At 61.3% G+C, this 229083-nt stretch carries 230 protein-coding genes, 4 tRNA genes and 3 pseudogenes (3 of these 237 cut by a window edge); 67 read left to right on the forward strand and 170 right to left on the reverse strand.

All coding sequences use genetic code 11. The features are described 5' to 3' along the window. Positions 1 to 343, reverse strand: a pseudogene (locus AK829_RS12230) (type IIL restriction-modification enzyme MmeI) (its annotated part extends 710 nt beyond the left edge of the window); the annotation flags it as partial. 270 nt (positions 344 to 613) lie between these two features. Between AK829_RS12230 and AK829_RS07600 the strand changes: the two are divergent. Next, the gene (locus tag AK829_RS07600) at positions 614 to 1030 is read left to right on the forward strand and encodes a hypothetical protein (protein WP_232305700.1); all 417 of its coding nucleotides are present in this window, start codon (positions 614 to 616) and stop codon (positions 1028 to 1030) included. A gap of 131 nt (positions 1031 to 1161) precedes the next feature. On the opposite strand, the gene AK829_RS07605 is transcribed toward AK829_RS07600, so the two are convergent. The 6 genes from AK829_RS07605 to AK829_RS07630 all read right to left on the reverse strand — a co-directional run bounded on the left by AK829_RS07605 (position 1162) and on the right by AK829_RS07630 (position 9035). Beyond that, entirely contained in the window at positions 1162 to 2553 is a 1392-nt protein-coding gene (locus tag AK829_RS07605) for an ATP-binding protein (RefSeq protein WP_052205310.1), read from the reverse strand. 124 nt (positions 2554 to 2677) lie between these two features. After that, positions 2678 to 3898 (reverse strand): alkylhydroperoxidase domain protein, encoded by a 1221-nt coding sequence (locus AK829_RS07610; protein WP_052205311.1) that lies wholly within the window; start codon positions 3896 to 3898, stop codon positions 2678 to 2680. Next, positions 3891 to 5507, reverse strand: coding sequence for a dipeptide ABC transporter ATP-binding protein (locus tag AK829_RS07615; RefSeq protein WP_052205312.1), 1617 nt, complete (start codon positions 5505 to 5507; stop codon positions 3891 to 3893). Before AK829_RS07615 ends, AK829_RS07610 begins: the two co-directional genes overlap by 8 nt. Then, positions 5507 to 6391 carry an ABC transporter permease gene (locus tag AK829_RS07620; protein ID WP_052205313.1) on the reverse strand — a complete coding sequence of 295 codons (885 nt, stop codon included), beginning with the start codon at positions 6389 to 6391 and terminating at the stop codon, positions 5507 to 5509. The genes AK829_RS07615 and AK829_RS07620 overlap by 1 nt, the downstream gene beginning before the upstream one ends. Then, entirely contained in the window at positions 6388 to 7356 is a 969-nt protein-coding gene (locus AK829_RS07625) for an ABC transporter permease (RefSeq protein ID WP_052205314.1), read from the reverse strand. Before AK829_RS07625 ends, AK829_RS07620 begins: the two co-directional genes overlap by 4 nt. Continuing rightward, complete coding sequence (locus AK829_RS07630; RefSeq protein ID WP_232305701.1) at positions 7356 to 9035, reverse strand: TIGR04028 family ABC transporter substrate-binding protein; 1680 nt, start codon at positions 9033 to 9035, stop codon at positions 7356 to 7358. The genes AK829_RS07625 and AK829_RS07630 overlap by 1 nt, the downstream gene beginning before the upstream one ends. 55 nt (positions 9036 to 9090) lie before the next feature. On the opposite strand from AK829_RS07630, the gene AK829_RS07635 reads away from it, so the two are divergent. Next, positions 9091 to 11037 (forward strand): FAD/NAD(P)-binding protein, encoded by a 1947-nt coding sequence (locus tag AK829_RS07635; protein ID WP_052205315.1) that lies wholly within the window; start codon positions 9091 to 9093, stop codon positions 11035 to 11037. Positions 11038 to 11238: 201 nt separating this feature from the next. Here the strand turns inward: AK829_RS07635 and AK829_RS07640 are convergent, their stop codons facing one another. After that, a complete protein-coding gene (locus AK829_RS07640) occupies positions 11239 to 11862 on the reverse strand; it encodes a LuxR C-terminal-related transcriptional regulator (protein ID WP_052205316.1) in 624 nt (207 codons plus the stop codon). After that, complete coding sequence (locus AK829_RS07645; protein WP_232305703.1) at positions 11859 to 12956, reverse strand: ATP-binding protein; 1098 nt, start codon at positions 12954 to 12956, stop codon at positions 11859 to 11861. Before AK829_RS07645 ends, AK829_RS07640 begins: the two co-directional genes overlap by 4 nt. Before the next feature lie 143 nt (positions 12957 to 13099). On the opposite strand from AK829_RS07645, the gene AK829_RS07650 reads away from it, so the two are divergent. After that, entirely contained in the window at positions 13100 to 14170 is a 1071-nt protein-coding gene (locus tag AK829_RS07650; protein WP_052205318.1) for a PspC domain-containing protein, read from the forward strand. A 1-nt stretch (position 14171) separates the two neighbouring features. On the opposite strand, the gene guaA is transcribed toward AK829_RS07650, so the two are convergent. Further along, the gene (gene guaA / locus AK829_RS07655) at positions 14172 to 15773 is read right to left on the reverse strand and encodes a glutamine-hydrolyzing GMP synthase (RefSeq protein ID WP_083439793.1); all 1602 of its coding nucleotides are present in this window, start codon (positions 15771 to 15773) and stop codon (positions 14172 to 14174) included. Between the two features lie 13 nt (positions 15774 to 15786). Between guaA and AK829_RS07660 the strand changes: the two genes are divergently transcribed. Further along, positions 15787 to 16665 carry an EamA family transporter gene (locus tag AK829_RS07660; RefSeq protein WP_052205320.1) on the forward strand — a complete coding sequence of 293 codons (879 nt, stop codon included), beginning with the start codon at positions 15787 to 15789 and terminating at the stop codon, positions 16663 to 16665. 29 nt (positions 16666 to 16694) lie between these two features. Here the strand turns inward: AK829_RS07660 and AK829_RS07665 are convergent, their stop codons facing one another. Both AK829_RS07665 and guaB read right to left on the reverse strand, forming a co-directional pair. Beyond that, on the reverse strand, positions 16695 to 17855 hold the full coding sequence (locus tag AK829_RS07665; protein ID WP_052205321.1) for a GuaB3 family IMP dehydrogenase-related protein: 1161 nt from the start codon (positions 17853 to 17855) through the stop codon (positions 16695 to 16697). Positions 17856 to 17862: 7 nt separating this feature from the next. Next, positions 17863 to 19386: an IMP dehydrogenase gene (gene guaB, locus AK829_RS07670; RefSeq protein WP_052205322.1), complete on the reverse strand. Its 1524-nt coding sequence runs from the start codon at positions 19384 to 19386 to the stop codon at positions 17863 to 17865. Positions 19387 to 19473: 87 nt separating this feature from the next. On the opposite strand from guaB, the gene AK829_RS07675 reads away from it, so the two are divergent. Then, positions 19474 to 19836, forward strand: coding sequence for a DUF5319 domain-containing protein (locus tag AK829_RS07675; protein ID WP_052206452.1), 363 nt, complete (start codon positions 19474 to 19476; stop codon positions 19834 to 19836). 52 nt (positions 19837 to 19888) lie between these two features. Here AK829_RS07675 and AK829_RS07680 read toward each other — a convergent pair whose 3' ends face one another. Next, entirely contained in the window at positions 19889 to 20818 is a 930-nt protein-coding gene (locus AK829_RS07680) for a hypothetical protein (RefSeq protein ID WP_052205323.1), read from the reverse strand. Beyond that, a complete protein-coding gene (locus tag AK829_RS07685; RefSeq protein WP_052205324.1) occupies positions 20815 to 21435 on the reverse strand; it encodes a sigma-70 family RNA polymerase sigma factor in 621 nt (206 codons plus the stop codon). The genes AK829_RS07680 and AK829_RS07685 overlap by 4 nt, the downstream gene beginning before the upstream one ends. 285 nt (positions 21436 to 21720) lie before the next feature. Between AK829_RS07685 and AK829_RS07690 the strand changes: the two genes are divergently transcribed. Beyond that, positions 21721 to 22038, forward strand: a complete 318-nt coding sequence (locus AK829_RS07690) for a WhiB family transcriptional regulator (protein ID WP_052205325.1) — start codon at positions 21721 to 21723, stop codon at positions 22036 to 22038. 108 nt (positions 22039 to 22146) lie between these two features. Here the strand turns inward: AK829_RS07690 and groL are convergent, their stop codons facing one another. The 10 genes from groL to AK829_RS07740 all read right to left on the reverse strand — a co-directional run bounded on the left by groL (position 22147) and on the right by AK829_RS07740 (position 29751). Continuing rightward, complete coding sequence (groL, locus tag AK829_RS07695) at positions 22147 to 23772, reverse strand: chaperonin GroEL (protein ID WP_052205326.1); 1626 nt, start codon at positions 23770 to 23772, stop codon at positions 22147 to 22149. A gap of 15 nt (positions 23773 to 23787) precedes the next feature. Next, positions 23788 to 24087: a co-chaperone GroES gene (gene groES, locus AK829_RS07700; RefSeq protein WP_052205327.1), complete on the reverse strand. Its 300-nt coding sequence runs from the start codon at positions 24085 to 24087 to the stop codon at positions 23788 to 23790. Between the two features lie 161 nt (positions 24088 to 24248). Next, entirely contained in the window at positions 24249 to 24692 is a 444-nt protein-coding gene (locus tag AK829_RS07705) for a hypothetical protein (RefSeq protein WP_052205328.1), read from the reverse strand. Between the two features lie 101 nt (positions 24693 to 24793). Continuing rightward, a complete protein-coding gene (gene tsaD / locus AK829_RS07710; RefSeq protein WP_052205329.1) occupies positions 24794 to 25825 on the reverse strand; it encodes a tRNA (adenosine(37)-N6)-threonylcarbamoyltransferase complex transferase subunit TsaD in 1032 nt (343 codons plus the stop codon). Continuing rightward, positions 25822 to 26307, reverse strand: coding sequence for a ribosomal protein S18-alanine N-acetyltransferase (gene rimI / locus AK829_RS07715; protein ID WP_052205330.1), 486 nt, complete (start codon positions 26305 to 26307; stop codon positions 25822 to 25824). Before rimI ends, tsaD begins: the two co-directional genes overlap by 4 nt. Then, on the reverse strand, positions 26304 to 26939 hold the full coding sequence (gene tsaB / locus AK829_RS07720) for a tRNA (adenosine(37)-N6)-threonylcarbamoyltransferase complex dimerization subunit type 1 TsaB (protein ID WP_052205331.1): 636 nt from the start codon (positions 26937 to 26939) through the stop codon (positions 26304 to 26306). Before tsaB ends, rimI begins: the two co-directional genes overlap by 4 nt. After that, the gene (locus AK829_RS07725) at positions 26939 to 27442 is read right to left on the reverse strand and encodes a hypothetical protein (protein ID WP_052205332.1); all 504 of its coding nucleotides are present in this window, start codon (positions 27440 to 27442) and stop codon (positions 26939 to 26941) included. The genes tsaB and AK829_RS07725 overlap by 1 nt, the downstream gene beginning before the upstream one ends. A 10-nt stretch (positions 27443 to 27452) precedes the next feature. Next, positions 27453 to 27953, reverse strand: coding sequence for a tRNA (adenosine(37)-N6)-threonylcarbamoyltransferase complex ATPase subunit type 1 TsaE (gene tsaE, locus AK829_RS07730; RefSeq protein WP_052205333.1), 501 nt, complete (start codon positions 27951 to 27953; stop codon positions 27453 to 27455). A 33-nt stretch (positions 27954 to 27986) separates the two neighbouring features. Then, a complete protein-coding gene (alr, locus tag AK829_RS07735) occupies positions 27987 to 29084 on the reverse strand; it encodes an alanine racemase (protein WP_052205334.1) in 1098 nt (365 codons plus the stop codon). Positions 29085 to 29091: 7 nt separating this feature from the next. Further along, positions 29092 to 29751, reverse strand: a complete 660-nt coding sequence (locus tag AK829_RS07740; RefSeq protein WP_052205335.1) for a hypothetical protein — start codon at positions 29749 to 29751, stop codon at positions 29092 to 29094. Between the two features lie 61 nt (positions 29752 to 29812). On the opposite strand from AK829_RS07740, the gene AK829_RS07745 reads away from it, so the two are divergent. Together AK829_RS07745 and AK829_RS07750 are read left to right on the forward strand one after the other, a co-directional pair. Further along, entirely contained in the window at positions 29813 to 30667 is an 855-nt protein-coding gene (locus AK829_RS07745) for a poly(ethylene terephthalate) hydrolase family protein (RefSeq protein WP_052205336.1), read from the forward strand. 260 nt (positions 30668 to 30927) lie between these two features. Continuing rightward, complete coding sequence (locus AK829_RS07750) at positions 30928 to 31383, forward strand: hypothetical protein (RefSeq protein ID WP_198147756.1); 456 nt, start codon at positions 30928 to 30930, stop codon at positions 31381 to 31383. Here AK829_RS07750 and AK829_RS07755 read toward each other — a convergent pair. The 4 genes from AK829_RS07755 to glmM form a co-directional block, all read right to left on the reverse strand. Next, positions 31380 to 31655, reverse strand: a complete 276-nt coding sequence (locus AK829_RS07755; RefSeq protein ID WP_083439795.1) for a hypothetical protein — start codon at positions 31653 to 31655, stop codon at positions 31380 to 31382. The genes AK829_RS07750 and AK829_RS07755 overlap by 4 nt on opposite strands. Continuing rightward, a complete protein-coding gene (locus tag AK829_RS12505) occupies positions 31655 to 33166 on the reverse strand; it encodes a superantigen-like protein SSL4 (RefSeq protein ID WP_052205339.1) in 1512 nt (503 codons plus the stop codon). Before AK829_RS12505 ends, AK829_RS07755 begins: the two co-directional genes overlap by 1 nt. Next, positions 33163 to 33477 (reverse strand): hypothetical protein, encoded by a 315-nt coding sequence (locus AK829_RS07765; RefSeq protein ID WP_052205340.1) that lies wholly within the window; start codon positions 33475 to 33477, stop codon positions 33163 to 33165. Before AK829_RS07765 ends, AK829_RS12505 begins: the two co-directional genes overlap by 4 nt. 170 nt (positions 33478 to 33647) lie before the next feature. Next, complete coding sequence (gene glmM / locus AK829_RS07770) at positions 33648 to 34991, reverse strand: phosphoglucosamine mutase (protein ID WP_052206453.1); 1344 nt, start codon at positions 34989 to 34991, stop codon at positions 33648 to 33650. A 140-nt stretch (positions 34992 to 35131) separates the two neighbouring features. On the opposite strand from glmM, the gene AK829_RS07775 reads away from it, so the two are divergent. Continuing rightward, entirely contained in the window at positions 35132 to 36820 is a 1689-nt protein-coding gene (locus AK829_RS07775) for an FAD-dependent oxidoreductase (protein ID WP_052205341.1), read from the forward strand. A gap of 95 nt (positions 36821 to 36915) precedes the next feature. Here the strand turns inward: AK829_RS07775 and rpsI are convergent, their stop codons facing one another. The 6 genes from rpsI to eccCa form a co-directional block, all read right to left on the reverse strand. Beyond that, entirely contained in the window at positions 36916 to 37467 is a 552-nt protein-coding gene (rpsI, locus tag AK829_RS07780) for a 30S ribosomal protein S9 (protein WP_052205342.1), read from the reverse strand. Beyond that, complete coding sequence (gene rplM, locus AK829_RS07785) at positions 37467 to 37910, reverse strand: 50S ribosomal protein L13 (protein WP_052205343.1); 444 nt, start codon at positions 37908 to 37910, stop codon at positions 37467 to 37469. The genes rpsI and rplM overlap by 1 nt, the downstream gene beginning before the upstream one ends. A gap of 361 nt (positions 37911 to 38271) precedes the next feature. After that, complete coding sequence (locus tag AK829_RS07790; protein ID WP_052205344.1) at positions 38272 to 38556, reverse strand: WXG100 family type VII secretion target; 285 nt, start codon at positions 38554 to 38556, stop codon at positions 38272 to 38274. Between the two features lie 36 nt (positions 38557 to 38592). Beyond that, positions 38593 to 38910 (reverse strand): WXG100 family type VII secretion target, encoded by a 318-nt coding sequence (locus tag AK829_RS07795; RefSeq protein ID WP_052205345.1) that lies wholly within the window; start codon positions 38908 to 38910, stop codon positions 38593 to 38595. Positions 38911 to 39090: 180 nt separating this feature from the next. Next, positions 39091 to 40065 carry a type VII secretion-associated protein gene (locus AK829_RS07800; RefSeq protein WP_052205346.1) on the reverse strand — a complete coding sequence of 325 codons (975 nt, stop codon included), beginning with the start codon at positions 40063 to 40065 and terminating at the stop codon, positions 39091 to 39093. Then, positions 40062 to 43766, reverse strand: coding sequence for a type VII secretion protein EccCa (gene eccCa, locus AK829_RS07805; RefSeq protein ID WP_052205347.1), 3705 nt, complete (start codon positions 43764 to 43766; stop codon positions 40062 to 40064). The genes AK829_RS07800 and eccCa overlap by 4 nt, the downstream gene beginning before the upstream one ends. A gap of 226 nt (positions 43767 to 43992) precedes the next feature. On the opposite strand from eccCa, the gene eccD reads away from it, so the two are divergent. Beyond that, the gene (gene eccD / locus AK829_RS07810) at positions 43993 to 45321 is read left to right on the forward strand and encodes a type VII secretion integral membrane protein EccD (RefSeq protein ID WP_052205348.1); all 1329 of its coding nucleotides are present in this window, start codon (positions 43993 to 43995) and stop codon (positions 45319 to 45321) included. A 2-nt stretch (positions 45322 to 45323) separates the two neighbouring features. After that, on the forward strand, positions 45324 to 46493 hold the full coding sequence (locus tag AK829_RS07815; RefSeq protein ID WP_052206454.1) for a S8 family serine peptidase: 1170 nt from the start codon (positions 45324 to 45326) through the stop codon (positions 46491 to 46493). Positions 46494 to 46511: 18 nt separating this feature from the next. Here AK829_RS07815 and eccB read toward each other — a convergent pair whose 3' ends face one another. The 14 genes from eccB to secY form a co-directional block, all read right to left on the reverse strand. After that, positions 46512 to 47750, reverse strand: coding sequence for a type VII secretion protein EccB (gene eccB / locus AK829_RS07820; protein WP_083439797.1), 1239 nt, complete (start codon positions 47748 to 47750; stop codon positions 46512 to 46514). Between the two features lie 95 nt (positions 47751 to 47845). After that, on the reverse strand, positions 47846 to 50020 hold the full coding sequence (locus AK829_RS07825) for a DUF6541 family protein (protein WP_052205349.1): 2175 nt from the start codon (positions 50018 to 50020) through the stop codon (positions 47846 to 47848). 56 nt (positions 50021 to 50076) lie between these two features. Then, positions 50077 to 50934, reverse strand: a complete 858-nt coding sequence (truA, locus tag AK829_RS07830) for a tRNA pseudouridine(38-40) synthase TruA (RefSeq protein WP_232305705.1) — start codon at positions 50932 to 50934, stop codon at positions 50077 to 50079. Further along, complete coding sequence (locus AK829_RS07835; protein WP_052205351.1) at positions 50922 to 51899, reverse strand: nucleoside hydrolase; 978 nt, start codon at positions 51897 to 51899, stop codon at positions 50922 to 50924. Before AK829_RS07835 ends, truA begins: the two co-directional genes overlap by 13 nt. Positions 51900 to 51991: 92 nt before the next feature. Next, a complete protein-coding gene (gene rplQ / locus AK829_RS07840) occupies positions 51992 to 52489 on the reverse strand; it encodes a 50S ribosomal protein L17 (RefSeq protein WP_052205352.1) in 498 nt (165 codons plus the stop codon). Positions 52490 to 52554: 65 nt separating this feature from the next. Then, a complete protein-coding gene (locus tag AK829_RS07845; protein WP_052205353.1) occupies positions 52555 to 53568 on the reverse strand; it encodes a DNA-directed RNA polymerase subunit alpha in 1014 nt (337 codons plus the stop codon). An 84-nt stretch (positions 53569 to 53652) separates the two neighbouring features. Beyond that, complete coding sequence (gene rpsD, locus AK829_RS07850; RefSeq protein ID WP_052205354.1) at positions 53653 to 54258, reverse strand: 30S ribosomal protein S4; 606 nt, start codon at positions 54256 to 54258, stop codon at positions 53653 to 53655. Between the two features lie 26 nt (positions 54259 to 54284). Further along, positions 54285 to 54686: a 30S ribosomal protein S11 gene (gene rpsK, locus AK829_RS07855; protein ID WP_052205355.1), complete on the reverse strand. Its 402-nt coding sequence runs from the start codon at positions 54684 to 54686 to the stop codon at positions 54285 to 54287. 3 nt (positions 54687 to 54689) lie between these two features. Continuing rightward, positions 54690 to 55058 (reverse strand): 30S ribosomal protein S13, encoded by a 369-nt coding sequence (gene rpsM / locus AK829_RS07860; protein WP_052205356.1) that lies wholly within the window; start codon positions 55056 to 55058, stop codon positions 54690 to 54692. 202 nt (positions 55059 to 55260) lie between these two features. Continuing rightward, a complete protein-coding gene (gene infA, locus AK829_RS07865; protein ID WP_052205357.1) occupies positions 55261 to 55479 on the reverse strand; it encodes a translation initiation factor IF-1 in 219 nt (72 codons plus the stop codon). 130 nt (positions 55480 to 55609) lie between these two features. Then, positions 55610 to 56386, reverse strand: a complete 777-nt coding sequence (locus tag AK829_RS07870; protein ID WP_052205358.1) for a L,D-transpeptidase — start codon at positions 56384 to 56386, stop codon at positions 55610 to 55612. A 17-nt stretch (positions 56387 to 56403) separates the two neighbouring features. Further along, on the reverse strand, positions 56404 to 57195 hold the full coding sequence (map, locus tag AK829_RS07875) for a type I methionyl aminopeptidase (RefSeq protein ID WP_052205359.1): 792 nt from the start codon (positions 57193 to 57195) through the stop codon (positions 56404 to 56406). An 85-nt stretch (positions 57196 to 57280) separates the two neighbouring features. Then, positions 57281 to 57826, reverse strand: coding sequence for an adenylate kinase (locus AK829_RS07880; RefSeq protein WP_052205360.1), 546 nt, complete (start codon positions 57824 to 57826; stop codon positions 57281 to 57283). Next, the gene (gene secY, locus AK829_RS07885) at positions 57826 to 59154 is read right to left on the reverse strand and encodes a preprotein translocase subunit SecY (RefSeq protein ID WP_052205361.1); all 1329 of its coding nucleotides are present in this window, start codon (positions 59152 to 59154) and stop codon (positions 57826 to 57828) included. Before secY ends, AK829_RS07880 begins: the two co-directional genes overlap by 1 nt. A 327-nt stretch (positions 59155 to 59481) precedes the next feature. Here secY and AK829_RS07890 point away from each other — a divergent pair, with 327 nt between their 5' ends. From AK829_RS07890 to AK829_RS07905, 4 genes are read left to right on the forward strand one after another with little or no spacing between them, the layout of a single operon-like run. Beyond that, complete coding sequence (locus AK829_RS07890; protein ID WP_083439798.1) at positions 59482 to 61977, forward strand: DMSO/selenate family reductase complex A subunit; 2496 nt, start codon at positions 59482 to 59484, stop codon at positions 61975 to 61977. 33 nt (positions 61978 to 62010) lie between these two features. After that, positions 62011 to 62685: a DMSO/selenate family reductase complex B subunit gene (locus AK829_RS07895; RefSeq protein ID WP_052205363.1), complete on the forward strand. Its 675-nt coding sequence runs from the start codon at positions 62011 to 62013 to the stop codon at positions 62683 to 62685. A gap of 4 nt (positions 62686 to 62689) precedes the next feature. Beyond that, complete coding sequence (locus AK829_RS07900; RefSeq protein WP_052205364.1) at positions 62690 to 63631, forward strand: dimethyl sulfoxide reductase anchor subunit family protein; 942 nt, start codon at positions 62690 to 62692, stop codon at positions 63629 to 63631. Position 63632: 1 nt separating this feature from the next. After that, entirely contained in the window at positions 63633 to 64292 is a 660-nt protein-coding gene (locus AK829_RS07905) for a TorD/DmsD family molecular chaperone (protein ID WP_052205365.1), read from the forward strand. A 142-nt stretch (positions 64293 to 64434) separates the two neighbouring features. Here AK829_RS07905 and rplO read toward each other — a convergent pair whose 3' ends face one another. The 7 genes from rplO to AK829_RS07940 all read right to left on the reverse strand — a co-directional run bounded on the left by rplO (position 64435) and on the right by AK829_RS07940 (position 68152). Beyond that, positions 64435 to 64920, reverse strand: coding sequence for a 50S ribosomal protein L15 (gene rplO / locus AK829_RS07910; protein ID WP_052205366.1), 486 nt, complete (start codon positions 64918 to 64920; stop codon positions 64435 to 64437). Positions 64921 to 64927: 7 nt separating this feature from the next. Beyond that, complete coding sequence (gene rpmD / locus AK829_RS07915) at positions 64928 to 65113, reverse strand: 50S ribosomal protein L30 (RefSeq protein ID WP_019249595.1); 186 nt, start codon at positions 65111 to 65113, stop codon at positions 64928 to 64930. Between the two features lie 5 nt (positions 65114 to 65118). After that, entirely contained in the window at positions 65119 to 65748 is a 630-nt protein-coding gene (gene rpsE, locus AK829_RS07920; RefSeq protein ID WP_052205367.1) for a 30S ribosomal protein S5, read from the reverse strand. A gap of 40 nt (positions 65749 to 65788) precedes the next feature. Continuing rightward, positions 65789 to 66193, reverse strand: a complete 405-nt coding sequence (gene rplR, locus AK829_RS07925) for a 50S ribosomal protein L18 (RefSeq protein WP_052205368.1) — start codon at positions 66191 to 66193, stop codon at positions 65789 to 65791. Positions 66194 to 66195: 2 nt separating this feature from the next. After that, a complete protein-coding gene (gene rplF, locus AK829_RS07930) occupies positions 66196 to 66732 on the reverse strand; it encodes a 50S ribosomal protein L6 (protein ID WP_052205369.1) in 537 nt (178 codons plus the stop codon). An 18-nt stretch (positions 66733 to 66750) separates the two neighbouring features. Beyond that, on the reverse strand, positions 66751 to 67149 hold the full coding sequence (gene rpsH, locus AK829_RS07935; RefSeq protein WP_052205370.1) for a 30S ribosomal protein S8: 399 nt from the start codon (positions 67147 to 67149) through the stop codon (positions 66751 to 66753). Positions 67150 to 67435: 286 nt separating this feature from the next. After that, entirely contained in the window at positions 67436 to 68152 is a 717-nt protein-coding gene (locus AK829_RS07940) for a DUF2786 domain-containing protein (RefSeq protein ID WP_052205371.1), read from the reverse strand. 201 nt (positions 68153 to 68353) lie between these two features. On the opposite strand from AK829_RS07940, the gene AK829_RS07945 reads away from it, so the two are divergent. Together AK829_RS07945 and fdhD are read left to right on the forward strand one after the other, a co-directional pair. Next, on the forward strand, positions 68354 to 68623 hold the full coding sequence (locus AK829_RS07945; protein WP_052205372.1) for a DUF6457 domain-containing protein: 270 nt from the start codon (positions 68354 to 68356) through the stop codon (positions 68621 to 68623). Positions 68624 to 68626: 3 nt separating this feature from the next. After that, the gene (gene fdhD / locus AK829_RS07950; protein WP_052205373.1) at positions 68627 to 69454 is read left to right on the forward strand and encodes a formate dehydrogenase accessory sulfurtransferase FdhD; all 828 of its coding nucleotides are present in this window, start codon (positions 68627 to 68629) and stop codon (positions 69452 to 69454) included. Here fdhD and AK829_RS07955 read toward each other — a convergent pair. From AK829_RS07955 to rplN, 5 genes are all read right to left on the reverse strand, one after another. Next, positions 69433 to 71028: an HNH endonuclease signature motif containing protein gene (locus AK829_RS07955; RefSeq protein WP_052205374.1), complete on the reverse strand. Its 1596-nt coding sequence runs from the start codon at positions 71026 to 71028 to the stop codon at positions 69433 to 69435. The two genes, fdhD and AK829_RS07955, sit on opposite strands and share 22 nt — an antisense overlap. A 268-nt stretch (positions 71029 to 71296) precedes the next feature. Then, positions 71297 to 72826 carry an L-lactate MFS transporter gene (locus AK829_RS07960; protein ID WP_052205375.1) on the reverse strand — a complete coding sequence of 510 codons (1530 nt, stop codon included), beginning with the start codon at positions 72824 to 72826 and terminating at the stop codon, positions 71297 to 71299. 126 nt (positions 72827 to 72952) lie between these two features. Next, positions 72953 to 73531 carry a 50S ribosomal protein L5 gene (gene rplE / locus AK829_RS07965; RefSeq protein WP_052205376.1) on the reverse strand — a complete coding sequence of 193 codons (579 nt, stop codon included), beginning with the start codon at positions 73529 to 73531 and terminating at the stop codon, positions 72953 to 72955. A 1-nt stretch (position 73532) separates the two neighbouring features. Beyond that, on the reverse strand, positions 73533 to 73847 hold the full coding sequence (rplX, locus tag AK829_RS07970; RefSeq protein ID WP_052205377.1) for a 50S ribosomal protein L24: 315 nt from the start codon (positions 73845 to 73847) through the stop codon (positions 73533 to 73535). Positions 73848 to 73850: 3 nt separating this feature from the next. Next, positions 73851 to 74219: a 50S ribosomal protein L14 gene (gene rplN / locus AK829_RS07975; RefSeq protein ID WP_052205378.1), complete on the reverse strand. Its 369-nt coding sequence runs from the start codon at positions 74217 to 74219 to the stop codon at positions 73851 to 73853. A 286-nt stretch (positions 74220 to 74505) separates the two neighbouring features. Between rplN and AK829_RS07980 the strand changes: the two genes are divergently transcribed. The 4 genes from AK829_RS07980 (at position 74506) to AK829_RS07995 (ending at position 79330) form a co-directional block, all read left to right on the forward strand. Continuing rightward, positions 74506 to 75297 (forward strand): formate/nitrite transporter family protein, encoded by a 792-nt coding sequence (locus AK829_RS07980; RefSeq protein WP_052205379.1) that lies wholly within the window; start codon positions 74506 to 74508, stop codon positions 75295 to 75297. A gap of 33 nt (positions 75298 to 75330) precedes the next feature. After that, positions 75331 to 77208 carry a GTPase gene (locus AK829_RS07985; RefSeq protein WP_408606254.1) on the forward strand — a complete coding sequence of 626 codons (1878 nt, stop codon included), beginning with the start codon at positions 75331 to 75333 and terminating at the stop codon, positions 77206 to 77208. Continuing rightward, positions 77208 to 78806: a GTPase gene (locus AK829_RS07990; protein ID WP_232305706.1), complete on the forward strand. Its 1599-nt coding sequence runs from the start codon at positions 77208 to 77210 to the stop codon at positions 78804 to 78806. Before AK829_RS07985 ends, AK829_RS07990 begins: the two co-directional genes overlap by 1 nt. 86 nt (positions 78807 to 78892) lie before the next feature. Then, complete coding sequence (locus AK829_RS07995; protein ID WP_052205381.1) at positions 78893 to 79330, forward strand: excisionase family DNA-binding protein; 438 nt, start codon at positions 78893 to 78895, stop codon at positions 79328 to 79330. On the opposite strand, the gene AK829_RS08000 is transcribed toward AK829_RS07995, so the two are convergent. Continuing rightward, positions 79317 to 80360 carry a DUF3039 domain-containing protein gene (locus tag AK829_RS08000; protein ID WP_180950512.1) on the reverse strand — a complete coding sequence of 348 codons (1044 nt, stop codon included), beginning with the start codon at positions 80358 to 80360 and terminating at the stop codon, positions 79317 to 79319. The genes AK829_RS07995 and AK829_RS08000 overlap by 14 nt on opposite strands. A 50-nt stretch (positions 80361 to 80410) precedes the next feature. Here AK829_RS08000 and thiD point away from each other — a divergent pair. Next, positions 80411 to 81223, forward strand: a pseudogene (thiD, locus tag AK829_RS08005) (bifunctional hydroxymethylpyrimidine kinase/phosphomethylpyrimidine kinase); the annotation flags it as partial. Between the two features lie 36 nt (positions 81224 to 81259). On the opposite strand, the gene AK829_RS08010 reads toward thiD, so the two are convergent. The 19 genes from AK829_RS08010 to trpB form a co-directional block, all read right to left on the reverse strand. Continuing rightward, the gene (locus tag AK829_RS08010) at positions 81260 to 82513 is read right to left on the reverse strand and encodes an ABC transporter permease (RefSeq protein WP_052205384.1); all 1254 of its coding nucleotides are present in this window, start codon (positions 82511 to 82513) and stop codon (positions 81260 to 81262) included. Beyond that, positions 82514 to 84184: an HlyD family efflux transporter periplasmic adaptor subunit gene (locus AK829_RS08015; protein ID WP_157045327.1), complete on the reverse strand. Its 1671-nt coding sequence runs from the start codon at positions 84182 to 84184 to the stop codon at positions 82514 to 82516. A gap of 50 nt (positions 84185 to 84234) precedes the next feature. Next, the gene (gene glmS, locus AK829_RS08020) at positions 84235 to 86103 is read right to left on the reverse strand and encodes a glutamine--fructose-6-phosphate transaminase (isomerizing) (RefSeq protein WP_052205386.1); all 1869 of its coding nucleotides are present in this window, start codon (positions 86101 to 86103) and stop codon (positions 84235 to 84237) included. A 104-nt stretch (positions 86104 to 86207) separates the two neighbouring features. Further along, positions 86208 to 88298, reverse strand: coding sequence for a PhoX family protein (locus tag AK829_RS08025; RefSeq protein ID WP_052205387.1), 2091 nt, complete (start codon positions 88296 to 88298; stop codon positions 86208 to 86210). Between the two features lie 123 nt (positions 88299 to 88421). Continuing rightward, complete coding sequence (locus tag AK829_RS08030; RefSeq protein WP_141738090.1) at positions 88422 to 88655, reverse strand: sulfurtransferase TusA family protein; 234 nt, start codon at positions 88653 to 88655, stop codon at positions 88422 to 88424. A gap of 8 nt (positions 88656 to 88663) precedes the next feature. Then, entirely contained in the window at positions 88664 to 90268 is a 1605-nt protein-coding gene (locus AK829_RS08035) for a sulfurtransferase TusA family protein (protein ID WP_052205389.1), read from the reverse strand. 10 nt (positions 90269 to 90278) lie between these two features. After that, positions 90279 to 90644, reverse strand: a complete 366-nt coding sequence (locus AK829_RS08040) for a DsrE family protein (RefSeq protein ID WP_052206457.1) — start codon at positions 90642 to 90644, stop codon at positions 90279 to 90281. A gap of 113 nt (positions 90645 to 90757) precedes the next feature. Further along, positions 90758 to 91078 carry a 30S ribosomal protein S17 gene (gene rpsQ, locus AK829_RS08045; RefSeq protein WP_052205390.1) on the reverse strand — a complete coding sequence of 107 codons (321 nt, stop codon included), beginning with the start codon at positions 91076 to 91078 and terminating at the stop codon, positions 90758 to 90760. Positions 91079 to 91080: 2 nt separating this feature from the next. Continuing rightward, positions 91081 to 91320, reverse strand: a complete 240-nt coding sequence (rpmC, locus tag AK829_RS08050; RefSeq protein WP_052205391.1) for a 50S ribosomal protein L29 — start codon at positions 91318 to 91320, stop codon at positions 91081 to 91083. Next, positions 91320 to 91736: a 50S ribosomal protein L16 gene (gene rplP / locus AK829_RS08055; protein WP_052205392.1), complete on the reverse strand. Its 417-nt coding sequence runs from the start codon at positions 91734 to 91736 to the stop codon at positions 91320 to 91322. Before rplP ends, rpmC begins: the two co-directional genes overlap by 1 nt. A gap of 2 nt (positions 91737 to 91738) precedes the next feature. Beyond that, positions 91739 to 92491 (reverse strand): 30S ribosomal protein S3, encoded by a 753-nt coding sequence (gene rpsC, locus AK829_RS08060; RefSeq protein WP_052205393.1) that lies wholly within the window; start codon positions 92489 to 92491, stop codon positions 91739 to 91741. Beyond that, positions 92491 to 92850, reverse strand: coding sequence for a 50S ribosomal protein L22 (gene rplV / locus AK829_RS08065; RefSeq protein WP_052205394.1), 360 nt, complete (start codon positions 92848 to 92850; stop codon positions 92491 to 92493). Before rplV ends, rpsC begins: the two co-directional genes overlap by 1 nt. 3 nt (positions 92851 to 92853) lie before the next feature. After that, entirely contained in the window at positions 92854 to 93129 is a 276-nt protein-coding gene (rpsS, locus tag AK829_RS08070; RefSeq protein ID WP_052205395.1) for a 30S ribosomal protein S19, read from the reverse strand. A gap of 16 nt (positions 93130 to 93145) precedes the next feature. Further along, complete coding sequence (gene rplB / locus AK829_RS08075) at positions 93146 to 93982, reverse strand: 50S ribosomal protein L2 (RefSeq protein ID WP_052205396.1); 837 nt, start codon at positions 93980 to 93982, stop codon at positions 93146 to 93148. A 41-nt stretch (positions 93983 to 94023) separates the two neighbouring features. Continuing rightward, positions 94024 to 94329 carry a 50S ribosomal protein L23 gene (rplW, locus tag AK829_RS08080; protein WP_052205397.1) on the reverse strand — a complete coding sequence of 102 codons (306 nt, stop codon included), beginning with the start codon at positions 94327 to 94329 and terminating at the stop codon, positions 94024 to 94026. Next, complete coding sequence (gene rplD / locus AK829_RS08085) at positions 94330 to 95010, reverse strand: 50S ribosomal protein L4 (protein WP_052205398.1); 681 nt, start codon at positions 95008 to 95010, stop codon at positions 94330 to 94332. It lies immediately after the preceding gene. Then, on the reverse strand, positions 95007 to 95663 hold the full coding sequence (gene rplC / locus AK829_RS08090; protein WP_052205399.1) for a 50S ribosomal protein L3: 657 nt from the start codon (positions 95661 to 95663) through the stop codon (positions 95007 to 95009). The genes rplD and rplC overlap by 4 nt, the downstream gene beginning before the upstream one ends. 14 nt (positions 95664 to 95677) lie before the next feature. After that, entirely contained in the window at positions 95678 to 95983 is a 306-nt protein-coding gene (gene rpsJ / locus AK829_RS08095; protein ID WP_003848085.1) for a 30S ribosomal protein S10, read from the reverse strand. A gap of 487 nt (positions 95984 to 96470) precedes the next feature. Continuing rightward, positions 96471 to 97829, reverse strand: coding sequence for a tryptophan synthase subunit beta (gene trpB / locus AK829_RS08100; RefSeq protein WP_052205400.1), 1359 nt, complete (start codon positions 97827 to 97829; stop codon positions 96471 to 96473). 86 nt (positions 97830 to 97915) lie between these two features. Here trpB and AK829_RS08105 point away from each other — a divergent pair, with 86 nt between their 5' ends. From AK829_RS08105 to AK829_RS08130, 6 genes are read left to right on the forward strand one after another with little or no spacing between them, the layout of a single operon-like run. Beyond that, entirely contained in the window at positions 97916 to 98449 is a 534-nt protein-coding gene (locus AK829_RS08105) for an Asp23/Gls24 family envelope stress response protein (RefSeq protein ID WP_052205401.1), read from the forward strand. Positions 98450 to 98451: 2 nt separating this feature from the next. Continuing rightward, on the forward strand, positions 98452 to 98802 hold the full coding sequence (locus AK829_RS08110; protein ID WP_052205402.1) for a hypothetical protein: 351 nt from the start codon (positions 98452 to 98454) through the stop codon (positions 98800 to 98802). Between the two features lie 33 nt (positions 98803 to 98835). Beyond that, positions 98836 to 99036 carry a hypothetical protein gene (locus AK829_RS08115; protein ID WP_052205403.1) on the forward strand — a complete coding sequence of 67 codons (201 nt, stop codon included), beginning with the start codon at positions 98836 to 98838 and terminating at the stop codon, positions 99034 to 99036. Further along, entirely contained in the window at positions 99036 to 99923 is an 888-nt protein-coding gene (locus tag AK829_RS08120; protein ID WP_052205404.1) for an Asp23/Gls24 family envelope stress response protein, read from the forward strand. Before AK829_RS08115 ends, AK829_RS08120 begins: the two co-directional genes overlap by 1 nt. Beyond that, positions 99907 to 100521: an Asp23/Gls24 family envelope stress response protein gene (locus AK829_RS08125; RefSeq protein WP_052205405.1), complete on the forward strand. Its 615-nt coding sequence runs from the start codon at positions 99907 to 99909 to the stop codon at positions 100519 to 100521. Before AK829_RS08120 ends, AK829_RS08125 begins: the two co-directional genes overlap by 17 nt. Beyond that, on the forward strand, positions 100518 to 101078 hold the full coding sequence (locus AK829_RS08130) for an Asp23/Gls24 family envelope stress response protein (protein WP_052205406.1): 561 nt from the start codon (positions 100518 to 100520) through the stop codon (positions 101076 to 101078). The genes AK829_RS08125 and AK829_RS08130 overlap by 4 nt, the downstream gene beginning before the upstream one ends. Positions 101079 to 101091: 13 nt before the next feature. Here the strand turns inward: AK829_RS08130 and AK829_RS08135 are convergent, their stop codons facing one another. The 6 genes from AK829_RS08135 to AK829_RS08165 all read right to left on the reverse strand — a co-directional run bounded on the left by AK829_RS08135 (position 101092) and on the right by AK829_RS08165 (position 108479). Next, positions 101092 to 101784 (reverse strand): hypothetical protein, encoded by a 693-nt coding sequence (locus AK829_RS08135; RefSeq protein WP_070465762.1) that lies wholly within the window; start codon positions 101782 to 101784, stop codon positions 101092 to 101094. A 444-nt stretch (positions 101785 to 102228) separates the two neighbouring features. Continuing rightward, complete coding sequence (tuf, locus tag AK829_RS08140) at positions 102229 to 103419, reverse strand: elongation factor Tu (RefSeq protein WP_052205408.1); 1191 nt, start codon at positions 103417 to 103419, stop codon at positions 102229 to 102231. Positions 103420 to 103770: 351 nt separating this feature from the next. After that, complete coding sequence (gene fusA / locus AK829_RS08145) at positions 103771 to 105891, reverse strand: elongation factor G (RefSeq protein ID WP_052205409.1); 2121 nt, start codon at positions 105889 to 105891, stop codon at positions 103771 to 103773. Positions 105892 to 106118: 227 nt separating this feature from the next. After that, positions 106119 to 106586, reverse strand: coding sequence for a 30S ribosomal protein S7 (gene rpsG, locus AK829_RS08150; protein ID WP_052205410.1), 468 nt, complete (start codon positions 106584 to 106586; stop codon positions 106119 to 106121). Between the two features lie 6 nt (positions 106587 to 106592). Continuing rightward, on the reverse strand, positions 106593 to 106964 hold the full coding sequence (rpsL, locus tag AK829_RS08155; RefSeq protein WP_052205411.1) for a 30S ribosomal protein S12: 372 nt from the start codon (positions 106962 to 106964) through the stop codon (positions 106593 to 106595). Between the two features lie 465 nt (positions 106965 to 107429). Then, the gene (locus tag AK829_RS08165) at positions 107430 to 108479 is read right to left on the reverse strand and encodes a type IV toxin-antitoxin system AbiEi family antitoxin (protein WP_052205413.1); all 1050 of its coding nucleotides are present in this window, start codon (positions 108477 to 108479) and stop codon (positions 107430 to 107432) included. A 166-nt stretch (positions 108480 to 108645) separates the two neighbouring features. Here AK829_RS08165 and AK829_RS08170 point away from each other — a divergent pair, with 166 nt between their 5' ends. Continuing rightward, a complete protein-coding gene (locus tag AK829_RS08170) occupies positions 108646 to 109980 on the forward strand; it encodes a hypothetical protein (protein ID WP_157045328.1) in 1335 nt (444 codons plus the stop codon). Here the strand turns inward: AK829_RS08170 and AK829_RS08175 are convergent. From AK829_RS08175 to AK829_RS08190, 4 genes are read right to left on the reverse strand one after another with little or no spacing between them, the layout of a single operon-like run. Further along, positions 109920 to 110558, reverse strand: coding sequence for a hypothetical protein (locus tag AK829_RS08175; RefSeq protein ID WP_157045329.1), 639 nt, complete (start codon positions 110556 to 110558; stop codon positions 109920 to 109922). The genes AK829_RS08170 and AK829_RS08175 overlap by 61 nt on opposite strands. Next, entirely contained in the window at positions 110555 to 111067 is a 513-nt protein-coding gene (locus AK829_RS08180) for a hypothetical protein (protein ID WP_157045330.1), read from the reverse strand. The genes AK829_RS08175 and AK829_RS08180 overlap by 4 nt, the downstream gene beginning before the upstream one ends. Next, positions 111064 to 111672, reverse strand: a complete 609-nt coding sequence (locus AK829_RS08185; protein ID WP_052205417.1) for a hypothetical protein — start codon at positions 111670 to 111672, stop codon at positions 111064 to 111066. The genes AK829_RS08180 and AK829_RS08185 overlap by 4 nt, the downstream gene beginning before the upstream one ends. A gap of 51 nt (positions 111673 to 111723) precedes the next feature. Further along, entirely contained in the window at positions 111724 to 113370 is a 1647-nt protein-coding gene (locus AK829_RS08190; RefSeq protein ID WP_052205418.1) for a cytochrome c biogenesis protein CcdA, read from the reverse strand. A gap of 201 nt (positions 113371 to 113571) precedes the next feature. On the opposite strand from AK829_RS08190, the gene AK829_RS08195 reads away from it, so the two are divergent. Genes AK829_RS08195 through AK829_RS08205 form a run of 3 tightly spaced genes read left to right on the forward strand, consistent with a single transcriptional unit; the run spans position 113572 to position 115152 of the window. Further along, entirely contained in the window at positions 113572 to 113868 is a 297-nt protein-coding gene (locus AK829_RS08195; protein WP_232305707.1) for a hypothetical protein, read from the forward strand. Between the two features lie 40 nt (positions 113869 to 113908). Next, the gene (locus tag AK829_RS08200) at positions 113909 to 114454 is read left to right on the forward strand and encodes a sigma-70 family RNA polymerase sigma factor (RefSeq protein WP_052206459.1); all 546 of its coding nucleotides are present in this window, start codon (positions 113909 to 113911) and stop codon (positions 114452 to 114454) included. Further along, a complete protein-coding gene (locus tag AK829_RS08205; protein ID WP_052205419.1) occupies positions 114454 to 115152 on the forward strand; it encodes an anti-sigma factor in 699 nt (232 codons plus the stop codon). Before AK829_RS08200 ends, AK829_RS08205 begins: the two co-directional genes overlap by 1 nt. 107 nt (positions 115153 to 115259) lie before the next feature. On the opposite strand, the gene AK829_RS08210 is transcribed toward AK829_RS08205, so the two are convergent. From AK829_RS08210 to AK829_RS08305, 20 genes are all read right to left on the reverse strand, one after another. Next, positions 115260 to 119273: a DNA-directed RNA polymerase subunit beta' gene (locus tag AK829_RS08210; protein ID WP_052206460.1), complete on the reverse strand. Its 4014-nt coding sequence runs from the start codon at positions 119271 to 119273 to the stop codon at positions 115260 to 115262. Between the two features lie 96 nt (positions 119274 to 119369). Beyond that, entirely contained in the window at positions 119370 to 122867 is a 3498-nt protein-coding gene (rpoB, locus tag AK829_RS08215; RefSeq protein ID WP_052206461.1) for a DNA-directed RNA polymerase subunit beta, read from the reverse strand. A 193-nt stretch (positions 122868 to 123060) separates the two neighbouring features. Beyond that, a complete protein-coding gene (locus AK829_RS08220; RefSeq protein WP_052205420.1) occupies positions 123061 to 124023 on the reverse strand; it encodes a DUF3068 domain-containing protein in 963 nt (320 codons plus the stop codon). 357 nt (positions 124024 to 124380) lie between these two features. Further along, on the reverse strand, positions 124381 to 124770 hold the full coding sequence (gene rplL, locus AK829_RS08225; RefSeq protein ID WP_052205421.1) for a 50S ribosomal protein L7/L12: 390 nt from the start codon (positions 124768 to 124770) through the stop codon (positions 124381 to 124383). 70 nt (positions 124771 to 124840) lie between these two features. Then, a complete protein-coding gene (gene rplJ, locus AK829_RS08230; RefSeq protein ID WP_052206462.1) occupies positions 124841 to 125362 on the reverse strand; it encodes a 50S ribosomal protein L10 in 522 nt (173 codons plus the stop codon). 266 nt (positions 125363 to 125628) lie between these two features. Beyond that, complete coding sequence (locus AK829_RS08235) at positions 125629 to 127785, reverse strand: choice-of-anchor M domain-containing protein (RefSeq protein WP_052205422.1); 2157 nt, start codon at positions 127783 to 127785, stop codon at positions 125629 to 125631. Next, entirely contained in the window at positions 127782 to 128606 is an 825-nt protein-coding gene (locus tag AK829_RS08240; RefSeq protein ID WP_052206463.1) for an anchored repeat-type ABC transporter permease subunit, read from the reverse strand. Before AK829_RS08240 ends, AK829_RS08235 begins: the two co-directional genes overlap by 4 nt. 40 nt (positions 128607 to 128646) lie before the next feature. Then, on the reverse strand, positions 128647 to 129405 hold the full coding sequence (locus AK829_RS08245; RefSeq protein WP_052205423.1) for an anchored repeat-type ABC transporter ATP-binding subunit: 759 nt from the start codon (positions 129403 to 129405) through the stop codon (positions 128647 to 128649). Then, entirely contained in the window at positions 129402 to 130262 is an 861-nt protein-coding gene (locus AK829_RS08250) for a choice-of-anchor M domain-containing protein (RefSeq protein ID WP_052205424.1), read from the reverse strand. The genes AK829_RS08245 and AK829_RS08250 overlap by 4 nt, the downstream gene beginning before the upstream one ends. Continuing rightward, a complete protein-coding gene (locus tag AK829_RS08255; RefSeq protein WP_052206464.1) occupies positions 130262 to 131737 on the reverse strand; it encodes an anchored repeat ABC transporter, substrate-binding protein in 1476 nt (491 codons plus the stop codon). Before AK829_RS08255 ends, AK829_RS08250 begins: the two co-directional genes overlap by 1 nt. A 35-nt stretch (positions 131738 to 131772) precedes the next feature. Next, positions 131773 to 133311: a TIGR03773 family transporter-associated surface protein gene (locus AK829_RS08260; RefSeq protein ID WP_157045332.1), complete on the reverse strand. Its 1539-nt coding sequence runs from the start codon at positions 133309 to 133311 to the stop codon at positions 131773 to 131775. A 448-nt stretch (positions 133312 to 133759) separates the two neighbouring features. Next, positions 133760 to 134467, reverse strand: a complete 708-nt coding sequence (gene rplA / locus AK829_RS08265; protein ID WP_052205426.1) for a 50S ribosomal protein L1 — start codon at positions 134465 to 134467, stop codon at positions 133760 to 133762. A gap of 74 nt (positions 134468 to 134541) precedes the next feature. Continuing rightward, positions 134542 to 134970: a 50S ribosomal protein L11 gene (rplK, locus tag AK829_RS08270; protein ID WP_052205427.1), complete on the reverse strand. Its 429-nt coding sequence runs from the start codon at positions 134968 to 134970 to the stop codon at positions 134542 to 134544. Positions 134971 to 135140: 170 nt separating this feature from the next. After that, the gene (gene nusG / locus AK829_RS08275; RefSeq protein ID WP_052205428.1) at positions 135141 to 135920 is read right to left on the reverse strand and encodes a transcription termination/antitermination protein NusG; all 780 of its coding nucleotides are present in this window, start codon (positions 135918 to 135920) and stop codon (positions 135141 to 135143) included. A gap of 151 nt (positions 135921 to 136071) precedes the next feature. Further along, positions 136072 to 136401, reverse strand: coding sequence for a preprotein translocase subunit SecE (gene secE, locus AK829_RS08280; RefSeq protein ID WP_052205429.1), 330 nt, complete (start codon positions 136399 to 136401; stop codon positions 136072 to 136074). Between the two features lie 25 nt (positions 136402 to 136426). Further along, positions 136427 to 136502, reverse strand: a tRNA-Trp gene (locus AK829_RS08285). Between the two features lie 61 nt (positions 136503 to 136563). Then, a tRNA-Met gene (locus AK829_RS08290) sits at positions 136564 to 136635 on the reverse strand. A 36-nt stretch (positions 136636 to 136671) separates the two neighbouring features. Beyond that, positions 136672 to 136744 (reverse strand) — tRNA-Thr (locus AK829_RS08295). Between the two features lie 303 nt (positions 136745 to 137047). Then, positions 137048 to 137133 (reverse strand) — tRNA-Tyr (locus AK829_RS08300). A gap of 90 nt (positions 137134 to 137223) precedes the next feature. Further along, positions 137224 to 138240 carry a polyprenyl synthetase family protein gene (locus tag AK829_RS08305; protein WP_052205430.1) on the reverse strand — a complete coding sequence of 339 codons (1017 nt, stop codon included), beginning with the start codon at positions 138238 to 138240 and terminating at the stop codon, positions 137224 to 137226. A 106-nt stretch (positions 138241 to 138346) separates the two neighbouring features. Between AK829_RS08305 and AK829_RS08310 the strand changes: the two genes are divergently transcribed. Continuing rightward, entirely contained in the window at positions 138347 to 139576 is a 1230-nt protein-coding gene (locus AK829_RS08310) for a geranylgeranyl reductase family protein (RefSeq protein ID WP_052205431.1), read from the forward strand. Between the two features lie 12 nt (positions 139577 to 139588). Here AK829_RS08310 and AK829_RS08315 read toward each other — a convergent pair whose 3' ends face one another. Continuing rightward, positions 139589 to 140278, reverse strand: a complete 690-nt coding sequence (locus AK829_RS08315) for a demethylmenaquinone methyltransferase (RefSeq protein WP_052205432.1) — start codon at positions 140276 to 140278, stop codon at positions 139589 to 139591. Between the two features lie 93 nt (positions 140279 to 140371). Here AK829_RS08315 and AK829_RS08320 point away from each other — a divergent pair, with 93 nt between their 5' ends. From AK829_RS08320 to AK829_RS08335, 4 genes are read left to right on the forward strand one after another with little or no spacing between them, the layout of a single operon-like run. Then, the gene (locus AK829_RS08320) at positions 140372 to 140614 is read left to right on the forward strand and encodes a hypothetical protein (protein ID WP_052205433.1); all 243 of its coding nucleotides are present in this window, start codon (positions 140372 to 140374) and stop codon (positions 140612 to 140614) included. Between the two features lie 34 nt (positions 140615 to 140648). Further along, complete coding sequence (locus AK829_RS08325; protein ID WP_083278967.1) at positions 140649 to 141587, forward strand: metal ABC transporter substrate-binding protein; 939 nt, start codon at positions 140649 to 140651, stop codon at positions 141585 to 141587. Beyond that, positions 141584 to 142309: a metal ABC transporter ATP-binding protein gene (locus AK829_RS08330; RefSeq protein ID WP_052205434.1), complete on the forward strand. Its 726-nt coding sequence runs from the start codon at positions 141584 to 141586 to the stop codon at positions 142307 to 142309. The genes AK829_RS08325 and AK829_RS08330 overlap by 4 nt, the downstream gene beginning before the upstream one ends. Beyond that, positions 142306 to 143184: a metal ABC transporter permease gene (locus AK829_RS08335; RefSeq protein ID WP_052205435.1), complete on the forward strand. Its 879-nt coding sequence runs from the start codon at positions 142306 to 142308 to the stop codon at positions 143182 to 143184. The genes AK829_RS08330 and AK829_RS08335 overlap by 4 nt, the downstream gene beginning before the upstream one ends. On the opposite strand, the gene AK829_RS08340 is transcribed toward AK829_RS08335, so the two are convergent. From AK829_RS08340 to AK829_RS08380, 9 genes are all read right to left on the reverse strand, one after another. After that, the gene (locus AK829_RS08340; RefSeq protein WP_052205436.1) at positions 143142 to 143819 is read right to left on the reverse strand and encodes a metal-dependent transcriptional regulator; all 678 of its coding nucleotides are present in this window, start codon (positions 143817 to 143819) and stop codon (positions 143142 to 143144) included. The genes AK829_RS08335 and AK829_RS08340 overlap by 43 nt on opposite strands. A gap of 25 nt (positions 143820 to 143844) precedes the next feature. Then, complete coding sequence (locus AK829_RS12240) at positions 143845 to 144156, reverse strand: hypothetical protein (RefSeq protein ID WP_157045333.1); 312 nt, start codon at positions 144154 to 144156, stop codon at positions 143845 to 143847. Next, complete coding sequence (feoB, locus tag AK829_RS08350; RefSeq protein WP_083439800.1) at positions 144156 to 146168, reverse strand: ferrous iron transport protein B; 2013 nt, start codon at positions 146166 to 146168, stop codon at positions 144156 to 144158. The genes AK829_RS12240 and feoB overlap by 1 nt, the downstream gene beginning before the upstream one ends. A gap of 26 nt (positions 146169 to 146194) precedes the next feature. Next, on the reverse strand, positions 146195 to 146440 hold the full coding sequence (locus tag AK829_RS08355) for a FeoA family protein (RefSeq protein WP_083278968.1): 246 nt from the start codon (positions 146438 to 146440) through the stop codon (positions 146195 to 146197). An 81-nt stretch (positions 146441 to 146521) separates the two neighbouring features. After that, positions 146522 to 147721, reverse strand: a complete 1200-nt coding sequence (locus tag AK829_RS08360; protein ID WP_052205438.1) for a glycosyltransferase family 4 protein — start codon at positions 147719 to 147721, stop codon at positions 146522 to 146524. Positions 147722 to 147803: 82 nt separating this feature from the next. After that, entirely contained in the window at positions 147804 to 149420 is a 1617-nt protein-coding gene (menD, locus tag AK829_RS08365) for a 2-succinyl-5-enolpyruvyl-6-hydroxy-3-cyclohexene-1-carboxylic-acid synthase (RefSeq protein WP_052205439.1), read from the reverse strand. A gap of 2 nt (positions 149421 to 149422) precedes the next feature. Then, a complete protein-coding gene (locus AK829_RS08370) occupies positions 149423 to 149914 on the reverse strand; it encodes a hypothetical protein (RefSeq protein WP_052205440.1) in 492 nt (163 codons plus the stop codon). A gap of 33 nt (positions 149915 to 149947) precedes the next feature. Beyond that, the gene (locus AK829_RS08375; protein ID WP_052205441.1) at positions 149948 to 151528 is read right to left on the reverse strand and encodes an SLC13 family permease; all 1581 of its coding nucleotides are present in this window, start codon (positions 151526 to 151528) and stop codon (positions 149948 to 149950) included. Between the two features lie 110 nt (positions 151529 to 151638). After that, entirely contained in the window at positions 151639 to 152634 is a 996-nt protein-coding gene (locus tag AK829_RS08380; RefSeq protein ID WP_052206468.1) for an o-succinylbenzoate synthase, read from the reverse strand. Positions 152635 to 152659: 25 nt separating this feature from the next. Here AK829_RS08380 and AK829_RS08385 point away from each other — a divergent pair, with 25 nt between their 5' ends. From AK829_RS08385 to AK829_RS08405, 5 genes are read left to right on the forward strand one after another with little or no spacing between them, the layout of a single operon-like run. Then, positions 152660 to 153031: a YidH family protein gene (locus tag AK829_RS08385; RefSeq protein ID WP_052205442.1), complete on the forward strand. Its 372-nt coding sequence runs from the start codon at positions 152660 to 152662 to the stop codon at positions 153029 to 153031. After that, positions 153032 to 153388, forward strand: coding sequence for a DUF202 domain-containing protein (locus tag AK829_RS08390; RefSeq protein ID WP_052205443.1), 357 nt, complete (start codon positions 153032 to 153034; stop codon positions 153386 to 153388). A gap of 25 nt (positions 153389 to 153413) precedes the next feature. Beyond that, entirely contained in the window at positions 153414 to 154358 is a 945-nt protein-coding gene (locus tag AK829_RS08395) for a 1,4-dihydroxy-2-naphthoyl-CoA synthase (RefSeq protein ID WP_052205444.1), read from the forward strand. A 58-nt stretch (positions 154359 to 154416) separates the two neighbouring features. Next, the gene (locus tag AK829_RS08400; protein ID WP_157045334.1) at positions 154417 to 155427 is read left to right on the forward strand and encodes a hypothetical protein; all 1011 of its coding nucleotides are present in this window, start codon (positions 154417 to 154419) and stop codon (positions 155425 to 155427) included. Between the two features lie 25 nt (positions 155428 to 155452). After that, positions 155453 to 157195: a helix-turn-helix transcriptional regulator gene (locus AK829_RS08405; RefSeq protein WP_052205446.1), complete on the forward strand. Its 1743-nt coding sequence runs from the start codon at positions 155453 to 155455 to the stop codon at positions 157193 to 157195. Here AK829_RS08405 and AK829_RS08410 read toward each other — a convergent pair. Genes AK829_RS08410 through pcaH form a run of 6 tightly spaced genes read right to left on the reverse strand, consistent with a single transcriptional unit; the run spans position 157192 to position 162616 of the window. Further along, positions 157192 to 158469 carry an MFS transporter gene (locus AK829_RS08410; RefSeq protein ID WP_052205447.1) on the reverse strand — a complete coding sequence of 426 codons (1278 nt, stop codon included), beginning with the start codon at positions 158467 to 158469 and terminating at the stop codon, positions 157192 to 157194. The two genes, AK829_RS08405 and AK829_RS08410, sit on opposite strands and share 4 nt — an antisense overlap. A gap of 60 nt (positions 158470 to 158529) precedes the next feature. Next, on the reverse strand, positions 158530 to 159738 hold the full coding sequence (locus AK829_RS08415; RefSeq protein WP_052205448.1) for a 4-hydroxybenzoate 3-monooxygenase: 1209 nt from the start codon (positions 159736 to 159738) through the stop codon (positions 158530 to 158532). After that, a complete protein-coding gene (gene pcaC, locus AK829_RS08420) occupies positions 159738 to 160148 on the reverse strand; it encodes a 4-carboxymuconolactone decarboxylase (RefSeq protein ID WP_052205449.1) in 411 nt (136 codons plus the stop codon). The genes AK829_RS08415 and pcaC overlap by 1 nt, the downstream gene beginning before the upstream one ends. Continuing rightward, on the reverse strand, positions 160138 to 161283 hold the full coding sequence (locus AK829_RS08425) for a lyase family protein (RefSeq protein WP_052205450.1): 1146 nt from the start codon (positions 161281 to 161283) through the stop codon (positions 160138 to 160140). The genes pcaC and AK829_RS08425 overlap by 11 nt, the downstream gene beginning before the upstream one ends. Before the next feature lies 1 nt (position 161284). After that, on the reverse strand, positions 161285 to 161887 hold the full coding sequence (pcaG, locus tag AK829_RS08430; protein WP_052205451.1) for a protocatechuate 3,4-dioxygenase subunit alpha: 603 nt from the start codon (positions 161885 to 161887) through the stop codon (positions 161285 to 161287). A gap of 27 nt (positions 161888 to 161914) precedes the next feature. Then, positions 161915 to 162616, reverse strand: a complete 702-nt coding sequence (pcaH, locus tag AK829_RS08435) for a protocatechuate 3,4-dioxygenase subunit beta (protein WP_052205452.1) — start codon at positions 162614 to 162616, stop codon at positions 161915 to 161917. A 303-nt stretch (positions 162617 to 162919) separates the two neighbouring features. On the opposite strand from pcaH, the gene AK829_RS08440 reads away from it, so the two are divergent. The 5 genes from AK829_RS08440 (at position 162920) to AK829_RS08460 (ending at position 166886) form a co-directional block, all read left to right on the forward strand. Beyond that, a complete protein-coding gene (locus tag AK829_RS08440; protein WP_052205453.1) occupies positions 162920 to 163186 on the forward strand; it encodes an antitoxin in 267 nt (88 codons plus the stop codon). Positions 163187 to 163188: 2 nt separating this feature from the next. Next, on the forward strand, positions 163189 to 163596 hold the full coding sequence (locus AK829_RS12920) for a type II toxin-antitoxin system VapC family toxin (protein WP_052205454.1): 408 nt from the start codon (positions 163189 to 163191) through the stop codon (positions 163594 to 163596). A gap of 20 nt (positions 163597 to 163616) precedes the next feature. Beyond that, positions 163617 to 164765: an o-succinylbenzoate--CoA ligase gene (gene menE / locus AK829_RS08450; protein WP_083439801.1), complete on the forward strand. Its 1149-nt coding sequence runs from the start codon at positions 163617 to 163619 to the stop codon at positions 164763 to 164765. A 97-nt stretch (positions 164766 to 164862) separates the two neighbouring features. Continuing rightward, entirely contained in the window at positions 164863 to 166116 is a 1254-nt protein-coding gene (locus tag AK829_RS08455) for an ATP-binding protein (RefSeq protein WP_052205455.1), read from the forward strand. Positions 166117 to 166235: 119 nt separating this feature from the next. Beyond that, positions 166236 to 166886 carry a copper chaperone PCu(A)C gene (locus AK829_RS08460; RefSeq protein WP_052205456.1) on the forward strand — a complete coding sequence of 217 codons (651 nt, stop codon included), beginning with the start codon at positions 166236 to 166238 and terminating at the stop codon, positions 166884 to 166886. A gap of 118 nt (positions 166887 to 167004) precedes the next feature. On the opposite strand, the gene AK829_RS08465 is transcribed toward AK829_RS08460, so the two are convergent. After that, entirely contained in the window at positions 167005 to 167223 is a 219-nt protein-coding gene (locus AK829_RS08465) for a hypothetical protein (RefSeq protein ID WP_052205457.1), read from the reverse strand. Between the two features lie 386 nt (positions 167224 to 167609). Between AK829_RS08465 and AK829_RS08475 the strand changes: the two genes are divergently transcribed. The 4 genes from AK829_RS08475 to AK829_RS08490 all read left to right on the forward strand — a co-directional run bounded on the left by AK829_RS08475 (position 167610) and on the right by AK829_RS08490 (position 174212). Next, the gene (locus AK829_RS08475) at positions 167610 to 168269 is read left to right on the forward strand and encodes a hypothetical protein (protein WP_052205459.1); all 660 of its coding nucleotides are present in this window, start codon (positions 167610 to 167612) and stop codon (positions 168267 to 168269) included. 88 nt (positions 168270 to 168357) lie between these two features. Continuing rightward, on the forward strand, positions 168358 to 173307 hold the full coding sequence (locus AK829_RS08480) for a DEAD/DEAH box helicase (protein ID WP_052205460.1): 4950 nt from the start codon (positions 168358 to 168360) through the stop codon (positions 173305 to 173307). Between the two features lie 306 nt (positions 173308 to 173613). Then, entirely contained in the window at positions 173614 to 173922 is a 309-nt protein-coding gene (locus AK829_RS08485; protein ID WP_052205461.1) for a type II toxin-antitoxin system RelE/ParE family toxin, read from the forward strand. Continuing rightward, on the forward strand, positions 173919 to 174212 hold the full coding sequence (locus tag AK829_RS08490) for an addiction module antidote protein (protein WP_004009166.1): 294 nt from the start codon (positions 173919 to 173921) through the stop codon (positions 174210 to 174212). Before AK829_RS08485 ends, AK829_RS08490 begins: the two co-directional genes overlap by 4 nt. On the opposite strand, the gene AK829_RS12795 is transcribed toward AK829_RS08490, so the two are convergent. Both AK829_RS12795 and AK829_RS08500 read right to left on the reverse strand, forming a co-directional pair. Next, positions 174209 to 174688, reverse strand: a complete 480-nt coding sequence (locus AK829_RS12795) for an IS3 family transposase (RefSeq protein ID WP_157045335.1) — start codon at positions 174686 to 174688, stop codon at positions 174209 to 174211. The genes AK829_RS08490 and AK829_RS12795 overlap by 4 nt on opposite strands. A 2-nt stretch (positions 174689 to 174690) precedes the next feature. Beyond that, positions 174691 to 175014, reverse strand: coding sequence for a transposase (locus AK829_RS08500; RefSeq protein WP_052205463.1), 324 nt, complete (start codon positions 175012 to 175014; stop codon positions 174691 to 174693). Positions 175015 to 175215: 201 nt separating this feature from the next. Between AK829_RS08500 and AK829_RS08505 the strand changes: the two genes are divergently transcribed. Beyond that, positions 175216 to 175992 carry an ATP-binding protein gene (locus AK829_RS08505; protein WP_052205464.1) on the forward strand — a complete coding sequence of 259 codons (777 nt, stop codon included), beginning with the start codon at positions 175216 to 175218 and terminating at the stop codon, positions 175990 to 175992. Between the two features lie 115 nt (positions 175993 to 176107). Further along, positions 176108 to 176248 carry a hypothetical protein gene (locus AK829_RS12245; RefSeq protein ID WP_232305709.1) on the forward strand — a complete coding sequence of 47 codons (141 nt, stop codon included), beginning with the start codon at positions 176108 to 176110 and terminating at the stop codon, positions 176246 to 176248. Here the strand turns inward: AK829_RS12245 and AK829_RS08510 are convergent, their stop codons facing one another. Continuing rightward, a complete protein-coding gene (locus AK829_RS08510; protein WP_052205465.1) occupies positions 176249 to 177478 on the reverse strand; it encodes an MFS transporter in 1230 nt (409 codons plus the stop codon). Between the two features lie 91 nt (positions 177479 to 177569). Between AK829_RS08510 and AK829_RS12680 the strand changes: the two genes are divergently transcribed. After that, positions 177570 to 178247, forward strand: coding sequence for a TetR/AcrR family transcriptional regulator (locus AK829_RS12680; RefSeq protein WP_070462451.1), 678 nt, complete (start codon positions 177570 to 177572; stop codon positions 178245 to 178247). A 248-nt stretch (positions 178248 to 178495) separates the two neighbouring features. Here AK829_RS12680 and AK829_RS08520 read toward each other — a convergent pair whose 3' ends face one another. From AK829_RS08520 to AK829_RS12800, 4 genes and pseudogenes are all read right to left on the reverse strand, one after another. Next, the gene (locus tag AK829_RS08520) at positions 178496 to 178675 is read right to left on the reverse strand and encodes a hypothetical protein (protein ID WP_052205466.1); all 180 of its coding nucleotides are present in this window, start codon (positions 178673 to 178675) and stop codon (positions 178496 to 178498) included. Positions 178676 to 179115: 440 nt separating this feature from the next. Next, entirely contained in the window at positions 179116 to 179253 is a 138-nt protein-coding gene (locus AK829_RS12515; protein WP_141758925.1) for a type II toxin-antitoxin system VapC family toxin, read from the reverse strand. After that, a complete protein-coding gene (locus AK829_RS08530; protein ID WP_052205468.1) occupies positions 179254 to 180399 on the reverse strand; it encodes an ImmA/IrrE family metallo-endopeptidase in 1146 nt (381 codons plus the stop codon). Positions 180400 to 180784: 385 nt separating this feature from the next. Next, positions 180785 to 181012 (reverse strand): annotated as a pseudogene (locus AK829_RS12800) (glutaredoxin family protein); the annotation flags it as partial. Between the two features lie 387 nt (positions 181013 to 181399). On the opposite strand from AK829_RS12800, the gene AK829_RS08540 reads away from it, so the two are divergent. Then, on the forward strand, positions 181400 to 182614 hold the full coding sequence (locus tag AK829_RS08540) for an ATP-binding protein (protein ID WP_052205469.1): 1215 nt from the start codon (positions 181400 to 181402) through the stop codon (positions 182612 to 182614). Positions 182615 to 182668: 54 nt separating this feature from the next. On the opposite strand, the gene AK829_RS08545 is transcribed toward AK829_RS08540, so the two are convergent. Then, on the reverse strand, positions 182669 to 183082 hold the full coding sequence (locus AK829_RS08545) for an arsenate-mycothiol transferase ArsC (protein ID WP_269745043.1): 414 nt from the start codon (positions 183080 to 183082) through the stop codon (positions 182669 to 182671). Between the two features lie 9 nt (positions 183083 to 183091). Continuing rightward, positions 183092 to 184171 (reverse strand): ACR3 family arsenite efflux transporter, encoded by a 1080-nt coding sequence (arsB, locus tag AK829_RS08550; protein WP_052205470.1) that lies wholly within the window; start codon positions 184169 to 184171, stop codon positions 183092 to 183094. A gap of 82 nt (positions 184172 to 184253) precedes the next feature. On the opposite strand from arsB, the gene AK829_RS08555 reads away from it, so the two are divergent. Further along, on the forward strand, positions 184254 to 184601 hold the full coding sequence (locus tag AK829_RS08555; protein ID WP_052205471.1) for an ArsR/SmtB family transcription factor: 348 nt from the start codon (positions 184254 to 184256) through the stop codon (positions 184599 to 184601). 28 nt (positions 184602 to 184629) lie between these two features. Here the strand turns inward: AK829_RS08555 and AK829_RS08560 are convergent, their stop codons facing one another. From AK829_RS08560 to AK829_RS08570, 3 genes are read right to left on the reverse strand one after another with little or no spacing between them, the layout of a single operon-like run. Then, positions 184630 to 185106 (reverse strand): carboxymuconolactone decarboxylase family protein, encoded by a 477-nt coding sequence (locus AK829_RS08560; protein ID WP_052205472.1) that lies wholly within the window; start codon positions 185104 to 185106, stop codon positions 184630 to 184632. A 51-nt stretch (positions 185107 to 185157) separates the two neighbouring features. Then, positions 185158 to 185850, reverse strand: coding sequence for a potassium channel family protein (locus AK829_RS08565; RefSeq protein WP_052205473.1), 693 nt, complete (start codon positions 185848 to 185850; stop codon positions 185158 to 185160). After that, a complete protein-coding gene (locus tag AK829_RS08570; protein ID WP_052205474.1) occupies positions 185843 to 187210 on the reverse strand; it encodes a TrkH family potassium uptake protein in 1368 nt (455 codons plus the stop codon). Before AK829_RS08570 ends, AK829_RS08565 begins: the two co-directional genes overlap by 8 nt. A 145-nt stretch (positions 187211 to 187355) precedes the next feature. On the opposite strand from AK829_RS08570, the gene AK829_RS08575 reads away from it, so the two are divergent. Continuing rightward, a complete protein-coding gene (locus tag AK829_RS08575; RefSeq protein ID WP_157045336.1) occupies positions 187356 to 188333 on the forward strand; it encodes a 1,4-dihydroxy-2-naphthoate polyprenyltransferase in 978 nt (325 codons plus the stop codon). Positions 188334 to 188351: 18 nt separating this feature from the next. Beyond that, positions 188352 to 189266, forward strand: a complete 915-nt coding sequence (locus tag AK829_RS08580; protein ID WP_052205476.1) for an AEC family transporter — start codon at positions 188352 to 188354, stop codon at positions 189264 to 189266. Positions 189267 to 189272: 6 nt separating this feature from the next. Here AK829_RS08580 and AK829_RS08585 read toward each other — a convergent pair whose 3' ends face one another. Further along, positions 189273 to 189581 (reverse strand): DUF4229 domain-containing protein, encoded by a 309-nt coding sequence (locus AK829_RS08585; protein ID WP_052205477.1) that lies wholly within the window; start codon positions 189579 to 189581, stop codon positions 189273 to 189275. Between the two features lie 41 nt (positions 189582 to 189622). Between AK829_RS08585 and AK829_RS08590 the strand changes: the two genes are divergently transcribed. Then, positions 189623 to 189880 (forward strand): hypothetical protein, encoded by a 258-nt coding sequence (locus AK829_RS08590; RefSeq protein ID WP_052206471.1) that lies wholly within the window; start codon positions 189623 to 189625, stop codon positions 189878 to 189880. A gap of 135 nt (positions 189881 to 190015) precedes the next feature. Here AK829_RS08590 and AK829_RS08595 read toward each other — a convergent pair whose 3' ends face one another. The 8 genes from AK829_RS08595 to hemL form a co-directional block, all read right to left on the reverse strand. Next, a complete protein-coding gene (locus AK829_RS08595) occupies positions 190016 to 190255 on the reverse strand; it encodes a helix-turn-helix domain-containing protein (RefSeq protein WP_232305710.1) in 240 nt (79 codons plus the stop codon). An 85-nt stretch (positions 190256 to 190340) separates the two neighbouring features. Further along, positions 190341 to 191342: a UDP-glucose 4-epimerase GalE gene (galE, locus tag AK829_RS08600; protein ID WP_052205479.1), complete on the reverse strand. Its 1002-nt coding sequence runs from the start codon at positions 191340 to 191342 to the stop codon at positions 190341 to 190343. Between the two features lie 3 nt (positions 191343 to 191345). After that, entirely contained in the window at positions 191346 to 192371 is a 1026-nt protein-coding gene (gene ccsB / locus AK829_RS08605; protein ID WP_052206472.1) for a c-type cytochrome biogenesis protein CcsB, read from the reverse strand. A gap of 71 nt (positions 192372 to 192442) precedes the next feature. Beyond that, positions 192443 to 194086, reverse strand: coding sequence for a cytochrome c biogenesis protein ResB (locus AK829_RS08610; RefSeq protein WP_052205480.1), 1644 nt, complete (start codon positions 194084 to 194086; stop codon positions 192443 to 192445). 10 nt (positions 194087 to 194096) lie between these two features. After that, a complete protein-coding gene (locus tag AK829_RS08615; protein WP_052205481.1) occupies positions 194097 to 194876 on the reverse strand; it encodes a cytochrome c biogenesis CcdA family protein in 780 nt (259 codons plus the stop codon). A 3-nt stretch (positions 194877 to 194879) separates the two neighbouring features. Continuing rightward, on the reverse strand, positions 194880 to 195455 hold the full coding sequence (locus AK829_RS12525) for a TlpA disulfide reductase family protein (protein WP_052205482.1): 576 nt from the start codon (positions 195453 to 195455) through the stop codon (positions 194880 to 194882). 33 nt (positions 195456 to 195488) lie between these two features. Beyond that, positions 195489 to 196091: a histidine phosphatase family protein gene (locus AK829_RS08625; protein WP_052205483.1), complete on the reverse strand. Its 603-nt coding sequence runs from the start codon at positions 196089 to 196091 to the stop codon at positions 195489 to 195491. Next, entirely contained in the window at positions 196088 to 197422 is a 1335-nt protein-coding gene (hemL, locus tag AK829_RS08630; RefSeq protein WP_083439803.1) for a glutamate-1-semialdehyde 2,1-aminomutase, read from the reverse strand. The genes AK829_RS08625 and hemL overlap by 4 nt, the downstream gene beginning before the upstream one ends. Before the next feature lie 20 nt (positions 197423 to 197442). Between hemL and AK829_RS08635 the strand changes: the two genes are divergently transcribed. Then, positions 197443 to 198285, forward strand: coding sequence for an NAD(P)-dependent oxidoreductase (locus AK829_RS08635; protein ID WP_052205484.1), 843 nt, complete (start codon positions 197443 to 197445; stop codon positions 198283 to 198285). A gap of 219 nt (positions 198286 to 198504) precedes the next feature. Here the strand turns inward: AK829_RS08635 and AK829_RS08640 are convergent, their stop codons facing one another. Next, entirely contained in the window at positions 198505 to 199260 is a 756-nt protein-coding gene (locus AK829_RS08640) for a DedA family protein (protein WP_052205485.1), read from the reverse strand. Between the two features lie 209 nt (positions 199261 to 199469). On the opposite strand from AK829_RS08640, the gene AK829_RS12685 reads away from it, so the two are divergent. After that, positions 199470 to 199721 (forward strand): hypothetical protein, encoded by a 252-nt coding sequence (locus AK829_RS12685; protein ID WP_052205486.1) that lies wholly within the window; start codon positions 199470 to 199472, stop codon positions 199719 to 199721. 377 nt (positions 199722 to 200098) lie between these two features. Here the strand turns inward: AK829_RS12685 and AK829_RS08650 are convergent, their stop codons facing one another. The 10 genes from AK829_RS08650 to AK829_RS08695 form a co-directional block, all read right to left on the reverse strand. Then, positions 200099 to 201628, reverse strand: coding sequence for a protoporphyrinogen oxidase (locus tag AK829_RS08650; protein ID WP_083439804.1), 1530 nt, complete (start codon positions 201626 to 201628; stop codon positions 200099 to 200101). A 5-nt stretch (positions 201629 to 201633) separates the two neighbouring features. Then, entirely contained in the window at positions 201634 to 202683 is a 1050-nt protein-coding gene (gene hemE / locus AK829_RS08655; protein ID WP_052205487.1) for a uroporphyrinogen decarboxylase, read from the reverse strand. 48 nt (positions 202684 to 202731) lie between these two features. Beyond that, positions 202732 to 205284: a heavy metal translocating P-type ATPase gene (locus AK829_RS08660; protein ID WP_052205488.1), complete on the reverse strand. Its 2553-nt coding sequence runs from the start codon at positions 205282 to 205284 to the stop codon at positions 202732 to 202734. A gap of 27 nt (positions 205285 to 205311) precedes the next feature. Further along, positions 205312 to 205821, reverse strand: coding sequence for a hypothetical protein (locus AK829_RS08665; protein ID WP_052205489.1), 510 nt, complete (start codon positions 205819 to 205821; stop codon positions 205312 to 205314). A 3-nt stretch (positions 205822 to 205824) separates the two neighbouring features. After that, entirely contained in the window at positions 205825 to 206463 is a 639-nt protein-coding gene (locus AK829_RS08670) for a hypothetical protein (RefSeq protein ID WP_052205490.1), read from the reverse strand. Further along, positions 206456 to 207490 (reverse strand): porphobilinogen synthase, encoded by a 1035-nt coding sequence (gene hemB, locus AK829_RS08675; RefSeq protein WP_052206474.1) that lies wholly within the window; start codon positions 207488 to 207490, stop codon positions 206456 to 206458. Before hemB ends, AK829_RS08670 begins: the two co-directional genes overlap by 8 nt. A 10-nt stretch (positions 207491 to 207500) precedes the next feature. Beyond that, positions 207501 to 209225 (reverse strand): bifunctional uroporphyrinogen-III C-methyltransferase/uroporphyrinogen-III synthase, encoded by a 1725-nt coding sequence (locus tag AK829_RS08680; RefSeq protein WP_083439805.1) that lies wholly within the window; start codon positions 209223 to 209225, stop codon positions 207501 to 207503. Between the two features lie 165 nt (positions 209226 to 209390). Next, the gene (gene hemC, locus AK829_RS08685) at positions 209391 to 210275 is read right to left on the reverse strand and encodes a hydroxymethylbilane synthase (protein WP_052205492.1); all 885 of its coding nucleotides are present in this window, start codon (positions 210273 to 210275) and stop codon (positions 209391 to 209393) included. Position 210276: 1 nt separating this feature from the next. Then, a complete protein-coding gene (locus AK829_RS08690) occupies positions 210277 to 211617 on the reverse strand; it encodes a glutamyl-tRNA reductase (protein WP_083439806.1) in 1341 nt (446 codons plus the stop codon). A 46-nt stretch (positions 211618 to 211663) separates the two neighbouring features. Then, entirely contained in the window at positions 211664 to 211900 is a 237-nt protein-coding gene (locus AK829_RS08695; protein WP_052205494.1) for a glutaredoxin family protein, read from the reverse strand. Positions 211901 to 212044: 144 nt separating this feature from the next. On the opposite strand from AK829_RS08695, the gene AK829_RS08700 reads away from it, so the two are divergent. Continuing rightward, positions 212045 to 213064, forward strand: a complete 1020-nt coding sequence (locus AK829_RS08700; protein ID WP_052205495.1) for an HAD family hydrolase — start codon at positions 212045 to 212047, stop codon at positions 213062 to 213064. 441 nt (positions 213065 to 213505) lie between these two features. Here AK829_RS08700 and AK829_RS12260 read toward each other — a convergent pair whose 3' ends face one another. The 5 genes from AK829_RS12260 to AK829_RS08720 form a co-directional block, all read right to left on the reverse strand. After that, complete coding sequence (locus tag AK829_RS12260) at positions 213506 to 213607, reverse strand: 30S ribosomal protein bS22 (RefSeq protein WP_003855542.1); 102 nt, start codon at positions 213605 to 213607, stop codon at positions 213506 to 213508. A gap of 165 nt (positions 213608 to 213772) precedes the next feature. Next, complete coding sequence (locus tag AK829_RS08705) at positions 213773 to 213964, reverse strand: helix-turn-helix domain-containing protein (protein WP_052205496.1); 192 nt, start codon at positions 213962 to 213964, stop codon at positions 213773 to 213775. Positions 213965 to 214119: 155 nt separating this feature from the next. Beyond that, positions 214120 to 214932, reverse strand: a complete 813-nt coding sequence (gene proC, locus AK829_RS08710; protein ID WP_052205497.1) for a pyrroline-5-carboxylate reductase — start codon at positions 214930 to 214932, stop codon at positions 214120 to 214122. Between the two features lie 33 nt (positions 214933 to 214965). Further along, positions 214966 to 215757: a hypothetical protein gene (locus AK829_RS08715; RefSeq protein WP_052205498.1), complete on the reverse strand. Its 792-nt coding sequence runs from the start codon at positions 215755 to 215757 to the stop codon at positions 214966 to 214968. A gap of 6 nt (positions 215758 to 215763) precedes the next feature. Beyond that, positions 215764 to 216723 carry a Ppx/GppA phosphatase family protein gene (locus AK829_RS08720; protein WP_070495045.1) on the reverse strand — a complete coding sequence of 320 codons (960 nt, stop codon included), beginning with the start codon at positions 216721 to 216723 and terminating at the stop codon, positions 215764 to 215766. A 33-nt stretch (positions 216724 to 216756) separates the two neighbouring features. On the opposite strand from AK829_RS08720, the gene AK829_RS08725 reads away from it, so the two are divergent. After that, a complete protein-coding gene (locus tag AK829_RS08725) occupies positions 216757 to 217641 on the forward strand; it encodes a hypothetical protein (RefSeq protein ID WP_052205500.1) in 885 nt (294 codons plus the stop codon). Here AK829_RS08725 and AK829_RS08730 read toward each other — a convergent pair. From AK829_RS08730 to AK829_RS08740, 3 genes are read right to left on the reverse strand one after another with little or no spacing between them, the layout of a single operon-like run. After that, positions 217623 to 218312, reverse strand: coding sequence for a response regulator transcription factor (locus AK829_RS08730; protein ID WP_052205501.1), 690 nt, complete (start codon positions 218310 to 218312; stop codon positions 217623 to 217625). The genes AK829_RS08725 and AK829_RS08730 overlap by 19 nt on opposite strands. A gap of 8 nt (positions 218313 to 218320) precedes the next feature. Beyond that, the gene (locus AK829_RS08735) at positions 218321 to 219496 is read right to left on the reverse strand and encodes a sensor histidine kinase (protein ID WP_257963821.1); all 1176 of its coding nucleotides are present in this window, start codon (positions 219494 to 219496) and stop codon (positions 218321 to 218323) included. Positions 219497 to 219543: 47 nt separating this feature from the next. Beyond that, positions 219544 to 220290, reverse strand: a complete 747-nt coding sequence (locus tag AK829_RS08740; protein ID WP_052206475.1) for a phosphoglyceromutase — start codon at positions 220288 to 220290, stop codon at positions 219544 to 219546. A gap of 34 nt (positions 220291 to 220324) precedes the next feature. On the opposite strand from AK829_RS08740, the gene AK829_RS08745 reads away from it, so the two are divergent. Further along, positions 220325 to 221467: a chymotrypsin family serine protease gene (locus AK829_RS08745; protein ID WP_052205502.1), complete on the forward strand. Its 1143-nt coding sequence runs from the start codon at positions 220325 to 220327 to the stop codon at positions 221465 to 221467. A 22-nt stretch (positions 221468 to 221489) separates the two neighbouring features. Here the strand turns inward: AK829_RS08745 and mshA are convergent, their stop codons facing one another. Both mshA and AK829_RS08755 read right to left on the reverse strand, forming a co-directional pair. Next, the gene (gene mshA, locus AK829_RS08750) at positions 221490 to 222752 is read right to left on the reverse strand and encodes a D-inositol-3-phosphate glycosyltransferase (RefSeq protein ID WP_052205503.1); all 1263 of its coding nucleotides are present in this window, start codon (positions 222750 to 222752) and stop codon (positions 221490 to 221492) included. A gap of 35 nt (positions 222753 to 222787) precedes the next feature. Continuing rightward, positions 222788 to 223960, reverse strand: coding sequence for a MinD/ParA family ATP-binding protein (locus tag AK829_RS08755; RefSeq protein ID WP_083439807.1), 1173 nt, complete (start codon positions 223958 to 223960; stop codon positions 222788 to 222790). A 624-nt stretch (positions 223961 to 224584) separates the two neighbouring features. Between AK829_RS08755 and AK829_RS08760 the strand changes: the two genes are divergently transcribed. Together AK829_RS08760 and AK829_RS08765 are read left to right on the forward strand one after the other, a co-directional pair. Then, positions 224585 to 226297 carry a long-chain-fatty-acid--CoA ligase gene (locus AK829_RS08760; protein WP_052205504.1) on the forward strand — a complete coding sequence of 571 codons (1713 nt, stop codon included), beginning with the start codon at positions 224585 to 224587 and terminating at the stop codon, positions 226295 to 226297. Positions 226298 to 226322: 25 nt separating this feature from the next. Beyond that, a complete protein-coding gene (locus AK829_RS08765) occupies positions 226323 to 228020 on the forward strand; it encodes a long-chain-fatty-acid--CoA ligase (protein ID WP_052205505.1) in 1698 nt (565 codons plus the stop codon). 15 nt (positions 228021 to 228035) lie between these two features. Here the strand turns inward: AK829_RS08765 and AK829_RS08770 are convergent, their stop codons facing one another. Then, positions 228036 to 229083, reverse strand: partial view of a UDP-N-acetylmuramate dehydrogenase gene (locus AK829_RS08770; protein ID WP_408606255.1) — the 3' portion only. Its footprint extends 14 nt past the window's final position; the window shows 1048 of its 1062 coding nt (coding positions 15-1062); its start codon lies off the right edge, out of view — the gene reads right to left on this strand; the stop codon is at positions 228036 to 228038. Next, a protein-coding gene (locus AK829_RS08775) for a DUF2505 domain-containing protein (RefSeq protein WP_052205507.1) crosses the window boundary here: on the forward strand, positions 229059 to 229083 show its start. 467 nt of this gene lie beyond the right edge of the window; only the first 25 of its 492 coding nucleotides appear in the window; its start codon is at positions 229059 to 229061; its stop codon lies beyond the right edge, outside the window. The two genes, AK829_RS08770 and AK829_RS08775, sit on opposite strands and share 39 nt — an antisense overlap.

Genomic DNA, 229083 nt, shown 5'->3' on the forward strand with positions numbered 1-229083 from the left:
TACGGTTCTCCGTTGTCTTGGTGTCAAACGCCAGCATGTCCTGGTAGTCCGTGACAATGACAAAACGCGGGCTGTACTTCACTACGGTCGGTGACACTCGGAGTGTTTCTAGCTCTTCTAGTAGATCCCCGGTGGTCTCCCGAAAGTAGACTACGTTTTTCTGGCCCACCTCATGCGCGGGGTCGTCGGCGATATTAAGGCTGCCATTGCGTAGCCGGGTGACGTTTCCTTTTGATCGTCCATAGGCGAGCAACAAATCGAAGATGATTTCTCGGTCATATTCAACTTTTACGGCGAGCGGAGCAACCCGCTCTTCAATCGCCTTTAGTCCTAGTCTTGCCATGCGAAACAGTCTAGAGTGCGACGGCACAGCTTAGAGTGGCACGTCACTCCCATTCGAACATGATGATCAATGTGGAAGGCGTTGTTTTAGCTTCAGCAGGATTTTGCCCCCTGCGTATGTCGGAGCCGTGGTCCGTGCCTTACAGGATCAGCGTCCTTGTGCCTCGTACTCCCTCGACGCGCGAATCCCTGTAGTAGATCAACTGATTCGCCACTACGAACAGAAAACTGGAAGTTCTAAACCTGCCGGATAGACGGTAACGTCTTTGGCGTGATTCCCATTAGCGCTGCCGAGGCCCTTAACCGAAAAACGCCGATCCCCACGCCGATCATCGTGCACGTGATTGGCTCACTTGGAGTCGCCGGATCGGTAGCAGTCCTAGTTTCACAACTGGCCATTGGCACTAAAGTGATGCTCGCGCTGGCGTGCGTCATCGCAACAGTCGCAGTCACGCTTGCACACCCCTACCGCAAGCAAATGCGGGCGTATGGGGAACAAAAGAACGTATACACGGGACCCCAAATAAGCATGATGCTTCCGCTTATGGTTTGGTGGCTGCTCCTCATGTTGACGCCACTCGCAGCGTGGCCCCTATGGGGCGTGGCAGTGACGTTTGTCGTATTGTTCGGCGCCGCGTGGGTGCTGTACCCGCACGTGGATGGGTCGCGCCGACTGGCCTACGCCTAAGGCGCGAGCACTCGAAACAATCTACTCGAAACCGTTTCGAGTAGATTGCTATCCGCAGGTCAGACTAGGAAAATTCGTTTCGAGCACGTTTCAAGTACGTTTCAAGTAGCTCGAAATGCACTCAGAATTACTTAACGCAATATCCCCTCGACATACCAAACAGCGCGCGGATCACGCGGACCGTTTCCGCGCCACTGCACCAACCGTGCGTCGCGCATTGCCTGCAGCGCCCGGCGCACGGGCGGAGCGGAAAGCTCCAACACTTCAGCAATCTCACCTGTAGACATCGGCCGTCCATTTGTTTCAAGCACCGTCAGCACTTTCTCGGCGTAGCGAGGCAAGCTTTGCAAGACCTGGGGATCTAAACGCTGAATCGCATTCAGCGTAAGCACGACACTGCCACTTGTTTGGTTATAAACCGGATCAGCAAATCCCACCCTGCGCATGCTGGCAAACATGCGTCGGATCCCCTCCCCCAGCTCCTGACCGATACGAAGCTCCGCAGTCACGCGAGCGATAAGTGGGTTACGCGCAAAGCGCGCAATGGACTCAGGCTTAGTAGGGTCAGCCAAGCCCGGGAACCGCCCAGGACTCGAAATCTCAATACGTCCCGGGTAGATCTCAAAGCGAATATGATCCCCGGCCATGCTGTACGAGCGGTGCACTACTGCGTTGACTAACCCCTCAAGCCAGACGTCATGGGGAATCAGGTTCTCGTCCTCAAACAAGCCCGAGCCCGTCAACCTACGAACACTAGGCAGCATTGCGCCGATCACTTCTTGGGCAGCCTGGATTTGTTTCGGTATTGGTCCATCAAAACGCTGATCATCCATCAGCTGCTGCATCTGGCCAGGCAGTCGCTGATCCTCACCAAAGCGAAGCACCCGAATATGGGCGTTAGGGAAAAACTCTTGCGGGTTTTTACCAAACAGCAAGATGGCGGCCGTACGCGGATTGCCTTCGCGGTCAATCAGATTCCGGGCCTTCAAGGCATTTTCCGCGGAGGATGACCCAATCGCCTCGGCATAATCCCCGACCAGCTCCAGATCCAGGTCACTGACGCTAACCCTCGGCGGGACCGTCGCGTCGTACTGCTGCTCACCCTTGGTGTAGCGAAGCTCAAGAATATCGTCCGCCTTCAGCTGACGAGATTCATCGCCAACCCGCAGATAGCACTCGCCGGATTTTAAGTAATGCACACGCTCACTTGGCAGCACATGGAAGAGATACACCTGCGCACCCTCCCCTGCCCCGCAAACCTCAATCTGCACTCGGACTGTTGGATCGGTATGGTCCAACGCCGTCTGTCGCAGATCGTTGTCCTGCGTGGCGCTTGGACGCCCATCAAACTCACAGTCCGTAATACCAACGGCAATAATGCCGCCTTCAGCATTGGCCATGCCCACAATGGTCTTGGCCAAATCCTTCGGCTTAATACGGAAGGACTTGCGCTCAAACCACTGATCCTCCGGGACCTGCAGAAGCTGGCGGGGATCCTCAGAAAAGTTGCGCTGCACACTCACGGCTCAACATTCTACTCGAAACCGTTTCGAGTGGATTGTTATTCGCAGGTCAGACTAGGAAAATTCGTTTCGAGCACGTTTCGAGTAGCTCGAAACGCACCCAGAATCACGCACCCCCGACCGCCTAGCGGAAGCGCTTCGGCACATCCGGCGCACCGAGGGTGAGCATCAGGCGGTTTGCCCAGTTGAAGAAGGCGGAGGCGTTGATGACGTCGATAATCGACACGTCATCAAGACCAGCCGCGCGCAGTGCTTCAACCTCGGCCTTGCCAAACGCGAACGGGGTGCGGGTCAGCGCCACAGCTGCGTCACGGATCGCGTTCCACAGTGGGGAGCCAAGGTCCGTATCCACGCCTTCGGTAAGCAGGCGATCAATAATCTCGGCGTCCCCGCCCTCTTCCTTGGCACGCGCCTGGTGGACGGAAGCGCAGTACTCGCACCCATTGAGCCGCGACGCCACCGTGGCCGCCAGCTCACGCTCCGCACGCGCAAGGCCACCTTCCGTGTTGTAGAAAATGTCCAGATCCGTCAAGGTGCGCGCCTTCAGCGCCGCCGGGTCACGCGCCAGAAGACGGAAGTACTCCATATCAATACGCTCAGGTTTGATCAGCGCATCAATGTGCTCCTCGGTGAACTCATCCTTCGGCAGAGGTGCAACCCACGGCTTCCACCCCAGCGAGTGGTTGACAAAGCCTGCCGGTGCGACAACCTCGGGCTGCAGGGTTGCTAGCGTTGGCGCCCAGCCCGGATCCGCAACACCCACAGCACGCGCGGGTGCTTCTACCGAAGCCCCCGAAACCCCAGCGGCACCAGAAGCGCCTGCGAGCACCCGCACGCCGTGCGCCACGCGCAGCTGAAACGCCACAAACGAGATCAGCTGGGACAACGATACGATGCCGGTTTCGGTGTAGCCTGCCTCCTGCAGGTGACCGATCGCCGCAGGTGAGGCGTCCTTCGGGTGGAAGGTCAACAGGTGCGCGAAGTCGAACGCGGCGGCAAGCTTTGCATCCAGCCCATCAACACCCTCAGCACCACCAAAGAGAACGAAGTCCCCACCGGAATACGGGCCGGTGGAACGGCCCACCTCCACGGCGGAGGCGACGACGTCTACCAACGCCTCGTCCTCATCACTCAAAAGGTCGGCGTAGAAGTCAAACGCGCGGGCGTCGCCAGAAATACCGGCGATGAAGGCGGCGGTGGCGTAGCGGTGGTTAACGGGGACGTCGATAAGCAAACTGCTCTCAAACAGTGCCTCAAAGCTGCGCTCAGCATTGGCTACAGCCTCGGGACGAGCCGCACGTTCAGGCAGCGTAACCCCAGCTAGAACATCAATAATGTTAGACAACGAACTCTCCTAACTGCCGGGCGCGGAACACGCTGCCCGGAATAGCGTCAATCAACTCACGCGTGACCTCATGCCGCGGGTGCGTAAACACCGTATCGGTCGGGCCGGTCTCCACCTGGCGGCCGCGATGGAACACACTCACCGTATCCGAAATCTGACGCACCACCGCCAGGTCATGCGAGATAAACACATACGTCAAGCCCAGCTCACGCTGCAGCTGCTCCAACAACTCCAAAATCTGCGCCTGCACCGTCACATCAAGCGCAGACACCGCCTCATCCAGCACCACAAGCTCCGGCTGCACGATCAGCGCACGCGCAATCGCCACACGCTGGCGCTGGCCACCCGACAGCTGCGCCGGCATACGCTGGGCGAACACCGACGGGTCAAGTGCGACGCGGTCCAGGTACTCCTCTGCAAGCTTCAGGCTCTTGGATTTGCTCACCCCGTGCAGGTTGCGCACGGGCTCCGCCACAATGTCACGAATCCGCATCTTCGGATCCAGCGACGCATACGGGTTTTGGTACACCATCTGCACGCGCGCACGCATCGCGCGCTTCTCACGCGGTGTCAGCTGCGTCAGGTCCGTACCGTCCAAAGTGACAGTGCCGGCCGTGGGCTGATTAAACATGGCAATTGCACGGCCCGTGGTGGTCTTGCCGGAACCGGAACCGCCAACCAGCGCGTGAGTAGATCCGCGCTTGACCTCAAAGGAAATGTTCTCAATCGCGGTGAAATCGCCGAACTGCTTGCTTAGGCCCTCAACGCTCAAAAGCGTCTCCGCACTTGGCGACGGGCGGTGGTAGGCATCCGCCACCGCGAGCGACGGCGCGTTATCCAACAACCGCCTGGAGTACTCCTGCGTTGGGTTCGCCAACACCTCGCCCGCGGGCCCACGCTCAACGACGCGGCCGCGCTGCATAATCACCACGTCATCCGCGCGATCGCCCGCAACCGCTAGGTCATGGGTAATCAGAACGATGCCCAGGCCAAGCTCCGCACGCATCTCATCCAACAAATCCAGGATGGTTTTCTGCACGGTCACATCGAGTGCAGACGTCGGCTCGTCCGCAATAATCACCTGCGGCTCCAACGCAACCGCCGCAGCAATCAGCACACGCTGCTTCATGCCGCCAGAAAGCTCGTGCGGGTACTGGGCGTAGCGACGCTCCGGGTCATCAATACCCACGCGCTCAAGAAGGGCAAGCGTGCGCTCCTTGCGGCTGGCCGCATCCCCGATCCCATGGATTGCCATCCCGTCCTCGACCGAGGCACCAATGGTTTTCAGCGGGTTCAGCGAGTTGTTCGGGTCCTGCGGCACCAGGCCGATGTGCACGCCGCGCAGCTGACGCCACTGTGCGTTGGTGGCGCCGGTAATGTCCTCACCTTTAAAAAGAACCGTGCCGCTGTGGATGTGCGCACTGGGATCCAATAACCCAATCGACGCCATGGCAGACGTTGTCTTACCGGAGCCGGACTCACCCACAATCGCGGTGATCTTGCCGGCCTCCACAGCAAAGGACACGTCCTGCACCACCGGATCCTTGCCGCCGTAGGACACAGTCAAGCCCTCGACGGACAGCAGTGGATTATTTTCTGGGGTGCTCATTACTTCTCCCCTTCCGATCGGATCGCCTCAGACAGGCGGTTAGCGGACATGACCGTGGCAACAATTGCCAGGCCAGGCAGCAGGATCAGCCACCATGCGGTGGCCATGAAGTCGCGGCCCTCTGCAATCAACAGGCCCCACTCCGGCACGGGCGGCGGTGCGCCGTAGCCTAGGAACCCGAGGATGGATAGCTGCAGGATCGCGCTACCAAACTGCAGCGCAGCCAGCGCCAAGACTGGGGTGAGCGAGTTCGGCAGCACGTGGCGCACCAGCACCTGGGCCTGCGTTGCACCGGAGCCGTAGGCGGCTTCGACGAATTCAGCGTTTACAATCTGGATGACCTGGGAGCGCGCCAAACGCGCAAACGTAGCCACAGACGTCATACCCACGGCAAACGCAGCCTGCAGAGAGCCGAAGCCGGTCACGATGATGATGGACAAAGAAAGCAGGATGCCGGGGATGGCTAAAAGCACATCGACAAAGCGCATCAAGACTGTTTCCACCCAGCCGCGCTGCGTGCCGGCAATCAGGCCGATCAGGGTACCCAGCACCAGACCAACAGCCACGGCAATCAGAGCGCCGAGCAGCGACTGGCGCGCACCAAACACCACGCGGGAGAACAGGTCACGCCCCACCGCGTCGGTGCCAAAGAAGTGCTGCGAGCTCGGCGCCAGCAGCGCCACATCCGTGCCTTTGTACGGGTCATGTGTGGCAAACAGGCCTGGGAACAGTGCCCACAACAACGCGACGGCCAACACCACAATCGCGATGATCGTGCCCGGCGCGCTCCAGCGCTTGGGAGTGCTGCGCTTGAGACCACGCCTAGGGTCTCGCTTGGGGCGTTTGTTGGGGTTTACGTGGGCGTCGATAAGCGAAGTGCTCATTTCGCACCCTCCTTAGCTTTTTCGGTTGGCGTTGAAGCGGTGTCACGCAGCCGGACATCTAGGACCGGATACAGCAGGTCAACGATGAGATTGATAATCACGTAGGCGGCGGCCGCGATCAGCACCACGCCAAGCAGCACCGGCATGTCGCGGGAGGACACAGCGTTGACCGTGAGCTGGCCAAGGCCCGCGCGGCCAAACACCGTCTCCGTGACCACGGCGCCGCCGACAAGCTCGCCGAACAGCAGGCCGGCCATGGTGATCGCGGGCAGCAGGGCGTTGCGCAACACGTCACGCCAGAAAATGCGCGACTCGCTGGCGCCACGCGCGCGAAGTACCTGGACGAAGGGCTTCGCCTGGACCTCATCAATCGAGCGGATCAACACCTGAATCAACGGTGCCGCCATCGGCACAACCAGCGTCAACGTGGGCAAAATCAGGCCCTCAAACGCGGTCGGATTAACCACGTTGACCCAGCCAAGCTGGAAAGAAAACACCTGCAGCAGCACAATCGCAATGAAAAAGCCCGGAAGCGAAACCATAAACGACGGCAACGCGCGGAAACCCCGGCGAATAACGCCGCCACCAGGCAGGGTTGCCACCCACGCCACAGCAAGCGCAACCACAATGGCCAAGCCAACGGAAGACACCGCCAGCACAAACGTGTGCGGGGCGGCCTGAGCAATCAGGCTAGATACCGGGGTGCCGGTTGCCACCGAGTAACCAAGGTTGCCCGTAAACAACCCGCCGAGCGTGGCAAAGTACTGCTCAAGCAGCGGCTTATCCACACCCATCTGCTCACGAATCTCCGCGATCTCCGCGTTAGACAGGCCGAGTGCCGGATCCGCGTAGCGCGCCGCCACACCATCCGACGGCAACGCCGACAGCAGGAAAAACGCCAGCGTGTACGCCAACAGCAACACAATCAGCGCCTGGCCTAAGCGCTTAGCAATGTAGCGGCCCATTAGCTCTTGGCCTCCTTTGCGGTGACTTCTTCGTCCTCGCCGTTTTCGAAGTAGACGCTGTAGAAACTCGGGCGTGCCACCGCTTCGGTGTCAAAGCCCTTCACATGCGGTGCCAGTGCGTAGACCTGCGGCTCTTCAAACAGCGGCAGCACGTAGGCCTGCTCGGTGAGGTAGTCCTGCACCGCATGCGATGCCGCCTCACGCCCCTGGGCATCCGCCGTGGAGGAGATCGTGGACAGCAGCTCCTCCAACGTGGGATCCACAGGCGTGTCGTCGCCGGCGTTGTTCAGCAGCGCGTCCCTGCGCTTGAGCGACAGGTGGGACACAATCACGTCATAATCCGCACGCCCCACCACTGTGTGCATGATCTGCACCCGCTCAATGTCTTTCACCGCTGCGTTTTGCGTTGCGCGATCTCCCGCCACCATGTTCAGCTCAATGCCAAGCTCACGCAGGTCAGACTGCGCCATGGTCACTAGTTCCTTGGAACGCGGCTGCGGTTGCGCGTAGTTAATCCACAGACTCAAGCGTTGCCCGTCCTTCACGCGGATACCGTCCGGTCCCGGGAGCCACCCGGCGCTATCCAACAACTCGCGCGAGAGCTCCGGGTCGAAGGTGTACTCGCCGGCTTTTTCGGTGTAGCCGAGTGCGGTGGACGCCATCGGCCCGGTGGCCAGCGGGTAAGAATCGCTGTAGAGCACGCGCAGGATTTCCTCGCGGTTAATGCCGTGGATCAGTGCCTTGCGCACGCGGATGTCCTGCAGCAGCGGGTGGTTAAAGCGAAACGCCAGCTGGTTGCTCATCCCGTTGGTGCTGGCGGAAACTACCTGGATGCCGTGGTTTTTCAGGTGCGGTTCCACCGGCGCGGAGATCTCGCGCACCATGTCCGCCTGTCCGGAGATCAGCGCGCCGGAGCGCACTGCTTCCTCAGCGGCAAAGGTGTAGTGGATGCCATCTAAACGCGCACGCCCCTGGTGCTCAAGCACTGGTGGCGCCCAGTCGTAATCCTCGCGGGCGCGCAGCACCAGGTCGGTGCCCAGCGTTTCAGACTCCACCACGAACGGGCCGGAGGCAATCACATTGACAGCGTTGCCTGGGCCGAAGTCTTCGCTGCGGAGCTTCAACGAGGCGTCTCCAAGCAAGCCAGCATTGTAGGAGGAAGTTGCCTGCGCGAAGCCCGGGGAGGGCTTGCTGAAGTAGAAGCGCACCGTGTCCTCATCCACAACCTCGCCGCGCTCGTAATTAGAGATCTGCTCGGAGACGTTAAACAGCCGCTCCTTGTCGCCCAGGCCGTAGAGGTCAAAGTTGTCCACGATGTTCTGCGCCGTCATGGGGGTGCCGTCGGAATACGTCACGTCCGTGCGGATATCAAAGGTGAACACCGTTGCGTCCTCATTGATTTCCGGCAGGTCCGTGGCAATCCACGGGTGCAGCTCAAGCGTCTCGGGGTCTTGGTAGAGCAATCTGTCTGTTATCTGGTTAACCACGCCACCGTTGGGGTAAAAGCCGGCCGCCGGCGGGTACAGGTTGTTAAACCAGGCGGATTCTAAGTAGGTCAGCACGTTGTCTGACTTCCCGCTCGTCGGTGGCGCACACCCCGCAAGCAGTGCCGCTACCACTGCAATTGCTATTGAAGGTGTCACCTTCCCTCTCAAGACGTTCATGGTGCCTTTCTTCATGCCGTTCATTATTAGACAAGTTTGTTTCGCAACAATAGACTATGCAGTCTAGAAGATGCCAACTCAACTATCCGGAGGATTTAGATTCGTGGCAGCATCCATCGCAATCATCGGAGCGGGCCCCCGCGGGATCTCCATCACTGAACGCCTCGCCGCATACCTGCGCGAGCGCCCGAGCCAGACCCCGCTCACCCTCCACGTCATTGATGACTCTCAGATTGGCGCCGGCCGCGTCTGGGACACCACCCAAACCCACACGCTGTGCATGAACACACTCGCCGGCGCCGTCACACTCTTCACCGAACCCGGCGCAACCGTCGGCGCCCCCATCCTCGAAGGCCCCACCATGTACGAGTGGATCCAGGCCCTTCGGGGCGAGCATTCGCATCCGCTTATGCGCGCCCACCCGCACCCCCTCCCCACCTCCTTCACCGAAGAGATCCGCGCAACCCGACCAGAGTCCAACCCTTCGCGCGCACTCTACGGCGAGTACCTGCGCTGGGTATGGCAAGTTGCGTTGGCCCAGCTGCCGGAGAACGTGACCGTGGTTGAGCACAACACCCGCGCGGTGAGCATCCACGAATACGGCGTTACTGACGCGATCCAGCTTGCGGATGGCACCGTGATCCACGCCGACGCCACCGTGCTTGCCACCGGCTGGGTACTGCCGGGCATGTCGCCTGCACAGCAGGCGTTTGCGGATTCCGGCGTGACCTACATCGGCGCGAACAACCCGGTTGAGCAGGACGTGGATCGCCTCGCCCCCGGCGAGCAGGTGCTGGTGCGCGGCATGGGCATGGGCTTTTTCGACCTCATGGCACTTGTCACCATTGGCCGCGGTGGGCGTTTTGTGGAGGATGCGTCGACACGCTCAGGCCTGCGCTACGAGCCCAGCGGGCGCGAGCCACACCTTGCCGTGACCTCCGGGCGCGGCTACCCCTACCTGCCGAAATCCGAGTACCACTCGCTGCCGCCGAAAGCCGATCTCACGCGCCTGCGCGCCGCCATCGCTGCTGCCACGGCCAGCGAGGCGCCGGTTTCCTTCGGCCGCGACCTCTGGCCAGCACTCGCGCGCGATGCCTACGCGGCGTATTACACCACGCTTGCGCGGGTGCGTCCGCAAGCATTGAAGCTCCCCTTAGACGAGGTGCTTGCCGCCATCGGCGCCGTTGACCTAGATACGCACGCAAGTGCCGCCAGCATCTTCCCTGTCGCCGAAGCCTTAAGCGCAGCCTGCGCGGACTTCAGCACCGAACCTTTCCACCTTGCCCACTGGGCCGACCCGCTCGCCGGCACCGAGACGCTGTCGCTGGAAGAGCTCAACCACTGCATCGGCAAACGCATGGCAGATGACATCCGCGAGGCCGTCGCCGCCGCCGACTCCCCCATCAAGGCTGGCCTGTGGGTGATCTCCGCAGGCCGCAAACCCAGCGCTATCGCCACCGAAAACGGCCGCGGCCCCCGCGAAGCAGCCCTGTCGCAGTACATGGCGTTCGGCCAAATGGTCGGCTCCGGCCCACCACTATTCCGCACCCGCGAGCTTCTCGCGCTTGCCGACGCCACGCTGGCCACCTTCCTCGGCCCCAACCCCACCACCGAGGTCTCCACTGGCAATTCTGATGCTACAGGCGCCGAGGGCACCTACACCGCCAGGAGCCACTCGCGCACCGTCACCGCAACGGCGCTGGCAGATGCGTTTTTGCCAGGCCCGGATGTGCGTACGTCGGTGGACGCGTTGGTGGCGTCGTTAAGAAAAGGCTCCCGCGTGCGCCCGTTTGCACCCGGCGGGGTGGAAACGGCCGCGCCGGAGACCGACGCATCCACCCGACGCACCGTCCACCCCGACGGCACGCTCGATCCGCGCCTGCACATCGTGGGTATTCCCACCGGCAAGCAGTGGGCAGATACGACCATCTCACCCATGCCGGGCACGAACCCGCTGATGCTGCAGGAAACGGACAAGACGGCGCTGTCGCTTCTGACGCAAGCGGGTCTGCTCTAGGCCTGCGGCTTAGGTTGGCGCTGGGGTCGCACATGGTGTCTCCATATCGTCTAGCAGTGAGCAAGATGTTGCTAGACGATAAAATTTTTCCTCCGCATTTCCGCAGGTCGCATTTTGTTGGATTTGGGGGTTTTTGCAATGTCGTCTAGCAGCGGCCCGAGAGCGCTAGACGATAAACGTTATGTCAAGCAGGGCCCGCCGCTACCCCAGGTCGCGCGCCACCGCCCAACGCGTGAGCTGATGCCGGTTCGAGGTCTGCGTCTTGCGCAGGATGTTGGAGGCGTGCGTCTCCACCGTCTTTACAGAGATGAAGAGGCGCTCGGCGATCTCCTTGTACGTGTAGCCGCGCGCAAGGAGGCGCAACACCTCCAGCTCGCGCCGGGTGAGCGAGTCCACCGCCGGGTCGTCTTCCTCCACAACCGGACCGGAGGCAAAAGCGTCGAGCACGAACCCGGCGAGCCGTGGCGAGAAGTACGCGTCCCCACCACGCACCCGCTCAATTGCCTCCGCAAGCTCCGCGCCTGCAATGTTCTTGGTCACGTACCCGCGCGCACCCGCCCTGATCAGGGCGATGACGTCTTCTGCTGCATCCGAGACGCTCAGCGCCAAATACGCAGGTCCCGGCGCGCGTTTGAGGACGGCTAGGCCCCCGCCGTCGGGCATGTGCACGTCTAAGAGCACCACGTCCGGCTGGGTCTCCTCGATCCCGCGCACCGCCTCCGCAACGGTGCCGGCCTCCCCGACGATTTCCACCGCAGCGGACAACTCGGCCTTCACCCCGGCCCGAAACACCGAGTGGTCATCCACCAAAAACACGCGCGTCATAGGTCCAACGCTAGTTCGATCTCGGAGCCATTGCTTATCGACGCCACCACGCCCACCTCTCCCCCAACCCGCTCAACCCGGCCCACGATGGAGTCTCGTAACCCGTGCCGGTCTGTCGGAATGGCGTCTGGGTCGAAGCCTTTGCCACGGTCGCGGACGAACACTTCGAGTCGGCCGGCGAGGTGTTCGGCGTAGACGTCGATAGTATCCGTACCCGAATGCTTGGCGGCGTTGACCATGGCTTCGCGTGCGGCAAGCACAATCGCCTCGGTGCGCTGGTCAAAGGGGATGTCTTCGCCGACCGTGACCGGTTTGATCACTACCCCGTACGTGTCTTCAACCTCACCCGCAGCCTTCTGCAGTGCGGCGAAAACGGTGGTGTGGTTGGACACGGTGTCATTGAAAAGCCAGGCGCGAAGCTCCCGCTCTTGACCGCGCGCGAGCCTGGCAACCTCCTCCGGATCGTCGGCTTGCTTTTGAATGAGCGCAAGCGTCTGCAGCACCGAATCGTGCAGACGCGAGGCGATCTCCGCGCGCTGGTTCGCCACCGCTTTTGCCTCACGCTCCGCAACCAGTGAGTTAGCCAGTTTGACCATCAGCGGCACCACCAAAACTCCGACGCCTAGCACCGTGACCAGCACGGAGACGACCACACCGGCTACTCCACTGCTCTCCCCTATGAGCGCAATTGCCAGCACCCCGCCCATGATCAACAGCGCACCCAGGGTCAGTGCGGCAATGTTGCGCCACGAATCCGTACCGCGGTCATATGCCTGCAGCGCGATCACCGCACCGACAATGAGCACGCCAAGGATGAACAGCACCGCCCCTCCGGCACCGGAGGAGACCTGTAACGACGTCAACGCTCCTGCAAACCCGGCGAGCACCAGGAAGATATCAAGCGCACTGGGACGCTGCCGCGGGGCAGTGTTCTCGGCGAGCGGGGTGAACATCCACAACCCGGCGTATAACAACACGCCGAAGCCACCGGCGAAGCTCGCCGCCACAAAAAACAGGCGTACCCACTTCGCCTCCACCCCGAGATACGCGGCCAGGCCAGCGGCCACGCCGGCGATCACGCGACGGGATCTCACTCGGGTGAGCCGGGGATACAACGCAGACATGTCCCCCATCGTTGCACGCCCAATGCCCTGAGCACATCGGGGTAAACCCTGAAAAGAAAAATCAGGGTCATACCCGATACCGCGCCAGGCGTTGGCTCACAAAAATAGAAGCCATGGAAACCAACACACTGAAACGCATGTGGGAGACCCGCCCACCCCGCATCCCTCAAGACCAAGGCGGCAAAGCCGTCATCGCTGGTGTCTGCGAAGGCATCGGTGCCCGCTTCCAAATCGACCCAACGCTGATCCGCGTCCTGTTTGTCGTTTTGTCTTTCGCCTTCGGCGGCGGTCTGTTCCTCTACCTATTGTGCTGGATCAACATGCCCCGCTTCGGGCTGACCCGCACCCCGGCAAACGCGATTTCCACTCCGAAAGATCAGCTGACCAAGATTGAGAAGAAAGAGCGCGATACCGGCTGGCTGCTGCTCGTTGGCCTTGTCATCTTCTTCCCCTCCGTTGCCGTAGCTAGCGACATGCGAGGAGTCTTGGTTACCTTCGTGCTCTTCGCGCTCGGCTGGTACCTCGCATATCAACGACAGCCGCAAGCGCCGGCGGGGTTGTTGGTGGTGGGGAGCGTGGAGTCGCAGACAAGCGAAGGCCCTGCCGTGGACACCTCCCATCTGACGGTGCCGGAGGGCTACGAACACCCCGGCCAGAAGCCGCCGGCGTGGGACCCGCTCGGCGCGGCACCTGGGCTGTGGCACCTGCCCGACCCCGTTGAGCCGGCGCCGGAGCAGCCGAAGAAGAAGACGCGTCTGTGGCTCTGGCTGCCCCTGGCTGTCATTCTCTTCTGCATCCTTTTCCTGACTGGCATCGCCGGACCGCGCTTCAGCGATGACGTAGCGGGCCGCTTCAGCAGTGCAAGCGTAACCGTCTACGACGCAGATGCGCTGCCTGAATTCAAGCACCACGTTGGCGACGTCAAGATCGACCTCTCTGAACTAGAACCGCTCGATGAGCCGAAAACGATCAATATTGCTAACGACATCGGCGTAATCGAGGTTATTTTGCCGAACAACGTCCCAGTAGACGTGCACTGCAAGACCACTATCGGCGACACTGTTTGCCCCGAAGAACGACAAAACGCGGACAAGGACGGCGAGCTGCTCACGATTAACGTGCAGCAGCGCGTCGGGTCCGTGTCCGCGTACTACGCCCGCGAGGACGCGGGCGAGGAAAACTGAATTACTCCCACTCGATGGTCCCCGGCGGCTTGGACGTCACGTCCAACACCACGCGGTTGACATCAGCCACCTCGTTGGTGATGCGGGTGGAGATCACCTCAAGCGTCTCATACGGGATGCGCACCCAGTCCGCGGTCATCGCGTCCTCAGAGGTAACAGGGCGCAGCACGATCGGGTGGCCGTAGGTGCGGCCGTCGCCCTGCACACCTACCGAGCGCACATCAGCCAGCAGGACCACCGGGCACTGCCAGATCTGGTCATCCAGGCCAGCCTTGGTCAGCTCCTCGCGAGCAATCGCATCAGCAGCGCGCAGGGTTTCCAGGCGTTCCTCGGTGACCTCGCCAATAATGCGGATACCCAGGCCCGGGCCCGGGAACGGCTGGCGGTTCACAATCACCTCGGGCAGGCCGAGCTCGCGGCCAACGGCGCGGACCTCGTCTTTAAACAGCAGGCGAAGCGGCTCAACCAGCTCAAACTCCACGTCATCCGGCAGGCCACCGACGTTGTGGTGGCTCTTAATGTTCGCGGTGCCGGTGCCACCGCCGGACTCCACAACATCCGGGTACAGGGTGCCCTGCACCAGGTAATCGACGTTTTTATCGTTTCCGGATTCTGCAAGAATCCCGGCAACCGCACGTTCGAAGGAGCGGATGAACTCCGCACCAATTGCCTTGCGCTTCGCTTCCGGCTCGGTCACACCGGCCAGCTTGTCCAGGAATGCCTTGCGCTCATCCACCGTCACCAGCTTCGCGCCGGTTGCGGCAACAAAGTCGGTCTCCACCTGCTCGCGCTCGCCTTGGCGCAGCAGACCATGGTCCACAAACACACAGGTCAAACGCTCACCGATCGCGCGCTGCACCAGCGCGGCAGCCACCGCGGAATCCACGCCACCGGACAGACCGCAGATGGCGTAGCCGTCCCCAACCTGGGTGCGAACCTGCTCAATGAGCTGCTCCGCAATGTTGGACGCCGTCCAGTTCTGCTCCAAGCCGGCGATCTCGGTGAGGAAGCGCGTCAGCACCTCCTGGCCGTGCGGGGAGTGCATGACCTCCGGGTGGTACTGCACACCAGCAAACTTGCGCTCTACGTTCTCAAACGCAGCAACCGGCGCGCCCGGGGTAGACGCGGTGACCTCGAAGCCTTCCGGTGCGCGCGTCACAGAATCGCCGTGCGACATCCACACTGGGTGCTCATCCAGACCAGCGTGCAGCACGCCGCCCTTGACAGCCATCGCCGTGCGGCCGTATTCGCGGGAGCCGGTCTTGGCAACCTCGCCACCCAGCGCCTGCGTCATCACCTGGAAGCCGTAGCAAATACCAAAGATAGGCAGACCCAGCTCAAAGATCTCCGGATCCAGCTGCGGGGCGCCCTCGGCGTACACCGAAGACGGGCCGCCGGAGAGCACCAGGGCCACCGGATCCTTCGCTTTAAGCTCTTCTGCCGTGATGGTGGAGGGAACCACCTCCGAGTACACGTTCGCCTCACGCACGCGCCGCGCGATGAGCTGCGCGTATTGCGCGCCAAAGTCCACTACAAGTACAGGTCTCACGGTTTCAAATACTAACTGATGACACCCCTGATCCCCCAGACGTGTTCTGGCCATGCATAATCCATGCATGAAAACTGTCCGCCCTTCTACCCCGCCGCAGGGTATGGCCATTGCTTGCATTCTTGGTTCATGCTTGTCGCTGCAGTTCGGAGCAGCTCTTGCTACGCAGTTGTTTCCGGCAGCGGGTACGTGGGCGACGGCGTCGTTACGCCTGCTCATTGCTGCAGTTATCCTCTTCGCTCTCTCGCGTCCGCGTTTCTGGGAGTGGAGCGCCGCCCAGTGGCGCGGCGTGTGCCTGCTGGGGCTAACCATGGGTGGGATGAACGGCTCGTTCTACGCCGGCATTTCCACCATCCCCCTAGGCACCGCGGTGACCATCGAGTTTTTGGGCCCCTTGCTGCTTGCGGCGGTGCTTTCGCGCTCGCTTCGCGACGCCACCTCCGTCGCCCTCGCCATGATCGGCATGGCCCTTCTGGCCGTGGACTCTTTGACGGGCGACCCGCTGGATCCCCAAGGCGTTGTCTACATCCTCATCGCCGGCGTGTTTTGGGCGGGCTACATCATGGCAAATAAACACGCCGGTGCGTTGGTTCCCGGTCAGGGTGGCCTTGCGGTGTCGCTTGCCGTGGGCGGGTTAATCCTGATGCCGTTGGGGTGGCGCGGCTCCGTTGTCATTCTCACGGACTTTTCGCTGCTCTGGTTAGCCATCGGTACGGCGATCTTGGCGTCTTTGATCCCCTATTCGCTGGAGCTGATCGCCATGCGCCAGCTCCAGCCGAACGTGTTCGCCATTTTCATCGCCCTGGAGCCTGCGTTTGCTGCCGCCATCGGCTGGCTTGTGCTTGCGCAAAGCCCAAGCCTGCTCAAGGGCGCCGCAATCGTGCTGGTGATCTTGGCGTCCGTCAACCAGACCTTGGGTGGGCGGCGCACCCGGCGCCGCAGGTAGCGGCCCCGCACAGGGCCACTACCTGGCCACTAAATGGTCGGGCGAACCGCCAGCTGCGCCTTCTGGAAGGCCTTGACCGTGGTAAAGCCACACTTGGCCATGATTCGGCGCAGGCCACCAATGAGGTTCAAGGTGCCCCAGGCGTCATTGGAAGGCCCGTGCAGGACCACCTCAAGCGGGTAGTGATTTTCTGAAAAATCCACCTGAATGCCACCGCGCGGGTTGCGCGGGTGCGCTGCCTGTGGCTCCCAGTAAGAGCCTTGGGCTGCGGCCTCCTCAGCGCACGCCAGCGGGCGACCAACCATCATGGCGTCAGCGCCACACGCCAGCGCCACAGCAATCTGGCCCGCCGTGTTTACATCGCCGTTAGCCACGATGTGTACGTAACGACCCTCGGTCTCATCCAGGTAGTCGCGCCGTGCCGCCGCGACATCTGCAATCGCGGTGGCCAACGGAACGCCGATGCCCTCCAGGCCAGCGCTACCGCTGCCCACAATCACACCGGCCACGCCAGCGCGCATCAGGTGCATCGCCGTGGAGTAGTCATAAACGCCGCCTGCGATCACCGGCACCTCAAGCGAGCCCACGAACTCCTTCAAGTTCAGCGGCTCCCCGCCCTGCTGCACGTGCTCCGCAGACACCAGCGAACCCTGGATGAACAGGAGCTCTGCGCCTGCCGCAATCACCACAGGCGCCAGCTCACGGGCGTTCTGCGGGCTCACGCGCACCGCAACGGTCACCCCAGAGTCACGCACCTGGCGGATACGCTCCGTCAGCAGATCAGTATCCAACGCCTGCGCGTGCAGACGCTGCAACGTCTCCACAGCCTGCGTCTTCGACGCCTCGTACTCCAGGTAGTCCTTCCGGGAGTTCATCGTCTCCGGGTACTGCGTCTTACCGGTGACCTCCGCAATCGCGTCTGGGATGGAGGCGCTGCGCCCCCACAGACCCTCAGCGTCAATCACACCCAGGCCGCCCTGCTTGCCCATCTCAATGACAAACTCCGGGCTTGCCAACGCATCCGTCGGGTACGAAATGATCGGGGCGTCAAAGGTGTACGCATCCACATGCCACGTGGTGTCAACGTCCTTGGACGAGCGGGTGCGGCGGGTGGGGACCAACGTGACGTCGTCAAGCGAAAAAGCCCTCCGAGCGTCCCTGCCAATACCAATTTCTACAATCTCGCGCATGATGCTCCTAGCCGCGGTAGTTCGGGGCCTCGACGGTCTGCGTGATGTCGTGCGGGTGCGACTCACGCAAGCCAGCCGTAGTGATCTGTACAAACTGCTTCGTCTGCAGCTCTTCAATCGTTGCGGCACCGGTGTAGCCCATCGCCGCGCGCAGGCCGCCAACGATCTGGTGGGTGATGGCATCCAGCTCGCCGCGGTACGGCACGCGGCCCTCGATGCCCTCCGGCACCAGCTTGTCCTCGCTAGCAACGTCAGCCTGGAAGTAGCGGTCCTTGGAGAAGGAACGCTTCTCACCCGTCAGGCCACGGCCCTGCATCGCACCCATGGAACCCATGCCGCGGTAACGCTTGTACTGCTTGCCACCAACCACGACGATCTCGCCCGGGGCCTCCGCGGTACCAGCAAGCATGGAGCCCAGCATGACTGACGACGCACCAGCCGCCAACGCCTTCGCCACATCACCGGAGTGCTGCATGCCACCATCAGCAATGATCGGGATGCCCGCCTTCTTCGCCGGCACCGAAGCCTCCAGAATCGCCGTGATCTGCGGCGCACCAACACCAGCAACCACGCGCGTGGTGCAGATGGAGCCTGGGCCGATACCAACCTTGATCGCGTCCGCGCCAGCATCCACCATCGCCTGCGCCGCAGAACGGGTAGCCAGGTTGCCGCCAATCACATCAACGCGGTCGCCGAAGTCCTTCTTCACGCGGGAGACCATCTCCAGCACGCGGTTGTTGTGTGCATGCGCGGAATCCACCACAAGCGCGTTCACGCCGGCCTCAACCAACAGGCCCGCGCGATCGTAGGAATCCTCACCGGTGCCCACACCGGCGGCGACCAGCAAGCGACCCTCAGCGTCCTTCGACGCCAACGGGTACTGCTCACTCTTCACAAAATCCTTCACCGTGATCAGGCCAGCAAGCGTGCCATCAGCAGCCACAATCGGCAGCTTCTCCACCTTGTTGGCGGACAGCAGGTTCAGCGCCTCTTCCTTGCTCACGCCCTCGCGTGCAACCACCAGCGGCATCGGGGTCATGACCTCAGCGACCTTGCGGCTAAAGTCCCGCTCAAAACGCATGTCACGGTTCGTGATGATGCCAGCCAGCTTGCCCGCATCATCCACCACCGGCAGACCAGAGATACGGAAACGTGCACACAGCGCGTCCACATCAGCCAGCGTCATCTCCGGGGTGGCCGTCACCGGGTTGGTGACCATGCCAGACTCGGAGCGCTTGACAATGTCAACCTGCTCGGCCTGCTCCTGCGCACTCAAGTTGCGGTGCAGCACACCAATACCACCCTGGCGCGCCATGGCGATCGCCATTCGCGACTCAGTCACCGTGTCCATCGCCGCCGACGCAATCGGAATACGCAACGAAATGTTGCGGGTGAGTTGCGTCGAGGTAGACACCTCAGAAGGGACGATGTGCGACTCCGCGGGGAGCAGCAGCACATCATCAAACGTCAAGCCTCGAAGGAGGACTTTTTCCGGATCATCGCCACCAGTTAGTACACGCTCATTTGCCATGTCGCCATGATATTAGAAGTAAGGGTCAGGGGCATAGTCGGCTTCTTTTCTTTAGCGGCTAGTCTGGTCTTCGTGAACTACGACGACATGATGCCACTCGACCCGTTCGCGGATGACCCGAACGACCCGGCATCGTTCATCGAAGATGACGAGCCGTTCGAGCCACTTAGTGACCAAGAGCGCGCCGAAGTCCTCCAAGACCTAGGACACGTGCGCGAATGTAAACTCCGCCTGCGCCCACGCGGCATCCAAGGCATTTTCTTCCAGTGCGAAGACTGCGAGCAGATGCACTACTACGACTGGGAAATCATGGAGCAGAACATGCTCTCAACCCTGCGCGGCGAGCTGCCCCCGGTCCACGAGCCAAGCGCAAGCCCCAACGTCGAGGCATACGTGCCTTGGGATTACGCCATGGGCTTCCTCGACGGGCTCGACGCACGCGGGCGCTAACTGGGGCTACTGCCCCGGTTCTTGAGCTCGGGCTTATTCGGGCTTATTCGGGCTACTGCCCCGGGGTTGCCGGCACCACTGGCGGCACCGTCACGCTACCTGGGTGGCCAGGTTGCCCCTCCGGCTGCGGGTTCTGCGCCGCACCCTGCCCCGGCTGCTGCTGGCCAGGCTGTCCCGGCTGGCCTTCGGGCTGCGGGCTTTGCGGATCTTGCGACTGACCAGGCTCACCCGGCTGGCCCGACTGGCCAGGCTGGGTCGACGTCGGCGTCGACGGGCTTGGGCTAACCGTCTGCGAGGAAGACACAGGCTGCTTCACCGTCTCTGTCTGCGTCACGGTCACAGCCACGGTCACCGTTTCAGTGACGGTGTGCGGAGGCTCCGCCGGCTTCTCCTCCCGCTTCACGTGCTCCTCCGCAGGCTGCGTGTTCGCGCCGTTCGCCGCCATCGCCTCTGCCAGTTCCCGCGCCTGGATCAACAGCTGCTCAAGGTAGTCCGCATCACCGCCCTGGCTTGCCACCTGGATTTCCTCCAGGGTGGAGGCAAGCTCGATGGCTGCGGTGTTGTTGGGGCTCATGCTTGTCGACGTCTCCAGCAACGCCGAGTCCTGCTCCAGATCCAAAAACGCCACGCCCCCACCGACGACCATCGCCGATGCTGCGGCAGCGCCAATGAGGCCAGCGGCCCACGGGTTCATCTGCTTGCGAGGAGCGCTCCCGCCGGAGGTACGCCTCTTAGTGGTGGCCTCGGTGCGGCCCCCGTTGATCGCCGTGAGCTTCGGCGCGGACACGTGCTCAACGCTGGGCGCGTCCGGCATCGGCTGTTCAACCTCCGCCCGCAGTTCCAAAAACAACCCAGCAAGCGGGTCTTCCCCATCGGAGGGGTCAACGCCGCGGCCAAGCGCGTCGAGGAACGCGTCAGTGTCATTGACGTGTTCAACCTGCGTCGCATCATTATCAAACTGACCCTTATCGCGGCCTGTCATTGATCCCGGTCCTGTTCTTCCAAAGCCTCGCGCAGCTTTGCCAGTGCCCGGTGTTGGGCAACTCGCACGGCCCCGGGGGTAGACCCCACGGCCTCAGCTGTCTCTTCTGCGGACAGGCCCACGAACACCCGCAAGATAATGATGTCTCGAGCCTTGTCACCTAGTTCATCGAGCAAAACCCTAATTTGGTTACTACCGTCTGCTTCCAGCGCAAACATTTCGGGGGTAGCGCCGGTATCAACAGCATCCGGCACCTCTTCCGTGGGTGTGAGTTTGTCTCTAAAAAGGCTGCGGTGTGCGTCCGCAACCTTGTTAAACGCAATGCCGTACACGAATGCCATGAACGGCTTGCCCATGTCTTGGTACTTGTCTATGGACGTTGCCACGGCCAAGCAGATTTCCTGCGCCACATCCTCAGCCGTTGGCATCCGGCCACCACTGATGCGTGCGCGGGCATACCGCAGCACCTGGGGGTGAACGATTCGGATGACGTTTTGCAGTGCCCGTTTGTTCCCAGCGGCGGCAAGCGGAACAAGGCGCGTGAGTTCATCCTCTGCATCAGGCTGGGACACAGCGCTCCTTTCTTCCTCGCTCACCCGTGGTCTCGGGCAATACATCTTCGGCCACAGTACCGATGTCTCTATTTTCACACCAGCAACCGCGCCGAGGAAAAACTGGCCAGCCCAGTAGCCCCATAAGAGCCTAAAACGCCTGGGAAATAAGAATTCTCCCCGAATTCACCCACCCTTAACCTTTAACAAAACCACTGCTCATAAGCATTTTTTACGGGGGCACACCGATGGCGCAAGATGCCCGTTACCGCGGCTTCACCAACCGTTTACCAAAGCAGACCACACTGCTACATCGGCTGTACGAAAGCAGATTGAAGGAGCTCTAAGACTATGTCCCTGCCAAGCGCACTGCCCGGACCAAACGCAGACTTCTGGGATTGGCAGCTACGCAGCGCCTGCCGAGGCGAAGCATCTGAGATCTTCTACCACCCCGACGGGGAGCGTGGCCGCGCCCGCGCACAGCGTGAAAACCGCGCCAAGGCCATCTGCTTCCAGTGCCCGGTGCTCTCGCAGTGCCGCGAGCACGCACTGCGCGTGGCAGAGCCTTACGGCATCTGGGGCGGCATGAGCGAGTCGGAGCGCCAGGCAATTCTGCGCAAGTCTCGCGGCGGCGCCCGTGTTCCTGCTGCGGCTGCATCCGCGAAGTAGCCCCAAACATCGGATAAGGCGCCAGCACCCCGGGAAAGGCGAAAGCCCCGCTCTCACAGGCGCAGGAGCGGGGCTTAAGCGTTTAGCTTGGGCATTCAGCCGTAGAAACTAGTGCATGTGGCCGTGGTGGCCGCCAGCAGCAGCTGGTGCGGTCTCTTCCTCCGGCTTGGTTACAACGGATGCTTCGGTGGTCAGGATCATGCGAGCAACCGATGCAGCGTTGACCACTGCGGAGTGGGTGACCTTCACCGGGTCGATGATGCCCTGCTCAATCAGGTCGCCGTACTCCAAGGTTGCGGCGTTGAAGCCGGAGCCGTTCGGCATCTCAGCGGTCTTGGACACGACAACGGCACCATCAAGGCCAGCGTTTTCAGCAATCCAGAATGCCGGCTTGGTCAGGGCACGAGACACGGCCAGGACGCCGGTCTTCTGCTCGCCCTCAAATTCCTCAGCGAACTGCTCGAGTTCCTTCGAAATCTGGACCAAAGCGGAGCCACCGCCGGCGATGATGCCCTCCTGGACCGCGGCGCGCGCGGCGTTGATGGCATCCTCGACGCGCAGCTTGCGCTCGTTCATCTCCGTCTCGGTAGCTGCACCGACGCGGATCACGGCAACGCCGCCGGAAAGCTTGGCAAGGCGCTCCTCGATCTTTTCCTTGTCCCAGGAAGAGTCGGTGGTTTCCACGTCACGACGCAGCTGGTTACGACGCTCCTCGACAGCCTCTGCGGTACCCGCACCGTCAACAATGATGGTCTCATCCTTGTTCACGGTCACGCGGCGGGCAGAGCCCATGTGCTCCACGGTGGCGTCCTTCAGGTTCACGCCAACCTCCGGATCAATAACCGTGGCGGCGGTGACCACTGCCAGGTCATCCATGAACGCCTTGCGGCGCTCACCGAAGTACGGCGACTTCACTGCAACAACCTTCAGCGTCTTGCGCAGGGTGTTAACCACCAGGGTCTGCAGCGGCTCGCCCTCAATGTCTTCAGCGATGATCAACAGCGGAACGTTAGCCTCCGCCACCTGCTCCAGCACCGGCAGGAAGTCCGGCAGGGAGGAGATCTTGTTGCGGACGAGCAGCACACGTGCATCTTCAAGCACGGCCTGGCCAGCGTCCGGATCAGTCATGAAGTACGGGGACAAAAAGCCCTTGTCAAAGGAGATGCCCTCGGTCAGGTCCACGTAGGAATCGATGGAGGTGGACTCCTCAACGGTAACCACACCGTCCTTGCCCACCTTGTCCATGGCGCCAGAGACCATCTCGCCGACCTCCGGGTCGCGGGAGGACACGGTGGCCACGTTGGCGATCTCCGTGGTGGAGGACACCTCGGTTGCGCGGTTGAGCAGCTCCTGGACAACCTTCTCGGCTGCGGCACGGATGCCCTTGTTCAGCTCGATCGGGTTCGCACCAGCTGCCACGTTGCGCAGACCTTCTGCCACCAACGCCTGCGCAAGCAGGGTTGCCGTGGTGGTGCCGTCACCAGCAATGTCGTTGGTCTTTACAGCCACGGACTTCACCAGCTGGGCGCCGAGGTTCTCAAACGGATCCTCAAGATCAATGTCGCGCGCGATGGTCACGCCGTCATTGGTCACGGTCGGGCCGCCCCAGCTCTTGGACAGCACCACGTTGCGGCCGCGGGGGCCGAGAGTGACCTTGACCGCGTCTGCGAGCGTGTCCACGCCGCGCTGGATGCCCTCGCGGGCCTCCTGGTCAAATGCGATCAGTTTTGCCATATCGGGCGCAGCCCCTTACTTCTCAATAACAGCGAGCAGGTCACGTGCGGAAAGGAGCAGGTACTCCTCGCCGCCGTACTTCAGCTCGGTGCCGCCGTACTTGGCAAACACGACGGTGTCGCCTTCCTTGACATCCAGAGCCACACGGTTGCCGTTATCGTCCAGACGGCCCGGGCCGACTGCAACCACGACAGCCTCCTGCGGCTTCTCAGCAGCGGAGTCCGGGATAACCAGGCCGGATGCGGTGGTGGTCTCAGCCTCGGCGATCTGCACCAGAACCTTGTCGTCGAGAGGGCGGATGTTGACGTTTGCCATGATAGGTACTTGACCTTTCGTCTCTAAAGCGTTTGGAAAATGTTGCGGTTATTCCCATGTCGCGCAGCCGTCGTCGCGGGTGAACAACTGTGCTCGAGACAACCCGTTTAGCACTCTACCGTCGCGAGTGCTAAGTGACAACAACGCCGCCCAAACCCGTTCTACTCCTGCGGTGCACCCATGTTGAGCACCGCGTTTTCCCACAGCTGAAACTCCTCCGGGTTGTCGTCCCGGTAGTGGCGTGCGGCGCGGATGGTCTGTTTGATTTCCTCCACGATGTCGTCGTTAATGCTGGTGCCCTTGCGGCCGGTGAAGATCACCGGGCCGGAAATCGCGGTCATCGGGTCCTGCAAGAAGCTGGGGTTGCCGGTGGCTGCATGGTTCTTCGCCAGGGAGGCAACCGGGTTCGGCTTCGCGCGGTCCTCGCGTGCGGACGGCGAGTAGATCGCCTCAAACTCCTCTTCCTGCTCCATAAACGCCACACGCACCGTGTCAAGCACCACGGGGCCAAGGAAATGGTTGGCGTCTGCGAGGTCGAACACAATGCGTCGATACGTCAGATCCGGGTTAACAAGCAGGCCAAAACGCTGGTCGTCTCCATGCATGGCGGGGTCCTTTCGCAGTCAGGCAAAGCATGAATCCACAACAGGCTAACTGCACAAAGGCAATCCCGCTCGCTAACTCTGCCGGGCGCCAGATGAGGCCGCTACACCAGCGGGACTTCCACCTCAAGCGACGTATCGGTCGCCGCGTCCAGACCGGAGGGCTGCGCCCCCTCATGAATCAGCTGGGCGGCAAGCGCCGCAATCATCACGCCGTTATCCGTGCACAGGCCAAACCGCGGCACACGAAGCTCAATGCCGCGCTCGGCACAACGCTGCTGCGCCAGCTCACGCAGCCGCGAGTTCGCCGCCACACCGCCGCCGAGAAGCAGCGTGCGCGCGCCAGTATCCTCGCAGGCCAGCACCGCTTTCATGGTCAGCACGTCACACACCGCCTCCTGGAAGGATGCGCACACGTCCGGCACGGAGTACTCCTCGGTCGATTCCACGTAGCGCGCCACCGCGGTCTTGAGCCCAGAGAACGAAAAGTTGTAGCGGTGCTCGCCGCGCATGTCCTCAGCCTTGGTCAGGGCTCGCGGCAGCGCAATGTTCGGTTCCCCAAGGGCACTTTGCTTATCGACGACCGGCCCACCCGGATACCCCAACCCCAAAAGACGCGCGACCTTGTCGTAGGCTTCACCGGCTGCGTCATCAAGCGTGGAGCCCAGCTCGCGCATGGGTTTGCCAACGGCATCCACCTCAAGCAGTTGCGTGTGACCGCCGGAGACCAGCAGCGCGATGGAGTGCGGCAGCTCGCCCTCCCCTTCCAGGTTGGCCACCGCCACGTGGCCGCCCAGGTGGTTGACGCCGTAGAACGGCACGCCCCAGGCCGCGGCGTACGCTTTCGCTGCAGACGCGCCCACCAACAGCGCCCCGGCTAGGCCCGGGCCAACCGTGGCCGCCACCGCATCGGGTTTTTCAATGCCGGCTTCTGCCAGCGCGGCATCCATCACCTGCGGCATCGCCTCCAAATGTGCGCGCGAGGCGATCTCGGGCACCACGCCACCGAAGACGGCATGCTCCTCCATAGAAGAGGCAACCTTGTCCGCAAGGATGGTCATCGCACCGTCTGCTTCCAGACGCACAATGCCCACGCCCGTCTCATCACACGAGGACTCAATACCAAGGACAATCATTGGGAATCACCTTTCGTGGCGGGTCGGGTCATGGTAAACGCATCCGCCCCAGAGGGCTGATAGTAGGCTTTTCGGGTGGCAAGGGTGTAAAAACCGTAGCTTTCATACAGTGCGATCGCGGGGGTGTTGTCGGTGCGGACCTCCAAAAAGATCGGCCCACCCAGAAGATCCGCGGTGTGCACGAGCTGGTCCATCAGCGCACGTCCAATGCCTTTGCCTTGGTATGCGCGGTCCACGCCGATGGTGTGTACTTCAAATTCCGGGTCAGTGCGCGGGCCCAGCATGGCTAGGCCTGCGTAGCCAACCAGAAGCTCTTCCCCGGTTTCCTCATCGGGCACAAACGCCCCGACGTAAAACGTGTGCGGTGCGGCGAACTCGGCCACAAAAGCGTCGCGCGACCATGGATTGTCGTCGGCGAAGAGGTCGGCTTCGATGTGGGCGACCCGTGTAGCGTCGCTAAGCACAAGCTCCCTGAAGATCATTTGGGCGGCATCGCATCGGGCCTGCGCAGATACAGCGGCACCAGCGGGGCCGGCGGGGCATCAAAGTCCGCAGCCGCAATCAGGCCTGCCGTGCGCGGGCCGAGGTAAGTGACCTCGCTGGCGGTGACCGTCAGCTGGTCCCGGAGCTGCTCCGGGCAGCTGAGCACGTCCACCGAATCAACCGGCACCGCAGAAGGCGCGCACACGCCCGGGCCAGCCACGCGGTGACCGCGCTCATAGTGAGCCCAGTAGACCTCGCGGCGGCGCGCATCCGTGACCACCAGGCAGGAGGGGGTATCAACGGTCAGCCCCGTCGCGTCGTGCGTAACCACGCCATAAACAGGGATCTTCAGCGCCTGCGCAAACGCGGAAGCCGACGCCATGCCTACGCGCAGGCCGGTAAACGGGCCAGGCCCGCAGCCAACCACCACGGCGTCAAGATCCGCATAGGTTACGCCTGCTTCCTGCAACGTCGCCTCGACGGTGGGAACCAGCAGCTCATTGTGGGCACGGGTAGCCTGGGCGGACTCCGCCAAAACGGTGACCGCCCCGTCTTCACCGCGCTTGGCAACACCAACGACCAGCTCATCCGTCGCGGTATCAATTGCCAGAACGAACTTCAGATCAGGCATTACTGCGCGATACCCAGCTGCCACTGGCCGTCCGAGTAGAAGAACGGCATACCAGCATCCAGCGGGTAGGTCTCAGTGTGCGGGGTGGTGCAGATGTTGATGTCATTGAGCGCAACCTGGTCCAAGCTCACCGGGGCCTCCACATCGTGCGGCAACAGCAACACGTAGCCGTAGCGGCCGTTCAGGTCCAGGGCCGGGTCAAGTTCGAACGCCTCCAGCTTGGCGTTGATCAACTCTGGCGGCTCATTCGGGCACAGGATGGTGTAGGCGGAGTACGTGTTGGTGTCATAGACCAATGCCGGGTTGACCAGGTTCGCTACCACAGCACCGCTGTTGGGGCGCGCACCCGCAAGGGAGGTGGTCAACGAGTTGGTCGGGGCGATCTTCACCTCCGCGGCCTCAGGGCGAGACTGCGGGATAAAAATCAGACCGATGAGGGCAACAATCCAGGCTGCGATAGCAAGGACGACCCAATTGCGCTGCGTGTTGGAGAGATTCAGCATGCGCCCAAGCCTACAACCCGCCGCCACACGCAGTGAACCAGGTGATCACGCGGCCCTCAGATTCCGGGTCTTGCTTAAACAGTGTTTCCCGATCCAGCTTGATAAGCAGGTACTTCGACGCGATCTGCTCCACCAGTCCCCCGCCCCACTCGGCGACAACCACCGCGTCATCCAAATCCGTATCCAAGTCCAAGGCATCCAGCTCCCCCAGCGGGTCCCCGCTGCCGCCCTCACCAACCAAGCGGTAGGCGTCCACATGCACCAGGTTTGGCCCGCCCACGGTGGAGCGGTGCTCGCGGGCAATCACAAACGTTGGGCTAGTCACACGCCCCTTGACCTGCATCCCAGCGGCGATCCCCTGGGTCAGGGTGGTCTTACCGGCACCCAACGGGCCGTCCAAAATCACCACGTCGCCGGCCTCCAGCGCGGCTCCCAGTTCGCGGCCCAACGCCTGCGTTGCAGCTGCATCCTCACACACGCGGCTGCCCTCAGCGGGAAATGACGCTTTCATTGCATTCCTTTCAGCAGTGCTCGATCAGCTCGATCAGCAGTATTCGCGGCGGGTGCGGCCCTTTGGTGAGCACAACACCTCATAGTCAATGGTGCCAATGCGGCCAGCAAGCTCGGTTGCGCTCATCCCGCCAGGGCCGAAGATCACGGCCCTCTCACCAGCCGTGACCCCCTCCTCGTTAGCACCCAACCAGATCACCATCTGGTCCATGCACACGCGCCCCACCACCGGGTAGCGTGTGCCGCGGACCGTGATCTGCAGGTGCGGCTGCCACGCGCGCGACACACCATCGGCGTAACCAGCAGGAACCACGGCCGTAAAGCCATCGTGCGGCGCGTGCCATGTCAACCCGTAGCTGACTGGATCGCCCTTGCCGATGCGCTTGACCGCCAAAATGTCAGCCACCCACGACATCGCCGGACGCAGTCCCTTATCTGCACTCGCACCCTGACCCGTACCTGCACCAACGATCGGATCTATGCCGTACAGGCTGACCCCGGGGCGGACCTGGTCAAAGTGCAGGTCCGGGCGCGTCCACGTCGCCGCTGTGTTAGCCAGGTGGTTACAGGAAAGCTCCAGGCCCGCCGCGCGACCACGGTTGATTGCGGCACGAAACTGCTCCGCCTGCGTATCGGTGTAGGGATCTTGCGGATTATCCGCATAGGCCAGGTGGCTCATCAGCCCCTTGACGCGGATGCGCCCGGCCTGCTCCGCCTCAGCAGCCAGTGCGAAGACCTCATCCCACGCGCTTTCATCGAAGCCGGAGCGATGCATGCCGGTTTCCACTTTGAGGTACGTGGTGGGGGTAAACGGGGCGTCGATAAGCCTGAGCAAATGCTCCATCGTGGGGGCAGCGAGCTCGATGCCTTCCGGGATGTCGTCGCTCGGGTCCCACAGCCAGCACATCACCGGCAGGCGGGTCAGCGCGCGGACCTCTCGGGCCTCGGCGAGCGTGGCCACCCCGAAGGCGTCCGCACCGTTGGCCTCCATCACCGGCACGCAGCGCACAACCCCGTGGTTGTAGGCGTCTGCTTTGACAATGCACACCAGATTCGCGTCGCCTGCCTGGCGTTTCAGCAAGCGGGTGTTGTGCGCGATCGCGTCAAGATCAATGCGAGCAGTCAAACTCATGCGTTCATTACAGCAGGTGCAGCGCGCCGAGCGCGATCAGCATCACCGACACCGCCCACGTTGCGGCCAGCGACACAGTTTTTGGGTTCGCCCGCGCCCACGCAAACGCGCGCCCGGCAGCAGAGTTCGGCTTCGCGCGCACCCACCCCACCAGCAGGGCACACAGCGTGGGCAGCGACAGTGCAACCGTGGCGTACAGCGGAATCGCCGCGTAGCGCTGCACCGGCTCGATGCCAGCGGCCGACAGCAGCGCCAGCCCGCCATAAAACGGCACCGAGGTCGCCGACTGCACCAGCCCCAGCACCACACCCGTGAGCACTGTGCTTATCGACGGCACCGCCAACGGCCCCATCACCTTCTGCACAAGACCGGCGTTATCCCCGCCCCGAAGCGCCAAAAGACCAGTGACAACGCCGGTGACAATCAGCAAAATGCCGAACACTGGGCCCTCGACGAAGCGTTGGACGGTGTCACCGAGGCCGTCGAAAATCAGCAGCATCAGCGCCGCAAGCGATGCAACCCCCAGCCAATCACCCGCGATCAGCAGACCTGTGACCTTGGCATATCTGCGGTTTTCCCGAGGCGCCACAATGCCCACGGCCACGATGACTGCAATCAGCAGCAGGTTGACCGAGTCAATAAAAGCAAGTGATAAGGCGCCTAGCATCCATGCCACCCTACGCGGCTTTCCGGCAGAAACATATGCCAAATCAAGTAGAGTTGCCCGTGTGTCTGCGAACTTGAAGCAACTTTCAGAACTGTCCAAGCGCGGCCCACACCGTGTGATGGAGGGCGACCTGGGCCACACCGGCCTGCCCGGCAAGGTCTACGCGCCTGCCAAAGGCAAGGACCTGCCGGCGGTAGCGTTCGGTCACGGCTGGCGCCGCGACATCGGTGCATACACCGAGACGCTTCGCCACCTTGCCAGCTGGGGCATCGTGGTGGCGGCACCTGATACTGAAACCGGCTTGAGCCCGGACCACGCTGGGTTTGCCGCCGATTTGGAAACCACACTCCAGATCCTTGCCGGGGTGCGTATGGGTGACGGCGAGGTCACCGTCTCCCCGGGCAAGTTGGGTGTTGCTGGCCACGGCATGGGCGGCGGCGCCGCAGTACTGACAGCCGTTGGCAACGACAAGGTCCGCGCAGTGGCAGCACTCTACCCGGCAAACGTGGCGCCGTCTGCCGTTGAGGCGGCGCGCCGCGTGTACGTGCCCGGCCTGATCGTGGGCCCTGGCGAGGACGCCAACTCCCTGTTCAACCCCGGCAACCCCGCCAAGCTTGCCTACAACTGGGCCGGCCAAGTGTCCTACCGGACGGTGAAGAAAGCATCGCAGCAGGGCTTTTCCGAAGACGGCCTGGGCATCCGCTTGCTGGGCCTTGGCTCTAATGACAAGAAGAACCAGGAAACCACCCGCGCACTGCTCACCGGCTTTTTGCTGCACAAGCTTGCCGGCGAGAAGAAATACGCCGCGTTTTCGGATGCGGAAGCCACCGGCAAGAACGTGGACTCCCTCATCGGTGAAGACCTTGCTGAGGCCGCAGGCATCGCCCGCGACGACAGCAAGTTCTCCCTGTTCTAGCTGGCTTGTGTCGGCTTCTGCTTGCTTGTGTCGGCTTCTGCTTGCCTTTGCTTGCCTTTGCTTGCCTCGCGCTGGCTTCTGCTTGCCCTCTGCTCGCTTTCTACTTGCCTTCTACTTGACATAACGTTTATCTGCTAGGAGGGCGGACGGGCTCCTAGCATACAACGCAAAAATGGCCGAAAGTCTCCACATTTCACCTGGGGAAATGGAGGGCGGTTTTCATTGTCTGCTAGGAGTATCCCGCCGTCCACTAGCAGGCATTGCAAAAGCCCAGCGCAAGCCGAGCGCGACCTGGGCAAGCCCAGCGCAGCGCAGGCCAAGCCAATGAATATTTCGACGGCCACATGGAAATCCAGTCCCCGCCCCGCAACCAGGCACTGGCCGTCACCATCGACGCCATCACCATCGCTGGTAAGAACAATGTTCCTGTCACCGTGATCCACCACGAGCTCTCCGAAGACGCCCCGGTCTTTGCCGCCGGATCCGTGGATGCGAAAACACTGCACACTGCTCTGCAGGCCGTGCTGCACTCGAATCTCGCGGCTGTCACCGACACCACGAGCTGGCGTACGGCGGTCGATACCAAGGTGGCCGTACCCGGGTCCAGCCTCGTCGAATTCGCCCTTGGACGGCCGCCGCCAGCATTAACCGCTGCTGCAGGCCTCTTTCACCCGGCTCCTCCGAACCTCCAAGGAAGTACACCTAGCCGGCTTTAGCTGTCTGGCTTTTCGGACTCAGTGCCGGGGCCTTCCCGCCGCAGCACCGAACGCACCTGGCCCTGCCTCTGTTTCTCATACACCTTGCGCGGCAAGGTGTAATCCCCGCGCGGGATATACACAGGACGCTGCGGATACAGCTCACGTGCAATTGCGTGCTGCTGCGCAGTGACCTCCATTGTGCGCTGCGCAGCTCTGATCGCCGCCTCAAAATCCTGCAATCGTTTCGCAGTACGACGCTGATACTTTTCAGCAAACTCGGCGAAATCCATTACCACTCACCCACCTTTTTGCTCCCCCAATTTTCGTCCGTGTTTGGCACGTGCGGCTGATTCGGTGCCGGTTTAGGGGCCGAAGTTTCCTGTGGACCCCCCGTGTCCGAGCTGTGTGAAGCAGCCTGTGTGTTCATCATTCCAAGTTTTTCCTGAGGAGGTGTCGGTTCCGGCACATCTGCTAGATGTGGAGGAGGCGTAATTACCCCATCACCCACCGGCGGCTGCGGAGTTGGCGCAGGTGGTGGCGCCGGTGGTGGCGTAGGAGTCGGCTCCGGAGCGGGGGTAGGCGGCGGGGTTGGTTCAGGGGTTGGTTCAGGTGCTGGTGGCGTGCAGCACTGCTCACCACAGACGCAGTGCGCCGATTCGGTCAGTGTTTCAGCGAAGAACTCAATGCATCCCAGCACCGCAGCGACACCCATCTGACCAAGCGGGCCGCAAGCAACCTTGGCCGGTGCACACTCGGGTGCAGGCTGCGGCTGGAACTGGGAAGTGACGTCGCACCCCACCGTGTTTGTCAAAGAGCTAGCAACGGTTTCCAGCCCCTGCCCCAGATTCACGTTGGTATTGATCCCGCCATTGAGTGTGAAATCAAACTGCAGGTTCACTGGCACATTCACCGGCATATTCACGGAAGCAGGCACAACCTGGGTCAGCCTCTCCAAGGTAGGGATCACCTGCTTGGCTACGTCAGCGACACCGCCCTCCGGCGCCGGTGGTGGTGCAGGCACCGGAGCTGGTTGTGGCGCTGGTGCCGGTCCAGGCGCTGGTGCCGAAGGCGGGCAGGGATCTGCTTGAGGCGCCGGCTGTGGGCAGGGGTCTGCTTGGGGTTCCGGCTTGAGCACAGGCACAGAAGGCGGGCACGCACAATTGCCATACTGCACCGGCGCCTGGGGCTGTGTTTCTGCGGCAGTGCAGATATTGTTCGCAATTTCATCCAGGGCGATTTCTACCGTGTTGTTGCAGTCTTGCAAGGTTTCAACCGAGCCGCGCATTGCATTGATCACCAAATCCGCTGCAGTCGGAACGAGATTGCTAAACCCCGCCCTCAGCAGCGTCTTTAGCATCTCTGCGGGTGGCTGGAGAAGCAGCTCCACACCAACCTTTGTAGACTCCTGCACCGTTTCGATGCAGGAGCAGCACTGCTCAATGCGGGTAGCCACCTCGTCTCGACGAGCAAAGTGTTCCTTCTCCAACTTCACATCAGTACGCTCGCGCTCCGCGATGCCTTCGTTTTCAAACCAGCGCCTTGCAAACCCAGGCTCCGGCAACAGGCCCGCCTGCGGTGCTAGCGCCAACCCAATGCCGCGCAATGCATCTGCCGCGGCAAGAAACGTGCGCAAATCTTGCCCCTCGGATTTGTTCAGCAGCAGCATCAGATCCGCTGCCAATGACGCTGCGTGCGCACGCTGATCAGCACGCACCTGTGGTGAGTTGTCCAACAACCTCACCACGTTTTTGATCTCTCGGCCGAGCGTGAGCAGCACGCTGCCGTTTGTTGCCGTACTCACAGCCCACTCACCCCGCTAAAGGCTCCGGCACCAGACCCATCCTGGTTTTCCACGTCATCCACCAGCGCCAAGATGCTGTTCCACGTGCCCCTGCGGTTATCAAGGTAGGACAGCGTTGTGCCGTGGAGGGTTTCCAGCGCGCTCACAATCCGCGCCCCCTGGACGGCAAACCCCTCGCCGAAGTCAACAGCACGCACGTCTACCTTTTCCCGGTTTAGTTGCGCCGCGGTCTCTTCATACGTTGCCATCGCCGCGCCGAAGCGTGAGCGCAGCTCGTCTGTATCAAGCTCTGGGCCCCAATGTGCCTCCATGCGCAAACCCCCAATCCTGGTATTGAAAAATCCTTCCTCATATTCAGACTGCGAAAAAGGCCCGCTGGTTCCCTGCCCGGCAGAAAAATTTTTCTACACGGGCAATACAGGGATCCGAGCGGACCTACACCTGACTAAAAATGAGGCCCTCGCGGCCAGGATGAGCTGCGCTACACAGCTGCGACCACCGCTGCCAGCGCGCCTGCGACCTTGCGCGCCTGCTCCTCATCGGCAGCTTCCACCATGACGCGGAAAAGCTCCTCGGTGCCGGACGGGCGAAGCAGCACGCGGCCGGAGGAACCCAGCTCCGCTTCTGCCTCGCGGATGGCTTCCTGGACCTCGACTGCGTCCATGATCTTGCCCTTGTTAGACACCGGTACGTTGATCAGCACCTGCGGCAGCACCTTCATCACGCTTGCCAGTTCCGCCAGGCTCTTGCCGCTTTCCGCCATGCGTGCCATGAGGCTCAGGCCGGTCAGCGTGCCGTCGCCAGTCGTGGCATGGGCCGGGATGACCAGGTGGCCGGACTGCTCACCACCGAGCGAGTAGTCGCCACAGCCGAGCTCTTCAAGCACATAACGGTCGCCCACTGCGGTTTCTTTCAGCTCAATGCCCTGCTCCGCCATAGCCAGCTTCAGGCCAAGGTTGCTCATCACCGTGGCCACCAGCGTGTTGTCGTGCAGCGCGTTGCGCTCCTTCATGCCGGTAGCCAGGATTGCCATGATCTGGTCGCCGTCCACGATGTTGCCTTCGGCGTCCACTGCAAGGCAGCGATCCGCGTCACCATCGTGGGCAAGGCCAATATCGGCGCCGTGCTCCACCACAGCCTCCTGGATCTGCTCCATGTGGGTGGAACCGGAACCGTCATTGATGTTGAAAGCGTTCGGCTTGTTAAAGATGGCAACCACCTCAGCACCCGCGGCCGTGTACGCCTTCGGCGCTACCTGGGAAGCCGCACCGTTGGCACAGTCCACCACAACCTTGATACCGGACAGGTCAGTAGACACAGCCTCCTTCAGGTGCGCCAGGTAGCGCTCTTGGGCATCCGGTGCTTCCTCAATGACGCGGCCAATGCCGGTACCAGTTGGACCCGTCTCATCCAGCTGCGCCATCGCAGCCTCAATCTCGTCTTCCACATCATCCGGCAGCTTCTTGCCGCCGGCGGAGAAGAACTTGATGCCGTTGTCCGGCATCGGGTTGTGGGACGCCGAGATCATAACACCGATGTCTGCACCGTAGTCATCGGTAAGAAATGCCAGGCCCGGGGTAGGGATAACGCCAACGCGCAGCACATCCACACCCTTCGAGGCCATGCCGGCGGCCATCGCCGCAGCAAGCATCTCACCGGATACGCGCGGGTCGCGGCCAATCAGTGCAGTCGGCCGGCGGCTCTCGGAGCGACGATCCTTGGTCAGTACGGTTGCGGCCGCTGCCCCCAGTTTCAGTGCCATCGAGGCCGTCAGCGCTTCATTAGCCAGGCCGCGGACACCATCAGTTCCAAAGAGTCGAGTCATGCGTTTCATTATGCACGCCCCCTTCTGCCCCAGGCCCATCATTCGACTGTGTCGCTTCACAGCAGCCGACATCCACGTTGCTTCTTTTCCGTAGCATGGCGGGTCAAGGTAACAACTCACACACTGCGAAGGAGAGATCCATGAATGTCGCTTCAGGTCCCACCGCACGCGATATTGAAGTTGATGTCCTAGTCGTCGGCTCCGGTACCGGTTTGGCTACTGCGCTCTACGCCGATGATCTGGGCTTAGATGTGCTGGTCATTGAGAAAAGCGAATACGTCGGCGGTTCCACCTCCATGTCCGGTGGTGCTTTTTGGGCACCCGGAAACCACGTCTTGCGTCGCGACGGTTTCAACGACACCGTGGAACGTGGACTGGAATACGTCAACGACCTGGTCGGTGACGACGCCCCACGCGAACGCTGGGAAGCGGTAATAAAAGCGGGCCCGGCCGCAATCAAGAAGTTGGACGAGCTGACAGACCTGAACCTGTTTTGGGCAAAAGGCTACTCCGACTACCACCCTGAACGTCCCGGTGGTGCCGCTATCGGCCGTACCTGTGAGGCGAAACCGTTTGATCTGCGAAAGCTTGGGGACGAACGGGGGCGCTTCCACCCGCCAGCCATCGAAGCCTCATTCCCCATGCCGGCAACCGGCGCGAACTATAAGTACCTCAACCTGATTACCAAGCTGCCCGTAAAGGCCCTGCCGCAAGCCGCGTGGCGCACCATCCAAGGCATCGGTGGGTTGGCCATCGGCCGCGAATATGTAGCAACCGGCCAGGCCACAGCGGGTGGCTTGTTCCACGGTTGTGTAAAGCGCAACATCCCTATCTGGACCCGCACCCCAATGACTGGGCTGTTGCAGGACGACGCAGGCCGCGTCACAGGTGTGACAGCCTCCCAAGATGGCAAGGACGTCACCATCCGAGCTCGCAGAGGCGTGGTGCTTGCCGGCGGCGGGTTTGAACACAACATGGACTGGCGCCAGCGGTTCCAGTCCCCCACCCTAAAAGTTGACATGACGCTAGGAAATGACGCCAACTTTGGCGACCTGATTTCCATCGCCGTAGACCAAGTCGATGCGGAGACTAGCTTCATGGATCAGGCATGGTGGTTCCCGTCGCTCGCCCCTGCAGATGACGGCAGTAGTCCGAAGATCATGCTTGCAGAGCGTTCCCTTCCGGGATCCTTCATGGTGGATGAGCACGGCAAGCGCTTTATTAACGAGTCCACTGATTACATGACCTTCGGCCAGCACACCCTGGCGCTGCGCGAAGAGGGCCGCGCCAACGATCTCTGGTTAATCTTTGACAAGGCATATAAGGATTCTTACCTGTTTGCCTCGGAAATCTTCCCACGTATGCCGTTCCCGCAGGAGTGGTACGACGCTGGTGTGATTGTTGAAGCATCATCTCCGGAGGAGCTCGCCGCCAAGATTGGGCTGCCCGTTGAAGGCTTTGTCCAGCAAATGCAGTCCTTTAACGCGGACGCCCAGGCGGGTGTAGATACCCAGTTCTGGCGCGGCGATTCGCTGTATGACAACTACTACGGCGACCCGACGAACGTTCCGAACAACAACCTGCGCCCACTCAGCGGCAAGCTGTATGCGGCACGTATGGTGCTGTCAGATCTGGGTACCTGCGGTGGCCTTTCCACGAATGAGAACGCAACCGTGTTGCGTACTAGCGGCTCCCCGGTGCCCGGCCTCTACGCACAGGGCAACACGGCCGCGAATGTTTTCGGCACCGTCTACCCTGGCGCCGGCGCGACGATCGGCCAAGGCATAGTGGCGGGTTGGATCATTGCCAACCATGCCAAGAACGCCTAATGCAGGGAGGAGCCGACAAGCACAGGTAAGCAAAAACGCCGCCACCCAGGAAACGGGTTGCGGCGTTTTGTACGTACTGCAGTAAGTGCCAGCGATTAACGCTTGGAGTACTGCGGTGCGCGACGTGCCTTGTGCAGACCAGCCTTCTTGCGCTCCACTGCACGAGCGTCACGGGTGAGCAGGCCAGCCTTCTTCAGGGTGGTGCGCTCAGCCGGGTTGTAGATGTTCAGTGCGCGGGCGATAGCCAGGCGCAGAGCACCGGACTGGCCGGTCGGGCCGCCACCGGAGATGTTGGCCTTGATGTCGAACTGGCCCTCGCGCTCCAGCAGCGTCAGCGGGGTCAGGATGTCCTGCTGGTGCAGCTTGTTCGGGAAGTAGTCCTCGAACTCGCGGCCGTTAACGGTGATCTTGCCTTCGCCCTCGACCACGGTGACGCGAGCGATTGCACGCTTACGGCGACCAACGGTCTGGATCGGGCCTTCGTGCAGCTGCACCGGCTCAACTGCCTCGGCTGCCTCGTCCTGCTCAGGAGCGATAGCGTCGGCGATGGTGTAGTTGAACTCCTCGGTTGCAGCGGTAGCAGCGTCGATGTCGGTGTCGAGCGCCTCAGCTGCGGTTTCCTCGGTGTAGTTGTTCTGCTCGGTCATTACTGTGCCACCTGCTTAAACTCGTAGGTTTCCGGCTTCTGAGCAGCGTACGGGTGCTCTTCGCCGACGAAGACGTGAAGCTTCTTGATGGACTGACGGGAAAGCTTGTTGTGCGGCATCATGCCCTTCACAGCTTCCTCGATCACGCGGTCCGGACGCTCGTCCAGTGCGCGGCCGAGGGTCATGGACTTCAGACCACCCGGGTAGCCGGAGTGGCGGTAGCGCATCTCACGATCGCGCTTGTTGGACGAGATGTGGATCTTGTCAGCGTTGATCACAATGACGTGGTCACCGGTGTCAACGTTCGGTGCGTACTGCGGCTTGTGCTTACCGCGCAGAATGTCTGCAACGGTGGAAGCGAGCTTGCCCAGCACCACGTCGGTAGCGTCGATGACGTACCACTTACGGGTAATGTCACCGCTCTTCGGGTGGTAAGTAGACATGCATGACTCCTTAAAGTCTGTCTAGATGGCTGCCGGCCAAATCTGTTCAAACATGTGCATCTTGCTTATCGACGGCGGCCGGTGGAGACCCGACGACAACCACGCACAACACCCACACATGGGTGCCTGCACGACACACAGGTGGATAACCTTACGTCATCCGAGGTTCATCCACCAAAACCCCAAAGAATCTAAAAGAGCAGCGCCCCGCCCACCAGCCGAACCGCAGTTCATGAACGTTATGGCTAGTGTGCGAGGCGCCGCCTCCCCCATATTTTGTTGTATCCCCCCCTTTCCCCCGTTCCCCTTGCGTCCACGGCCCCCATCACCCGTGTACCAAGGGGAAGTCTGTAATGAGTGTTTAGCCCCAGCTGTTGGCTGCTGCGTTGTTGACGGCCATCATCTGGTTGTTGCCCTCATCCACAGTCTCAGCGATCTGGTTGAGGATGCGGTTGAGGTCCTCAGCGGCCTGGTCCCACTTGGCCTGGTGCGCGTAGTAGGCATCGCGGGCCTCACCCTCCCAGGTGTCCGTCATCGGCTTGATGATGTCTTTGAGGTCCCCCAGCTGGCCATTGATGCGCTGTGCGGAGGAGCGGATGTCCTGCGCGGTGTTGGAGATCTGGGCGAAGTTGTACTTGATCTGCATGTTGAAAGTCCTTCTCTACTCGTTTGCTCTGCTCGTTTACAGCGCCAGACCCGGGGTGGCGGCGATGCGGTCGATGTTGTCGGTGGTGGTCACGTCCGTGTTCTCGAAGTTCTTTGCGTTGTCACGGATGTTGTTGGAGATGTCGCTGAGTGCCTCCGTCAACCGGCGCTGGGCATCGTCGTAACGAACCATCAACTGGTCGAAGCTCTGCTGCGCGCGGCCCTCCCAGGAGCTGCGGACGGACTGCGCCACATCCTGGATGCGGTCGATTTCACGGTTGACATCTGCGTTGACGTTGTCCGCGTGGTCCGCGGTGGAGCGCATGACGTCGGCTTCGGTCTTGAATTGGCTCATGGTGGTTTCCCCCTTGTAGGTGTTAGGTGAGAACAGCCGGTATGCGATGAACTGTTCACTTATTTGGACTGGCTAAACGGCCTTCAGGTTCCATCGTTTTGCAAAAAACTTTTTGGAAATCCCGTGACCTGCTGAAACTGTGTAAAAATTTTTTGGAACTCGCCCTGTTTTGGCCTGGTTTTAGCCCGCTGCGGGCGGTGAGAATTCGGCGGAGTCGAATGCCATGCGGCACGTTGCTTGCTGCACGGTGGTCGGCGCGGTGCGGGTGTGGCAGGCCACGAAGATTTGGTAGTTGTCGTGCGGCCAGGTCTTCCACAGCACCTCGGATCCGTCGCCGGGAAATTCGAGGTAGGTCAGCGAGTGGCCATCCGTATCCACAAGCTGCGTTTCCGGGTCTGCCTCAATGTCGCGCAAGACCTGTTCAGCCATGGTGTGGGCGGGCAGGTTGTACAGCTGCTCGACCGCCATGTGCAGGCGGAAATCTGGATCCAGGCCGGTGGCGCGCCACGTGTCCTCATCCTCAGCGAGGGTAAAGCCGGCGGGCAACTCCACTCGCAGCCCGTCTTGTTCCAGCACAACTGTTTGTGGCTCAACAGGCTGGGCAGGCTCCGTCGTGGTCACCTCGCTCGTGGTCACCACGGTTGTAGCCGGCACCGGCTCCGCCTGGGCGCTCGCTGGCGGGGAGTTCCAGGCACGCATTGCCCACACCGCACCGAACCCCACCAGCACTACGACTGCCGCCAGCGCCGCACCCAGCAAGTACAGCGGCCACTGGCTGCGCTCTGCAAGCGGCTCTTCCGGCTCATCTACCAGCCAGTTTTGCTCCCAGTCCTCTTCCACTCCAAAGGGCTCTTTGGGCTCTTGCTTATCGACGTCCACGCCAACCCCCACCAACTCCTCCAAGGTCAACGCCACGTCATAGTCCGCAAACGCCGCCTCCAAGCGCGCTAAGCGTTCCGCGGACGCGGTGATGTGCACAGGCGCGCCTTCTGGAAACGGCCCGAGGACGTTTTTGGCGTAGGCGACAATTTCGTGTTCCGACGGTGCGTCGAAACGGTGTAGGTTCGCCGCCCCGGTAAACACGGTCGATCCGTCCGTTACCGTGATGCGCAGTTTTGGCTGCTGCTGGCTGAGCTGATTCATGAGCTGATTCATAGGTCCTCCCCCTCTTCATATGGTGCGGCAACCTGGATGGCGCCGACTGTTGATCCCAGTTGCACAAGCGTTGCGCGCCCCGGCGCAAGCGGGCCGGGACGAACCCCGAAGACGCTGCCCTCATCGCGCGTGCCGTCCATGACCAGTGCGTCCGGGTGGATGTCTTTAACCGCGCCCAAAAACCCGCCGAAGAGCGCGCGCGAGATCCCGCTCAGCTTTCTGGCACAAATCACGTGCAAGCCGATGTCGCGGGCGTGCGGGATGTACTCGGTGAGGTCCCGCAGCACCGCGTCGTTGACTAGGTCTAAGTCATCGATCACCAAGTACAACTCTGGGCCCTGCCACCAGGAGCGTGCTGCTAGCTCAGAGGGCGAAATGTCTGGCCCCGGCAGGCGCGAGGCCAACGTGTGGCACAGCGCCTTGACCGCGTCATCGATAGAGGTTGAAGACGCCCCATAAGCGGCGATCATGTCGTCGCTGGCGCGCCCCAGGTGTGCCCGGCGCGGGTCGAGGATCACCATCCGCGCCTCTTCGCGCGGCAGTGCTTCGATGGCGCGGATGGCGGTGGCGATGAACGTGGATTTTCCACACCCTGCCCCGCCGGTTGCAACCACGTGGCCGGAGGCGCACCACACCGGTTCCAAGTGTGGGCCACCAACGCCGAGTGGGATGGGGGTGGTTGGGGGCGACGGCGGGGCGTCGATAAGCACAAGCCCATTGACGTGAGCGGGAAGGACCTTGAGCTTTGGCACGCGCGGCTGTGTGGCGGTGACCTGGGCGATGTGGGCGAGGTCTTCCGCGGTGGTGCGGGCGATCAGCATGACTTTGCCCGCTGGAGTAACGCCGATGCCGGGGCGGTTTGGCAGGGTGGTTTGGACCTTGCGGTCAATCAGCGAGTCCATCGGCTCGGTGAGTTTCATCTCCCAGCGGGTGGCCACTAGGTCGCGGACGCCGGAGCGGACCGCGCTCCAGCGCTGGGTTGTCAGCACCAGGTGGATGCCGGCGGCCGGGCCTTCAGAGGCGATGCGGGTGAGCGGATCGCGGAGGTCTTCGAGTTTGGAGTCGGTGGCCAGCAGCGTGTGCCAGCCGTCCACGAGCAGGACCGTGTGGCGGGTCGGTTGTTGCTGGTGCTCGGCCTCAGCATCGATCACGCCGAGCAACTCATCGACAATGCGGCGCACCTTCTCCTCATCACCACGCGTAGCCGTACCTGCGACGTGCGGCAGCACCTCTAGGTCTGACAACCCGCCGCTGCCAGCATCGATAGCGTAGATCGCCACCTGGTCCGTGGTGTGCGTCAGCGCAAGCGACGCCGCCAGGGTTTTGAGCGCTTCCGACTTGCCGGTCTGCGGCGCACCCGCCAACGCCACGTGCCCACCCGAAGCACTTAAATCCAGCAGCAAGGTGTCCTGGCGCTGGTGATAGGGCTCATCCACCAGGCCCATCGGCACCTGTAGCGCGCCAAAGTTGTGTTCACCGGGACGCAGCGCGGAAAGCTCCAACTGCGCCGGCAAGGGCGGCAACCACACCTGGTGTGCCCGCATGCCCGCCTCCTCGGCGAACCTGCGGGTGGTTTCCACCACCGCATCCACCACCGTTGTAGAGGTGTCAGTCTCCGTGACCGTCTCCGGCTTTGGTGGGTTATCCAGCGCCTCCTGCTCGGCATCCCAGGCGTGGAACGGCCTCACCACGACCGGCCCCACCGGCGCCTGCGTGACCACGCTGCGGGTGACCGGCCCTGAGACGTAGGCCGCGCGAAAACGCGTCAGCTGAGGCGCACCGGCCTTGAGGTATCCCGAACCGGGCTCACCGGGCAGCTCGTAGGCGTCCGGCACACCGAGCACCTGGCGCGACTCGGCGGCAGAAAACGTCTTCAAGCCGATGCGGTACGACAGGTGGCTATCCAGCCCGCGCAGCTTGCCCTCTTCCAGGCGCTGCGAGGCCAACAGCAAATGCACCCCAAGCGAGCGCCCCAACCTGCCGATAGCCACAAACAGATCCGCAAAGTGCGGGTGTTGGGTCAGCAGCTCCGAGAACTCATCGACAACCACAACCAGCGCCGGGAGCGGCTCCAAGTTGGCGCCGCGGGCTGTACCCGCGAGCCGCTCCGCGGTGTAGTCCGTGATGTTGGCAAAGTTGCCAGCCTTGCGCAGCAGCTCTTGGCGGCGATGCATCTCACCCGACAGCGCGTCATACATACGCTCCACCAGCACCGCCTCATCCTCCAAGTTGGTGATCACGGCGCTGGTGTGCGGCAAGCCCTCACAGCCAAGGAAGGTCGCGCCACCCTTAAAGTCCACCAGGACCAGGTTCAGCTCATCCGGCGAGTGGGTGGCAGCAAGGGCAACAACGAGGGTCCGCAACAATTCCGACTTTCCACTGCCTGTTGCCCCAATGCACAGACCATGCGGCCCGGATCCACCGTGGGCGGCCTCCTTCAAATCCAGAAACACTGCCTGGCCGTCCGGGGTCGCACCGATCGGCACTGTCAGGCGCTGGCGCGTGCCTTCGCGGCCCGGCCACATCGATTCCATATCCGCCGAATCCAGCCGGTCCAACCCCAACATGGACAACACGTCCGCCCCACCGGAGCCTGCGGATTCCTCCGGGCGACGATAAAACGCCAACAGGCGGGCAAGGTGCTGCGCTTCCACATCACGGAAGTCATCCGGCACGCCAAGCGGCTCCGCACCGGTTGCTGTGTGCGCCGTGATTGTGTCCGTGCACACCAGGTGCAGGGCGTCTTCGTCCACGAAGTAGTCCGGGTCCGGGTGGATGGTGATCACGCAGTCGCTCTCGTGCGCTGCCATGGCTGCGGCCGCGGCGGAGCCTGTGTGGAGGGCGCTAGTGGGGGTTAGCGTGGCGTCGACAAGCGAAATGCGCCACTGCGCCTGCTCTGGTCTGCGGGCGTGCGGCAACCACTTTGACCAGGCAAATGGTGCACGTGAAGCGTCGATGCCCACCAATTCTGGGCCGTGGAAAAATGCCAGTTGACACGCAATGGAGGCCGCCACCTCCGCCGCGCGCGGGCCCGCCAACGTAATGGCCGGAAACGCCGCCAGCTGCACCACAATCGGCATCTGATGCACCGCGCTGACGGCAGCCACCGTGCGCCGCAAACTTACTGCACACACCGGGTCCAGATCCTCCGGCGAGCCTGGATCATCCACCTCCACCGGGGTGGCCAACGCCGTCGCGCCCGTACCCAGCCGGACCTGGAGGGCCTGTGGGTGCGTGTCACCTCGCTCCCACACCCGCTCCGAGGCAACTCCCGTAGCCAACTCGCCCGGCGCGGGGTGTACGAACGTGGAGTGTTCGCGCTGCTTCACCGCATTGGTGCGGGCGCGACCCACCAGTGCGTCCAAGTGACGCAGGTAGACGCGCCGGGTCTCATCGATGTCGCCTTTGCCCTCGGTGGGGTTGAACATGGCGACCATGCCAATCAACATCATTAAAGGAAAGACCAGCATCATCGGGCTCATCTGGCGCCCCGAGGCCACCATCAGCCCCATCACTGCAGCGATTGCCACCACCATCACCACCGGGATGAGCACCCGGATCAGCGGCAGCGGCTGATCTTTCTGGGCCGCAGGCACGGCCTCAGCGTTGAGCGCTCCCTGCGGCATCGGTGGTGGCTGCTGCTCCGGCATCAGCACACCGTGGGTGGGTGCAAGAACTGGGTTGCGGTCGCGGCCAAGCATTCTGCCTGTTTCCCCCTTTTCACAGTGCCAACAGGCGCCGATTCCCCCAGAACCGGACCCCCAAACCTGCAGGCCTTGGTGGAAGTATAAACCCAATGTGCGGCCAGCACGCATGTTTTTTAAGAATTTTGCTAGACACAGCTTCTGCGCTGGTGCATACTGATGGCCAGCTGCGCGGCTTAAAAAAGGGGGTCCGCGCAAACACTTACTTTGGGGGGATAGAACCATGGTTGCTACATCGGCGCACCACGTTGTGCGTGTCACGGTGCGGGTTTCGGTAGCGTCAACTCACCGCGACATCGATGTCACACTGCCTACCGCATCCACGCTGGCAGAGGTGCTGCCGGAGCTTGCGCGCATGATCGACATTCCGCAGGTGCACCGCCCGTGGGAGGCCACTACCGTCGCAGGTGCCCCGCTGGACATGCACACACCGCTGCATAAGCTTCGGCTTTTCGACGGCTCCGTGATCACCTTCCACCCCATCGAACCGCCCTCTGCCCCTGTGGTTCGCGACGCCGCCGAGTCACTGAGCGCTGCCGCCGAAGGTACTGGCGAGGCACGCGGGTTAGATGTTGTCGCAGGCGTTGTCGGCGCGGTGGGCATTGCCGGGATTGCCAGCTGCTTTGCTTCGCTGCCCGTCGCCTTGGCGGCGTGCGCGATGGTGGTGTTGGTAGTGGCGGCGGTGTCGCGCTCACGTGTGTTGTACGGCTTCGTGCCTGCGATCACCGCGCTTGCGGTAGGTGCGTTTGTTGCTGGACCGCGCGCCACCTGGATGGGGCCAGGAGATCTGGCGGTGGCAGCGATGAGCGGGGCGTTTGCCGCACTGACCACCATGGCGGCGGGTGCCGTGGTGCGCCTCGTTGGGCCGGCGCTTGCCGCCGCCTACTGCACCGCCGCGGTGGTGGTCAGCGTCGCCGCCTTGGGTGCGTGGCTGCCCGACCGGGACGCCCCGGCAGCTTTGGCCGTACTCGCGGGACTAGTCACCGTCATGGCTATCCCCGGCGTGGCCAGCCGCGCGGCCGGCTTACAGATCCCGCGCATCCCCACGGCCGGCGAGGAATTCACCGGCTCTGACGGCTACCAGCTGGATGTGGACGCTCGCAGCGCCAACGCGATCGCGATTGCGGACGCCATGGCGATTGCCGTTGCCATCTGCACCATCCCCGCTTTTGCTGTGATCAGCTGGCATGCGGACGGCCGCGTTGGATGGGTCTCGGCGTTTGCGTTGACCGCCGCGGGCGCTATGGGGCTGCACGCCACCCGCCACCACTACCCGGCGTCCCGAGTGGCGTTAACGCTGACCACCCTGGCCGCACTCTGCGCATTATTTGGCGCCGTCATCGTGGCCCAGGACCCACACCCTGTGTTGATCGTGCTGGCGGTACTGCTTCTGCTTGGCATCAGCACCACCCCGCTCTGGGCGCCACACCTACCCACGCTGGAGCCGACCACGGTGGTGTGGTTCGAACGCGCCGAGGCCGCCGCAATCATGGCAGTGATCCCGCTTGCGGTGCAGCTCACCGGCCTCTTCGGACTGATCCGGGGACTGTGATCATGCGCGCTCGACGTTGTGTTCGTGCGGGTGTCCTTGCCGCGGCGCTGGCAGCTCTGGCAACACCTGTGCCAGCGTTTGCCCCCGTTGCCACCGCCCAGGATTACGCCTGCGCCGTGCCCGCCCACCTACCGGCAGACATGCCACTTCCCGCACCGGGACCAGAGCGTCATGCGCTGCACCGCTTCGCCACCGGCGCCGGCGTCCGCGTAGCGGTCATTGATACGGGCGTGGCCCATCATCCGGAGCTAGACCAGCTCATTGCCGGCCGCGACTTTGTCGATGCGGGCGCGCCAAACCCGTTTGCGGACTGCGACAGCCACGGCACCATCGTGGCCGGCATCATCGCTGGCACCAGCCGCGGCATCGCTCCCCACGCAGAGATCATCAGCATCCGGCAAACCTCCGCCCACTACCGCAACCGCGTCGGCGACGCCGAGCTTGCCGAATACGCAGGCACCCTGGAAACCCTCGCCGCCGCCATCCACAACGCGCTCGATGAGCACGCACGCGTGATCAACATCTCTGTTGTCTCGTGCCTGCCGCCGGAGGTAGCCCAGCTTGTAGATATGGCACCGATTAACAACGCCTTGATGCGCGCCGAACACTCCGGCACCGTCGTCATAGCCGCAGCCGGCAACACCACCGAAGCCTGCGAGCAGGGCTTCAGCGTCATTCCCGCCCACTCCCCAACCGTGATCGCCGTAGGCGCTCGGGCCACCAACCACGCGCTTGCGGACTACTCCATTACCGTGCCCGGCCCGTTCGTCTCCGCCGACGGCACCGTGTCCTACGCGCTTGCCTCCGACGGTGCGGGCTGGGCCACCGGCACCGTCGCCGGCCGCGACCGCATCTCCCAGTACGTGGGCACCAGCTTCGCCGCACCAAGAGTTGCCGGCGCAGTTGCCCTGCTGCTGCAGCGCTACCCGTACTTAAGCCCACACCAGGTGCGCGAGTTGGTGTTCGCCGCCGCCGAACCCGGCCACGGCGCGATCGACCCGCTGCGTGTTATCTCCCAGCTGCCACCCGAGGTGCTTGAGGAGCAAGACCCGTTGATCATCACCCCAGCGGCGAAAGAGCGCTCCTTGGCACCCGGGCGCGCGCTTATCGCACTGGCCGCCGCGCTGCTGCTCGCAGGCGTAACGACGATCGCGCGCAGCCTCCGGCGTTAGTACCGGCCCAGTACCCGCCTAGTAGGTGGCCGTCAGCGCGGCTTCCCGCGTCAACGCCTCGCCCTCGGGCAGCAGGGCGAGCAGCCCCCACGGCACGGTGTCGATGCGCGCCACGCCGACGGTCTCCAACGTTAGGGCCTCGGCGGCCGCATGGCGCAGCCCGTTCGCAGAGACCACGTGGAACCCGAAGCCGGAGTCCACGCCCACAGACCCCGAGTGCAGGCCCGCAAAATGCGTTGCCGCTGCGGTACCGGAAAGCTGCACCGCCCCGCGCAACGCCTCCTCATAGGACACGGCCCCGGCGCGGCCCTCCTCATCCACGCACACGGCGCGCCGCGCGGGATCCACCCACATCGGGATCTGCTCCGGCAGCCGCAGGTCAAAGGCTGGCTCCAGGTCCGGGTATGAGGCGAGTTGGGGTTGGGTGATGTGGGTGGGGTTCACGCCGGCGTCGATAAGCAAAAGCTCCTGGAGGCGAGTGATTGGCTGCACCGCACCATTGACAAGCAGCCAGGCGCCGGCCGGGGTGCGCACGATCTGCGGCGCAGGGTGCGGCAGCACATATGGTGGCAGCTCTTTGAGTGCGGTGATAAGCGACGGCGGCGGGGACCAACGCGGCGTGGTCGCACTGACGCCCAGGCCGCGGCGGATGATGCGGCCTTCCGGGGTGGTTGGCGGCGGCAACTGGGTCCGGCCCGCGGCGGTAACCACCCACTCGCGGTTATCCGCCACGGCCAGCACCGCCTCCGAGGGCAGCAATGATTCCGGCGCTTGATCGGCGCGCACCACCACATCCGTACCTGCCTGGCAGACGGACCAGAACTCATCCTCCGAATCCGCGGGCGCAAACACTGCAGGCGCGGACACGATCCCCACTGGAACGCCCTTACGAAGCTGCCCCAGCGACTGATCCCCCACCCGCGCCGGCTCCGCGGCAGAGCCCGCAATCAGGCGTGCGGACGCCAGATTGGTCACCGGGTGCGCAACCCCATCCACCTGCACGAACAGGGACCCGTCGCTGGCACGCAGAATCGGCGCCTCGCCCGGGTCCGGGTTTGGACGCATCCACGCAAACAACCCCATCACCCCAGAGACCAACAACACCGCCACCATGCCAAACACCATGGCGCGGCGCCGAGATGACAGCGGATCATGGATCATGCGAACGTCACCGAAAACAATGCCGTGCTCTACTCGCCTGCGCATGAAGCGGTGGCCAGAAACCTGCGTTTTGGTGGTTGGCAACAGTTTTGCCATGGTTTGTACCCCTCCCCGATTTCCCCCAATTGCAATATCGCAATTGCAGTAGCGCTCATCCTACCTCGGCGGGTGCGCGGGCGTGCCGCGATGGGTTAAAAACTTGCGCCGCTTGCCGCGCTCGTGCCGCCTGCAGGCTGAAGCTGTGGCAAGGCATCGGAGCCGTTCTTGAGCGCGTCTGCACGCATCTCCTTGATCTCCGCCGGGCTAAAGGCCGCGTTGACAGCGAAGATCACCACACTGCCCTTGCGATACACCGGGGTCACGCCGTGCGAGGCCCACAGCCCCAGCTTGGCTTCCTGGTTTGTGCGCTGGAAATGCCAGAAGGATGCCGGGCTGTCCATGTAGAAGTTCACATCCAACGCTTCCACAGCCTTGTCCGCAATGTTGGTGGCACGCGGTTTGCCGCGCAGGCCCTCGCCGATGGCATCTACGTTCCAGTACGTGATGTCGAAGGCGGTGCCGCGCCCGCCCGTGGGCCACAGGTAGTGACGCGACATGGTGGGCACTCCGTTGTAGGCGTACATCCAAGAGTGCCCATCCGCCGGGTCGCCCATGGTGTAGCCCTCAAACGCCTTCGGCTGGGTGGCAAGCCAATCAAAGGCAGCTAGGTCATCGGCGCTGACCATGCGACCGCTGCTCCGAGAGGCCTCGAACGACTCCTCTGCACCTGCGACCGTCTCCGCGCGCACGGCGGGCACCGCCACCGCGCCAAGGATTAGGGCCAACGCCACGGATGCCGCCGTGGCCGCAGATGTTGCCGCTCTATTTTGGGAGCGCGCCGCCAACGGCGCCAGCGTTACCAGCCGCACCATCGCCGCCAGCGCCACCGCCACCGCGGCCACCACGCACATCACCACCGGCAGGATCAACCGGTGCGGCGTGTTGTAATGCAGATTGCCCAACACGTTGAGCGCGGTGCCGAAGCCGTTATCAAACTGGTCAATCGCATTGACCGCGGCGCACAGGCTGATCGCGTACACCAGCACCGGCCACACCTGACCGCGCCAAAACACCATCACCACGGCACCGATCAGGGCGAGCCACAGCACCGAAACCGCGTCCGCTTGGGCAAAGTTGGGGAAGAACTGATCCACGTGGCGCGTCTGCATGTAGAAGGCAGCCGCCCAGGCATCGGTATCTTTAAACGCCTCGTCCGCACGCCAGCCCGACACTTCCTCCGCCTGCGTGGAGCCCGCCAGGATTTGCGGCAGGAACACCACCGAGGCCCCCAGTGCCGGCGCGCCCAGCCACAGCAGGTCACTGATCCGGCTGCGCGCGGGCTTGATTACTAACGACGCCACCCACGCCAACGCCACACACACCACCACAACAGTGACCGCCGAAGGGTGCGCGCACAGCACGCCTAAGAAACCCAGCGCCGCCGGCAGCGCCGACGCATGGTGGAACGGCACCCGCAGAAACAGCCACACCACGGTGCCGGTCAGCGTCATGGCAAACAGGTAGGGCCACATGCCCACGTAATCAGACACCCACAGAATCTGCGGTGCGCCGTACACAAGGGCCGCGGCAAGGCCCGCGGCAATCTGCGCCGTCAGTCCCCGCGAGCGCAAAAACGCCAGCACCAAACACGCCATGCTCATCGGCAGCGCAATGCCAGGCAGCACGATCTGGCTGATGTTCAGCGCCGGAATCGGCTCCAGGCCGGCGGCCTCAGCAAACAGCGCCACGCCCGCGTGGAAGCCAGAGGGGTACAACAGTGCCGCGTGGGTCTCGAGGTTCTGCAGCTCGCCCATCCTCGTTGGGGAGGCCACACCCGTTTCCATGATGAAACGCACTGCGTTGGCGTGCCACTGCACGTCCCAGCCCTGCACGATGTTGTCTACGCCGTTGGGTAGGCGGCGCAACCACCCCAACCTATCGGTGATGCTCATCCATGCACCCACCGCCACGCCAAGGCCAGGAAGCACCCACGCTGGGTCCAGCACGCTGCCCGCGCGCCAATCACCAGGGAACAGGGCCCGGCGCCAGCTCACCTCGCCGCTGCGGCGCCGCGCCCTACGCGCAAACGCATAACGCCACGCTGCCGCCGCGGCAAGGGCGAGCACCCAGCTGACCGTGAACGTCCATAAGTTAAACGGCGCCGTGGTCAGCCCCCACATCCAGGCAGACATGCCGATCATGCCGAAGCTGACAGGCAACGTCGCCGCCACCGCAGCCGGCACGCGCATGCCCGCAACCCAGTTGACTACAAAGCCGGGAAGCATGAAAAAGACGACCGCAAACCACACGGCAGCAGTCGACGTCATGGTTTCCTCCAACTAGTAGCCCGGCAGGGTGAGAGATAAGTACGCAAGCATTCTAGCTACAAGCTCCGCTTATCCCGCGTCACCGCCACCCGCGCGGCCAAATCCTCCTCCCGCGGGTACGTCACCCCAGTCAGCGTCAGCCCCTTCGCCGGCGCCAGCTGCACCTGCGGATCACGCGCCGACTTGCCCAACAACTCAAGCGCCCACGCCAAATCCTTGCGGCCATCGGCCACCATCAGACATGTCGCTGTCAGGGCGCGCACCATGTTCCAGCAAAACGCATCCGCCTGGATCCGTGCCTCGTACAGCTCCGGCTCCGCCTCTGTAGACACATCGTGCCAGGTAAAGGACTGCACGTGCCGAATCGTCGTCGCATGCTCACGCGGCCTGCAGAACGCCGCGAAGTCATGCAACCCCACCAGCACGTCCGCGACCTCCTGGGCGCGCTTGATATCCACCGGCTTGCCCCACACCGCCGTGTCACGCACTCGCGTCGGCAACGCCCCCGCCGGGTGCGTGGTCACCCGGTACGTGTAGGAGCGGGTGAGGGCGGCAAAGCGGGCGTCGAAAAGCATGGGCACCTCGCGCACCGCAAGCACCCTGATGTCAGCCGGGAGCAATTTTGCTAATCGACGCACCAACGCCCCCACCTCCCCCAACGACCGCTGCGCCAGCGACGCTGTCGGAATATCAGCATGTGCAACTTGCGCGCTCGCGTGCACGCCAGCATCCGTGCGCCCCGCAACAGTAAGCGTAATCGGGGCGCGCAGAACCAAACTCAGCGCATCCTCAATCGTGGCCTGCACCGTGCGAGTGCCCTCCGTCTGGCGGGCCCACCCGTGAAAATCTGTGCCGTCATAGGCGATATCCAGACGGATCCGCAGCGTCTCCTGCTCCACAGCTATGCAATCCACGTTTCTTTATCCGGAGTGGTCTGCGTTTGCAGCAGATCATCCAAGATGGCAAAAAACGCGTCCTTATCGAACTTCTCAATCACCTCAGCATTCGGCTGGAAGTTGTCGAACTTGTCCCAACCCATCGCCGAATAGCCACGAGTCAGCTCAGACGCCGTCTCCACATCCACCCGGTACGGCGAGCTCTTGGTAACCAGCTCCGGGTACAGCAAGGCTGCCAACGTAGCCGAATCCGGGTGCGTCGAACCATCCACACCCACCGACTCGTTGAAATCCAACGTGGTGTCACATACAGCCTTGAAAAAGTCCGAAATGGGGGTGCCAAACGCACAACGCTTGTCATACTCCGCACGCGTAATGGTGGCATCCACCAACGTCACCGGATCCCACGGCAACACCACAATGCGCTCAAAGCCAGCAGTGAACACAATCTGGGCAGCCTCCGGGTCCACATAGAAATTGAACTCCGCAGAAGGCGTAATATTGCCGCGCCCGTTGTTCGAACCACCCATGATGTAAAGGCTCTTGACGTTCTTCACAAACTGGCGGTCCTTCACAATCGCCGCAGCAATATTGGTCAGCGGGCCAATCGCCACCACGGAAACTTCACCCGGGCGCTCAGCCGTGAGGCGCAACAGCGCATCCACTGCGTGCTCATCCTCCGCCGTTGCCGCATCAAAATCCATGGTCAGCCCACCCGAGCCATCACCATGCACGTTCTCCGCCGACGCCCACGGGCGCAACATCGGCTGCGAACAGCCCGTAAAGATCGGGATCTGCCCAAGCTTGCCCATCACGTTCAGCGTTAGCTGCGCGTTCTGAATCTGACGCTCAAAACCAACGTTGCCAGCAACCATGGTGATGCCAAGCATCTCAGCGCGCTCGCTCATTGCCCCAAGCAGGATGGCAACGCAATCATCCTGCGCAGTATCAGTATCAAGAATGAAAGGGATCTTCTCAGCCATGGCAACTACTGTAACTGGCAAAAGAAAACCGGCACTCAGGGCCTTTCGACCCTACGTGCCGGTTGTTCAAAGCCTTCAAGGCTCGGTGCAGATTACTTCTGCTCCTCAGCAGCCTCCTCGGCAGCTTCCTCGGTTGCCTCAGCCTTCTCTGCTTCTGCCTTCTCAGCCTTCTCGGCCTCAGCCTGGCGGGAAGCAGCAGCGCGGGCGGTGCGGGACGCCTCGTTAGAGACGGTCTCCTCCGTCACCAGGGAGATGTGTACCATCGGCGCATTGTCGCCAGCACGGTTCTCCAGCTTGATGGTGCGGGTGTAGCCGCCCTCGCGGCCGTCGAAAAGCGGAGCAAGGTCGTTGAACAGGTGTGCAACGATATCCTTGTTCGGCAGCTCAGCAGCAACAGCGCGGCGGTCAGCCAGCGTGCCACGCTTCGCCTTGGTGATCAGCTTCTCAGCGTAAGGGCGAAGCATCTTCGCCTTAGCCTCAGTGGTCTTGATAGCACCGTGCTCGAACAGGGACTGAGCCAGGTTAGCCAGAATGTGGTTCTGGTGCTTGGCGGACCCTCCGAGACGGGCACCCTTCTTAGGGGTAGGCATGTTCGTACTCCTCGTGTGCGGTTATGTGAGCGCTAGCTCAAAGAATGTTCTTTCTACTCTGTTGCCTACTCAGCGTCGTCCGCGCTGGTATCAACGTAGTCGCCGGTCTCGGCGTCATAGCCCTCGATCTGGGTCGGATCGAAATCTTCCGGAGCGTCCTTCAACGTCAGACCCAAGCTAGCCAGCTTGATCTTCACCTCATTGATGGACTTCTGGCCAAAGTTGCGGATGTCCAACAGGTCGGACTCCGTGTACTCAGCCAGCTCGCCAACGGTGGAGATCTCCTGTCGCTTCAGGCAGTTGTAGGAACGCACGGAGAAGTTCAGGTCCTCAATCGGCATGTTGTAGGCAGCGATGAACTCCGTCTCCTGCGGGGACGGGCCAATCTCGATGCCCTCAGCCATGGTGTTCAGCTCACGTGCCAGGCCGAACAGCTCCACCAGGGTGGAACCTGCGGAAGCCAAAGCATCGCGCGCGGACATGGAGTTCTTCGTCTCCACGTCAATGATGAGCTTGTCAAAGTCGGTGCGCTGCTCAACACGGGTTGCCTCAACCTTGTAGGCAACACGGGTCACCGGCGAGTAAATCTGGTCGACCGGAATGCGGCCAACCTCGCCACCGGAGTTGGGCATAGCCGGGACGTAGCCACGGCCGCGCTCCACAACAAGCTCCATCTCAAGGCGTGCGCCCTCATTCAGCGACGCAATGTGCAGATCCGGGTTGTGGATCTCAACGCCAGCCGGTGGCTCGATGGAGCCAGCGGTGACGGTGCCCGGGCCCTCGACGTTCAGGTACATAACAACCGGCTCATCAGAGTCGGAGGAAAGCACCATGTCTTTCACGTTGAGGACGATCTCGGAGACATTCTCCTTGATGCCGTTGATCGTGGTGAACTCATGGAGCACACCGTCGATCTTGATGGAGGTCACGGCCGCGCCCGGGATGGACGACAGCAGCGTGCGGCGCAGGGAGTTACCAAGGGTGTAACCGAAACCAGGCTCGAGCGGCTCAATGATGAACTTCGAGCGGTTGGTGTCGATGTATTCCTCAGTCAGTTGCGGGCGCTGAGAGATGAGCATGAACTTCTCCTTATTCGGCAACCACTATCTGATGCCGGTAGGAACGGATAGATATTTCAAGCGCTATGGACGCTAAGAAATCGACTACTTCGAGTAGAGCTCGACGATGAGCTGCTCCTGCAGCGGAACGTCGATCTGAGCGCGCTCGGGCAGCTGGTGCACGAGGATGCGCAGGGTGTCCGGGACGACCTGCAGCCAGGCCGGAACGACGGAGTCAAGCAGGTTGTCCTGGGCCTCTTCGAACCACAGCATCGAGCGGGACTTGTCGCGCACGTCGATGATGTCGTACTGGGTGACCTTGAAGGACGGAACGTCAATCGCCTTGCCGTTCACGGTGAAGTGACCGTGGGAGACAAGCTGGCGAGCCTGGCGGCGGGTGCGAGCCAGACCAGCACGGTAGATGACGTTGTCCAGGCGGGACTCCAGGAGCACCAGCAGGTTGTCACCGGTCTTACCCGGGAGGCGGTTGGCCTCCTCGTAGTAGCGGCGGAACTGCTTCTCCATCACGCCGTAGGTGAAGCGAGCCTTCTGCTTCTCCTGCAGCTGGAGCAGGTACTCAGATTCCTTGATGCGGGCGCGGCCAGCCTGCCCCGGAGGGTACGGGCGACGCTCGAAGGACATGTCGCCGCCGACCAGGTCGACGCGGAGGCGACGGGACTTACGGGTAGCAGGGCCGGTATAACGAGCCATGTTCTCTTACCTCTTTCCTTTCAGCCTTAAACGCGACGACGCTTCGCCGGACGGCAACCGTTGAACGGCTGCGGCGTCACGTCGGAGATCGACGACACCTCCAGGCCAGCGGCCTGCAGGGAACGGATAGCGGTCTCGCGGCCGGAGCCCGGACCCTTAACAAAAACGTCAACCTTCTTCATGCCGTGCTCCATTGCCTTGCGGGCAGCGTTCTCGGCAGCCATCTGCGCAGCGAACGGCGTGGACTTACGGGAGCCCTTGAAGCCGACGTGGCCGGAAGAGGCCCAGGAGATGACAGCACCGGTCTCGTCCGTGATGGACACAATGGTGTTGTTGAAGGTGGACTTGATGTACGCGTGGCCAGCGGCCACGTTCTTCTTTACGACGCGACGTCCACGACGCGCGCCAGCACGAGTCTTCGGTGGCATGTTTTACTTCTTCTTTCCTGCGATGGTCTTCTTCGGGCCCTTGCGGGTACGCGCATTGGTCTTGGTGCGCTGGCCGCGAACCGGGAGGCCACGGCGGTGGCGCAGACCCTGGTAGGAGCCGATTTCAATCTTGCGGCGGATATCCGCCTGCACCTCACGACGCAGGTCACCCTCAACGGTGTAGGAGGACTCAATTGCGTCACGCAGTGCTGCAAGCTGATCGTCGCTCAGGTTGTCAGTGCGCAGGTCAGGAGAAACGCCCGTCTTCTCGAGCAGTTCCTTGGCACGGGCCGGGCCGATGCCGTAGATGTAGGTCAGTGCGATCTCCATGCGCTTGTTACGCGGCAGATCAACACCTGCAAGACGTGCCATATCGGGTCACGTTCCTTTCGGGTTGTTACGGTGGTTTTCTCCCTATCCGTCCGCGCCAAGCAACGCTTTGTCCGGGCCGTGCCGGAGAGTGGGTTGTGGTTTCGCGCGGCTTCAGCCACCGTGGCCGAAGGTAAACGAGGCCTCGCCGTCAAACTCACCGAGTTTCACGGAAAGCGCCCCTGGATAAGGAGGCGAAAAGTGCTTACTTGTAGCGGTAGGTGATACGCCCGCGCTCCAAGTCATACGGGGAAAGCTCCACGATGACCCGGTCCTCAGGGAGGATGCGGATGTAGTGCTGGCGCATCTTGCCACTGATGTGGGCGAGAACTTCGTGCCCGTTGTCCAACTCGACACGGAACATTGCATTCTTCAAGGGCTCAACAATGCGGCCCTCAACCTCGATTGCGCCTTCTTTTGCCATACACTCCACTTCCTAACGCACCTGGGTTTTCCCAGGTACTGGACGTATTTTCCGGATTGCTACATGACGTGTTGCCACGCCAAAGGACAACTATAGTGCCTCACCTGGGAAAAGCGCAAAAAGTGGCAGCCTAGTAGATGAAGACCTTGTCCCCCAGCTGCAGATCGTTGAAGTACTTCTGCGCATCCTTCTGGTACATGCGCACGCAGCCGTGGGACAGGATGCTCGGGTCACCCTGGTGGAACGCGTGGCCACGGTTGGTGAAGTACACCGCGTACGGCATCGGAGCATTGTTGAACAGGTAGGAAACCTCGTCCTTGACCTTGCGGTTGACGTAGAAGGTACCCTTCGGCGTTTCGTGGCCGGCACGGCCCGGGCCGACGTAGACGGAGCCGTAGTAGACCTCGCCGTTGTTCTGCAGCCAAGAGCGGCGGCCGGAGATGTCGACGCAGACCTTGGCGTCCTTCGGGCAGGGGCCGTAGTCAAACGCGGGCTTCGCTGGCGTGGGTGCCGGGGCGGGAGCCGGAGCAGGGGCTGGCGCAGGCTTCGGCGTGCGCTCCGCGATCAGGCCTGGGAAGAGGCTTTCCACGGTCTGGTCAATCTGCTTCTTGGCCTGCGCCGGGGCCTGCGCACCGAAGATTGCAAGCCCATCTGCCTGCTGGCGCAGGGAGTTACGCATGTTCCACGCAGCATCGCGCGTCGCCTGGTCATTGCTAGAGCCGAGCGAGGAGTACTGGGACTGTACCTGGCTGTAGAAGTCCTGTGGCGCGGGCTGCGCCTGGGCAACGCCTGCGGGCTGCGCGATCAAGGTTGCGGCAATGCCAACGCTTGCGGCGAGCGCGGCTACGCGACGCTTCATCGTTGCCTTCATCGGAGACGCCTTGCCGTGGCGGGTAGAGGTAAACATGCGCAAAAGTATATCCCTTAAAACCGTGGAGTGAGGATGCGCGGCCCATGTTTTGTCGCCGCAACCGTGTGCTCCCAATGCGCTGCGGGCGAGCCGTCGGCGGTGACCACAGTCCAGTCGTCGTCAAGCACATCGGAATCAATTTCCCCGCCGAGAATCAGCATCGGCTCAATAGCCAGCACGGATCCCTCCTGGATGCGCGGGCCGCGGTTCGGCTTGCCCTCGTTGGCCAGAAACGGCTCCTCGTGCATCGCACGCCCAATGCCGTGGCCGCCGTAGCCGTCGAGGATGCCAAGCTCGACGCCGAACTTTTGCTCGGCGCGCCGCGTCGCCACCTCGAGCGCGTGCGAGACATCCGTCAGGCGGCTGCCCGGCACCATCGCCTTCATCCCCTCAGCGAGTACCCATTCGGTCGCGCGGTTCAGCGCATCCACCTCGGGCGCAAGCTCGCCCACCCCAAAGGACCAGGCGGAATCCCCCACCCAGCCGTTGAAGGTCGCGCCGCAATCCACCGACACCAGGTCTCCCTCTTTGAGCACCTTGCTTGCCGACGGTATGCCGTGCACCACAACCTCGTTCACCGAGGCACAAATCGAGCCCGGAAAGCCCTGATAGCCCAAAAACGTCGGGATCGCGCCGTGGTCACGGATCACGGTTTCCGCAACGGTGTCAAGATCAAGCGTGGTTGCACCAGGCTTCGCCGCGGCGCGTACCTCCTGCAGCGCAATACCTACAATGCGGCCAGCGGCCTCCATTGCGTCAAGTTCTTCTGCCGTCTTAGCGGCAATGCTGCGTCGTCTGAATGCCATGGGGTTCTCCGGGGGTTCGTTGAAACGTCGATAAGCAAAAAGCGAAAGGCCGGTGAAACCACCGGCCTTGTATAACGCTGTCGGGCTACTTGCCCAGCGCCTGCATTGCGCGGGCGTTGATTTCGTCCACATCGCCGACTGCGTCGATGGAGATGATGTCCTCGTCGTAGTGATCAATCAGCGGGGAGGTCTCATCACGGTAGACGCCGAGGCGGGTGCGGATGGTCTCCTCATTGTCGTCGGCGCGGCCGCGGGCCAGCATGCGCTCAACCACCACGTCCTCATCAACAACGAAGTTGAGTACACCGTCGAGCTTCTCGCCCTTCTTAGCCAGCAGGTCGGTGAGGATGTCGGCCTGCTCCACCGTGCGTGGGAACCCATCGAGCAGGAAGCCGTCCTTGGCATCGTCCTGGCTCAGGCGGTCCTCCACCATGCGTGCGGTGACATCCGTCGGCACAAGCTTGCCGGCGTCGATGTAGCTCTTGGCCTCAACACCCAGCGGGGTGCCCTCACCAATGTTGGCGCGGAACAGGTCACCCGTGGAGATGTGCGGGACGCCGAGCTTTTCGGACAGGATGGCTGCCTGGGTGCCCTTGCCAGCACCGGGAGGGCCGAGGAGAACGAGACGCATTATCGCAGAAGTCCTTCGTAGTTAGATTGCAGAAGCTGGGATTCAATTTGCTTAACCGTGGTCAATGCCACGGACACCATAATAAGGATTGCGGTGCCGCCGAAGCCAGCCATGCCACCCGAACCGGAGCCAGCCACGCCGGCATCCATAGCAAGGTTCGGAAGCACAGCGATGCCCGCAAGGTAGATCGCGCCGACGAACAGCAGGCGATTCATAACAAAGCCGAGGTACTGCGCGGTTGCACGGCCCGGGCGGATACCCGGGATAAAGCCGCCGTACTTCTTCATGTTTTCAGCCTGCTCAACCGGGTCATACTGGATGGACACGTAGAAGTACGCGAAGAAGATGATCAGTACAACGTAGGTGATGATGTACTGCCAGGAACCGGGGTTCTGCAGCCACGACATGACGTTGTTCATCCACCAGTTATCCGGCTGTGCCGTCTGGTTCATGGTGACAATCTGGGTCAGCAGCACCGGCACGTACATCAGCGAGGAGGCAAAGATCACCGGGATAACGCCGGCCTGGTTCACCTTCAGCGGCAGGTAGGTTGACGACCCGCCGTACTGGCGGCGGCCCACCATACGCTTTGCGTACTGGACCGGGATGCGGCGCTGGCCCTGCTCGATGAAGATGATGCCAACAACCAGCAGGATCATGGCGCCGAGAACCAGGAAGAAGGTCAGCGGGCCGGACTGCTCCCAAATGGTCACGCCCTCGATCGGAATACGAGTGGCGATGCCGGCGAAGATGAGCAGCGACATACCGTTGCCCACGCCCTTCTCAGTGATGATCTCACCGAGCCACATGATCAGCACGGCACCCGCGGTCATGACGATGATCATCATGATCAGGGTCCAAGCGGTGCGATCCTCCACCAGCACGGGGATGCCGCTACCCAGAAGCTGCTCACGATCCGCAAGCGCCACGATGCCCGCAGACTGCAGCAGCGCAAGCGCCACGGTGAGGTAGCGCGTGTACTGCGTCATCTTCGCCTGGCCGGCCTGGCCTTCCTTCTTCAGTTCCTCGAACTTCGGAATAACCACGGTCAGCAGCTGCACGATAATAGACGCCGTGATGTACGGCATGATGCCGATGGCGAAGATAGACAGCTGCAGCAGCGCACCGCCAGAGAACAAGCCGATGATAGAGAACATCGACGCTTGGTCACCCTGCGAGATGTCCTGCAGACGCTGATTAATCAGTGCGTAATCAACACCCGGGGTGGGGATCTGCGCACCGAGACGGTACAGAAACATCAGGGCAAGCGTGATCAAGATCTTTTTACGCAGATCAGGATCTTTAAACGCCTGAGCAATAGCGGACACAAAGCCTCCTGGCTCCCGCCACCTTAAGCAGCAAGAGAATATGGACAGTATTCCAAATGGGCCGAATCACCTGCCGAAACGCAAGCCAAGGCCCACCCGTACATATTGGACCCCACCACTCTAGCAGCTCGGCCCCTAATTACTAAGTTCCCTCCCACCCACGCCCGACACTCCAGCCCCATGAGTTAACTGCGCCACACATGCGGAAAACTAGCCCACACCTACAGGTCATACCATATAATATATTGGCAACACTTAACTATTAGATCCACCGCACCTATTTACGCCTTCTGTCGAGAGGGCTATTAGGACACCGAAGGGACCACGATGGATTCACCAGCAATGGATTCGCCAGCCACTGCCCCACAACCACAAACCCGCGACATCACCCGCAGAAACTTCCTTCAATGGTCAGCACTGGCCGGTGGCGCAGCCACTGTCGCCGCCGCAACCGGCAGCTTCTTCCAGGGCATGCCAGGCATCGGCGCCACCCAGGCAGCCGAGGCGACAGGGGCTGCCGGCGCGTCTGGGGTGTTCTGGTCCGCCTGCACCGTCAACTGCGGATCCCGCTGCCCGCTTCGCCTCCAGGTTGAAGACGGCACGGTCACCCGAGTCCACGCCGACGACGCTGGCGATGATGAGATCGGCTCCCAGCAAATCCGCGCCTGCGTCCGCGGCCGCTCCATCCGCCACCGCATCTATAACCCAGACCGCTTAAAGACCCCGCTGAAGCGCAAGCCGGGCACCAAACGCGGCGACGGCGAGTGGGTCGAAATCTCCTGGGAGCAGGCCTTAGATGAGATTGCAGACAAGATGAAAGGCCTGCTTGCGCAATACGGCAACGAGTCGATCTACCTTGCCTACGGCACCGGCACGATCGGCGCCACCATTGCCCGGTCCTGGCCTCCTGTGGAAACCCCGTTTGCCCGCTTCATGAACCTGATCGGCGGCTACCTGAACCACTATGCCGACTACTCCACCGCCCAGATCACTGCCGCCTACCCGTACCACTACGGCTCCTGGGTCACGTCCAACTCTTTGGATGACGTGAAGAATTCCAAGCTGCAGGTCATGTTTGGCAACAACCCGCTTGAAACGCGCATGTCGGGTGGTGGTGAGACCTTTGTCACCCAACAGATCAAACGCAAGCACGGCGTGAAAACCATTGTTGTTGACCCGCGCTATTCCGAAACCGCCGTGGGGCTTGGTGATGAATGGGTCCCCATCCGTCCCGGCACGGACGCAGCGTTCATCGCGGGTATCGCCCACGTGCTGATCCAGGAAAGCCTGCATGATCAGGAGTTCCTTGACAAGTACTGCGTTGGCTTCGACGAAGCACACATGCCCGAAGGCGCACCAGCACATGCATCGTACCGCTCCTACATCGAGGGCAAGGGCCCCGATGGCATAGAGAAGACTCCCGAGTGGGCAGCCCGAGTGTGTGGCGTGCCCGCGCAGAAGATCCGACAGCTCGCCCGCGAGATGGCAGCCGCCAAGCCGACCGCGATCACTCAGGGCTGGGGCCCACAGCGCCACGCCAACGGCGAGAACCAAGCCCGCGCCGTATTCACGCTGGCGGCGATGCTGGGGCAGATTGGCATTCCGGGTGGCGGCACCGGCGCGCGCGAAGGCTCCGCCTCGCTGCCCATGACGTACCCGTTCAACACCCAGTACGAAAACCCCGTGGAAACTGCGATCTCCGTGGCGATGTGGACGCAGGCGGTGGACCACGGTGCGGAAATGACCGCCACCAAAGACGGCGTGCGCGGCAAAGACAAGCTCGACGTACCGATCAAGATGATCTGGAGCTACGCGGGCAACACCAACACCAACCAGCACGGAGACGTCAACCGCACCATCGAGCTGCTTCGGGATGATACGAAAGCGGAGCTGATCGTGGTCAGCGACATTCAGATGACCGTGTCCGCCCGCTACGCAGACTACGTGCTACCCGACTGCTCGACGGCGGAGCAGACCGACTTGATCCAGCAGGGCTCGGCCGGCAACCTGGAGTACACCATCCTCGCCTCCCAGGCCATCGACCCGCTGTATAACTGCCGCCCGATCTATGACGTGGTTGCGGACCTCGCCGACCGCTTCGGCGTGAAAGACAAGTTCACCGAGGGCCGCACCCAGGAGGAATGGGTGCGCTACACGCTAGATCAGTCCCGTAAAGAGATCCCGGAGCTGCCTTCGTATGAGGAGCTCAAGGAGCGTGGCGTGTGGCGTCGTGAAGGAAAATCGGTGATTGCCTTGGAGGACTTCCGCAAGGACCCGGAAGCCCACCCACTGGAAACCCCAAGTGGCAAGATCGAGATCTTTTCCTCCGAGCTGCACGAGATGGCCAAGGTGTGGGAGTTCGACGCCGCCGTGGTTGGCGACAAGCTCACCGCCCTTCCGGAGTACGTGGAAACGTGGGAGGGTGCGGAGGCTGCCGCCGCAAGCGACACGTACCCGCTGCAGGTGATCGGCCACCACACCAAGGGCCGCACCCACTCCTCCTACGCCAACGTGGACTGGCTGCGTGACGACGCCCACCCGCAAATCCTCTGGATCAACCCCATCGACGCGCAAGCACGCGGCATTCGCAACGACGACAACGTCTACGCCTACAACGACCGCGGCCGCATCCGCTCGATTGCCCGTGTCACGCCGCGCATCGCGCCCGGAGTCATCTCGGTGCCGCAAGGATCGTGGTTCAACCCGCAAGACGGCGGCGTTGACATCGGCGCATCCGTAAACACCCTGACCAGCTGGCACCCCTCCCCACTTGCCAAGGGCAACGCGCAACACACCGCGATCTGCCAGGTGGAGAAGGCCTAAGCGCCCCCGCTAGAGAAAAGGAATTGTTTCACAATGTCTGACAGAGCCCAAGACCTAGCCACGGACTCAGCCAAAGACAGGCTGAATCAGCGCCTCGGTTTCTACTTTGACCAAAGCCTGTGCAACGGGTGCAAGGCGTGCCAGATCGCGTGTAAGGACAAGCACGACACCCCGATCGGCGTGAACTGGCGGCGCGTGGTGGAGTACTCCGGCGGAGACTGGACCACAAACAGCACCGACGGCACCATAAGCACCAACACGTTTACCTATTACACCTCGGTGTCCTGCAACCACTGCGACAACCCGATCTGCACCCAGGTATGCCCCACCACTGCCATGCACGTGGGCGAGGACGGCGTGGTTGCCGTGGACCCAAAGAAGTGTGTGGGCTGCCGCTACTGCGAGTGGGCCTGCCCCTACTCCGCGCCGCAGTTCAACGTGGAGAAGGGCGTGATGACCAAGTGCGACCTGTGCGCCGACTACCGCTCCGAAGGCAAGGACCCCGCGTGTGTCGCGGCTTGCCCTTCGCGTGCGCTTGATTGGGGCCCGATTGACCAGCTGCGCGCTGAGCACGGCGACGCCGCCGACATCGCTCCCCTTCCCAACCCCGAGCTGACCAGGCCGCGCCTAACCATCACGCCGCACAAGGACGCGAAGCGGTGGGATGCCTACGACGCCGGCGAGATTGCCAACCACACGGAGGTATAGCGCGATGAACATGCACGAATGGCCGTTGACCTTCTTCACCACCTTCGGCCAGATGGCTGTCGGCGCGTTTGTGGTGCTCGGCGTGATCACCGTTGTTGGCGATGCGAAGTATTCGCGCAACGCTATCGACAGGATCTGCGTTCCGGCGCTCTACGCGATTGGCCCGATCATGATCGCGGGCTTCTGCCTGGCGTTTTTCCACCTTGGCAACCCGATGAACGCACTGAACGTGGTACGTAACATCGGCTCCTCGGGTCTCACGCAGGAGCTAGTAGCGGGCAGCGTGTTCGCATTGCTCGGTTTCCTGTTCGCGGCGTGCCAGTTCTTCGACGTGGGCTCCCTTGCTTTACGACGCACCCTCGCCGTCCTCACAGCCCTCGTCGGCCTTATCTTCATCGCCACCATGGCCCGGCTGTACATGCTGCCGACCGTGCCGGCATGGGATCACTGGACAACGCCAGCGGCGTTCTACCTCTCGGGCGCCGTCACTGGGTTGCTCGCGATCGCGGTGGCGTTGATTTCCTACAACTGGCTCGAAGATTCGGAGCTGATCAAGCGGCTGATACCGTCGGCCCGAAACGAGGACCAGACGCAAGAGCAAAAAGACGAGGTCTGGCGGCTTATCGACGACTGCCTGCGCTGGATCGGCATCGCACTTGTTGTCGTTGTTCCGCTGATCTTCCTAGTGATGGTGTTTAACTACTCGCGCCCCGAGGGCCCGAACCCCGCCGAGTTTGAGTTCAACACCACCGCGTTCGTGATCCGTATCGCGCTGTTGCTGATCGGCGCCTTCATCGTCGGCCTGCTGCTGGCCTTCAGCGGCACACGGGGCAGGCCCACCGCATCGGCGCTGTTCTGGATCATCCTCGCCTACGTTCTCGTGGTGGTGGCCGAGCTGGCCGGACGCTTCATGTTCTACGGCGCGATGGACAGGGTGGGGATTTAGCGTGGGTCTGCATTTGGATATAACTAATGATGATTTGGAAAATGACGCGGAACGCTTCCAGCGCCTAAGCATCGCAGCCGATATTGTTGGCCAGCTGTTTCTTGATGAGCCCTCCCCAGAGATGCTCACCGCACTCACCAACCCGGATTTGCTTCGGGATTGGCCCTTGCAGGACCCAGATTCCCTCGAAGCGCTAGCGCTGCTTGAGCAAGCAGCCGTCTCACCAGACACGGTTGAGGCGCTACAGCGCGACCACCTGTATCTGTTTATCGGCACAGGTGCGCCACTCGCGCAGCCATACGAGTCGCCATACTTTTCGCTGGATGGGCTGGTGTTGGACGGGGCGGCGTCGGAAGTCGAAGCCTTCTATGCAACGGTCGGGTTCCAGCCTGGTTCGAGCACCGGCGAGCTGGGCAACCTGCCACCTGACCACATTGGGTTCGAACTGCGCTGCGTCGCGCACATTGCGGCCCTTGTTGCTGCGGCTTCCAGCGTACGCGAGCGTGAACGCCTGGTAGCGCTGCTGCGCCACTTTGCCGTGGAGCATCCCGCCCGCTTTGCTGAGCAGGTGGTTGCCGGGGTTGCAGAGCACGCACGCACCGCCGTGTACCGGGCGCTGCCTGGGCTTACGCGGGGCGTGCTGCGCGCCGCAGTGGCATAGTTTTTCGGGGTTAAGTGGGTTAAGCGGCGAAGGTAAGTAGCAAAATTTAGTAGCAAAAAAGCCCGGCCAGCTAAAGCAATTGCTTCAGCCGCCGGGCTTATGTCTAGAGCTCATGTCTAGAGGCTAGCTAGATCTGTCTAGATTAGTCAGCCTTCTTCTCCGCGGAGCGCGGGCGGAAGTCTTCGGTGGTGGCGGAGCCGCCAGCAGCCTCGATCTTCTCAACCGCAGACTTGGAGAACTTGGTTGCGGTGACGTCCAACTTGACGTTGATGTCGCCGTTGCCCAGAACCTTCACCGGCTCCTTCGCGCGAACCAGGCCAGCAGCAACGATGTCTGCAATGGCGATCTGGCCGCCCTCCGGGAATGCCTTAGCCAGGTCAGCAACGTTGACAACCTGGAACTCGACACGGTTCGGGTTCTTGAAGCCCTTCAGCTTCGGCAGACGCATGTGAAGCGGCATCTGGCCACCCTCAAACGCTGCAGAAACCTGGTTGCGTGCCTTCGTGCCCTTGGTGCCGCGGCCGGCGGTCTTGCCGCCCTTGCCAGCTTCACCACGGCCGACGCGCTGCTTCGGCTTGTTTGCACCCTTTGCCGGGCGCAGATCATGGAGTTTAATGATGTCAGCCATGTGCTATCTACTCCCCTGCTACTTCTTCGACGGTGACCAGGTGGCGCACCTTCAGGATCTGGCCGCGGGTTGCAGCGTTGTCCTTCTTAACAACAGACTGGCCGATCTTGCGCAGACCCAGAGCCTCCAGGTTCTTGCGGGTAACCGGCTTCTCGCCCACCTTGCCGTGGTGCAACGTAATCTTCAGTGCCATTGCTCTTACGCCTCCTGACCTGCGCGAGCGCGCAGCATACGGGCCGGAGCGACGTCCTCGACAGACTTGCCGCGCTTCGCTGCAACCTCTTCAGGGCGCACGAGCTGCTTCAGGCCTGCAACGGTTGCCTGGACAACGTTCAAAGCGTTGTCGGAACCAAGGGACTTCGCCAGGATGTCCTGGACACCAGCGCACTCCAGCACCGGGCGGACAGCGCCACCGGCGATGACACCGGTACCCGGAGCAGCCGGGCGCAGCATCACGATGCCGGCAGCTTCTTCTGCCTGGACCGGGTGCGGGATGGTGCCGCCAATCATCGGGACGCGGAAGAAGTTCTTACGAGCCTCCTCAGCACCCTTCTGGATTGCAGCCGGAACTTCCTTCGCCTTGCCGTAGCCGACGCCGACCATGCCCTGGCCGTCGCCTACAACCACGAGCGCGGTGAAGGACATGTTGCGGCCACCCTTAACGGTCTTAGCCACACGGTTGATGGTGATGACGCGCTCAATGTACTTGTCGCGATCATCGTTCTGGTTGCGGCGGTCATCGCGGCGGCCGCGGCCACCACGCTCTCCGCGGTTGTTGTTCTGGTTGTCGGCGGAGCGCCCGCCGTCACGCCGTTCACGTTCGGCCATTACGCGATCCTTCCGTTGATGGTGATGATTGCAGTGATCATTAGAACTTCAGACCACCTTCACGAGCTGCTTCAGCCAGAGCCGCAACGCGGCCGTGGTACTTGTAGCCGCCACGGTCGAAGACGATGGTCTCGATGCCCGCAGCCTTGGCGCGCTCAGCGATGAGCTGGCCAACCTTGGCAGCCTTGTCCTTCTTGTCGCCCTCCAGGTTGCGCACGTCCGCCTCGATGGAGGATGCGGAAGCCAGGGTGTGGCCCGCAAGGTCGTCGATGACCTGGACGTGGATGTGGCGAGACGAGCGGTGCACAACGAGACGCGGGGTCTCCGGGGTGCCACGCAGGGTCTTGCGGATGCGGTAGTGGCGACGTGCGCGGGCCTCGCGGCGGCGGGACGAGATGTCCTTGCCCACCGGGGTGCGCTTGGTGTTCTCTGCAGTATTGCTCATGATTACTTACCCGTCTTTCCGACCTTGCGACGGACCTGCTCACCCTCGTAGCGGATGCCCTTACCCTTGTAAGGATCATCCTTGCGAAGGCGACGGATGTTCGCCGCGATCTGGCCAACCTGCTGCTTGTCAATGCCCTCGATGGAGAACTTGGTGTTGCCGTCCACTGCGAAGGAGACGCCTTCCGGAGCCTCGATCAGGATCGGGTGCGAGTAGCCGAGGGAGAACTCAAGGTCCTTACCCTTCTGCTGCACACGGTAGCCAACGCCAAAGATCTCCATGTTGATCTTGTAGCCCTCGGTCACGCCAACAACCAGGTTGTTCACCAGGGAGCGGGACAGACCGTGCAGAGCACGGTTGGTGCGGTGGTCATCCGGACGTGATACCACAATCTGATTGTCCTCGACGGAAGCGGTGATCGGCTCCGGCAGCTCCAGGCTCAGGGTGCCCTTCGGGCCCTTCACCTCAACAGCCTGACCGTCAATCTTCGCCTCAACGCCGTTCGGGATAGCGATGGGTTCTTTACCTACACGCGACATAAGTCTTCCAACCTCCCTTTACCAGACGTAAGCGAGGACTTCCCCGCCTACACCCTTCTCTTGTGCCTGGCGGTCAGTCAGCAGACCGTGGGACGTGGAGATGATAGCCACGCCCAGGCCACCGAGCACCTGCGGCAGGTCGTTGGACTTTGCGTACACGCGCAGACCCGGCTTGGACACGCGACGCAGGCCAGCGATGGCAGCCTCACGGGTCGGGCCGTACTTGAGGTTAAGGGTCAGCTTCTTGCCAACCTTCTCATCCTCAACCTTGTAGTCTTCGATGTAGCCTTCCTGCTTCAAGATCTCAGCAATGCTTGCCTTGATCTTGGAGGACGGCATAGCCACGGTGTCATGCTGAGCATGTGCGGCGTTGCGCACGCGGGACAGCATGTCCGCGATCGGATCAGTCATGGTCATAAGAGACCGGTTCCCTTTCTCGTTGCGGTTCCCTAACCCACCTGACCACGCAAGCGTGATCGCGTTTTCCGCGTGATCTGTCGGGGGCTACTTGACGCTCCCCACGCTCAATAACGTGAGGCGCTCGCCGCCACCCTTGCACGCGGTCCGCATTTCGGCGGGGGGCCTGCAACAAAGTTGGATGTGCAAAAATCTTTCCGGACATAAGTCCGTCGGAACAACTTACCCGACACCGACCCCCAAAACCAAATCCCACCAGCCGCTGTTCGCAGTAGTTGAAAGCTAACTAGAACGGCAGCGCCGGGCGGGACTGCACACGGGTTTGCCCAAGGTCGGTCAAGGCGCCCGCATCCATCCCCCGATAGTAAGCGTTGGCGTCATAAGTGCGGGTGCGGCGGCCGCTGCCAAAGACCAAACCATGCTCCTCGGCATAGCTATCGCGGGCGGCTTCGGCGGCCAGGTGGTCGTCCATAAGCACAAGCCCATAGCCCCCATCCTTGGCAGCCACCGTATCTTCCGCCTCAGCGAGGCGCTCCCCAATTTTTGTTGCAAAGCCGGTCATGAACGAGCGGCGGCGCACCACGACAGAGCCGCGGACCTCCTGCGAGGTGAGCCGTTTCGCGCCGGCGAACATCACCGGCACCAACAGGCTATAGAGCATGCCAACGCGCTCGATGTGGCGCTTGAGACCAAAGACAGTCACGTTTTCCGCACGCGTGGAGTTGGGAACTGACCTCATGAACCCGACGCAGTGCAGCGCCCCCGAGATGGCCAGCAGCAGGCGCGCCTGCATGTCACTGTACGGCCCAGAGATGACGAAGATTTTGTGGATCACCTCGTCCCCTTCATCGGGCGACGTCAAGTCGCGCTCATCAAAGCCGTAGGTGGCCATGAGCCGAAACGCTTTGGCGTAGAACGAATCCCCCTCCGGCGTCCCCTCCCTGTCTGCCGCCTGGTTCAGCAGCTTCTGCACCTTGTCCTTGATCTTGTCAATGTTTTGCATGGTTACCCCCTCTTTTATGTGTTTTGTCAGCTGCGGTTTCGCCGCAGTGGCTTTAGTTATATAGGGCGGCCCCCACACGGCCAAGGGCCCAAGCGCACAGCCTGTGGATACCGCCCGGCCTTCCCTGTGGATAACCAGCATTCGCGCTGGTCGGCTCGGTCGAGGCTTGCGGGGGGAGAAAACGGGTCTAGAGTCGGTCGCATGGCTGAAAAGGAATCGCTTCACACCACCCACGTTTGGCTGCACAACGTTGCTGAGGAGCTGGGCGCCAACCCGCAACTGGTCCAAGAGCTTGTCGGCGACATTTTGGATCTGACCGCCGCGGTGGCTCACAACGGGCCTTCGCGCCCCGCGGCACCGACTACGGCGTTCATCGTCGGCCTGGCAGCTGGCGCCAAGGGTGCGGATGCGCAGGAGATTCGCTCCCTCATCGAGCGCGTCGAAACCATGGTGGACAACTACAAGAAATAGCCTATGAGCAGGATTAATCACCGCTTCGCAGTTACCAAGGTCACCCGCAAGCCGGAAGGCGGGTTTGTCACCGACACCCGCGCCGACACCGTGACAGTCGAGGAACCGCTGGAGCTTCGCGCAGGTGGGGAGACCATCAACACCACCATGCGCACCCCCGGCCACGACATTGAGCTCGCCCACGGATGGCTGTACGCGGAGGGCCTGATTAAGCGCGCCGAGGATGTGATCACGGCACGCTACTGCGCCGGCTCACAAAACCCGGAGGGCACGAACACCTACAACCTGCTCGACATTGACCTTGCGCCAAGCGCGAAGCCGCTGACCCCGGACTTCATCCGCCTGACGCCCACCACCAGCGCCTGCGGGGTGTGCGGCACCCAGTCCATTTCGGAGCTTCTTCACCGCACGCACGCACCGATTCAGCCGATCAAACTAGACCCGGAGCTGGTCATGTCACTGCCCGATCGCCTGGCTGAGCACCAGCAGCAGTTCCGCAAAACCGGCGGCATCCATGCGGCAGGTGCCTTCGATCTTGAGGGCAACCCGATCGTGGTGCGCGAGGACATCGGCCGCCACAACGCCGCCGATAAGGTCATTGGGCACTTGCTGCTTAACGACGCCCTCCCGGCCCACAACCTCATCCTTGTCATGAGCTCACGCGCCTCCTTCGAACTCGTGCAGAAGGCAGCCATGGCGGGCTTTCCTGCCTTGGTGGCGGTCTCTGCAGCTTCGTCGCTAGCGGTTGAACTCGCGCGCGAGGCAAACATGGCGCTTGCCGGGTTCACCCGCGGTGACCGTTTCAATCTCTACGCCGGCGAGCTGGCGTAGTCCTGTTCCTCACCCCTAAATCCTGGTGAGCCGGGTGGTTCTGCAGCGTCACCCGAATCACCACTGCCACTGCCACTGTCACTGCCACTTACGTCGCTTCGGGCACGGTACTTTCGCCGAAGCTTGGCTGCGGAAGCCTGCTCCGCCCCGACTGAGGTGTTGAACTCAAGCGCACTACCAGCGTCTCGCCGCAACCCAACCCTGCCGGTTCCAGGTTCTGATTCCACGTGACTGGTGTTGTAACGGTTGTCTTGGTGGTCATTGTTGCGCCGGTGATGGTGTCTACACAGCGGTGCTAGGTTGCCTATGTCGGTGTTTCCGCCCCTGATCCAGGACGTGATGTGGTGCGCTTCGCTTTCGCTCAGCGGCACATTGCATCCCGCCCAGGCACACACCCCGTGAATAGCAAGCAGCGTGATGCGTTGTTCAATCGATGCCGTGCGGTGGGTGCGGTAGAGGTTTAGGGGGATGGACGTTGCGGCGTCGATAGTAAGGACAAAGTCCGGGGTGCCACCCATGCCCAGCCGAACTAGGTCGAAGGCCGAAAGCTCGATGCCGGTGTTGGTGTGGAACGTGGTGTGCGCGTCAGCGTTTGCAAGCTGGTCAAGCGTCACCGACACCACAACTGAGGCGCAACCACGGTCAGTGGCAGGCTTGTCGCAGTGTTCCACGTGCCTGAGCATCCGGGAGAACTGGTCGTATCGACGCTGCGTCGGCGTCCTGTAGTCCTCCACCTCTTCCGGCAGATTCGAGTTGGGTGCCAACCCTCGGTCCAGGTAGGCCTTGAACAGCGCCATGTCGCTTGCGGGCAGGACCATGCGGACGTCATAGTTACCGTCCGAGCGCTGCCGGCCAAACGTGACGGCGCGGTGCTCCATGCCCACGTTGGGGTTCAGCCCGCCACGGCGCGCACGACGGTTCTCACGATCAACCCACCCGCGGACCAAGCGACGCAGGTCCACGACGTCGCGGGAATCGGCCTCACGCAACGCATCATTGAGCAGGCGCAGTCGCTCCCCGAGCGCCTCTTTCACAAGCTCGTCGAGCTCCTGGCGAATCGCCTCCTGTTTGGCGGCGTTGATCTTCTCCGCGCGCCGACGCGCCTCCTTCTGCGCCTTGCGTGCGCGCTCACGCTCTTCCTGGCGCTGCCGCTCCTGCTCAGCCTCGCGAGCCTTGCGCTGCGCCTCAGCCTCAGCACCAGCATCAGCACCAGCATCAGCACCAGCGCCAGCACCAGCGCCACCGAAGAGATCCTCCTCCGGCAACACTGGCTCCCCAAACAGATCCCGGGCCCTGGCGAGGCGGTCGTACGCGTCCTTCGGGCTGCAGCCGAGGCGCTCCTTCAAATACGCAGTGGCATGCTTTGCGCCAACCAGGCGCCCGGCCTCATCACGCTCACAGATCGCAGCAAACGAGGCATCAATCAAACCCTTGGCCGCAATGAACCCTTCGAGGCGCTCCATGTCCTCGTGCACGTCCACAAACTGTACCTGGTCCGGATCGGCGAACATGTCGCGGATCTGCAGCATCGCAGCGCCGAGCGTTTCTACCAAACGCGTCAATTCTGATGCCATGTTCGCCCCCTTTCCGGAACTCTTGCTGGTGCGTTGTAAGCGTCGTTAAGAACTGTGCTTAGTACCTTAAAGACGGATCACACACACAAACCCCATTTTTCGGCCAGAAACTATCAAAGCCGCAGGTCGCCATCAAAACTACTGTGACCAACATCACATTTAGGCACCGAAACACAACCCCACCAGCCCCATCAGACCACTCTCGTTACATCTAAAAGCAAAGAAAAAGCGGCCCACACCAACGTGCGGACCGCTCAGAAGAAGCTACCTAGCCAATGAACATGCCAGACGCCTTCACAATGGTCTCCCACAGGCCGTAAAGCAGGGACGCACCAATGAACAGCGCGAGCACCATGGACACCGTTGCGTGGACGCCACCGGAGTAACCGTTAGCGTGACCGTCGCGCTCTGCCTCGGTCTCCGCATCCAGAACGGACTGGCGGTCAGCGTCAGCCTTAGCCTTGACCACTTCCGGATCCTCCATCCAGCGCTCAGCAACCGGGCGAACAAGCAGGTTTGCAATCAAACCAACAGCCAGCAGGCCACACATGATGAACAGGGACAGCTTGTACAGTTCCGGGCCCTCGTTGCCGCGAGCGGCCTGGGACTCCACAACCATGTTCACGATCAGCGGGCCAGCCACACCCGCTGCGGACCATGCAGTGAGCAGGCGGCCATGGATAGCGCCGACCTGGTAGACGCCGAAGAGGTCGCGCAGGTACGCCGGGATCGTTGCAAAGCCACCGCCGTAGAAGGACAGGATGATCAGCGCACAAATCACGAAGATGGCCAGGTTGGCTGCGCCTGCCGTAGCCAGTGCCAGATACAGCAGCAGGCCCAGGCCCAGGTACACCATGTAGATGTTCTTGCGGCCAATGATGTCAGACAGCGTGGACCACACGAAGCGGCCACCCATGTTGGTCAGGGAAAGCAGACCCACGAAGCCAGCTGCAGCGCCCGCGGTGATTGCTGGGAAGAAGTCCTGGATCATCGGCGCAGCGTTTTCCAGGATGCCAATGCCTGCGGTGATGTTGCAGAACAGGATCACCCACAGGCACCAGAACTGCGGGGTCTTGATTGCGTTAGCAGCAGAGACGTTGCCCGCGGTCTTCAGCGGGGACTTCTTTACCTTCGACGGGTCGAAGCCAGCCGGGGTCCAGTCCGGGTGCGGCAGGCGGATCGCGTACGCACCCAGGGCGATAACCACCAGGTAGAGAATGGCCAGGGTCAAAAACGTCGGCTGCAGGCCGGCTGCGCGGTTAGCAACCTCGGCGCCGCCGCCGAAGAACTCCATCATGCGGTTGGACACCGGCGACGCAATCAGCGCGCCACCGCCGAAGCCCATGATGGCAAGGCCCGTTGCCAGGCCCGGACGGTCCGGGAACCACTTCATCAGCGTGGACACCGGGGAGATATAGCCAATGCCCAAGCCGATACCGCCAATGAATCCGTAGCCCACATAAACAAGCCAGAGCTGGCCCGTCATAATGCCGATGGTGGCCACGAAGAAGCCAACCACCCACAAGGCGCCAGAGACTGCCATGGACGCGCGCGGTCCGACTCGCTCAACCCACGTGCCAAACAGGGCGGAAGAAATACCGAGCATCAAAATGGCAAGGGAGAAGATCCAACCAACGGCAACCTCACCCACGGTGAAGTGCTCCATCATCGGACGCTTGAACACGGAGAAGGCGTAGACCTGGCCAATGGACAGGTGGATAGCCAGCGCTGCCGGCGGGATCAGCCAGCGGTTAAACTCCTTTGGCGCGATGATTGCGCTGCGGGAAAAGAAAGACATAAGCAACCTTCTAAAGGTGACGGGGGCAACAATCTAGCCGTGATCGTAAACTACGCCACGAGCGTCGGCAAGCAAAAAGCCCCTCAACAGAGGGGCTCAAAGCTATAAGGAAAGCATGCGACAGGCTTATGCCTGCTGCATCTTGCCATCCTTGTCCACGAACGGGAAGCCGAGGTAGCGCAGCAGTGCGCGGCCTTCGTCGTCGTTCGTTGCGGTGGTCACCACAGTGATGTCCATGCCGCGGGTGCGATCGATCTTGTCAATGTCGATCTCGTAGAACATGGTCTGCTCGGACAGGCCGAAGGTGTAGTTACCGTTGCCGTCGAACTGCTTGTCATTCAGGCCACGGAAGTCACGAATACGCGGCAGAGCCACGGTCAGCAGACGGTCCAGGAACTCCCACATACGGTCGCCGCGCAGGGTGACCTTTGCGCCGATCGGCATGCCTTCACGGAGCTTGAAGTTCGCGATGGACTTCTTTGCGCGACGCAGCTGCGGCTTCTGGCCGGTGATTGCGGTCAGGTCCTCGAGTGCGCCGTTGATGACCTTGGAGTCACGTGCAGCGTCACCGACACCCATGTTGACCACGATCTTGGTCAGGCCCGGGATCTGCATGACGTTCTCGTAGGAGAACTCATCATTCAGCTTGGTGCGGATCTCGTCCTGGTAGCGGGTCTTCAGACGCGGAGTGTAGTTCTCGCTCATGCTAGATGTCCTTCCCGTTCGACTTGGCCACGCGGACCTTGGCGCCGTTCTCGTCGAAGCGGTAGCCAACGCGGGTCGGCTTGCCGTCAGAGTCGAGCAGCATCACGTTGGAAATGTGAATCGGGGCCTCCTGGGTAACAACGCCGCCGGACTCTGCGCCGCGCTCGTTGTAGGAGTTTGCCACGTGCTTCTTGATGCGGTTGACACCCTCAACAAGGACCTTGTCGCGCTGCGGGTAGGCCTCAATGACCTTGCCTTGTGCACCCTTGTCCTTGCCGGCGATGACCTGCACCATATCGCCCTTCTTGATCTTCATGGGTTAGATCACCTCCGGAGCGAGAGAAACAATCTTCATGAACTTCTTGTCGCGCAGCTCACGTGCCACCGGGCCGAAGATACGGGTACCGCGGGGCTCGGTGTCGTTCTTGATCAGAACTGCTGCGTTTTCATCGAAGGAGATGTAGGAGCCGTCCGGGCGACGGGTTTCCTTCTTTGCACGCACGACTACGGCGCGCACAACTTCGCCTTCCTTGACGTTGCCGCCAGGGGCTGCTTCCTTCACGGTGGCGACGATCGTGTCGCCGATGCCGGCGAAGCGCTTGACAGATCCGCCGAGTACGCGGATGCACAGGATTTCGCGTGCACCCGTGTTGTCGGCGACCTTCAGGCGCGATTCTTGCTGAATCACTATTGGTCTCCTGACCTGGGTCAATGTGCGCCAGATTTCCGTCCTGTACGCACGTGGTCAATGCTTTTTGGAGCCTGTTGCTTATCGACGAACCTCGTGCGCTCGTCCCTCGCACACGAGGAGAACGCAGTCTGGCCGAAGGGTCTCGGACGGATCCGACCAGCAATAGACAACTGGTGTATTCAACCACGTCCTGCCCTATTTCCCCAAATCGCGGGTTCGAGGGCGGAGCTGGACAATCCCGCCTAGGCACGCCTGGGCACGAAACTCTTGTAGATTAGCTTCGATGAGTTTCCACGTGTCAGCACCGCAGTCCATCGAGAAGAAGCTCGACTTGTTTACCCAGGAGCCGGCCCGCTTCGCTACGAGGGCCATGCTTGCTGGCGTGTTTCTGGGCATTATGACGGCATTCGCGGCAAACACCGCGACCACGATTGAATCGCTCGCGCCCGGCATGGGGCGGTATGCCTTCGCCTCGATCTTTGCATCCACCCTCTACATCATCGTGGTACTCCAGGGCGAGCTAGCCACCGGCGACATGATGTTTATGACTTACGGGGCAGTACACAGAAAAAACACGCTGCGCAAGGGGTTCGCCCTCGTATGCTTTGTCACCCTCTTCAACCTGATTGGCGGGGTGCTGGTTACCTCCATGATTGCCACAACAACGATCGGTGAGGCTGTGACCACGGACAGCTTCATTTATCAGCTGATGGTGTCCAAACTTGAAAAACCGAGCGGCAAACTCTTCATCGAGGCGATCTTGGCCAATATCGTGGTCAACATTGCGTTTATGCTCTCAGCCCAGGCGGGGAAGGATTTCACGGCCAAACTGCTTGGCGTGATCGTGATCATCCCGGCTTTCGCAGCCATGAGTTATGAGCACTCGATTGCCAACTTTGTGCTGACCTCTCTGACCGGTTTCGAGTTTGGCCCGTCTGCCATCCCCGGATACACATTGGACAACGTGCTGCGGCACTGGACCATTGTCTGGATTGGAAACTTCATCGGCGGTGGCCTCATCATGGGCGGCATCTATGGCTGGCTCAACCTGACCAAGACGGAGTACAAAGACTAGTTCCCCACGACTGGCTTCCCGCCGTCTGCAACAATGGGTCGGGTGAATACCCCCATGCTTGACCCGATTGATGCGGTCACTCGCCTGCGCAACGCGCTGGCCGCCACGACGCTGCCCGATGAGGCGGCCGCTGAAGCGCACGCAGTGGTGAATCAGTTTGACGATTACATCCTGCCCCGCCTGACCAACCTGGATGCCCCGTTGCTTGCCGTCATTGGCGGCTCCACCGGATCCGGCAAGTCCACGCTGGTCAACGCGCTTTTGCGTGAGCGCGTTTCCAACCCGGGCGTGATCCGCCCGACCACACGCCAGCCGGTGTTGGTGGCGAATCCGGGCGATGCTGAGTGGTTTAACTCCCCGCGCGTCTTGCCTGGCCTGACCCGCTCCCACGGCGCGGGCAATGAGCAGTCCACCACATTGCGCATTGTGGAAACCCCGAACCTTCCGCAGGGCCTTTCGCTTCTAGACGCCCCGGATTTCGACTCAATCGATGACCGCAACCGCGCCCTGGCCACTCAACTCTTGGCGGCTGCGGACCTGTGGATCTTTGTCACCACTCCGGCGCGCTACGCGGATCAGCTGGTGTGGAATTTCCTGCACGACGCGGCCGCGCGCGGCATCGAGGTCGTGGTGGTGCTCAACCGTCTCGACGAAGCCTCTGCCGAGACCGTGCCGCAGGATCTTCGCCGCATGATGGCTGAGGCGGGGCTTGAAGATGCCACGGTGTTCACGGTCCCGTTCGTGGTCGACCTTGGCAACAACCAGGAAACCCAAGCCACAGACGAGTTTCTGCCCGCAGAGCTGGTCGCCCCGCTGAACACCTACCTGCACGAGCTTGCACAAGATACGGCAGCCCGGCGGGCGGTTGCCGGCAAGACGGTTGCGGGCGCTGTTGAGGGGGCGTTGGCGAAGGTGGATGCGGCGGTGGTGACAAGGCAGCGTCGTGAAGACTTTGCTAACCAGCTGGATGCAACCATCTTCGATATATATAAGGACGCGCACCGGCATATTATCGACGCTACGTCGGACGGCCAGATGCTCCGCTCCGAGGTAATGGACCGCTGGCAGGACGTGGTGGGCACCTCCGATGTGTTCCGTGGTTTTGAGCGTTGGTTCTCCCAGACCGTTGATAAGGTGGGTAGCTTCTTCTCCGGCCAGCCTGCACCTTTGCGTGAGGTGGAAACTGAGCTGGAGTCCGGCCTGCACGCTGTGATTGTGGACGCCGCCGATACCGCCTCCTCCCGCTCCTGGTCCCGCATCGGCGTGATGGCCCCGCAGTTGCGTGAGAACGCAGATCCGGCGCTTGCGCGCGCAAGCCAGGACATCAATGAGCAGGCGGCGAAGCTGATCCGCGAGTGGCAGTCCGGCATTCTGGAGCGCATCCAGAACACCGCTGGCGAGAAGCGTCAGCGCGCCCGCGTGATGTCGCTTGGCTTGAACATGCTAACCGTTGCGCTGATGTTGGTGGTCTTTTCCACCACGGCAGGGCTGACCGGCGCGGAGATCGGCATCGCCGGCGGCTCTGCCGTGGTAGGCCAGAAGCTGCTGGAGACTATCTTCGGCGAAGACACGGTGCGCAGGATGGCTGCGGATGCCCGCCGCGACCTGGACCAGCGCCTGGACCACCTGCTGCGCGCGGAGCGCGAGCGCTACCACGTGCTGACGGACCCGCTGTTTGAGGGGGCCTCGGCAGAATCCATCCGCAACGCCGCAGCAGAAGCTCGCACTGCTATTGATCAGCGCTTCCCCGGCACGCTTGCACCGGCCCCAACCCAAGCGAACACACCCGCGCTGCCAGCCACAACAGAAGACGTCAACGAAAGCTTCCAGGCCGGCACACTCCGCGGGCTGTTTGACCAGCTTCGCGGCACGTTCAGCCCGCAGTCTCGCAACGATGGGAGCGCAGAGTAATGGGCATTTTCCAACGTAAAGCCTCGCTCGGTGACCGCCTGACCGCGCTCAACGAGGCCGCCGACATCGCCGCACCCTACCTCCCCACAGATGAGGTGCAGCGCCTCAAGCAGGTAGCGAAGGCGGGCTCTGAGCGCCGCGCGCTTTCCGCCGAGCACACCGTGGTGGGATTTTTCGGCGCCACCGGTTCCGGCAAGACCAGCCTGTTCAACGCCGTGGTTGGCGAGGACCTGGGCAAGGCCGCCGCGCGCCGCCCCACCACGTCCTCTCCCCTGGCCGCGATCTGGCACCCGGAGAATTCCGAGGAGCTGCTTGACTGGCTCGGCGTTGAGGATCGCCGCGAGCGCAAGGGCGATTTCGCCCCTGGTGCCGGCCCGTTGATCCTGCTTGACCTGCCGGATTTCGACTCGGTGGAGGCCTCCAACCGTGCGATCGCAGAACGTCTCGCCGGCCAGGTGGACGTACTGGTGTGGGTTTCTGACCCGGAGAAGTACGCCGACAGCGTGATCCATGACCAGTTCATCCGCCCGCACGCCGCCCACGCGGAGGTCACCCTCGCCGTCTTAAACAAGGCCGATCTGCTGCACCCGAATGACCGCGGAACCGTCGCCAATTCCTACAAGGAGCTTTTGCTTGCCGACGGCCTCACGAACACCACCGTCATCACCACCGCAGCCCGCACCGGGGAAGGAATTGAGGACCTCAAAGCGGCAATCGCGAAGGTAGCCAAGGCGCACAACGCTCAATCTGCGCGCATCGCGGCAGATATTCAGGCGGCGACTGGGAAGTGGGTGCCCGCGAAGGTTGCCGGTGGCGTCGATAAGCAAGCGAAGCAAGCTCTGGACGCAACCCTGGCGCAGGCCGCAGGCGCCCAGCGCATCGCGGAGACCACCGCGGCTGCTTACCGCAAGCGCCTCCACCAGCGCACCGGGTGGCTGCTGACCAGCTGGATTTCCCGCTTCAGGCCGGACCCGTTGAAGCGGCTGGGTTTGCGTGAAGAGTCGGACACGGTGGGCGTGCACCGCACCTCCCTGCCGGAGCTGGATGCGGCGTCGAAGGCCGTGGCCAACAAGGGCCTGCGCGATTACTCCGCGGCCGCCGCGCGCGACGTGCCCAACGCCTGGGCAAGCGCCATCGCGGACCGCACGGAGGAGATCTCCCAGAACCTGCCCTCGGAGCTGGACCAAGCGGCGGCGCGGACAAAGCTGCCCGCGCAACCGTCGAAAAGCTGGAACGTACTCGCCGCATTCCAGTGGCTTGCCCTGCTCGCCGCGCTGGTGGGAGTGATTTGGTACCTGGTGGTGGCGTTCGTGCCGGGTGTGCTCACGCCGCTCCTTGGTGGCGACCTTGTCCCAGAGGTTGAGGGCTGGCCAATCCCCACCCTGCTCATCCTCGCAGGTCTCCTCACCGGCATCCTGATCGGGCTATTGACCACGGTGTTTGGCGGCATCATCGGCGCGCGCGTGAAACGCAAGACCAGGCAAGCGCTGACAAAGGAAGTCGCGGCAGCCTCACAGAGCGCGGTCGTGGAACCACTGCAGCGCATTCGTGATGACTACGACAGGTTTGCCAAAACCATCACCGTTGCCGCTGGGTAGCGTTTGCCTCCAAGCTCGACAAGGTTTACACTTGCTACAGTTGTTACAGTTAATACAGATACGTGACTGCATGCACTGGAGGGACAATGTCGAACGCCGTACTTGGCCAGCTGAAAAGCACTGAGTTTACCGATGCTGACGCTGAGCGCCTTCGTGACTTTATCCAGGAAAACACTGGGTCCAATCTCGCTTTGGTGCTGCGCTCAATCCTCCTTGCGCTAGAGGAGGGCCAGTCCGTCAATGTTCTTGCGGACGATGCAGAACTATCTCCCAACGAAGCCGCCAAGCTTCTCAAGATGAGCCGCCCGCACCTGCTCAAGTTCATGCGCGATGGTTACCTGCCGTTCCACATGGTTGGTTCTCACAAGCGCATTCGCGTGTCCGATCTCACGGCTTTCATGCAGGCCCGAGAAGCTGGTGCAGAGATTCTCGCAGATGCACTGCACGGCACCCCTCAGACCCCAGAGGTTCCAGCAGCGCACCCCTTCTCAGATTCCGAGATCAACGACCTCAACGATCTGTAGTTTTCCGTAGATACGACTGCAGAGCCTGCGCTACCGGTTCCCCACGTTCACACTCCGGACAGATGGGGAGGTGCGCATGGGTTTGTTCGTCCCCAATTGGAACCCACCACTTTCCACACACTGCACGGATGGCTTTGCCCGTAATAAAGGCCTCCGCCAACGCCCCCTTGGTGGAGTAATGCAAGTATTGCGGCGCTGTCACCTTACGCAATGCCACCGGTTGGTCTTGTTGCGGAATGTCAAGCAAGGCAATAAGTTCCGCACGCGAAAGAGCAATCTGGACCACAAACTCCAAATCAGCGAATGTTTCAGCCGATTCCTCGTCAGTCTGAAAAAGACAAAATACCGACCGCAAGTAGGCCTGTAACTCTTGGTAGTTTTTCTGCCAGTTTTCGAGACGGAGAGATACAATCTCAACCTCATCTTGAGCGGTATCTACTTCCCAATCCTGAAAAGGGACTGTCTCCACATCAACGACAACAGACAAAGCGCCAACCTGGAGTTTCACCGGCTTGAGGGAAACCGTTGCATCTTTCAGTGCACCCAGTGTGGACTCCATCGCACAGCGGCCATATTCACGCTCACGATCCAGCCGCTCCTGCATTCCCAAAATTCGAAGATCTAATGCCGCTGGCCCCAAGGTTCCGTCCCGCTTCATCGCACCAAGCACCTTGTTTGCTTGCGCAAGAAAATGATCATGCGTATCAGCGTGGACTAGCCAAGCTGTATCACCGCCATCATGAACTACCGCGCCCCTCCATGCGGCGCCCTCCGCGTCTCGTGACTCAAAAACTCGGTGGTCAACGCTTCGAAGACGCTCGAAAATACCCTGGTCAAACCTCGCTTGGATGTAGGTCACCAGCGTAACCTCTGCTTGAGCATGCTCTACGGCTTGACGAAGATACTCGATCTTAACTTCCGGTTCAGATGCTCGTTTTGCATCGTTATACGCAGCGGCCGTGTATTCGGGCAGTTTGTCGCCCGAATACAGAATCTTAAGCACTTTGACCGTGGGCCTCACCGAAACCATGGTTTGTAGGCTACCCCGAAGCATCCACACCTCCGGTACCGTCGGAAACCATGACAACCAAAACCCCCAACGTTCTCTCCATCGCCGGCACTGACCCCACTGGCGGCGCTGGCATCCAGGCGGATTTGAAGTCCATCGCGGCCGCCGGCGGCTACGGCATGTGCGTGGTCACCTCGCTGGTCGCACAGAACACCCAAGGTGTGCGCGAGATCCACACCCCGCCCCAGGAGTTCCTGCGCGCGCAGCTTGCCGCGGTATTCGATGATGTTGCGGTTGATGCTCTCAAGATCGGCATGCTTGGCGACGCCACAACGACCCACACCGTCTCCTCCTTCCTCAAGGACAACCGCGTAGACATTGTGGTGGTAGACCCCGTGATGGTGGCAACCTCAGGCGACCGCCTGCTTACTGCGGACGCCGAGGAAGCACTACGCCAATTCGTGCGCGACCACGCCACCTTTGTCACCCCGAATATCCCGGAGTTGGCTGTGCTCACGGGCAAGGAGCCTGCCCAGACGTTTAAGGAGGCCATCGAGCACGGCCTCGGCTTTGCAGCCGACGCCAACGTCACCGTCGTGGTTAAGGGCGGCCACCTCACTGGGGATATGGCCTCCAACGCGCTGGTCACGCCGGACGGCAACGTCACGGTTACTGAGCTCACTCGGGTGAACACGAAGAACACCCACGGCACCGGCTGCTCGCTGTCTTCGGCGTTTGCCACCCGCGTTGCTATTGACCCCACCCCCGCCGAGGCCTTGGCGTGGGCATCCGACTGGCTCCACGAAGCCATCGCGCATGCCGATGAGCTCAACGTGGGACAGGGCCACGGCCCGGTCAACCACTTCCACCAGCTGCGCCGTCTCGCAGGCCTGCTGTAGTTTCGCTACAAAACCAGCGCCCTACTCGTAGCGCAGCGCCTCAATCGGCTTCATGCGCGCCGCCCGATTCGCCGGGTACCACCCGAAGAACAGGCCGATCCCCAGCGAGAACAGCAGCGCGATCACAACCGCGCCCACCGGCGGCAGCGCCACCGACCCCATGGCGGCCGTCCCCGCCATGCCAAGCGCCGCACCAAGCAGCACGCCCAAGGCACCGCCGAGCAGGCAGATCATCATCGCCTCAATAACAAACTGGGTGCGCACCGCCCGGCGCGTCGCCCCCAGCGCCATGCGCACGCCGATTTCGCGGGTGCGTTCCGTGACGGACACCAGCATGATGTTCATCACGCCAATACCACCAACCAGCAGCGAGATCCCGCCAATGGCGGAGATAACCAGACTGATCATGGCCATGGTTTGGTTCACTTGGTCGATTTCAGACTTGGTGTCTAGCACCTTCGCCACGTAGTCCGCATCATCTGCGTAGGCCTGTTCGGCCCAGGTGTTGACGTCGCTGGTCACATCCGCAGTCAGGTCCGGCGAAAGGGTGCGAATCTGCAGCATGCGGAAGCCCTGGGTCGGGTTCGCACTCAGGCGGGATTGTGCGGTGTATGGCACGTAGATGGACGCCTCTTCAAAGGTGCCTACCAGCGGCGAGGAGGTCTCAGCACGCCCGTAAGCGCCAACTACTTGGAAGGATGCGAAGCGTCCCGACACGTCAAGGTCCAGGCTCGCACCGATGGCAGAGGCCGGGTCCCCGTTGAAGTACGTGTCTACTACCTCGGGCGAGATCACGGCCACAGCGCGGTCGCCAACAATGTCGTCCTCGGTAAAGATACGGCCGGCGGTAATCGTGTGGCGTTGGATCTCAATGTAATCGGCGTTGACAAAATCCACGGTGACGGTGCCCTCGTTCAGCCCGCGCGTCACGCGAGCGGATTCGCCGCCCGCGTCCAGGGCAATACCTTGCACCTTCGGCCCGATGAATCCGCGCAGCTGCTCCACCATGTCTGGTGTGATCAGGGAGGCGTCGGGGACGTCCTCGTACATCCAGGGATCGGACTCGGAGTGGCGGGTTTTGACTTGGACGTTGACGTCATTAAGACCAAACTGCTCAAAATCGCTTTGGAGCTGCTGCTGCATGCCTTTGCCCAGGCACATGATGGCTACAACGGCGGCGATGCCGATGATCACGCCGAGCAGGGTGAGCACGGAGCGCAGCTTGTTGGCTCGCAGGCTGGTCGCGGCCAGCCGGATCGCTTCACGCAGGTTCACTTATTCGCCTTTGGGGCTCTCGCTTGCCGACGCCTCCGCAGTCTCCGCAGGCGTCTCCTCCGCAGTCTCCGCAGGCGCCTCCTCCGGCGCGTCCAGCGCCGGGCCAACCGTTACGCGCTGGCCAATGCGATCGCGGTACTCCCCCGGCGTCTTGATTACGCGGGTGCCTTCTTCAAGGCCACGTACTTCGGCTTCCAGGTCGGTGACGAGGCCAAGCGTGACGTCGGCGGTGGCGACTTCGAATTCGGTGTCGCTGCCGTCGATAGGCCGAAGCACGAGTACGGAGTAGGTGCCATCCTTATCAATGATGGCTTCACGCGGCACAGTCAGCGCCGCCTTCGAGGTACCCGTGGTGATCTGGACTTTGGCGGTGCCGCCGATGCGCAGGCCCTCAGTATCGCCGGTGACTTCGATGGTCACGGGGAACTCCGGGCGCGCGGGTGCCTGGCCAGCGCCCTCTGCCCCGCCGGGTGCGGGTGCTGCCACCGAGGAGACATCTACAACCTTGCCCTTGTACTGCTTCAAACCGCTACTCGGGGTGGTGAAGGTGACCTCGTTGCCCACCTGCACCTTGCCGGAGTCAACCTCGTTGACGTTGGCGGTCAGGATCAGCCGGTTCGGGTCCGCAACCGTAGCCAAATGTCCCGAGGACGGCTGGCCGCGCTGCGCAAGCACCTCGGTGACCACGCCGTTGATTGGGGAACGCACCTCACCGGATGCAATATCCACACGCAGCTGGCTCTGGCCAACCTCCGCGGCAGCCTGCGAGGCGTTCAGACTGCGCTGCGCCTGGTCCACAGTCGCCGCGCTCGCATCGATTTCCTGCTGCACCGCAAGGCGGGTGACCTCAAGCGCAATGTCCGCGTCGTTTTTCGCCTGAAACGCCTGAGCCACCGCACGCTGCTTCGCTTCCAAGTCCGCGTTCACGCCCAGCAGCGAGGCATCGTAGGCTTTCTGCGCCGCATCCAGATCGCGCTGCGCGCCCGTGTAGCGCTGGTCAGACTCCAAAATCCCCACCACGGGGCTGATCCCATCAACTTGCTGCGTAAAGGCAGCGATGAAGTTCGCCGCATTCGCACGCACGGAATCCAGGCCCGCCAAGGTCACGTTCCTGCGCGCGGTGTCCACCGCGTTCGCCTGCTGCACGGCCTCCGGTGTCAAACCGGCTTCGTGGAGCTGTTTTTGGTGGTTGAAGGTGGCCAACGTGTCGTCGTAACGCAGCTGCGCCTCACGCTGCGCCGCCTCAGCCTGAGTGATCCGGCCGTTGAGCCCCCGGTTCAGCGCGTCCTGTTGTTGGGAGAGTTGCTGCTGGGCTCGCTGGAGCTCATTTTGCGTTGCGACGTCCGACGACATCTGCTGCGCACGCTGCGCATCCAACTGACGCTGCGCACCAGACGTGTCCACCCGCGCCACAATCTGGCCCTCCTGTACCGGCTGGCCAATGCGCACATCCACCTCGGTCACCGGCCCGGTCAGCGTGGTGGTCAGCGCCACCACCTCCTGCGAACCAATGTCCGCGGCAGCCGAAACCTTGGCCACCACGTCCTTCGGCGCAAGCACCACGGTGTCCGTGTCAGGAACAGAGGCGGCGCCACCACCGCACGCCGCGAGTGTCAAAGCTGTAAACGCTGCCACCACAGCAGCGCCGAGGGTTACTCTCCGATTTTTCACGAAGTTAGGTTAGCAAATAACCCCATTAATATTCGAGCGCTACCGGGTTGCTATTCCACCGTCACAGACTTGGCCAAGTTGCGAGGCTGATCCACATTCAAACCGCGAGCTTCCGCCACAGCACACGCGAATATCTGCAGCGGCACCGTAGCCAGAAGCGGCTGCAACAGCCCAGCCGACTCAGGGATGCGGATCACGTGGTTAGCAAACTGCACCACGTCCTCATCACCATCTTCTGCAATCACTATGGTCACCGCACCACGCGCGCGGACCTCCTGGATGTTGGAGACCACCTTGGCGTGCAGGTTATGACGCGACCCCTTGGACGGCACGATGATAAACACCGGCTGCCCTTCCTCCACCAGCGCGATCGGACCGTGCTTCAGCTCGCCCGCAGCAAAGCCCTCAGAGTGCAGGTACGCAACCTCTTTCAGCTTCAGCGCACCCTCCAGCGCCACGGGGAAGCCCACGTGGCGGCCCAGGAACAGCACCGACTTGGACTGCGCTAGCTCCTTGCCCAGCTGCTTGACCTGGTCCTCATTGTCCAGCACGTTCTGCAGCTTCTCCGGCATCTCCTCCAGATGATCAATGATCTGGCGGATCTCATCGGCGTACTTATTGCCACGCACCTGCGCCAGGTACAGCGCAAGCAGGTAGGCAGCCACAATCTGGGAGATAAACGCCTTGGTAGACGCCACGGCGATCTCCGGGCCAGCGTAGGTGTAGAGCACCGCGTCCGACTCCCTCGGAATGGAAGCACCCACCGTGTTACAGATCGCAATGACCTTCGCACCCTGCTCACGGGCGTGGCGCACCGCCATCAGCGTGTCCATGGTCTCACCCGATTGGGACACGGCAACCACCAGCGTCTGCTCATTCACAATCGGGTCGCGGTAGCGGAACTCATGCGCCAGCTCCACCTCCGTAGGGATGCGGCACCAGTGCTCAATGGCATAGCGCGCCACCTGCCCGGCATACGCCGCGGTACCGCATGCCACGATGATGATCTTGTTAATAGAGCGCAACAGCGACTCATCAATGCGCAGCTCATCCAACGTTAGCTGGCCGTCCTCATTGAAACGCCCATAGAGCGTGTCACGGATAGCCGCCGGCTGATCGTGGATCTCCTTTTCCATAAAGGAGTTGTAGCCACCCTTCTCCGCGGCGGTGATGTCCCATTCCACGCGGAACGGTTTACCTTGAGCCACCGCACCCTCAAAGTCAGTGATCTCATAACCATCAGCAGTCAGCGTGACAATCTGGCCGTTGTCCATCTCCACCGCGTCGCGGGTGAATTCGATGAAGCCCGACACGTCAGAGCTCAAGAAGTTCTCGCCCTCGCCCACGCCGATCACCAGCGGGGAGTTCCAGCGCGCCGCCACAATACGGTCCGGGTGGTCCGCGTGGATAGCCAGCAGGGTAAACGCACCCTCTAGGCGCTGCGCGGTCAGCTGCATCGCCCGGGTGAGATCCCCGCTGGCCTCCGTGTTGTAGACCTCCAGCAGCAGCGTGCCAGCAACCTCGGTGTCCGTGTCAGAGACAAAGGTGTAGCCCTTTTCTGCAAGCTCCGCTTTCAGCTGCGCGAAGTTCTCGATGATGCCGTTGTGCACCACCGCCAGCGCACCATTGCCAACCACATGCGGGTGTGCATTCGCGTCGGTCGGGCCGCCGTGCGTAGCCCAACGAGTGTGCCCAATACCTAGGTGGGAAGCGTCAAGGGGTGCGGCAGCAATCGCTGCCTCCAAGTCAGCAACCTTGCCAGCCTTCTTGCGGCATTCAATGCGCCCACCTGTTGCTACGGCGACACCAGCTGAGTCGTAGCCACGGTACTCCAGCCTGCGAAGGCCCTCAATAATGACAGTTTTTGCGTCGCGTTCACTGTTGTTCGCAGCGCCGACATACCCAACGATTCCACACATAGTTCAAAATTTTAAAGGCAAAAAGCCGCAAACCCCACAGCGGACCTCTCTAGATCTCCTGCGGGGTTGCTGAACGTTCGCCGTGAGCCTTACGGCCCGTGATGTTAGGCCTTTTCCATACCAATCATTTGGCCGTCCGGGCGGAACACCTGCGCCACAGCCGGGCGCGGAACAGACGTGCCACCATCCGGCCAGTGAGAAGCTGGGTTTTCAAAGGTAGCGTCATCTTCCTCACCCGGGTGCTGCACGTTCACCAGCACCAGCTGGTCCGTCACAATCGGGCCACAGGTCTCAGCTGCATACGGGACTGTGAGGAAGCACTTGGTCTGGCCACGGTTCTCACCCTCCAGGCCAATGGCGTAGAGGCCATCGTTGGAGCCCAACGCGTTGCCGTCGGTAGAGATCCACAGGTTGCCATGGGAGTCAAAGGCGATGTTGTCCGGGCAAGAGATCGGGGAAACCTGCTCCTTCGGGAAACCGCTGAAGTAGGTCGACGCCGCCTCCGGGTCACCACAGACCAGCAGGAGGTTCCAGGAGAAGTCAGTGCCAGCGTGGTCATCTACAAGCTCCATGACCAGGCCGTTCTTGTTCTCGCGGATCGGTGCGTACTCGGTGACGTCTTCCTTGCTCTTCTTCTCATTCTCACCGGTGGCGCCGCGGTACTTGTTGTTGGTCAGCGCCAGGTACACCTTGCCGGTAACCGGGTTGACCTCGAAGTCCTCCGGGCGGTCCATCTTGGTTGCGCCAACCTCATCCGCAGCAAGGCGGGTGTAGATGGCAACCTCCTCACCGGTGAAGCCCTCAACGTGGGACTCAGCGGTGCCGTCCGCGTGCGCGGTCAGAAGCGGGATCCACGTGCCGGTGCCGTCAAACTCGCCGTCCTCAGGAAGGTCACCGTCGCCGGTGATCTCGCCTGCCGGGGAGTTGCCCTCCAGGTTGGCAACGTAGAGCGTACCCTCATCCAGGATGGTCATGTTGTGTGCAGCATCGCCCTCCTTGATCTTCTTGGAGGAAACGAACTTGTAGATGTACTCAAAACGAGCATCATCGCCGGAGTAGCACACCACGGTGCCATCCTCGGTGACGTGGATGTTGCCGGCTTCGTGCTTGAAGCGTCCCAAAGCCGTGTGCTTGACCGGAATGGACTCCGGATCATAGGGGTTGATCTCCACCAAGTAGCCGAAGCGGTTGAACTCGTTCGGCTCCTTCGCCAGGTCAAAGCGGTCGTGCAGGCGCTCCCACTTGCGTTCCGACGCCTCCTCCGGCACACCAAAGCGCTTCACATCAGCCGCCGGGCGATCGCCCGTCACAGCCTTCGCGTTTGCCCAGTACTGGTCAATGTTTTCCTCACCGGACAGGAAGGTGCCCCACGGGGTCACGCCACCGGCGCAGTTGTTGAAGGTGCCGAACACCTTGGTGCCAGTCGGGTCCACGGAGGTCTTCAGCAGGTCGTGGCCAGCAGCCGGGCCGACAATCTTGAACTCCGTCTCGCCGGTGATGCGGCGGTTCAGCGGGCCGAACTCGCGGGTCAGCTCACCGGTCTTCTCGTCGCGCGAGACCTCCAGGATGGTGTGACCGTGGCTGACAATACCGATGTTGATTTCCTCATCCGTCGGGTTCTCCGGATCGTAGTTCGGCAGCATCTGCGGCTCCGTGGAGTACTCGTGCGAGCAGACGTACACCATGCGGTTTTTGTCCGTCGGGTGCTCCATCAGGCCAGCAAAGTCATTGTTGAAGCCGAACTGGCGGGCAGCGGCTGCAGCGGTCTGGTTGTTCGGGTCAAACTCCGGAGCGTCCTCGTACACCGGGTCGCCCCAGGCAATCAGCACGGAGGTGGCGTAGCCAGCCGGGACAACAACCTCGTCCTTCTCGTTCGGCGCAACACTTTCAAAGCGCATGCCAGCAACCGGGGTGATCACAGCAGCTGCAGCATCAGCGCTGGAAGTGGGGGTTGCAGCCTGGGTTTCGGTACCCGCATCGCCTTCAGCGCCGCAGGCAACCAACACAGCGGTGCCGCCGAACGCCACGGTGGAGGCACCGAAGGCCTTCAGCACGCCACGACGCGACATGATGTCGCCGAAGTACGGGTTATCGGATTCGTTGGTGCATTCACCAGCACAGGCGTTGCCGCACTTGTAGGTGCAGGTCAGGCTGGAACGCTTGGAGTGGAAAAGGTTCTTACCCTTCAAAGACATGGATGTTCTCCCCGGGAAACGTTGGTAGCGATGTTTTGCTAGCGGTCACAAACGCTGCAAACGTTATTTCCGCTACCTAACCAATCGGGGAAGTCCAGGTGAACAGTTGCTGAACTTTCTTAGTTACTCCGCTTTACGCAGGTAGTAATGAGGCGGGTCCGTATAGAGCAGCTTGTTACCGGTCAGCCCACACCAGGCGTAGAGGTCAATATGAATAGCCTCGTTGATAGAGCGCAGGTGGAGCACGTCGCCGACCTCCATCTGGTCCCGAAAAAGCAGGAAAAGCCGCACGAGTACATCACCGCAGGCGATGTCTTCCGCATCCCAATAGTGCTGCGACTCGGGCGGCTCTTCCATAAGCTCCACTACTGCGTATCCCCCACCTGCTGCAGGTAGGTGTCGCGCGCTTGGACGATCTGCGCCAGCTGCTGCTGCGCAAGGCGATCTGCCACGATCGGGTTGTCCGCAAAGGTTGCAAACCCGCAGTCAGTACTCAGCAGCACGCGGTCTGTGCCAAAGGCCTCAACCGCAGCGGCAATGCGGGCCACCACGTCCTCCGTCGGCTCAAGTGCCTGCTGCTTTTGGTTGAGCACGCTGACGCAGACCCGCTGGTCCTCGCGAATCCCGCTCAGCGCATCCAAGCTGCCGGCACGTGGAGTGGCCAGTTCCAAGGAGAGCGTGCCCACATTCAGTGCAGCAAACAGGTCTACAAACGGGGCGTAGTCGCCTTCGAGTGCCGCCGATTCGTCCGTGGTCCAGTTGCCGCGGCACACATGCAACGCAAGCCGCTGCGGGTCGAAGCCCTCCGTCAGCTGCTCAAGCAGCGACTGCGCAAACGCGAGCTCCTCATCCACGCTGCCGGACAGCTCATCGAGCGCGCCGCACATAAAGGTACGCCCACCACCGTCGTGTCGGCTGTAGACCACCTCAGTCAGCACCGGCTCATCAATTTGAATCATCGCGGTGCCCAGCGAGTACAGCTCATGGAGTTCCTCGCGCAGCACGCGCACAATGTCGACGGCCATCTCCTCACGGCTTTCATACGCCCGGTCAGAGACGCACTCCATCCACATCGTGCGGGTCAAAAGATACGGCCCAGGCAGGCACACCTTCACCGGCGCGTCCGTCAGGGACTGCAGGAAGCGGACCTCATGAGCCACCAGCGGCTTATCGCGCCCAAGCAGGCCGAAGACCGCGGGGTGGCGGACATCTCCGGCAGGAACGTCCAACGCGCGCAGCTCGCGCTCAAACTCCTCCGGATCATCCACGTACGGCAGCAGGTCCGTAATAGGAATGAGCTGGCAGTTCTGCAGCCTTCCCGCGACAAAGCTGGAGTAGTTGTCGCGGCGCATCTCACCGTCAGTAACCACATCCACGCCGGCACGCTGCTGGGCGGCCAACACGAGCTCCACCGCATCATCGGCGGTGGCCTGGAACTGATCTTCCGGCATCCGGCCAGCCAAATTCTCGTGCACCGCTTCGAGCAGCCACGGCTTACGCGGCCACGACCCCATGGTCATTACCGAAAGCGGCGCAATCTGCGGCGCCGACGCAGGCGCCGGGAAATCCGTTGGCACCGTGGGGGTGACCACTTCCTGGGTCACCGGCATCTGTGGGCGCTTGCGCTGCTTTGCGCCGCGCTTCTTCGCCACTGGTTGTGGCGCACTCTCGGGCTCCGATGGGTCAGCCGAAGGCGTGTCAGCCCCTGCGAACGCGCCTTTACACACTAGGAAACGCCAGCGGCCTTGATCCGTCTCCTCGATCATGTTCACCAGCTCATTGCCGGTAAGCCGGCACCAAGAAGGAAGATCATCCGGGACAGTCGGCTCGTAGGAGATGATCTCCAGCAGCTGGCCCGGATCCAGCGGGTCGATGTGCTGACGGATCAGCAGCAGCAGGCCATTGCCGCAGTCAAGGTCTCCCCCATCAAAACTGGTGTGGGGCGCGTACGGGTGAGTTGCTTCTGCCACGTTGTTACGCCTAGTAGGACACGCTCGGCGTGCCGTCCGCCAGGAACTCGACGAGCTTCGCGCCGCCGACGATCTGCGCGCCCTCGATCAGCTGGTCTTCCGTGTAGCCGCGCTTCTTAATGCACGGTGCGCACACGTAGAGGGCACCGCCAGCGGCGATGAAGTTTGCAATGAGCTCCTTGAGCGGGGCGAAGCCTTCCTCGTGGATGTCGTCAGCGTAGCCCTCAACAGCCAGGTAGGCGCCCTCAGAGGAGAGGAAGACCATGGTGTCCTGGGCGGAGCCGACGGCAGCGTTGGCTACGACAAAGCCAACAGTGGCCAGATCCGTGTCGTTCTTAGCGTGGGCAATGGTTACACAAAATTTTTCAGTAGACATGCCGTCAAAGGTACCGAAGGTTTGGTGGCGTGGGGCGTCGATAAGCAAAATGCGAAAAGCCGCACCACCCGGGAAACGGGGGTGCGGCCTTTGGCGCTAGTAACTAGCTAGAACTAGCGAGCCTTCTCAATGATCTCAATGAGACGGAAGTGCTTGTCCTTGGACAGCGGGCGGGTCTCCTCGATGCGAACGAGATCGCCGACGCCGGCGGTGTTGTTCTCATCGTGAGCCTTCACACGCTTGGTGGTACGCACAATCTTGCCGTACAGAGCGTGGGACTTACGGTCCTCAACCTCGACCACGATCGTCTTGTCCATCTTGTCGGACACGACGTAGCCGCGGCGGCGCTTCTGCAGGCCCTTCTCCTTCGGCTTAGCCTCGGTGTGCTTCGGGCCCTTGCCGGTGTTCTTCTCAGTCACGTTTGCCTCAGTCATGGTTATGCCTCAGCTCCTGCAGACTCGGGTACAACGGACAGGCCGAGCTCACGCTCGCGCAGCACCGTGTAGATGCGAGCAATGTCGCGCTTCACCGTGGAGATGCGGCGGTTGTTGGTCAGCTGGCCAGTGGCAAGCTGGAAGCGCAGGTTGAACAGCTCTTCCTTTGCCTCGGTCAGGCGGGTACGCAGCTCATCATCGTTGAGCTCGCGGAATTCGGATGCGGGGGTACCGGCAGCCATTAGAACTGGTCCTCCTTCTTAATCACGCGAGTCTTGCACGGCAGCTTCGCACCAGCGCGGCGCAGAGCTTCCATTGCAGTCTCCTCGTTCGGGTAGGACATCTCGAAAAGGATGCGGCCAGGCTTAACGTTGGCCACCCACTTCTCAACCGGGCCCTTACCGGAACCCATACGCACGCCGAGCGGCTTCTGGGTCAGCGGACGGTCCGGGAAGATGTTGATCCAGACCTTGCCACCACGCTTGACGTGGCGGTTGATAGCGATACGAGCGGACTCGATCTGGCGGTTGGTAACGTAAGCCGGCTCAAGAGCCTGGAGGCCATAGTCACCAAAGTTGATCTTGTTGCCGCCCTTGGACACGCCGGAACGGGTCGGGCGGTGCTGACGGCGGTACTTCACGCGCTTAGGAATAAGCATGCTTAGCCCTCCTGCTTCTGCTCGGCGCGCTGCTGGCGGCGCTGGCCACCGCGGCGCGGACGACGATCGCGGTCGCCACGGCCACGACGCTCATTGCTCGGCGCATTGAGCTCGGACTCGCGAACGCCACCTACGACATCGCCCTTGTAGATCCACACCTTGACGCCAATGACGCCAAAGGTGGTGTGTGCTTCAGCCGTGCCGTAGTCAATCTCCGCACGAAGGGTGTGCAGCGGCACACGGCCCTCGTGGTAGCGCTCAACACGGGACATTTCGGCGCCGCCCAGACGGCCAGAGCACAGAACCTTGATGCCCTTGACCTGCGGGTTGCGCATCGCAGACTGGATAGCCTTGCGCATCGCGCGGCGGAATGCCACACGGTTGACAAGCTGCTCTGCGATGGACTGTGCGACCAGGGTCGCGTCAGCGTCGACGTTCTTGACCTCGAGGATGTTCAGCGCAACCATCTTGCCGGTGAGCTTCTCCAGCTCGCGGCGGATGCGGTCAGCCTCAGCGCCGCGGCGGCCAATCACGATGCCCGGGCGGGCGGTGTGAATGTCCACGCGAACGCGGTCACGGGTGCGCTCGATGACAACATCGGAGATGCCTGCGCGCTCCAGGTTGTTCTGGAAGAACTCGCGGATCTTGATGTCCTCAGCGACGTAGTCGGCGTAGTTCTTGTCGGCGTACCAGTGGGACTTCCAATCGGAAGTGATGCCCAGGCGTAGGCCGTGGGGGTGGATTTTCTGACCCATTAGTTCGCCTCTTCCTTGGACTCGACGACAACAGTGATGTGAGAGGTGCGCTTACGGATCTGGAAAGCGCGGCCCTGTGCACGCGGCTGGTAACGACGCATGGTCGGACCCTCATTTGCGTAGCACTCTGCGATAACCAGGGTGCGCGGATCCAAGCCGAAGTTGTTCTCGGCGTTGGCCGCAGCAGAAGCGACGACCTTGGCAACCGGCTTAGCGGCTTCCTGCGGCGCGTACTTCAGGATCGCGAGAGCCTCAGCAACAGACTTACCGCGGACGAGAGCCAGCACGCGGCGGGCCTTCATCGGGGAAGTGCGCACGAACTTGGCCGTCGCGGATGCAGTGGTGATGGTGTCAGCCATTGCTTATCGACGTCCCTTCGTTTCCTTGACGTGACCCTTAAAGGTCTTGGTGGGTGCAAACTCGCCGAGCTTGTGACCAACCATGGACTCGTCGACGAACACCGGAACGTGCTTACGACCGTCGTGGACGGCGAAAGTGTGACCGATGAAGTCAGGGAGAATGGTTGAGCGGCGAGACCAGGTCTTGATGACCTGCTTGGTGCCGGCCTCGTTCTGAGCGTCCACCTTGTTGAGGAGGTGCTCATCGACGAACGGGCCCTTCTTCAGGCTACGTGGCATGTTGTCTTACCTCCTCTTAGCGCTTCTTCTTGGTGCGACGGCGGCGCACAATCATGTTGTTCGAGTAACGGTTCGGGTTGCGGGTGCGGCCTTCCTTCTGGCCCCACGGGCTCACCGGGTGGCGACCACCAGAGGTCTTACCTTCACCACCACCGTGCGGGTGATCAACCGGGTTCATAACCACACCACGCACGGTCGGGCGCCAGCCCTTCCAGCGCATACGGCCGGCCTTACCCCAGCGGATGTTGATCTGGTCAGCGTTGCCAACCTCACCAACGGTTGCGCGGCAGCGGATATCCACGCGGCGGATCTCAGAAGACGGCATACGCAGCACTGCGTAGTTGCCTTCCTTACCCAGCAGCTGGATGGACGTACCTGCGGAACGAGCCAGCTTTGCACCAGCGCCCGGCTTGAGCTCCACAGCGTGGATGGTCGTACCGGTCGGGATGTTGCGCAGCGGCAGGTTGTTGCCAACCTTGATGTCGGCGTTCGGACCGGACTCCACAACGGTGCCCTGCTTCAGGCCCTTCGGCGCGATGATGTAGCGCTTCTCGCCGTCGTAGTAGTGCAGCAGTGCAATGTTTGCGGTGCGGTTCGGGTCGTACTCAATGTGAGCAACCTTTGCCAGCACGCCGTCCTTGTCAGAACGACGGAAGTCAATCACGCGGTAGCGACGCTTGTGGCCGCCGCCGCGGTGACGAGTAGTGATGTGGCCGTGCGTGTTGCGGCCACCCTTCTTCGGGAGCGGGCGCAGCAGGGACTTCTCCGGCGTGGAGCGGGTAATCTCCTCGAACTCGGAAACGGAGCTGTTGCGGCGACCCGGGGTTGTCGGCTTGTACTTACGAATAGCCATAGTTTGTCCTTTTCTATCGTCTCTTCATCAGAGCGATGGCCTTAGGCCGTCGCACCGCCGAAGATGTCGATGGAGTCGCTGCCCTCGCGGAGAGTGACGTAGGCGCGCTTGGTGTCCTTACGCTTGCCAAAGCCGGTGCGGGAGCGCTTGCGCTTGCCCTCACGGTTGGCGGTGTTCACCGAAGCAACGTCAACGCCGAAGATCTCTTCCACGGCAATCTTGATCTGGGTCTTGTTTGCAGACGGGTTCACGAAGAACGTGTACGTGTTCTGCTCCATCAGCGCGTAGGTCTTCTCAGAGAGGACCGGTGCGATGATGATGTCGCGCGGATTCGCAACCTTAGCCATTTACTTCTCCTCCTCAGCCGTCGCTGCCGCGCCGGCAGGTGCAGCCACGACGTTGCCGCGGTTGATGAAGGTGTGCAGTGCTTCGACCGAGAACACAACGTCGTCTGCATTCAGGACGTCGTAGGTGTTCAGCATGGACGGAGCGATAACGTGCACGCCCGGCAGGTTCCTTGCGGAAAGGCGGGAATTCACATCGTCGCTGCCCAGGACCAGCAGAACGGACTTACGGTCGGTCAGGCGCTCGATGAAAGCACGTGCAGACTTGGTGGACGGGTTCTGGCCAGGGACCAGATCCTCCACCACGTGGATGCGCTCGTTGCGAGCACGATCCGTCAGCGCACCTGCGAGAGCGGCCTTGATCATCTTCTTCGGGGTCCGCTGCGCGTAGGAACGCGGCTGCGGACCGTGGACGGTGCCACCACCGGTGAAGTGCGGAGCACGGGTCGAGCCCTGGCGTGCACGGCCGGTGCCCTTCTGGCGGAACGGCTTCTTGCCGCCGCCGGAAACCATGCCTCGGGTCTTCGTTGCGTGCGTACCCTGACGTGCTGCAGCCAGCTGTGCAATTACAACCTGGTGCATCAGGGGAATAGATGCCTCGCGGTCAAAAAACTCTGCCGGAAGCTCAACGGAGCCGTTGGTCTTACCATCAGCGGTGTGGACGTCAAGCGTCAGGTTCGTCATGCGTGAGCACCGCCCTTCACTGCGGTCTTGACGGTAACAATGCTGCCCTTGGCACCCGGGATTGCACCCTTGACCAGGATCAGGTTGTTGTCGCCGTCGATGCGTTGGATCTTCAGGTTCTGGGTGGTAACGCGGTTACCGCCCATGCGGCCAGCCATACGCGTGCCCTTGAACACGCGACCCGGGGTAGCACATGCACCGATGCCACCCACACGACGGTGAGCAGCCTGGTTACCGTGCGAAGCACCCTGGCCAGCAAAGCCGTGGCGCTTCATGGCGCCAGCGTAGCCCTTGCCCTTGGTGGTGCCGACCACGTCAACGTAGGTGTCACCCTCAAAGATGGTGGCGTTGTACTCCTGGCCAACCTCGTACGCGGAGGTGTCATCCATACGGATCTCCACGACGTGGCGGCGCGGGTTCACACCGGCCTTCTTGAAGTGACCAGCCTGCGGCTTCTTGGTCTTACGGGGGTCAATATCGCCATAAGCGATCTGGATGGCAGAGTAGCCATCGATTTCGGGGGTGCGGATCTGGGTGACCACGCACGGACCAGCCTCGACGACGGTAACCGGGATAACACGGTTGTCCTCGTCGAAGATCTGGGTCATGCCGATCTTCTTGCCCAGAATGCCCTTCATCTGGTTGTCAGACATTTCAGTTCTCCTGCTTACTGGATGTTCACGTCAACGCTGGCCGGAAGGTCAATGCGCATGAGCGCATCGACGGTCTTCGGCGTCGGATCGAGAATATCGATGAGGCGCTTGTGGGTGCGCATCTCGAAGTGCTCGCGAGAATCCTTGTACTTGTGCGGAGAACGAATGACGGCGTACACGTTCTTTTCAGTGGGCAACGGCACCGGCCCCACGACGCGGGCACCCGTGCGGGTGACCGTCTCAACGATCTTCTTCGCGGATGCGTCGATCGCCTCATGATCGTAGGCCTTGAGCCTGATGCGGATCTTCTGTCCCGCCACGCTTACCTCTTCCTCGCATCCCCACGTTCAACTCTCGCTTCGCTCGAAGTTGAACGAAGTGAAACGAGAGCGAAGCGGTGGGGTTGTAGCTTCTAGTTTCTCTATAACGTTGTCCGGGCTGGGCCCTTGGCTCAACGCCAGTGTCTTGTAATTGACTGTCATGACACTTCAGAAAGTTGGGACGGGCGTGCAACAAACTGCTCGCGTACGTCTCCAGTGCTTTCCCCGCGCCTACATACCTACATAAGGCACATATATGACGTGGGTGTCAGACTCGGAAGGGTGCGTGACTCTTCGCGTACTGCCGCTGTTTATTTGCCATGGCCCCTTCCCGGTGAAGGTGTCATGGTTACCTCACCATCGCTCGCCTTTTACAACGAGCCATGTCAAAGCAACCCGAGTATTTAAACACAAAGGCCACAAAAGCGCAAACCCCCGTCGCGCGTGAGAATGTTGGGACGGGGGTGCGTCGATAAGCAAAAGCTCCCTAGTGGTGCGAAACCGCGTTACCGGCCTCCCGCTCGTTGGAAGCGGACGTCATCTCCGCGAGCACCTCGGTGACCTTGATGTCCGCCACGGGCGACTCATACGGGTCCTCAAAAATCTGGTCCCCCAGGATGTTGAACACGTAGTCCATATCCTTGTCACCACGGCCGGAAAGGTTGACCAAGAGGTTCAGCTCCTCACCAGTCTCTTCCGCCTCCTCCGCCATGCGCAGCGCGTGCGCCAACGCGTGGGAGGACTCAAGGGCAGGAATGATGCCCTCATAACGCGAGAGGATACGAAACGCCTGCAGCGCCTCCGCATCGGACGCCACCACGTACTCAGCGCGGCCCGTCTGCTTCAGATACGCGTGCTGCGGACCAACGCCCGGGTAATCCAGGCCGGCAGACACCGAATGTGACTCAGCCATCAGCTCACCATCCTGGTCAGTGACCACATAGGAACGAGAGCCGTGGAGGAAACCGATCTTGCCGTGAGCCAGCGGCGCACCATGCTTATTGGTGTCCAGGCCTTCGCCCGAAGGCTCAACACCAATCAGACGCACCTTGTCATTGCCCGGCTGATCCTCCAAGTACTGCGCGAATGCACCGATGGCATTGGAGCCGCCACCAACGGCAGCGATGACAGCATCCGGCAAACGACCAGTCTCAGCCAGCATCTGCTCACGCGACTCGCGCGAGATCACAGCCTGAAACTCCTTGACCAACGTGGGGAACGGGTGCGGGCCGCAGGCGGAACCCAGCACGTAGTGCGTCGTGGAAAGGTTCTCCAGCCAGTCCCCCAGCGCCACGTCAATCGCATTCGACATGGAGCCGCCGTCCTCATTGGTCACCGGCGAGACCTTCGCACCCATCAGGCGCATACGGCGAACATTCGGCTGCTGGCGCGCAACATCCTGCGCACCCATATAAATAACGCACTCCATGCCCAGAAGCGCAGCCACCATAGCGGTAGCGGTACCGTGCTGGCCTGCACCGGTCTCTGCAATCAGGCGACGCTTACCCAAACGCTTTGCAATCAGCGCCTGCGCCAACACCTGGTTAGCCTTGTGCGCACCGCCGTGCGCCAAGTCTTCACGCTTCAAAAACAGACGGACGTTTTCAAGCTTCTTGCCCGTTTTCTTGGAGCGCGGCAAGTTCAGGCACTCATAGACCGGGGTTGGGCGCCCCAGGTACTTAGCCTGCAGCTCTGCAAGCTCGGCGAGAAACTCCTCATCATGCCGAGCATCAACAAACGCCTGCTCCAACTCATCTAAGACCGGGTACAACGAATCCGGTACATACTGTCCACCAAATTCACCGAAGTATGCGCTGATAAGCGTCTTGCGAATGTCCTGCGTCATGGACCCACATTATGCATGAGCCCAGCGCCCAGCGGGGCTAAACGGGTAGGGTTGAGCAGGTACACCAATCCAATGAAAGGATCATCATGGCTGACAACAACACCCCGAAGACCCCGAACACCCCGTCTACCACTGATTCCGCTGCCGATTCCAAGGCAGTAGAGACGGAGCAGGTTCGCCCGCGCAACGAGAACCTGGAGACCGATCACGGCACCACCGTTATTGATGACAACGTGGTGGGCAAGATCGCCGGCATCGCAGCTCGCGAAGTTTCCGGTGTGCACAACCTCGGCGGTGGCGCTGCACGTATGTGGGGTGCTGTGCGTGAGTCCTTCACCTCCTCCACCAACGTCCAGCAGGGCGTAAACGTTGCGGTGGACCAGGGACACGTCAGCGTTGCGGTTGCCATCATCGCTGAGTACGGCGTTGCTATCCACGAGCTGGCTAACGCTATCCGCGAGAACATCACCGTTGCCATTACCCGCATGACGGGCCTGATTGTGGACCGCGTTGATGTGACTGTGCATGACGTGAACCTGCCGGAGCAGGAGACCGCTTTGTCCGAGCAGTACGACGAGAACGTGAACTACCAGGCTGCTAACCCGGCACTGGGCCAGTAGTTATGGCGCAGACCTCCGTAACCCGAGAAACCGCGGAGGCAGCCCGTACCGCAGCACTTGCAGTCTCCGGCGTTGCCGGCCTCCACGCAGGCCGCTTCGGCGAAGTGGCAATTCTGCTTCCCGGTGAACGCATCGAGGGGCTTCGTAACTCTCGGCGCAGCGTTGAGCGTGGCGGCGATAACGGCGGAGAGCACGGCACCGAACTTGGCCTTGAGGTCCACGTTGTGTTTGACGTTGGCTCTGAGCGCGAAGTGCAGGCTGTTGCAACCGACGTTCGTGAAGCGGTACTTCAGGCTACTTCTCTCGGTTTTGTAGACGTTGTGGTGGCGGATGCTGTCCGCGCGTCACACTAACTGGAAGACAATCTGGAAGATTTGGTGTTCCCCATGAATATCTTCGAAAACAAGACGGTGCTGGGCATCATCATCGGCCTGATCGTTGCGTTTTTCGTCACCTTTGGCGGTGTGTTCGGCCTGATTTGGCTGCTGCTGTTCACCGTCATCGGTGGCGTAATCGGCGCTCAGCTTGATGGCCGGCTGGACTTGGCCCGCGCCGTGAGCAAGACCTCCGGCAAGGGCCAAAGCTAATGGACGGCACGTTTTACCACATCAGCGAGAAGGCAGTTGAGCACGTAGCAGAGCAGGCCGTGCTCACTGTTCCCGGTGTACTCAGCCTCGACGCCCAGCTAGCTGGCCTTGCGGGGCGCAAGTACCCGCGGGTGAATGTGCACTTGGACCGCGCCTCAGCAATTGCTGCGGTAGAGGCCGAGATTGCCACCACCTACCCTGCCCCAGTTGCGGCTATTACGGACGCGGTGCGGGCCACCATCATCGCCCACATCCGTTCCCTGTGTGGGCTGGATGTTTCCCGCGTTCAGGTGCACGTGGCCAATGTGCAAACTGAGACGGACGGCCACCGTGTGACTTGGGATGATGTGGCTAGCCACAATGCATCGGCTGAGCCGGTTGGTATCCGCATATCCCCTTCGCCGGTCACCTCCCCGGTAACGAAGGACCCGATCGCGCTTTCGCCGATTGAGGTTGACTCACAGCTGGATGAACTGCGCGAAGTGACGGTTCCTGCGCCACCTGAGGTTCGCACCACAGGCTTTGACGCACCGCCGCTGCAGCTCACCGACGTTGTCGTGCCACCGCCGCTTGAGACGTTTTCGCCTGAGACTCCTCAGCCGCGCCAGCTTGCTGAAGTGCAGCGTTTCGTTCCGCAGGCTGCGTCCGTACACGCTCCGTACCCGCGCCCGGTCAAGGGCGCTACGGTGCCGCCGCGGCGCGCGCTCAAAGAGGTGTACATCAACCGGAGCTCTGTTGTGCCGGTAAGCGCTCCCGCGGCGCCGCACTTGCGTCCGGTTGGGGTGCCCTCGCCGAGACCTGTGAAGCGCCCTGAGGCCCCGATGCCGCAGCCGTTGAAGCAAATCACGATTCGACCGGTGGAGAAGTATTATGACCGCACCCGTTAAGGACCACACGGAAGCGCCAAACCGCCCGCTTGGTCCGCACCCTGGCGCTGAGCCGCGTGCGAATCCGGCTGTCCGTTGGATCACTGTTGTGCTTGGCGTGCTCCTGATTGCGCTTTCCGGCGTGTTGGTTCGGGAGCTTTGGTTCTACGCCCAGGACCAGCCGTTTACCTCTTGGTTGTTGCCGGTATTTAACACGATGGCTTCCTCGCTTATCGACGCAAAGGTGGTCACCCTCGGCATCATCATCGCCCTTGTCGGGCTTTGGTTTGTCATCACCGCCTTCATCCCGAGGGCTCGTACCCATGTGCGCGTGGACTCCCCCGCTTCTATTTGGGTACGTCCCGTGGATATTGCCCGCAAGGCAACCAACGCAGCCCGCGCTGAGACCGGCAGCACTACGGTCCGCTCGAAGGCGAACCGTAAGAAGCTGACGGTTGAGGTTGATGATGACGGCACTGGCTCAACCCAGGAGCGTGTGACCAGCCTGCTTAATGGTGAGTTCAGCCGTCTGCAGGCGCCGCCTGCGGTGGCAGTGAAGGTGAACCAGCCGGCACCTGCGCCGGAGACCGCTACTACTGAACAGGAGGTACAGCGATGACTAAGGGACTTTCCTTCTTCGACCGCCTCGTAGTCTTCCTCTTCGGACTGCTGCTTATTGTTGCTGGCTTTGTGCCGGTGGCGCTGTACTGGGACATCCCCTACGTCAGTGATTGGATTAACCAGTTCAACCGGGCATCGATTTCGGAGGTGCCCTACTACGGCTGGTACAACACCGCGCTGATTATCGCGGCGATCGTCCTGTTTTTCGTCGGCCTGTGGCTAATCCTGGCCAACATCCGCAGCCGCGCGTTCTCCAACAGGGAGATCGCGGCAGCGGACCCGGCACACGGCGACACGGTGATCAATGTCCAGCGCGTTGCCGAGGCGGCCTGTACGGCGATTACGCAATCCCCGTCCGTATCGCGTGCGTCGTGCAAGGTTGCAATGGTGGGCAAACGCCCAACCGCTACCTTTACCGTCATCGCTAACCCTTCCTATGACCTGGGTGAGGCGATCAGCGCCATTGAAAGCGCTAACGAGGATTTCCGCGTAGCCAACCACACGATGGAAATTGACACGGTGTGGAAGCTGCAGCTGGACCGCGTCGCAGCGTAGCCGCTACCAGCGTTTAGGCCTCCAACAGATACGCCTCTTTCAGTAGCCCCAGTTTGCGCGGCCTCCCGCCGCCGGCTGGGGCTACAACTATCTCAGCGCCCGGCGTACAAGCCAGCAGCTGGTCCCACGCGATCGTTTCAAGCAGCGATTGTCTCCCCTGCACAGTCCATAACCAGATCCGCTGCCCGAGGATCACCCTAGAGCCGTCCTCACATTGCAGGAGCCAGCGTTCCGAGCCGACGTCCACACGCCGCAGGCCATCGAGCATGTCGGCGTCTTTCGGTGGCAACCCGGTGATCATTTCAACGACGCCCAGCCGGTGCTCTACGCCTTCTGTATCCCGCACCACCAGTGGCCGGCCCGGCCCTGTTGGCCGGAAGGCGTCATAGCGCCACACCCCGGGCATCCGTTTCGGGTCTGCAGCGTTTCGCACTATCGCCGTGGTGCTTGTCAGTGTGATGGTGAGCTGTGGCGCTGTCGTAGCGATGCACACAGTGCGTTCCAGTGGCGCTGTCAGCAGGGATGGGTGTTCTCTTGCAACCTCATCCAGGATTGCCAGCAGCTCGTCCTCGGTGGAGCCCCAGGACAGTCCACGGTTCTGCAACACACCTAGAAAAGCCGGGAGTGTAAGGTCTGGTTGGCCTTCCCACGCATCTTGGAGCCTCGCAATGAGTTTGGGGATGCGGGTCGGGTCAGTTTCGTGCACGCGAGCATTGTAGCCGAGCCCGTCCCATCTGATCTGGCACAAGGTGGCGCCGCGAGTTCGTGCTGCTAGCGCGGCCTCCTCACGTTGATCGCGTTTGCGTAAGCAGAACGAGGGGCCTGCGAACAGCGCTGGAACACAGATATGCAGGGGAAGATATGCAGGTTCCCAGCTCAGAGCGTTTTTTCAATAAGACCGGCCTTAATGAAAAATGGCCGCTACCTGCAGACCTGCATTTCTTCCCCTGCATATCTGTTGGGACCGGACAGGACAGGACCGGACCGGACAGGACCGGGCAGGCTCCCCGATCCTGGCCATAGCTGCCCAAACACCTACCCCCAAACACCTGCGCATGTATCCGGGCATGCAAAAAGGCCGCCCTCCCGTGTGGGAGTGGCGGCCTTTAAGGCGTTACTGGGTTACCCAGTTAGACCCTGGTGGCTGGAATTAGCCGAGGATCTTGGTAACACGGCCAGCGCCGACGGTGCGGGAGCCCTCGCGGATAGCGAAGCGCAGGCCCTCGTCCATAGCAACCGGCTGGATGAGCTCAACGGTCATCTCAACGTTGTCGCCCGGCATAACCATCTCGGTGCCCTCCGGCAGCTTCACAACGCCGGTCACGTCAGTGGTACGGAAGTAGAACTGCGGACGGTAGTTGTCGAAGAACGGGGTGTGGCGGCCGCCCTCGTCCTTGGACAGAACGTAGACGGAGCCCTCGAACTTGGTGTGCGGGGTGTAAGCGCCCGGCTTGATGATGACCTGGCCGCGCTCAACGTCCTCACGCTTCAGACCACGGAGCAGCAGAGCTGCGTTGTCGCCAGCCTCAGCGGTGTCGAGAAGCTTGTTGAACATCTCGATGGAGGTAACGGTGGTCTTCTGGGACTTCTCGCGGATACCGATGATCTCGACCTCGTCGTTGAGGTTGAGCACGCCACGCTCCACACGACCGGTAACCACGGTGCCGCGGCCGGAAATGGTGAAGATGTCCTCGATCGGCATCAGGAACGGCTTGTCGGTCTCGCGCTCCGGGTCCGGAATGGAGTCGTCACATGCCTGCATGAGCTCCAGGATGGAGTCAACCCACTTCTGCTCGCCCTCGAGAGCCTTCAGTGCGGAGATGTGGATGATCGGTGCATCCTCGTCGTACTCCTGCTCAGCCAGCAGCTCACGAACTTCCATCTCAACCAGCTCGATGATTTCCTCATCATCGACCATGTCGCACTTGTTCAGTGCAACGAGGATGTACGGAACGCCAACCTGGCGAGCCAGCAGCACGTGCTCGCGGGTCTGCGGCATCGGGCCGTCGGTAGCTGCAACCACGAGGATTGCGCCGTCCATCTGAGCAGCGCCGGTGATCATGTTCTTGATGTAGTCGGCGTGGCCCGGGGCGTCCACGTGAGCGTAGTGGCGCTTCGGGGTGTTGTACTCCACGTGGGAGATGTTGATGGTAATACCGCGCTCGCGCTCTTCCGGAGCCTTGTCAATTGCGGAGTAGTCGAACGCCTTGTTCTCCTCCGGGTACTCCTGAGCCAGCACGGTGGTGATGGCAGCCGTGGTGGTGGTCTTGCCGTGGTCGACGTGACCGATGGTGCCAATGTTGACGTGCGGCTTCGTACGCTCGAACTTTGCCTTTGCCACTTGTTGTCCTCCTGGACTTCCATGTGGCTACGACCTTCGCAGCCACGTTGTTTACATTTGCCTTGCCTCATGGCCCGCATGCGCGAGACATGCTGCATCGACCATTTCACAATGTGCCAGTTACATGATCCTAGATTCTGAATGACCGTTTTTCAAACCGGCCGATCCGTGCAAACCGCGGATCCACCTAGTGAGTAACGGCCAACTCAAGCACCACCCCATCTTGCTGGGATTTTGGGCTGGAACTTCAGTAGGCCGCACCCGCTAGGGTGCGCTTCGCGCCGAGCTTTTTACTATCGACGGCTCTGGCGTAGCCGTCGATAAGCAGAAGGCGCAAAGCGTTAGGGCAATTTACTTGCCGGTGCGCTGCTCGATGATCTCCTGAGCAACGCTCTGCGGAACCTCAGCGTAGGAGTCAAACACCATGGTGAAGTTCGCGCGGCCTGCGGTGGAGGAACGCAGGTCACCGATGTAGCCGAACATCTCGGACAGCGGCACCTTAGCGCGAACAACCTTCGCACCGGAGCGGTCCTCCATTGCGTAGACCTGGCCACGGCGGGAGCTGATGTCACCGTTAACGGTGCCCATGTACTCCTCCGGGGTCACAACCTCAACAGCCATGACCGGCTCAAGCAGAACCGGCTTAGCCTTAGCAACTGCTTCCTTCAGAACCTGGGAGCCAGCGAGCTTGAAGGCCATTTCAGAGGAGTCAACGTCGTGGTACGCGCCGTCCTCAAGGGTGGCCTTGATGTTCACCAACGGGAAGCCAGCGAGGTAGCCGTACTGCATCGCATCCTGGATACCAGCGTCCACGGACGGGATGTATTCCTTCGGCACGCGGCCACCGGTGACGGCGTTCTCGAACTTGTAGGTTGCGCTCTCGCCCTCCTCCAGCGTCTCCGGGTCCGGGTTGTACGGCTCGATGGTGACGATGACCTTTGCAAACTGGCCGGAACCACCGGTCTGCTTCTTGTGGGTGTAGTCCAGGGACTCCACCTTCTTGCGGATGGTCTCGCGGTAAGCAACCTGCGGGGAACCGATGTTTGCCTCAACCTTGAACTCGCGCTTCATGCGGTCAACCAGCACGTCGAGGTGCAGCTCGCCCATGCCGCCGATGATGGTCTGGCCGGTCTCTTCGTCCAGCTTGACGGTGAAGGTCGGGTCCTCTTCCGCCAGCTTCTGAATAGCGGTACCCAGCTTCTCCTGGTCAGCCTTGGTCTTCGGCTCAATGGCCACCTGGATAACCGGATCCGGGAAGTCCATGGACTCCAGGATGATCGGGTGATCCGGGTTGCACAGGGTGTCACCCGTGGTGGTTTCCTTCAGGCCAATGAACGCGTAGATGTTGCCGGCGTCAGCGTGCTCAACCGGGTTCTCCTTGTTCGCGTGCATCTGGAAGAGCTTGCCCACGCGCTCCTTCTTGGACTTCGTGGAGTTCAGCATCTGCTCGCCCGGGATTGCCTGGCCGGAGTAGACGCGCACGTAGGTCAGCTTGCCAAAGAACGGGTGCACAGCAATCTTGAATGCCAGTGCGGAGAACGGCTCTTCAACGGACGGCTTACGCACGAGCTCCTCGGAGCCGTCTACGGAGGTGCCGCGAACTTCGCCGATGTCCAGCGGGCTCGGCAGGTAGTCCACAACAGCGTCCAGGATCGGCTCGATGCCCTTGTTGCGGTATGCGGTACCACAGAACACCGGGTAGATCTCGGAGTTAACGGTCAGCTTGCGGATAGCGGCCTTGATCTCCTCGACGGTGAGCTCCTCGCCGCCGAAGTACTTCTCCATGAGCTCCTCATCGGACTCAGCAACGGTCTCGAGCAGCTTCTCGCGGTACTCATCAGCCTTGTCCTGCAACTCAGCCGGGATGTCAACGATCTGCGGCGGGGTGCCGGTCTCAACCTTGCCCGGCCACAGGTATGCCTTCATCTGGATGAGGTCAACAACGCCGTCGAAGTCATCCTCAGCGCCGATCGGGATCTGCATAACCAAGGGCTTAGCGCCGAGGCGGTCAACGATGGTGCCAACGGTGTAGAAGAAGTCTGCACCCAGCTTGTCCATCTTGTTGACAAAGCAGATACGCGGCACGTTGTACTTAGCAGCCTGACGCCAAACCTGCTCGGACTGCGGCTCAACGCCTTCCTTGCCGTCGAAGACAGCAACAGCGCCGTCCAGGACACGCAGGGAGCGCTCCACCTCAACGGTGAAGTCCACGTGGCCCGGGGTGTCAATGATGTTGATCTGGTTGTTGTTCCAGAAGCACGTCACGGCAGCAGACGTAATGGTGATGCCGCGCTCTTTCTCCTGGTCCATCCAGTCGGTGGTTGCGCCACCGTCGTGGGTCTCGCCAACCTTGCGGTTGATACCCGTGTAAAACAGGATGCGCTCGGTCGTGGTGGTCTTACCAGCATCGATGTGAGCCATGATGCCGATGTTGCGGACCTTGTTCAGGTCTTTAAGCACTTCTTGTGCCACGTTTTTACCCCAACTTATGAGTTGTCGACACCGCCCCGGCGCACGCTAGGGAGCCGAGATAGCGTCTTTGGCGGATATTGTCCTTGGTCGATTATTCCACTAATTGCGCGTGGAGGTGGGTTACGCACCCGTCGCTACGCAAACGGCCCGGGAGCAAGACACCGACGCATACGCGTGCGGGCAACTTATCCACGGGCCGAAACGTGAGCTCATAGGGCGCGAACCTATTACCAGCGGTAGTGGGCGAAGGCGCGGTTTGCCTCTGCCATCTTGTGAGTGTCCTCACGACGCTTCACAGATGCACCCAAGCCGTTGGACGCATCCAGGATCTCGTTAGCGAGGCGCTCAATCATGGAGTTCTCACGACGCTGACGGGTGAAGGTCACCATCCAACGCAGAGCAAGCGTGTTGGAACGGCCCGGCTCAACCTTGACCGGAACCTGGTAGGTAGCGCCACCGACACGGCGGGAACGAACCTCAAGGTCCGGGCGGATGTTGCCCAGTGCCTTCTCCAGGGTGCCAACCGGGTCAGTACCGGTCTTCTCGCGGCAGATCTCAAGCGCGCCGTAAACGATGCGCTCTGCGGTGGACTTCTTGCCGTCCTTCAGGATCTTGTTCACCAGCTGGGTCACCAGCTCAGAGTTGTATACCGGATCCTTAACTACGGGACGTACAGGTGCTTTTTGCTTACGCATTGTTCTTTACTGTCCCTTCTTCGCGCCGTAACGGGAGCGAGCCTGCTTGCGGTCCTTCACACCCTGGGTATCCAGAGCGCCACGGATGATCTTGTAGCGCACACCCGGCAGGTCCTTCACACGACCGCCGCGCACGAGCACCATGGAGTGCTCCTGCAGGTTGTGGCCCTCACCCGGGATGTATGCGGAAACCTCAATACCGGAGGTCAGGCGCACACGTGCAACCTTGCGCAGTGCAGAGTTCGGCTTCTTCGGAGTGGTGGTGTACACGCGGGTGCACACGCCGCGGCGCTGCGGGGAGCCCTTCAGGGCGGCCGTAGCAACCTCGGACTTCTTATCCTTGCGGCCCTTGCGGACCAGCTGCTGAATAGTAGGCATTCACGCTCTTTCTGTCTTCACGACTCCGCACACGCGCCCATACATGCAAAAATGGGGGCTCTTTTGCGGGGCCCTTCCGTCTGCATGAACCAACGCATGCAACGTACGTCGCATGGAGTTCGAAACTTTCGCACCGCGCGAGAATGCGGGCGAAACCTCAATCAAGGTACTACAGGAATAGTTTTGGGAGCAAATTTCGCTTATCGACGCCTGCGTAAAAGCCCCGCTAACGCGGGGAACACGGGCTCATCCCTGCTAACGCGGGGAAGTCTGTCCTGTTGAGCCAGTATCCCAATGATACTGAAGCCCCGCACACCCGTCGATTCCGTTTTACGCTGCGGAGGCACAGCAGAATAACGGCGGTGCAAAATGTCACGGCACCGCGCCCCCACCAGCATGACCTTGTTTGTGTCCACCACAGCACTGAGGTGCTGGAACAGCAGCTTCAGATCGTCGTCTGCCCGGTCAATGCTCGGCATTCTGAATCCTTCCCCTAATTACAGACTTCACATGCTCTGATACCTCGAGCAGTCGTGGATCCCCGTGGGCACGCACGTCGGCGTACACCAGTGCAAGCGGCGCATTTTTCCGTTCACGGGTCTCTGCAGTCACGCTACCTTCTTCGAAGACCAGCGCCGCACGAGTATCCCAGAATGCTCGCCTGATGCGCACGTTGCCTCGCGGGGAGCGCTGCAAACGCAACTCGCGTATGATGTCGCGGGCATCCTTCTCGTCTTCGACATACGCATCGAGCGAAGTGCCGCCGAAAATCAAGTCCGGTACAGCTTGCTCACCGCTCAGCCACACCTGTGCATTACTCCAATCAGACACAGGGAGCTTTGCATCTCCTCGAAAAAGTTCAAGGTGCGCACCCAATCCCGAGGGGTATGCGTCCGCCCATGCGTCGATAAAAGTGCCGAGCTTCTCCGACGCGAACTGATAACACCCGTCACCCCTGTAGAGATAGCCACCCTCGGCGAGTAGCTGCAGGGTCCCCGTCACAGTGCCCGCCGATGTGCCACTCAACACCGCCAGATCTCGGCTCGGAAGCTCTAAGACGCCCGGATATGACAGCAGCATCGCTGACACCTGAGCACGCCTCGGCGTAAAAAGTGAAGCAGCACTTGCTCGCCGACCTTTCTTCCCAACGGCAGCAGATGACCTATTGGTAGGCCCCCTCCCCCGCACGTCCACGTGCATGGACGGGAAAGAGAAAAAGCAGTTGCCATGCAGGTCTACATACATGCCCCCACCGCCTTGCACTCTCTTAGTTTTTGCGGGAGTCGCTTTCTCCATGAGCACCACGCGTGGAACGGCCCCAAGGCGCCCAGAGCTTAAGCGTTTTGATAACTGTTCTGCCACCACGACAACCCGCTCAGAACCAGTGTCAGCAAGCAGCTCGGCCTCCGCGACATAATCTGGACCCACCGCCACTTCACTGTTATGCCCAAGGGAGATCTGCACACCTACATTCGCTCTATCCAGAGCGTGGTTCCAGTCGTCGATCGTCCGCATGCGCCATATTTTAGACTCTGGACCTGCCTTGTTCAATAATGTTGAGCGATCAGTAATACTAGACAGTCTGTAAGACGCGTAGCAACAACCAACGAGATTCACCTGACTCACGCTGGCGGTGACACCAAGCCCCGCACACCCGTCGATTCCGTTTTACACTGCTGGCATGACCGGCCGCACTGGGTTAGCGCTTCGCTCCACGCGTGACATGATCGCAGCTTCTGCAACCATCCCTGTCAGTGCGTTGCGCCTGCTTGTGCGTCATCTCCCCCAACTGATCGCGCTCATCTGTGCCGGCCTTGCCGGCAGGCAGGCGGTGATCTGGCTGGCGGTATGGCTGTCCAACTACAGCAGCTTCGGGGCGTCGCTAATCATGCCGCTTGCTCCGCTTTCAGTGATGATGTCGCTGATCTTGTGCCTGTGGGTGCTGCGGCCATCGTTGCCCTTTTTGGCGGAGACGTTCCCGGAGAGGGCGGAGACGCAATCGCGCGCAAGGCTCCTGTCGGTAGGCGGGCTGCTGGTGTCCTTCCTCACGGTGTACGCCACGCACGGAATGTTGAAGGAGGACCTGCGGGATTTCCGACGCGCCACAACCATCGACGAATACATGAACCAAGGCTTCAACGCCGACTTCAGCCGCGCGTTTGTGGACAGCACGGCAGGGCTCATCGCGTTGATTCTGGGCACGATCATCCTGCGCAAAATCATCGGCTATTTCGCGCTTGCGGAGAAAGGCCTCGGCCTGACGTACTTCTCCGCGTACCTTGAGGTGCTGTGGATGACCACGGTGTCGGTGTTTCTAACCAACCAGCTCTCAGCTGTGCAGGACTGGGCGCTAACGCGCAGAAGCATTGCGCCGACGTACCGCTCCTACGTCGAGCTTTCGGAAAACATCGAGGACTCCGCCGGGTTTCTTGCGGAGTCCTGGGCATGGCTCGCGGCGAAACTGCCCGCGTTTAGCCAGCTCATTACCGTGCCGATCGCCTGGTTGACGCTGGGTGCTGTGGTCTTTGGCACCTCACTGGTAGCGAAGCAGGCGGCCGAAAGCACTAAACCCGAAGCCACAAACACAGACACCGACGCCAAGGCCTCCAACCCCCGCCTGCGCCAACGCATGAAACAAGCCGCACGCAGTGAGGCGAAAACGGTGATGGATGATGCCCTCAAGCCCGTCGCCGGGCCGATCAAGACAACGTGGAAGGGGCTGCGCACCCTCGCCCGCGCTGGACTTGTGCCCATGGTGATCTTCTGCCTGGTGTTCATGCTGGCCACAAGCGTTGAGCTGGGCGTAGTCGAGCTTGGCCGCTTCATCGCCGGGCCGCAGCAGTCGTTGCAGAGTGAGCAGGCTGCCACGCTCATCCTGGTGTTCGCGCGCATGGCGTATCTGATGGTGGTGGTGTGTCTCGTCGCCGCGGCGCTGGATCACTTCCTGCGCAGCACCTACTTGCCGTCGGCAAACTCCCCGAAGGGTTCGGGCTCTGGCAGCACCAACGTCACGTAGTGCGGTTCTTCCCAACCAACGTGCAGCTTGAGCGGCTGCACGCCGTCCGGCATGGCGATGGGGGTAAGTTTGCGCCAGGTGTCAGGGCGGGGGTCGCCGAAGCCCTCAACAATCTCCCCGTCCCCTACCAGCGGGCCGCCCTGACCCGGCAGGGTGCAGCCGTTCGCAGTACTCAGGTCCTGCTGAATCACTGGCTCCACAAAAGCTCTATCGACCAGCTGGTACTCGCGCCCGTCCGAGGCCGTCACCCACATCCGGCACCCCGCCAGCACCGACTCCTGCGGCGCTGACCACTCCGTGAGCACCAGCCACGGACTAAAACCCTCCGGCGCGTGCACCTCCAAAACGTCCTGTTGTTTCGGGTTCAGCTCCTGGAACTCCAGCACGCTAACCTGCGCCTGATACATCGCGCCTTCAACATCCGCGATCGGAAACGCGAAGCTCCCCTCGCCGCCAGCCGAAACCAGCTCTTCGTCGCTCCACGTCCACGGCCGCACGATGCTGAAGTACGGCTGCATTGACGCGCCAACCATCAGCGCCACAGCCACCGGCGCCGCCACCCACCAGGCCTTCCTCACACCGTCACCCCCTCACGGACAATCTCCCCCTCAACCAGGGGCTTTTCTAGCTTGATTGCGACCCGTGGCGCCATATGGTCCCAGGACGCTAGGACTCTCAGCGTGGCGTTATCAATCTTGTCCTGCGGCATCTCAAAGACGAACGTGCAGTCCACAGTCCTGCCCGGGTACAACACAGGGCAACTGTTGCTCCAGCTGTTGGACTGGGTGAACTCCGTGCCGTCGGCAGCCGTGATGCTGCCCCGCACGAAGCCTATCGACGCCTCCGGGGTCACCCTGAAATCCACCACCACCCACGAAGCGTTCGTGCCCATCCCGTTAAACACCGGCGTGACGTACGCGCGGGTGTCCTCCACTGTGCCGATCTCCGGCGCGCTGCTTGTGTAGTCGAAGGGTGCAAAGACCCGGTCCACCGGGTTCGGCAGCTGCCCGCGGAGAAACACCCCAAGGCTAAGCAGGGCCAGGACCGCGGCGACGGTCCATACTCGACGCGCAATCCCATCCATCACCGCAGACTCACCTCCGCCATGCGCTGCGTGGGCAACCACATCATTTGGTTGTCCAAGAAGGAGCGCTTGTATTCGAGGGTCCAGATGGTGAGGGTATCGGCGGCGTCGATAAGCTGCTGCCCCTGCGGCCCTTCATCGGCTGGGGTGAACACCACCGCAATGTCCAAGGGCACACCCGGGTTGGGGTTAATCACGTCATAGACGGGCAGCTCAAGCGGCTCCCCGCCGGGCGAAAGGCGCGCCGCCGAGATCAAAAACCGCGGCTGCTGCTCCTCCGACAGGCCGGAGACTTCCAGGTCGAATGCCGAAAGCAGACGGGTCACCGGGCGCGATTGCGTGTTGGTCAGGCTCATCTCCACCACTCGCGAGCCGTCCAAGACGTAGGTCTTGCGGATCTGGATATCAAACGGCGCGACCTCCACCTCCACCGGCTGCGCCAAGGCGTTGATCCCGACCGGCGCGCTGGCATGGATGAACCCCTCGGGGTCGGCCTTCTCAAAGCCGCCACGTAACCCAAGGAGGCCAACAAACACCACTAGCGCCAGAATGGTCACATTGGTGCGCGTAAAGATGTCGCTGGCTACAGACCTGACAAATCCGTGCACACCAAGAATTCAAGCACGGCTTGCGGCGGCGCGCCCGACTTATCTAAATGCTTATCCAAATGTCAGCGAGTACAGACGCACGCCCGCATCCGGGGTAATCCGTACCACACCAGAGAGCGGTTCGGACTGTTTCAGCAGGTCAATAGTGCCATCGGTGACCTCAAAGGTCTTTGTTGCCCCATCCGGATATTCCACCTCGACGCTGCCCTGCCCGGAGACCACCAGCTGCACCCACGCAGCATAGACGTTGATGGCAAGGTGCCCACCTTCCGCGGCGATGGATTCTGGGCCGAGTTCCCATGTGCCGTTAAGCACGAACTGGCCTCGCTGCGGATCAGAATGCGTTCCGAAATCATGCTGGCCGGGCGTGTAATCCGCATTGGCGGTGTAGCTCGCACGTTTCGTACCCAGGTAGGTCTCCGGGTTTCGACCGTCCACCCCCGTAGTCACGGAAGACCGCTCGATGGGGTTGGGGAGGGGGGCGTCGGTGGCGTCGGCAAGCAAAGCCCGAATAAGCTGCTCCGTTTCAGCGTAGGAGCCCTCCCCTTCCACGATCTGGCGGACATTGCCCTCCGTGTCAATGAGGTAACGCGCCGGCCAGTAGCGGTTGCCGTAATTGCGCCAGGTCAGGAAATCATTGTCCTGCGCAACCGGGTAGTGGATGCCCTCCTGCTCCACGGCCCGTTTCACATTGCCCAAGTCGTGCTCAAAGCCGTACTCGGGCGAGTGCACGCCAACGACCTCAAGGCCGGAGTCACGGTACGTGTCATACAGTGCAGTGATGTGCTCGCCCGCACGCTGGCAGTTGATACAGGCGTACGCCCAAAAATCCACCAATGTCACCTTCCCGTCATGCGGAGTCGGCCCAGCATCCGGCGACGCCGTGTTGATCCAGTTTTCCAACCCCGCAAATTCCGGCGCAGGACCGCAATCCTGCAGCTGTCCAGGATCAGCGCGCCTGCATTCATCAAACGAACCCGCAGTCTGGCTCACCTGACCTAGAGCATCATTGGCCAGCTGAGAGGTTTCAAACTTCTCTTTCACTCCCGCAGTCCAATCCGGAAGAGAGCGCTGCAGCGCCGCAGGAGCATCCAACGCAAGAGCCAGCGTGAACACGAGAATCACCGCACCCACCAACCTGCGGTGGCGCTGCACAAGATCAACTTTCTGACCAATGCGGTTGCCCGCAAACGCGAACGCAAGCAGCGGCAACGCCGAACCGGCTGCGAACGACAGCGTCAGCGCCACCGTTGACCAGCCGATCTCCCCCGTACTGCCAGCTACCGTCACCGCAGCAAGCACCGGGCCCGCACACGGCGCATAGACAGCCCCCAGCGCCATACCAATGAGAAAGCCGCCCTTCCCCCGCGCCTTCTCCTGCAACACCGTGGGGCGTGGAAGCGCATCAAACGGCTTCTGCAGCAACTCCCCCACCTGCGGCACGAACATGCCGATGCCCACCAACGCCAGCAGCACAATACCGCCCCAGCGAAGCAGCGATTGCGGCAGATGCAACAGGCCAAGAACAAGTGAGCCCAGCAACGCAATAGCAGCAAAGCTCAGCGTCAGTCCTGCAACTACCCGAGTTGGCTTCCTCCCCACACTCACACTGAGCACCACTGGCAACACCGGCAAAATGCAGGGCGATAAGCCCGTGAGCACCCCTCCGACAAACCCGACAATTACAACGCCCAACATCGTCTTTCACCCTTCTTTTTCAAGCGGTCACTATGTCAAGCTCTACGAAGCACAGGGCTCTAAAGGATTGGAAAATGTTGCAGAAAAATTTTTTCCCGCTCCTCCAATCCGCGTGCACGGTTGGTTCCGTAGTTACTCATAGCTGGCCACCAAACCGGCGGTCAGGAAATTTTGATCAGCACCACAACGAAGGAGCAACCCATGTCCACTACCACCCACGCCACCTCCAGCCGCGCACGCTTCGGCGCGACCGCACTCTGCGCAGTACTCGCCGCAACGGGCTTGGCTGCTTGCAACGACACCGACGGCATGAAGGAAGACGCAAAGATGACGCCGACGGAGCAAATGTCCTCCGAAATGATGAAGCCGGAAAAGGACTCCATGGAAAAGGACTCCATGATGTCCTCCGAGTCCATGTCCCCGGAGAAGGACGCCATGAAGGAAGACTCCATGATGTCTTCCGAGTCCATGATGAGCACCGAGGAAAAGAAGCAGTAACCAACACTGGGCAGGTGACCGAGTGCTAAGTTTGGAAGCCGTGGATTTAGACCATCTGCTTACGCGCGTTGCTGAAGGCGACCAGGCAGCGTTCGGGCAGTTATATGACGCCATGGCTTCCCAAGCACTCGGTCTGGCTGTTCACATCCTTCGGGATTCTGCGCAGGCCGAAGAGGTCACCCAAGAGGTTTTTGTAGAGGTCTGGCAGAATGCGCAGCAATTTGATGCCAGCCGGGGCGGGGCAAAATCTTGGGTTCTTCGCTTGACTAAGCTTCGTGCGATTGACCGGTTGCGCAGTTGGCGCAGCTCGCAGGCACGTGACCAGGCTGACTTCTACCGGCAGCTCACCACGTGGGTGGCGGCGGAGGATGAAGCGCAGGAGCACTTGGAGTCCGAAGAGCTCCGCAGGCTCGTAGACTCTATTGGGGAGCCGCACCGAAGCGCGCTCATGCTGGCTTATTATGGCGATCTCACGCACCAGGAGATCGCGGAGATCACCGGAGTGCCGCTTGGCACTGCGAAAACACGGGTCCGTGACGGTCTTCGGAAGTTACGCGAAGCAGTCTCAGCAAATGGAGGGCTGTGATGAACGACGCTTTTAAGCCCCAGCAGGGCGATGATAATGTGCAGAGCTTTGCTCCGCTTTTCGACGCCGCCGCGACCCCCATCGCACCGCCCCCCTCCTTGAAATCCGACATCTTGCAACGTATCGCGGAGACCCCGCAACGTGGAGAGCAAGAGGCAGCGCAAACCGCAGCTTCAGCGGAGATCATCGATTTGAGTGCGGAGCGTGATCTGCAGGAAATGCGCCGCTCACGCACACCGGCACGAAAGTGGTTCGCCGCGGCAGCAGCCACGATTCTGGTTTTCGCCGGTGCTGGTGTGGTCATAAACCAGTTCAATGGTTCCGATGCTCCGGACTCGACGAGTGTGGTCGCCGCACCCGGTATTGAAGAGATGCACGCGGTGATGAGTGCCGCTGACGTTCGCCAAGGCAAAGCCGAAGCAGGTGGCGCCATCCTGGATATTGTTGTCAGCAACGATATGAACAAGGGCGGCGCCATGGTCAATGGTCAGCCGGATCTTGAGCCCGGGATGGGCGCCCAGGTCTGGGCCGTGATGTCGGATGGCGCCACAATGTCCGCAGGTGTCATTGGGCAGGATCCCCACACCGACGTGTGGATGCCGCTGCCTGGCGACGCAACGTCGGTGCTGGTAACCGAAGAAGTTTCCGCAGGCGTCGCTGAGCCAACCGGTCGCGTGCTGGCACACGTCAAGCTGTAGAAAAACCGGGCCCCGGCCGTCGCAGTGAAAAACCAAAAGCCCGGCACCTTCCACAAACGGGAAGGCGCCGGGCTTTTGGGAAGCAGACCTAGCTACATGCCAGAGAACTAGATCTGATCGAAGCCGTACTCATCCAGCGGGACGGAGGCGCCGGTGAACTCGCCATAGCCTTCGTCGCCGTAGATGGAGTCGCCGAAGCTCGGGATCGAGTAAGCCGCGGAGCGTGCCGCCTCGGTCGGCTTGACCTGGATGTTGCGGTAGCGGGAAATGCCCGTACCGGCCGGGATCAGCTTACCGATGATCACGTTCTCCTTCAGGCCGATCAGCTTGTCGGAGCGCTTGTTAATCGCGGCGTCCGTGAGCACACGGGTGGTCTCCTGGAAGGAGGCTGCGGACAGCCAGGACTCCGTAGCCAGGGAGGCCTTGGTGATACCCATGATCTCGGAACGCATCTCAGCCGGCTGGCCACCGTCGGTGACAGCAGCGGCGTTGACCTGGCGAGCCTCCGCCAGATCCACCAGGGTGCCCGGCAGGAACTCGGTGGTACCCGAGTCGATGACGGTGCCGCGGCGCAGCATCTGGCGGATGATGATCTCGATGTGCTTGTCGTGAATGGACACACCCTGGGTGCGGTACACAGCCTGGACCTCATCGATCAGGTGCTTCTCCACACCACGACGGCCGAGAACCTCGAGCACGTCGTGCGGGTCAGCAGCACCACGGAGCAGGCGGTCGCCCACCTCAACGTGGTCGCCCTCGCGCAGGGAACGCTCGATGTAGGCGTCCGGGTTGGACTCCATCGGGCGGCGCACCTGGGCCAGGCCCTGACGCTTCGACAGCTTCTCGTAGACCACAACATCCGAGCCGTCATCCGGGTGGATGGTCAGGGTCCAGAAGTTGCCCTCGTCCTCAAGGGTGATCGTGCCTGCCACGGATGCGATCGGTGCGCAGTTCTTTGGCACACGTGCCTCGAACAGCTCCTGAACACGCGGCAGACCACCGGTAATGTCGCCACCGACACCACCCTGGTGGAAGGTACGCATTGTCAGCTGGGTACCCGGCTCACCAATAGACTGTGCAGCCACGATGCCGACGGCCTCGCCGATATCCACCAGCTGGCCGGTAGCCATGGACTTGCCGTAGCACTTCGCGCAGACACCAGTCGGGGTCTGGCAGGTAAGCACGGAGCGGACCTTGACGTCCACGATGCCGGCGGCCACGAGTGCGTCGATACGCTCCTCAGAAAGCTCAGCGCCAGCCTCAAGCACAACGTTGCCCTCGGCGTCCTTCGCGTCAGCTGCCAGGACACGGCCGGCGACAGAGGTCTCGACCAGGTCGTGACGGGCGTACTTCTTCTCGTTGTCCGAGCCTGCGAGGACAACGGCAACAGGTACCTTGACGCCCTGGTGGGTGCCACAGTCATCCTCGCGGACGATGACGTCCTGCGCCACGTCCACCAGACGACGGGTGAGGTAGCCGGAGTCTGCGGTACGCAGAGCCGTATCGGCCAGGCCCTTACGGGAACCGTGGGAGTTGTTGAAGTACTCCATCACGGTCAGGCCTTCGCGGAAGGAGGTCTTGATCGGACGCGTGATGTACTCACCACGCGAGTTCACAACCATGCCCTTCATGCCGGCCAGGGTCCAGATCTGGCGCATGTTACCGGCAGCACCGGACTTCACAATCATCGGAATCGGGTTGTCATCCGGGTAGAGATCCTCCACGGCCTGACCCACCTTGTTGGTAGCGTCCTGCCACAGCTCGACCAGGCGGTCGTAGCGGTTCTCCTCGGTCAGAGCACCCTTCTCCCAGAACTTGCGCTCAATCTCTTCTGCCTCGCGCTCGTACTCCTCCAAGACTTCGTTCTTGTTCGGGAGCACCAGCACGTCAGACATGGAGATGGTGATGCCGGAGCGGGTAGCCCAGTAGAAGCCAGCGTCCTTCATCTTGTCCAGCACCTGAGCAACGGTGATCATGGGGTACTTCTCCACCATGGACTGAATGATGTCACCCAGCAGCACCTTGCCGGAGCCGCCGCCCTTGCGCACCATGGCGCCTTCCTGGTACGGGAAGTTGAACGGCATCAGCTCGTTGAACATGATGCGGCCCAGGGTGGTCTGAGTGGTCCAAGCCTGGCCCTTCTCCCAGCCGTCCGGGAACTGCTCGGCCTCGATCTCCGGCGTCGGACGCAAGTGATCAATGCGCACCTGGATCGGTGCCTGCAGGCCAAGTACACCCAGGTCGTAAGCCATGATGGCTTCACGGTAGGAGGAGTACACGCCACGTGCCGGGCCGTTCTCATCAGCAGGAGCGTATGCGCCCTCGCCGCCGATCTCGTTTTCGCCCTTCAGCATGGTCAGGAAGTACAGGCCGGTCACCATGTCCAGACGCGGCATAGCCAGCGGCTTGCCGGACGCCGGGGACAGGATGTTGTTGGAGGACAGCATCAGGATGCGGGCCTCAGCCTGTGCCTCAGCGGAAAGCGGCAGGTGAACAGCCATCTGGTCACCGTCGAAGTCGGCGTTGAACGCCTCACAAGCCAGCGGGTGCAGCTGAATTGCCTTACCCTCAACCAGCTTCGGCTCAAACGCCTGGATACCAAGGCGGTGCAGCGTCGGTGCGCGGTTCAACAGCACCGGGTGCTCTGCAATGGCCTCTTCCAGCACGTCCCACACCTCAGGACGCTGACGCTCCACCATGCGCTTGGCGCTCTTGATGTTCTGCGCGTAGTCATTGTCCACCAGGCGCTTCATCACGAACGGCTTGAACAGCTCAAGTGCCATCAGCTTCGGCAGACCACACTCGTGCAGCTTCAACTGCGGACCAACAATAATCACGGAACGACCGGAGTAGTCCACACGCTTACCCAGCAGGTTCTGGCGGAAGCGGCCCTGCTTACCCTTCAGCAGGTCAGACAGGGACTTCAGCGGACGGTTACCCGGGCCGGTGACCGGGCGGCCGCGGCGACCGTTGTCAAACAGCGCGTCCACGGACTCCTGCAGCATGCGCTTCTCATTGTTCACAATGATCTCTGGCGCGCCGAGGTCAATCATGCGCTTGAGGCGGTTGTTGCGGTTGATCACGCGACGGTACAGGTCATTGAGGTCGGAGGTGGCGAAACGACCACCGTCCAGCTGCACCATCGGACGCAGCTCTGGCGGGATCACCGGGATCGCATCCAGGATCATGCCTGCCGGGTCATTGCCGGAGCGCTGGAACGCAGCGACAACCTTCAGACGCTTCAGTGCGCGGACCTTCTTCTGGCCCTTGCCCTCAGCGATAATGCCGCGCAGCTCCTCTGCCTCAGCATCCAGGTCGAAGTTACGGATCAGGGTCTGGATAGCTTCCGCACCCATGCCGCCGGTGAAGTAGTCCTCGTAGCGGTCGACGAGTTCCTCGTACAGGTTCTCATCAATAATCATCTGCTTCGGAGCCAGCTTGGTGAAGGTGGTCCAGATCTCGTCCAGACGCTCCACCTCACGCTCACCTGCCTCACGCAGGTGCGTCATCTCCTTGTCAGCAGCGTTCTGCACCTTCTTGCGTGCAGCCGCGGTTGCGCCGGCAGCCTCAAGTTCAGCCAGGTCCTCCTCCAGCTTCTGAGCGCGCTCGGCGATCTCAGAGTTGGTGTCGTCCTCGACTTCCTTCTTCTCCATGATCATCTCTGCCTCAAGGGTGGAGAGATCATTGTGGCGTGCCTCATCATCAACGCTGGTGATGATGTTGGCAGCGAAGTAAATAATGCGCTCAAGGTCCTTCGGCGCCAGGTCCAGCAGGTAGCCCAGACGCGACGGCACACCCTTGAAGTACCAGATGTGCGTCACCGGCGCAGCCAGCTCAATGTGGCCCATGCGCTCGCGGCGAACCTTGGACTTGGTCACCTCGACGCCACAGCGCTCACAGATAATGCCCTTGTAGCGGACGCGCTTGTACTTGCCGCAGGCACACTCCCAGTCACGGGTGGGGCCGAAGATGCGCTCACAGAAGAGGCCATCCTTCTCCGGCTTCAAGGTGCGGTAGTTAATGGTCTCCGGCTTCTTTACCTCGCCGTGGGACCAACGACGGATGTCGTCGGCGGTGGCCAGGCCGATGCGAAGCTCATCGAAGAGGTTTACGTCAAACACGTAAAACTTCCTTTTCAGTAGTGGTTTGGGGTTGAGGTTCGTAGTGTTCGCGGCAACGTCGACAAGCAGCATGCTTCTCGACGCCCCGCCCTAGCCTTACGCCGTATCAGCTGCCGCACCCTCATCGCGGGAAAGGTTGATACCCAGCGAGGATCCGGCCTGATCAAACTCATCATCGTCGCCGTCAAGCTCCATCGGCGTGCCATCCGTGGAGAGGACCTCCACGTTCAGGCACAGCGACTGCAGCTCCTTCAGCAACACCTTGAAGGACTCCGGAATACCCGGATCCGGGATGTTGTCGCCCTTCACAATTGCCTCGTAGACCTTCACGCGGCCAACAACGTCATCCGACTTGATGGTCAGGAGCTCCTGCAGGGTGTAGGCAGCGCCGTATGCCTGCATTGCCCACACCTCCATCTCGCCGAAACGCTGGCCACCGAACTGGGCCTTACCGCCCAGCGGCTGCTGCGTAATCATGGAGTACGGGCCGGTGGAACGAGCGTGAATCTTCTCGTCCACCAGGTGGTGCAGCTTCAGCATGTACATGTAGCCGACGGAAATCGGGTACTTGTACGGCTCACCGGAACGGCCGTCAAACAGCATGGTCTTGCCGTTCTCATCCACCATGACGTCACCGTCACGGTTCGGCTTGGAGTTAGCCAAAAGCCCTGCGATCTCATCGTTGGTCGCACCGTCAAACACCGGGGTTGCAGTCAGCGAGTTCGCCGGCACGTCATAGAGGTGCTCCGGCAGCGTCTCCAGCAGCTTCGCGTTCTTCGGGTCATCCGGGTTCACCGTCCAGCCGGCCTTAGCCAGCCAACCCAAGTGCACCTCAAGGACCTGACCAATGTTCATACGACGCGGAACACCGTGGGTGTTCAGGATGATGTCCACCGGGGTACCGTCCGCCATGAACGGCATGTCTTCCTGCGGCAGGATCTTGCCAACAACACCCTTGTTGCCGTGGCGGCCAGCCATCTTGTCGCCGTCCTGGATCTTGCGCTTCTGTGCAACGTAGACGCGGATCATCTCGTTGACACCCGGAGCCAGATCATCATCGTCCTCACGAGCGAAGCGACGAACAGCAATAACCTTGCCCTGCTCACCGTGCGGCACCTTCAGAGAGGTATCGCGCACCTCGCGAGCCTTCTCACCAAAGATGGCGCGCAGCAGGCGCTCCTCCGGGGTCAGCTCGGTCTCACCCTTCGGGGTGACCTTACCCACCAGGATGTCGCCGTCACGCACGTCCGCACCGATGCGGATAATGCCGCGCTCATCCAGGTCCTTCAGCACGTCCTCGGACACGTTCGGGATCTCGCGGGTGATTTCCTCAGCACCCAGCTTGGTGTCACGGGCATCAATCTCGTGCTCCTCAATGTGCACGGAGGTCAGGATGTCCTCCTCAACCACACGCTGGTTGAGAATGATGGCGTCCTCGTAGTTGTGGCCTTCCCACGGCATGAACGCAACCAGCAGGTTGCGGCCAAGTGCCATCTCGCCGTCCTTGGTGCCCGGGCCATCAGCAATGACCTGGCCAGCCTCAACGCGGTCGCCCTGGCTCACAATCGGGGTCTGGTTGTAGCAGGTGCCCTGGTTGGTGCGCTCGAAGGTGCGCAGCATGTAGGTGTCGCGGCCACCCTCATCATCCATGACGGTGATGTAGTCACCGGTCACGGTCTCAACCACACCAGCCTTGGGGGAGATCACGGTATCGCCAGCATCGTATGCAGCGCGCTGCTCCATACCGGTTGCCACGTACGCAGCCTCTGCGCGCAGCAGCGGCACAGCCTGCTTCTGCATGTTCGCACCCATCAGCGCACGGTTAGCATCGTCGTGCTCGAGGAACGGAATCATCGCCGTAGCAACAGACACCATCTGACGCGGGGAGATATCCAGGTAGTCAACGCCCTTCGGGCCGACAACGCCGATGTCGCCGTCCTTCAAGCGGACCTCAATACGCTCACCGGTCAGGTTGCCGTCCTTATCCATCGGAGTAGCCGCCTGCGCAATGGCATAGCGGTCCTCCTCATCAGCGGTGAGGTAGTCAACCTGGTCGGTCAGCTTGCCGTCGTTAACCTTCTGGTACGGCGTCTCAATGAAGCCGAACGGGTTAACGCGAGCGTATGAAGACAGTGCACCGATCAGACCAATGTTCGGGCCTTCCGGCGTCTCAATCGGGCACATGCGGCCGTAGTGAGACGGGTGCACGTCACGCACCTCAATGCCGGCACGCTCACGGCTCAGACCACCCGGGCCGAGCGCGGAGAGACGACGCTTATGCGTCAGGCCAGACAGGGAGTTGTTCTGGTCCATGAACTGCGACAGCTGCGAGGTACCGAAGAACTCACGAATAGCAGCAGACACCGGACGCACGTTGATCAGGGACGTCGGGGTGATGGACTCCGCATCCTGCGTGGTCATACGTTCACGCACAACACGCTCCATACGGGACAGGCCCACGCGAACCTGGTTCTGGATCAGCTCGCCCACCGTGCGCAGACGACGGTTACCAAAGTGGTCAATGTCATCCGTGCTGATCGGGATGATCTCACCGGACGGCGAGGTCATCTCGGACTCACCTGCGTGCAGGCGCACCAGGTACTCAAGGGTGGTTGCAATGTCCTCTTCGGTCAGCGTCATCAAACCGTCATGATCGCCGCCGAGGCCCAGCTTGCGGTTGACCTTGTAGCGGCCCACGCGAGCAAGGTCATAACGCTTTGCCTTGAAGAAGGAGTTCTCCAGCAGGGACTGCGCAAGGTCACGCGTCGGCTGCTCGCCCGGACGCTGCTTGCGGTAAATCTCCAGCAGCGCCTCATCGGTGTTTGCCACACCATCAGACTCAAGGGTGGCCATCATGATCTCGGAGAAGCCGAAGCGCTCCGTGATCTGCTCGGTGGTCCAGCCAAGCGCCTTCAGAAGGACGGTCACCGGCTGGCGACGCTTACGGTCAATACGCACACCAACCGTGTCGCGCTTGTCCACGTCAAATTCCAGCCACGCACCGCGCGACGGAATCACCTTCACAGAGTGCAGCGGACGCTCCGTGGACTTATCAATCGTCTCGTCGAAGTACACGCCCGGAGAACGCACGAGCTGGGAAACAACCACACGCTCCGTGCCGTTCACGATGAAGGTGCCCTTCTCCGTCATCAGCGGGAAATCGCCGATAAACACGGTCTGGGACTTAATCTCCTGCGTGTCATTGTTAATAAACTCCGCCGTGACGTACAGCGGCGCGGAGTAGTTGATGTCCTTGTCTTTAGCTTCCTCGATGGTGTACTTCACATCTTCGAAGCGCGGCTCGGACAAGCTCAGGCTCATATTGCCCGAGTAATCCTGGATCGGAGAGATCTCCTCAAGGATGTCCTCCAAGCCACTCGTCACACGAGCGGTTTCGCCACGCAGCTGCTGCTCGCGCTCACGCCACTCGGACGTGCCCACAAGCCACGCAAAAGATTCAAGCTGCACATCGAGCAGGCCCGGGACGGTAATGGGCTCATTGATTTTGGCGAACGAGTAACGCTCGGGCGCCCCGGGGATTTCAGCCATTGACATGGTCTGGTCTGAGACTGCCAAGTTGGGTCCTTCCAGCACCTTAGCGGAGGCCGCAAAAATCTGCTCTGGCATACAGATCTGCGACGTTTCCGCTGGTTAAGTTAGCATTCGGTCTGCTTCGGAAGTTCCGCCCCCAGAGACAACAAAATCACCTTGTCAAATCGGCCTTCATCTACCGCATCTGCAAGGTTTGCGCGCACACTGGAGACGGCTTCCAGCGCAACGAATGAGCTTATACCACATCTCCGCTCTTGTAAAGAGATGCCCCACCCGCGGACACCCTACCACCCGAACGGCGCTGCGCGAGTATCCACACGAGCCCCGCCAGCGTCAGGATGCCACCAGCACCAATGGCGACGCGGGAAGCAAGCGTACCCCACGTCGGTGCGGACAAGCGAGCCAGCTCCTTGAGCAGCGCGCTGACCTGCTCCGGGTCCGTCTTCGCGTCATACTTTACGACGTTTTCCAGCCCATTACCCTCAGCGTCCGCATAGTAGTCATCCACCGCTTCACGCAGCCCCACCACCAGGCCAGATGCCTGATCTACCAGCAGTTCACGCTCCGCGGCATGGAAAAGATAGGTGCGCTGGTCTTCGGCAAAGCCCAGGTTGCGGTCATCAGCGAAACGCTGCGCCAAGTTCGTTGGCTCAATGACTTGGCGGAAGGTGTAGACGGTGCGGCCTTCGATCTCTTCCTCGCCCACGAACTGGGCAGGTACCGCGCCGCGCAAGGTCGGGTCAAAGACCTCATAGTCGCGCTGCTCCACGTTTGCCGGGAACTTCAGCCACGCCCCCTCAATCGGCACAGACACTTCCGGCATGGCCATCACCAGCTGCACGTCGGCTGGCCCTAGGGCTTCGCCAGTCAGCCGGCCCATCTGATACGACCACGTCGAGGCCGTTACCAGGTTCTCAAAGTCACTCGGCGCGTCCCCCGCACGCAACGTGTCCCCCACGCGCACCGACATCGTGTTTTCATCCGATGGCTCACGAATCTCCATGTGCAGCTGGCGCGTCACGGGCGCTGGCTCCCCACCACGCATGCCATCAGGATCGCTCAACGTCCAGGTGGCGGAGCTTAGTTTCAACGGCAAGCGCGCATCCCACACCAGAAATTTCGGCGCTACCAGTCCCCCAACAAGCAACGCGATACCCAACACCATGAACAGCGCTGGCAAGGAACGGGACTTATGCATGATGCGCTACTTTACCGCAGATGTGCGAAACCCCGGCTTCCACTGGGGCTCGGCAGCACCTGTTTCAACAAATATGCAGGGGAAGATATGCAGGTTCCCTGGTCAGAGCGTTTTTTCAATAAGGGGCCCGTTAATGAAAATGGCCTGTGACCTGCAGACCTGCATATCTTCCCCTGCATATCTGTGTTCCTGGGGGCGCGGTTCCTGGGGGCGCGGTTCCTGGGGGTGCGGTTCCTGGGGGTGCGGTTCCTGGGGGTGCGGTTCCTGGGGTCACGGAAACAGCAGAGAGCAGAAACGCGAAACCCCCTCCGGTCGCGGTTGCGACGGGAGGGGGTGACGTCGATAAGCAAGAAGCTCTTACTTGAGGGTGACCTTTGCGCCAGCCTCTTCCAGCTTTGCCTTTGCAGCCTCTGCGTCGTCCTTGTTGGCGCCCTCGAGGATTGCCTTCGGAGCACCCTCGACCATTTCCTTGGCGTCCTTCAGGCCCAGGCCCGGAACCAGCTCGCGGACAACCTTGATCACGCCGATCTTCTTGTCGCCAGCGTCCTCGAGAACAACGTCGAACTCGTCCTTCTCCTCAGCAGCAGCTGCGTCGCCGCCAGCAGCGCCCGGAGCAGCAGCAACTGCAACCGGAGCAGCAGCGGTCACGTCGAAGACCTCCTCGAATTCCTTCAGGAACTCGGAGAGCTCGATGAGGGTCATTTCCTTGAACTGCTCAATGAGCTCGTCCTTGGTGAGCTTAGCCATGATGGCATCCTTTCTTTGGCCGCATTACGGCCGATATATGGGGTGTGTAGTTTTTGTGGGAACCTGCCGTTTAGGCAGCTTCCTGCTTGTCCTGCAACGCGGCAACGAGTCGTGCCGTCTTGGATGCCGGAGCCTGGAACAGGCCGGCAGCCTTCGCCAGAGAGCCCTGGAACGCGCCAGCGAGCTTGGCAAGGGTGGTCTCGCGGTTGTCCATCTCAGCAACAGCGTCAACCTGAGCTGCGTCGAGAGCGTTACCGTCCATGTAGCCGCCCTTGACAATGAACTTGTCATTGTCCTTGGCAAACTTCTTCATGGTCTTCGCGGCGTCCACGGATGCATCGCCCTTGATGAAAGCGATAGCGGTCGGGCCGACCAGAAGATCATCGAGACCCTCAATACCCTGCTCAGCAGCAGCGATCTTGATGAGGGTGTTCTTGGCGACGTGCAGTTCAACATCAAATCCGAGCTCACCACGCAGCTGCTGCAGCTGACCCACGGTCAGACCGCGGTACTCGGTGAGGAACAAAGCATCCGAGTCAGCGAACTTCGTCTTCAGTGCAGCTAGCTCGGCAACGTTCTTCGGGTTTGCCATGACACACGCCTCCTTCCAATACTTCTTCATGTTGTATCCGCCCGGAGCAATAAAAATTGCCCCGTGCAGAAGCACGAGGCGCACCTTTGAAAGGAAAGCCACGTTTCTCCTGCGTGGGCCGATCCCTTGAGGGGGATCCTTCAACTCCCTTTGATATTCGCAGAGAGTAGCCGACGGTCTTCGGTGAAACTTGAGCTCAGCCCGCTTTTGGCGAGCCGTTCAAACTTCAGGTGGGTATCTTAGCGGCCGTGCGCGCGGGAACCAAATCACTGCTGATCTTTCCCCTGCTCCGCCTTACGCAGCAAACTCATCGCTGCAGCAAACAGCACACACCCACCAATGAGCGCCATCACGCCAACACCAATGGCAAGGCCAGCCCAGAACCCGCCGCCGGTAGAAGAAGTACCAGCTGCAACGTATTCGGCCTGCGGGTCTGCCCCCGTCTGCGTCGGATGCATGCCGCTGGACAAGGTGTCGGTGTTGGGGGCCTCGGCGTTGACGGCGTCACTGCTTGTGGGAGCACCGCTGCCAGCGCTTGTCGCGCTTGAAGTGGCAGCACGAGCAGTGCTTGTCGGCTGCGCCGCACGAGCGGCAGCCTGGGTGATCGGCGCTGCTGAGCGCGCCGCAGAGGTCTGGCGCGCTGCTGCAGTCTGCTGTGCAGCGGCAGTCGGCTGCGCCGCTGCGGTCGGCCGCGAAGCAGCAGCGGACGACGTCGGCTTCGCACTCGGTTTCGCAGCAGGCGTTGTGGTTGGTTGTTTGGCGCGTGAGGTGGGCGTGATTGAGTCGCCGATCTTCTTGATCTCTTTGCCTATGTCACGAATACCGCCAGCCAGCGCCTGCGGCAACGTCAGGTTGCCGACGCTTGCCCCACCCCCAAAGCCGTTGGGGTTGGCGTGGGCGTTGGCAATGGCGTCGTCGCCAACCGCGAAGTGTGCCACGAGTTCCTTCTCAAAGGCACTGCCGTCACGCGTAGTGCCGGAGTACACGAACGTCGCCGTGTACATGCCGGGTTCGGTAAAACCGAAACCCTGATGGTCATGGGCGTTCACTGGGTATTCGATGGTCTTGGAAGCATCACCGGAATCCAACTCAATGCGTAAACCACGCAGGTCCTCGTGCCAGGTCATGATGCGGCCCGGTCCCGTGACGTTGCGCATGCTGACAGTGACACGGCTGCCGTCTGCAATCGCATCTGCCGCCAGTCCTGTGGTGGAAAAGCCCAGCCAGGGCAAGCTTCGGTCCTGCGCCTGCGGCAGAATCCACATCGCTTCCGGGCTGCCCGGGAAGCTGCCACGCACACTCTCCGGCAGGTTGGTGCGTGCCGTATCCGGCACGGCAAAAATGAAGCTGCCTGATGGACGGTGGGCGGGGTGGAGGGGGTCGGAGTCATCGACAAGCATGGTGTTGATCTGCCCACCATCGCTCACCAAAGCCATATCCATGTGCCCCGCCGTGATCACCACGCGCTGCGAGGGAGCTTGTTTGCTTGACGACGGCACCGGCGCCGCAGTCGGTTCCGCAGTCGGTGCTGTAGTCGGCGCTGTGGTCGGCGCCGCAGAACTCGGGGCCGTGCTGGTCTCCGGCGCTGCAGTCTTCGGCGCACGAAGCCCCGTGGTGGTGCCTTCGGGAAGGCCGACAGTGGCATCATCACCAACCAGCCAGTACTGGGTGACGGGTTCGGAGCGTTCGGTTTTTCCATCGGTGTGCTCGGCCCTGCCCTGCCACGTCAGGGCGTACACACCCGGCTTGGAGAAGGTCCACGTGAAGTGGCCGTGGCCTCCGACCTCGTAGGTGATGGTGCGCATGTCCGGATCGGAGGAGTCGAAAAGCCGCTCCGGCTCAGAGACACGGCTGGTGAACATGACGTTGATGTCGCCGGGTCCGTCCATCTCAACCAGGTCGAAGTGCATGACGTCGCCCTTGAAGTTGGTCGGGATCGAAGATGGGTCCAACTCGTGTGCCGGGTCGAAAGCGCCAAGGCCCGACCAGATGGGGCGCCAGTTGTCGGTCCAGTCCACGCTTTGGGGCGCGGCCCATACTTCGCTGCCGCGGCGGCCGAGGAAGTCCAGGGTGCCGTCCTCAGGAATGGTGAGCTTGGACAGGTCGTTGCCGTCTGCATCCGCATCCGGGGCCAGGCGGAAACAGACCGCGTCTTGGGTGGTCACCTGCTGGCCGTCCACCGCCATCACCGCGAGCTTGCCGCCGGATCGGGTGCCGTAGAGGGCGTCGTTGTGGGAGTGGTAGAGCAGCTTGCGGCCGGCGCACGGGTGGTCCACCTCCGCATCGAGGGTCACGCTGTGGCCCGGCGCGCCCGGTTTGTGCTCTGCACTGGATTCAGTGCTGGGTTCCGTGCTGGCTTGGGCGCCCGGCGCCCCAACAACACTCAGCGCAGCTATAAACGCTGCTGCTAGAAGGCGCTTCATGCGTGCACCGCCTTTGCTAGTACGCCACGTGCTGGGGCAAACAGCCAGCTCAGCGCGAACAGGACGGTGAGGGATAAGACGATGGTTGCGCCTGTTGGTGAGTCATACGCCCACGCCAGCCACACGCCGAGCACGCTGCCGATGGTGCCGATTGCGGCGGCGATGAGCATCATGGTCTCCAGCCGGTCAGTGAACATTCGCGCGGCGGCGGCCGGGGTGATCAGGAGTGCTACGACCAGGATGTTGCCCACGGTCTGCACGGCAAGCACCACGGCGAAGGTGACGCTTAAGTACAGCGCTAGGTCTAGCGCTGCGACGGGCAGGTTCATGGCACGAGCGGTTTCGCGGTCCAGGGCGACGGCGGTGAACCAGGGGCGCAGCACAATCACCACGCCGACGATCAGCGCGCCCACGACCGCATTGATGAGCAGGGCGCGCGTGCTCACGCCGGTCAGCGAGCCGAAAAGGAAGGAGCTGACAGAGGCGGTGTAGCCCTCCACTCGGGAGATGATCACCAGGCCCACGGCGAAGGCGGCGGTGAACACGATGCCGATGACGGAGTCCTCTTTAATCGTGCGGCGTTGAGACATCACGGCGATCAGCACCGCCACCAGCGCACCGGCCACCGCCCCGCCGAGCAGCACTGATGTCTGCAAGGCGAAGGCGACGGCGATGCCGGGGAAGACGGCGTGGGCGACGGCGTCGCCAATAAACGCCATCCCGCGCAGCACCACAAAGCAGCCGACCACCGCGCACAGCAGCGCGGCGATCACCGCGGCCAAAAGCGCGCGCGGCAAAAACGCCAGCTGCGGGTTGGCCATGTCTGCAAGAAACTGCAGGAAGGAAATCTCGGGCAACAGGTTAGGCAAAGTTAGCCTCCAAATGCGTGCGTACTCCGCGCAACCACGGCGAGTCTTCGGCAACAGAGAAGGTGTCCATCCACGGCGCGGCGCTATCAAGCTGATCCACCTGGCTATCCGCCACCACTCCCCCTTTGAACAAGATGAGGCGGTCGCACGCATCGACGGCTTCGGCGATGTTATGGGTGGACATGACCACGCCCAAGCCCTTGTCCACAAGCTTGCGAAACAGCTCCAGAAGATGCTCGGTGGTGGGGATGTCCAGGCCGGTAAAGGGCTCGTCCAGAAGCAACATGCGCGGACGACGCACCAAAGCACGCGCGATGAGTACGCGCTGGCGCTGGCCGCCGGAAAGGTCGCTGATCGGGCGATCTGCCAGGTCAGCAAGGTTCACCATCTTCAGTGTGCGTTGTGTCCAGGTGTGCTCGCGCTCGCCGGCGCGGCGGTACCAGGGCCGCTGGCCCAAGGTGGCGTTGAGGGTGGCGGCGTAGACGTCGATAGGAAAATCCCAAGCGACGTTGTGGCGCTGCGGCACATAGCCAACCACGTTGCGGATCGCGCGGGAGCCGGTAACTTCAACCGTGCCTTCAGCGGGAACCAGTCCCAACATGGCCCGCATGAGCGTGGTTTTACCCGCACCATTCGGCCCGAGCAGCCCCGTGAACTCGCCGCCGCGCAGCGTCAGATCCACACTCTGAAACACCTCGCGGCCCGGGTAGGACACGCTCAGGTCGCGCACTGTGATGGCGTGCGGCCTCACTTCTTCCGCCCCCTAACCAGCACAAAGGCAAGTGCCGCCAAGATAAGCACACCGATGCCTACACCAGCGATGAGCCCGGCGCTTGTGTTTGATTGCGCCCCTTCGCTTGCCGTGAACTGGGCGTCAAAGGCCTGGCTCGCATCCGTCGATACGGCAAAGCGCAGCACCTGCTCATCGGTGTGCACGTTGCCATCGGTGTCCTCCACGTTCACGCGCACTTTGACCAGCTGCACGCCGGCCTCCGTAAACACCCAGTTGGCGTGGGTGTGCGTGTTCGGCTCCACCCACATGGACTGCGCGCCGGAAGCGCTTGAGTTCCACAGCTGCTGCGGCTCATGGAAACCACCCGGCTGCACAAACAGGGAGAAGCTCCCCGGGCCGCTATGCCCGCCGTACTCCAGGCTCATGCCGCTCGTGGAGCGCTCGAGTAAGGACGGCGCCTGCGTGTTCCACCCCAACCACGGCACCCCGGCGACCTCCGTCTGGGGCACTACCCATACGTCGCTACCGGGTTTGGCGCCGGTGAAGTCGAAATCGTTGGTCTCCGGCAGGGTTTGCTTCGCGGCGTCGCCAACCTCAAAGACAACGTCCTCCAGGTGGCGCCACACCGCTGGGGTGTGGGTGTCGTCGCGGACCAGGAACTGCAGCTGACCGTCTACAAACATGGCACCAAGATCGGCGTGGCCTGCGCTAATCACCGTGCGCTCCCCCAGCGGGGCGATCGCCTCATTGGCCTCCACCACCTGCTGGAGCGCCGGGTTATTGTCCTGCACCTGAGCGGTGGCTACAGGCGCTAATGCTGCCGCCGGTGCCGTTGCGATCAGTGCTGCGGTAACGAGTGCTGAAATCTTTTTCATTATTGTCCTTTCAAACAGTTGCTTATTGATTCCCCGTTGGCCAGCACAAACTCCACATACGTCTGCGCCGGCCCCTGCCCCGGCGGGTCGAGGGAATCGCCCCAGATCGGGCACACCCGCACCCCGTGCATCGCCGCCGTCTGGGTGAGCACCGGCGTTTCTTGCTCACTGCCGTATTCCACAAACACAGCCGGCACATCCAGGTTTTCCAGCGTGCGGGTTAGCGCCAGCAGGTCGCGCGGGCTCGGCTCCACACTCGGGTTCGGGGTAACAAAGCCCGCGATGCGCAGCCCATAGGCACGCCCCAGGTAGGCGTAGCCGTGGTGGGTGGTAACCAGGTTGCGGTTGGTTTCCGGGATCTGCTCATACAAGGCGCGCACCGTCCGATCCGCCTCATCGAGCTCTTCCTGGTAGCGCTTCGCGTTGGCGGCGAACTGGCTTGCGCGCTTCGGGTCAATGGCGGAAAGCTCATCGCGCACCACATCCACCACGGCTTTCATCGCCGCTGGGTCGTGCCAAATGTGCGGGTCCAACTCACCATGCACGTGGCGGCCCAGCACCGCCTGCGGAAGCAGGTACGTCTCATCATCCGGGTTACCTAAGAAACGGAACTCGCGCTGCGGCGGAATCGGCTGCAGCGTTGTCGTAGGCACCACCACCACGGCTTCGTCCGGGTTGATCTCGCCGTGCTCATCAGAGTGCAGCGTCAGGTGAGTGCCCGCCTCGTCCACACGCGTGGCAATGTCTACGTGCCCGTGCTCAATCGCCAGCTTGCCGGGGGTAACCTGCGCCGGGTCCTGGCCCACCACCACCGTGATCGCCCCCTCGGCGGCACTGCGCTCCGGCGCGTTGACTGCGTCACGCACTGACGCCTTCAAGCGCAACTGATACACCCCCGGCGCCGAAAACGCCCAGCTCACGTGCGTGTGTGCGCCAACTGGCAGCATGGTCGAACCACCCGCGGAATCAAAGAGCAACTCCGGGGTGCCAAACGTTCCCAGGATGAAGGCGGAGGCGGTGCCGGGGCCGGTGGCGTCGATAAGCAAAAGCTCCGTCACCGCAGTAGGTGGAAGGTCCGCCTCAAACCGCAACCCCAGCCACACCGTGTCCAGGCTGGCGTCCTCCACCAGCGGAATCGGGGCGTAGCCGTAGCGCTGCGTCTGCTCCGCCAGCGCCACCACATGCGCGTCAGGCCGCGCCGTCGACGCAATCGTGCGGGTCAGCGCCTGCGGCTCCAGCAGCAACCCGTTGGTAAACACCGCATCGGCGTACGCAATGTCGCGCGTAGCGTGCAGCGTCGGCTCATAGCTATGCGGGTCCGCGCCGCGCCGTATCAGCGAGGTCACCTCGGCAGCATCGCCCGCCACATTCTGCACAACGTCCGCCAGGATGCTTGTCGACGCCACCACGCCCAACCCCTCACCGTCCTCCCCACCAGCAGCCGACTCGGCTGGGGTGCACGCGCTGAGCAGCATGCTCGCGGCGATGAGGGCGGCTGCGTTTTGCGGTTTCACTGGCCTACCCCGAACGTGCCGAGCAGCCTGCGGCGCAGTGCTGTATCAAGGCACATCATGCCGCCGCCAAAGACCAGGATGCCCAGGCCAAGGATGGCAAACGGCACCGTCATCACGGTGGTGCCGGTCTCCGCGAGGGCGTCCGGACGGGTCTCTGTGGTGTTACCGTTGTTGTTGCCGCTGTTCTGGCCTGCTGCTGCTGCGCAGGTGCCCTCAGGATCAAACACCGAACCGAAGTCGAAGTGTCCACTATCCGCGTTGCCGGGCGTACCGACGTTAAACGTCAACACCGCCTCACCACTAACGGCTTCACCGGCCTTGGTGGTGGCAGTTTGGCGAATCTTCACCCGGTACGACCCTGATGCCGAAAACACCCAGTTAGGGTGCACATGCGAGTTCGCCGGAATAGTGTGGCGGCCTTCTAGCTTGCCGTTGCTTGCAGAAAACCACTGCTCCCCCACCACCTGGCCCAAGCCACCCTGGGTGAACACCACCATGGAACCAGGCCCGTCAAAGCCCGTGACCTCCCACGCGACCTCGCCCGTAGTGTTGGCGATCAAGCTTTCATGCTGCGTGTTCGCACCAAGCCACGGAACGTTGTCCTGCTGCGTCGCACCGATCATCCACGCCTTGCCAGCCGGCACTGGGCCGACCGCCTGCGGTAAGTCCACCTCTGCCGCCTGACCAAGCCCAAACACCAAGTCCTCCGGACGCGTCCACGTGGCCGGCACGTTGCGGTCATCCTTGATCATCGGACGCAGGGTTGCCGTGCACTTCGGCGCCTGCTGCTGTGGTTGCTGTTTTGGTTCTTGTTTTGGCGCCTCTTGCTTTGGGGCCTCTTGTTTTGGGGCCTCTTGCTTTGGGGCCTCTGGTGCGGGCTCGCTGGCACGGTTTTCAACCTCGGCGTTTGTGCTAGCGGTCGCTGCACCGTCCCCGACCCGCCACGTGTACACCGCCTGGTTCGACTCCACACCATCGGCCTTCGCCACCACTCGCATGGTGTACACACCGGGCTGTCTGAACAGCCAGTTCGCGTGCACGTGGGACGGCTCCTCCTGCACAATGCGAGCACCACTGCCCAACTTCGCCTGCCCACCATCCAGGACTGACTGGAACGAGCCGAAGCTGCCGGTCTGGAACAGGTAAACCTCGCCAGGGCCAGTGACCTCTAGGAACTCCAGATCCACACGCCCGAAGCCCCCTTCGCGCACGCCTTGGGTGTCCCAACCCGGCCACAGCAGATCAGAACGCTGCGTCTGTGGAAGCAGGTAGCCGGCCGTGGCGATCTCTGCGACGTTTGCCGTCTCCTCCGTATACGCCGCCTCCCCAACGATCAGCTCCACACTTTCCGGTTGACGACGCACATGACTCCCCGTCACATCTTCCTGCAGGTCAAGCGTCAGATCGCCTCCGTTAACGGTGACGTTAAATGCGTCAATGTGTCCGCGGTCGAAGCGTTGCGTATCGGCTTTAGCCACCCCTGCCGGAAACGCCGCAATGCACACCATGGCCAGCACGACAGCAATGACAGGCACCAGCCAGAGCGCCTTCACCTTATTGGGAACTGTTCTCAACACTTAACGAATACTACTTTCATTAAGCGCCGATGCAAAAGCGCCAGCTCGGGTCCCGTCTGATCACCCCCCTGACAAAGTTGACGATGCAGTTTGCGTTTCCCCAGGTCCTAGTCAGATCACTAAGGGCCGCTCGTCGAATTTGTCAGGATTTCCGCCAGCGCCTGACAAATATGTTCCGTCGAACAGCGTGAGCTTTCGCGACCTGCAAGTTTGCCAAACCGGGCCGGGGGTCACGTCGAATTTGTCAGGATTCCCGCCACCAACGCCCCAAAACCACCCAAAACCACCCAAACCCACCCAAAACCACCCCAAAACCACCCCAAAACACCAAAACGCCCCGGCCCAGACAATGAAAGCCTGGCGCCGGGGCGCTGGAAAAGCCTAGAAGCTCTAAAAGCCGTAAAGCTTATGCCTCTGCGTAGTTCTTCTGAACGGACGGGTCAACCGGAACGCCCGGGCCCTGGGTTGCAGAAACGGTGATCTTCTTCAGGTAGACACCCTTGGCAGAAGCCGGCTTCAGGCGCAGAACCTCATCCAGCAGAGCGCCGTAGTTCTCAGCGAGCTGCTCCGGGGTGAAGGACGCCTTACCAATCAGAGCGTGCAGGTTAGCCGCCTTGTCCACGCGGAAAGCGATCTTGCCGCCCTTGGACTCCTCAACAGCCTTTGCAACGTCCGGGGTAACGGTGCCGGTCTTCGGATTCGGCATCAGACCACGCGGGCCAAGCACACGAGCCACACGGCCAACCTTGGCCATCTGGTCCGGGGTAGCAATAGCCACGTCGAAGTCGAGCTGGCCAGCGTTGATCTGCTCGATCAGCTCGTCGGTGCCAACGATGTCAGCGCCAGCTTCCTTAGCGGCGGTAGCCTTCTCGCCCTCAGCGAAAACGGCAACGCGGACGGTCTTACCAGTGCCGTGCGGCAGGTTCACGGTGCCGCGGACCAGCTGGTCAGCCTTGCGCGGGTCAACGGACAGGCGCATTGCAACGTCGATAGTGGAGTCGTACTTAGCAGACGAGGTCTCCTTCGCCAGCTTCACAGCCTCCAGCGGGGAGTACAGCTTGTCGCGGTCAACCTTTGCAAACTGCTCGTTGTAGTTCTTGGACTTCTTAGCCATGTTGGGTTCCTTTCAGGAGTTGTGGTCTGCGGGCCTGGCTTGGCCCTGCCACTTACGCACAAGTGCGTCGTTATTTACTTCTCAACCTCGATGCCCATGGAGCGAGCGGTACCAGCGATGATCGCCGCACCAGCCTCGATGTCACGAGCGTTCAGGTCAGCCTTCTTGGTCTCAGCGATCTCCTTGCACTGCTCCCAGGTGACCTTGCCAACCTTCTGGGTGTGCGGGACGCCGGAGCCCTTCTGCAGGCCAGCGGCCTTCAGCAGCAGCTTCGCAGCCGGCGGGGACTTCAGGATGAAGTCGAAGGAACGGTCCTCATAAACCGTGATCTCAACCGGGACAACGTTGCCACGCATGGACTCGGTTGCAGCGTTGTATGCCTTGGTGAACTCAACAATGTTCACACCGTGGGCACCAAGTGCCGGACCAACCGGCGGGGCCGGGTTAGCCATACCAGCTTCGATCTGAAGCTTAATCAGGCCGGTGACCTTCTTCTTAGCCATCGAATTACCTCAATTCCTTGGTACAGGACGCAGCCACGATGTTTAGCTTGCGCCCTTCCGGATTCCGGGTTTAGCCCAGCAACCGGGGATGAACGAATGAAAAACGCCGCCCGAAAAAGACGGACGGCGTTTAAGGTTACGCGGTTTAAGCGTCGATAAGCAAAACAGCCCTACATAATGCGTTCGATCTGGTCGGCGGTCAGCTCCACCGGGGTCTCACGGCCAAAGATGGACACCAAGGCCTGGATCTTGCCGGTCTCCGGATCAATCGCGTTAATCGTCGCAGAAACGCTTGCCAGCGCGCCGGACAGGATGGTCACTGCCTCACCAACCTGGTAGTCGTGTGCCAGCTGCTGCTTGGTCTGCTCCTCCGGCATAGCGATGACGGTCTCGCCGTCCTCGTTCGCGTTGGACTTGCCCTCAACCGGGGCGACCTTCGGCATGAGGAATTTCGCCACGTCGCGGTGCTTCACCGGCGTCGCGTTGCCCTCGTTACCCACGAAGCTGGTCACGCCCGGGGTCTCGCGCACCACGGACCACGCGGCATCATTCATGTCCATGCGAACAAGCACGTAGCCCGGCAGCAGCTTGCGCTTGACCAGCTTCTTCTTGCCGTCCTTGTTCTCCATGACCTGCTCGATGGGCACGACAACCTCATAGATGGAGTCCTCCACCTCAAGCGTCTGAATACGCATGTCAAGGTTGGTCTTCACCTTGTTCTCGTAGCCCGAGTAGGACTGGATGATGTACCAGTCACCCGGCTGCTTCTTCAGCTCACGGGTGTATTCGCGCAGGCGAGCGCGGTACTCAGAGTCAGCATCAGCCTCCTGGGCAGCTTCCTGCTCCAGCGGCTCGGTCTCCGGCTCCACCGGTGCACCCTCGCCGATCATCTCCTGGTTGTCCTCGACTTCGAGTTCAGCTTCGTTCAGGTTCTGGTTTTCAGTATCCATTCGCTTTTCAATCTTCTAGAGCTTGTTGCTTACCGACGCCTACTTGTCCCACCAGCCTACCCACCCACGTGGTGGTGACTTAGCGAAAAAGTATCCCGCCTCCCCTGGCTTGCTGCCAAGGTGGCGGGAAAACGTTCAAAGTGCAGTATAGCTAACGGATGAGCACCCACTCAACCAGACGCGTACCAAGCCAGTCCGTGCCCGACATAAACGCGGTCAGGATGATCAGGAACGCGAACGTGATGAGGGTGTAGTTCAGCATCTGGGTGCGCGTAGGCCAGATGACCTTCTTCATCTCCTGGGCCACCTCGCCCGGGAACGCTGCGATACCGCCGGCTACGTGCTCATCATCGTCAGCGGTTGCAACCGCGCGCTTGGAGCCGTGCTTATCCTCGTAGGATTCGGAGGAAATGGGAGTAGCCCCGTGCAGCTGACGCTTACCGGTCGGCTGTGCGGGGGTCTGACCATTTGGGTTAGTCAAGAGAACTCCTCCAACTTGAAAGTTCTGGCAGGGGCGACAGGACTCGAACCTGCAACCTACGGTTTTGGAGACCGTTGCGCTACCAATTGCGCCACGCCCCTAGAGTGCAAATGCACCTAGACCCTACCACGCGGCCAAAACAAGCCGCGTAACCGAGTTACGTAGCGATGGCGAGAATTGAACTCGCGACACAGCGATTATGAGTCGCTTGCTCTACCACTGAGCTACACCGCCATGCGTTTGCTAAGTAGATACCGTAACAAACAGCAGAGCCCCCTATCAGAATCGAACTGATGACCTTTTCCTTACCATGGAAACGCTCTGCCGACTGAGCTAAGGGGGCACAGCCTCTATGTTGTGGACCTCACCTTTCGGTGTGACCCGCTCCGTTGAAGCCTGGGAAAGATTAACCCGATACGTGCGTTAAACACAAATCGGCAGGTTAATCGGCATTTTTATAAGGGTTATAACGCTTGCGTTTTAGAGGGCTTTGGCCAGCCACCGAAAGATTTCCGAAATTACTGCATTCTGACCCCCATTCCCCCAGGTAACAACACCATCTCCCGGAATCACTACATCCGGCTCCGAGCGGGAACGGCGAAAACCCGCCCTCCGCAACAATCTGCGTGGACGGGTTTTTCTGCTTTGGTGCCAGGTAGAAGATTCGAACTTCTGAAGGCAAACGCCGGCGGATTTACAGTCCGCTCCCTTTGGCCGCTCGGGCAACCTGGCGTGCGCTGTAAGCGCGTGGATTACTCTACATCACCGGATGCGCAAGTTTGCAAATCGCCAGGTAGCGCCCAACAAAACTCCAGCCAAGCGCTATCCAACACGGTCCACAGTCAGGGTGGAAAGGTTGGCTAAGGCTTGCTTGGCGGGAACGTCCGGAAGCAGGGAAAGCTCCTTTTCAACCACAGCGAGGTACTCGTGAACCTTCTCCAGCGCGCGTTCGCGGCCGCGGGTTTGGGAGATGAGGTTGAGGGCGTAGTTCACGTGTGCGTCGTCAGGCAGGGGCCCTGTGAGCATGTCACGCAGCTGCTGGCCGGCCTCTGAGTCTTCCTCCATGGCATAGAGGACCGGCAGGGTGAACACGCCCTCGCGCAGGTCGGTGCCTGGGGTTTTTCCGGACTGTTCGGGGTCGGAGAAAATGTCGATGATGTCATCCACAATCTGGAAGATGAGGCCAACCGCGGCACCGAGACGCTGGCAGCTTTCAACAGTCTCGCGCGGGGCGCCGGCAAACAGCGCGCCAAGGTAGGCAGCGGACGCGATGAGCACGCCGGTTTTCTCCTCAATCACCTTCAGGTAGTGCTCCACCGGGTCCTGATCGCCGGCGCCGATGGTTTCGCGCATCTGGCCGGTGACCAGCGTTTGGAAGGTGTCGGCGAAGTGGGCAACCGTTTCGGTGTCAATCTCCGCCATCAGGCGCGAGGTGTGCGCAAGCAGCACGTCGCCGGCGAGGATGGCCACGGAGTTGTCCCAGCGGGCGTTGGCGGAAGCCACGCCGCGGCGGCGCTCGGCTTCATCCATCACATCGTCGTGATAGAGGGTGGCCAGGTGCACCATTTCGGTCAGTACGGCACCCTTGGTCACGTTCTCCGCGTCCGGGTTTGGCCCGAATTCAGAGCACAGCAGCGCCATCAGAGGACGGAAACGCTTGCCACCGGCAAAGGCAAGGTGGTTGACCTTTTCGGTGATAAACGGCTCTCCGTTGGAGAGGCGCTCCGCTAGTAGCGCTTCTACCTTTGCCATGCCGTTGGTCACGCGTGCATTGAGTGCGTCGTTACCAAGATCTACGGGAAACGCGCCGCGTGGTGACGGCTGGATGCCGTTGGTCATCGATGATGTCCTTGCAGGTTGAAAACGGGCATATGACAGTGACAACCGTAGTCCACACAATGCCTGTGGGATTGCAGCAGGGCCGGGCTGGCACAATGAGCACGTGATGTTCGATGTCGTAGTTGTGGGTGCAGGTCCGGCTGGGGCAACGGCGGCGATTGCCGCCCAGGAGCGCGGCTTGGGCTGTTTGCTTATCGACGCTGCGCCGACCTCCCGCGACAAAACCTGCGGCGACGGCCTCACTCCTCGGGCAATGGCAACGCTGCAGGCGCTTGGTTTAGAGCATGTGTTGCCTGCGTATCGCAACAAGGGGTTGAAGCTGCACGGCTACGGCGGGGACGTAACCGCCCCGTGGCCTGATGGCCAGTATCCGGCGGTTGGTTCCGCCAGCCCGCGCGCAGCGTTTGATGCGGCGTTGGTTGCTGAGGCTGAGGCACGAGGTGCCACGGTGTGGCAGTCGTGTGCGGCGGAGTCCGTGACGTTTCGTGATGGCGCGATCCACACCGTGCACACCCAAAAGGGTGATGCGCGCGCCAAGTGGGTGATTGTTGCGGACGGTGTGCGCTCCCCCTTTGGCAAGCAGCTGGGCAGAAAGTGGCATAAGGGTGAGGTGTATGGGATTGCGGCGAGGTCATATTGTGCATCCCCACGCAGCGAGGACCCGTGGATGCATTCCCATGTTGAGCTGCGCGATGAAACGGCGGTGCAGCCAGGCTACGGGTGGATCTTCCCGCTTGGTAACGGCTATGTGAACCTCGGCTGCGGCGCCCTGTCCACCGATGCCCGTCCGGCGAAGGTGAACACGAAGAAGCTGCTGCGCACCTACGCCGAGCAGCAGGCAGATGACTGGCAGCTGGGACCTGTGGAGGACGTCGCTTCAGCGCTTTTGCCGATGGGTGGCGCGGTATCCAATGTTGCGGGCCCGAACTGGGCGCTGATTGGTGATGCCGCAGCCTGCGTCAACCCCTTAAACGGCGAGGGCATCGACTACGGCATGGAGACTGCCGTGATGGTGATCGACATGATCGCGGATGCCTCGAACGCCGGTGGCACGATGGATCTGACGTTGGCGTGGCCGTTCGCGCTGCGTGAGGCCTACGGTGACGCTTTCGCCATGGCACGCACGGCTGCGCGCTTGCTCACCTATCCCCAGTTCTTACCAGCCGCAGGGCCTTTGGCCATGCGCGGTGTAGGTGGGCGCTTCCTTATGCCGGCGGCGGCGCGCTTGATGGGCAATTTGGTCAGCGAAAACGACCGCGATGTGATCGCCAAGGCGTGGCGCGCCGTGTCCAAGCTTGCGCCACGAAACGCCCCTCTGTGGGACGTGCAGCGTTAGCTTTTTAGCGCGCTAGCCTTCCTTGACCGCGCTGTGGATGGCAACGATGCCACCGCTTAAGTTCTGCCAGCCCGCATCGGACCAACCGTTGGCGTTAATCGCGCGCGCAAGCGCCTCCTGGTCAGGCCAGGCGCGGATGGATTCCGCCAGGTATTCGTAGGCCTCCGGGTTGGAGGAAAACACCTTGGCAATCGGCGGCAGGGCCAGCGGTAGGTATTCCTTGTACAGGGTGCGGAATCCGGGGATGACGGGGGTGGAGAACTCGTTGACCGCCAGGCGCCCGCCTGCTTTGGTCACGCGTGCCATCTCGCGCAGGCCGGCTTCGAAGTCGTGCACGTTGCGCAGGCCGTAGGAGATAGTCACGGCGTCAAAGGTGTTGTCCGCAAACGGCAGATACATGGCGTCACCCACAACCTTGGGCACGTCGCGATCCTTGCCGGCCGCCAGCATGCCTTGGGAGAAGTCGCACGCAACCACCCATGCGCCGGACTTGGCTAGCTCCACGGTGGACACAGCGGTGCCGGCAGCTAGGTCGAGGACCTTCTCGCCGGGTTTGAGTTCGAGGCGTTCGCGCGTGCGGCATCGCCAGTATTTATCCAGCCCAAACGACAAAACTGTATTGGTTTTGTCGTAATTCTTGCCCACGTCGTCGAACATCCCGGCAACGTCGAAGGGTTTTTTCTCCAGATCCGCCTTGGCCATGCTGCGCAAGTCTACTTCGCCACCCACAAAAGAAGGCTGTTCACCCTCACTCTACTTGCAAGTTCGGGTAGCCGAACTTTACTATTCACCACCATGGGACATGACGAAGCCAACATGGGCGCGTGGCTTGAAGCCATCACGCTGTTTGAGACTGCTCGCGACGGCGACCACGTGGCCTCAGCACGCCTCGTGCACTCAAGCGCCGATCCCGAAAAAGTCACGCTCAACCTCATGCGGCTGCTTGCCGTGTACCTGCGTGATGAGTCTGCGCAGAAACTAGACCGTTTCATCGCCACGTCCCACCGCGTCGGCCCGCCGCCGCTTCCATACCTCTAAAAGCCACTTCCCAACGCATAAAGTAAGGAACCACATGATAAAAACCAAGGCACTTGCCCTTGCATTCACCGCTGCCCTCTCCATTGGCCTGGTGGGCTGCTCTGCGGAAAGCTCGCAGGAAACAACCTCCACCACTGCAAGCGACAAGGACCTGCCGGTAGTGCTGACCACGTTCACGGTGATCCAAGACATTGCCGCCAACGTGGCTGGCGAGCACCTGAAGGTGGAATCCATCACCAAACCCGGCGCGGAGATCCACGGCTACGAGCCCACCCCAGGCGACATCGCACGCGCTGCGGATGCGGACCTGATTTTGGATAACGGCATGAACCTGGAGAACTGGTTCGCGCAGTTTGTTGCTGATCTGGATGTGCCGCACGCCGTGGTCAGCGAGGGCGTGGATCCGATCGACATCGCCGAGGACGCGTATGCCGGCAAGCCCAACCCGCACGCCTGGATGAGCCCGGTAAACGTGCAGAAGTACGTGGACAACATTGTGAAGGCGTTCAGTGAGCTCGCCCCAGAGCACGCCGAGGACTTCAAGGCCAACGGCGAGAAATACAAAAACGAACTCCAGGGCGTCCAGGATGAGCTGGAAACCAAGCTGGCAGAAGTACCCGACAACCAGCGTGCGCTGGTGACGTGTGAGGGTGCGTTTTCCTACCTGGCGCGCGACGCAAAGCTGACGGAGCGCTACATCTGGCCAGTCAACGCGGAGCAGGAGGCCACCCCACAGCAGATCGCGGGTGCCATTGAGTTTGTGAAGGAAAACGACGTCCCTGCCGTGTTCTGTGAGTCCACGGTCTCCAACGCCCCGATGATGCAGGTGGTTGAGGCCACCGGCGCTCAGTTCGGCGGCACGCTGTACGTGGACTCCCTGTCTGAAGAAAACGGTCCGGTGCCGACCTACCTGGATCTGATCCGCCATGACACCAACACCATCATCGAGGGCCTGACTGGGAGGACAAAGTGACACCGGCGATAGAGGTTGACAACGTCGTGGTGCGATACGGCGATGTGCTCGCGCTCGACGGCGCAACGCTGACCGTGGAGCCGGGCCGCATTTGCGGCCTGATCGGCATGAATGGCGCTGGCAAATCCACGTTGCTCAAGGCGATCATGGGGTTGGCGAAGCCAGACTGCGGCGAAGTGCGCATCAACGGCATGGACCCGCTTCGCGCCCGCAAAACACAGGTGTTGGGCTACGTCCCGCAAAGCGAGGAGGTGGACTGGCAGTTCCCGGTCACCGTGCGCGACGTGGTGATGATGGGCCGCTACGGACACATGGGGTTTACCCGCCGCCCGCATGCCGATGACATCGCGGCGGTTAATAGTGCCCTTGCGCGCACCCACCTCACCGAGTTTGCGAATCGCCAGATCGGGCAGCTGTCCGGCGGACAGAAAAAGCGCGCGTTTATCGCCCGGGGCATTGCGCAAGGCGCGAGCATCATGCTTTTAGACGAGCCCTTTGCCGGCGTAGACAAACACTCCGAGGCCACCATTACCGCCCTGCTCAAGGAGCTAGCTTCAGAAGGGACGACGATCTTTGTGGTCACACACGATTTGGTGGCGCTGCCACAGCTCGCGCCGGAGACGGTTCTGTTGAATCGTCGGGTGCTCATGCACGGCCCAACTGACGTGGTGTTAGAGCCCGACAATCTCGTGCAGGGCTTCGGGATGGGGGTCGCATCATGATCAGCAACATGATCGATATCTTGACGCAACCGTTTGCGTATGACTTCATGGTGCGCGCACTTGCCACATCCCTGGTGGCGTCGGTTGTGTGCGCGGTGTTGTCCTGCTGGCTGGTGCTAGTGGGCTGGTCCTTGATGGGTGATGCGGTCAGCCACGCGGTGCTTCCCGGCGTGGTGCTGGCCTACATCGTGGGCGTGCCGTTTGCCCTGGGTGCGGTGGTCTTCGGCTTCATCGCAGTGGCGCTGATCGGGCTGGTGCGTGATACCTCCCGGGTGAAGGAAGACGCGGCCATTGGCATCGTGTTCACCACCATGTTCGCGCTGGGGCTGGTACTGATCTCGGTCACGCCCTCGCATACGGATCTAAACCACATCATCTTTGGCAACCTGCTTGGTGTCTCCCGCGATGACTTGCTGCAGGTGGCCATCCTGGGCGCGATTGTCTTTAGCGTGCTGGTGCTCAAACGCCGCGACTTTACGCTCTACGCCTTCGACCCGATCCACGCGCATGCCATTGGGCTTAACCCGCGGTTGCTGGGTGCGGCATTGCTGGCGCTGTTGGCGCTGACTTCGGTGGTGGCGCTGCAGGCTGTCGGCGTGATCCTGGTGGTGGCCATGCTGATCATCCCGGGCGCTACCGCGTATCTGCTCACCAACAAGTTCGGCATCATGCTGATCATTGCGCCGGCCATGTCCGCGGCATGCGCCATCATTGGCCTGTACTGCTCCTACTACCTAGACACGGCTTCTGGCGGGATGATCGTGCTGGCGCAGGGTGTGGTGTTTGCCGTGGTGTACCTGTTCGGCCCGCACGGGGTGACCCGGGAGCGCCGTTACGCCTCCAAGCGCACAAAGACGGAGTCTGTGGCTTCCTGACCAAGCGGGACCGCTGCGCTGGCGCCGGCCAGCCGCACCTCAAGCGCACCGGAGTAAGGCGCCCCCTGGCCCACCTCCAGGGTGGCGCCGACAACAAGCCCGTGGCTGTCCAAGAATTGGAGCAGCTTCGGGTCATCGTCAGCAATCCGCTCAATCGTGGCCGTCTGTCCCGGCTCAACGCCGGTGAGCGGGACGGCCTCGGGTGCGTCGATGCGCCCGCTGGCAGAAGGGATGGGATCCCCGTGTGGGTCGCGGGTGGGGTGGTCCAGGAACGCGTCGATGCGCTCAACCATGAAATCACTCACAGAGTGCTCGAGGTTTTCGGCCTCATCGTGCACCTGATCCCAGGTGTAACCAAGCGCTTCCACCAAGAAGGTTTCAATGAGTCGGTGGCGACGGATCATCGCTACCGCGTAACGGTGGCCGGTCTCTGTGAGCTCGACGGCTCCATAGGGCTGGTGTGCAACCAAGCCTTGCTCCCCCAGCTTGCGAACCGCCTCAGAGACGGTGGATTTACGTAGGTCAAGGTGTTTGGCTAATGAGGTAGACGTGACCGGCTGATCCGACCATTCCGACAGCGCCCAGATGCCCTTGAGATAGTTCTGGGTGCTGGGGGAAAGATCGCCGACGGACATATCGGCCACTCTACTTGCGGCGCTACTAACCAGCAGCACCCGGCCGAGTCATCAACACCAACGCCACAGGTCCGCTGGCGGTGCGCTCCCCCGTGCACGACTTCGACGCGCTGCAGGACCCGCACCCGCCAGCGCAGCACGCTGAGCCCAGCGGTTCTAACTTCAGCAGGTCCGTGCGCTCTAAGTGGTGGATGATCGCATCCACCGTAGAGGTGGACAAGCCGGTGCGCCGGCAAATCTCCCTACGGCTGCGCGCACCCTCACGCATGGCGGTAGTGACGGCCTCCATTGGTGGCATGTCCAGCGTCTTGGCAGCGGTAGCTTTTCTGCGAAACATCACATGAACACCCGCAGCACCTGGAATGTCAACACGGCTAAAAGCCACGCCACGCCGATCTGGCCCACCATGGTGATCATGGTCCACTTCCAGCCGATCTCGCGCCGCTGCGCGGCAAGCGTTGCTACACACGGCGTGTAGGCCAGCAGGAAGATCATGTACGCCCAGGCGGCGGCGGTTGCGTGTCCGCCGGAGGACTGCTCAAAGTCCGCGCGCACCGCCCTAGCTAGGTCCGAGTCACCTTGCTCTTCGGGGCTTGCGTCACTTTCCAAAGGATCGGCCACCGCATAGGTTTGCGCCCAAGTGGAGATCAGTGCCTCCTTGGCCAAGAAGCCGGTGATCAGCGGGCCGGTGAGTGACCAAGAGTTGAAGCCAGCCGGCTCAAAGACCGGCGCGATTGCCTCAGAGACCACGCCGTAGACGGAGTCCTGCGGGTGCAGCTCCTCATCGCCCCAGGAGTAGCCAGCAACGGCCGGGGTGGACTGCAAGAACCAGATGGCCACCACGGTGGCGACGATGATGCCGCCCGCCGTTTGTAAAAAGCCCTTCAGACGCGCCCAGGTCACCGACGCCGTCAGGCGCGCCGTGGGTAGCTGGTAGACCGGCAGGTCAATCACCAAAGGGTCTGCGCCGAGGGTGCGCCACAACAGGTTCTTCAATACCAGGCCCGAGAGCACCACCAACACAATGGAGATCACGTACATGGCAAACACCACAAGTCCCGCATGGTCGGGGAAGAAGACGTTCGCCATCATCACGTACACCGTCAACCGGGCTGAGCACGAGGTAAACGGCACCAGCATGGCCGTCAAACGGCGCTGGATTGGCGACGCTAGAACGCGCGTCGCCGAAATCGCCGGCACATTACAGCCAAAGCCCACAATCAGAGGGATAAACGCCTTGCCCGGCAGGCCGATCGCACGCATGACACGGTCCGCCACCACGGCCGCACGCGCCATGTATCCGGAGTCCTCCAGCACCGCGAGGCAGAAAAACATCAACGCCATCAAAGGCACGAACGTTAAGACCATGCCGACGCCGTTGATAAGGCCGTCGATAAGCAGGCCATGCACAAATGGGTAATCCAAGCCAACCGCAACAAGGCCAGCTGCCGCCCAGTCAGACAACGGGCCGGTGAAGAAGCCTTCCATCCAGTCTTGGAAGGGCGCGGCGACGGTGGTGGTGATCTCAAAGACCACGAACATGGCCGCCAGGAAGATCAGGGGACCAAGCACTGGGTGCAGCACGAAACGGTCGATGGTTTCGGATGTGGTGGCGCGGCTTTCATCACGCAGCGTGGCGGCTGTAACCGCCTCATCGATCCAGGTGAAGCGGGCATCGGCGGCCTCGAATCCGTCATCCTCGGGGGTGTGCGGGCGGTGCGTGACCACCGGCTTGTGCAGCTCTTCGTGCACCACCTCAGCAAGACCAGCAACTTCTCTACGCCTCGGGTCAAGCGCCACCACCGGCACTCCCAACTTCGCCGACAAGACGTCCGCATCCACCTCAAGGCCCTGGCGCTGGGCAACGTCGCCCTTGGTCAGCACAATGACCATGCGATATGGCAGCTCCGCAACCTGCGCCGCCAAATAGAGCCCGCGTGAGATGTTGGCGGTATCCACCGCAACCATGACCAGATCAGGCCGGCCCTCCCCCAGTCTGCCGGGGTTATCCAACAGCAGCTCGCGCGTCAGCGCCTCATCGGGGCTAATCGGGTCCAGCGAATAGGCACCAGGAAAATCGATGACGTTATAGGCCCCACCGTGCTTCTCACTGCGCTCGTGCGCCCGGCGCGAACCCTTGTGGGTGTGCCACACGCCGCGGGAAACCTCCACGGTGGTTCCCGGGTAGTTGGCCATGGTCACGCCCGCGCCGGTCAGCGCGTTAAACAGTGTGGACTTGCCGGCGTTCGGCGCGCCCACCAGCGCGATGGTGGGCTGGCCGTGTGCGACCTCGTCCGGGGTAGCGCCGCAGTGGGAGCAGGCGGATGCGCTATGGGATTCCGGGCTCATTGGGCTGATCGGTGCGCTTGGGGTACTCACAGTGCCGCCTCCGTGTGCTGGACGTGAATGCTGCGCAGCGCCTGTGCATCAAGCGCGTAGCGGGTGCTGTTGGTGCGCACCACACGCCCGCCACCAGCGGTCTTTTGCACCACGGTCACCTCGGCGCCGTGGCGCAGGCCCAGCTCGTGCAGCCGACGGTCAAGTGCCGCGTCAGCGTTGGTGGTGGTGATGGTGGTTTGGGTGCCCACCGGAACGTCGATAAGCAAAAGCTCCTGTGCCATGTGCCGCGTCCTTTGAACTCAAAAGAATTAGGTAAGGGTTACTCATGTAAGTTTAGCCTTACCTGGCGCGAAAAGGGGCCCCTATGCCCGTTTTCTTTTCCCCGGAATCTTCGCCCATCCCGGCAGCGGCACTTCGCGGCCAAAAATGTTCACTACTGTGCGGTTATAGCCGGCGATCGCCTCGTCGTAGTAACCAACCAGCTGCGTACACAACGCGTCCCAAGTTTTATCCGCAACCGAGGCACGCGCGTTGGCTTTGAGCTCATCCAATCGGGCAGGATCAAGAATCCAGGCGGCGGCCTCCGGCAGGTCCTGCTCAAAGGTGCCAACGTCCAGCAGCATGCCGTTGACGTGGTTGGCAATCAGGTCGATCGGACCACCCGCCTTCGGGCCAATGGTGGGCACACCGCAAGCCTGCGCTTCCTGGATGGCCTGGCAGAACGTTTCAAACTCACCGGTGTGCACGAAAAGATCCAGGCTGGCGTAGGCGCGCGCGAGCTGCTCGCCAGATAAAGCACCCGTGAACACCGCGCCGGGAAGCACTGCTTCGAGTGCGGCGCGCTCCGGGCCGTCGCCAACAATCACCAACTGAATCGATGGGTCTGCCGCAAGCGGCGCAAGGCGGTGCACGGACTTCTCCGCGGCCAAACGGCCAACAAACCCGACAATGCGCTTCGTGCCGCTCGGATCCCACTTACGGCGCAGCATCTCTGAACGACGCCGCGGGTGAAACAGCTCCGCGTCCACCCCGCGCCCCCAGTGGTGCACGTTCTCAATGCCGTGCTGTTCCAACTCTGCGATTGCCTGGGAAGAAGGCGCAAGCGTCAGTTCACACATGTTGTGCACCGTGCGCGTCCACTCCCACGCAATGGAGGCAACCATGGCCGCGTGGTACTTCGTGGCAAAGCCAGCAACATCCGTCTGATACAGCGCCACCGCCGGAATCCCCAGCTGGGATGCAGAAAATGCGCCCGCACCACCAAGCACAAACGGGCTGGCCAAGTGGATCACGTCCGGCTTGAACCCCGCCAACGCCGCCGTGACATTGGTAGTGGGCACACCAACCGGCAAGGAATCCACCATCGGGATACGCACCGTGGGCACGCGCACAATCTCAAAACCCAGGTAGTCCGGAACCTCCTCCTGGAAGTCACGCGCGCCAGGTGCCACCACGATCGCCTCGTGGCCCTCCGCTTTGAGATGCTCAAGCACACGCAGCACGGAGTTGGTCACACCGTTGATGTTTGGCAAGAACGATTCTGCAACGATTCCCACTCGCATACTCAGTCACCCTGGCACAACTAAGGAAATTTTTGCGCAACCCAACGTGAAGTCCGCGTGAACTTTCACTATCAACTTCACGCTACTTTTGCAGCCGCTGCGCCAGCGCACGCCGGGTATCACGCGTGGTTATGGCCTCCACAATGGTGATCGGCGCGGGCTGCGCTTCCACGTCAACCAGGATCTGCTGCAACTGCGCCACGCTTTCCGCACGGCGGTAATGCGCACCATAGCCTGCAGCAATGGCCTCGATGTCCGCGTTATGCGGGGTGCCAAAGGCGCGCTCGAAGTACTCGCGCACGTGATCCGCACCCACCTCCAGGGTTTCAAAGATGCCGCCGCCGTTGTCATTGGCCACCACGATGGTCAGGTTGCCTGGCCGCGGCTCATCCGGGCCGATCAGCAAGCCATTCACATCGTGCAGGAATGTCAGGTCCCCCACCAACGCAACGGTGCGCGGGGCGCGGATCTCATCCGGCCGCAGCGCCTGCGTAGCCAGGGCAACGCCAACCGCTTGGGACAAGGTGCCATCAATACCCGCAGCGCCGCGCGGCGCGTACGTATCCACACCGTCAAAGGGCATGCCGACTAGGGACGCATCACGCACCGGGTTCGACGCCCCCAACACAAAGGCGTCCCCAACCGCCAGGGTGTCGCACACCGCTGCGGCAACGTGCAGGCCCGTAAAGCCAAACTCGTCGCTCTCCAGCGCGCTGCGAACGGTCTCCGCGCCCACGTCACCAGCAGCCTCGCAGATCTTCAGCCACGTGTCCGTCGGCTGGCCCGTCACACGCACGGAAGAACCACGCACGCTCGGGTTGCCCGTGAAAATCTCACTGCGCGACAGCCCGATGACCTCAATCGCCGGATCCGCCATCAACGCCATCACATCCCGGTGCAGCGTGGGGTGGCCCACCACAATGACCTGCTCCGGCTTCGTGGAGGCCGCGAAATCGCCACCATCGTGGGAAATCGCCACCTCAGACTGCGCGAAAAACCTCGCCGCCAGCGGGTGTACCTGGTGAAACGGCGTCGGCGCGGTCGGCTCCGCAATCGTCGGCACGTGCTCCAGCCCGGGCACCTCCCACGCCTCATCGCCAGCAATCACCAGCGTGTCGCGCGTGAGATCCACATCCACCACGCCGTGGTCCACAAACCTATTGGTCCTGGTCAAGGACCCCGGTCCCACCCTCCGGAGCTTCTTGCCTATCGACGCCACATTCTCCGGCACCAACGGCACATCCAACGCCACATTGATATGGACTTGGGGGGCGCTAAAGGAGATCCCGTAAGCGTGGTCAAGCAACTGCACCTGCTGCGTTTCGGCATAGCGGCCGAAGATGCCCTGCTGCCAGATAGTTTGGCTCGCACCAGTGCCCACCAGGTGTTCCGGGCGATCCGCGCTGATCACCGCGAGCGGGGTGTGCGACATGTGCGCCTCGACTACCGCTGGAAGCGCGTTCGCAACCGCCGTGCCAGACGTCATAACCACGCCCACGTGGCGCTTCTGTACGCGGGCGAGCCCTAAGGCCGTGAAGGCGGCCGCGCGTTCGTCGATACGCATGTGCACCTGGATATCCCCACGGGCAAGCAACGCGTACGCCAGCGGCGAGTTGCGCGAACCTGGACTCATCACCACATCAGTGACATGTTCTGCCAGCTGATCAGCCACCGCCGAGGCAAGTTCAAACGACTCCATGCTTACCCCCTCGACAACTCATCAAGCTTGTTCAACAGTCCCTCAAAATCGATGTCCGGCAACGGGACATCCGTCGGCAGCACCTCAGTAGGCACAACCGGGGCTGGCTGATCACCCGGATTCTCGTTGTCACGTTCCCCGAAACCGAAATCAAAGGGTTTGCGCGTGGTGGTCACTGTGGTGGTAGCCGTGGTGGTTTCCGTCACCGTCACCGGCGGCTTGTTCGCCTCCTGTGCCGAAGCACGCCACAGGAAAAACAGCACTACGGCCGCAACCGCCAAGATCGCGGCAAGCAAACCGAGTGCCAACGCCGCGGTATTCGTCCCCTTCTGCGGCGTGTTATAGCTTGAAACGCCGTAATCCGGCTCGCCGTAATACGGCTCGTTGTAGCCACCCCCGTACTGGCTGGACTGGTCCGGAAAATACTGCTGCGGGCGACCCGGATACTGTTCACCCGAATCGCCCGCACCGAACTGGCGCGTCTGGTTATCCATGCGCCATAAGTTACCGCACCAAGCCTGTAAGTGTTAGAGCACCAAACCGAACACCGGCACAGCGATGAAGTAGGTAGCCAGGGAGATCAGCACCAGGCCGATCAGGTTCAGCCCGACACCGCCCTTGATCATCTCGCCCATCTTGACGTGGCCGGAGGAGTAGGCGATAGCGTTCGGCGGGGTTGCCACCGGCAGCATGAACGCACAGGTTGCGGCCAGCGCAACCGGGATAGCCAGGATCAGGACGTTCATCTCGGTGGACTCGGTCAAACCAATACCCACTGCAACACCGCCCATGATTGGCAGGAAGGTTGCAGCCGTTGCCGTGTTGGAGGTCAGCTCCGTCAGGAACAGCACCAGTGCCGCGACCGCAGCCAACAACAGGAACACCGGCAAGACCGACAGGCCCTTGGCCTTCTCACCAATCCACAGGGACAGGCCCGTGGCGGTGAACATGGCGGACAGGCTCAAGCCACCACCGAAGAGCAACAACACGTCCCACGGCATCTCATTGGCGGTCTTCCAGTCCAAGATGCGCTTGCCGTCCTTGTTGGCCGGGACAATGAACATGAGCAGGCCGGCGATAATGCCCACAACTGCATCGTCATACGGGAAGTCCCATCCGAAATGGTTGCGGCCCAACGGGATGAAAATCCAGGTCAGCGCAGCAAGCAAGAAGATGACACCCACGGCTACCTGCGGGAAGGTCCACGCCCCAAGCTTCTTCAGCTCAGCGTCAATCAGTTCCTTACCGCCCGGGATCTGGTCAACCTCAGGCTTGAAGACGGTGATGAGCATCCACCACGCAATAAAAGTGAACACGATTGCAACCGGCATACCCACAAGCATCCACTCACCGAAGCCGATGGTGATGCCGTGCGCTTCCTCCATGTAACCCTTCAGCAGGGCGTTCGGCGGAGTACCAATCAGGGTGCCCAGGGAACCGATGGACGCAGAATATGCAATTGCCAACATCAGGGCGGTGGCGAAACGCTTCTGATTCTTCATGCCACCCACAGACTCCGCGGTCAATGCCAACACGGAAGTACCGATCGGCAGCATCACCACAGCGGTTGCGGTGTTAGACACCCACATGGACATAAAGCCCGTAGCCAGCATAAAGCCCAAGATGATGCGCTTCGGGCTGGTACCAACCAACTTCACCACGACCAACGCCAGGCGACGGTGCAGGTTCCAACGCTGCAGGCCAAGGGCCATCAGGAAGCCACCCATGAACAGGAAGATAGTGGCGGAAGCGTACGGGGAAGAGACGCTCTTAAACGGCGCAACCCCCATGACCGGGAAGATCGCAAGCGGCAGCAGTGCGGTTGCGGCAAGCGGGATCGCCTCCGTCATCCACCACGCTGCCATCAAGACAGTCGTTGCGGCGACAACGCGCATGGCCTGCGCGGAGTACTCCACGCCTTCCTTCGCGCCGGAGGACTGGGCTACGGTGTCAGCCGCTCCTGCCGGGAAGAAGATGTACACCAAGATTGCCAGGACAATGCCTGTGAGCAATCCGATGAGTTGGCGGCGCCACTCGCCCGCCTCGGGGCTTGGGGCGCGGTCACCGTCTGACAAGGCGGTGGATTCATGAACTACGGGAGTAGACATCTCGAGTTCCTCTCTTTGACGTCACCGAAAAACGGGAATGACAATTTCCGCATAGCACTTTAACGCCACATGTAGCCCAACCCGCCAAAACTACCGAAGTGTGACAAGTTCTACACCCGTAGGTGGGTAATGCACTCCCTCACACGCTGGAACCACCAGTCACGAGTCGCCCCCGGCGCGCGCAGCCCGTGGAGACGTTCCGGGTCGGGGGTGGTGCGGGTGAGGTGCAACGTGCCGTCGAAAAGCTGCCGCTCCGGCGCAACATCTTCCACAAACAACCGCTGGGTGGCCAGCCCGGCCGCGCGCGAGCCAGTGAGCTTCGCGGCCACCAGGCCGGCATCGATGCCTACCGCCGTATCCAGCGCGCTTGCAACGGTGAGCTGCAGGTTCAGCTCCTTGGCTAGCTGCAGCGTCCTTCGAACCCCACCCAGGGGCGCTTGCTTGACGACGCCCACGGGAACCACCCCAACCACCCTCCCCGGATCCTCCGCGCGGCGAATCGACTCGTCCGCAGCAATCGGCGTGCGCACCTGGTTCTGGACAGCGCCGAGCTCCTCGACGGTTTTGCAGGGCTGCTCAATGTATTCGAGCGGGCCGTGTTCAGTAAGCGCGCGCTCTGCTTCGATCGCCTGGGCAACACTCCAGCCGCCGTTGGCGTCTACACGAATCGCGGCCTCCGGGCGCAGGCGGCGAACTTCGTTGACGCGCATGAGGTCATCTTGGAGCGTCTGGCCGGGTTCGGCGACCTTAACCTTGAAGGTTTGCACGCCCGGGAAGCGCTCAAGCACGGCTTCGACGTCGTGCGGCTGGAGCGCCGGGACCGTGCCGTTGACTGGCACCGCGCCGTGTGCTTCCGGCAGCCCCAGGTAGGCAGCTTCCAGCCCGGCGCGCAGCCAATGCTTCGCCTCCTGCGGCTTGTACTCGGTGAACGGGGAGAACTCGCCCCAGCCCTTCGGGCCGTCAATCAGCAGCGCCTCACGGGTGGTGATGCCGCGGAACTTCACCCGCATCGGCAACGCCACCACGTGGGAGCGCTGCAGGATGTCATCAACGTTTATTTCTTTGATGTTGAGTCCGATGTTGAGGGCGTCGTCGGGCAGTTCCATGCGCGCCAGCGTAGCGTGGGAGACCATGAGCGCACCTGAACGCAGCCGGCTGGCACAGCGACTGTTTCCCGACGGCACCGAGCCCGACCCGCGCTTCACCCTTGCCAACGAGCGCACCTTCCTCGCCTGGACGCGCACCTCCCTGGCGTTTTTGGCAGGCGGGGTGGCGCTGGCCGCGTTCGACATTGACGGGTTACACCCGGATTACCAAACCGCCGTCGCCGTCCTGGTGATCCTCGGCGGGCTGTGCATCTCCGCCGGAGCCGCAGTGCGCTGGGTACACGTGGAGCGGGCCATGCGCACTGGCCGACCTCTGCCCGTGCCGGCGATTATCCCGGTGTTGTCCTTCATCGTCTTCGTGGCATTGGCCGTGACCGCTGTGATGGTGGCGGTGTAAATGCCGCGTTCAGGCAGGTTGCTTCCTTCGCAAGCGCCGCTGCAGGCACACGAGGACCCGGGCCTGCAGCCGGAGCGCACCTCTATGTCTTGGGCGCGAACCGCGATGGCGATGCTAGTGGTGTCTTTGACGCTGCTGCGCTGGGCGGATGCGTACGGTCCTGCCATTTTCGCTTTGATCACCGTGCTGGTGGTGTGCGCCATTTACGTGGTGTCCTCCAACCGTGCGGATTATCTGCGGGACGTCCACGGAATCCAAAACGAATCCCTCTCCCCCAACATCGCACGCGTTATGGTGATGGTTTTCGCCGTCACGTTGCTGGGCCTGGGCGCGGTGGTGCTGGTGCTGACGCGGTAGGTTCGGCCCACGTACCATCACCTCTATGAACCAAACCACCCAGTACTCCACCGCCAACCCCTTCGACGCCTCCCAGTGGAAGCCGGCAACCGAAGAAGCGTTCACGGACATTACGTATCACCGCCACGTGGGCACGGAGCGTAAAGACGGCATTGTCCGCATCGCGTTTGACCGCCCGGAGGTGCGCAATGCGTTTCGCCCGCACACGGTGGATGAGCTGTATCGCGCGCTGGATCATGCGCGCCGCGATCCGTCCGTGGGCACGATCCTGCTCACCGGCAACGGTCCGTCCGAGAAGGACGGCGGTTGGGCGTTTTGCTCCGGCGGTGACCAGCGCATTCGTGGCCGCAGCGGCTACCAGTACGCAGGTGGCGACACCGCCGATACCGTCGATGAGGCCCGCGTCAAAGCTGAAGGCGGGCGCCTGCACATTCTTGAGGTGCAGCGTCTGATTCGCACGATGCCCAAGGTGGTCATCGCTGTGGTCAACGGGTGGGCGGCTGGTGGCGGCCACTCCCTGCACGTGGTGTGCGACCTGACCATCGCGTCGCGTGAAGAGGCCCGCTTCAAGCAGACGGACGCGGACGTCGGGTCCTTCGACGCCGGCTACGGCTCCGCCTACCTGGCCAAGATGGTGGGTCAGAAGTTTGCGCGCGAGATTTTCTTCCTAGGCCGCACCTACTCCGCGGAGGAGATGCAGCGGATGGGCGCGGTGAACATCGTCGCCGACCACGCTGAGCTGGAGAATGAGGCGATCCAGGTTGCGCGTGAGATCAACACGAAGTCTCCCACCGCGCAGCGCATGCTGAAGTTCGCGTTCAACCTTGTCGATGACGGCCTGATGGGCCAGCAGGTGTTCGCTGGTGAGGCTACTCGCCTGGCGTATATGACCGATGAGGCCGTGGAGGGCCGCGACTCCTTCCTGCAGAAGCGCCCACCGAACTGGGACGAGTTCCCTTACTACTATTAGGAGCTTTTTGCTTATCGACGCCCAGCGTCCTCCCAGCCCCCGCCGCTACCCTCACCACATGTTGACTCACAGCATGTTGAACCGAACGATCATCACCGCCGGCACCGCCGCTGCTGTGCTGGCGCTCGCTTCATGCGGCACGTCGGAGTCCGCGGACCCCGCGCAGGAGGCAACGGCCACCGCCACGGAGACCACCAAGATCGCGGACTCGGCCGCACCCACTGAAACCGTGAGGGAGACTGTGACGGCGACGCAGGACGCAGCGCCGCCTGCGCAACCACCAGCACCGCAACAAAGCCTGCGCGATACTTACGCAGATGCCATCGCTAACCCGGCGCGCTTCTTCCCGGAGCCGCAGCCGGGGCATGACGGCACGTTCCAATACGCGTTGTTGGACGTGGATGGGGATGCCGTACCGGAGTTGTTGGTGCGTGAGGGTGGTACCGGTGAGCGTCGAATAGCAATAGCCCTCGCAACCGGGGAGCAAGCCGCGAGCACGCTTGCAGACGGCGAGGGCACCCTCCTGTTTTCCAACGGGATGTACCCGGGGTTGGAGGAGTACCGCTTCGGCGAAACCACGGCGACGATCACGCAATATGAGCTGCGCGGCGGGCGCGTGGAGCAGGTCAGCGGGCCGACCGACACAATTGTTGGCAACCCGTTGGATGAATTCAACGTGATTCATTGGCTGCCCACCACTGACCCGAGTGCGCTGGACACGTTGGATATCTTGGCAAACACCGACCCGCTGGCGCAGCCGCTGGCCGGCTCTTTCCGCCAGTACTCCATCGAGCGCGACTGGCGTGGCGACAGCTTCAACGTGGAGATCACCTACCCCAACGTGACCTACCCGGAGCTAGGCTGCCGCGGCACACTCGAACCGACGCCACCCGGCCACGCAGGCCAAGCCGGCTTCATCGAGCACATCACCGAAGGCACCTGCGACGACGGCGGCACATGGCACTTGCTTCTAGACGCTGCGTCGCTCCAAGCCGGTGCCCCCGCCATCTATAAAGCGCGCTATGTTGCGCCGGATGGCCGCTACGTCGCGGACGGCGGGTTTAGGTAGTGGGTGGGCCTAAGATCGAAGCATCATGGCCCTTGAAGTAGACGTCAACTCACAGCGGCTCGCTCGCACGCTGTTTAGCCACCCTGGTGGGTTCGTCTTTCTCATGCGCGATGACTTGGAGAACACCAATGCTGTGATGCGTCGCCTGCAAGAACAGATCCCGCCGGATGTGCTTCGCGTGATCACGCCAAGCACCATTCCGCTTCCCAGCTCAGTGGCTACACAGCCCCAGGGAGCTGTGTATATCCTCCGGGATATCGATCAATGCGACTGCAACGCACTCACAAGTTTTGTTGACTCACTCGCAGCAACCGATGCTTTCTTCATTGCGGCAGGCACAGCGCAGTGGGCGCGCCAGCTGGCGTCTGTAGAGGTAAAACTCAGTGCGCTCCCCCAACCGCCGCAGACAACACAGCCAGCGCAGACAGCACCGCACAAAACGGATCCGATCACGGAGGCGGAGAAGGCCCTCTACGCCGGGTCTGTGGGGGTGGCGGGTGATTGGTTGAACGTGGCGTCGACAAGCAAGAAGCGCACACAGCTTGCAGTTATGACTGCAGTGGCCGACTGGGACATCGAGGGGCTGCGGAAGGTTGCATTCGGCGACACCGCCGGCGACCTTAACCCCGCCGTGCTTGAAATTGTGCAGCATTTTGCCGAGGCTGCGAGCGGCGATTCCCTCTCCCAGCACCTAGTCACCCTGCCGGTCGCTCCGGAGACGGACTTCTTCACGGGTTTTATGCACCTGGCCAATGACGATATTCCGCGGGCCCTCAATCACTTGAAGCCCCGCCCGGGCGAAAGCGCCCAGGCCAAACTCTGGAAAGCGCCGCTGTATGCGCGCGCCCAATTTGTCGCAGGCCATTGGACCGGCGCCAAGCACACGGTGGAACATGGTCTGCTCCTGGCTGAATCCAACGAAGCTCGCCTTGTAGAGCCGCTGCTTTTATGGACGGGAGCCCAGATCGCCGCACTGGAGGGCAAACAGCGCCTGGCTGAGCATTATTTACGACGCAGCGATCCCGGCGCCGACGCCTTCACCATCCAACAGCTGCCGTCGCTGATGGCCAACATGGTGATCGCCGCGCAGCTCAGCGACATTCCTACAGCGCTCAAAGCTGGGGAAAACTTGGCTAGGACCGCGAAGCGGATTTTCCCGCGGCCGGAGTTTTGGCCGTGGGAGGATGTCTACGCATCAAGTCTGATCCGTGCAGGCCACCTTGATGAGGCCGAACAGGTCTTGGCCCCGGCGCTGGATGATAGCGCCCGGGAAGTGTCGCTATCCGTGCGTGCGAAGTACTCGATCCCGATGGCAAGCATTGCCCTTCGCCGCCAGCACGCCGCCGCGGCGTTTTCCACCTTCGAGGATGCAGTAGAGATGCTCCGGGACGCCGGAATGCCCGCGTACTATGCCCGCTCCTTGTATGAGTATGGACTGGCAGCGCGCAGGTATGGGCGTAGGAATAAAGCCGCCGAGATTATGCATCTGGCGGCTGAACTCTACGGGTCAATGGGGGCTTGGGCGATGCTGCGGCGCTGCCAAGCAGAACAGCAGATCGCCACAGCCGAAAACCCGGCCTCAACTTTGCTGACAGCGCACGAGCGAGAAATCGCTCACATGGCAGCTAGCGGTGAAACCAACAGTGGCATCGCCCGGCAGCTAAACCTGTCAACAAAGACTATTGAGTACCACTTGACCCGCGTGTACAAGAAGCTCGGCGTACACCGCAGGGCTGACCTGGGGCCTGCCCTGCGATCAATTCCTTAGCGCTTGGCGCTGTCGCGGTCAATAGCTACCAGCGGCTTGGTCAAGCTGAAGAACACAGCGCCAGCCAACCCGACGATGGCGAAGGAGTAGAAGCCCCAGGGGTTTGCAAGATCCTTGTGTACAAGGAGGCCACCGAGCATCGGGCCCGAAATCGCACCAAGGCGACCAATACCTGCGGAGATACCCATTGCTGTGGCGCGCAGGTTGGACGGGTGGTTCTCACCAACGAATGCGTAGACCAGGTTCTGCGAGGAGAACACGAACACGCCGGTGAGGAACACCACCGTGTACAGCACCGGCATCGGCATACGGATGGCAAGCATGGCCAAGAAAAGCGCGGAAAGCACGAACCAGACCAAGCCAGAGCGGCGCGGGGAGTGCTTGTCCGACACCTGGCCAGCAATAACCAGGCCAACCACCGCGCCGATGTTGAGGACCATCAGGAAGCCCAGAGCGTTGCCCATGTCGTAATCAGCCTGACGCATGATCTGCGGCAGCCAGGTGTTCAGGCCGTATACGAGCAGCAGGCCCATAAACGACGTCACCCACACGGCAATGGAGTTGCGCAGGTACGGCGGGCGGAGAAGCGTTGCGGCACCAGCCTTTTCCTCCACCTGCGGGACCACGCCTGCAGACGCCTCCTCCAAGCTCAACCCGTATTGGGAAGCAACCCGGCGCGCCTCCTCTTCCCTGCCGGTAACGCGCAGGAAGTCGGGCGACTCCGGCAGCAGGAAGTACATCACCGGAGCCAGGATGAGGCCCGGGATCGCACCGACGATGAACATAGAGTGCCAGCCGAACGGGCTGATCAGGAAGAGAGCAAGGAACGCCGTGAGCACAGCACCGACGTGGTAGCCGGTCATCACCGTGGTGGTCGAAGAACCAGCCTTGGCGCGGCCGCGGAACTCAGTGACCATCGAAATGGCGGTGGGCAGGCAGCCACCCAGGCCGAAGCCTGCGAGGAAACGCAGCGTCAGAAATGCCCAGAAGTTATACGTGAAGCCCATTGCCAGCGTGAGTACTGAAAACGCCAGCACGGAGAAGATCATTACTTTGCGACGCCCCAGCTTGTCCGTCGCAGCGCCAATGAACAGAGCACCCAACGTCATGCCCACCAGGCCGGCTGTTGAAATCTGGGTGGCTCCTGCTGGATCAAGGTGCCAGTTAGGGTCGTCCAACATTGCCGGCATCGCGGCGCCAAGGACGACTAGATCGAAGCCGTCCAGAAGAACGGCCAACCACAATAGGAAGACCACTGCGCCTTTAGTTCGCATCAGGCACTCCTCCTTACTTATTAACTAGGTATGTATTAACTGCGTGAAAAACGGGTTGTGTTACTTGTCCGGAAAGGTGGGCAGATCGCGGCCAACGTACTGCTCGGCAAGGTACTTGCGGCCTGCTTCGGATTCCAGAACGGAGCGCAGCTCGCCGCGGCGGCGGCCGGCCTCAAACGGGCTCTCGCCAGGAATTGCGTGCAGCATGGAGGACATCCAGTAGGAAAAGTGCTGCGCCTTCCAGATACGCGGCAGGGCGATATCGGAGTATTGGTCAAGCAGCTCGGTGTCCTTGTCCTTCACCGCACGGATCAACCCAGGCGCAAGTGCGGCAATGTCCGCCACTGCCAGGTTGAGGCCCTTCGCGCCGGTCGGCGGCACGGTGTGGGCGGCGTCGCCAGCGATGAAAAGGCGGCCGCGCTGCATCGGCGAGGTCACTGCGGAGCGGAAACGCAGCACCGACTTTTCAAAGATCTCGCCTTCTTGCACGGTGACGCCTTCAGAGTCCACGCGCTTGTGCAGCTCTTCCCAGATGCGCTCATCCGGCCACTCTTCCTCAGTGTCCTCCGGGTTGCACTGCAGGTAGTAGCGCTGCACGCCTTCCGAACGCGTAGAAATCAGCGCAAAACCAGCGTCATGGGTGGCGTAGATCAACTCCGGGTTGGTCTTCGGTGCGTGGACCAGCACGCCAAGCCATGCGTATGGGTAGTCGTGGCGGGCACGGATCGCGCCCTCCTGCTCCAGGATCAGGCCACGGAACTGGGAGCGTGAACCATCAACGGCCACCACATAATCAGCGGTCAGCGTGTGGGTCCCCTCAGCGTCGGTGTACTGCAGGGTGCACACGTCACCGTCTGCAGCACCGTCGATACCAATGACGGAGTCCACGGTGGTTTCGAAGAGAATCTCGCCGCCGTCTGCAAGCCTGCGGGCAATGAAGTCCTTCAGGTACTCATGCTGTGCGTACACGGCCATGTGGTGGCCGGTGTGCTCAGTCAGACCAATGCGGGTGCGGTGCCCGTCCAGGGAGATTTCAATGCCTTCATCAATATCCGCTTCCTTTTCCATGCGCTCACCAACGCCGGTTGCGCGCATCAGGTTCAGGGTGCCCTGCTCAAGCACGCCTGCGCGGACGGTTTCTTCCACGTCTTTGCGGGTACGGGTTTCAAACACCACGCTTTCCACACCATCAAGGTGCAAAAGGTGTGACAGGGTCAAGCCAGCGGGGCCTGCACCGATAATGGCAACGGGAACATGACGGGTGGTCATTATTTGTTTTCCTCCTCAGCAACTGCCTTGGCCAGCAGTTTGAAACCGTGATTACTGTTCGGCACACCTGCGTACACCGCGGTGTGCAGCAGAACCTCTCCGATGCGGTCCGGATCAATGCCAGCGCGCAGGGCCGCACGGATGTGCATGTCCAGTTCGCCGTCGTTGCCAACCGCGGTCAGAATCGCGATGGTGAGCATGCGGCGCTCCTCGTGGTTGAGCCCCTCGCGGTTCCAGATGTCACCCCACGCGGTGCGGGTGATGAAGTCCTGGAACTTTTCGGTCACCTCGGTCTTGTTGGCTTCGGCACGGTCCACGTGGGCGTTACCAAGAACAGCCCTGCGGTTACGGTCCCCTACCTCGGCGGCGGCCCTCCGGCCCTCCTCGTAGAGGTTGTCATCAGCTGACATGATTCGTCCTTTCTAGCGCACGGTCTAAAACAACACGGTCTAAAACAAGCCGCGCAAGTGTTTCCGCATCGGAAATATCTGCGTTTTCGGGCACCTTCGCCGCCATTGCTGCTGTGTCCACGGTCAGCCCGTCAAGGGCGCGGCGCAGCAAAAGCACTGAGCTTGTGGTTGCGGCAACAATCTCTCGGATGGTCTGCCACTCCGAATGCCACGAACCAATGCCGCGCTGCGCCTGGCAATCAAGCGCAGTGAGCATGGTGGCGGTCAGGCCTGGGATGCGTGCGGCGTAGCCTCGCGCTGCAATCGATGCTGCGGGATTGGCCTTATGCGGCATAGAGCTCGAACCGCCCGGTGCGGATTCCCTCAGCTCTGCTACTTCAGTGGCAGAGTGCAGCACGATGTCGCCGGTGATCTTTGCCACCGCCCCGGACAGCTTTGCCATGGCGGTGGCAATGTCCACCATCGGCGCGCGGTTGGTGTGCCAGACCAGCGGCTGCTGGTCCAGGCCAAGCTCCATTGCCAAAGCCTCGTGCGTGTCTAGCCCGCCAGAAACGGTGCCAACCGGCCCCGCGTACTGCAGCGGAAACGCCAACGACTGCACTGCTTGTGCAGCGTCAACGAACTGCTCCAGCCAGCCTGCTGCGATCGCACCGAACGTAGTCGGCAGCGCCTGCTGCCCAAGGGTGCGCGCCATCACCGGAGTAGCAACGTGCTGCTCCGCCAAGGCGTGCAAAAGCTCACGGCACTCGGCAGTAACACCGTTAAGCTCCCCCATTGCGCGACGAAGCAGCAGCATCAAGGCGCTATCAATCGCGTCTTGGCTTGTTGCTTTGTAGTGCACGCCGGTCGCATCCTTGGCAAGCGCGCGCAACGCCCCGACAATCGGGATCGCCGGGTTAGCACCGCTGATAGATGCCTGGGCAACCTCGGAAACATCAAGCTCATAGGCATCGATGGCTTTAACAGCAGCGTCGCGTTGCGCCTCAGAGATGCGGCCTACGGAAAAGGCCGCATTTGCAAGGCCGCGCTCGAATGTGACGATGGCGGTGAGCAATGAAGCGTCGTCAAGCAAAAAGCCCCGTGACCCCGAGGCAAGATCTGAGTAGGTGTTGCGAGAGTGTCTATCTACCTGCATGTTAAAGGGAAAAGAACGGCGTTTCCTTCGCCGGGTCAGTGTCCTGGAGGCGGATATCAAGGTGGTAGCCGCCATCGCGGGCTTCGGCGATCAGCAGCGGGCGCCGGGAAGCATCCAGCTGCGAAAGCACCGGATCTGCCTCCAACGCTGCCGTGTCCTCCGGGAAGTAGAGGCGCGTGTACAGGCGCTCAAGAATGCCGCGGGCAAACACGCCAACCAACAGGTGCGGCGCTTCGCCCTCGTAACCACCAGGCACGATGGTGGTAAAGCGCGCGGTGCCGGTCTCATCCGCCATCGCACGGCCCAGGCCCCGGAAGCCTTCCACCGAATCGGTGTTGAACTTGCCATCCTGATCTGCCTGCCAGATCTCCACCATCGCGTCAGCAACGGGAGCACCGTCGCCATCGAACACGCTGAAGCTGACCTCTACCGCGTTCGGATCATCTTTATCAACAAGCATCTCCGTGCCATCTACCTCAAGGCCGATGTGCACGTACGGGCCAACCGTCTGGGATGGGGTCAGGCCAAACTCAACATCATCCTGATCGCGATACGTGCTGCGCACCGGGTAGCGGAACTCACCAGTTTTTCCAGTGTCAATCATGTCTGTCTCCTTCGCTTTACGCAGCCGTTAGTGGCGCGGCGTTTCAAAGTAGGTCTGGTTCGAACCGCGCAGAACGATGTCGAACTTGTAGGCCAAAGCCCAGTTCGGGCTGGTCGTGTCATAGTCAAAGACTGCGATCATGGATTCACGGCTGGCTTCCGGCACCGCGTTGTAGATCGGGTCCTGGAAGAACATCGGATCGCCCGGGAAGTACATCTGGGTAACCAGGCGCTCCGTGAACTGGCGGCCGAAGAGGGAGAAGTGGATGTGGGCTGGACGCCACGCGTTGTGGTGGTTCCCCCACGGGTATGCGCCCGGCATGATCGTGGTGAAGCTGTAGTAGCCGTTCTCATCCGTGAGCACGCGGCCGACACCGTTAAAGTGCGGGTCCAGCGGTGCTGGCCAGCTGTCGTTCTTGTGGCGGTAACGGCCAGCAGCGTTGGCCTGCCAAACCTCAACCAGGGTGTTGGGAACCGGCTTGCCATCCCAGCCCAGCACGCGGCCGTGCACCAGGATGCGCTGGCCAATCGCCTCGCCACCGTTGACCAGGGTGAGGTCATTGTTCAGTTCGCCGATTTCGGAGCCGCCGAAAACCGGGCCAGTCAACTCGCCCAGACGCGGAGTAACCATAACCAGGTCATTGACCGGGTTGCGCTTAATCGTGGTCCGGTAGTCAGGGAAATGAAGGGGAGCGAATACTCCCTGTGTGGAAACGGTGATGTCACTCAAGGTGCCTCAGTCCTTTCTGCCGATTTTTGCTCACCATAGGAAACTGTGTGCCACACCACAAGGAAAGGGATCTTGTGTGACCGATAACGTCACATCTATTTCCGTGACCAGCACTGTTGTGAGCCCGCACACACTAAGGGGCAGCACTAGGGGTGTGCCCTAGGGCCTGGCGAGGGTGCCATCGCCCTCGTCGTCGCCCTCGTCGTCGCCAACTCCGGCGACTGCGTCGCCGACGGAAGGTTTAAGAAGTGGGCGTGCACACTTTCACGTATATACTTTGGCGTATATACGAAGGAGGCGATTATGCCGGATAACTCTCAGGCATCATCAGTGCCAACCACGGTCTTCATGTCAGGAAACAGTCAAGCCTTACGGATACCCAAGGAGTTTCGATTCGATTCGGATACCGTTTGGCTAAAGAAGATCGGGAAACGCCTCTACGTTTCCGAGAGGCCAATGTCCGCCATGGATGTTGTTAACGAAATCACGGCAGGGTTCCCACCGGACTGGGCCGATGACCTCGAAGAACCAAAGGAATTGCCGCTGGACCCTATTTCTGGATGGGACTAACCATGGCATACCTGTTGGATACCAATGTGTGGATCGATGTGCTTCGAAGCGCTGACGAAAATGTCATACGCCGCATGTCTCTATGCTCTTGCGATGATGTCCGCCTTTCAAGCGTCGTCCTAGGGGAGCTTTTGGTCGGAGCCAATAAGGCTCGATCACACCGACCCCTTGAAGCAGTACGCCTTCTAGCAGAGAGCTACACCATGATTGGTATTGATGAACGCGAAGCAGCGGCGTACGCAGAGATTCGTACCCAACTGGAGGCTAACGGGCAGCCGATAGGACCTAATGACTTATGGATCGCTGCGCAAGCCTCAGCAAATGATCTCGTGCTAGTCACTGCGAATACACGAGAATTCCAACGAGTGCCTGGCCTGGAAGTTGAGAACTGGCGCACTGAACTTATTTAAGCCAACTACCCTTATCCCCCGTGACGCACATCCTTGAGCTTTTCCCTGTTGACCCGGCGGATCCGCTGGCGCTCATGCCGGCGCTCGAAGAGGCGCTGACCGGCCAGCGCACCCTGTTGCCCACTCCGGCCGAGGACCAGACGCGCACGAACCTGCTGCGCAACACGCAGGGCGTGGGCCAGCCGATTGAGGATGACATCGCCCTGGTCGTCGCCACCTCCGGCTCCACGGGCACTCCGAAGGGTGCGATGCTCACCGCCGCCAACCTCATTTCCAGCGCGGATGCCACCCACCAGGCCCTGGGCGGCGAAGGTCAGTGGCTGCTTGCCATGCCGGCCGCCTACATCGCGGGCATCCAGGTGTTGGTGCGCAGCATGGTCGCAGGTGTCACGCCGGCCGCGATCGATCTGACCGGCGGTTTCAGCATCTCCGAGTTCGCCGCTCGCACCCACGAGCTGGCCGACACCGGCGAGCGCACCTACACCGCGCTGACCCCGATGCAGCTGGCCAAAGCCACTTCCACTTTGCAGGGCATTGATGCTTTACGACGCTTCAACGCCGTCCTCATCGGCGGCGCCGCCACCAACCCACAACTTCTAGAATCTGCGCGCAAGCTGCGCATCAACGTGGTCACCACCTATGGCTCAAGCGAGACCTCCGGCGGCTGTGTCTACGACGGGCGCCCCCTCCCCGGCGCGCGCATCCGCGTGGAGGACGGACGCGTGTGCCTTGGCGGGCCGATGGTGTCGCGCGGCTACCGCGGCGCCTCGCCGGATGCAGCCTCCGACCTGCATGACGGTTGGTTCCGCACCTCTGATGCGGGCACGTTGGAAAACGGCGTTTTAAGTATCCACGGCCGTATTGACAACGTGATCGATTCCGGCGGGCTGAAGCTCCACCCAGAGGTGCTTGAACGCGTCCTGCTAGCAATCCCGGGTGTGACCGGCGCGTGCGTTGTCGGCGTTGAAGACTTTCGCCTTGGTCAGCGCATCTGTGCCGCCTACACAGGGTCTGCCAGCGTGGCAGACATCCTGGATCACCTCGATGAGCTCAGCGCCACCGGCCGACTCCCCCGCTGGCAGATTCCGAAAGACCTGAAACCAGTACCGGCACTGCCACTGTTGGGCCCGGGCAAAGTAGACCGCCCAGCGGTGCGCGAACTGTTCTAGAAATTGCAGAAGCGGGTCCAAAAGCGTTGCAAAAACGGGTATAGAACCGTTGCAGAAGCGGGTCTAAAAGCGTTGCAAAAACGGGTATAGTGTTGGCATGTCCTACCATCCAAGGGTTGCTGACCAGCAATTACAAGAACTTCTTGCTGTTATGGGCGGAGTTCTAATTGAGGGACCACGAGGCTGCGGAAAAACATCTACCGCACTTGAGCAATCGAAGAGCTCTGTGCGCCTTGACAGTTCACCTGAACTACCCCAGTTAGCGGACCTGAACCCTGCCGCAATTTTGAATGGACCGACACCCCGTCTGGTCGATGAGTGGCAATTGGCACCGTCACTGTGGAATGCGATCCGGCATGAAATTGATGATCGCCGTCAGCGTGGCCAGTTTATCCTTTCCGGTTCAGCAACTCCCTCCGAAGATACAACGAGGCATTCCGGTGCCGGCCGGTTTGGAAGAATCCGCATGAGGCCGATGAGCCTCGTTGAAAGTGGAGCGTCTTCAGGTGCCGTTTCGCTGGCTTCGCTTGGACCACAAAGCAAGGTAAGTGCGGTATCAAAACTGAGCTACAACGACCTTGCGGAAGAAGCTGTTCGTGGTGGCTGGCCTGGGCTGCTAGGGGCAAGCGCACGTCAGGCTGTTATGTTCAACCGCTCGTACCTTGAAAACACTTACACGGTGGATATCCCCCAGGGCAATGGTGTGCGGCATGATGCGCTGAAGGTTCAGCGCCTGCTTGAATCGATTGCTCGCAATATCGCAGGAGAGGCAACACTTCGCACACTGGCGGCAGACATTTCAGGCCCCGATTCTTCTGTGGACCCAAAAACCGTTTCCGAATATCTCGCCGCCCTGGCCCGTGTATTCATCTTGGACGAGCTACCTGCGTGGAGTGTGGCATTGCGTTCCAAATCTCGCCTACGCACTTCAGCAAAGTTGCATCTTGCAGATCCAAGCCTTGCCTGTGCCGCGCTGGGCATCGGCACGGAAAGGCTGGCAAATGACCCTGAGTATTTCGGACAGGTTTTTGAGTCCATGGTGGTGCGTGACCTTCGCGCCTTGGCGTCGGCAGAATTCGGCCAGGTGTATCACTACCGTGACAACACTGGGCTAGAGATTGACGCCATTGTTGAATACCCCGAGGACGGCAAGTGGGGCGCATGTGAAGTCAAGCTTGGGGCCCGACAGATCCCCCAAGCAGAGGAGAATTTGCTGAAGCTTCGCGACGAACGCGTCGACACCGAAAAAGTCGGATCCCCCTCCTATCTCGTCATCATCACAGGAACCGAATACGCATACACGCTGCCAAGTGGTGTGCATGTCATCCCGCTCGCTGTCCTCGGCGCCTAGCCCCCCACCGTCGGGGGTAGCCAAAGTTTCCGCCCGGGAACTCCCCCGCGCCGCCATCCGACTAATTAACAACCACCCGGAACCGATCCGGGACCGAAACTACGGAGGAAGCTGTTTTTATGAAGCGCCCTGCACTTGCACTTGTTACCGCCGCAACGATCGCTCTGTCCCTGACCGCATGCTCCAGCGACAACGCTGACACCGACGCAGCGGCTACCACTGCTGCTGAATCTTCGGCAGCCACCGCGGCTGCGACTTCGGAGACCACGGAGGCGTCGGCAAGCACGAGCGCTGCTGAGAAGGAAGAGGCGATGGGCGAGAGTGAAGTCCACCTGCATGACGGCACCATGCGCGCGAAGGCTGCCGCGGACGCTGAGGGTGGCTCCACCATGACCGCCATCTTCGGCGTGTTGGAGAACCACCGCGATGAGGACGTCACCCTCATCGGCTTCACCACCTCCCTGGGCGACGCAATGTACGAGATCCACGAGGTAGTCAACGGCGTCATGCAGGAGAAGCCGGGCGGCATCACCATTCCGGCTGGCGGCCAGGTTGAGCTGAAGCCGGGCGGCGAGCACCTGATGATCATGGGCTACGAACCGGAGATCGCCGCCGGTGAGACCGTCGATGTGACCCTGTTGCTCTCCGACGGCACCACCGCCGAGGTCAAGGACGTTGCCGTCCGCACCATGCTGCCGGGCGATGAGGACTACGGCGACCTGGGCCACGGCGAGCACGGCGGCATGGACCACAGCGAGCACAAGCACTAGGGCTTTTTCGCTTATCGACGCCACCACGCGCACCCCGTAAGGACGCTCCACCAGCACCCTTACGGGGTTTTCTTTACCATTAGGCCAACAGTCTCTTTCGCTTCAGTGACGCGGTGGATTACCCTTCAGGGTTTTGAATCACCACGGGTTCTACTTTGAAACCTGGTGACCCATAATCAGCGACCCACCGCAGAAACGGAGTTACACGCTCGCCAGGCCGCAGGCCCAGTTCAATGTCCTCAATCGCAAACTGGGCGGCAAGGATCTCACCAAGATGCGGCGGCCTCTCCAAAACGAGGCCCTCGAGCGTCGTATTTTCTTTGTAGGTAAAACGCATGGGTCTCATTCCTCAGCGAAACATCGACGATTCTGCGCACCATCCTAGCTTTGCCAGCTCTACCGCCATGCGTACCCATGTCGGACGTGATGCAAGGTTATTTAAGAGCAGGATCTGACTGTGTTCGTACACTTCATCCCACGCTTCCTTGCCCTTATACTCTTACGAAAAGGAATCGAGAATGGAGGTGCCATGAGAGAAGTTGCAGCCCCGATCCGCCGGACTGCGGAGGATCTAGATCAAGAACTTGCCAGTTTGAAAGAACAGATGGCTCCTCTCTCCGTTGAACATCTCCGTCGCTTGCGAGATGCTGGCGCGATTGAGTACGAAGAAGAGCGTCTTTTAGATAGATACGACGCCTGCATGTGGCTGCGGTACGGAGTAGCGTGACATCGCGCACTTCTCAGAGCCTTGAGCGTGCGGTTCAAGCGTTTATGTTTCAGACCGTCCACCTGCTGGAGACAACGCTGTCAGGCTCCTCCCCAATCGATGCGGAAATTCTTGCTGACGGAGAGCGGGCTTTCGTAGAAGGAACACATCCCGTAACAATCGCCCATTCGGGCAGCGACCGTCTCGTCCTCCGTTACGAGTACTTGATGCGTCTGGACGAACAGTTAGGGCAGCTTGAGATAGAGAAAAGTACGTTCAAGATCGAGTTCCGCGCACTTAAGAAACCAGTTCCCGTCGTACGCTTCGAATACGAGTCGCAAGCTCGGAACAAGCCAAATTCACACTTCCAATTCCATGCTGATTCAGTCCCGCTCGGCTTGTTGCTCGCCCGAGCAGGAAAATACGACACTGCCGCGCAGCAGCAGGATATCCACTTTCCTATGGGCAGTTCTCAATTCCGGCTCCATCTAGCCGATGTCATCGAATTGTTGATATGTGAGTTCGGAGCTGCGTCCGAAAAAGGATGGAAAGAGTCTGTCGTTTTACATCGGAAGCACTTCTACGAGTCAGAGGTAGACAACATTATCCGTAGCAATTTGACTCGTGCTGCGGATTTGCTGAAAGAGTCTGGCTATAAAGTCGAAAATCCCCAATGAGGCTCTGAACCGAATGAACTGCTCCCCTCCGGAGTTTTTCTTTCCCCTTACGCCAAAAGCCCCGCGCGTTCAGGGCAGAATGTAGCGCATGTCCTCATTCGGTGAAGTCCTCGATCAGCTCCGCGATAACCAGCCTCAGGGCAAGTACGGCATTGCGTTTGAGAAGTTGATGGTCAACTTTTTCCAAACCGATCCGGTACTCTCCGCTGAGTTTGATGAGGTGTGTCGGTGGGATAAGTGGCGCTACAACGGCGGCCAAACGGATACCGGTATTGACCTGGTGGCGCGCCGGCGTGATGACGGTAAGTGGGTTGCCATCCAGGCGAAGTTTTACAAGCCCACGACCAGTATTCAAAAGCAGAACATCGACTCGTTTTTTGAGGCGTCGGGTCGGTCGTTTGAAACCGAGTCTGCAGTAGAGCACTTCGCGCACCGCTACATCATTTCCACAACCGATAAGTGGTCGAAGCACGCCGAGGCTGCGCTAGAGAACCAGCAGATTCCCACAAGCCGTATTGGTTACAGCCAGATCGCGGAGTCCCCTGTGAACTGGGATGTGGTGTTCCCTGGTTCGGAGATTCACTTCAACCTGTCGCGCCGTGAGACGTTTGAGCCGCGTCCACACCAGCAGGAAGCAATTGACAAGGTCATGGATGGTTTCCGCACGCATGACCGGGGCAAACTAATCATGGCCTGCGGCACGGGCAAAACGTTCACGGCATTGCGGCTTGCAGAACGCGTGGCAGAGGACAACGGCGGCCGCGCACGCGTGCTGTTCCTTGTTCCTTCCATTGCTTTGCTTGCGCAGACGCTGCGGGAGTGGACTGCGCAAGCCCACTTGGATCTGAAGAGCTTTGCGGTCTGCTCGGATAACAAGGCCAGCCGCCAAGCAGAAGATATTGCTTCCTATGACCTTGAGGTGCCGGTGTCCACCAACGGCAAGGACATTGCGGATCGCTTTGCCTCCGGTAGGCGCGCCAAGGGGCTGAACGTGGTGTTTTCCACTTACCAATCACTACCCGCGGTGCATGATGCACTGGCGGAAGGCCTGGATGACTTTGATTTGGTCATCTGCGATGAGGCTCACCGCACAACTGGTGTAACGCTTGCGGGTGCGGATGAGTCGAACTTTGTGCGTATCCATGATGCCGACTACATCCAGGCTGCGCGCCGTTTGTACATGACCGCAACGCCACGGCTTTTCGACGACACCGTAAAGACCAAAGCCGAAGAACACTCCGCCGAAATCGCGTCCATGGATGATGAGGCGATTTATGGACCGGAGTTCCACCGCCTGGGCTTCGGCGAGGCCGTGGACAAGGGCCTGCTCACTGACTACCGGGTCCTGGTCATGACCGTGGACGAAGACGTTGCCGCAGAGGCCATGGCCCGCAACACCCAGGAGGGCATGAATCTGACCACGGCATCCGCGATGATCGGCGCGTGGAATGCCTTGGCTAAGCGCTCCGGAAAACTGCAGGGCGCCAAGGGTGGCTTTGATGAAGGTGCTACTCCGATGCGGCGCACCGTTGCGTTTGCGAAGGACATTAAAACCTCCAAGCTGATTGCAAACACCTACCCGGGGCTCATTGCCAGCCACCAGGAAACACTGCGCGAACACGCCGCGACGAATGACGTTTCCTTGCACAACGTGGATCTTTCCGTTGCCGTCCAACATGTGGATGGCGGTATGAACGCCATGGAGCGCGGCAACAAGATCTCCTGGCTGGAAGCCTCGATGGATGAGGAAGAAACCCGCATCCTCACCAACGCCCGCTGTCTATCTGAGGGCGTGGACGTGCCGGGTCTGGACGCCGTAATCTTCTTCAACCCGCGCAACTCCATGGTGGATGTGGTGCAGTCCGTGGGCCGAGTGATGCGTAAGTCTGAGGGTAAAGACTATGGCTACATCATCCTTCCCGTGGCAGTGCCACCGGGGAAATCCCCTTCTGAGGCATTGAATGACAACACGCGTTTCAAGGTGGTCTGGCAGATCCTCAACGCGCTTCGCGCGCATGATGACCGTTTCAACGCCAAGGTGAACTCGATCTCGTTGAACGAGAACGTGCAGGATGAACTGCCGATTGTTGTGGACCCAGTGACGGACCCGCGTAAAGATAAGGACGCCAAGGCCGAACTGGATAAGCAGGATCAGGTTGCCGGCTTTGACTCGAACGAGCTCACCGCCCAGCAGGTTGCGTTGTTCTCGCTCGAGCAATGGCAAGAGGCGATCTACACCAAGCTGGTGGACAAGGTAGGCACCCGAACCTACTGGGAAGACTGGGCCGACGATGTCGCGGTGATCGCAGAAAGCCAGATCACCCGAATCAACAAACTCCTTGAAAACGCCAGCCCGACACTTCAGCAGGAGTTCGAGCGCTTTGTTGAGGGCCTGCGCAACAACCTCAACGACTCAATCTCTGAAGTTGAGGCGATCAGCATGCTCTCCCAGCACCTGATTACCGCCCCGGTTTTTGACGCGTTGTTTAGCGGTCACGATTTCGCCGCGCATAATCCGGTCTCCCAGGTCATGCAGCGCATGGTTGACGCCCTCGACGATAGTGATCTGGATGCTGAGACTGACTCGTTGGAAAAGTTTTACGCCTCGGTGCGTGTGCGCGCTTCTGAGGTCACCAGCGCGTCCGGGAAGCAGCAGGTGATCAAGGAGCTCTACGAGCGCTTCTTCCAAAAAGCGTTCAAGCGCGACGCTGACAAGCTGGGCATTGTCTACACCCCAGTCGAGATCGTGGACTTTATTCTGCGCGCTGCCGATGACGTGTCGAAGAAGCACTTCGGCCGCGGGCTTACGGACGAGAGCGTGCACATCCTGGATCCGTTTACGGGCACCGGCACGTTCATGGTTCGCCTGTTGCAGTCCGGGTTGATCGATCCGAAGGATTTGGCCCGCAAGTACGCCAATGAGTTGCACGCGACCGAGATCATGTTGCTGGCGTATTACGTGGCGGCCGCCAACATTGAAACGACGTTTAACGCGTTGCAGGCTGAGGCCGCCAAACGCTGCGAAAGCGCACCCCCCCCCCGTTATGTTTCCTTCGAAGGCATCGCGCTTGCCGATACGTTCCAGATCCACGAGGATGGCGACATCCTCGACCTCACGGTATTCAGGAACAACAACGAGCGCATCGTTCGGCAAAAGGAAGCCCCGATCAATGTCATCGTGGGCAACCCGCCGTACTCGGTGGGGCAGACGAGCGCGAACGATAACAACGCGAATCTGAAGTATCCAACACTGGACGCACGTATCGCGGAGACGTACGCGGCGAAGTCAACGGCGACGAATAAGAACTCCCTGTACGACTCATACCTGCGTGCGTTCCGGTGGGCGACCGACCGAATTGGGGATCAGGGTGTCGTGGCGTTTATTGCAAACTCTGGTTGGCTTGATGGCAACACCAGCGACGGTGTGCGTTTGTCGATGGCTGAGGATTTCACGGACCTGTACGTGTTGAACCTGCGCGGTAATTCTCGGATGGCTGGCGAACAAGCCAAGCGCGAGGGTGGCAATGTCTTCGATATTCGGGTTGGCGTTGCCGTACTGATCGGTGTGAAGGATCCTTCGAGGACCGGCTTCCACCTGCATTATGCGCAGACTGCTGATTATCAGAAGCGTGAAGAGAAGCTGGCGTTTGCAGAGAATGCCTCAGTTGATCAGATTGAGTGGCGTTCAATCACTCCGAACCAGCACGGTGACTGGTTGAACCAGCGCAGTGATGAGTTCGCAACCTGGCCGGTCATCGGCGAGAAGAATCAAAATGTGACGACATTTTTTGACGTCTATTCCGCAGGCTTAAAAACTGGCCGTGATGCGTGGTCGTATTCTTCTTCAACCGCCCAACTCGTAGAAAACATCGGAACGCACGTTGCGAACTACCGCCAAGCGCAAGACCTGTTGCGAAGTGGTGGGTTCGAGGAAAGTAAGCGGGGTGTCGATGCACTGTTTGCCCAGCATCCTGCGTTAGTCGACAGCACGCAAGGTTCATGGAACGTCAACCTGAAACAGGAGTTAGCCCGCGGAACAGAGATTACGGTCAATACCGACCGTGTCTACACCTCGTTGTACCGCCCGTTTTTCAAACAACGTAATTACTTCGCGAAAGAATTGATCGATAGACAGTACCAGTTGCCGTCGATGTTCCCGACGCAGCAGCACCACAACATCGGGTTTGATGTGATGGCGCCACGCGAAGCGGTTCCTTTTGCACTGTTGGCTACCGATGTACTCCCGGATCTTTCGTTCTTTACTTACACTGCCCAGTTCTTCCCCCGTTTCACCTGGGAGTCCGTGGATGCTGAAGATGGTGGGCTGTTTGGCGAGGGGGCGTCGATAAGCGAGGGCGAGCCCTCCATTTATGGGCAGGTCGGTGAGGTCGTTGCGGGGTATGTGCGCAAGGACAACATCACTGAAGCGATCAAGGCGCTCTACCGCGACGCGCTGGGTGCCGATGTCACTGGTGACGATATCTTCCACTTTGTCTACGGCAAGCTGCACGACCCGAACTATCGGGAGGCGTACGCGGCGGATTTGAAGAAGATGCTGCCGCACATTGAAACGCCGGGAACGCGTGCGGAGTTCGACAAGTTTGCGCGTGCAGGCAAGGAACTGATGGACCTGCACGTTGGGTACGAGGATGTGGAGCCGTACCCGCTGGATATCGCGGTGAAGGGCGACGAGTCCGACCCGGAGACCTGGCGTGTGCTGAAGATGAAGTGGGGGCGCAAGAAGGACCCGGAGACGGGAAAGAACGTCAACGACGTGACCAAGCTGATTTATAACAAGCGCGTCGCCATCACCGGCATTCCGGCTGAAGTCGACGAGTACATGCTGGGGTCACGCTCTGCGCTGGCGTGGTTGATTGACCGCTACCAGGTGAAGAAGGACAAGTCGTCCGGGATTGTCAACGACCCGAACGATTGGGCCGACGAGGTAGGTAACCCGCGCTACATCGTGGACCTGATTGGCAAGGTCACGCGCGTGGCGATGGAAACGGTGCGGATCGTGGAGGGGCTGCGAGAATAACGCCGTTTGGTTCATTGACAGTTGAGGCTCGAGAGCGTGGCTTCATCACGGATGATCGAAAAGCGGTGCGGTGGCCCCTCAGTCGCCAGGTTGACCTTGAACACCTCACCGAAGATCCGGGCCGTAGCGGACGTGTCATCCACCTCGACCTCAACTCATCAACCGCACCCTCAAGTCTGCATGCGTCTTTAGCGTCTTTAGACGCTTCCCTGGCGTCATCACTAATCTCCAAACCGAAAGCAGAGTCAGCCATGAGAGGCGTATCCCCCACTTGAGCTATGTAGCTTTTAGGCTACACTTGGGCGTGTGGAGATCATTTCCAGCAACTTGTTTGACGCCTGGTTAGGTGAACTAAAAGACAAACATGCTCAGCGGCGCATTTTGTATGCAATAGCACGATGCGAAGCACACGGAAGAATGATTGGAGACATCAAACCCGTTGGCGAGAAGGTTAGCGAGATGAGATTTCATTTCGGGCCCGGCTATCGGGTGTACTACACCCGACTAGGCGCAATAACGGTTTTCCTGCTGGCCGGAGGAGATAAATCCAGCCAGGATAAAGATATTCGAACCGCTCAAAAGCTCGCACAACAGGTAAGGGAGGAACAGTCGTGAAGGAAGTAACATTTTCAGCGTTCGACGCAAGCAAATACCTCGATAGCCAAGAAGCAATGAACGATTACCTGGCTATCGCACTCGAAGACGGCGATACGAAAACCGTACAGGTGGTTTTGCGTGACATTGCAAGAGCACACGGCATGAGCCAGCTCGCTAAAGAGACTCAACTCAACCGTGAATCCCTCTACAAGTCACTATCAAAAGACGGTAACCCGTCCTTTGCGGCTATCACGAAAATCATGAAAGCCCTGGGACTCAAAATAACTCTCGCTACACAAAATGCCTAGATACCTACTGGAATCACATCACCAATAAACCAAACGTGTCTCTGCTCAGTCCGTCCGGCCTCTATCCGCCGATCAGTGGTGGGTCGCGGAGCCTGCGACCAGGCCCGTTGAATACGATCCGGGAAACGCTCGGCGGAGGAATCAGCAACGGTGGTGCGTGTGGTCTTGCGTCGGAGTACACCCGCGATTCCAAGGATATTCATGAGGCGTTGCACCTGGTCACGGCCGATGTTCCAGCCTGCCCGGTGGGCGGCTTTCCATAGTTTTCGTCGCCCGTAGACCCGCCGATTGGCCCGCCACAGCTCAAAGAGCCGGTGCGCGGTGTAAGCCTCATCCAGCTCGGCAGGGGTGGGCCCGAAACCACGGGCCTGGAAGCGGTAGAACGTTGCTGGTGAAATAGCGTATTCATGCTCATTGAGCACGCGGCACATCCGCTCGATGGAATACAGGTGCCGGTGAGTGCGGAGGAAGTCCACAATCACTTTAGTTTGCGGTCGAGCTCCGCCTGGGCGAAAAAAGCTGAGGCCAGTTTCAGGATCTCGTTGGCTTCTTTGAGCCGGGCATTTTCCTTGCGCAGGGTGATAAGTTCCGCGTCTTTCTCGGCATCGGATTGCTCGACGGCGGCGTCCACCTTCTTCTCTTCTGTGCGTACCCAGTTGCGGATAGTCGATGTTTTGATGCCGATGACAGCTTCGACAGCGCGTAGTGCGGCTGCCTTGGATGAAGCGCCGTCAGCGAGCTCCTCGAAATACAGGCGCACCGCCCGCTGGCGGGTCTCCTGATCGTAAGGGCTGATAGCCATGATGTTCCTCCTGTGTTACATCATGCCCTCTCACCAACCCAGGCCGGTTTAATCAACCCGCCCGACAGGCCATGATCTGCCAGCCATAACACCGCCTGAAACACCACCGGTGGAACACGCACGCGATACCCGCGGCGCATATCTGGGTGGGTCTGCCCAGTTCAGCATGGAAAATCTCACGAAGAAAGGACCCCTACAGTCATGACACAGCCACAACCAGCATCAGCATCAGCGCGCTTTCCTGATGAATCGATCCTGCCTGTCTTTACCGATCTACGTATGACGGCTTTTGGCCGAACCGTGATTGATATTGCAGCAGATCCCATCTTCGACTCGTGGAGCTTTTCTGACAAAGTGCTCTACGCGCTGGATAAAGAAGTCGCGGCCAAGCGTGAACGACGAGTCAACAAATTACTCAAAGCATCCCGATCGCCAAATCTCGATGCGTGTATCGAAGACATCACCTACACACCCGGCCGCAACCTCAACAAAGAGCAAATCACCAGACTCGCTCACTGCCAATGGTGCCAAAAAGCGCAAAGCATTGTCATCCTCGGCAAATCATCCGTCGGCAAAACATACCTGGCCCAAGCACTCCTTACCGCTGCGTGCAGAAACGACTACTCTGCCCGTTTCTTCCGCACAGACACCCTGGCCAACCAGCTGATGGTGCTACGCCATGATGACACAGCACGCATGGAGTTTCTTCAAGACTTACACCTGGCAGACGTACTCGTGCTTGATGACTTCTTAACAACGCCGATTGATGCTGCCACAGCACACCAGCTGCTCAACATTCTTGCTGAGCGCGAACACCGGGGCTCAACCATTGTCACCTCCCAGTTCACACCCGATGAGTGGTACAAGTCCATCCCGGATGCTGTCATCGCCGAGTCGATACTGAATCGGCTTGTCGCTGGCGCTGAGATCATCACACTCGAAGGACCAAACATGCGCCTCGAAGCCAATACGCAGTAGCGGCTCATAGTCAACGCCCGGGTGTTACCCGATACCCACCCGGGCGTTACTGGATACTCACCACAGCGTTACTAAATCCGTGGTCCTAACAGCTATCGCGTCCCCATTCGTGGCCATGTCTCAGTCGTTTAGCAAGCAGGCGAATACGCTCTGGTACGAGATTTTCGATGTCGTCAAAGACAACTCGCTGGTGGACTACTCGGGGCCGACTCCTGCGGATAGCGTGATGGAACGGCTACTTCAGGCACGTTCATAGTTATTGGCGTAGTGCGGGTACGGTGTGGGCGTAGATGACGACCACTGCAATCAAGGCGATACAGACGGCGAAGGGTGCCAGCGGGTTCCACCCGTAAAGGGCGGTCGAAGCCAGCGGGGCAATCGCGTACGCCAACCCATTATTAGCGTTGATGATGCCAGCCACTGCGCCTTGCTCATCTGCACTCATCTTCAAGGTTGGGCCAGTGTTGTACCCGGGCATCGCCAGTCCCATACCTACCCCCAGCACGATACACCCGACAACCAGTAAAGCGTGCGAGGAGGTAGGCCAAATGAGCACAGTTGCAACTAGTGTAATGGCCAGACCAGTACGTAAAAGCTTCGCTGCTCCCCACCCTGTCTTTGGAGCAATCACCGCTTGGGCAATGATCATGGTCACGCCCATGATGGTCAGGTAAATCGCGGAAATACCTGCGGTCGCAGTTGCCGACAGGGCGAAGCGGTCTTGGACAGTGAATCCAAAAATCGTAGCAACAGAAGAAAACACAAGAAACATCACCAGACCAGTTGCTAGCCAGGGAGCTACACGCGGATCAGTGAAGCGAATCCGTTGAGGCTTTGCAAAAAGTTGCCCTCGGCTTTGAGGTGCGAAACTCACCAAGAGAACAACCAGACCAATCACCATCACAACGGGCATGACCACCAAGGGCAAGAGCAGGCCACCAGCAGCGGCTAACACACCTCCAGTAACACCTCCAACAATGGAGGCCATCCCTTGAGCCGCTCCAATCATGCCCAGTGCTTTTACCCGCCCGTTCTCGCTGGCAGCATGCGTGACCAGGTGGGCTTGCGCGGTCGGGGCGATCGCTGAAATCCCTCCACCATAGAGCAAACCACGAGTGATCACAACACCAAAAACTAGTCCGACACCGCCAACTACCTGGTTCATCCCCAGGTAGGAGACAATACCGAAGGCGCTCAAAGCGATGATCGCGATCACAAGCCCGGCCGCGAGTACACGTTTAGCGCCGACACGTTGGGAAGCTCGCCCCCAATAAGCACTCAAGCTCGCTAGTACAATCGCTGCCAAAGAGATAGTGGCGCCAATATGCCATTCCCGCAATCCCATCTGTCGTGACAGTGGCGCGATGATCGGATTGAGAATCATTTGCCCCATAAAGGCGAGAAAAACGATTCCCACTACCAGGTTCGCTTGCGCTCCTGGATCAATAGAGCTCTGTGTCGGCTTATTACTACGAGGGTCGGGCATCACTACACTCCATTACTAGAACACTGTTTCACTTAGGGATATTGTAGAATGGTGTTCTAGTAAGGGTCAAGGAATAAGTTAGGGTCACCTTATGAACACTGTGCTAACGGGGCGAAGGGCTGGGCTATCACGCGAGCTGATTGTCAAACAAGCTGTACAGTTAAGCGCGATCAGTGGCGTTGAGGGATGGTCAGTACGGGACATTGCCCGTGAACTGGGCGTGGTTCCCTCAGTGATTTATCATTATTTTCCAAACAAGGAAGCCATTTGTGATGCTGTTGTAGACCGGGTATGTGTCGGGATTGAAGTTCCCGACCCGGACCTTGAATGGAAAGCCTGGTTTCGAGCTATGGCTCACAATCTACGCCCCGCATTGTTAGCATATCCGGGGATTACCGACAGGTTCGCGCGGGGCAAGTTCACCGAACAGTTTTTGCCGATGATCGATGGAGCCTGGGCCAAACTACAAGAAGCTGGGTTTGGTGACAATTCGCCTGTGGCCTACACAATTATCGCGAACTCGATCATCCACACGATCGGAGCGAGAAACCTGCGCGCATCCAATCAAATCCAGCCTCGCCACAACCTGCACGAAATGCTTGTCAGGCTTGAGCCTATGATGGCTCAATCTGTTGGACTGACCAGTATTGTCAACTCTTACCTGGAGCCTCTCTCACACCCTGATGAAGAAGAAGCGATGTCCGAGGAATACTACGACCTCGTCATCGATGTGATCCTAGACGGCATCGAACACACCCTGCTGCCTTAACTCTGACCCACTTCTCAATCATCGTCTTAGTGAGCGTCCGCACAGCTGTGTACTTCAACACAGCGGATGTAGCCCAGTTGATAAGCCGGGTCAGTTCACGTTCACCCCTCGCGTTCTCATGGTCACGGAGACGGTTAAGTAGTTCTTCCTGATACGGATTATTCATGGTGTGCCCTTCATCCAGGTATGGGTAAAGGGAGCCAAGGCACACACCCTGACCCCCTTCGCTGCCTGCTACGGGCTAGCGTCTACTCGGTAGCACCCGCCGTGGTCGGCTCCACCACATCCTGTTCAGCCGTCGCCAGCACCTCCGGGCGGAACACGGAACCGCCGTACACCTGGAGGCCCGTAATCGCACGGGTGAAACGGAACGGCAGCATGGACGATTCCGCCACCTCCGTGATCTGGTAGCCGAACGCGGTAGCCATCGGGTGGCCCGCAATGACACCTCACGGCCCGCCACCGTCGGCACCGTCGGCGCGGAAATGATGCGGAACCCGAGCAGGCGACCAATCTCACCGTTCAAGAGATTGCTGTTGTTCACTGCCTTGCCCAGGCGCTCGTCGTACAGCAACGCCGATTCCATCTCGGGGCCAACCATCACGAAACGGTCAGTCTTCGGAACCGAAGTGGCGTTGAGTTTCTTACGCAGCGCCACCAGCGTCTTGTACGCGTCCTTCTTCTCAATGTCGAGCGGGAGGGTGCCCACCTTGTTGGAGTTCTTCACTCCGTCCTTCATGAGCTTGCCGATGTAGGTATCGACCTGCTCGGACATGCCTTCCACTGCCTCGCTGACTGCCCCCGGCTTCACGTCCAGAGCAGACTGGACGGAAGATACCAGCGGAATCTTGAAGTTAAAGTAATCGCCCTAGTCGATCTTGAACTTGCGGTCGCCGAACTCAAGGTCTTCAACAACCATGTCTTCGGACTCGTCGTACGATTCAAAAATGTCTCGCGGACGGTGATTGAACGCACCGATCACGATATTCGTATCGATGAGGTACACCTATGCGACCTCCTGCATACGAGTAACCGCATTCTTTAGCGTCGCAGTCTTTGCAATGCCCAGTTGGCGCGAAGCTTCCTCTTGAGAAATTGCGCCATCTGCATATGCGCCGGTTACAGTGTCCAAGAACCGGCCACCCAGCCGAGACTTCAACGTGACGAAGAAGTCACCGCCTCCACTAACAATCGGAGGCGTAGGGTTCGAGGGACGTTGCCGAAGGAATTCCTGCACTTGTGGTTTGCCAAGGCGGCGCTGCCCCACAAGGGACCACAGTGCCGTATCCGCGCTTACCCGGTACGCATCGTATGCCCATTCAGTGATGCGTTTCAGATCGGGATTTCTGTCCCATTCCTGCAACAACGCATGCTGCGGCAGAAGCAGGGCAGCTGCAAACCTGTTACACCATCGCTCTACATCGTGATGATCGTTCATGGCTCCAGTGAGCCCTTCTGCAGCGAGTAGTACGTGGCCTAGCTCGTGAGCAAGGCTAAAGTACTGCCCAACTTTGTAATCACTGCCGTTGATGAAGATCAAGGGGTAAGCACCATCGAGCAGTGTGAAAGCACGAAACTCGTCGATGTCGAGTTTGCGGTGGTTGTTGTTTCCAAGTACGGAGTTTCGCATCACCAAGACACCGCAGTGCTCAATTGCCTCCGCTAATTCCAGCACATTCTCTCGACCAGTAGCCGCCCTGCCTGGCTTCCATCCAGCATCGGCGAGCTGAGGAAGTAATGCACGCACGGCATCGTCCGGGTTATCACGTAATGTCCATTCGCCACCGAAGCATGGGGGCTCAATGCCTTCTGCACGAGCAAATTCGGCGTACCAACCCAAACGCCGCTCACAGGCGTAAATCGTTTCCTTCAATTCCGGGCTGAACTCGGTTACTTTCTTACTGTCTACGGTGCGGAAATCTGGAAAATCCGGTTGGTCATCCGTGGGGTCGTCGAGAAGCAAGTATCCAAACGGGATACAAGCAAGCGATGCCAAGTGCTGAGCCTGACGCAGCGTCGGGAATACCTCCCCTTCCAGCCATTGCCGGACCAACCGAAAATCGCTTTTTTGGGCAAGTTCTTCAACCGTGACGCCGGTCCGCTGTATGGCCCAACGCAACGTCGATGCTGCAATGTCGACTCGAACAGTCATCACTCACCTCCCGCTAGTTACGTAGTTTTTACCTTAGCGAAGGAGCCCAACAAACATCTCCGGGGAGCTACAGCTATCAAATTGATACAAACGAGTTTTCATGCCTGCGGAACTAGCCTCGCTCATGCTAGGGTTCATGTCAATCGTTCAGCCCGCCTCCGAGCCAAGCTCAGAGTGTGGGCTGGATTTCTTATTGCAATCTGGCGGATCCCTTCGTACTCCGGCATCGCCCGCACCGTCACCGCGCTGACCTGAGTTGGTCGACGGGAAGGGGTCGATGCGAAGCTCGGCCCCACCCCCGGAGTGCACTGCTACGCCCGTCATCGACGGACCGGGAACGAACATAACAACATAAAAACGAAAGAACCCCCAGCGTTGGAAAGAGGAGCTCGGCTTCAAGGTCTGCGTTGTCTACTTCCCAGCAGGCAAACTCCTCCCCATCAATGACGACAACCGGCACGCGATCGCCGTATTGGGCGGCGTTGTCGGGGTCCAGGTCGACGTCGACAAGCACTAGCTCCGTGTCACACTTCTCCACCACCGGAGCAATCTGCGCCTCCACCCGCTCGCACGAACCGCACGTGGAGCGCACCATCAGCTCGACCGTCTTCATCGCAACTCATCTTCATCGTGAAGCGTCCTGGGTTCCGTTCCGCTTACTAAACACCCAGCATCTGCACGTACGGTGCACCGTTACCGGAAGCGGTGTAGACCGTGGCACCGCCCTCACCGATCGCGATCGCGCCGACCGCGTCACGGTTGCACACCATGGCTCCGGCCCCGCCACCGCCACCGGCACCCCGTCCGGACCGGAGCTGAAGGTGTTCGCGCGTAGCAGGGGTGGCTCGTGGACGTGTTTATCGATGGGTTGCGGGCGCAGGTCGAAGAGGCGTCGTAAAGCAAAGGCCCACAATGCACTGGTGGCCTGCTTGGCCCGGATTTCGGGTATACCTGAAACTATGCTCAATTCCGGCGTGAATTTCAGGTATATTCGAAATCTATGAGAGTCCTGCACCCACGGCAGCAGTACCTGGATAACCTGCTGGCAGTCACCGATAACGACTTCGTGCGCATCATCACCGGCGTGCGCCGCTGCGGAAAATCGACCCTCCTAGAGTTGTACCGTCGCCACCTGCGCGAGCACGGCACCCCGGAAGACGCCATCATGGTGATCAACTTCGAGGACCAAGCCAACGCAGCGCTGCGGGAACCGAACGCTTTCCACGATGCCGTCAAGGAACGCATCGCAGCCGGCCTGCGCTACCTCCATGTCGATGAGGTGCAGGAACTGGAGGATTGGGCGCGCGTGATCAACTCACTGCGGCTCAATGAGCAGCTGGAGATCTGCGTGACCGGCTCCAACGCCTCCCTGTTCGTTGGCGAGTCGCTGACCTATTTGGCGGGGCGCTACATCGAGATCCCGATGCTGCCGCTTTCCCTGGCGGAGTTCATGGAGTTCCGCTACTCGGCGGACGAGCGACCGGGCCTTGATCGCGCGTTTCAGGAGTGGGTCACCATCGGTGGCTTCCCCGCTACGGTGCAGCTCGCGGACCCGGTGGTGATTCGTCAGGCGAACTCCTCACTCTTCGATTCCATCTTCACCCGCGATATTTGCCTGCGCAGCCAGATCAGGGACACCGACGCTTTCCTGCGCGTGGCCCGCTTCCTCTTCGACAACGCCGGCAACCCGGTGTCCACGAATCGCATCGTGGGCCACCTCAAGCACGAGGGACTCAAGGCGTCGAGTGAAACCGTGGACCGCTACCTCGGCCTGATGTCGGACGCGCACCTTATTTATCAGTGTCGGGATTACGACACGAAGGGCAAGCGGTGGCTGAGCACCAACGGCAAGTTCTACTTCGTCGACCCGGGGTTGCGCACCGCGCTGCTCGGCTCCCGCGCGTTCAACTTCGGCCACGACCTGGAGAACATGGTCTATCTGGAGCTTCGCCGCCGTGGCTACCAGGTTTCCACCGGCAAGGTACCCGGTGGGGAGATTGATTTCATCGCCAATGACGGTCAGCGCACGCTCTTCGTCCAGGTGGCGCTCACGGTGGCTGAGCCTGCAACGCTCGCGCGCGAGCTCGCGCCGTTCGATACCCTGCCCACCGGGTCCCGCTGCGTCCTCGTAACGACGGACCGCTTCGCCCCCGACACCGGCAACGTCTCGTGGCGCGACGCCATCGAGGTGCTGGCGGGCGCGGCGCTAGACTAGCGCTTCGTAACAAAGCTACTGAAACTCCTACCCGTCGCCCCCCCCGCTTGGTAGTTACTGCCCCAACATCTCGTCGATAAGCGCCTGCACGCGATTGTCAATGTCGTCGCGCACAAGACGCATGCGCTGCATGCCTTCGATGCCGCGGAGCGAGGGTTCGTCGGTACGCCAGCGCTCCAGCGTGCCGCGGGCATCGTCGGGCATGTCCACCTGCGCGTCTTCGCCGAGCACCACAACGCGATCAACGCTGCGCAGCAATTCCGGATCGATAGGTTTGGGCGTGCCGCGCGACATGTCGGCGCCGGCCTCTGCGATCGCCTCGACCGATTCCAGGTTCAGCGACGTGCCAGGATTGGTACCAGCGGAGTGGATGCCGAGCTGGCTACCCGCGTGCTTCTCGGCGAGCGCCGCCGCCATCTGGGACTCTCCGCCGTTGCCGACGCACACAAACAAGACTGAGGGCCTCACAACGTCTCCTTAGGACAACTTGGGCAAGGTGGGATCGCCCGGGAACAGTTTCGGCCCGACCCCGCGCATGAGGTAGACGAGCCCGACGAGGATAGGGATCTCAATAAGCGGCCCGATGGTGCCCGCCAACGCCTGGGCGGAGGTGGCACCGAATGTGCCGATGGCCACTGCGATGGCCAACTCGAAGTTGTTGCCAGCCGCGGTAAAGGACACGGACGCGGACTGGGCGTAGCCCATCCCGGATGCCTTGGACACCACGAGCGCGATAGCGAACATGCCGACGAAGTAGCACAGCAACGGAATCGCCACCCGTGCCACCGTCCACGGTTGCGAGAGGATCTGGTCGCCTTGCAACGAGAAGAGCAAGACGATTGTGTACAGCAGGCCGATCAGCGCAAGCGGGGAGATCCGAGGTAGGAAGGTGTTTTCGTACCAGTCGCGGCCCTTGGTGCGCTCACCGATGATGCGAGACAGCAGTCCGGCGAGCAGCGGGATGCCCAAAAAGACCAGCACGGAGGACACGATCGCCCAGAAGGAGAACTCTACCGAGGTGGTCTCCAAACCCAGCCAGCTCGGCAGGATTTGCAGGTAGAACCAGCCGAGCACCCCGAACATGACCACCTGGAACACCGAGTTGATGGCTACGAGCACTGCGGTGGCTTCACGGTCGGCACAAGACAGGTCGGACCACACCAGCACCATGGCGATGCAGCGAGCGAGACCGACGATGATCAATCCGGTGCGAAGCTCCGGCTCATCCGGCAGGAAGATCCAGGCGAGCGCAAACATGAACGCGGGGCCGACGATCCAGTTCAAGATGATGGACACGGTCATGAGCCGTTTATCGGTGGCAATCTCGCGGGTCTTGTCGTAGCGCACCTTGGCCAAAGGCGGGTACATCATGACCAGCAGGCCGAGCGCGATCGGCAGCGAGATGCTTCCGACTTCGAGACTCTCAAGTGCGCCCGAAAGTCCCGGAACTGCCCGGCCAAGGGCAAGGCCCGCCGCCATGGCGAGCATGATCCACACCGGCAGGAAGCGGTCAAGAAACGACATACGCTCTACTGGCTGCGAGATTGTGTCTTCCATCTGGAATCCTTATCTATTGACAGCATTCAAAACGGACACTAGGTCTCATATTTATCACTGTCAATATAACGAGGTAGGAAGCATGAGAGATTACGTCGCCACCACAGAAAACACCGACCTCGACTGCTGCTCGCTGGGCTCCGGCTTGCTCTCCGAAGACGACGCGACGCGTTACGCGGACCTATTCAAAGTTTTAGCGGACCCCGGCCGGCTACAACTTCTCTCCAGAATCGCCGAAGAGGGCTGCGAACCGATGAGCGTGAACGAACTCACGCAACGCTCCGGGCTAAGCCAACCGACAGTTTCCCACCACCTCAAAATGCTTACCGAGGCCGGCCTCCTAGAAAAGAGCCGCCAGGGCAGGACGGTCATACACCGGCTGCGCCCGGAGCTGTTCGAGGAACTTCGCACCGTGCTGCAGATGGACTGAGACTAACGGGGCAGGGCTTCAATGTTTGTCATTCATTACCGAGGTCAAACGCGTCGACTCGTGAAAGGCTTCGTGGATCCATCCGGGTGGTGATGGCTATGCGGTTCCACGCGTTGATTGCGACAATCGCCATCAATACGTTTCGTGCTTCCTTTTCGCCGAGCTGCTCCTCGACGTGATCCCAGAGTTCATCCGGAACGGAGCTCTCGCCGTTGATTCTCGTCACTGCATCGGTCAGTTCGAGGACGGCTCGTTCTTTTTCGGTGAACTGTTCACGGTTGTCGATCCAGTTCTCCGCCTGCGAGACGCGTTCCTTGGACCAGCCGTCTTTCCTTGCGTCGCGTCGGTGCATTGCCAGGCAGTAAACACATTGGTTCAGCGCGGATGCACGAAGTTGGACGAGGTGTGACGCGTCCTTTTCAACCCGTGCACGCACATAGGTTTCCAGGCCCAGCATCGGAGCGTAGGCAACTTTGGGGATCGGCTTGCGGGGTGTGTTCGACATGCCACAACAAGATACATCAACTCCCCCGCACCGCGGCCAGCAACAGCGCAACTACAGCTGCGAGAACCGCTCCAGGTCGTCGGGCGCACCGGCAAGCACGACCAGGTCAGAGGCGGTCAGTTCCATGCCTGATGCAAATGGGCGCCACTGGCCCGACCCGGTACGCACTGACACCACTTGCACGCGGTGTTTGTCCCAGAGACGCGAGGCGTCGCAGGGCTCGCCGATGAGGGGGCGCGGCGGGACCATTTTGATCACGCCGTAGTTTTCGGCGAGTTCGGCGAAGTCCTGGAAGCGTCCGCCGAGCAGGTGGGCGACGCGGCGACCGGTGTCGTGCTCTGGGCGGATGACGTGGGCGACGCCGAGGCGTTGCAGGATGCGGGCGTGGGATTCGGAGTCGGCTTTGGCCCAGATATCGGGCACGCCGAGATCCACAAGGTTCGAGGCGGTGAGGATAGATGCCTCGAGTGCGGAGCCGATACTGATGACGGCCCGTTCCACTTCTTGCACGCCGAGTTGGCGCAGGGCTTCGGGGTCGGTGGTGTCGGCCACGATGGCGTCGGTAAGCAATGGTGCATGCTCGCGCACGAGTCGCTCATCAGCGTCGATGCCGAGGACCTCCACGCCGTGGTGGGTGAGTTCGTGGGCAAGCGCGCCACCGAAGCGACCAAGTCCAATGACCACAACCGGCGGGATGTCGATGCGTTGTTTGCTCCGAAACAGGGAGCCGGGGAAGTTAGCCAATGAACGGCCTTTCTACTGGGTAGTCGTACCTGCGCACGACGTTACGGGTGGCAAGCGCCGCCACGAGGGTAAACGGGCCAATGCGCCCGAGGTACATCAAAAGACACAGCACGAGTTGAGAGGGCGTGCTTAGCAGCGAGGTAATGCCCGTGGACAGTCCAGTCGTCGAAAACGCGGAAATGACTTCGAAAATGACCTGGTCGGCGGTGAATTGTGGGTCGAAAACGCGCAGTGCCGCCACGCCGAGGGTGACCGCAGTAACGCCTGCGGCGGCGACCGTCATGGCCTGGCGGACCACCGACTTTGGGACGGTTCGTTTGCCCACGGTGGTCTGGTCACGCCCAGCAAACTCAGCTGCCATAGCGGCAAGCAGCACAATCGCGGTGGTGAGTTTGATACCGCCGGCGGTACCTGCGGAACCACCGCCGATGAACATGTAAATGTAGGTGACCATGAGCGTGATCGGGTGGGCGTCGGCGTAGTCGATGGAATTGAACCCGGCGGTACGCGGGGTGACGCCGCTAAAGAACGCGTTGAGCAGCTTCGTGCCGGTGGCCATGCCAGACAAGAGCCCCTGCCATTCCAGCACTGCGATAAGCAACGTCGCAGTGAACACGAGAAACGCGGTACCTGTCAGCGTCATGCGGGTGGTCACCGACAGTCGCCGGGAACTCACCGGGGTGCCGTGCACCATGCCACGGATGCGCTCACGCAGGCGCGCCATGAGTTCGGAGAGTACCGGGTAGCCGAGTCCACCAGTCATGAGCGCGCCCGCCAACGGCAGCAGAATCCATCCGTCGGTGTGATACGAGATCAGACTGTCCGAGCGCAGCCCAAACCCGGCATTGTTGAAGCCGGAAATGGCGTGGAAAATCCCCTCCCACGCCGCACGGTGGACAGGCATGTCGTAGTGCAGCAAGAACCGGAAGAATAAAACCGTCGCGACAAGTAGCTCGAACCCCAGCGTGAGCAGGAGCGTTGCAACGAGAGTGGCGCGCACCCCGCCTTCTAAAATTGGCCTGCCTTCCGCTGCTGTGGAGTGGCGCGAGCGCAGGTTCACCCGGCCGGTCAACAGCATGCCGGTGAGCGACGTGATGCTCATGATCCCTAAACCGCCAACCTGGATCAGGGCAAGGACAATCACCTGGCCGAAGAGGTTCCAGTGACCACCGGTGTCCACCGTGACAAGACCTGTCAGCGTCGTCGCAGACGTTGCTGTAAACAACGCATCCATCACCGGTGTTGCGGTGCGGTCGGCGGAGGCGAATGGCATACACAACAACGCGGTGCCACTGAGAATGAGCAGGATAAAACCGAGTGCGGTCAACCGCGCCGGTTTGAACCACCTCAAAGAGGCCATAGTGTTCACCGACGAAAGTTTACTCCTACTGCGCTACCGACTGCGACCGAAACAGTTGCACATCCTCGTCGGTATACGCCGCGGCGATTTGGGTCTCGGCGGACTACACTAGCCCAGCGCAACGCTTGGGTGCATGATGGAGTGCATGACTGATTCCGCCGCATTGCATCACTGGTGGGAGGCCGCACGCCCCCACACCTGGCCGAACGCCTTCGCCCCCGTCATCGCCGGTACGGGTGTCGCGGCGTACTGGGGTACTGAGGGCCCGCACGTGGGCAAGGCGCTACTCGCGCTCCTTGTGGCCTGGGCGTTGATCGTTGGCGTGAACTTTGCCAATGACTACTCCGATGGCATCCGCGGTACTGATGAAGACCGCACGGGCCCGGCGCGCCTGACGGCGTCAGGTACGGTGCCGCCGGAAACCGTCAAGCTCGCAGCATTTGTGGCGTTCGGTGTAGCTGGGGTGTTCGGGTTCATCCTGGCGGCAACTTCATCGTGGTGGCTGCTGTTGGTCGGCATTATCTGCATCGCCGCGGCGTGGTTCTATACGGGCGGCACGCGTCCCTACGGCTACGCGGGCTTTGGCGAGCTGGCCGTGTTCATCTTCTTCGGCCTCGTCGCCGTGATGGGCACGGAGTTTGTGCAGACCGGATTCCTCTCCAGCGAAGGCTTCCTGTGTGCCGTGGCGATCGGTTCGATCTCGGCCGCGGTGAATCTGGCCAATAATATTCGTGACATCCGCACGGACGCCGCCGCCGGCAAGAAAACTCTCGCGGTGCGCATTGGTGATTCTGCGTCTCGAACCCTGTTTACCGTCCTCACCCTCGTCCCATTCGTAGCCACCATCCTGCTTGGATTCAGTACTCCGCTGGTGTTTGTTGGGTTTGCGGCTTTGCCGTTTGCGGTGGCGTCGATAGTAATTGTGCGCCGCGGCGCAACTGGCAAGGACCTGATCCCCGTGCTGGGGATGAACGGCAAAGCGATGCTGATCTGGTCAATCACAACAGCCCTCGGCTTGGCGTTCTTCGGCGCGTATTTCTGGGGCCAGCCAGTCCCCTACACCGAAGGCGGCGCCGACTTCGGGTGGTCCATGCACCTGCCTACGCCTGGCATGCCATTCTAATGGCGTAGGCTGTCCGACGTGCTTGATGTTTTAACCGGTTTCTCGATCATCTTCGTGGTGATTGGTGCCGGTTTCTTTCTTGCCCAGAAAGGCATCATCCGCCAAAACAACCGGCTGATGTTGAACCAGATCGCGTTTTACATCGCCACCCCTTCGCTGATTTTCTCCAGCGTCGCGGTATCCGACACCAGCGTGTTCTACTCCAAGGTGGTTGGGGTGGTGGCGGTGGCGTCCGTAGGCATCATGGTTTTGTACTGGCTGTTGAGCTTTTTTGCTTTTAAACGCCCAGTCGCCGAAACCATGGCCGGCGCCGCCAGCTCCAGCTACTACAACTCCATCAACATTGGACTGCCAATTGCCACCTACGTGATTGGGGATGCCACCTATGCCGTGCCCGTCCTGGTGCTCCAAGTAGCAATCCTCACCCCACTGATCATCACCGGCCTGAACTGGGGCGGCGCCGAAAAGGGCGCAACACTGAAGGCCATTGTGGCCGGGCTGACCGCGCCGATGGTTGTTGCCGCTATCGCCGGGTTTGTGGTGTCCGCCTCCGGCTGGACGGTGCCCGAACCCATAATGGCGCCGCTAGAGATCCTCGGCGGTGCGTCCATCCCGCTGATCCTGATGAGCTTCGGCGCCTCCCTAAAGGGCGACGGCGTCCTACACGAGGAGCGCGTACCAACCCTGGTTGCCTCCACCTTAAAGCTGGTGGGTATGCCGGCAATGGCGTGGGCCATCGGCCTGGCGTTTGGGCTTAGCGGCAACGACCTCTACGCCGCGGTCATCCTCGCCGCCCTGCCAACCGCGCAGAACGTGTACAACTACACCGCCACCTACCGCGTCGGCGAAACCGTGGCCCGCGACACCGTCTTCATCACCACATTCCTCTCACTGCCGGCAATGCTGGTGATCGCGCTGCTGTTCGGGCACTAGCTGGGTTTAGCGCTTGGCGAGTTCGCCTTCGATCCAATCCTTGCGCGCCTGGCGCTGCGCCTTGAACTGCGCAAGCGCCTCCGTTGCCTCCACACGCTGCTTGGTAAAGACCAGCATGGACAGCGGGAACGCCACAATCAACGCCAGCAACGCAGAGATAATCAACGGCACCGGCGCGCCAATCAACATGGCCACGCCCTGGATCACCACCGTCAGTGCCAAAAACAGCAGCAGACGGTACAGGCCATAGATGGCAGCCGCCTTGTTGGCCCGTGCGCGGGCGTTCGGGTCAATGGTTGGTTGCGTATCGGTCACGCTTCCCAACCATAATGCGACGACTAGTAATGTTGGAATCTATGGGACGCGTACTTCTCATCCTCCTGATCATCCTCGCCGTCTACCTCATGTGGCGCGCCTTCGGCCCGGGTTCCGCCGAACGCTACGGAACCCGCGCCCCCGAGCAACGCCCGGCCATCAAAGGCCCTGATGATGACGAAGAGTTCCTCTGGAACATTGAGAAGAACCGCTTCAAGGAACGCCGTGCGAAAGAAGAGGCGGAACGGCGTAAGAAAGAGGAAGAGGAGCGGCGGAAGCGTCGCGAAGAAGGAAGCTAGCCAGCTGGCGCTGAAAACAAATGCGAAATCTTTCAGCGTCCTGCGGTTTTCTAGTCACATCCGTAACAAATCAAAATGTTTGCAATGAGGCTGGTGTGACAGGTGGGGTTAGCGCTGGTTAGGGGGGTTTCGGGGCTAGGCGCCGGCACCAGAGCTGGGCGTGAGCGACAGCCGAAGGCCGAGCACCTCAGCAACCGCGGCGACTTTCTCCCAGCGCACGCCCTCGCCACCATGCTCGATGGTGTGCAGCGTGGAGCGGGATACACCAGCAGCGCTGGCAACATCCTGCTGCACGCGCCCAACTTCGCGGCGCCGGGAAGCCAGCTGCTCCCCCAGCGCCAACAACGTCGGGTTGCTGCTGGCGGGTTTGCCCACCTTATTGCGCGGCTGACTCCTAGGCGTATCCCTGGGCTGACTTCTTGGCTGACTGCGCGGTTGCCCCTTCGCCACACTGCCACTGCTAGTCACCGCGCAGCCCTTCCTCTTCGTCCAACACCGCCGGCAGGTGGTGTTGGGACCAGGTGAGGGCGTGACGTACGCCGTCGATAAGCGAAAGCTCCGGGGACCAACCAAGGACCTCCAAAGCTTTGGTGGTGCGGGTGGCGCAGCCGACCACATCTCCGTCGCGCGGCGGGGCGGTGCGGATGTCCAGGGGTGTGCCGGTGGCCTCGCCGAAGGCCTGGGCAAGTTCGAAGACCGTGGTGCCCTGGCCGGTGCCCAGGTTGATGGTGGTGTGGGCATCCGCGGTCTCCGCAAGGAAGCGCAGCGCCGCCACATGCGCACGCGCAAGGTCCCACACGTGGACGTAGTCGCGCAGACCCGAGCCGTCTCGAGTCGGCCACTCAACACCCGTGACCGTAAACGGCTCGCCTGCGGTATGCGCCTCAATCATCTTGCCCATCGCGTGCGTGGGGTGCGGGTTCTGCAGGCCGGTGCGCATCTGCGGGTCAGCGCCGATTGGGTTGAAGTACCGCAACGACAAGGAGGTAATCGCAGGCGTATCCTCCAGCACGCGCTCCACCATCCGCTTGGACGCGGCGTACGGGCTCAGCGGGTTGACCGCGCTTTGCTCATCCACCATGTAGTCCGGGCCTGGCTCATACATGGACGCCGTGGAGCTCAAAATGAACCGCGTGATGCCGTGGCGCTCCAGGGTCTGCAGCAGCTCGATGCTTTTGGCCACGTTGTTGTGGTAATACGCAAGCGGCTTTTCCACGCTCTCCGGAACGACAATCTTCGCCGCGCAGTGGATCACCGCGTCAATGTCAGGATGCTCGGTGGCGATGCGGTGGACCAGGGCGGCATCTGCGATATCGCCCTCGTAGTAATCAAAACGCTGGGCGAAGGCGCGAAGGCCGGTAGAAAAATCGTCCAGAATCACCGGCGTGATGCCGCTGTCCGCGCAGTAGTTGGCAATGGTGGAGCCGATGTATCCAGCCCCACCTGTAATCAGGACCTTCATAGTTTAGTTCAGCCCAGCGTAGGAGTGCAGGCTCGCAGCAACAAAGTTCACATACGTCATGTTAAACACCGTCATTGCCAATGCAAAGACGTTGATCCACGCGGCCTTGGAGTTCTTCCAGCCAGCGGTTGCGCGTGCGTGCAGGTAGGCCGCGTAGAGCACCCAGGTGATCATGGACACGGTTTCCTTCGCGTCCCAGTTCCAGAACCGGCCCCAGGCAACCTCAGCCCAGATCGCGCCGAAGACGATGCCAATGCCGAACAGTGGCAGGGTCACAATCGCCGTCTTGTACGTGATCGTATCCAGGGTCTTCGCGCTTGGCAGCGGCTTTGCAAGTGCGCCGAAGAAGCCGTGCTCCTGACCCTTCGGCTGCCACATGCGCAGCAGATAGAGAAGCGCGAACACGCCGGAGACAATGCCAATGGACGCACCGATGGACACCGTGGACACGTGGACCGGCATCCAGTAGGACTGCAGCGCCGGCACCACCGGAGCCGCCTGCAGGTGGAACACCGTGGAGTTTAAGAACATGGTGATCACCATCGGTGAGAGCAGCCACGGCCACAGGGAGTGCCAGCCCTTGCGCTGCACCACGGCTGCCGCGGTCACCATGATCACCGCCGTCATAAACAAGATGTACTCATACAGGTTGCCCAGCGGGAAACGCTGCGCCGCAATGCCGCGGGTAACAAAGGCGACAATGTGCAGCGTCACACCGAACCAGACCAACGCCTGGGTCATGTTCGCCCACTGGCGCGCCTTGCCCACACGGGTTTCATATTCGGTGTCCAGCGCAGCGCTATCAACCGGCTCATCTGGGCGCTCCTTGGTCAGCACCGAAGAACCAGCGCCAACGGCCACTTTCTCCTCCGCGCGGGCGGCGAGCTCCGCACGCTCACGGCGAAGGTCCACGATGCCAAGCAGGCGACCGTAGTAGATGCAGGACATGAGCAGCGCGGCGATGTAAATGACAAACGCCGTGCGGAACGTCAAGTCCGAAAGTGAGGCCATTGTTGTATCCACGAGCATGTGCATTAACGTACCCCACTTACCAGGCCAATTCCAACCTTTTGGCGGGTCACAGGCCTGTTAGCAACGTCCTAGAGGTCACCCTCTTCGAACTCTTCTTCGCTCTCATCGTGGGTGCCAAGGATCACGCCCACCAGTTCCTCGAACTCGCTGCCCCACCCGGCGCGGTCCGTGCGGGCAAGGCCGGCGATCTCTACGCGGGTAACGGCCTCCCCGGCGGCGGTGGTCTCCGGGTGCAGGCGCACCCACACGCGCCGACGCTTGATGGTCAACGACGCCGCCAGCGCCGCCAACATAATCATCGTGGTCACCAGCGCCCAGCGCTGGAACGGGTCGCGGGAGATTTGGTAGTTGGCAAACTCGGCGGCGCCATCAAAACGCACCGTGATCGGGCCGGCCGGATCGCCCACGTCCACGCGGGCCTCCTCCCCCGGCTCAAGGGTGAGGCGTTGCGTCTTCTGCAGCTGTCCGGATGCAATGAGCGACTGGTCCAGCACAAAAATGTTCTGCGGGCGACCGGTGTCCAAACCGGCGTCGCCCACGTAGACCTCCACCGCCATCGCCGGGTCCTCCATGGACGGGAAGGCGGACTGCAGCATGTCCTGGTTCGGGCCAGTCCACTGCGCGGTTGGCGCGAACACGCCCTCAAACGCCAGCTGGTTTTGGCGGCGTTCCATCAGATCCGGATACATGCCCGCCGGCGGATCAAAACGCATCACGCCAGAGGACAAAAACGTTTGCAGGTCCGTGGGCCTAAACTGCACCATCTGCGTGCGCGACTCCCCGTTCGGCCACGTCACCGTAATCTGCGGCGCAAACCCGTGCCCCTGCAGGTAGACGCGGTCCTGGCCAATACGCAGCGGATGGTTGACCTGCAGCGTTGCCTTCTCCCACGTCTCCTTCGGCGCGGTCACGTCATCGGTGTAGGTCACGTCGGACCAAAAGCCCAACGCCTGGCCATTCGGCAAGTAATCGGAGCGGAAGTTTTGGGATTCGAAGCAGAAGGGGGTGAGCCCGGTGCCGTCGAAAAGCGAACCGGCCCTGAACACATCGAAGTTAGACGGGCTGGTGTTGCAGAACTCGCGCGAGTTTTGCACGGGCACCGCATGCTCGGATTCGGAGTTGGTGACCACGATCGCCTGCCCCTCATAAAAGGCCATCCTGCCAAGGGCGAAGGTGACAATCATGCCCACAATGCCCACGTGGAACAGCAGGTTCATCAGCTCACGCGAGTAGCCGCGCTCCGCCGAAATAGACAGCGCGCCGGCACGGTCCTCCCCCGGCTCATAGACCGCGGTGTGCCAGCGGCGAAGGGCTTTTTGCGTGTTTGCGCTCACCTGATCCACCGGTGCCGCCACCACACCGGACTCATGCAACGGCATGCGGGAGAGGAACTTCGGCGCACGCGTCGGCTTCGCGCGGTACGCACGCCAGTGATCCACCGAGCGCGGAATGATGCAGCCAACAAGGGAGATCATCAGCAGCACAACGATGGCGACGAACCAGGTGGACGAGAAAGCGTCGAAAAACTGCAGCCTGTCGTAGATCGGCCCCATCGTCGGGTTGGCCTTGAGATAGTCATCTACCAGCGACGCACTGACCTGCCTCTGCGGCAGCAGCGCGCCCGGAATGGCAGCCAAGGCTAGCAGGAACAGCAAGATAAGCGCGGTGCGCATGCTTGTCAGCCAGTGCCACGCCTTCTTCAGCATCTGCATGTTGAATCCTTTAAATTACTGTCTCTCCGAAACCGACGGTGAACTGACGCGTCCACCCAATAAATGTCTCCCACACGCCACTGAGCAGCAAAATGCCAACCGCAATCATGGCGATACCGCCGATGATCTGGATCTGGCGCGAATGCCTGCGCAGGAAATCCACGCTTTTGACCGCACGCGCCGAGCCAATGGCGATGAGCAGAAACGGCAAGCCCAGTCCCAAACAGTAGGCGGTGACCAGAATCGCTCCGCGCGCCGCCGTCATGCCCTCAGTACCTGCGGCGACGGAGATGATCGCGGCCAGCGTCGGCCCGAGGCACGGCGTCCAGCCAAGCGCAAACACGCCGCCTAAAAGGGGCGCACCGAAGATGGTGGCCCAGCGTTTCGGCTGCATGCGGGTGTCTTTCTGCAGCGCCGGGACCGCGCCCATAAACACCACGCCCATCAGGATGGTCACCACACCGCCGATGCGCATGAGCATCTCCGCGTTGAGACGAATCATGCTAATCGCCCCGAACACACTGACCGTGGCCAACAGGAACACCACGGTAAACCCTGCGATGAACAGGGCTGCCGCACCGGCGACCGCGCCTCGTTTTCTAGTCACCCGCGGCCCGTCTTCCCCGTAGTTGACCTCACCGCCAACCACGCCAGTGAGGTACGAAATGTAGCCGGGCACCAGCGGGATCACGCACGGGGAGGCAAAAGAGACTAACCCGGCCAACGCCGCGGCCAGCATGCCAAGCAGCAGCGGTCCTTCTGCCGCTAGCTGTGAAAACGCCTCCCCCATCGGCTACTCCGCCTCAAGTTCTGCAACCACGTCAAGAATGTCCTGGGCGCTTACCTCACGCAGGAACACCGCCGCTGGGCGGTGTTCCTTGTCCAGGATCACGGTGGTTGGGATCACGGAGCTAGGCACGCCGCCAAGAAACGCCGCGGTTTTAAACGGCGGGTCATACAAAGACGGGTAGGTCACCGCGTTGTCTTTGAGGAAGTCGCGCGAAATCTCCGGGTTCGGGTCACGCACGTTGATACCAAGTACTGTGCCCGTGCCGATCTCCTCGAAGTGTTCCTGGACCTCCTGCAGATCATCAACCTCCGCGCGGCACGGGGCGCACCACTGGCCCCACGCGTTCAACACCACGACCTGGCCAGCGAAGTCATCCAGGTTGATATCGGTGCCCGGCTCCATCAGCGACTCACCGCTGAAGTTTGCCAACGGCTTGCGGTCTGCCTGGTCATAGCGGATCTCAACCTGGCCGCCTGGAGAGTGGAACGAGAACGTGCCGCCGCTATCGCCGCCAGTAGTTGAGCAACCAGCAAGGGCGAGCGCGCACACAAGTGCGGGCAGGATTCGTTTCGTTCTCACAAGTAGCTTTCTTAAGGTTTGGCTCAGGGTTTTCTAGATGTGTCCGGCCGGAGTGGAATATGACCAGTCAATAACAACGTCACCCTCAAACACAAGTGACGTCACACTTGCCAGGTCACACTCGCGGCTGGCGTGCGCAAAAGACTTGCCCTGCACGAAGCGCTGCACCGTGACAATGGGCAACTGGTGGCTCACCAACACCGCCTCGTGGCCCTCGGCCTTCTGACGTGCCTGCTCAGTGGCGCGATCCATACGCTGGAAAATCTCCTCGTACGGCTCGCCCCAGCTGGGCTCCCAGGGTTTGAGCATGTAGCGCCAACGCTTCGGGTTCCACAACTGGGAACGCCACCCCTTGGTGCGCAGCCCCTCGAAGGTGTTGTCGGCTTCCAGGATGTCCTCGCACGTATCAACGCTTAGGCCCGTGACCTGGGCGATCGGCTGCGCCGTCTCCTGCGCGCGCTCAAGCGGGCTGGCTGCCAGGTACGTCACGTCGCGGCCCTCGAAGAACTCCGCCGTGGCCGCAGCCATGGACTGGCCACGAGAGCTCAGGTGATAATCCGGCAGGCGCCCGTACAAAATGCGCTGCGGGTTAAACACCTCGCCGTGGCGCACAAGGTGAACGATGGTGCGCGTCATGCGGTTGGCTCCGCCTGCGCCGCGGCCTTCGCCGCCGGAACCAGTGCCGCCTCAATACGGCCAAAGTCCTCATCCGTCAGCGCGGTGGAGACAAACCAGGTTTCAAACGCGCTCGGTGGCGCAAACACGCCAGCGTCCAACAACGCGTGGAAGAACGCCGGGTAACGCCAGGTATCCGCAGCCTTCATGTCCGTGAAGTTGTGGCCAGCGCCCTCCGCGAAGCGCACGGACAGCATCGTCTCTGCACGCTGGATGTGGTGGGCTACGCCCTCGCGCGTCAAGGCGCTGCTAATCAGGCTGCCCAACAGGTCCGCGTTGCGGTACAGCTGCGGGTAAATATCCTCAGAGGCCAGCTTCAACGACGCCAAGCCCGCCGCCATCGCCACCGGGTTACCGGACAGGGTACCCGCCTGGTACACCGGACCATTCGGTGCGAGCTTCTCCATAATCTCGCGGCGACCACCAAAAGCCGCCGCCGGCAGACCGCCGGAAATGACCTTGCCAAACGTGGTCAAGTCACCCGCCACACCGTCCACGCCGTACCAGCCGGAGTAGGAGGTGCGGAAGCCGGTCATCACTTCGTCCAAAATCAAAAGCGCGCCGTGCTCATGCGCAAGATCCTTCAGCTTCTGGTTGAAGTTGTCCTTCGGTGCAACGGTGCCCATGTTGCCGGCCGCGGCCTCCGTGATCACACAGGCAATCTCGCCCGGGTTTTCCTCAAACGCACGACGCACCGCATCAATGTCGTTGTACGGCACCACAATCGTGTCCGCCGCCTGCGCACCGGTCACACCCGGGGAGTCCGGCAGCGAGAACGTTGCCAAGCCAGAGCCCGCCGAGGCCAGCAGCGCATCCACGTGGCCGTGGTAGCAGCCGTCAAACTTGATAATCTTCGGCCGGCCCGTGAAACCGCGCGCCAAACGCACCGCAGACATGGTCGCCTCCGTGCCGGAGTTGACCATGCGCACCTCTTCAACGCTGGTGCGCTGCACAATGTGCTCTGCAATCTCCACCTCGGCCTCGGTCGGCGCACCGAAGCTCAGGCCGTCAACCATCGCCGCCTGGACGGCCTCAAGGATTTCCGGGCGCGCGTTGCCGTTGATCATCGGGCCCCAGGAGTTCACGAGGTCAACGTAGGCGTTGCCATCAACGTCGATAAGCTTGGATCCATGCGCGCTCTTGATAAAGCGAGTCTGGCCGCCGACGGAGCCGAAGCCGCGCACCGGCGAGTTCACACCGCCCGGGGTCAGTTGCTGCGCGCGGGCAAAAAGCTCCGCCGAGCGCTTGGTGTTGGCTGAGGTTGGCATTTGACTAAAGTCCTGCGTGGTCATGCTTGTCTATCCTAGGCCATATGAAGATCGCGTTTTTAGGCCTCGGCCGCATGGGAACTGAGCTTGCGCTCAAACTTGTCAATGACCACGAGCTCACCGTTTGGAACCGCACCGCAGCCAAAACCGAACCTTTGGTTGCCGCCGGTGCGCGCGCCGCAGCAACCCCCGAGGAGGCGGTTGAGGGCGCTGAGCTGGTTATCACCTCACTGTTCGGGCCGGATGAGGTCCGCGAAGTTGTCATTGAGCCCGGCTTGATCGCACCTGATGTGACCTGGGCGGATTCCACCACCATTTCGCCTGCGGATGCCGCCGAGTTCGCCGCCGCCGTCCCCGGCTTCGTCCACACCCCGGTGGTTGGCACATTGCCGCCTGCCCGCGCCGGCAAGCTGGGGGTTTATGTAGGTGGAGCAGATGCTTGCCGACGCCACGTGGTCGCCCAAACCGTCGCCCCCTGGGCGGCGGCCAACCCCGAGCGCCTGCGCGAAGTAGACACCGCCGCCAAGGCCGCCGTGGGCAAACTGCTGGCCAACCTTGCCCTGGCCGTGAGCCTGGAAGGCTTCCGCGAGGCGTTGGACCTTGGCCTTTCGCAAGGCCTTTCGGAGTCCGAGGTGGTTTCCATGCTCGGCTCCACCGGCCTGGAGTTCATCGTGAACATGAAGGCGCCGTTCCTGCTGGGTGAGCGTTCTGTTTCTCCTGGAGACTTCTCGGTAGACGCCATTGCCAAGGATGCCCGCCTGATGCTTGACGCCGCCGACACCGACCTGCCCGCCGTCGCCGCAGCCCTGCGCTCGTTGGAAGCGCAGCAGGCCGCCGACAATGGCGACAAGGACCTGTCCTCCGTGGTGGTTAACCGCGACGTGTAGTTCTGGGGGTGGTTGGGGCCGGTTTTGGGCGCGCCGCTGCACCAATCTCCAGATTAGTGCATTCCGGCGCCTATTTCCCCAGGTGGCTGCTCACCCTCCGGGAATTGTTTCATCTCCCGTTGGGTCAGGCTGACAAATTTGACGAGCCGATTGACATTTCCCCAGGTCGCCACCCTGACAGAGAGGGGAAATTGTCAAATTTGTCAGTGCAACGAACGTTTAAGCCTGCGGCTTGGCTGTCTTGGCCTTCGACTGCCTGCGGAACACCCCGATAAACACCACAACCACCAGGGCGAGGGCGATGTAGTTGGCAATCTTGGCGTAGTGGTCCAACACGGTGACCACAGGCTCGCCGATCCACCAGCCAAGGCCCAGGTACAGGAACGACCACAGCGTCTTGGACACAAAGTCCAGGACCATGAACTTCCACAGCGGCATCCCGGTCATGCCCATGAGTACGAACACGACGAAGGCGATGGGCAGCGGAATCGGTACATACGCCAGGAAAATGCCTAGCCAGCCGAGTTTGAGCGCCCAGTACTCAACACGCTCGATGTTTTTGGCGGCGCGTTTGGAGTTGGACGCTTGGACCTCCAGAATCCCCCTGCCCCACAGCTTGCCTGCCCACCAGTAGATCCAGTCAAACTTGATGGCAACCAGTGAGCCGATCAGCAGGTACAGCAGCCAGTGTGGTGCTTGGCCCACCGCCGCCAGTGCTCCTGTCGACGCCGCGCCCAACCTCGAACCCGTCAACGCCAGCATGATCGGCGGGTCTAGTCCCAGCAGCCAGGCCCGCAGCGGGATCATGGCCAGGCCGAACAGGCCGACAAACCCGAACCAGCCAAGACACCAGTAGTCCGCCTTCGACGGCTTACCGTTCCACGGCAGGCCGTCTTCTTCCCACCATTCCTTGTTGGTGGTTTCGGCGGTGGTTGGCTCGGCGTTTGGCTCGCCGGCGCTCACGTTGTCACTCATAGGGAATCAACCTAGTGCAGAACACAGTGCAGACGAACCCATGGCAGAAACTCTGAGCAATAATTCGCGCTACTGATCCAATCGACGTGAGATTACATGGGGATTTTGAATCAAAATTCAACCAACATACAGAAACGGCTCGTATCAATGATGGGGCTAGCGAAACACAGCTGGCACGAAATAGCTGTTTTAGATAAAGGAGAAACGAGATGTCCAACACCAAGACCCGCTTTGCTGCTACCGCTGCTGCTGTTCTGCTCGCATCGACCGGCCTGGCTGCTTGCAACGACACCGGCGCTGACGACGCAACGACGACCGACTCCACCGTCAGCGGCACCACTGGCACTGCAGACTCCAGCACTGGCTCCAGCTCTGACTCCACTGCAGACACTGCAACGGACTCCACTTCTGATTCCACTGCAGACACCGCAACCGACTCCACTGCAACCGAGACCAAGTAAGTCGCGCTAGACAGCGGTCAATAACGGTCAGCAACGCGAAACCCCCATCGCACCAACTCCGGTTGGTGTGGCGATGGGGGTTTCGTCATGCGCCCAGGAACTGATGCCGTAACCAATGTCGGCGGTACAGCCCCTCCACACGAGTCCACGCCTAGTCCAAGCCGAGCCCAAACCAAGTCCGGCTTCAACAGATATGCAGGTGAAGAAATGCAGGGGAAGATATGCAGGAGTAATGGTCAGAGCGTTTTTTCAATAAGGGCCCCGTTAATGAAAATATCCCGTGACCTGCGAACCTGCATATCTTCCCCTGCATATCTACCTTTGGTAGCTGTTCGGCGACCACGGGGCGACGGGTACAGAACCGAACAGGGGCTCAGCTAGGACTTCAGAACGTCGGCGGCGACGGCGCGGGCATCTGCAATCACCGCGGGTACTCCAACGCCGGCGACCCAAGCGCCAGTCACACTCACGCCAGCACCAGCAGCGCCCTCACCACCTGGGCCACCAGCACCAGCAGCGCCACCAGCACCACCAGCGCCACCAGCACTGTCACCACCAGCACCAGCGCCGGCACTGTCACCACCAGCGCCACCAGCACCCGCCAACGCGTCGGCGAGCAGTTGCTTGACGGTGGCGACGGTGGTCAGGTGCGTGGCGTCGAAACGCGGCAGGCCCCCGAACCAGCGTTGGACGTAGATTTCTTCGAGGCCGGCCTCGCGGCCGTCGAAACCCGTGATGGTGCGCAGGTCATCCAACGCCCAGTCCACAAGGTCGTCCTCGCTGGCGGACAGCGCCACGGTGTCGCCGAAGCGGCCGAAGCTGGCGCGCACCAGCGCGCCGCCGCGCGCCGCCAAGTGCGGCCACTTGCGGGAAGACAACGTGAACGCCTTGGCGCGAACATCCTGAGCACCGCTGGCAACCAGCACACCAGAGTTTTGTGGCAAGCCCTCATCGGTGGCGAAACGCATGCCCACCACCGCGGAGTTAGCCAGCTGCACAGACTTCAGCGCAGCCGAGGCCTCCGGAGCGACACTCTTCAACAGCAATGCGGCTGTCGGGGCAGGCACAGCGAGGATGACCTGGTCATACACCACATCTTCACCACCTTTGACGCGGTAACCTGCGCCTTCGCGGGTCAGTGCGGAGATAAACGCGTCGATGTAAATGTTGGCACCGGACTGTTCTGCCAGCGCCTCGTAGACCTCTTGGTAGCCCTCGCGGAAGGAGTTGAACACGGCGCCGTGGCCGGTGGGTAGCTCCCTGCGCGCGGCCTCCAAGTTGGCCACGGCTGTAGACAAGTGCACGGGGCCATCCGCGGCAAGGCGGTCAAGCTCCGCCGCCAGCTGCGGCACAGTCGCGCGAACACCCAGGTCATCGGCAGTGCAGGAGTACACGCCGCCCAGCAGTGCGGTGACAATGTTGTCCACCACTTCGTTGCCGTAGCGCTCGCGAACAAGGGCGCCGAGGTTCACGTCGCCGCCGATCTCCCACTCGAAGCCGGGCTGCTCGCCTTCCTGGTCAATACGTCGCGCAGTCTCTTCGCTTACCAGGTGCTTCACGCCCTCGGAGGAAGACGGGATGCCCATTACGCCGCCGGTTGGCAGCTCACGCGCCGTACCGTCAACCCACACCAAGGAGCGCAGACCCGAAGGTTCCACCAAAGAGTCGCCGAGACCCAGCTCGGTGAAAAACTCCACCGCATCCTTACGGCGTGCCATGAACGCCTCCGCGCCCATATCCGTCGGCCCGGCCTCAAACGCCACGGTGTAGAGCTTGCCGCCGATGCGATCGGTCGCCTCGTAGACATCCACACGCAGATCAGTTACGCCTTCAGCCTCGCTCAAACGGCGCAGCTCATAGGCTGCGGTCAACCCGGCAAGACCTGCGCCAATAATGGCAACGTTCACGCTTTTTACGCCTCCTCGTGGATGATGCGTACGGCTTCTGTGATCGCATCCGCATCCGTGGTGGGCAAAACGCCGTGGCCGAGGTTGAAGATGTGGCCGGTGGCATCCCCCACTTCGACCGCGCGGGCAGCCTCAGCCTTAATGCGGGTGACCTCCTCGCGCACCACATCGGTGCCCGCGAACAGCATCGCCGGATCCAGGTTGCCCTGCAGCACGCGTGGGGAGGCAAAACGCTTCGCCGCCACATCCAACGGCACACGCCAATCCACGCCCATGACCTCAGAACCTGCCTCAGACATGGCGCCGAGCAGCTCGCCGGTAGCAACACCGAAGTGGATACGCGGGATCTCACCTGCAACCGTCTCCAGGATCTCCACCGAGTACGGCAACACGTGCTCGCGGTAATCCGCCTCCGTGAGGAAACCTGCCCAGGAGTCGAACAGCTGCATCGCGTCAATGCCCGCCTCAACCTGGGTGCGCAAGAACGTAGTAATCGTGGGCACCAGGCGGCGCATCAGGGCGTGCCAGGTCTCCGGATCCCCGTGCATCATGGCCTTGGTCTTCTCGTGGTTTTTGCTGGGGCCGCCCTCAACGAGGTAGCTGGCCAGCGTAAACGGCGCGCCCACGAAACCGATCAGCGCCTGGGTATCTTTCAGCTCACCCAGGATGATCTCAATGCCCTTGGCCACCTCTTCCACGTGGTGATCCAGAATCGGCAGATTATCCACGTCCGCACGCGAGGTGATCGCCTGATCCATCACCGGGCCGCGGCCCGGCACAATCTCAACGCCAACACCGGCGGCCTTCAGCGGCACCACAATGTCAGAAAACAGAATCGCGCCATCCATATCGTGGCGGCGTACCGGCTGCATCGTGATTTCCGCCAGCAGCTCGGGCATGAAGCAGGAGTCCAACATGGGGATGCCTTCGCGTACCTTGAGGTACTCCGGCAGGGAGCGGCCCGCCTGGCGCATAAACCACACCGGGGTGCGCGACGGGGTCTGGCCGTTAGCGGCCTGAAGAAGCGGGGCATTAACAAGCTCACGTCTGGTCATGGCTTACAAGCCTACTTCAGATCCGCCAGCACCTTTACCGCGGGAAATTTAGGACGGGAAACGCCCGGCGCGCGAGGAACGCTGCCCGATGATCAAGGAGCTACCGAGCATGACCAGCGTGGCGCCCATCGGTGGCAGCAAGCCACTCATGGCAAGGGCAACGGCCACCGCGTTGTAGATCAATGCGAATGCCATGTTTGAGTCAATGATGCGGGACACGCGCCGGCCGTGCTCAAGCAGCTGGGGCACTGCCATCACGTCATCACGCATGACCAGCGCGTCGATCTCAAGCTCGGTGTTTTTCTTCATGTTACTTTCGAAGAAATCCTCCTCGGCATACAAAACGCCAAGGTCCCCGACCTCAATCACGTCCAGCACTGACAGGCTGCCCACCATGGCCACGTTTGCCCCACGGCTGTGCAGTTGGCGTACGGCACCCGCCTTGTCATGCGCGGTAACTCCTGCCAGCACCGAGGATATGCCCAGCATGTTGGCAAACCGGCGTCCCACCGCGTAGGTGTCACGCGTCAGCATCACAGTGGAGGTGCCCATTGCTTCTAGACGATCAACCGCATCCGCCGCATCCTGCTTCTCCGGGTCATGCAGCGTGATCACACCTCGGTCGCGGTTCTTCCAACGCACCACAATCGGCGCACCGCCGCTAACCGCCGCCAGCGCCAAGCGCCCCTTCAGGCGCGACAGGTTGGTGGGGCGCCACAGCTCAGCGTCGAGATGGGTGGCCTCATCATCATCCGCCACACGCCCATCAACCACGGGACGCAGGGTCACGCGCCCGGTGGTGGTGCCGTCCTGGTGGATGGTGGACTCTTCCAGATCCACACGCCACGGTGCACCGTGGCCTTTCGCCTCACGTGCAGCGGCAACAATCGCACGTGAAGAGGGGTGGTTGGACTCCACCAAGAGCGCCGCCGCAACGAGGAGCACCACCTCGGTGTCCTCCCCTTCCGCGGCGGTGACCGTCTCCACGGTCATCTCCGGCTCCACCAGGGTGCCCACGCGGTTGAACACCACCGTGTCCACTTCTTCGCACTTGCGCAGGGTTGCGCCATCGCGCACCAAAATCGCGTGGCGTGCCGCCGCCTCAACGCCATGCCTGATCGCCAGTGCAGGCGAAATTGCCAGCGCCACCGGGGCGACTACGGCCAGGATGGCAAGGGCGGTGGAGAAGGCGGCGTTGATGTTGCCGTCGATAAGCCACCAAAGCCCAAAATCAATCACTGCCAGCGCATACGCCGCCGGGATCATCATGCCGGCTGAGCGGGTGGACACCATCGTCGCAGCATTTTCTCTTCGCGACGCCTCCTCCACCCAACGGCTCACCCACGCCCACTTCGTTGCATGGCCGGTACGCCGCGCGCGGACCTTGATCTTGCCGCGGTCAACCACCGTCCCGGCGGCCACCTCATCGCCCACCTTCACGTTCGGCTCCGCATCCACGCCAACCAGCACGTGATCCAGATGCGCTGAGCCGCCAACCACCTCACCGTCTACCGGGATGGTTTGGCCGGCGCGAACCTCCACGTCATCCCCGCGGTTAATTTCAGACAGCGGCAGCACCTCTTCATCACCGTGACCACGGCGAATCACCTTGTACTCCGTATCTGAAGGCGGCGTAAACTGCGCCATCTGATCCACCAACGACGCACCAGCACGCTTCGCGTAAAAACGCCCCACCAACAGCAGCGCTGTGACACCGCAGGCGACGTCTAAGAAGAGATCCATCGCATCCCCGCGCCGCGTGGGCGTCCACCCGGTTGCAGATACCCAACCGATCTCACCCGCAGGCGTAAACAACAGCGCTACAACAGACCAGAGATACGCCGCCAGCACAGCGACCGAACTCGCGCCATCCAGCGCCGAAAGGCCACGGCGCACGCCACCAGCCATCGCGCGGTGGAACGGCAACGCGCACCAAAACGCCACCGGCGTAGTCAGCGCCAAACACAGCCACTGCCAGCCCGGGAACTGCACGGCCGGCGAGTAACTGAGCACAATCACCGGCAGCGACAACACCACTGCCGTGATCAACCTCGCCGGGGTAACCAGGTCGCGGGCAGTAAACAGCACGTCATTAGAGCTGGACCGGGTACGCGCACGGCGCACAAAGCCAGCATCACGCGCGGCACTCAGGCTCGCCTGCGCATCCCGGCGCCGACGGCGAATCCGCACCGACATCCCACGCGTACTCTTCCGCGGCGAACGCGGCTCCACCGCATCCTTCAGCAACGCCTGGCGCTGCAATGTGGTGTCCGTCATCACCGGATCCACACCAAACGCGCGGATGATGTTCTCCAGCTGCTCCGGATGCACATCAGACGGCGCCGTAATCCACGCCATTGACGTCGGATACACCATGCGCGTGGTCACGCCCGGGATCTCTTCCAACGCAACTTCTATGTCCGCCAGCTGCGGAGCATCCTTCACGCCGACCAACTCAAAGGCATACGAGATGTTGCGGCGTTGGTGGTCGTCATCGCCACCGTCGATACGCATGCTCTGCCCGCTGGTCTCAACTCCGGCAAGCCGCGCGGCATCGCGGGCGAGCTCAATCGAACGGGAAAGATCTTCAGAAACTGACATTTTTACCTCACGCGGCAGCTTTCGGCGCTAGCGCAACCCCTGCCACAAATCCCCACTGCGGTGATCCACAAACGCATTCGCCGCCGGCCGGAACATAAAGAAACCAGCAAACGCCAGCAGGACCACAATGGCAAACGCCACAAAACCAACTGCGTGCACGAAAAAACCGGCCAAGTTCACAAACGCGGTGAGCATCACCAGAACAGACGCCACCCGGCGCGCACGCTTTGAACCGCGCTCAAAAAACGCCGCGCACGCCGCCAGCCCCAGGGCCAACACAATATTGCCCACGGCAACAATGCGCGTGTTCAGCAGCAGCGACCGAGTCACATCAGTATCAAGATCCGGCGGCAGGTAAGTACCCAAAAATACAGTGGCAAACAGGTCAACGGCCGTGACCAACATCAGCACTGCGGCAGCAACAACCAGCCAATACGCCACCTTCAGCGGCGTTGGCCAAGTCTCACCCACCGCATCTGTATGCCTGCGGTTGCGGTCATTCGGGTCCGCAACCATCGTTGGAAACATGCCCGCCATGTTTTAGGCTCCTTTAGCTCCGTTTTTGCCGGCGCCGGTGTCTACCCAATCAGCCGATTCCTTCTGGGAAGCGTAGAACAGCCCCAGCGCCCCCGCCACGCCAAGCATGATTTGGATAACCCCGTCGAAGGCGTAGAACGCAAGCGGCACCGTCGTGCCAGCTGGGCGCATGGCAAACACCATCAGCGCGCGCAGAGCAAAAAACACTGAGAACACCATCAGCAGCCTGCGTGCGGTTCCTGCCCATTTGCGCTGCCTGCTTATCGACGCCAACGCGAACGCAAACAACCCCAAAATAGCCAGCTGGACCAACGCCATCAGCGCAACCGAACCCCACACCGCAACGTTTAACAGCCCTTCGGACATGGCCTCGGACACGGCTCCCGTCTGCTTCGACGCTTCCTTGGCGGAGGCGATCAGCTGGGAGGGGTCCATCAGCAGCGCAACCGTGGTCAACGCCTGGTGCAACAGCTCACCACCGATCATGACCGCCCAGCACGCCAGCATGTAGCGCACCGTTTCCGGCTTGCCGCCGTGGGCGGCCTCCGGGTCAACGTGGGAGGCGGAGTTGGGGTTGCTCGGGGCACCAGTTGGCCCTGAAGGCCTTGAGGGCCCAGTCGGCCCCGGCGGCAGGCTAACCACGCACGCCCCCTGCTTGGTTGAGGCGCTTGGCGGCCTCAATGGCGTAGTAGGTCAGGATCTGGTTCGCGCCAGCGCGCTTGATGCCAATGAGGGATTCCATCATGGTCTCTTCAAAGTCGATCCAGCCGTTTTGGCCAGCGGCAACCAGCATCGCGTACTCGCCGGAAACCTGGTAGGCAGCAACCGGCACCGGCGACATCTCCGCCACCTTGGCCAGCACGTCCAGGTACGGCATGGCGGGTTTGACCATGACAAAGTCCGCGCCCTCATCAATATCCAGCTGGGTTTCCAGGATGGACTCGCGGATGTTTGCCGGGTCCTGCTGGTAGGTGCGGCGATCGCCTTTCAGGGAGGAACCGACCGCGTCGCGGAATGGGCCGAAGAACTTGGACGCGTATTTTGCGGAGTACGCCATAATCGCCACGTCCTGGTAGCCAGCGCTATCCAGCGCCTCGCGGATCACGGCCACCTGGCCGTCCATCATCCCGGACGGGCTCACAATGTGGGCACCTGCGGCGGCTTGGGCCAGCGACATCTTCACGTAGAGCTCAAGCGTTGCGTCATTAGCCACGATTTCCTGGCCAAAACGGTCCGTTTCTAACACACCGCAGTGGCCGTGATCCGTGAACTCATCCAGGCAGGTGTCCGCCATGATCAGCAGGTCATCGCCGAACTCCTCACGGAGTGCAGCCAGGTTGCGGTTCAGAATGCCGTTTTCATCCCAGGACACCGAACCCGTAGCGTCCTTATCCTCATCACGCGGAACACCAAAGAGGTCCACGCACGTCACGCCAGCTTCCAACGCTTCGTGGCAGATGGCCTTCAGGCTGTCCGTGGTGTGCTGGTACACGCCCGGCATGGAGGAAATCTCGCGCTTGGCGTCAATGCCATCTGCGACAAACAGCGGCAGGATGAAGTCCGCTGGGTGCAGGCGGGTTTCCGCCGTCAGCTCACGGATCTTCGGGTTTTGGCGCAGACGCCGCGGGCGGCGAAGCATGGTCAGGTCAATAGCGGAGTCATAAGACATGCGCCCCATCCTATTCCCCGCTCGCAGCTCCGTCCGCAACTGCTGCAGCGGCCGTCTCTACCTCAGCGGGTTTCCGCCGGGCACGGCGCTTCTTGCGCGGGGGCGGCAGCTGGCCAGCGGCGCGCAGTTCCGCAACGTGCTCCGCCAAAGCGTCGACCAGCGAAGGCACATCCGCAACCTCCGGCACCACGTCCACGCGCAGGCCCTGCTCCTTCGCCTCAGCCGCCGCCATGGGGCCGATGCAGGCGATGATGGTGCGCTGATGCGGCTTACCAGCAATGCCAACCAGGTTCTTCACGGTGGAAGCAGAGGTGAAGCACACGGCATCAAAACCGCCGGTCTTGATCATGTCGCGCACCTCAGGTGCAGGCGGGGCGGCGCGCACGGTGCGGTACGCCACCACGTCATCTACTTCCCAGCCCTTCTCCAAAAGGCCGTCCACCAACACGTCCGTACCCAGGTCAGCGCGCGGCAGCAGCACACGCGACACCGGGTCAATGTCCTCGACGTACTCCGGGAACACCTCAACCAGGCCAGCCGCGTTTTGCTTCGTGCGGTGCGGCAACAGCTCCGGCATCATGCCGCGGGCGCGCACAGCGTCCGCAGTCTTCTGCCCCACCGCAGCCAAGTGCACGCCGGCAAAGGAACGCGCATCTAAACCCAGCTCCGCAAACTTGTCCCACACCGCATCAACAGCGTTGACGGAGGTAAACACCACCCACTGGTAGCGGCCCTCAACAATGCCCTTGATCGCACGGTCCATCTGCGCGGGGTTGCGCGGCGGCTCCATGGAAATGGTGGGCACAGACTGCGGGATTGCGCCATAGGAGCTTAAGCGCGCACTCATCGACCCAGCCTGCTCCTTGGCACGCGGCACCAGCACACGCCAGCCGTAGAGCGGACGGTTTTCCCACCAGGAGTACTTCGCGCGTTCATCCGGCACGGTACCCAAGGTCACCACCAGCGGACCGGTCAGGTCCGCGTCCAGCTTGGCCACGGTCTGCAGCGTCGCATCAAACGTGCGCTGCAAACGCGTCGTGCCGTGCGTGGTCACCGCCACCGGAGCGCTGGCCGCAAAACCGCGATCCATCAGCTCCTTAGCCATCTGTGGCAGGTGCTCCTGCGTTGCCTGGAACACCAGCGGCTGCGGTGCGGTAGCCAGCTGATCCCAGTCCACCGTCTCATTAGCCAGGTCCGCCTCGGTGTAAGTGGAGCCCAGCGCGATGCCAGCAAAGGAAGGCACGGTGGACGGCAGGCTCATGCCCGGCACTACCTGAAACTCCAGGCCAGCGGCAGCAACAGCGGACACCTCCGCCATCACCGAATCGCGCGTCAGCGGGTTGCCGCTGACCAGGCGCACCACATCACCGTCGCCGCCATCGCCCTGCTCATACAATGCTTCCGCCTGCTCAAGGGCATTTTTCAGCTTATCTACAACCCCGTCAACCCCCGCAGCCAACTCCTCAACCTCAGCCGCCGTTGGCAGCTCCGGGCGTGGAGGTTTCCGGCGCGCACCAGCCTGTTTTGCCTCAAGCACCATTTGCTCATACTCCGCGTTCGCCGCGTCGAGCTTGGACTGGGGGACGGGAAGACCTGCCGCAACAACGTTACGGACACCCTGAGAGACCTCCGGATCAACCAACGCGATAGCATTGGTCTCCAGCACCTCGCGTGCACGGATGGTCAGCAGATCAGGGTTTCCCGGGCCTGCCCCGACGAAGATGATCTTTGTCATACAGTGAACTTTTCTAGGCACAAATAGTTGTCTCGGCGCGGACGAGGGTGCCGTTATGCCACCCCGCTGTGCCGAGACGTGAAAGCGTTTGGTATCTCCACCTTAAAGTGGAGTGCCCAGGATTCAAAAACGCCTGTGTTTTTTATATGCGTTTTACGCCCGTGCTTACATCAACGGCATTGCGCCGCGTGCCACCAACGCTTCCGCCACAGATTGGCCAAGCGCCACCGGATTCGAGCGCTGCCCAGTCTGGGTTTCCACAACCTGCTTCGAGCCGTCCAGGGCGAATACGCCTGCGGTCAGCGTCAGCGTGTCACCATCCAGCGTTGCGTGAGCAGCAACCGGCGCGGTGCAGCCAGCCTGCAGCGTTGCCAGCACCTGGCGCTCCGCCGTCGCCTGGACGGTGGCGTCCGGGCAGGCCAGCGCATCAATACGTGCGGCGTTGTCCGCATCGCCCGCGCGGCACTCCACTGCCAGCGCACCCTGCGCCGGCGCCGGCACCAGCACCTCCGGCGAAAACACCTCGGTGGCGCGATCCGCATACCCGCCGCGGCTCAGACCCGCGTACGCCAACATGATCGCGTCCAACTCACCAGAGGTAACAAAGCTCATGCGGCGCTCAATGTTGCCGCGCAGCGGGCGAATGTCCAGGTCCGGGCGCAGCGCACGCAGCTGTGAGATGCGGCGCGGCGCCGACGTTCCCACCTTCGCGCCCTGCGGCAGCTCCGCCAACGTCAAACCGTCGCGAGCAATCAGCGCCTCACGGTTATCCTCACGCTTCGGCACAATCAGGTGTGCGCGTGGTTCCGGCGCCGTCGGCAAATCCTTAAACGAGTGCACGGCAACATCCACCTCACCGGCAAACAACGCATCACGCAGCGCGGACGTAAACACGCCCACACCGATGCGCTCAACCGGTGCCTGCGATAAATCACCAGGGGTGGTCACAATGTGCAGCTCCGCCGGGGCACCACCTGCAATCAGCCAGTCCCTGACGTGCCCTGCCTGGGTAGTAGCAAGGTGAGATCCACGAGTACCAATGCGCAACATGTTACAGCTCCTTGACCTGCATTTTGGCCTGCATTTCTTCCGGACGCGGCAGGCTCCCCGCATCAACGGCAACCGGGGGACGGCCCAAGCCGAACAACTCCTCAAACACCGTATCCACGCTAACAGTGTCCGTTGTCGCCGCCAGCTCCTTAATCTTCACCGTCGGCGTATGCAGCAGCTTGTCCACTACGCGGCGTACGGTGCGTTGGATTTGGGCAAAGTCGTCCTCACTGACGTCCACAAGCCTGGCCCTGAGTTTCTCCAACTCGAATTCCTGGACCTCGGTGGCGCTACTGCGAAGCCGAGCCACCGCCGGCGCCACCTCGCGCACGCGCTGCTGGGAGGAAAACTCCCGAACCTGCTCAGAAACGATCTTCTTGGCGTTTTGCACCGCCACAACATCCGCCGAATCCCCCTTGGCAGTGCGCTTCTTGTGCAAAAACTCAATGTTGATCAGGCGCACGCCCTCGCGCGTTGCCACATCATCTGCAATATCGCGCGGCAGCGACAAATCAACCAACATCGTCGGCCCCGAAAGGTCCTCCGCAGTAATGGTGAAGCCGTCAGACGCCGTGGCAGAAACCGTGATGTCAGCACGCGAAATCGCACCTGCGCGGGCGTTGAAATCCACCACTTCCGCCGGCACGCCAGCTTCCCGCGCGTGCTCCGCGAGCCGCTCAGCATTGGAACGCGTGCGGTTGGCAATGATCAGCTTGTCCACACCGCGCCTCCCCAGCTGCGTTGCGGCCAAAGAACTCATCGCGCCAGCACCCAACACCAGGGCCGTGTGCCCCTCAAACGAATCCACACCCATCTCCGCCATCGCCTCATCCAAGGCGAAGGTGACCATAGACCCACCGGCCTCATCGATCGCGGTTTCCGTGTGCACGCGCTTGCCCGTATGCAACGCGGACTGCGCGAGCGAATGCAGCGTCGGCCCAACCGTGCCGCGCTCTGCCGCATCCAGATACGCCGCACGTACCTGGCCAATAATCTGCTGCTCACCCACCACCATGGAGTCCAGCCCAGAGGCCACGGAGAACACGTGCTCTGCAGCCGCATCCGCGTAACGTACGTACAGGTAGCCGCGCAGCTCCGCCTCACTGACCCCAGAGACGTCAGCCAGTACCTTCAGCACGTCCTCCACACCAACGTGGAACGCGTTCGCAACTGCGTAAATCTCCAGCCTGTTGCAGGTGGAGATAATCATGGCTTCGCTTAGAGACGGCTGCGCCACCAACGCTGTTGCAGTCGTGTCCTGCACCGCTTCGTCCATACTCAGCCGCTCAAGCAACGCGACAGGAGCCGAGCGGTGGGACATCCCCACAACGAGTACGCTCACCCAATCTCCTCCAACTCACCAAAAAATCAAACTAAAGTATAGCCCTCTAACGGCGAAGCTCTGCGTCCAACTCGTCCGCATCCACTTCCCAGCACGCGAACTCATCACCGTCAATCACCACAACCGGCACCCGGTCCCCGTATTCCAATGCCAGCTCAGGGTCCGTATCCACATCCACAACCCGCATGAGAGCTTCATGCTTATCGACGACCCGCCGAACCTCCCCCTCAACCCTCACACACGAACCGCAACCCTGTCTCACCATGAGTTCTACAGTCCTCATATTTGAAGGTCCTCCAGTTCTGGTTTGGTGGCGCCTGAGGCGCGTTTGTTAGGTACGATGTGCAAGTTAACTCGTTAACGCTAACAGACAGCTAGCGTTAACCAACAGCTAGATCACCAACCTCAACCGCAACCGAGGAACCCCATGGCCGAGCCCAGCGAACTCCTTGCCCAGTGGTCCGTCTCCCACGGCAACCTGCGCCGCTTCTTTGAGGACCTGGCACTGCCTCCACTCGACGCAGAGGCGCAGCGCGCCGCCGGCGAAGCGGCCGCCGCAGCCGCCATCGAGGAAACCTTCGGCATCGGCATTGAGGAATTCGCCCTCGGCGTTGATTCCGTCGGCGGCGCCTTTGCCACCGCAGGGCGCCCCAAGCTCAACCAGCCGGACCCGGACATCCCCCAGGATCCCGGCGCCGCGGCGTTTTTCGACATCGACAACACCCTGATCCAGGGCTCCTCCCTCATCCTGCTCGGCCAGCAGCTGGCTAAGCGCCGCTACATCACGCTGCGTGAGATCTTCCCGGCCCTGGTCAAGCAAGTGAAATACCGCGTGTCCGGATCCGAAAACGCTGATGACATCGCCTCCGGCCGCGAGCAAGCCTTAGGCCTGGTCAAAGGCAAGTCCGTCGCCGAACTTCAGGAGCTTTGCGCCGAGATTGTGGACCACCACATGCTGACCAAGGCGTACCAAAGCACCGTCGAGCTCGGCGCCATGCACCTCGCCGCAGGCCAACAGGTGTGGTTGGTTTCCGCAACACCTGTCCAGATTGGCCAGGCACTGGCAGAGCGCCTCGGCTTCACCGGCGCACTTGGCACGGTTGCCGAGGAGGAAGACGGTGTTTTCACCGGCCGCCTGGTTGGTGACATCCTCCACGGCCCCGGCAAACAGCACGCCGTCGCCGCGTTGGCTGCCCTCCAACAGCTGGACCTAGAGCGCTGCACCGCCTACTCCGACTCCATCAACGATCTGCCAATGCTGGAGATGGTTGGCTCCGCCGTGGCCATCAACCCGGACCGTCAATTGCGGCAGCACGCTAAGCAGCGCGGCTGGGAGATTCGCGACTACCGCTCCATGCGCCGCCTCATCCGCTCCTACGCCATCCCGGCCATCGCTGCCGCTGGCGTTGTTGGCGCAGCGCTAAGGATTGCCCGGCGCCGCAGCTAGGCCCCTGACAAATGTGACAACACTATTTGCGTTTCCCCAGGTCGCGCCTAAAACCGGCCACCTGTGTTGTCACATTTGTCAGGTGGTCCTAGCGGCTCACGCAGGAAACAAGAATTTGAATATACTAGTCTCCGCCTCGTTTACGGTTTCTCACCACGATTATGTACCAAATGCCCGCTAGAGCACCTGTAGTCGATAAAGTGGGACCTACGGACAAAATCGGATTAGACCACGCAGAAAGTGCTACTTGAATAATACTCAGGATAACACCTATAGCGATAATGATACCGATGACAACTCGTAGCAAGCGCATTTTATACCTACTGTGACCAGCAAACTCTACCAGGGAAAAGTCTAATTCATGGACGCATGCCACACACTTTTTGCTACTTAACCAAGAAAAAGGCCCGCTCCAACCAGAGCGGGCCCAAAACCAAAGGCTTACTTGCCAAGTTTACGACGCTGCACACGAGTGCGGCGGAGCATCTTGCGGTGCTTCTTCTTGGACATACGCTTGCGGCGCTTCTTAATTACTGAACCCACTGGGTTTCCTCGTTTCTTTATCGGTACATGTACTCGTTCTCCGGCAGGCCAGGCCGGTGAGAATGCTAAATAGCATACAGGGGTGGCTGTTCAGGACAAAAAAGTCCGGCACCTCCGCTGACTATGTGGAGGTGCCGGGCTTGGGGTGTAGATAAGCAAGAAGCCTTATCCGACGTCGTACACCGAGGACTCGAGGTACTCATTAACCGCGGTCTCGTTCACGCGGAACGAGCGGCCCACACGCACTGCCGGCAGTTCGCCGGAGTGCACGAGGCGGTAGACGGTCATCTTGGAAACGCGCATGATCTCCGCGACTTCCGCGACGGTAAGGAACTTGCCCTTCTCTTCACTTGCCATAATTTTCTTTAACCTTCCGCACGGTAGGCGCGCTGTAGGCTTCCCCTCCCACAGGACGGACACGCACGTGCTTGAACGAGCTTACCGTGAACGGTGTGTCGCGCGCGACTTATGGGGTAAGAAATTTCAAAAGTGCCCGCTGTGAACGTGTGTGACTAATGGTTCCCAAGTTCCGCGGAACGCTCCGCGCACGCCTCGGTGGCTCGGTACAGGGCGCCACGCAGGCCGGACTCTTCCAGCTCACGGATCGCGGCAACGGTCGTTCCTGCTGGTGAGGAGACTGCCGCACGCAGCTCCGCTGGCGTATATTCGCCTTCCAGCATCGCGCCAGCACCCGCCGCAGTGGACACCGCTAGCTCGGCTGCCAGCTCACGGTTAAGGCCCAGAGCTACCCCCGCATCCACGAGCGCCTCGGTCATCAAAAAGTAGTAGGCGGGCCCGGACCCGGAGATCGCGGTCACGGCATCCAGCTGTGATTCGTTGACTTCGACGACTTTGCCGGCAGCCTGGAGCAGGTCGCGGACGAGGGTGCGTTGTTCGTCGTCAACGTAGCGTCCATAAGCAACTGCCAGCACGCCCTTGCCCACCAGCATGGGGGTGTTAGGCATGACGCGCGCGATGGGGGCTCCTGCGGTGGAGATGGCGTCCTGCATGGCGGCAAGTGACACGCCCGCGGCCATGGACACTAAGACGGTGCCGGTGTCGTTGCGGTCCACCTGGTCACTGATCTCATCCAGCAGCTGCGGGATCTGCGCCGGCTTGACGCACAGCACCGCTACATCGGCCTCATCCACGGCGGCACGGTTGTCGGTTTCGGTCAGCACCCCGTATCGCTGGGCTATGCTTGCCGACGCCTCCTCCGACCTATTCGTCGCCACAATCTGCTTGGGGTCAACGCCGGAGTTCAACAGGCCCGCGATCAACGCTTCGCCGATATTGCCCGCGCCTAAAACGGCGATCTTTTGCACAGAGCACCCCTTTTTTAAGTGTGAATGTTCGAATTAGAGCAGCGCCGGGCCAAACGCGATCACGACGGCAGCAACGCCTGCGAGACCAACCGACAGCCAGTCACGGCCAGTGCCAATTGCGCGCGCCGCGTAGACGGAGCCAGCCACCGTGATCACGCCAAGGATGGCCGCCACCGCTGTAGGTGTGCTGGTCCACAGCCACTTAAACAGCATGAAGCCGAGGATGCCCAGGACAACACCGAGGAACACCATCAGCACCAGGGTGATCGGGTTTACGCCAGCTTCTTCGGTGTCTTCAGCGCCTTCGAGGTCTTCAGCGCCTTCGAACTCGTCGAGTTCTTCAAGTTCTTCGACCTTGGTCGGCGCGGCATCCAAATCAACGATCGGTGCTGGCTTCGGCGCTTCAGTTTTCGGCGCCTCAGCCTTTGGTGCGGGCGCTGCCGGCACGTCGGAGACCTTCTTGATTACCGCGGTCTCGTCTTCCGAAGCGCGCTCAACCCTCTTCGGCTCAGGCTGCTTCAGCTCAGCCTTTTTCACCTCAGGCTTCTCAACCTTCGGCGCGGCGGCGGGCGCTTCAGAATCCACAGGCTTCGCAGGCGCGGCAGGCGCGGCTGGCTTCTCAGCGGGCGCGTCGATAGGAACGCTGGAGTGGCGCGACTCCGCCGGCTTAGCCTCGACCTTCTTTATGGAGCCGGTCAGTTCGGCGACGGATACACCACCGTCTTCAAGGCTGCGGCGACGGCGACGACGGGTGCCAAGCTCGGGATTCTCCTTCTGGGCGCGGGCGAGAATCTCCGCAACGGTGAGCTGTTTCTGCTCAGACATCTTTAGCTACACTCCTTCATCCATCGCCGCGGCGGCGCCTGCGGTGTCAATATCGATGCGTTTCAAGATCACGCCTTCGCGCAGGGCCCACGGGCAGATCTCCAACTTATCAATGTTTAGGGCGCGCATAGCAGCTTCCGCAACGAGCGCGCCCGCCACGATCTGGTGGGAGCGGTCAGTACTGATGCCTTCCAACTCCGCGCGGTCAGCCGCGGTCATGCGCGAAATGAACGCGATGAGCTGTCGAAGACCCGGCGCGGTCAGGGTTCGTTTGACGTAGGGACCGGCGGACGACGGTGCGGCACCGGTCAGGCGTGCCAGTGAGCGGAACGTCTTGGACGTGCCCACGGCCAGGCCGGTTTCGCCCATGGCGCGGAACTTCTCGGCGGGGCCGGCCAGTTCGGCGTCAATGTAGTCGCGCAGCAGGTTGATCTTTTTGCGCTCCGGCGGGTCGGTGTCAAACCACTCATGGGTCAACCTGCCCGCACCCAGGTCCAGCGACACCGCCAGGTCTGGGACTTCTTCGGTGCCGGTGGCCAGCTCCAAAGAGCCGCCGCCGATGTCTAAGTTGGTGATGCGGCCGGCAGACCAGCCGTACCAGCGGCGGGTGGCCAGAAACGTCAGGCGTGCCTCTTCTTCACCGGAGAGGACGCGCAGCTTCACGCCGGTCTTCTTCTCCACGGCTTTGAGCACTTCCGCCGAGTTGGTGGCAGAGCGCACCGCGGAGGTGGCAAACCCGTGGAACTCTTCGCACTTCAGGTTGCCCGCAAGGTCTGCGGCCTCTTGGACAACGCTGATGAGCTTTTCTACGCCCTTGTCCTCAATGTTTCCCTTTTTGTCCAGAAGCTCAACAAGCCGCAGTGGCTGCTTCCAGTCGGACATTGGGGTGGGGCGCGCCCCTGAGTGAGCGTCCACCGCCACCAAGTGGACGGTGTTGCTGCCTACATCCAATACACCTAAACGCACACAGCAAGCGTAACGGTTATAAGGTGCTTCGGTGTGAATCAACCAGCCCCGAATGAAGTTTTCTTAGGTTTTCCTGCAAGCTCGCCCGCGGGAAAGTCCATCGCGGCGGGGCGTGAAGTACCGCCAGATTTTCCCCGCGAGTGGTTCGAGTTCGTACACCCGGAGGATCCGCTGCACTCCTTCACTATTGACTTGACCTGGGTGGAGTCCACCTGGTCGTGCCGTTTCGGCACTCCGGAGTGCCTGGGCATGCACGAGGAGATCCGTGAGGTTGGCTGCTGCAACCACGGCGCCTATATGGCCGATGAGCAGGATCGTGATGATTTGTATAACGCGGTGGCGGAGTTGCCGGCGAAGTATTGGCAGCTGCGCCCCAAAGACACGGACTCGTTCCTGGCCAACGGGGACATCACTGAGCTTGAGCCGTGGCTTGAGTGGGATGAAGAAGACAACATGAAAACCAGGGTGGTTGACGGCGGCTGTATCTTTGCCAACCGCAACGGCCATCCCACCGGCCCGGGGTGTGCGCTGCACCAGTACGCCATGGCGGCGGGCAAGAATATTGTCGGTTCCAAGCCTGAGGTGTGCTGGCAGGTGCCTTTCTCGCGTGAGGACGCCTACGAGGAGCGCCCCGACGGCCAAGAAATCCTTCGCACCACCATCGGTGAGTACGACCGCCGCCAGTGGGGCTCAGGTGGTGAGGACTTCGACTGGTGGTGCAGCGGCGCACCTTCGTGCCACGCCCCGCGTAACGACGCTGACGCGATCCCCGTCTGGCGTTCCATGAAAGCCGAACTGATCGCGCTTATCGGCGAGGCACCTTATGCGGTACTCGCGGCGCATTGTGAGGCGAGGGGGTTGGCGCCGGACGTCGCTAAGCAAAGGCACCCTGCGGCAACTCAAGCCTCAAACTTGTAGCCCAAACCGCGCACCGTAACCAGCTGGGTCGGGCGCGAGGGCTCCCGCTCAATCTTGGTGCGCAGGCGCTTGACGTGCACATCCAACGTCTTCGTATCGCCCACATAATCCGCACCCCAAATGCGCTCAATGAGCTGGCCGCGAGTAAGCACGCGGCCGGAATTGCGCATCAGGTACTCCAGCAGGTCGAACTCTTTCAGCGGCATCGCCACAGGCTGGCCATCCACCGTCACCGTGTGGCGCTCCACATCCATGCGTACGCGGCCGCCCTCAACAATGCGGTCATCAAACTCATCAACCTCTTCCACCTCCGGGCCGCGGCGCAACACCGCGCGGATGCGAGCAATCAGCTCACGGGTGGAATACGGCTTGGTCACGTAATCATCCGCGCCCAGTTCAAGGCCAACAACCTTGTCAATCTCAGAGTCACGAGCCGTGACCATAATGATGGGAACATCCGACTCAGCGCGCAGCTTGCGGCACACATCCGTGCCACTCATGCCCGGCAGCATCAAGTCCAGCAGCACTAAGTCAATGCTGTCCTCATTGAACTGCTCAAGCGCAGCCGTACCGTCGGCCGCCCAGACAGTGTCAAACCCTTCCTTCTTCAGCAGATACGCCAAAGGCTCCGCCAAAGATTCTTCGTCTTCAACGATCAGGATTGTTGTCACTTTAACTGTCAGTCCTTCCCGGGTACCTGCCGCTGATCCGGCTGGTAAATAGGCAACTCGATGGTAAACGTGGACCCGGTACCGGGCCGCGACCACAGCTTGATGTTACCGCCGTGGTTAGCCACCACATGTTTGACAATAGCCAACCCCAGGCCAGTGCCGCCCGTTGAGCGGGAACGCGCCTTGTCCACACGGTAGAAACGCTCAAACACGCGCTTCTGGTCCTCGGGCGCGATGCCAATGCCGCGGTCAGTTACCCGCACCAGCACCACGTTTTCACGCACCACCTTCTGCGAGATACTCACCTGCTTGCCGTTCGGCGAGTAGTTGATGGCGTTGGACACCAAGTTGGACACCGCAGCAACCAACAGTGCGCGGTCCCCCATCACCTCCACACCCGTGGTGGCGCCGCGGGTGAGCACGATGTCATGGTTTTCGGCGCTGACGTGGTTGCGCTCAATCGCCTCATCAATCACCGCGTCAATGCTCACGGGCACCATCTCCGGCAGTGCCTCCGCGCCCTGGAGCTTGGACAGGTTGATCAGGTCCGTGATCATCTCACCCATGCGGTGGGACTCTTTGAGCAGCTTCTCACCGAAGTGCTCCACCATGTCCGCGTCACCTGGGTCCTGCATCAGCGCTTCCGCCAGAAGCGACATGCCGCCAACCGGCGTTTTCAGCTCATGGGAAACGTTGGCAACAAAGTCACGCCTTGCCGCCTCCATGCGCACGTTTTCAGACTCATCCGTGCAGTACGCAATGACATAGGAGTTGTGTGTGAGGGTGAGCGGCTTGACCACCACGGACACGTTGCGGATACGGTTGCCGGTGGCCCGGCGCGGCAGGTCCAAATCAAGCGTGTGCGTTTCCAGATCCTCAAACGCTAGCTGCGCTGCGTCCCACACCTCGGGGTTGATGGTGCGGTCATGCACGATGGACATGTCGTGGGCGCGGGCATTCGACATGATCACCCGCGCACCACGGTTGAAGATGGCAATGCCTGTGGGCGAGCCCTGCACCGCCAGGTTCAGCAGTTGGCTGACCGTGGAGATCTGGCTTGGTGCAGCATCGTCGTCATCCGATATGCGCTCGCGCCAGCTGCGGTACGTCCGCAGCGCCCACACGGCGGCCGCGGTGAACGCGACGCCGATCAGGAACGCGAAAATCGGCGTTACTTCATCCAAACTTCATCCAAACCGAGTCAAACCAAACCGAGTCAAACTCCAGTGAGCTACTTCTTGCCCTGGTTCGCCACAGCGGCTGCACCGGCAGCTGCTGCCTCCGGGTCGAGGTAGGTGCCACCCGGGTTGGCCACACGGCCGTTGTCATCAAACTCGTAGACCAGCGGCATGCCAGTCGGGATGTTCAGGCCAGCGATGTCCTCATCAGAGATGCCGTCCAGGTACTTCACCAGCGCACGCAAGGAGTTGCCGTGTGCGGCAACCATCACCGTCTTGCCGGCAAGGATCTCCGGGCGGATCACGTCAACGTAGTACGGGGTGAAGCGCTCCACCACGTCCTTGAGACACTCGGTGCGCGGCACTTCCTCCAGGAACGCGTAGCGCGGGTCATTGGTCTGCGCGTACTCGTTGTCCGTGTCAATAGCCGGTGGCGGGGTGTCGTAGGAACGGCGCCAAGACATGAACTGCTCTTCGCCGAACTGGTCGCGGATCTCTGCCTTGTTCAGCCCCTGCAGCTTGCCGTAGTGACGCTCATTGAGACGCCAGTTGCGCACCACCGGAATCCAGTGGCGATCCGCCGCGTTCAGCGCAATGTTTGCGGTGCGGATTGCGCGGCGCAGCAGGGAGGTGAACACAACGTCCGGCAGGACATTCTTTTCCACCATGAGCTTGCCGGCATTGACTGCTTCGCTCTCGCCCTGCTCGGTCAGGTCAACGTCTACCCAACCGGTGAATTGATTCGACTTGTTCCATTCGCTCTGGCCGTGACGGACCAGGATCAGCTTTCCGTTACCCATGCATTCAAGCATGCCACGCTTTAGGCTGTGAGGCATGCGATTTTCAACCACTCGGGCCGCAGCTTGCCTTGCGGCGGCCGCTGTTTTTGCTTCCACTCTTGCTTCCCCGGCCGTTGCGGCTGAGCCTGCGCTGGCTGCGCCGGGTGCGCCGATGCGTATCATGCCGAAGAATCCGCCGGCCACGGTGAAGAATGGGTATGGCGATGATGTGAAGGTTCCGTCGTCATTTTTCACCTACGTGTGCTCCCAGGGCCCGTCCGGCACGATCCGCCACCTGGATGGTTCAGAGCAGAAGGTGATGCTCACGGCGTCCCACTGCATCACCCCACTGCCTAACCTGCCGGACATGACCGATCAGGTGCAGGTCAATGTGGGTGGCGCTTACCACCCGATCGGTGTGCGCGGTCGCGCGAATTACGTGCCGCCGGCAGCGATGAACCTGGATGATCCGGTTGCTACCTACAACACGGCCGATTGGGGCTTCGTGCTTATCGACGCTGGCGTGAACCCCACCCACGTCTCCCAATCCAAAACCTCCACAGGCGAGGGGCCGAGTGCTCCCGTGGAGCTGACCACGCTGAAGGATTACCGCACCCTGCGCCCCGGCGAGGTCTCCTTCGACGTTGCTGGCCAGCCGATCTGCAAAGACGGCTCCACCACGGGCCGCACCTGCGGCACGCAGCTCTTCCGCAACCGTGATGGTGTGTTCTCGTGGAACCTGAACTACATCCAGGGTGACTCGGGTGGTGTGAACTATGACCCGCGCGACGGCTCCGTCATCGGCGTGACCTCCATGGTGCTGGGCCCGTTGGGTAAGGCGCAGGCTGCTGACCGCATTGTGGAGGAAGCCTTCGGCATCCCGGACGGCCAGGTCAACGAGCACTTCACACTTGCACCGTCGAACGCGCCGCACGCGGACTTCCTGCCAGCCACCGAAGAGTTCGGCGGTCTGGAAGGCCAGATCAACGAGCTCAACCGTGGCTACGTCCCGCCGAACCCGAACGAGAAGCTCGACCAGGCCATCGCGAATGCCCAGGCAGACGCCAACCGCGTGGCCCAGGACGCGGCGCGCGGCCAGTTCAACCCTGCTGAGGTGGGCAACCTCGCCGGCCAGCACGTCGGCGAGATCACCCGCTGGGCACAGCTTTCCGTGGCACACAGCTTCGGCGCGCTCTAGCAGCGCCGCTGTTAGTTCCCCGCTAGATCCCCGCTGGCTGGCGCGTCGCCTGGCCGGGTTCGAAGCCGGATAGCGTCTCTTCGTACACCTCGATGAGACGCTGCGCGGAGGCCGCCCAGCTGAACTTCGCGGCATGCCCCGTGGCGGTGCGGCCCATGGTGATGCGCAGGGAGTCGTCGGCAAGCAAAAGCTCCAACGCATCGGCCCAGGCGGCTGAACCGTGGCCGTCGACCAACAGCCCGGTCTCCTGATCCGCAACCGCAAGCGGCAGGCCGCCCACGCGCGCGGCAACCACCGGGGTGCCCGTGGCCTGCGCCTCCACTGCGACCAGGCCGAAGCTTTCGTTGTAGCTGGGCACAGCGATGACGTCGGCGGCCTGGTACACACTCACCAGCTCCTGTGGCGGGCGCGGGCCCAGGAACCTCGTGATGCACGCAATGCCCTCCTCCCGCGCGATGTCGTGGTAGCGCTCCACACTCGCACCCGCCCCGGACGCACCACCGCAAATGATCACGCGCAGCGGCGCATCCACCTTCCTACGGCGAGCCACCTCACCCATCGCGCGAAGCAACACCTGCGGGCCCTTGAAATCCTGCAAGCGGCCCACAAACGCCACCACCTTCGCATGCAGCGGAATACCCAGCTGACGGCGAGCCATCTCCGTATTCCGGTTCGTGCCCGGGGTGAACAGTTGCGTATCCGCGCCGGGGCTGACCACGTCGATCTTCTCCGGGTTCACGTCGTAGAACCGCGCGAGCTGCATCGTCTCATCCTCCGTGTTCACCACCAGCGCCTCAGCGTTGTCCACCAACTGCTGCTCACAAATGCGGCGCGCCTCGGACTCTGAAGCGTCGGCGGCATAGGCGTTTTTCACCGCCGCCCACGTATGCCCCGTGTGCACCAGCGGCACACCCGCCAAATCCGACAGCAGCCAGCCCACCTGGCCAGAAAGCCAGTAATGCGAATGGATCAGGTCATAGTCCACACTGTTGGCGCGGGCGAACTGCACCACGCCACCCGAAAACGCCGCAAGCTGCGTCGGCAGGTCCTCTTTCTCCAGGCCCTCGTAGGGACCGGCGACAATGTTGACCACCCGATAGCCGTCCTCCGCCTGCACAATTTCGCCCTGGCTGGGGCGGGTGGCGCGCGTAAACACGTCCACTTCCACTCCGCGCCGCGCAAGCTGAATAGCGGTGTTGTGGACGTAAACGTTCAGCCCGCCCGCATCGCCCATCCCGGGCTGCTCAAGCGGGGAAGTGTGCATGGAAATCATGGCAACGCGCATGCGGGCCAGACTAGTGCGCCTTGCCGCTGGGCATGTTACACAGCGTGGCGGTGCCAGGAGTTGAAGTCGTCGGCGATGGTTGCGGCGAGGCGTCTATAAGCCTCAAGCACGGGCTTTTGCAGCTTATCGACGTCCACCACCGCCCCCTCCGCCAAATGCCTATCAAAGGGAATCACGTGCACCGCCCGCGTACGCGCCTGGAAATGCTCGATGATCTTGGACATATCCACCGTCGGCTTGCCCGGCGCCGCGTTGGAGACCACCACCACGGCATTCGCCGCCAGCTGGTCATAGCCGTGCATGGTCAGCCAATCCAGCGTGGCCGCCGCCGACTGCGCGCCATCCAACGCCGGCGAGGTCACCAACACCAACGTGTTGGCCAGGTCCAGCACGCCCGCCATCGCCGAATGCATCAACCCCGTCCCACAATCCGTCAAGATCACGTTGTAGTGGTGCTGCAGGATGTCGATTGCGTGGCGGTAGTCGCTTTCCGAAAACGCCTCACTAACCGCCGGATCACGCTCCGAACCAATCACCTCAAGCCGCGAATTCGCCTGCGCCGTAAACGCCCTGACCTGCGGGTACCGTGCCGTATCCTCGGCGTTGAGCAAGTCACGGATCGTCGCCGGGGAAGGCGCCGCCGCCCGCTGCGCCAACGTGCCCAAATCCGGGTTCGCGTCAATGGCGATCACTCTGTCTCCACGTTCCCTGGCAAACACCCCGCCCAGCGCCACCGTGGTCGTGGTTTTGCCCACGCCACCTTTCAGGCTCATCACCGCAATCCGGTAATCGCCCCGAAGCGGCGCGCGCACCGCCGCCAACAGACGATCCTCATCCATCTGCTTCTTCGAATTCCCCGGGTTCACCCTCCCTCCGGTTGCCGAATACACCAGTTTGCGCCACCCCTTCTTCGGCGGAAGCTTCACCGGATTCAGCAGGTTGCGAGTGTCCAGCGCGCCTGGTTTGGCAGGGCAGCTCGGTTGGGGTTGGTGTTGGGCTGGTTGTTGAAGTTGATGGGCTGGTTGGGCGTAGTAGGCGGGTTCTGGCTGATAGCTGGTTTGCGGGGTGTTGGCTGGCGGGGTGTTGGCTGGCGGGGTGTTGTCCCAGGGCTCGTCATCGCCGGGGTACGGTGTCGGGTCTGCCAGTCGAGCAAAAAACTCCTCCAGCTCCGGCTGCGTCACGGTGCGGTCAACGGTGCGTTCTTCCATAGTCGCCTCCTGCGGTTATGCCCATTGGTCTTGGGCCGTGTAGTTCGGTGGGAGGCAGCTACCGGAGAACAGCAGCTGGTAGCAGAGACTGGATTCCCCCGGATAGCATCGCGATTCCCTTCGCGATCCCCCCTTCCGCCTGAAGTCTAGCTAAGTTTTTCGCAAGCGCAGCCTAATTGGGCGGAAATAATTCAGACGGCCGGGTCAAATCCTGAATTCTTTTGGATTGAGTCCATTGGCCACCTGCGGCAACTGAATTCTTTGCCCGTTTTTGGGAAACAAATTCAGGATTCAGGGTGCCGCCCCATTACCCGGCTGACAAATCTGACGACGCGGTTTACGTTTGCCCAGTTCACCACCCTGGCACTAAGGGCGTCACGTCACATTTGTCAGTGGGCACGCGGGGATCCTGACAAATCTGACAACGCGGTTTACGTTTGCCCAGGTCGCCAGCCTGACAGAGAGGGCGTCACGTCAGATTTGTCAGAAACCCGCCAATACAGCCACCAAACCCCCAAAACCAACCCGCCAAAACCCCCAAACCTACGGCATCGTAAGTTATACTCCGCTACATTGTTTTGCCAAGGAAACCATCAACGGAAACAGATAACCAAAGGAGCCAACGTGGGAGCAAGCGAAGAGAAGGCCTGGATCAAGCAGTACGCCAGCTGGACCAACCCGAATCCGTCGATTGGCAATGACACGCTGGTGAGCTGGTTCAACCAGGTCGTGGCAACTCAGCCCAAGACTGCCGCAACGTGGTTCATGGGCAAGGAGTTGACCTACGCGCAGCTCAATGAGCAGGTGGGCAAGGCTGCTGCGGCGTTGACCACGTTGGGCGTTGGCCCGGGCGACCGTGTGGCTGTGGCACTGCCGAACTGCCCCCAGCACATCGTGATAATCACGGCGATCCTGCGCTTGGGCGCAGTTGTTGTGGAGCACAACCCGCTGTATACCGCCTATGAGTTGGAGCATCAGTTCAATGACCACGGCGCGAAGCTTGCTGTGGTGTTTGATGTGCGCGCGGATGTGTTCACGGAGCTGATTGGTAAGACTCCGCTGGAGCAGGTCGTTTCGGTGAATATGACTGAGGAGATGCCGCTGCATTTGCGGGCGGCGTTGCAGTTGCCGCTGCCGTCGGTATCCAAGAAGCGCGCGCAGCTGACCAAGGCTGCACCGGGCACGATGCCGTGGCGCGCGTTTATGCACCTGGGTTCCCACAAGGTGCACTTCCCGCAGATCAGCCCGGAAGATACGGCGGTGATCCTGTACACCTCTGGCACGTCGGGTAAGCCGAAGGGCGCGCCGCTGACGCACCGCAACATTGTGTCGGTGCTGCGTGCCGGCATGGAGTGGTTGGAGGACTGGGGCGCGGTCAAGGAGAAGGTGCTGGGCGTGCTGCCGCTGTTCCACATCTACGGCCTGGCGCTGAACTATGGCCTGCCGCTAACCATTGGTGCGCAGATGGTGCTGGTGCCGGCGCCGCAGCCGGAGCTCTACCAGCCGGCGATTACAAAGACGAAGCCTACGGTGCTGCCGGGTGTGCCCACGTTGTACGAGAAGATCATCGATTGGGCTGTGGAAAGCAACGTTGATCTTTCTTCGGTCCACACCTCTATCTCTGGCGCGTCGACGTTGCCGGCGCCCACGATTGAGCGTTGGGAAAACGCCACCGGCGGCCGTCTCATTGAGGGCTACGGTTTGACGGAGACGTCGCCAATTTTGGTGGGTAACCCGCTGGATGGCACGCGTCGTCCGGGATACATTGGCCTGCCGTTCCCCAACACGGAGATTCGCATCGCGGACCCGGATGATCCCAGCCGCACGATGCCGGACGGTGAGCCGGGCGAGCTGCTTGCCCGCGGCCCGCAGGTCTTCGCCGGTTACCTGAACAATCCAGAGGCGAATGAGCGCGCGTTCCATGACGGCTGGTTCCGCACCGGTGACATGGCGATTATGGAGCCGGATGGGTGGATCAAGCTGGTCGCCCGCATTAAGGAAATGGTCATCACCGGCGGCTTTAACGTGTACCCGGATGAGGTTGAAGGTGTCATGCGCGAGCATCCGGACATCGATGACATTGCGGTTGTGGGCCGCCCGCGGCATGACGGTTCGGAGGATGTCGTTGCGTGCATCACGCTTGTCGACGGCGCCGCTCTCGACCCCGACGGCCTCCAGAAGTATGCCCGCGAACGCCTTACCCGCTACAAGGTGCCGAAGACGTTCTACCACTTTGAGGAGCTGAAACGCGATCAGACGGGCAAGATTCGGAGGCGTGAGGTGAGGGATATGCTCGTCGACACGCTGGAAGCAGGCCACGAAGTTACGGAGCCGTAGGTTGTCTCGGGGTACGCTAGGGCCCATGGAAAAGCCTTGGCTGCAGTATTACCCCGAGTGGACCGATCACACCCTTGAATACAGCGAGATCACGCTGGCTCGTCTGTATGACGAGAACTTGGAAAAGAACGCGGAGAAACCCGCAACCAGGTTCTTCGGACGCGGCCAAACCTACGCCGAGCTTGACCGTGAGGTGCGCCGCGCCGCAGCCGGTCTGAAGGCCTTCGGTGTGCGACCGGGCGACCGCGTGGCCATCATGCTGCCGAACTGCCCGCAGCACGTGGCCGCGTTCTACGCCGTGCAGAAGCTCGGCGGCGTGGTTGTGGAGCACAACCCGCTCTACACCGCCAATGAGCTGCGCCCGCAGTTTAGGGACCACGGCGCACGCATTGCGATTGTGTGGGACAAGGCCGCTGACACGCTGGAGAAGCTGCGCGCGGATACCCCGCTGGAGACGGTCATTTCGGTGGACATGACCAAGGCGATGCCGCACCTGCAGCAGCTGATTTTGAAGATCCCGTTTGGCAAGATCCGTGAAGCACGCGAGGCACTCACCGGACCGTGCTCACACACCGTGCCATGGGAGGTTTTGACCGGCTCTGCCATCGGTGGGGACGGCGACAGCATTGTCACCCCCGATGAAGTGACCCCGGATTCCCCAGCACTCATCCTGTACACCTCGGGCACCACTGGCGCGCCGAAGGGCGCAATGCTCACACACCGCAACCTGATGGCCAACCCGATCCAGGGCCGCGCATGGGTCAAGGAGCTGCAGGAACCTGGGCAGCGTATGCTGGCCACCCTGCCGTTCTTCCACGCGTACGGCTTGACGTTCTCGCTGACGCTGATGATGCTGATCGGCTCTGAGCTGGTCCTGCTGCCGGCACCGAAGATGAACCTGATCATGGACACGCTGAAGAAGACCCCGCCCACGTTCGTGCCGGGTGTGCCCACCGTGTTTGAGCGCATCGTGGCCACCGCCAAGGAGCAGAACGTGGACCTCTCGGAGGTGCAGGTGGGCTTCTCGGGGGCGTCGTCACTGCCGGCGGATGTGATTGAGGACTGGGAGGCGCTCACCGGCGGCCACCTGGTGGAAGGCTACGGCCTGACCGAAACCGGCCCGATTTTGATTGGTAACCCGCGATCCGCGGACAGGCGCCCGGGCTACATTGGCATCCCCTTCCCCGATACGGAAATCCGCATTGCCAACCCGAAGAACCTGGACGAGGATATGCCGACAGGCGAAGCCGGCGAGATCCTGGCCAAGGGCCCGCAAGTCTTCGCCGGTTACCTGAACAACCCGCAGGACACGGACGCCGCGTTCCACAACGGCTGGTTCCGCACCGGCGACATGGGTGTGATGGAGGAAGACGGCTTCGTGCGCCTAGTCTCGCGCATCAAGGAGCTGATCATCACCGGCGGCTTCAACGTGTACCCGGCGGAGGTGGAGGAAGTCATGCTTCGCCACCCAGACATCAAGGACGTTGCCGTGGTTGGCCGCCCGCGTACGGACGGCTCCGAGGACGTCGTTGCGTGCATCGTGCTTGAAGACGGCGCCGCCCTCGACCCCGACGGCCTGAAAGACTTCGCCCGCGAAAACCTCACCCGCTACAAGGTGCCGCGCACCTTCTACCACTTCGAGGATCTCAACCGGGACCAGATGGGCAAGGTGCGCCGCCGCGAAGTACGCGCAGCACTGCTAGAGCGCCTGGCTGGCGCTTAGCGCACCAGCCAGAACCTAAAGACCCACCCACACCGGCTCGGGGTGCAGCTCCACACCGAAGCGCTCGCGCACCCCTGCCTGGACGTCATGGGCCAGCGCGACAATGTCTGCGGCACGTGCGCTACCGCGGTTGGTCAGCGCTAGGGTGTGCTTGGTGGACAGGCGCGCGGGCGCCTCTGCACCCGGGTAGCCGCGGGGGAACCCGGCGCGCTCGATCAGCCACGCCGCGGACAGCTTCACCTGGCCCTCGCCAGCCGCGTAGCGCGGCATCGTGGCCTCCCCAACCTGTTCAAACACCGCGTCCGCAACCTCAACGGGCACAACCGGGTTGGTGAAAAACGAGCCTGCGGACCAGGTGTCGTGGTCGGTGGCATCGAGCACCATGCCCTTCGCCCGGCGCGTCTCCAACACAGACTGGCGCGCCTGCGCCAGCGGCACACGCTCCCCACCCAAATGACGCAGCGGCGCCGACAGCTCCGCGTGCTCCAGCTGCAGCTCAACCTCCAACACCACGGCGCGCGAGGTGAACTTCAGGTTGGAGTAGCGGTACGCCAGATCCAGAGCAGAGGCCGGTACCCACTCGTCGCGTCCCGTCTTCCTGTCGTACAAACGCACGCGCGTAAGTACGTCGGCGATTTCGGCGCCGTACGCGCCAACGTTTTGCACCGGCGTCGCACCCGCAGAGCCCGGGATGCCGGACAGCGCCTCGATGCCGCCCAGGCCGTTTTCCACTGCAAACTCCACGACGGTGTCCCAGGGGGTGCCGGCTTGGATGGTCAACGTAGCGTCGTCAAGCAGGATGCCCTCATTGCGCACCAGCACAGCGGTGAGATCCAGGGGGCCGTCTGCAACCAGCAAGTTGGAGCCACCCCCAACAACCAGCAGGGGGCTGCCTGCCGTATCCAGCTGGGACACGGCCGCGATGATCTCATCGGCTGTCACGCATTCACGGACCGCGGCGGGCACACCGCCAACACGCAGGGTGGTCAAATCGGCGAAAGATAGGTCTTGCACGTAAGCCACGGTAGTCTGTTGGGCATGACTGTACGTAGCGAAACCTCCG

The organism is Corynebacterium riegelii, from assembly GCF_001263755.1.
Lineage (GTDB): Bacteria > Actinomycetota > Actinomycetes > Mycobacteriales > Mycobacteriaceae > Corynebacterium > Corynebacterium riegelii.

Coding starts and splice junctions, on each gene's coding strand:
- AK829_RS07615 (WP_052205312.1), bottom strand. CDS start 5,507: ATGAGCACCCCAGAAAATAATCCACTGCTGTCCGTCGAGGGCTTGACT.
- AK829_RS07620 (WP_052205313.1), bottom strand. CDS start 6,391: ATGAGCACTTCGCTTATCGACGCCCACGTAAACCCCAACAAACGCCCC.
- AK829_RS07625 (WP_052205314.1), bottom strand. CDS start 7,356: ATGGGCCGCTACATTGCTAAGCGCTTAGGCCAGGCGCTGATTGTGTTG.
- AK829_RS07630 (WP_232305701.1), bottom strand. CDS start 9,035: ATGAAGAAAGGCACCATGAACGTCTTGAGAGGGAAGGTGACACCTTCA.
- AK829_RS07635 (WP_052205315.1), top strand. CDS start 9,091: ATGCCAACTCAACTATCCGGAGGATTTAGATTCGTGGCAGCATCCATC.
- AK829_RS07640 (WP_052205316.1), bottom strand. CDS start 11,862: ATGACGCGCGTGTTTTTGGTGGATGACCACTCGGTGTTTCGGGCCGGG.
- AK829_RS07650 (WP_052205318.1), top strand. CDS start 13,100: ATGGAAACCAACACACTGAAACGCATGTGGGAGACCCGCCCACCCCGC.
- guaA (WP_083439793.1), bottom strand. CDS start 15,773: ATGGCCAGAACACGTCTGGGGGATCAGGGGTGTCATCAGTTAGTATTT.
- AK829_RS07660 (WP_052205320.1), top strand. CDS start 15,787: ATGAAAACTGTCCGCCCTTCTACCCCGCCGCAGGGTATGGCCATTGCT.
- AK829_RS07665 (WP_052205321.1), bottom strand. CDS start 17,855: ATGCGCGAGATTGTAGAAATTGGTATTGGCAGGGACGCTCGGAGGGCT.
- guaB (WP_052205322.1), bottom strand. CDS start 19,386: ATGGCAAATGAGCGTGTACTAACTGGTGGCGATGATCCGGAAAAAGTC.
- AK829_RS07675 (WP_052206452.1), top strand. CDS start 19,474: ATGATGCCACTCGACCCGTTCGCGGATGACCCGAACGACCCGGCATCG.
- AK829_RS07680 (WP_052205323.1), bottom strand. CDS start 20,818: ATGACAGGCCGCGATAAGGGTCAGTTTGATAATGATGCGACGCAGGTT.
- AK829_RS07685 (WP_052205324.1), bottom strand. CDS start 21,435: ATGTATTGCCCGAGACCACGGGTGAGCGAGGAAGAAAGGAGCGCTGTG.
- AK829_RS07690 (WP_052205325.1), top strand. CDS start 21,721: ATGTCCCTGCCAAGCGCACTGCCCGGACCAAACGCAGACTTCTGGGAT.
- groL (WP_052205326.1), bottom strand. CDS start 23,772: ATGGCAAAACTGATCGCATTTGACCAGGAGGCCCGCGAGGGCATCCAG.
- groES (WP_052205327.1), bottom strand. CDS start 24,087: ATGGCAAACGTCAACATCCGCCCTCTCGACGACAAGGTTCTGGTGCAG.
- AK829_RS07705 (WP_052205328.1), bottom strand. CDS start 24,692: ATGCATGGAGACGACCAGCGTTTTGGCCTGCTTGTTAACCCGGATCTG.
- tsaD (WP_052205329.1), bottom strand. CDS start 25,825: ATGATTGTCCTTGGTATTGAGTCCTCGTGTGATGAGACGGGCGTGGGC.
- rimI (WP_052205330.1), bottom strand. CDS start 26,307: ATGATCTTCAGGGAGCTTGTGCTTAGCGACGCTACACGGGTCGCCCAC.
- tsaB (WP_052205331.1), bottom strand. CDS start 26,939: ATGCCTGATCTGAAGTTCGTTCTGGCAATTGATACCGCGACGGATGAG.
- AK829_RS07725 (WP_052205332.1), bottom strand. CDS start 27,442: ATGCTGAATCTCTCCAACACGCAGCGCAATTGGGTCGTCCTTGCTATC.
- tsaE (WP_052205333.1), bottom strand. CDS start 27,953: ATGAAAGCGTCATTTCCCGCTGAGGGCAGCCGCGTGTGTGAGGATGCA.
- alr (WP_052205334.1), bottom strand. CDS start 29,084: ATGAGTTTGACTGCTCGCATTGATCTTGACGCGATCGCGCACAACACC.
- AK829_RS07740 (WP_052205335.1), bottom strand. CDS start 29,751: ATGCTAGGCGCCTTATCACTTGCTTTTATTGACTCGGTCAACCTGCTG.
- AK829_RS07755 (WP_083439795.1), bottom strand. CDS start 31,655: ATGGATTTCGCCGAGTTTGCTGAAAAGTATCAGCGTCGTACTGCGAAA.
- AK829_RS07765 (WP_052205340.1), bottom strand. CDS start 33,477: ATGGAGGCACATTGGGGCCCAGAGCTTGATACAGACGAGCTGCGCTCA.
- glmM (WP_052206453.1), bottom strand. CDS start 34,991: ATGACTCGACTCTTTGGAACTGATGGTGTCCGCGGCCTGGCTAATGAA.
- AK829_RS07775 (WP_052205341.1), top strand. CDS start 35,132: ATGAATGTCGCTTCAGGTCCCACCGCACGCGATATTGAAGTTGATGTC.
- rpsI (WP_052205342.1), bottom strand. CDS start 37,467: ATGACCGAGCAGAACAACTACACCGAGGAAACCGCAGCTGAGGCGCTC.
- rplM (WP_052205343.1), bottom strand. CDS start 37,910: ATGTCTACTTACCACCCGAAGAGCGGTGACATTACCCGTAAGTGGTAC.
- AK829_RS07790 (WP_052205344.1), bottom strand. CDS start 38,556: ATGCAGATCAAGTACAACTTCGCCCAGATCTCCAACACCGCGCAGGAC.
- AK829_RS07795 (WP_052205345.1), bottom strand. CDS start 38,910: ATGAGCCAATTCAAGACCGAAGCCGACGTCATGCGCTCCACCGCGGAC.
- AK829_RS07800 (WP_052205346.1), bottom strand. CDS start 40,065: ATGAATCAGCTCATGAATCAGCTCAGCCAGCAGCAGCCAAAACTGCGC.
- eccCa (WP_052205347.1), bottom strand. CDS start 43,766: ATGCTTGGCCGCGACCGCAACCCAGTTCTTGCACCCACCCACGGTGTG.
- eccD (WP_052205348.1), top strand. CDS start 43,993: ATGGTTGCTACATCGGCGCACCACGTTGTGCGTGTCACGGTGCGGGTT.
- AK829_RS07815 (WP_052206454.1), top strand. CDS start 45,324: ATGCGCGCTCGACGTTGTGTTCGTGCGGGTGTCCTTGCCGCGGCGCTG.
- eccB (WP_083439797.1), bottom strand. CDS start 47,750: ATGGCAAAACTGTTGCCAACCACCAAAACGCAGGTTTCTGGCCACCGC.
- AK829_RS07825 (WP_052205349.1), bottom strand. CDS start 50,020: ATGACGTCGACTGCTGCCGTGTGGTTTGCGGTCGTCTTTTTCATGCTT.
- AK829_RS07835 (WP_052205351.1), bottom strand. CDS start 51,899: ATGGCTGAGAAGATCCCTTTCATTCTTGATACTGATACTGCGCAGGAT.
- rplQ (WP_052205352.1), bottom strand. CDS start 52,489: ATGCCTACCCCTAAGAAGGGTGCCCGTCTCGGAGGGTCCGCCAAGCAC.
- AK829_RS07845 (WP_052205353.1), bottom strand. CDS start 53,568: ATGCTCATCTCTCAGCGCCCGCAACTGACTGAGGAATACATCGACACC.
- rpsD (WP_052205354.1), bottom strand. CDS start 54,258: ATGGCTCGTTATACCGGCCCTGCTACCCGTAAGTCCCGTCGCCTCCGC.
- rpsK (WP_052205355.1), bottom strand. CDS start 54,686: ATGCCACCGAAGACTCGTGCTGGCGCGCGTCGTGGACGTCGCGTCGTA.
- rpsM (WP_052205356.1), bottom strand. CDS start 55,058: ATGGCACGTCTTGCAGGTGTTGATCTGCCGCGTAACAAGCGCATGGAG.
- infA (WP_052205357.1), bottom strand. CDS start 55,479: ATGGCAAAAGAAGGCGCAATCGAGGTTGAGGGCCGCATTGTTGAGCCC.
- AK829_RS07870 (WP_052205358.1), bottom strand. CDS start 56,386: ATGTTTACCTCTACCCGCCACGGCAAGGCGTCTCCGATGAAGGCAACG.
- map (WP_052205359.1), bottom strand. CDS start 57,195: ATGGCATTCAGACGACGCAGCATTGCCGCTAAGACGGCAGAAGAACTT.
- AK829_RS07880 (WP_052205360.1), bottom strand. CDS start 57,826: ATGCGTCTCGTTCTCCTCGGCCCTCCCGGTGCTGGCAAGGGCACCCAG.
- AK829_RS07890 (WP_083439798.1), top strand. CDS start 59,482: ATGGATTCACCAGCAATGGATTCGCCAGCCACTGCCCCACAACCACAA.
- AK829_RS07895 (WP_052205363.1), top strand. CDS start 62,011: ATGTCTGACAGAGCCCAAGACCTAGCCACGGACTCAGCCAAAGACAGG.
- AK829_RS07900 (WP_052205364.1), top strand. CDS start 62,690: ATGAACATGCACGAATGGCCGTTGACCTTCTTCACCACCTTCGGCCAG.
- rplO (WP_052205366.1), bottom strand. CDS start 64,920: ATGGCTGACATCATTAAACTCCATGATCTGCGCCCGGCAAAGGGTGCA.
- rpmD (WP_019249595.1), bottom strand. CDS start 65,113: ATGGCACTGAAGATTACGTTGCACCACGGCAAGGTGGGCGAGAAGCCG.
- rpsE (WP_052205367.1), bottom strand. CDS start 65,748: ATGGCCGAACGTGAACGGCGTGACGGCGGGCGCTCCGCCGACAACCAG.
- rplR (WP_052205368.1), bottom strand. CDS start 66,193: ATGAGCAATACTGCAGAGAACACCAAGCGCACCCCGGTGGGCAAGGAC.
- rplF (WP_052205369.1), bottom strand. CDS start 66,732: ATGTCGCGTGTAGGTAAAGAACCCATCGCTATCCCGAACGGCGTTGAG.
- rpsH (WP_052205370.1), bottom strand. CDS start 67,149: ATGACCATGACTGATCCGATCGCGGACATGCTGTCCCGCGTGCGCAAC.
- AK829_RS07940 (WP_052205371.1), bottom strand. CDS start 68,152: ATGCAAAACATTGACAAGATCAAGGACAAGGTGCAGAAGCTGCTGAAC.
- AK829_RS07945 (WP_052205372.1), top strand. CDS start 68,354: ATGGCTGAAAAGGAATCGCTTCACACCACCCACGTTTGGCTGCACAAC.
- fdhD (WP_052205373.1), top strand. CDS start 68,627: ATGAGCAGGATTAATCACCGCTTCGCAGTTACCAAGGTCACCCGCAAG.
- AK829_RS07955 (WP_052205374.1), bottom strand. CDS start 71,028: ATGGCATCAGAATTGACGCGTTTGGTAGAAACGCTCGGCGCTGCGATG.
- AK829_RS07960 (WP_052205375.1), bottom strand. CDS start 72,826: ATGTCTTTCTTTTCCCGCAGCGCAATCATCGCGCCAAAGGAGTTTAAC.
- rplE (WP_052205376.1), bottom strand. CDS start 73,531: ATGAGCGAGAACTACACTCCGCGTCTGAAGACCCGCTACCAGGACGAG.
- rplX (WP_052205377.1), bottom strand. CDS start 73,847: ATGAAGATCAAGAAGGGCGATATGGTGCAGGTCATCGCCGGCAAGGAC.
- AK829_RS07980 (WP_052205379.1), top strand. CDS start 74,506: ATGAGTTTCCACGTGTCAGCACCGCAGTCCATCGAGAAGAAGCTCGAC.
- AK829_RS07985 (WP_408606254.1), top strand. CDS start 75,331: ATGGGTCGGGTGAATACCCCCATGCTTGACCCGATTGATGCGGTCACT.
- AK829_RS07990 (WP_232305706.1), top strand. CDS start 77,208: ATGGGCATTTTCCAACGTAAAGCCTCGCTCGGTGACCGCCTGACCGCG.
- AK829_RS07995 (WP_052205381.1), top strand. CDS start 78,893: ATGTCGAACGCCGTACTTGGCCAGCTGAAAAGCACTGAGTTTACCGAT.
- AK829_RS08000 (WP_180950512.1), bottom strand. CDS start 80,360: ATGGTTTCGGTGAGGCCCACGGTCAAAGTGCTTAAGATTCTGTATTCG.
- glmS (WP_052205386.1), bottom strand. CDS start 86,103: ATGTGTGGAATCGTTGGGTATGTCGGCGCTGCGAACAACAGTGAACGC.
- AK829_RS08025 (WP_052205387.1), bottom strand. CDS start 88,298: ATGTCTTTGAAGGGTAAGAACCTTTTCCACTCCAAGCGTTCCAGCCTG.
- AK829_RS08030 (WP_141738090.1), bottom strand. CDS start 88,655: ATGGAAGAGCCGCCCGAGTCGCAGCACTATTGGGATGCGGAAGACATC.
- AK829_RS08040 (WP_052206457.1), bottom strand. CDS start 90,644: ATGTCTACTGAAAAATTTTGTGTAACCATTGCCCACGCTAAGAACGAC.
- rpsQ (WP_052205390.1), bottom strand. CDS start 91,078: ATGACTGAGGCAAACGTGACTGAGAAGAACACCGGCAAGGGCCCGAAG.
- rpmC (WP_052205391.1), bottom strand. CDS start 91,320: ATGGCTGCCGGTACCCCCGCATCCGAATTCCGCGAGCTCAACGATGAT.
- rplP (WP_052205392.1), bottom strand. CDS start 91,736: ATGCTTATTCCTAAGCGCGTGAAGTACCGCCGTCAGCACCGCCCGACC.
- rpsC (WP_052205393.1), bottom strand. CDS start 92,491: ATGGGTCAGAAAATCCACCCCCACGGCCTACGCCTGGGCATCACTTCC.
- rplV (WP_052205394.1), bottom strand. CDS start 92,850: ATGGCTGACACCATCACCACTGCATCCGCGACGGCCAAGTTCGTGCGC.
- rpsS (WP_052205395.1), bottom strand. CDS start 93,129: ATGCCACGTAGCCTGAAGAAGGGCCCGTTCGTCGATGAGCACCTCCTC.
- rplB (WP_052205396.1), bottom strand. CDS start 93,982: ATGGCTATTCGTAAGTACAAGCCGACAACCCCGGGTCGCCGCAACAGC.
- rplW (WP_052205397.1), bottom strand. CDS start 94,329: ATGGCTAAGGTTGCGAATCCGCGCGACATCATCATCGCACCGGTCCTC.
- rplD (WP_052205398.1), bottom strand. CDS start 95,010: ATGACGAACCTGACGCTTGACGTCCACACCGCTGATGGTAAGACCAAC.
- rplC (WP_052205399.1), bottom strand. CDS start 95,663: ATGTCTGACAACCAGATGAAGGGCATTCTGGGCAAGAAGATCGGCATG.
- trpB (WP_052205400.1), bottom strand. CDS start 97,829: ATGACGCAGGACATTCGCAAGACGCTTATCAGCGCATACTTCGGTGAA.
- AK829_RS08105 (WP_052205401.1), top strand. CDS start 97,916: ATGGCTGACAACAACACCCCGAAGACCCCGAACACCCCGTCTACCACT.
- AK829_RS08110 (WP_052205402.1), top strand. CDS start 98,452: ATGGCGCAGACCTCCGTAACCCGAGAAACCGCGGAGGCAGCCCGTACC.
- AK829_RS08115 (WP_052205403.1), top strand. CDS start 98,836: ATGAATATCTTCGAAAACAAGACGGTGCTGGGCATCATCATCGGCCTG.
- AK829_RS08120 (WP_052205404.1), top strand. CDS start 99,036: ATGGACGGCACGTTTTACCACATCAGCGAGAAGGCAGTTGAGCACGTA.
- AK829_RS08125 (WP_052205405.1), top strand. CDS start 99,907: ATGACCGCACCCGTTAAGGACCACACGGAAGCGCCAAACCGCCCGCTT.
- AK829_RS08130 (WP_052205406.1), top strand. CDS start 100,518: ATGACTAAGGGACTTTCCTTCTTCGACCGCCTCGTAGTCTTCCTCTTC.
- rpsG (WP_052205410.1), bottom strand. CDS start 106,586: ATGCGTAAGCAAAAAGCACCTGTACGTCCCGTAGTTAAGGATCCGGTA.
- rpsL (WP_052205411.1), bottom strand. CDS start 106,964: ATGCCTACTATTCAGCAGCTGGTCCGCAAGGGCCGCAAGGATAAGAAG.
- AK829_RS08165 (WP_052205413.1), bottom strand. CDS start 108,479: ATGCGGACGATCGACGACTGGAACCACGCTCTGGATAGAGCGAATGTA.
- AK829_RS08170 (WP_157045328.1), top strand. CDS start 108,646: ATGACCGGCCGCACTGGGTTAGCGCTTCGCTCCACGCGTGACATGATC.
- AK829_RS08190 (WP_052205418.1), bottom strand. CDS start 113,370: ATGTTGGGCGTTGTAATTGTCGGGTTTGTCGGAGGGGTGCTCACGGGC.
- AK829_RS08195 (WP_232305707.1), top strand. CDS start 113,572: ATGTCCACTACCACCCACGCCACCTCCAGCCGCGCACGCTTCGGCGCG.
- AK829_RS08205 (WP_052205419.1), top strand. CDS start 114,454: ATGAACGACGCTTTTAAGCCCCAGCAGGGCGATGATAATGTGCAGAGC.
- AK829_RS08220 (WP_052205420.1), bottom strand. CDS start 124,023: ATGCATAAGTCCCGTTCCTTGCCAGCGCTGTTCATGGTGTTGGGTATC.
- rplL (WP_052205421.1), bottom strand. CDS start 124,770: ATGGCTAAGCTCACCAAGGACGAGCTCATTGAGCAGTTCAAGGAAATG.
- rplJ (WP_052206462.1), bottom strand. CDS start 125,362: ATGGCAAACCCGAAGAACGTTGCCGAGCTAGCTGCACTGAAGACGAAG.
- AK829_RS08235 (WP_052205422.1), bottom strand. CDS start 127,785: ATGAAGCGCCTTCTAGCAGCAGCGTTTATAGCTGCGCTGAGTGTTGTT.
- AK829_RS08240 (WP_052206463.1), bottom strand. CDS start 128,606: ATGGCCAACCCGCAGCTGGCGTTTTTGCCGCGCGCGCTTTTGGCCGCG.
- AK829_RS08250 (WP_052205424.1), bottom strand. CDS start 130,262: ATGAAAAAGATTTCAGCACTCGTTACCGCAGCACTGATCGCAACGGCA.
- AK829_RS08255 (WP_052206464.1), bottom strand. CDS start 131,737: ATGCTGCTCAGCGCGTGCACCCCAGCCGAGTCGGCTGCTGGTGGGGAG.
- rplA (WP_052205426.1), bottom strand. CDS start 134,467: ATGGCTAAGAAGTCCAAGAACTACAACGAGCAGTTTGCAAAGGTTGAC.
- rplK (WP_052205427.1), bottom strand. CDS start 134,970: ATGGCTAAGAAGAAGGTCACCGGCCTGATTAAGCTTCAGATCGAAGCT.
- nusG (WP_052205428.1), bottom strand. CDS start 135,920: ATGGATACTGAAAACCAGAACCTGAACGAAGCTGAACTCGAAGTCGAG.
- AK829_RS08305 (WP_052205430.1), bottom strand. CDS start 138,240: ATGACCAACGGCATCCAGCCGTCACCACGCGGCGCGTTTCCCGTAGAT.
- AK829_RS08310 (WP_052205431.1), top strand. CDS start 138,347: ATGTTCGATGTCGTAGTTGTGGGTGCAGGTCCGGCTGGGGCAACGGCG.
- AK829_RS08315 (WP_052205432.1), bottom strand. CDS start 140,278: ATGGCCAAGGCGGATCTGGAGAAAAAACCCTTCGACGTTGCCGGGATG.
- AK829_RS08320 (WP_052205433.1), top strand. CDS start 140,372: ATGGGACATGACGAAGCCAACATGGGCGCGTGGCTTGAAGCCATCACG.
- AK829_RS08325 (WP_083278967.1), top strand. CDS start 140,649: ATGATAAAAACCAAGGCACTTGCCCTTGCATTCACCGCTGCCCTCTCC.
- AK829_RS08335 (WP_052205435.1), top strand. CDS start 142,306: ATGATCAGCAACATGATCGATATCTTGACGCAACCGTTTGCGTATGAC.
- AK829_RS08340 (WP_052205436.1), bottom strand. CDS start 143,819: ATGTCCGTCGGCGATCTTTCCCCCAGCACCCAGAACTATCTCAAGGGC.
- AK829_RS12240 (WP_157045333.1), bottom strand. CDS start 144,156: ATGTTTCGCAGAAAAGCTACCGCTGCCAAGACGCTGGACATGCCACCA.
- feoB (WP_083439800.1), bottom strand. CDS start 146,168: ATGAGCCCGGAATCCCATAGCGCATCCGCCTGCTCCCACTGCGGCGCT.
- AK829_RS08355 (WP_083278968.1), bottom strand. CDS start 146,440: ATGGCACAGGAGCTTTTGCTTATCGACGTTCCGGTGGGCACCCAAACC.
- AK829_RS08360 (WP_052205438.1), bottom strand. CDS start 147,721: ATGCGAGTGGGAATCGTTGCAGAATCGTTCTTGCCAAACATCAACGGT.
- menD (WP_052205439.1), bottom strand. CDS start 149,420: ATGGAGTCGTTTGAACTTGCCTCGGCGGTGGCTGATCAGCTGGCAGAA.
- AK829_RS08370 (WP_052205440.1), bottom strand. CDS start 149,914: ATGGATAACCAGACGCGCCAGTTCGGTGCGGGCGATTCGGGTGAACAG.
- AK829_RS08375 (WP_052205441.1), bottom strand. CDS start 151,528: ATGTCTACTCCCGTAGTTCATGAATCCACCGCCTTGTCAGACGGTGAC.
- AK829_RS08380 (WP_052206468.1), bottom strand. CDS start 152,634: ATGGAACTGCCCGACGACGCCCTCAACATCGGACTCAACATCAAAGAA.
- AK829_RS08385 (WP_052205442.1), top strand. CDS start 152,660: ATGAGCGCACCTGAACGCAGCCGGCTGGCACAGCGACTGTTTCCCGAC.
- AK829_RS08390 (WP_052205443.1), top strand. CDS start 153,032: ATGCCGCGTTCAGGCAGGTTGCTTCCTTCGCAAGCGCCGCTGCAGGCA.
- AK829_RS08395 (WP_052205444.1), top strand. CDS start 153,414: ATGAACCAAACCACCCAGTACTCCACCGCCAACCCCTTCGACGCCTCC.
- AK829_RS08400 (WP_157045334.1), top strand. CDS start 154,417: ATGTTGACTCACAGCATGTTGAACCGAACGATCATCACCGCCGGCACC.
- AK829_RS08405 (WP_052205446.1), top strand. CDS start 155,453: ATGGCCCTTGAAGTAGACGTCAACTCACAGCGGCTCGCTCGCACGCTG.
- AK829_RS08410 (WP_052205447.1), bottom strand. CDS start 158,469: ATGCGAACTAAAGGCGCAGTGGTCTTCCTATTGTGGTTGGCCGTTCTT.
- AK829_RS08415 (WP_052205448.1), bottom strand. CDS start 159,738: ATGACCACCCGTCATGTTCCCGTTGCCATTATCGGTGCAGGCCCCGCT.
- pcaC (WP_052205449.1), bottom strand. CDS start 160,148: ATGTCAGCTGATGACAACCTCTACGAGGAGGGCCGGAGGGCCGCCGCC.
- AK829_RS08425 (WP_052205450.1), bottom strand. CDS start 161,283: ATGCAGGTAGATAGACACTCTCGCAACACCTACTCAGATCTTGCCTCG.
- pcaG (WP_052205451.1), bottom strand. CDS start 161,887: ATGATTGACACTGGAAAAACTGGTGAGTTCCGCTACCCGGTGCGCAGC.
- AK829_RS08440 (WP_052205453.1), top strand. CDS start 162,920: ATGCCGGATAACTCTCAGGCATCATCAGTGCCAACCACGGTCTTCATG.
- AK829_RS12920 (WP_052205454.1), top strand. CDS start 163,189: ATGGCATACCTGTTGGATACCAATGTGTGGATCGATGTGCTTCGAAGC.
- AK829_RS08455 (WP_052205455.1), top strand. CDS start 164,863: ATGTCCTACCATCCAAGGGTTGCTGACCAGCAATTACAAGAACTTCTT.
- AK829_RS08460 (WP_052205456.1), top strand. CDS start 166,236: ATGAAGCGCCCTGCACTTGCACTTGTTACCGCCGCAACGATCGCTCTG.
- AK829_RS08465 (WP_052205457.1), bottom strand. CDS start 167,223: ATGCGTTTTACCTACAAAGAAAATACGACGCTCGAGGGCCTCGTTTTG.
- AK829_RS08480 (WP_052205460.1), top strand. CDS start 168,358: ATGTCCTCATTCGGTGAAGTCCTCGATCAGCTCCGCGATAACCAGCCT.
- AK829_RS08500 (WP_052205463.1), bottom strand. CDS start 175,014: ATGGCTATCAGCCCTTACGATCAGGAGACCCGCCAGCGGGCGGTGCGC.
- AK829_RS08505 (WP_052205464.1), top strand. CDS start 175,216: ATGACACAGCCACAACCAGCATCAGCATCAGCGCGCTTTCCTGATGAA.
- AK829_RS12245 (WP_232305709.1), top strand. CDS start 176,108: ATGTCTCAGTCGTTTAGCAAGCAGGCGAATACGCTCTGGTACGAGATT.
- AK829_RS08510 (WP_052205465.1), bottom strand. CDS start 177,478: ATGCCCGACCCTCGTAGTAATAAGCCGACACAGAGCTCTATTGATCCA.
- AK829_RS12680 (WP_070462451.1), top strand. CDS start 177,570: ATGAACACTGTGCTAACGGGGCGAAGGGCTGGGCTATCACGCGAGCTG.
- AK829_RS08520 (WP_052205466.1), bottom strand. CDS start 178,675: ATGGCTACCGCGTTCGGCTACCAGATCACGGAGGTGGCGGAATCGTCC.
- AK829_RS08530 (WP_052205468.1), bottom strand. CDS start 180,399: ATGACTGTTCGAGTCGACATTGCAGCATCGACGTTGCGTTGGGCCATA.
- AK829_RS08540 (WP_052205469.1), top strand. CDS start 181,400: ATGAGAGTCCTGCACCCACGGCAGCAGTACCTGGATAACCTGCTGGCA.
- arsB (WP_052205470.1), bottom strand. CDS start 184,171: ATGGAAGACACAATCTCGCAGCCAGTAGAGCGTATGTCGTTTCTTGAC.
- AK829_RS08555 (WP_052205471.1), top strand. CDS start 184,254: ATGAGAGATTACGTCGCCACCACAGAAAACACCGACCTCGACTGCTGC.
- AK829_RS08560 (WP_052205472.1), bottom strand. CDS start 185,106: ATGTCGAACACACCCCGCAAGCCGATCCCCAAAGTTGCCTACGCTCCG.
- AK829_RS08570 (WP_052205474.1), bottom strand. CDS start 187,210: ATGGCCTCTTTGAGGTGGTTCAAACCGGCGCGGTTGACCGCACTCGGT.
- AK829_RS08575 (WP_157045336.1), top strand. CDS start 187,356: ATGACTGATTCCGCCGCATTGCATCACTGGTGGGAGGCCGCACGCCCC.
- AK829_RS08590 (WP_052206471.1), top strand. CDS start 189,623: ATGGGACGCGTACTTCTCATCCTCCTGATCATCCTCGCCGTCTACCTC.
- galE (WP_052205479.1), bottom strand. CDS start 191,342: ATGAAGGTCCTGATTACAGGTGGGGCTGGATACATCGGCTCCACCATT.
- ccsB (WP_052206472.1), bottom strand. CDS start 192,371: ATGCTCGTGGATACAACAATGGCCTCACTTTCGGACTTGACGTTCCGC.
- AK829_RS08610 (WP_052205480.1), bottom strand. CDS start 194,086: ATGCAGATGCTGAAGAAGGCGTGGCACTGGCTGACAAGCATGCGCACC.
- AK829_RS08615 (WP_052205481.1), bottom strand. CDS start 194,876: ATGGGGGAGGCGTTTTCACAGCTAGCGGCAGAAGGACCGCTGCTGCTT.
- AK829_RS08625 (WP_052205483.1), bottom strand. CDS start 196,091: ATGACGCGCACCATCGTTCACCTTGTGCGCCACGGCGAGGTGTTTAAC.
- hemL (WP_083439803.1), bottom strand. CDS start 197,422: ATGACCACGCAGGACTTTAGTCAAATGCCAACCTCAGCCAACACCAAG.
- AK829_RS08635 (WP_052205484.1), top strand. CDS start 197,443: ATGAAGATCGCGTTTTTAGGCCTCGGCCGCATGGGAACTGAGCTTGCG.
- AK829_RS08640 (WP_052205485.1), bottom strand. CDS start 199,260: ATGAGTGACAACGTGAGCGCCGGCGAGCCAAACGCCGAGCCAACCACC.
- AK829_RS12685 (WP_052205486.1), top strand. CDS start 199,470: ATGTCCAACACCAAGACCCGCTTTGCTGCTACCGCTGCTGCTGTTCTG.
- hemE (WP_052205487.1), bottom strand. CDS start 202,683: ATGACCAGACGTGAGCTTGTTAATGCCCCGCTTCTTCAGGCCGCTAAC.
- AK829_RS08660 (WP_052205488.1), bottom strand. CDS start 205,284: ATGTCAGTTTCTGAAGATCTTTCCCGTTCGATTGAGCTCGCCCGCGAT.
- AK829_RS08665 (WP_052205489.1), bottom strand. CDS start 205,821: ATGGCGGGCATGTTTCCAACGATGGTTGCGGACCCGAATGACCGCAAC.
- hemB (WP_052206474.1), bottom strand. CDS start 207,490: ATGTCTTATGACTCCGCTATTGACCTGACCATGCTTCGCCGCCCGCGG.
- AK829_RS08680 (WP_083439805.1), bottom strand. CDS start 209,225: ATGACAAAGATCATCTTCGTCGGGGCAGGCCCGGGAAACCCTGATCTG.
- hemC (WP_052205492.1), bottom strand. CDS start 210,275: ATGTTGCGCATTGGTACTCGTGGATCTCACCTTGCTACTACCCAGGCA.
- AK829_RS08695 (WP_052205494.1), bottom strand. CDS start 211,900: ATGAGGACTGTAGAACTCATGGTGAGACAGGGTTGCGGTTCGTGTGTG.
- AK829_RS08700 (WP_052205495.1), top strand. CDS start 212,045: ATGGCCGAGCCCAGCGAACTCCTTGCCCAGTGGTCCGTCTCCCACGGC.
- AK829_RS08705 (WP_052205496.1), bottom strand. CDS start 213,964: ATGGCAAGTGAAGAGAAGGGCAAGTTCCTTACCGTCGCGGAAGTCGCG.
- AK829_RS08715 (WP_052205498.1), bottom strand. CDS start 215,757: ATGTCTGAGCAGAAACAGCTCACCGTTGCGGAGATTCTCGCCCGCGCC.
- AK829_RS08740 (WP_052206475.1), bottom strand. CDS start 220,290: ATGGGTAACGGAAAGCTGATCCTGGTCCGTCACGGCCAGAGCGAATGG.
- AK829_RS08745 (WP_052205502.1), top strand. CDS start 220,325: ATGCGATTTTCAACCACTCGGGCCGCAGCTTGCCTTGCGGCGGCCGCT.
- mshA (WP_052205503.1), bottom strand. CDS start 222,752: ATGCGCGTTGCCATGATTTCCATGCACACTTCCCCGCTTGAGCAGCCC.
- AK829_RS08755 (WP_083439807.1), bottom strand. CDS start 223,960: ATGGAAGAACGCACCGTTGACCGCACCGTGACGCAGCCGGAGCTGGAG.
- AK829_RS08765 (WP_052205505.1), top strand. CDS start 226,323: ATGGAAAAGCCTTGGCTGCAGTATTACCCCGAGTGGACCGATCACACC.